This is a genomic window from Cyclobacteriaceae bacterium (genome assembly GCA_013141055.1).
Classification (GTDB): domain Bacteria; phylum Bacteroidota; class Bacteroidia; order Cytophagales; family Cyclobacteriaceae; genus ELB16-189.
The window spans coordinates 230,687-461,372 of sequence record JABFRS010000002.1 but is presented as its reverse complement, the minus strand read 5'-3'; the positions used below and the strand labels follow the sequence as shown (position 1 = coordinate 461,372).

Genomic DNA, 230,686 nt, shown 5'->3' with positions numbered 1-230,686 from the left:
AACCTCGCGGGGTACAATTGTAAAAGCTGCTGCTGCAAGACCCAGTGTTTTAAGAAAACCTCTTCGTGACTGATCGTTCGTTACTTTCATGTTTATCCTTTTTAGATTCTTAACTGATTATGATTCAAACTTGACACACTCTGCAAGTGTCTTCTCATCGTACTTAACTCCGTACTGGGCAAGTACATCCTGTGGAACGCCATCCCATTGCGTAGGACTATTACCCACATATCCTAAATCCTTGATGCCGATCTTGCTGGTGAAGAAGCCTGTGGCAGTGAGGTCACGCATTAAATTAAAGAAGGCAACTCCCTGTTGCATTTCAGGCTTGGCTTTCTCAGGCCATGCAATTTCATCCACCATTTCAATCTGCTGTTGTGAAGTGCTGTCAGAGAAAGGTTTATTGAAACGTTTTAAGCATTGCATGTCGAGCCACTTAAGTCCGCCACGTAATGGCAACTGATGTCTTGGCATATCTTTTACGATAAACTCAATGAAATCAGGGACCTTGGCATCTGTAGCGCTTCCGGAAGTATCATCCCTTGGAATGATGATATCCACCAGGATGGTAATGGTTTTCATTTCGTGATCATCAAAGAACTTCTCGGCAGAGATCTTTTTGAAATGAGCAATTTCTTCCGGCTGTCGTGCAGGGCCGCCTTCTGCCTCCGCTGTATTAACTGCTACCGGTGCATCTTTTGGTTTCTCCGGTGCACAGGATTCAAGAATGACTCCTGTTGAGATCGTTCCGACGGCAAGAGTCTTCAGATATTTTCGTCTATCCATAATGTTGTTAGTTAGCTATTGTGTTACCACAACTCCGTTTAAATATTCTGTCTTTTTAATTCGTCAATAATATACTCCGATGCTCTCATGGAAAGCGCAAGGATGGTCCATGTAGGATTCTTGTCAGCTTGTGAAACGAATGGTCCGCCATCCACTACAAACAGATTCTTGCAATCATGCGCCTGGTTGAATTTATTAAGCGCTGACTTCTTAGGATCATTGCCCATGCGAACAGTTCCTACTTCGTGAATGATCCTTCCCGGAGCTTCAAGTCCGTAATTATCTTCTTTGCCTTTCAGTCCCCAGGTGATTTCGCCACCCATTTTATGAATGATCTCCTGAAAAGTTTCCTGCATATGCTTGGCCTGGTTGATCTCATGGTCACTCCATGTGTAATGAAATCTTAGAACAGGAATTCCGAATTTATCCACAACGTTTGGATCGATCTCACAGTAGTTGTCCTCTCTTGCGATTGCTTCACCGCGACCGGCCATTCCAAAAGAAGCTCCATAGAAATAACGGTAGTCATCTTTCAAGGAAGCGCCGTAGCCGCCACCGTCTTTCCTGACGCCGTTTCTTACAGGATATTTTCCATTCAGGTTTTGCATTCCAAATCCAAAACCATATCCGGGCATTCCCATTCCGCCGCCATATTCAATGTGATATCCACGGGGGAAGTTCAGCTTCTTATTATCAAGCCACCATGGTGAGTAAACATGCAATCCGCCCACGCCATCTTCATTGTAGCGCTTGCGATCAAACAACTTCGGCATGATGCCGCCCATTCCAACTCCTGTTGAATCATGAAGGTATTTTCCAATGACATTGCTTGCGTTGGCAAGACCATTCGGATTTCTGGATGACCTGGAGTTCAATAGAAGTCTTGCTGATTCACCTGCACTCGCTGCCAGGATCACAACTTTACCGCTAACCTGATATTCCTGAAGATCATTCTTATCAACGTAAGAGATACCGGTTGCCTTTCCTTCATCATTGGTGAGGACCTCACGTGCCATCGCATTTGGAATCACATCGACATTTCCTGTTTCAAGCGCTGGCTTTACCAACACAGACGAAGATGAGAAGTCTCCATACACCATACAGCCTCTGCTGCATTGTGCGCAATAGAAGCAGGCCTTTCGCTTATCGTTGTCAGGTAATGCTTTAGTAAGAATTGAGAGTCGTGATGGAACAACAGGAATGCCAAGCGCATTGCCTGCATCTTTTACAAATAATTCATGAAGGCGCGGTTTCGGTGGTGGAAGAAAAATTCCATCCGGCTCGTTAGGCATATTTTCCTTTGTGCCGAATACACCGATAAGCTTGTCGACGCGATCATAGAAAGGAGCGACATCATCATAGCCTATTGGCCAATCGTCGCCGAGACCATCAATACTTTTATGCTTGAAATCTTTTGGTCCAAAACGGAGAGAGATTCTTCCCCAGTGATTGGTCCGTCCGCCTACCATGCGTGATCTGAACCAGTCGAACTTCGTTCCGTCTTTGCGGGTATAAGGTTCACCTTCAATTTCCCATCCGCCATAAGCGGCATCAAAATCCCCAAACGGCCTGTGATTTCCTGCACCTCTGCGGGGAGATTCATAGGGCCATTTAAGCTGGGTAATATTCTTGGCTGGATCGTAAAGAGGTCCTGCCTCAATGAGTGCAACTTTGATACCGGCATTCGCCAGAATATATGCTGCCATACCACCACCGGCACCGGATCCAACAATAACTACGTCGTAATTCTTAGGATTCTTCTTGATTTGAAAATCAGGCATGAGGAGAGTTTAAATTCTTAACTCTCTAAATGTAGATTTTATTTTTTCAAAAGTGAAAGCCCCGCCCGCCGACAGGTGTGGAAAAAGTAGGAGCGGTTTATTTATCCTTTTTTGGTACCGGGTCAAAGCCACTGGTGCCCCAGGGATGGCAGCGTGCTATCCTCTTACTACCCATCCAGATACCTTTTATAACTCCCCATTCCTGAATTGCTTCAACAGTATATTGGGAGCAGCTTGGAACGTGACGACATCCTGACCCGAGAAGAGGTGATAGCGTCGCCTGATAAACTCTGATGGGGAATATGAAGATCTTTTTTAGCAAAGAGAGAAGATTATAATTTGTAATTCAGGCTATTCGATAGCGTACGTGATCTCACCATCTTTGCCATCCTTCAATTGAACGCCGATATCTTTAAGGTCATCGCGTATTTTGTCTGACAAAGCATAGTTGCGGTCAACCCGTGCCTTTTTCCTCAACTCAATCAGAACTTTTATAGTTCCATCAAGAAGCTGATCATCATGAGAAGATTCTTCTTTTAAACCAAGAGCATCTTCCATAAATCCAATGTAAGCAGCCTTGAATTTTTCAAAGACTTCACCATCGACTTTGGATATGGGAAGATTTCCTGATTTGAAGTCATTAATCCTGGATGCCATTTCAAATAGCACAGCAAGTGTCTTTGCGGTATTGAAGTCATCGCTCATGTTCTCATAACATGACACCACCAGTGACTCAAGCCCGTCTGAAATTTCTTTATCAGGTTGATTGGTATCGGAGGGCAGGAGAGTCTTAATAATGGTTAGCGCTGAACTTAACTTTTTGTATCCCTTCTCAGCAGCAACCAATGCTTCATTTGAAAAATCAAGTGTACTTGAATAGTGCGACTGCAGCATAAAGAATCTCACCGTCATCGGGCTGAATCCTTTTTCAAGCATGGCATGTTTTCCGGAGAATAGCTCAGATGGTAAAAATGAGTTGCCGAGGGACTTGCTCATCTTCTGTCCATTAACCGTAAGCATATTGGAATGCAGCCAGTAGTTCACCGGAATTTTTCCATTGGCGCCGGTAGCCTGAGCGATCTCACATTCATGGTGAGGAAATTTTAAATCCATTCCACCGCCGTGAATGTCAAAGGTTTCACCAAGATATTTTGTGCTCATCACGGTGCACTCAATGTGCCAGCCGGGGAAGCCATCGCCCCACGGAGAAGGCCACCTCATGATATGCGCTGGTGATGCTTTTTTCCAGAGAGCAAAATCTATCTTCTCACGTTTCTCATCCTGACTGTCAAGGTCGCGGCCACTCTCCATCAGGTCTTCAATGTTCCGGCCTGATAAAATTCCGTAATGATGAGAAGCGTTGTATTTTTTTACATCAAAGTAAATAGACCCATTGACCTCATACGCCAATCCAAGGCCAATCAGTTTTTGTGTGATCTGAATTTGTTCAACGATGTGTCCGGTGGCGGAAGGTTCAATGCTGGGAGGGAGGATGTTGAACTGCCTCATCACGGAGTGAAAGTCTTCCGTGTAGCGCTTTACGATTTCCATCGGCTCAAGCTGTTCTACCCGTGCCTTCTTGCCGATCTTGTCTTCTCCTTCGTCGGCATCATTTTCAAGATGGCCTACATCGGTGATGTTGCGTACATAACGTACTTTATAACCCAGGAATCTTAGATATCTTGATACAATGTCGAATGACAGGAAAGTTCGTGCGTTTCCAAGATGCACATTATTGTAAACGGTAGGTCCGCAAACATACATTCCTACAAAGCCAGGATTGACAGGTGTAAAACTCTCCTTTTTGCCGCTAAGGGAATTCGTCAGGGAGAGGGGATATATTTCGTACAGCTTCATTTTCTGATTTAACGGGCGAAGCTAATAAAAAGTCGTATGGCAATCTTTATTTGTGCCCCCTCCTTATTTTTTAGTGATCTTGAACTCAACCCTGCGGTTCATTCTGCGGTGTTCTTCAGTATCGTTCTTTACCACTGGATTTGCAGGACCATATCCCTTGCCTGTGATTCTCTTTTGAGCAATTCCTTTGGAAACCATATATTTTTTCACCGCACCCGCACGATCCATTGATAACAGGATCAGGCTGACTTCACGGCCCACGTTATCGGTATATCCTCCAAGCTCAATTTCCATTGTTGGATTTTCCTGCATGATAGTGATCAGACGGTCCAACTCCGCATAGGATTCTGGTTTAAGAACGGGTTTAGCCTGTTCAAAGAAGACGTTGTTTAGCTGCAGTACCTGACCGGCAATGATTGGCAGCAGGTAAAGATCCTTTTCAATTTCAGTGTACTTACTGATCGTAGTCAATTCAAGATTTTCATTCACGGATAAATGTCCCAATGCCGCAGCGTGGAATCCATAATTGGCACCATAGGGCAATGTGATCTGATAGCTTCCGTTTTTTGGTTCGGATACCGCTTCACCGACTTCTTTGTTGGTGGTAAGATTATCGATCAGGATGTTTGCGGAAATAGGCTGCTTTGTCTTTGCATCAAGGGTTCTGCCGCGCACTAATACAACAGGATCGGGCTGCAGTTCTTTGACAAGCTTCACTCTTATAATGTCGCTCTTGCCGAAACCGCCCTGATTGGAAACCATATAAGCATATTCACCCGAAGCAGGAACAACATAATATGCATCGAACGAAGGTGAATTGATCTCAGGTCCAAGATTGACAGGCTCTGTCCAGTTTGTCCATCCATCACCGATTCGTTTGCTCATGAAGATGTCGCCATTTCCATAGCCAGCTCTTCCGGTAGTGGAGAAATAAAGTGTACGATCATCAGCGGCAAGGAAAGGGGAGATCTCATCGCGACGGGTGTTGATCTTAGGTCCCATATTGATAGGGTCGCTCCATTTTCCATTCTTATCCTGAAGTGAAACATAAAAATCACGCTCATCTTCGCCCTTGTCGTAAAAAAGATTGTTGACATTCTTTGCTGTGAAGATGATAGACTTTCCATTAGGAGCCAGATAGGATTCAAAATGCTTTGCTTCGTTTACGAAGGTCAGACCGATTGGCTTTGGTGCACCCCATCCTGATTCATTTCTGCTGATGGACCAGAATTCCTTTGAGTCAACAAACAGGATTGTGTTGTTATCCGTACTGACAGAACTATAGTTATCAACTTTAGGAGTGTTGATAGGTGCTCCAAGATTCTGAGCTTTCGACCATTTTGTACCATCCCATGTTGAAAGGTAATAGTCTTCACCATCTGCCACGCCTCCCAGATTGCCTTCATAATCCTGTCTTCCAAAGTACAGATTGCGACCGTCAGCGGTGATGATCGGCATCAGATCGGAAGAGGCGGTGTTAATGGCATCGCCCATATTCTCTTTAACCAACCCTTTTGTAAGATTAGTGGGTAAGTTGATCTTAAGTTCTTTTTGAGCGAAGCTGTAATCGTCTGCTTCTACTTTCATTTTAGTGTATGACACCAATCCGATTCCCGAACCCTTCCAGCGGAACGCATCCGTGGAAGTTACCTTTTGGTTATTGATGTAATAATTCAGTGTGTTGCCTACCTGCTCCACTTTTATTGTGTTGACTTCATTCAGTGGTTTTATAAGAGTAGTCTTTATCCATTCATTGATTCCCTTTACAGTCTTTGATTTATCCTGGGAAGCATTGTAGATGTAGTAATATCCATTCGCTGTAATGATGAAATAGTTCTGGGTATTTTCAGGCTTGCTGTGTGCCCAGGAAAGACCAACACCATTATCTTCATGACCTTCTGTTTGTCTCAGAGAGACTTCTGTAACGAAATCTTTTTCGAACTCTACATATGGGTAGATCGTGATGATCCATCCGCCTTCCGGAATGTCCAGAAACATTTTGCCATCATGAATGCTTTGAGAGCCGCCACCGGTTTCACCCAACCACCATCCATTACGATTGTCATCGAATTTATCCTGGATAGATTGATTCGCAGGGTTCTGTGAATAGGAGATGAGTGCAACTGCTACTGCCGCGATTGTCAAATAAATTTTACGAAGATTCATGGTGTCAAAAAGATCAGAGAATAATTACTTATAGGTTTAGTTGAATGTTACTCCCATTCCCAGGCATCGTCATTGATCAACTCAGCAACGACGGCCGTCCATCCTGTCTGGTGAGTCGCACCGACGCCACGCCCGGTGTCTCCATGGAAATATTCATAGAACAGGAGCAGGTCTTTATTCTCAGGTCTGCTGTAGAATTCAGCGTGATCTTTATGAACCGGTCTCTTGTCGTTATCATCCTTTTCAAAAATGGTGACAACACGTTTCGCCAGAGCATCAGAAATCCTTTCAAGATTCAGCCAGTTATCAGAGCCCGTAGGGTATTCCAGTTTAAGAGATTCACCATAGTATTGATAGTACTTCTTGAGAGCCTTGATCAGAAGGTAATTCGTTGGCATCCAGATCGGACCTCTCCAGTTGGAGTTTCCTCCAAACATTCCTGAAATAGATTCTCCCGGATCATATCCAATGCTGTACGTTCCGCCTGCTACATTAATAAAGTATGGATGTGCTTCATGGAATTTTGAAACGGCACGGATTCCTCCCGGTGCCAGGAATTCATTCTCATCCAGAAGCTTCTGAAGAATACGTACCAGCTTTTCTTTCTTAACCAGGGAGATCAGAATGTTCTCACCTTCTTTTACCTGCTCATTCGGCAGATACTTACCTGTCTTAAGGCGATAGTTCTTGAAATACTCAATGCGCTTCTGAAAGTCTTTCAGCTTGGCGATCTTTTTAAAGTCGATGATCGACACCGCGAACAATACGCTGAGTCCTACCGTGGAATGAACCTTGAGAGGAATACCTTCTCCGTTAGGCATCGTGAGAAGATCATAGAAGAAACCTTCATCCTCATCCCATAGCTTTGCCTCATTGATAGATTCTGCGATCAGGACGTAATGCTCATAGAATTTCGTGGCAACATCTTCAAAAGATGAATCGACCACGGCGATCTCGAGCGCGATGTCCATCATATTCAAGGCATACATGGCCATCCAGCTCGTTCCATCAACCTGTTCCAGTAAAGCTCCTTTTGGAATCTCATTCCTGTTGAAGACTCCGATGTTGTCCAGTCCAAGGAATCCTCCTTCAAAGATGTTATTGTCATTCTCATCTTTGCGGTTTACCCACCACGTGAAGTTGATCAGTAGCTTTTGAAAGACACGTTTCAGGAATTCGATATCTCCTGTTCCCTTGATCGTCTTCTCAATGCGATAGACGCAGAGTGCAGACCATGCATGAACGGGAGGGTTAACATCAGAGAAGTTCCACTCATACGCTGGTATCTGTCCCGCAGGATTCATATACCACTCACGCATCACCAGCAATAACTGGTTCTTTGCAAATACCGGATCAATGAGTGACATTGGAATACAATGGAATGCAAGATCCCATGCCGCATACCATGGATATTCCCAGGTATCAGGCATTGAAATGATATCTTCATTCTTCAGGTATTTCCACTGACTGTTTCTTCCTTGCTTCCTGCTTTCCGGAGGAGGGGGCTGTCCCGGATCTCCATTCAGCCAGCGCTCAACATCATAATGGAAGTATTGCTTACTCCACAAGAGGCTGGCAAACGTTTGACGTTGAATCGTCTTAACATCCGCCGTTGAATTGAGAGGTGCAAACTTCTCAAAGAACTCATCAGCTTCTTTCAATCGCTGGGCAAAGACCTTTTCCACATCGGTAAATGGATTCTTGTTTTCCTCTTTGCTTAACCGCAACAGGATCTTCTTGCTTCCCTTTCCTTTGATGCTCGCCTGATAGACAGGTGAGAACTTTGTTCCGTCATCCTTGCCATCAAGAATATTGGTCTGACCGTTAACAATTACTTTGTGAAAAGCATCCTTAACATAAGATGTGTTATCAGGCACTCCATATAATCTCTCCTGGTTGGTTTCATTTTCCGTGAAGAGGGTTCTGTCAGGAGTTTCAAAATAGAGATAGTAACGTCCAAGCTTTTCATGTTCCGTCACAACGGTGCCGAAACCTTTCTTGTCATTCTTTAATGTAATGGAAGGCTTCTTCTCCACATCGCTGGAGGCCCAACGGTTGGTAAACCAAAGTGTCGGCAATACTGTAATGTCTGCTGCCTTTTTTCCGCGATTGATAACTTCTATCTCAATCAGAATATCTTCATCACTGCTCTTGGCATAGGTAATGAATACATCGAAATACTGATTATCATTAAAGATGCCGGTATCCAAAAGTTCAAACTCTGGCTCCAGCTTGCCGCGACCGCGATTGATATTGATCAACGCTTCATAGGGATACGCCTGCTGAGGATACTTGTAAAGCATCTTCATATAATAATGAGTCGGCGTATTATCCAGGAAGTAGTAAAGCTCTTTGCAGTCTTCACCGTGATTCCCTTCACTGTTTGTCAATCCGAAAAAACGTTCTTTCAGGATAGGATCTTTTCCATTCCAGAGTGCAAGTGAAAAGCAAAGGTTCTGGTTGGTATCTGAAATTCCTCCGATACCATCTTCACCCCATCGGTATGCTTTTGATCTTGAATGATCATGCGTGACGAAATTCCATGCATCACCATTGGCACTATAATCTTCGCGCACAGTTCCCCACTGTCGTTCTGATAAATACGGTCCCCACTTAACTAACGGGACAGGTTTCTTTGCGTTTTCATCAAGACGTGCTTGTTCTGGGTTGGGAGTGCTGGGTGCCATGATTATTAATTAGAAAAAGGTTTGGGTATTGGTTATTGACTTATGGATGAGATCATCCTCCTTCTGCAAATCCTTCAAACACGGTCATACCTCCATCAATGAAGATACTGGCGCCAGTAATGTAATCACTATCGTCAGAGGCGAGGAAGACCGCCAGATTTCCTATGTCTTTTGGAACTCCTATGCGGTTGTATGGAATTAATGACATCAGACTATTCAGTGCTGCAGGAGTGCTCCATGCAGGTGTATTGATCGGAGTCTGGATTGCTCCAGGACAAATGCTATTGACGCGTATCTGGCGATCACCGTACTCCTGAGCCAGACTTTGCATGAACATCTTTATCGCACCCTTCGAAGAGGCGTAGTTAACGTGGCCTGCCCATGGTATAAGCTCGTGAACAGAACTCATACAAATGATCTTGCCCGTTGCTCTGGATACTGACGGTACCGGACCTCTTCTTAAAAATTCTTTTATGGCTTCACGGGCGCAGAGAAATTGACCCGTTAGATTAACATTCATGACAATATTCCATTGCTCTAATGTCATCTCCTCAAACTTTGCATCTTTTTGCAATCCCGCGTTGTTTACCAGGATGTCAATTGTGCCAAATTCCTTAATGGCTTGCTTGAACATGCTGATGACTTCAGCTTCATTGCTGACATCAGCTTTTATTGCAACCGCTTTGCTTCCAAAGGATTTTATCTTGTCGACAACGGCCTGAGCTGTCTCTGGTTTTGAGACATAGTTGACGACAACGTTTGCACCAGCTTCTCCCAAAGAAAGGGCGACGCCTTCACCGATGCCGGAATTGGCTCCAGTGACCAAAGCGGTTTGTCCGCTCAATTTTTTATCTGCCATGATTTTGAATTTTAGGGATGTGGGTTAATGAAAATTAAGGTTAAGGAAAAGTTCGCTAAAGTCCTAAAGACCCATTTGAATAATACGATGGATTACGTATGATTCCCGATCCCACTGGCATTACTGAACGAACCTGGGTACAGGGATATCGGTGCCCAGTTTCTTGTTCATTTTTTCTACAACGTATTTGCAGAGTTCAGGAGAATGAAGCTCCTCATGCTGATGCATAAAGAAGTAGACGGTATCGATCTTCTGATCCATCCAGCTTTTGATCCTCGCTATCCAGTCGTCGCACCTTGTGTAATCAGTAGGATGGAGGCCATTGCCAACAAAGCGAAGAAATGCTTCTGGTGTGGTGAGTCTCATGTGAACACAGTCCCGTCTTCCGGAAGCGTCCGTGATCACAGCACCTTTCTTATATTTTTCAAACATGTCAAAGACTCTTTCCGACTCTTCTTTGGTCTCAAACCACTTCGGACTTCTTAGTTCAACAAAGACATCGATATCTTTTGGAAGGAAGGCGAGATACTTTTCCAGGACGTCAAAATTCTTCGGAGGAAAGTTGGGAGGCAATTGAAGAAAGATGGGTCCAAGGTTATCTCCAAAAGCAGAAACACCTTTAAGAAATTGATTCGTTACTTCTTCAGCATCTTTGAGCCGTTTGAAGTGACTGATCTGATCCACAAACTTTGGACAGAATTTAAATCCTTTTCCGACTTTGTTTTTCCATCCGGTGACCTGTGCCTCTGTTGGCATCCGGTAGAATGTTGCATTGAGTTCTATGCATGTAAAATTCTGTGCGTAGTGAACAAGGAAGTCGGCTTCTTTTGTTTTTTCAGGATAGATTTTTCCAACCCAGTCTTTGCGTCCCCACTTTGCACAGCCAACCAGAATATTGGAAGGAGTCTTTTTAGGCTTCTGCTTTTCGAGAAGCTCCTTTGTGCCGGGAGCATCAGGAGGAAGTTTGAAATCTATTTCATCCAGGTTTTCTGATTCTACTTTTCCAAAATCCATAGTTCAAACTTTTAAGCCGCTTGCAGCAGTTTAAAAATATGGATTAATCCATTTAGCCCGGATTATTTTTTCTGTTTTTCGGGAGCGGGATCAAGATAAATAGACAGGTACCATTTTTTCGATTGCCTTTGAAACCACCAGACGGCAATTATAAAGATGACGACAGTGGAGATCGTAACTACAGCAAAGAAAGGAGCCCCGGGGATCCGGACCGCTACTTCAGAAACAAACGCGGAATACAAACCAATGGTTGAGTAATACATTCCGGCCATGTGATACCACAGCCAGGTGTTCTTGGGCTTGCGGATCAAAGCAGGAATGATACCCATTAATAATGTCAGGAGACTGAGCACACTGGCTACATGGAAAGGTCCGAATCTTCCAAAGAGCCGGTAGATCATAAGAGCCGTTATATTCAATATGAGCATTGCGATCACATATGAATATCCGAGTCTTCTGTGAGTGCGCGTTCCTTTCCTCATGGTCATTACCATAGTGCCAAGTACAATGGCGACGAGTGCGCTGAGGAGATGAATGAATCCGATTGGACTTGAGACTAAATTGTGCATGATGATGGTTTTAGAAGGGTAGGAGGAGTTTACTTTTCGTAGTGATCATTAATTATTTTTCATTGCATGAAAGACTGAAATAGCAACACTGCTTAAGTGCCTTGCGTGCTTTTGAATGGTGATAATGTCGGATGACCCGAATGCTGAAGGCTTCTTGTCTTTGAAGTCCAGAACAATCAAAGCGATGATGACAACCGCAGCAATCAATCCCAGCATCAGGCGCACGATACGGCTCTCTTTCATTTTGCTAAACAAGTTTATAATGTAAACCATAAGGGTAAAAAAATATTACTTGATGTATTGCTTCAGAACTTCAACATATTGCTCAAAAGCCTTGATTCCTTTTTTAGTGATCTTGCAGGTGGTCAAAGGTTTTTTTCCTTTGAATGATTTGATGACTTCAATGTATCCTGCTTCCGATAGCTTATCGATCTGAACGCTGAGATTTCCTGCGGTGGAGTTTGTCTTTTCTTTAAGGAAAGTAAATTCTGCAGAGTCAAGACTTATCAGCAGGGACATAATTCCCAGTCTTAGCTGGGAGTGGAGTAAGGGATCCAGATCTTTCAGCATACCTTAACCTTTGCGTGCCTTCAACATATAACCTGGAACCAGATAACCCAAAGCAATGGCAAGCGCGGCGATCAGATATTGATATTCCTTAGGAACAAGAAAAGTTATCATCCCTAAGATCCAGAATGCAAGTCCTCCTAATTTCAATGGAGTAAACCGGAGAATGACACCTGTTACAAAAGTTGGCACGGCAGTTAAGGTGATGACAACCGGATTGATCTGAAAGTTGATACTTTTTCCAAAGGCAACCAGTGTGAAGACAGCAATTCCATAACTGATCCAGATCCATTTATTAATGGTGTCGAGATGAGTAGAAGTAAGAGATGCTTTCTCCTGCCGTGCGCCAACGATCGCAGATACAACAGAAGCAGGAATCGTGATCGCCCAGAAAAGATAGGGATTCTCAACTGTTGTGAACCTGAGCAATGCATAAACACCCAGGTTAGCAATCAAAATCGTCCATCCCCATAACAGAAAATGAAAGCTGTTCTTTTCTGCGTTTCCTTTTGCCTGCGCAATCATCGATGTGATGACCGCCAGACTTTCCTGAGGCGTTAAATTTTCTTTTGCAGAGTTCATAAAAGATTGAGGATTTTAAAGAATGAAACGGCTTTTGAGGACCCCCTTGATGCATTAACGACACAAATGTAAAATAGTTTATAAAATAAACCAAAATCTTTCAAAACCCTTTTAAACCATTCATAGAAGAGCTTTTTGACTTTATATTTAAAGAATCATACCTTCTGGCCCTAAACCCGCCACCCATGAAGAATACCCAAAATCACTTTTACCGTTTTCGAATCAGGAAGGCCCTATGTGTCATTCTTGGTCTTTTCCTCACAACCTTATCTTTTGCACAGACAGAAGTACGTCAGATTGAAAAACTCAAAGCAGATGCTGCACTTGAGGTAGAGAAGAATGCTGTGCTCGGTCAGCAGATCAATGACATGCTGTTCAGTTTTTCTGAACTTGGATTTCAGGAGTATGAATCATTCACCTATCTCACCAATCTTCTTGAAAAGAATGGATTCAAAATTCAAAAAGGAGTGGCAGGAATTCCTACTGCCTGGATCGCAACATGGGGAAGTGGCAAACCTGTGATCGCACTGGGTTCAGACATTGATTGTATTCCCAAAGCATCACAGAAACCAGGCGTTGCCTATCATGATCCTATTGTTGACGGAGCACCCGGTCATGGGGAAGGACATAATTCAGGTCAGGCATTGAATATTATCTCTGCACTTGCATTGAAGAAGATCATGGAAAGGGAGAAGATTCCCGGAACCTTAATGCTATGGCCTGGTGTAGCAGAAGAAGTGGTGGGTACAAAAGCTTATTACGTTCGTGCCGGATATTTCAAAGATGTGGATGCCTGTATCTTCACGCATGTTGGAAGTAATCTTGGCGTGTCGTACGGTGATGCCGGTTATAATGGATTGGTTTCTGTCCGGTTTAACTTTGAAGGCCAGGCCGCTCATGCTGCCGGCGCTCCATGGCGGGGAAGGAGTGCGCTGGATGCTGTTGAGCTTATGAACATCGGATGGAACTTCCGTCGCGAGCACCTTGAACTGACGCAACGTTCACATTATGTTATTCCCGACGGTGGTGATCAACCCAATGTCGTTCCTTCTAAAGCAGCAGTATGGTATTACTTCCGTGAAAGAACTTATCCCGCCATCAAAACTCTTTTTGATAAAGGCATCAAGACTGCAGAAGGTGCTGCACTCATGACGGACACCAAGTTCACTTATGAGATTCTTGGATCTGCGTGGCCGGGTCATTTCAACAGGCCGATCGCAGAGGTCATGTATGAGAATATCAAGAAGGTTGGATTACCAACCTGGACCGCCGATGATCAGCTGTTAGCGAAAGCTTCGCAGATAGAATTAAAAGCTCCAAAGATTGAAGGCCTTGCGACCAAGCTTGATACAATCGGATTGCCAATGCCAGTGGGTACAGTTAAAGTAATGGGTCGTGATCTGATGGCGATGGGTGGAGGCTCTGATGATATTGCAGACATCAGCTGGTCATTGCCAACAGTAGTGTTAAGATATCCATCCAATATTCCAGGCCTTCCAGGACATCACTGGAGCAACGCGATATCCATGGCAACACCGATTGCACATAAGGGAATTGTTTATGGAGCGAAAGCTGAAGTCATGACCTTGCTGGACATGCTGCTGAAGCCGGAGATATTAAAGAATGCCTGGGCATATTATAAAACAGAACAGACCAAGGAGATTCAATACACTCCTTTGATCGGTGAAAAGGATAATCCGGCAATCTATCTGAATCAGAAGATCATGTCTGAGTATGCTCCCAAGCTGAAAGCCACTTACTACAACCCGGCGAAATTCAAGACTTATCTCGATCAGTTGGGGATAGTTTATCCAACAGTGAGACCTGATCAGAAGGAAGCAGTATCCAAACTTCCTGCTGAGAAGAAATAGTCCTTTATAATAAATCGTTCTCAAAGCCTTTGGTCAAAAGCCAAAGGCTTTTTTTACATTTGCCCCATGTTCACAGGAATTATTGAATCTCTTTCGCGTGTTGAGAAGATTGAAGAGGAGGGAACCAACCGTCACTTTCTTTTCTCCAGCAGCATCAGTCATGAGTTCAAAGTAGATCAGAGTATTTCTCATAATGGAGTTTGCCTCACCATCACAAAGCTTGAACCCGGCAGCTATTGGGTGACAGCTATTCAGGAGACTTTACTAAAATCAAATCTTGGTGATTTAAAAGCCGGAAGTCTTGTGAACCTTGAACGATCCATGCTGAACAACGGCAGGTTTGATGGTCACATCGTGCAGGGGCATGTAGACCAGACAGGAAAAGTAGAATCCATCAAAGATGAAAACGGAAGCTGGCTTTACAGGTTCACTTATAGCCCCTCTGCCGGAAATGTTACCGTAGAGAAAGGTTCTGTTTGTGTAAATGGTGTAAGTCTGACGTGTTTTAATTCCGGAGTCGGTACATTTTCAGTTGCAATCATTCCCTATACCTATGAGCACACCAATTTTCATCAGCTCAAAGTGGGGGATCATGTGAATCTCGAGTTTGATATCGTTGGAAAGTACATCAAACGATTGCTTGGTCAGGGTTGAAGTTTTCTTTCAGTAATCCTGTTGCACACTCTGTGACATTTGTTGCACTCTTGTTACAATTTCTATACTTCCCTCTAACTTTACGCGAGTAAAATCTACCCACTAATGGGTATGTCCGATCCTGATTTCATTCTCATTTTTGGAATCAATTCGGATGTAATAAAATACCCCACTTTGCAGAAATCTTTTGGGCATGATTTGTGTTCTTTGAACTTAACAGGAAATAAAATAATTCAATGCTAGAACAACTCCTTAAACTCGTAGAAGAAAACTCTCAACAGGATATCATTGCTAACAAAGCAATTCCTGATCAGTTTAATCAGGCTGCAATTAAAGAGGTAAGTACTCAGATAATCAGTAACTTAAAGGGACAGGTTGCGCAAGGAAATATGCAACAAATTATCTCTCTGTTTCAAAGTGGCGGTGGTCGTAATCTGACCAGCAATCCACTGGTAAGCACGATGGTAACTTCCATCACCGCAAGTCTCGCCTCCCGTTTTGGAATCTCCGCACAGGCAGCGCAGTCGGTAGCAAATACTTTGGTTCCGTCAGTTATGAATCAAATCATCAAGAAAGCAAACGATCCACGCGATATTGACTTTGATCTTCAGCAGATGATGCGCAGCATGACAGGCAACAACAGTCTGGACATTACCGGCATGATGATGGAAGCTCCAAAAGGAGCGATGGGGAATATTGGAAATATCTTTGGAAAGCTCTTCGGCAAATAGAATTGCCTCACACAAAATCAAATCTCCTTTCCTTCCGGAACAGGAGATTTTTTTTGCACTTTAGTTGTCAGCCACCGGTAAGAATGATACCCTGCATATCCGCTCAGCAGACCGACAGCAGCTCCCGTAATAATGTCTCCCGGATAATGAACTCCAAGATAAATTCTTGTGTACGTCATGACGAATGCCCAAAGGAAAAGAAGTCCGATCCATTTGTACTTATCTCTGAACAATAGAAAGCAAAACAGAGCAACGCCTGTAGTATTTGCCGCATGACTGGATGCAAATCCGTAAAGTCCGCCACGATAATTATCAACCAGATGGAGAATGCCCTGAAGTCCTGGTTCATTCGAAGGGCGTAATCGGTGGAAGTATGGTTTCATTACTCCTGCGGTAATCCTGTCTGCCAATAAAATTGTTACAGCAACACCGACCAGAACCAGCCATCCTTCCTTTTTATAATTCTTGAAGATCAGAAAGATAAGGAATGCATAAAGAGGTAGCCAGAAATCCGTGCGTGTAACAAGCAATACGACAGGATCCAGCCAATCGGTATGAAATTGATTGAGGAAGAGAAGCAATTGCTGATCCCACTCTTTGATCTGTTCAAGCATGGGGTAAAGTTAATAAAAGAAGATTGTTGCACAGCGTTGCGCAGTCTTGCCTTTATCCGCTCAGCTCTTTGTAATAACTGAACCGGTGTCAAAATAAATTATGTGAATGCCTCTGACGTAATTATATTTAGCCTTCTAAATTGGCTTTGTATCTATGGAACACTATGACCTGGTAGTGATTGGCGCCGGACCTTCCGGCTATGCCGCAGCGATGCGTGCGCTTGACTTCAAAAAGAAGACTCTCCTGATTGAGAAAAATCGGGTAGGAGGAGCGGGCGTCACTAACGGCGCATTGTCTTCCAAGACATGGTGGGAACTCTCACGTGAGGTTTCCGCATTCCGTAAAAGTCTTCAGCGTTATAATATTCCAACTCCTTCTGTTGGGTATGCTGAAGTTCATGCTGAAGTTCAGAAAGCAGTAGAAGAACGAAAGGGATTGCTGGAAGAGCAAATGACGTTTCTGAGAAATCAATCAAATCATCTGCTGGATTTCAAGAAAGGTGAAGCACACATTACGGCTCCCAATGAAATAGAAATAACCTCCGGAGCTCATAAAGAGAAAGTTCAGGCTGACTTCATCATCATGGCAACAGGCAGTAGACCGCGTTACTTACCGGAACTTCCCATTGATGAGAAGATCGTCATGACCAGCGAAGGCATTGAAGGCATGAGTGATTTTCCTGAAAGCATGGTGATCGTCGGAGCCGGGGTAATCGGTTGCGAGTATGCAACGATCTTCAGCGGCTTTGGTAAAACAAAAGTTCACCTGATCGATAAGGGCGATCGTATTCTTCCTATGGAAGATGAAGATGCTGTAAAGATCATCGAGAGAAATATGGAGAACAATGGTGTTCTTATTCATCGTAACTCACGATTGGTAAAAATGACCATTGTCAATGGAAGGGTAGAATACGAATTGGAATATACGGACGGGTCTCATCAGACATTCAACGTTGAAAAAGCACTGGTGTCTGTAGGACGTGTTCCCAACCTGGAAGACCTTTGGGATGACAAGGTTGGAATCAATATGTCCAAGCGCGGGATCGAGAATAACGATACACAGACTACTATACCAACTATTTACGCAGTTGGAGACCTTACCGCAGATATCTCTCTTGTTAATGTAGGCGAGCTTGAAGGCCGTTATGCGGTAGAGCACATGTTTGGAAATCCTGAGCGCAAGCTCGTGTATGAAAATATCAGCACCATCATGTTCCTCAATCCGGAAGTAGCAGGAGTGGGATTGAATGAAACGCAGGCAAAAGAAAAAGGTATTGAATATAAAGTCGTGACCCTTGAATACAGCACGATACCAAGAGCCATCGCTAAAAGAAATACGCAGGGATTTATCAAGCTTCTGGTTACGAATGACAACGACATGAAGATCCTTGGAATGCGTGTTGTTGGAAACAATGCATCGAGTGCAATTCAGGCAGTAGCTGTATTAATATCCATGAACAAGGGCATTGAAGAACTGGCAGAGTGTGTGCATCCTCATCCTTCTATTACAGAAGGTATCCAGGAATGCGTCCGGATGCTGATGGGAAAATCTTTACTCAAGCCCGTTGCACTTCAGGGACGCCTCTCCTGCAGAAGATTTGTGAACAAGCAATACGAGAATATTTCCTTCTGATATTTACGGGACGCGGGTTGTAAGTAAGACTATTACTTCGACTCGTGTCTCTTCTTCAGGACTTTTACTACATCTCCGAGTGATGTGTTCTTCTGAGCCAGCAAAATCAGATAGTGAAACATAAGGTCGGCAGCTTCGTCGAGAAACCTCTCGCGGTTATTATCCTTTGCTTCGATCACCAGTTCCACTGCTTCTTCTCCGACTTTCTGAGCAACTTTATTGATCCCTGAGTCCATCAGTTTGTTGGTATAGGATCCCGGCTTGGGATTTCGCTTTCTATCCTGAATGACATCTTCCAGGAAGCCCAGCCCGTCCTTTTTATTCTTCTCATCAAAACATGTATCTGCCCCGGTGTGACAGGCAGGTCCCTTTGGCTTTGCCTTTATCAGCAGCGTGTCATTGTCGCAGTCATTTAAAATATCTGTGACCATCAGAAAATTCCCTGAAGATTCACCTTTCGTCCAGAGTCTTTGCTTGGTGCGACTGAAGAATGTGACTTTTTTCTCCAGCTTTGTTTTCGCCAGGGCTTCTTCATTCATAAATCCAAGCATCAGTACCTTGTCGGTATCGGTATCCTGAACAATGCAGGGAATGAGCCCGTTTAGCTTTTTGAAATCGAGTTGCATAAAGTTGAATTAACGAATGGGTATTGAATTTTGTCTCAGATAATTTTTTAGCTCGGGAACAGGAATCTCATTAAAATGAAAAACACTTGCGGCAAGCGCTGCATCGGCACGGCCTTCAGAAAAGACTTCCAGAAAATCCTCTTTTCTGCCAGCACCGCCGGAAGCAATGACAGGAATGCTTAGCAATTGATTCAACTTGGAGAGCGGGTCAATGGCAAATCCTGATTTGGTTCCGTCGTGATCCATGCTCGTAAAGAGAATTTCTCCTGCTCCACGATTCTGTCCTTCCTTCGACCATGAAAAAAGTTTCTTCTCCGTCGCCTGAGTTCCGCCATGGGAATGAACTATCCATTGATTGATGATCTTTCTGGCATCAACGGCGAGAACAAGAAACTGTGATCCGAATTCTTTTGCAAGAGCGTCAATGAGATCAGGATTTTTAATGGCGGCAGAATTGATGCTGACTTTATCTGCACCGGCATCGAGCAGGGGAGCAACATCAGCAACAGAGCTGATACCACCACCCACCGTGAACGGTATATTAATATGACGTGCAATTTCTTTTACCAATGATGCAAATGTCTTGCGCTCCTCCAGCGTTGCGCTGATGTCCAGGAACACCAGTTCATCCGCGCCCTGTTTCGCATACAAAGAACCGAGCTCTACAGGATCTCCTGCATCTCTGAGATTAATAAAGTTGGTGCCCTTTACCGTGCGGCCATTCTTGATATCGAGGCAGGGAATTATTCTTTTTGTCAGCACCTCAGATCTTGTTTAAATCAGCAATCCTGATCTTTCCTTCATAGATAGCTTTCCCTACAATGGCGCCTGCCACTTTTATGTATTTCAATTCCTGAAGATCACTCACCGATGTGATGCCCCCGCTGGCGTTGATCTTTAATTCAGGAAACCTCTTCTTAAGCTTTTTATAAATTCCAAAGTTCGGACCTTGCATCATCCCGTCTGTATTGATGTCGGTGCAGGTAACATACTTCAAACCATCCTTCTCAAACTGGGAGACAAGGTCATAGATCGTAATGCCGGTAGATTCAGTCCAGCCGGTATATTGAATCTGTTCATTTCGTACATCGGCACTCAGAATAAAATTCTCACTGCCGAACTTCTTAATGAATCCTCTGAATACATCCGGTTGCTTTACCGCAAGACTGCCGATGTTGATCTGTTCAATTCCCATATCCAGCAACGTCTCAACTTCTTCTTCTGTCTTGACACCACCGCCAAAATCAACTTTAAGCGCTGTCTCTGCCTGGATGGATTCAATGATTCGCCAGTTGATCACTTTGCCCTTCTTCGCACCGTCAAGATCCACGAGGTGCAGATATTCCAGGTCGGCATCTTCAAATTCTTTGGCTACTTCTACAGGATTTTCACGGTAGACTTTCATCTTACCGTAGTCACCCTGGGTAAGCCGCACACACTTACCGTCAATAATATCGATCGCAGGAATGATTTTCATTTCAGGAATTTAAAAAGTTCTGCAAGACCACTACGCCCGTATCCGATGATTTTTCCGGATGAAACTGAACTGCATAAAAATTATCTTTTCTTAATGCTGCACTGAAGGGTAACTCATAATTCGTCTCAGCAACCGTAAATGTATTTGAGGGTACGTAATAACTGTGAACAAAGTAAGCGAATTTCTTTTCAAGAGATGTATCCAGCCAGCCGCTGACTTTCTCAAGAGAATTCCAACCCATATGGGGGATTTTCAGCGTCTCACTCCTGAACAACTTTACATTTTCATCAAAGATGCCAAGACAATCGGTATTGTTTTCTTCTGAATGCCTGCACATCAGCTGCATACCAAGGCAGATTCCGAGCGTCGGCTGTCTAAGATCCTTAATAACTGCATCAAGCTTTATGTTCTTAAGGTAACGCATGGTGCTGCTGGCTTCTCCGACTCCGGGGAAGATCACTTTATCAGCAGACCTGATTTCTTCATGAGAATCAGTAACGATAAAATCAACATTCAACCGTTCCAGCGCAAAGGAAACAGATCGGATATTGCCCGCATTATATTTGATCACTGCAATTTTCATAAGACGCCTTTTGTAGTAGGCAGTAATCCTGTGCCATCCTGCTTCACTGCCATTTTGATCGCTTTTGCGAAAGCCTTGAAGATCGCCTCGATCTTATGATGCTCTATCTTTCCTTCTGCTCTTATATTCAGATTACACTTGGCTGTATCAGAGAATGACTTGAAGAAATGAAAGAACATTTCCGTTGGAACATCTCCGATCTTCTCACGGTTGAACTCAGCATCCCATTCCAGCCACGGACGACCACCAAAGTCGAGCGCGACCTGAGCCAATACATCATCCATCGGAAGACAGAAGCCATAGCGTTCAATTCCTCTTTTATCACCCAGCGCCTTCAGGAATGTTTCTCCCAGAGCAAGGGCAGTATCTTCAATGGTGTGATGTTCGTCAATATTAAGGTCGCCTGCCACCGTAACAGAAAGATCCAGATGTCCGTGACGTGCCAATTGATCCAGCATGTGATCAAAAAAACCAAGCCCTGTTTTCAAATCTGATTTTCCTGTACCATCAAGATTGAGTTCGATTGAAATATCGGTCTCTTTTGTCTTGCGATGAAACGAAGCTGTTCTTGACGGAGTATCTGATAAGAAATTACTGATCTCATCCCATGATGATGTGATCAATGAACAATATGAATTAAGTCCTTTACTTTCAAGCTCAGCCCTCTTGTCAGTAGATCCAATAAGGATCGCTTTTGATCCAAGATTCTTTGCCATTTCAACGTCAGTGATCCGGTCACCGATCACGAATGAGTTGGCAAGATCATATTCTGAAGAAAAGAATTCTGTAAGCATTCCGGTGCCTGGCTTACGGGTAGGAAGATTTTCATTCGCATACGACTTATCCACAAAGATCTTGCTGAATCTTATTCCTTCATTCTCAAACGTCTTCAGCATCTTGTTATGAGCCGGCCAGAATGTTTCTTCAGGGAAGCTGGAAGTTCCAAGTCCATCCTGATTGGTCACCATTACCATCTCGTAATTTCCGGTACGGGCTATCTTTCCTAATCCTGAAAAAACCAGGGGATAATATTCAAGTTTCTCAAGACTGTCAATCTGCTCGTCGGATGGTTCAGTGATCAGGGTTCCGTCACGATCAATAAATAGGACTTTCTTCATAGTAGCGATATTGCTTGGGTCAGTTGTTTGTTTTCTTCTTTTGTTCCGACAGTTATTCTAAGACAGTTGTCACACAGGATCACGTTGGAGCGATCCCTGACAACAATCCCTTTGTCAATTAATTTGGAATACATGCTTCTGGCATCGTCCACTTCCACCAGCAAGAAATTGGCGTCGGAAGGAAATATTTTCTTAACAGATTTGATTGTGCCGAGTTGTTTCTTCAGTTCTTCCCGAGAGGTTTTTATTTCAGTCACCATCTTTATCTGACCTTCCTTGCGGGAAGTAATGCATCGCAATGTTTCTGACTGGGAGAACGCATTGATGTTGTAGGGAGGTTTTATTTTGTTGAGCAACCTGATGATCTCTTCATTGGCAAAGCACATCCCAACCCGCAACCCTGCCAATCCCCAGGCCTTTGAGAATGTTTGCAGGATGGCAAGGTTCTTAAATTCAGAAATCCGTGTAGTCCAGCTTGGTGATTCTGAAAAGTCGATATACGCCTCATCGATAATGACAATTCCTTTGAAGTTGTTCAGAATGACCTCAATATCTTTTGGATTTATAAGATTGGCAGAAGGGTTATTGGGACTGCAGATAAAAATCAGTTTGGTATCGGGTTGGACAGACTTCAACAAGCTATCGGTATCCAGCTGAAAAGCAGGAGTGAGCTGAGCAGAGATGATCTTAATATTATTGATCTCTGCACTGACCGTGTACATTCCATAGGTTGGTTGAGGAGCCAGCACAGAATCTTTTCCCGGCTCACAGAAAACTCTGAAGAACAGATCAATTGCCTCATCACTTCCATTGCCCAGGAATATCTGCTCCGGCTTCACATTCTTAAGACGCGCAATCTCTTTCTTCAACTCCTTCTGATGCGGATCAGGATATCTGTTGAAGTCTGTTGGAAATGGATTTTCATTTGCATCCAGAAATACGGAAGCAGTTCCTTCAAAGTCATCACGTGCAGAGGAGTAAGGCTTGAGGCGCTTTATATTTTCTCTTGCGAGGGATTGAATATCAATTTCTTTCATTTTAATTTCTTTAAACGAATTGATACTGCCTGCTTGTGTGCGTCGAGTTGTTCTGCTTCAGCCATTATCTCAACTGAGGGTCCAAGATTTTTCAATCCTTCTGAAGATAACTTCTGATAGGTGATCATTTTCGTAAAACTCTCAAGCGAAACGCCACTGTATGCTTTCGCAAATCCATTGGTGGGAAGCGTATGATTTGTTCCTGAAGCATAGTCGCCGATAGCCTCAGGAGAATAAGGTCCTAAAAACACCGAACCTGCATTGATGACTTTTTCAGAAAGTGCGTCGCAATCTTTGGTGTTGAGGATGAGGTGCTCCGGAGCATATTCATTAGCAAACTTCATCGCTGCTTCAGAGTCTGAAAAGATGACGGTAAGACTATTCTGAAGTGACTGCAAAGCGATTTCCTTTCGGGGTAATAGATTCACCTGACGGTCGATTTCAGTTTGAATCGCTTTGGCCTTTGATTCATCCAGTGCAACCAGCACCACCTGACTGTCGGCACCATGCTCTGCCTGTGAAAGCAAGTCTGCTGCTACAAAAGATGCATCCGCCGTTTCATCAACGATCACCATTACTTCAGAAGGTCCGGCAGGCATGTCGATCGCAACACCTTCCTGACTGATCATCTGCTTTGCTTTGGTGACATACTGATTGCCAGGTCCGAAAATCTTATAAACAGGAGGGATGCTTTGTGTTCCGTATGCCATCGCGGCAATGGCCTGTGCACCTCCGACTTTAAATATTTTCTTGATGCCTGCAATGGATGCTGCATAAAGGATCGCTGCATTGACACTTCCATCTTTATTGGGTGGAGTGCAAAGTATGATCTCTTCACATCCGGCAATCGATGCAGGTATGCCCAGCATAAGAACAGTAGAGAATAGCGGAGCCGAACCTCCAGGGATATAGATTCCTATCTTCTGAATGGGAACAGATTTCCTCCAGCAGCTGACACCCGGCATCGTCTCGACTTTCAGGACATCTCTTTTCTGTGCATTATGAAATGCTCTTATATTATTGGTGGCTATGCCAATCGCTTCCTTAATTGATTTGTCAAGAGTATTGATCGCATGATCGATTTCCTTTCCGGAAACTTTTAAATCATCCAGCTTAACACCATCGTATTGTTGTGTCAGTTCGTAGAGTGCCTGGTCACCGGAAAGCTTCACGCGCTTAAGTGTGTTCCTTACTGAGCTTTCCAGAAACTCAAGCTCCAGCTGTGGTCTTTTGATCAGGTCAGACCAGGTGTCGGGTGAAGGATTGTTTAATACTTTCATTTCAGGCAATCATTTTTTCGATAGGGATGACCAGAATGCCTTCTGCTCCGAATGATTTAAGCTGACCAATCTTTTCCCAGAAGTCATTCTCATTTACAACAGAGTGAAGAGAAGACCATCCGGTTCTGGTAAGAGGCATGATCGTCGGACTTTTCATTCCGGGGATCAGTGACGTTATCTTTTCAATGGCTTCATTCGGACAATTCAGAAGGATGTACTTGTTGCTCTTGGCGGAGTTCACTGCTTCAATTCTGAAAAGAAGCTGATCAAGAATTCCCTGCTTTTCGGTAGTTAACTTTGGACCGGCGATCATCACTGCTTCAGATTGCATTACGACTTCGACTTCACGAAGTCCGTTGCTCAACAATGTGCTGCCAGTACTAACGATATCGAAGATGGCATCTGCAAGACCAATCCCGGGAGCGATCTCTACCGATCCGCTGATCTCATGAATGCCGGCCTTGATTTTATTCTTGTCGAGAAACTGTTGTACAATATTAGGGTAGGAGGTTGCAATATTTTTGCCTGCGAGCCAGGAGATGCCGGTGTAGTTTTCTGCGCGGGGCACGGCAATGGATAACCGGCATTTGGCAAAATCAAGACGCTTGATCAGTGTATTGTTCTTTTGCTTTTCCGCATAGACGTTTTCACCTACAATGCCAACATCCGCTATGTTGTCTTCAATGTATTGAGGGATATCATCATCGCGGAGAAAGAGGATCTCTACGGGAAAATTCCTTGCCTGTGTTTTTAACTGATCTCTTCCATTACTGATAGATAATCCACTTTCTTTAAGAAGTTCCAGGGATCCCTCTTGCAGCCTTCCTGATTTCTGTATCGCTATTCTCAACAACTCTTTCATACACGTTAAAATTACTTTCTGATTATGATCTGATAAATAAAAAAAGGCCTGCCGCGTGGCAAGCCTTTTAATATGCTTTGTATTTTTTCAAAACATAAACCTGCCAATCAACATGCTAATGCATGATGGTGGTGCAGATGGATGTTTTGTGTTTTTCTCATGATGGATGCAAAGAAAGGACGGTTTTGAGAATAAACAAACCAATTTTGGAGAAAAAATCCGGTTTGGCACCCGAATTCGATTTCGCCCGTGTCTGGCCCGTCATAGCAGTCATCAAAAGACCATTCAAATCTTTAACTTTGCTTCATCTGAATTCAGGACTTTAAATCAAAACTGGTATTCAGCGCTTCGGAAATAGAAATTAGGTAAATGAGAGCAGGCTCGCTGGTATTTTTTGTCGTCATCTTATTGGGTTGCTCGGATAACAAAGAGCTCCGTCTTCAAAAGTTCCTTCTGAAAGGAAACCTTTCCCTGAAAGAACACAGCACCGATCAGGCACTCTACTATTTCAATGAGGCTATCCTGGTCGACCCTTGTTATGTTCCTGCCCTCAACAATCTGGGAACGCTTCACTTTCAGGCGAATCGCTGGGACGAAGCTTTGCCATTCTATAATAAAGCCATCTCATGTAATCCTGAATATCTGGAGGCATACTTTAACCGTGCCAATACCTTTTATGAATTGAATGAATACTTCAATGCCCGGAAAGACATAGAGAAAATAATTGCTACCAGGCCTGACACTGCCGTAGCGTATTTTATGAAAGGACTCGTTGAAACAAAAATGAGAGACTTTAATGGTGCGCTGATCTCTTTTGAAAAAGCGATGAGTCTGGATACTGCAAATGTTGATTATCTCGTCAACCATGGTACTGTAAATTACTATTTGTCAAGGTTTGAAGAAGCAAAGCAGGACCTTCAGAAAGCAATTCGTCTCAATTCAAAAGAACCTAACATCTACAATACATTATCCATGATTGAGATCAGCAGGGGAAATCTTAACGATGCCATGATACTGGTCAATGATGCCATCAGACTTTCTCCGGATCAGCCATACTTCATTAACAATCGTGGTTACATACTTTTAATGCAGAATAAATTACCGGAGGCACTGGTCGAGATTGACAGAAGTATATTGCTGGATCCCGACAATGGCTGGGCTTATCGCAACAAAGGCATCTACCGGTATCTTACAGGTGACTATTCCAATGCAGTAAGATTGCTGGAACAGAGTAACAAAATGGATTCGTTCATTGATAAGATCCATTACTACCTGGGAATGGCTTACTGGAAGAACAATCAGAAGAAAGAAGCCTGTGAGCAATTTAATCTTTCAGAAAAAGCAGGAGATAAGATGATACCTGCCGAACTGTTCAGAGCATGCAAGTAGATCGTTTACTCACACAGCTATCAGAACGACTTAAGAAACCTTTGCCCGGAGCAGAAGCACATGAACCCATGCGCGCTGTTTCTTTGGGAGATGTTCGTCCCAACTTTACTCATAAGTTGCCTCCCAAGCCTGGCGCAGTCCTCATATTATTATATGAAGAGAATGGAAAGCTTTATTTCCCTTTAACGAAGCGTGCTGAGTATGCGGGTACGCACAGTGGACAAATAAGTCTTCCGGGTGGTAAAGCAGAAGGCGATGAAACTTCTGAACAGACTGCCTTTCGGGAAGCGCAGGAAGAGATAGGTATTGATCCAACGAAAGTTGAACTGATTGGAATGTTGAGTCAGTTCTTCGTGATCCCCAGTAATTTTATAGTCACGCCTGTGATAGGATTCTATCGTTCAGATCCCAAATTCGTTCCCGATCCTTTCGAAGTGGCCGGCATACTGAAGGGGAGTGTTGATGAATTGATCAAAGACAATGCGGTGCTCACAAAGGAGATACTTGTGGCAAAAACATTCCGTATGGAGGCTCCGCATTTTCTGGTGGAAGACGAAATAGTGTGGGGTGCAACGGCGATGATGCTGAGTGAATTCAGAAGTGTCCTTCGTGAATTATCTCTTTAGAAAAACTCTCCGAGACCAATCGTAAACGTAAACGACTCATTCCCGAATCCAAAGTCGAGGGTAAGATTCGTATTGGATTGTTTATTGAATTTTACACGTGCACCGAAACCACCGGCGGGATTGACTTGTGAGAACTGTTCGTTGTCTGCTTCCGATAGCGACTGGACATTGGCGAATAGAACGGCTCCCAGCAATCCATTCTTTGAAATATCAAAACGATATTCCGCTTCCAGGTAGAGCATGTGTTTTCCTCTGAACCGTGATTGGGAAAATCCGCGACCGGATCGTTGACCGAACTCAAGTTGTGTTCCCGGTAAATTGAAATAAGGAACATCTCCAAACGATCCCCAATAGAATGCCCATATAGCAATGATCTTTCTCTTTGTGTCGCTGAGAGATTTGTATTCCCTGTAGTCAAGATAGGCGGTGCTCCATCGGCTTTGATTGGCGAGGTAGGGTGGATTGACGCGATAAATAAAGTTGATGTAATGTCCGTGATCCGGATTGATAGAGTTCTTTCTATCATCGTACAGGGCATTGATGGTGATACCGGTGGAGAAAGATGTTTCATCTGTTCCGGAGCCATGCCTGTCGAAGGCAGTAGAGTCTCCCGAGTCACTTACTTTATAATACCGGTCGTAGTTAATTCCAAGTCCTGCGTACAGATAACCTTTGATTCTTCTGTTAGCAGTTCCATAGAATCTTACGTTGTTATACTTCAATCTGAATTGATCTTTCTTTTCAGTTGAACTGCCAAGACCATAGCTGTATTGAGTTAAGCTGCTGATGCGGAATTCTACCGGGATGTTCCAATTGTTTTTGGAAGTCCAGAGATTGATCTTCGTTCCAAAGCCGAAGTTTTCGACAAGGTCGGTATAGGGCAGGAAGTAGACACTTGATATGTTGGTCGAGTCAATGTGACCAAATGTAAACGCAGCGTTGATAGAGGAAACTAATATCTGATCACCACCTGAAGTAGTGGAAGAAACAGGAATGATAGAGAATGAAATTCTTTTACGATCGGGTGGTTTGGGTTTGATATTGATCTTCAATGCCTTGACGAGGATTTCGATCAGATCTTTTTGAGGGTGACGTCTGTTGACACGATTCATCTGTCCCACGCACTCTAAGCATGTCGCAAAACATATTATCAAAAGGAATGAATACGGGAGTACGCGTGTCAGGCAAGCCTGGGATTAAGGTTAAAGAGTATGATTAGATTAAAAAAACTATGCCAGCTGACGGTAAATTTAGCCATTTGAAGCTATGATCAGGGCATGGTCAGGACAGACACTGAGTAGAATCTGAATAGAGACTGGGTAGGATCTGAGTAGACTCTGAGTAGAGACTGGGAAGGATCCGGCATGGATCAGGGAGGGATAGGAGAGGCAACCGAGATGAATCAGAGAGTGATCCGACATGGATCAGAGAAACAACAGAGAGTAATCAGAGGCGAATCAGAGAAGAATAAGGGAATAGATGGGGAAAAGCACTGTTTTATAGGGGATCGATCAGAGACGAATCAGAGGTTTATCAGAGAAAGCAGCGTTTTTATAGGGGAAACATCAGAGACGAATCAGAGAATCATCAGAGAAAGCACGCAATGGTAGCTGAAAAGTACGAGGAACGTCCGAGGAACGTTCGAGAAACACCCCCAAAAACCCTCAAATTGGGCTAAAAACGAAGAAAATGGGGTAAAAAGAGAATGCAAATTTGAATAAGAGAACAAAAAACGGGGAATGGAGGGTGAAAAGAGGTTTTTGGAGGGAAATAGTTGAAGAAGGGATGGATGGGAAGACCTTAAAATGAGGTGAAAAAGGCTTTAGAACAAGACCCTTTGTATTTCTAAGGCCTGAAGGGCTGAGATTTATTAGCCCTGGCCTTAGGCCAGGGTTTGCTATGCAAACGTGTATTTAAGCCCTGAAGGGGGCGAGATTGTTGTTGTGTATTCGCACGTCGGAAGCAACGCTTATGATGGTCCGTGATCCTTTCTCTAAAGAAAAAGGGCTCCTTCATCAAGAGCCCTTTCCATTCCAAAAGTTATATCAACTTATTTCTTCTTCTTCGCCGCTTTCTTAATCGACTTCTTAGCAGCTTTCTTCACAACCTTCTTCGCCTTCTTTACTACCTTTTTCGCTTTAGCCTTCTTGCCTGCGATCTTCTTGAAAGCTTTCTTCGCAGCCTTCACCACCTTCTTGATAGTAGCTCCGGCTTTCTTTGCCACAGACACTTTCTTTTTTGCCTTTGGCTTCGATGCAACAGGAGTCCTGGCTGCTTCAGCCTTGTTGGCAGCGATCTGCTTAGCCATCAGGTTCAAAGCAGAACCGGCCTTAAACCAACCGATCTGACTTGCATTGTAAGTGTGGTTAACTTTAATAGTATCCTTGCTGCCGTCCTTATGATTCAACACTAATGTAAGTTGTCTTTCAGGTGCGAAAGATGTCAAATCCGGGAAGTCTACAGTATCATCTTCCTGGAACTTATCGTAATCTGCTTCATTGGAGAACGTGATCGCCAGCATTCCCTGTTTCTTCAGATTGGTTTCATGAATACGTGCGAATGACTTCACCAGTATTACCTTCATTCCAAGATGTCGAGGCTGCATTGCTGCGTGCTCGCGTGATGAACCTTCACCGTAGTTCTGATCTCCAACAACAATAGAAGAGATGCCAGCCGCTTTGTAGGCACGCTGTGTTGCAGGTACCGGACCATACTGACCCGTCAGCTGATTCTTGACGCTATCGGTCTTATCGTTAAAGAAGTTGGTTGCACCCGTAAGTGTATTGTCAGAGATGTTATCAAGGTGTCCGCGGAAACGAAGCCATGGACCGGCCATTGAAATATGATCTGTTGTACATTTTCCTTTAGCCTTGATCAGGAGCTTTAATCCTGTCCAGTTCTTTCCATCCCACGCTGCGAATGGACTCAATGCCTGGAGACGTTTTGATTTAGGATCGATCCTTACTACAACCCCTCTGCCGTCTTTCGCAGGAGCGATGAAGCCCGGATCCTTTACATCAAATCCCTTAGGAGGGAATTCAACGCCCTTTGGTTCATCAAGCTTAACTGCCACACCATCTTCATTGAGAAGGGTGTCTTTCAATGGATTGAATGTAAGGTCACCGGCAATGGCAAATGCTGTTGTAATTTCCGGAGACGCTACAAATGCGTGTGTATTCGGATTGCCATCATTTCTCTTTGCAAAGTTCCGGTTAAAGGAAGTGATGATGGAGTTTCTTCTGTTGGGATCATTGGTATGGCGTGACCACTGACCGATACAAGGTCCGCAGGCATTTGCCATGACAACACCACCCATCTTTCCAAAGATTTCAAGATAGCCATCACGATCAACCGTGTAGCGAACCTTTTCAGAACCAGGAGTGATGGTGAATTCAGCTTTCGCCTTCAGTCTTTTATCTACTGCCTGCTTGGCAAGAGATGCAGAGCGGGAAATATCTTCATAAGAAGAATTGGTACAAGATCCGATAAGACCAACTTCCAATACCTGCGGCCATCCATTGCTGCGAACTTCATCAGCAAACTTTGAGATAGGGATCGCACGGTCAGGAGTGAAGGGACCATTAACATGAGGCTCGAGCGTTGTAAGATCAATCTCATACACCTCATCAAAATACTTTTCAGGAGTTTTATAAACTTCAGGATCGCCTGTTAAATGTTCTTTTACTTTATCCGCAAGTTTTGCAACTTCAGCGCGATCAGTTCCTCTCAGGTACTGGGCCATTTTCTCATCATAACCGAAAGTAGAAGTTGTCGCTCCGATCTCTGCACCCATGTTACAGATAGTTCCTTTACCTGTACAGGATAAAGACTTTGCACCATCACCAAAATATTCAACAATAGCGCCGGTTCCACCTTTTACAGTAAGGATACCAGCGACTTTTAAGATCACATCTTTTGAAGAAGTCCAGCCACTCAGTTTACCAGTCAACTTAATACCGATAAGCTTTGGCCATTTTAGTTCCCATGCCATCCCTGACATAACATCCACTGCATCAGCACCACCCACACCAATTGCAAGCATGCCTATTCCACCGGCATTAACTGTATGAGAGTCAGTACCGATCATCATACCACCCGGGAAGCCATAGTTTTCAATTACCACCTGATGAATGATACCGGCACCTGGTTTCCAGAAACCAATGCCATATTTATTTGAAACGGATTCAAGAAAGCTGAACACTTCACCGCTTGCAGTGATAGACTCTGCTAAGTCCTGCTTCGCACCATTCTTTGCAAGCACAAGGTGATCGCAATGAACTGTTGAAGGCACCAGAACTTTTGGAATACCACCTGACATGAACTGAAGCAACGCCATCTGAGCCGTTGCATCCTGCATCGCAACACGGTCTGGTGCGAAGTCAACATATGATTTACCTCGTCCGAAAGCCTGGATGTTCTGAGACGAATGCAAGTGGGAGTAAAGGATCTTTTCAGAAAGAGTAAGGGGTTTTCCTACGACTTTTCTTGCTGCGGCAATGCGGCCTGGCATCGCGTCGTAGAAGGCCTTGATCATGTCTAAGTCGAATATCATATAATTCGTTTTTCAGGGTTAGAACCGCTAATGTACCACACCTTTTACCATGATTCAAAACAAAAAAGGCCCTTATCGGGCCTGTTATTGGTGTTTTGAATGGTTCTAAATAGATTATAAATGTGGTTGCGGGCTATTGATGAAATTCAGGAATTCACGCTTGATGTTTTCATCCTTGAACTTGCCTGAGAAATAGGCGCTACCGGTTTTACTGTTGGTATCTCCAACGCCGCGCATAGCAACGCACATATGATTTGCATCCATTACAACGCCCACGCTGTCAGTGTGCAAGATTCTTTCAAGCTCCTTACCAATCTGAACGGTTAATCGTTCCTGAACCTGTGGACGCTTTGCGAAATACTGAACGATGCGATTGATCTTGGAGAGTCCGATCACTTTTCCGGATGAGAAATATGCAACGTGTGCTCTGCCGTAAATTGGTACAAGGTGATGCTCACAATGGGAGTAGAAAGTAATTTCTTTCTCCACCAGCATCTGATCATAGTTATACTTGTTATCAAATAATTTGATCTGAGGTCTGTTCTTTGGATTCAATCCGCTGAATACTTCCTTTACATACATCTTGGCAACGCGCTTGGGTGTGCCGCTAAGACTGTCGTCGGTAAGATCAAGGCCGAGCGTAGTCATGATCTCACGAATGTGACCTTCTATCTTCTCAATCTTCTCCTCATCACTCAGCTTGAATGCATCTTCACGCAGGGGAGTGTTGACGGAACTCCCTGAGTGATCATCTTCCTGATCATTTTCATCAAATGGCTGGATATTCAACGAAATTTCTTTCTGTCTCATAGAGTTTAATTTTCAGTTCAAATTTGGGATCAATCAGCTTTCGCAGAATCTGCCATATCACAATCGCAATATTCTCCACCGTTGGATTCAAAGCTTTGAAATAGGGAGTATCTAAATTAAGGTTTTTGTGATCAAAATGATCAAGAATATTGGCTTTAATAAGGTCGCTGAGGATTTTCAGATCGTAAACATATCCGGTAGCGGGGTCAGGTTCACCAATGAGGGTGACAATGAGATCATAGTTATGCCCATGGAAATTCGGATTGTTACATTTTCCAAAAACAGTATCATTCTTCTCATCCGTCCATTCAGGATTGTATAACCTGTGTGCTGCGTTGAAATGTTCCTGCCTGGATATCGCTACTTTCATTCTCAATAAAAACAGAATATAAACGGAATGGTTCAGCCCCAAACTTACTTTTTATCTGCGTAAATGGTATGAAACAGCAAAAGGGATCAAAAATGTGCTTTTCCGATAGTGTGTTTATCGTCGAAGCTGAAGGTATCCTTTCAACTCCCGGCCATCCCTGATATGGATCCTGTAAAAGTAAGTTCCTGAGCCGAGTTCCTTGCCGGAATCATTACGTCCTTCAAATCTCTTGAGATGGTCGTTGTTGTCGTATCCTGACATATCAAAAACTTTATCTCCCCACCGGTTAAAGATCTCGACCCGTGATTCACTGGGTAGAGATTGGATCCTGAAATATTCATTGAGTCCATCACCATTAGGAGAAATTCCGTTGTACACCATCAACTCTCCAAAGACTTCAATGCTAAGGCTTCCGGCTGTACACTTTCCACCCATGTCACAACCCGTGATGGATAGCTGATCTGTTCCCTCAAATTCCGCCACGGTGGAGTAATCCACAGAAATATTTGAAGCCATGACAGAAGTCGCAGCTCCACGAGCGGAATGTATTTGAAGCGTTGTCAGGTCGAGATTATTTTCCGGATCACTTATAACGGAGGAGATAGGTATGACGAGGATCTCCCCGGAATTTGCTTTATAAGAGGTCACTGATACACTGGGCACCTGGTTAAAGATGATGTTGGTTGTTGATGCGTTACTTGTGTTATAGACACCCTGCACAAGGATTTTGATAGTTCTTGTAACCGTCGATGAAGAGGCGGGAATAAGATTTTTGTACGTCACGGATCGCAAGGCAGTCTGATAGTTTGGAATGGAAGAAGCACCTGTTAGCGAGAGAATACCCGTAGAAGTATCGTAGCTCCCTGAAACACCAACCTGATCTGTAAAGAGCAAACGATCTTCAGCAGTTTGAAGTCCGCCCGTAATTGAAACGGATGCAGATACAAGAAAAGTATTATCGGCATCACTGATTGTTATTCCGTTGTTGATGAAAAGATCATCTTTTACATGAAGCGCATTTGATGTGATGGGAGATAATACCGGAGGCTGATTGATCACATTGATTGTATTCGTAGAAGTATTGCTGTTGCCCGATCCATCAAACACCGTACATGAGAAAGTGCGAACTCCCTGAGACTTGTTTCCTGCAATATTGTAATAAGCCACCGACCGCATAGCCGTTTGATAATTGGCAACTGAGCTTGTTCCGCTTAGCGTAAGCACGCCGGACGGCCCATCAAAACTTCCTGTTATCCCATTCTGATTAACAATACCGAGCACGTCTTCTAAAGGTTGATGACCTGAGGAAATAATAACAGTGGCAGAGGAGAGATCCGTGTTATCAGGGTCGGTAATTGAGATCGTATTGTCGACGATCACTTCGTTAAATGTATAGGTTCCGGGAACAGCGGTCGATGTGATGGTGGGTGGCGTATTGGCTCCGCTGCAAGCGACTGCAACATCAACCGTGTAAATGCCATTCTGTAAAAAGGAAATATCTTCAGAGGTAGAGGTGAAACCAACGTTGCTCGTCCAGCTCACTGAATAGGATGAACCTGTAGTGACCGTTATATCTATTGCACCGTTGGGGGGTGCAGAGCAACTCGTTTGACTTGTTTCAACACCGGAGAGTGTTACGGCAGGAGTGGAAGCATCAGTGATGTCAATCAATCCGCTGAAGATCCTTTCCCGCACGCACCCTGTTGAAAGATCTCTGACACTATAACCATATGATCCGCCATTGATGAAGTTTAAAATGGGGCCATTGTTGATAAGATTATTGGCATCATCATACCAGTAGATCTGGAAGGGGCCAGGTGTGGCAGAGGTTGGAGTGAGTTGAATAAATCCATTGAAAAGACCTGAGCAACTGGTGTTGTTAGACTTAATGATGGTAACGCCAGGTTCAACGGTAGCATTCGGTATGGTTACTGAATTAACGGAACTGAAATTAGTACAGCCTGAAGAATTGTCGAGTACGAATAATGAATAAAAGCCTGCCTTTAGATTGCTGATATCTTCACCGACAGGATCGGGTGAGCCGGGTCCATTCCAGAAGTAAGCATAATTTCCTGATCCGCCGCTGACGGTGATGCTGGCGGCTCCATTAGGAGAAGAACAGCTTGTGACAGAAGTAATATTGTCTACTACTACGGAGAGATTGGCATTGGTTCCAACCGAAATAGATTCAGCGATAATACAGCTGGGGTTATCGATATCTGTTACCTGGACATAATAATATCCGGTGTTCAGATTATCAAGCGAGACGGCTGTTGAGGTTGTTGTGAACGTAGTCTCGGATCCTCCCTGTATCCTCCATTTGATTTCAAAATTGTGAGGAAATGTCACGTCATTAATATCAAACGTTACTTTACCATCTGGGAAAACACAATTTGAACTGTTGACTGCATGAAGCCCTGTTAGAAATCTGAAATCGGTGCTTGCAATTTCAACGGATGCATAATGACTGCATAATGTGCCCTGATCGTAAAGCGTCAGATAGTATGATCCCGATATGAGTCCACTGAATGTGTTGTTGACTGACGATCCTGAAAATGAACCTGATGTAACTGTTGTTTCAGTATCAGTGTACTTATTGCCACGGGTCAATGTATATAAATAAGGCCCGACGCCCGTAAAGGAGGCATCAAAGCTTCCGCTATTTACTCCGCATCCTGTATCTACGATGTTTTCGGTTAGAATACTTCCACTGCAGGTGTAAGGGCAATTGTATCCTACGCTATAGGTCTGTGCCTTTGAGCATCCTGCATTGTCAGTAACGGTAAGTGTGTAATCGCCGGCAACAAGATTGTATATTTCTTCAACATCGTTGGCAATTACATTTCCGACGCCATCGGTCCATACCAAAGCATAAGGTGGAGTTCCGCCGTCACCTTTTTTCCCTGTGATGTAACCGTCACCACCACCAAAGTAGCAAGTCTCCGGACTTTCAAACCCTTCATTTTTAATGTTGAGAGTATGATCTTCGACAAGAAATGTTTTCTTGATGTGCTTGAACTGGGCGATTGCCTGTGAGCCTGAACATAGCAGCACGATAATAACGAAAAATCTTAAGCTATGCATATCCGGGGGTTGAGCAGATGCATGGTTGCTTTTCAAGATAGTACGTATTCCCGAAAAGGCAAAAAAAACCCGCTTGAGGCGGGCTTTTGAGATTTATATGAATGCTTAGCAGAATTCGTCAAACACTTCCACGAGGTGCTCACCGATCATCTGTGCATTTCTGCCTTCAATGTGGTGACGCTCTACAAAGTGAATGAGTTCTCCGTCCTTAAACAACGCAATGGATGGTGAAGAAGGAGGGTAAGGCATTGTTAGTTGTCTTGCTTTAGAAACAGCTTCTGTGTCGACTCCTGCAAATACTGTTGCAAGATGGTCAGGCTTCTTGGCGCTGTTCTGTAGCGCCCACTTTACACCTGGTCTTGCGGCTCCGGCTGCGCATCCGCACACGGAGTTGATCACCAGCAAAGTAGTGCCTTTTTCTTTTTTGATTTGGTTCTCCACCTCGGTAGGTGTCTTCAATTCTTTAAATCCAGCACTGGTGAGGTCTGTTCTCATGGGAGCCACCAGTTGTTCGGGATACATGCTCATAATTGTATTTTTTTAATCAGTAGTTTATATAACAAGTTTAAAGGAATCCTAGTTCCAATTTGGCAGCCTCACTCATCATGTCCTGTGAGTAGGGGGGATCCCAGGTGATTTCGACTTTTACATCGTTCACACCTGTGATAGCCTTGATCTTTTGTTCTACTTCAGCAGGAATTGCTTCGGCTGAAGGGCAGGATGGTGAAGTTAAGGTCATCATCACATGCACATTGTTTATCGGATAGATGCTGATCTCATAGATCAATCCAAGTTCATAGATATCCACAGGGATCTCAGGATCATAGATCGTCTTGATGGCCGCCATGATCTTTTCACGGAGCTCGGGTATCTCCAGTGTTGCTGTATTGGTATCTGTATTTTGTATTTCTGTGCTCATGCCTGTATCTCTGATTTTGTTTTAAAAGCCAACGCATAAAGTTTCATCTGCTTCACCATAGCCGCGAATCCATTGGAGCGTTGTGTGCCAATGAATCTTTCCATTCCTATTTTCTGCATGAAGTACAGTTCGCTGGAAAGAATCTCTTCCGGCAGATGGCCATTGTAAACTCTTATCAGCATGCTCACGAGTCCTTTCGTGATAGCAGTATTACTGTCCGCGGTGAAGAAGAGGCGCTCATGTGTCAATGATGCTGTGAGCCATACTTTCGACTGGCATCCTTTTACGATATTCTCCTCTGTCTTTTCTTCCTCCCTCATCGCCGGCAGTTTCTGGCCCAGCTCCATCAGGTACATGACAGACATTTCAAGGTCTCCATCCAGGATGGAAAAATCTCTTATTATCTCGTCTTGTGTCTCGTTAATGGTCATTTCAAAAACTTGATAATCCGGTCAATTCCTTCTATCAGCCGGTTAATCTCTTCCTTTGTATTATAAACCGCAAAAGATGCCCTTACGGTTCCCTCAATTCCTAATTGATCAATAAGCGGTTGTGTGCAATGATGTCCAGTTCTCACGGCGACACCTCTTGCATCCAGCATTTGTCCCACATCAAAAGGATGAATGCCATCAATGATGAATGACTGAACGCTCACTTTTTCCTTAGCGGTGCCAATGAGTCTTACGCCCTTAAGCTTTGCCAATTCAGAGGAAGCGTAGTGCAGCAGATTATGTTCATGTTCATCGACAGCTTTCTTATCAAGATTATTAATGAACAGAAAAGCCTCTTTGTAGGCAACCACATCCGCGATGTTGGGTGTTCCCGCTTCAAATTTATATGGAAGGTCATTGTACGTTGTCTTTTCAAACGTCACGTTGCTGATCATCTCACCGCCACCCATGTAGGGAGGCATCTTCTCAAGAAGTTCTTTTTTTCCGTAAAGGATTCCGACTCCTGTAGGACCGTACATCTTATGACCGGAGATGCAATAGAAATCACAATCCAGCTGCTGAACATCGATGTCCAGATGGGCAGATGCCTGTGCTCCGTCAATCAATACAACGGCTCCGGCATCATGAGCCTTGTCAATGACTGATTTGATCGGGTTGATGGTGCCGAGACTGTTCGATGCGTGATTAACGGCAACTAATTTTGTTCTGGAAGAGAGCAGTTTGCTGAACTCATCCATATCAAGTTCGCCCGAAGGGGAGACGGGAATGATGCGGAGCTTACAGCCCTTCTCCTCACATACCATTTGCCATGGTACGATGTTGGAATGATGTTCGAGACCTGAAATAATAATTTCATCACCTTCCTTGATGAATGTTCTTCCATAGCTTGCGGCAACAAGATTGACAGCTTCTGTAACGCCTCTGACGAAAATGATCTCTTCTTTATGCTTTGCGTTGATAAACTGCTGTGCGACAACACGCGTTTCTTCAAATGCTTTGGTTGCTTTTTCAGCGAGCGTGTGAATTCCGCGATGGATATTTGCATTGAAGCCTGAGTAATATCCTATCAGTGAATCAATGACTGTTTGTGGTTTCTGAGTAGTGGCCGCATTATCAAAATAGACAAGATCATGTCCGTTTACCTTCTGATGAAGGACCGGAAATTGCTTGCGAATGGTATCTACATTCAATTGACGATGTGCAGTGACAGTTTCCATCAGGAGAAACTCTTTTGAAGCTTTTCGGAGATGAGGGAATCTATATAATTTCTTACCGTTTCATTCTTCATGGAAGAAAGTGTCTGAGCAGCAAAAGCATTGAGCATCATGCCACGAGCCATCTCTTTGGAGATACCGCGTGAGCGCAGATAAAACAGGGCCTCTTCATCCAGCTGACCGGTTGTGCAGCCATGAGAGCATTTTACATCATCTGCCCAGATCTCAAGCTGAGGCTTGGTGTTCACACTTGCGGTTTCGCTTAACAGAATATTTCTGTTGGATTGAAAGGCATTGGTCTTTTGCGCCTGAGGACGCACATAGATCTTGCCATTGAAAACACCTTTTGAATTTCCATCCATCACACCTTTGTACAATTCATTGCTGTTTGAATTGGGCTTGCGATGATCCACGACTGTATGATTATCAGCAATGGTCTTATTTGAGAGCATATACAATCCCGTAAGATTGGCATCAATTCCCTGACCATCGACGATGACAGAAAGATTATTGCGGATCAACTGACCTTCAAAAGTGAAAGTAAAAGAAGAAAGCGTTGCATTGGATGCAAGCTGAATGCGTGTATTGTTGGTTTGGATCTCTGACTTCGATCCGTTCTGGATCATCGTGTACTCAAGATGAGCGTTGTCAGCAACATCAAATGTTGATTGCTTATTGTTGATGTATTGAGTTTCCCCAATGCATTGAGTGTATTCAATGAAGGAAGCTGAGCTTTGAGTGCCAAGAGAAACGGACCATCGCGGATTAGCGAAAACAAATTCCTTTGAATCAAAATAGTATACGATGGCAACCGGATGTTCAATCGATTTTTTGGAGGCAACAGCGATGTGAATAATCTCTGAAGTAAAGGCGTGATTCAGTAAGTCGAACGGATCACTTTCAGCAATTGGTGCTTCCACTGCGGATGCCTGTACTTTTAAGTCCTTGTCAAGAATAACAGAATGTTCTTTTGAGAAATGCCCGTTTATAAAAGCAATGACATTGCACCTGAGGTCCTGGATGACCTGAACAGGAGCGGAGATGTTTTTAGGATGAGCTCCACCGATGTTGAGATTTTCAATTTTCTCAAGAGTTCTGCTGATGGGAGTGAATTTATATTCTTCACTTTTAGATCCGGGCAGGCCTTTGCTTGCCAACAGTTCCATCGCCTGAATGCGTGAAGCTTCACTCTTGAAAGGTTGCTTATCAAAAGCTGTCTGAATATCCAGTAATAAATTCTTCTTTTCTGTGAGAGTACTCATACTTACGCCAACGCCAGTTCATTCTTAATCCAATCGTAACCCTTTGCTTCCAGTTCAAGTGCCAGTTCCTTGGTCCCTGATTTCACAATTTTTCCTTTGTAAAGAACGTGCACAAAGTCCGGTACGATATATTCCAGCAGACGCTGATAGTGTGTTACTAAAATGATTGCATTGTTTTTTGAACGGAGAGTATTCACGCCGTTGGATACAATGCGAAGAGCATCAATGTCAAGGCCAGAATCTGTTTCATCAAGGATGGCAAGTTTAGGTTCCAGCATCGCCATCTGAAAGATCTCGTTGCGTTTCTTTTCACCACCCGAGAATCCTTCATTGAGGGAACGATTCAAAAGTGATTGATCGATCTCTACAAGTTTGATCTTCTCCTTCATCAATTGAAGAAATGACACAGCATCCAGTGTAGGCTGACCTCTGTGCTCACGGATCTTGTTGAGCGCCGTCTTCATGAAGTTGATCGTGCTGACGCCAGGGATCTCCACAGGATACTGGAAAGCAAGAAATACACCTTCGCGTGCCCTGATCTCAGGATCCATCTCAAGCAAATTCTTTCCGAGGTAATCAACTTCACCTCCGGTAACTTCATATTCTTCACGGCCGGAGAGGACAGAAGCAAGCGTGCTTTTTCCTGAACCATTTGGACCCATGATAGCATGAACTTCTCCAGGTTTTACCTCGAGGTTAATACCATTCAGGATCTGCTTATCTTCAACCTTTGCTTGTAAATTCTTTATCGATAACATATTCTTTATTCCTATTCAAGATTATCCAACACTTCCTTCCAATGTCAAAGCAAGAAGCTTTTGTGCTTCTACTGCAAATTCCATTGGCAACTGACTTAGTACTTCTTTTGCATATCCGTTTACAATCAATGCCACAGCGGCTTCCTCATCAATTCCGCGCTGACGGCAATAGAAGATCTGGTCTTCACCGATCTTGGATGTAGTGGCTTCGTGCTCAACTTTTGCTGAACTATTCTCAACATCTATGTAAGGGAACGTATGCGCGCCACACTGATCACCCATCAGCAATGAATCGCACTGAGAGAAATTCAATGAATTTTCAGCACGCTTTAAAATATGCACCTGTCCACGATAACTGTTTTGTGATTTACCGGCAGAGATTCCTTTTGATACAATTCTGGATCGGGTGTTCTTTCCAATATGGATCATTTTTGTTCCGGTATCTGCCTGCTGATAGTTATTGGTTACCGCAACAGAATAAAACTCACCAATGGAGTAATCACCTTTCAATATGCAGGAAGGATATTTCCATGTAATGGCAGACCCCGTTTCTACCTGAGTCCAGCTGATCTTGGAATGATCACCGGCACATAATCCACGCTTCGTTACAAAATTGTAAATACCTCCAACACCTTCTTTATTTCCAGGATACCAGTTTTGTACCGTTGAATATTTTACCTCCGCATTCTTCATTGCATAGATCTCAACGACTGCAGCATGCAGCTGATTCTCATCACGCATAGGAGCAGTGCAACCTTCGAGGTAGCTGACATAGCTTCCCTCATCAGCAACGATCAATGTTCTTTCAAACTGACCTGTATTTGCAGCATTGATACGGAAGTAAGTGGAGAGCTCCATTGGGCATCTCACACCTTTCGGAATATAGCAGAATGAACCATCAGAGAATACTGCGGCATTCAGTGCTGCAAAGTAATTATCATTAGGAGGGACGACTGACCCCAGATACTTCTTGATCAGTTCGGGATGTTCTTTAACTGCTTCACTGAAGGAGCAGAACACAATTCCAAGTTCGCCAAGCTTCTCTTTGAAAGTAGTAGCAACGGATACGCTGTCAAACACGGCGTCCACGGCAATGCCACTCAATCGCTTTTGTTCAGTCAATGAAATACCCAGACGTTCAAAGGTCCTCAATAATTCAGGATCGATATCCTCGAGGTTCTTGGGTGTTACTTTTTGCTTGGGAGCGGAGTAATAGATAATGTCATTATAGTTAATAGCGGGATAGGAGACATTAGGCCATTTTGGTTCTGTCATCGTTTTCCAGTGACGGAAAGCGCTGAGTCGCCATTCCAGCATCCATTCCGGCTCATTTTTCTTGTTTGAGATAAAGCGTACAATGCCCTCATTCAGCCCTTTGGGGGCAGAATCCGTCTCGAGATCCACGGTCCATCCATGCTCATATTCTTTGGAAGTGATCTCTTCGAGGAACTGACTGTCTTTACTCATCTACTGTATTTAGACTTAATTTAAATAGACCTCAAAAATATCAACAATAATCCGCTTTTTAGGTTCTTTTCAGGTAATAATTATTCTGAGAGAACGACGCTCCGGTCAAGACTTTCCTCAAGAGAGATTATCGTTTCAGTTCTTTCAATTCCCTCCACCTGCTGCATTTTCTCATGCAGTACTTCCTTCAGGTGAGTGGTGTCGCGGCAATGGATCTTCACAAACATGGAGTAGTTACCCGTAGTGTAATGCACGCTGACGATCTCTGGAATCAGCTTTAGTCTTTCTAAAACTGTTTCATATAAACCACTCTTTTCCAGGTAGATACCGATAAAGGCAGTGATGTCAAATCCCAATTTGGCGTAGTTGATCTTGAGGGTAGTTTTCTCAACAATTCCGGCCTCCTGGAGCTTATTCATGCGAACATGGACTGTTCCCTGTGAAACAAAGGCCCTTTTTGCCACTTCCGTGAAGGGCTTTTTAGCATCCTCGATGAGGATCTCAAGGATTTTGAGATCTGTTTTATCAATTCCATAATTCTCAGGCTTTGAAGTAGTCATATTTTCAATATTTTGATGAAAATACGAACTAATATTTAAAATTATGTAAATTTTATAGCGATCTATTGAATAGCATAGCAGCTTTTAGCTTCCTTTACATCATCAAACACAAAATGTAGGGTGTTGAAATTGGCAGACAAGCCCTCCTGTCTCGGGGGTGGAGAGTAAAAGGATAAACGCTGGATAACGGATTGACCACTAAAGTTTTTTCTGTCCAGCAGCTAACTTCTCCGTGGAGGTTCGAGCCCTTCCTCTACAGCAAACAAAAGCCTCTTCGTTAATTCGGAGGGGCTTTTTTATTGCTACCAGGTTTTGAATACACACGATTGTTAGGATATTCGTGAGTTATGACAAAAGACTTCCCCTGGTATAAAAGTTATCCAAGCGGTACTCCGCATGAGATTGGTCCCTTAGAATACAATTCGGTAGTTGAACTTTTTGAGTCCTCAAGCAAAAAGTACAGGGATCGCGTTGCTTTTGAGAATATGGGTGCTCAACTCACATTCAGTGAAGTTGATTCACTGTCGACCGCATTCGCCGCGTATTTACAAAGCGAGCTGGGTCTTAAGAAAGGGGACAGGTTTGCTATTCAAATGCCGAACCTCCTTCAGTTTCCTGTAGCATTCATTGGCGCTATCAAAGCTGGATTAATCGTAGTGAATACTAATCCTCTCTATACTCCAAGAGAGATGGAACATCAGTTTAAGGATGCAGGGATCTCTGCGATTCTTATACTGGAAAATTTTGCTTCAAACCTTCAGGGAATTCTTGATAAGATTCCTGTTAAGCATGTGATCATTGCCCGCATTGGTGATATGGTAGGACCTGTTAAAGGTGCTATTACCAACTTTGTAGTGAAGAATATTAAAAAGATGGTTCCGGCTTTCCATATCCCGAAAGCAATTCCTTTCAATGAAGTCCTTCGCAAGGGAAAGAGCTTAAAGCTTGATAAACCAAAGATTGACGTAGAAGATCTTGTAGTGCTTCAATATACTGGTGGGACAACCGGCGTAGCGAAAGGTGCCCAGCTTTCTCATCGCAACCTGATCGCGCACAACATGATGATCACGCACTGGTTCAAGCCATACATGTCGGTTGATCAACCGAACATCATGATCACGGCACTTCCGATGTATCATATCTTCGGACTTACCGTCAACGGTGCTTTGATGTATTCAACAGGAGTGAAGAATGTACTGATCACCAATCCGCGCGATATACCAGGTTTTATTAAAGATCTGAAGAAATACAAGTTTACTATTCTCACCGGAGTGAATACATTATTCAATGGCCTTCTTAATAATCCAAAATTTAAAGAGGTTGATTTTTCCTATTTGCATGGAGCGGTAGCAGGAGCGATGGCTGTTCAGGATGCTGTTGCCAATAAGTGGCAAGAGGTTACGGGAACACCTATTGCGGAAGGATATGGATTAAGTGAGACTTCACCTGTGCTATGCTGTAATCCATTGGATGGAAAACATAAACGCGGAACGATCGGAATTCCAATGCCAAGCACTGAGGTAGGAATTTTTGATGATGATGGTAAGCAGCTTGCGCAGGGAGAAACGGGAGAGATATGTGCAAGAGGACCACAGGTAATGCGTGGGTACTGGCAAAAGGATAATGAAGGAGTGTTCTTTCACAATGAATGGTTCCGAACAGGTGACATCGGTATTATGTCGGAAGATGGATTCTTCAAGATCGTAGACCGGAAGAAGGACATGATCAAGGTTTCAGGATTTAATGTTTATCCGAATGAGATCGAGAATGTGCTGGCTTCCAATCCAAAGATTCTGGAGGTGGCGGCCATTGGTTTGCCAGATGAAAAATCGGGAGAGGCTATCAAAGTGTTCATTGTGAAGAAAGACCAAAGCCTGACAGAAGAAGAAGTCAAATCATTTAGTCACGCAAATCTTACAAACTATAAAGTTCCCCGCCACATAGAATTCCGCACAGAGTTGCCTAAGACGAATGTAGGTAAGATACTTCGCCGGGCCTTGAAAGAGGAAGAAACTGCAAAGAAGAAGGTGGCATAAATCTTCCACGGGAGGGTATTTCGATATGGCTCCGGTGGTTAGTTTTGCATCCTTTACGGTATGAATATTGGTTGATATTCACACCAGGCATTCACAAAAAACTCAATTTTAAAATTGCATGAAATTAATTTCCATCATTCTCCTCATGAGCTGTGCGCTCTTTCTGTCTTTCAAGACGAAACATGTTATCTCAGATGAAGCAGGGGATTCCCTTCGCTATCCTGAGGAAAAACACCTTAAAAACCTTCGTCAATTGACTTTTGGAGCGGATAACGCTGAAGCATACTGGAGCTTTGACAGCAAGATGGTCAGCTTTCAATCCAACAATAAGAAATGGGGATTGAACTGCGATCAGATCTTCTACATGCCCATTGAAGGAATTGATCTTCGCACTACCCAGCCCAAGCTGATCAGCACTGGCCAGGGCAGAACTACGTGTGCATTCTTCCTTCCGGGAAACAAGTCAATCCTTTATGCATCGACCCACCTTGGAAGCAAGGATTGTCCTGTTGAGCCAGAACGTAAGCCAGGGGGCAAATACCTGTGGCCGGTATATGACACCTATGATATTTTTGTTGCCGATTTGAATGGAAAGATCACAAAGCAACTGACCAATGCTCCTGGTTATGATGCCGAAGCAACAGTGTCACCAAAGAAGGATAAGATTGTATTCACATCAACCCGTAATGGAGATCTTGATCTTTATGTAATGGATATTGATGGAAAGAACGTAAAGCAGATCACCAAAGAACTGGGATATGATGGAGGAGCATTCTTCTCACCGGATGGAAAGAAGATCGTCTTCCGTGCCTCACGGTTCACAACAGAAGAGCAAAAGAAAGAGTATCAGGATTATCTTAAGCAAGGACTTGTAGCTCCGACAGCAATGGAAATTTTTGTTTGCAATGTTGACGGATCAAACCTTAAGCAAGTTACCAATCTTGGAAAAGCTAACTGGGCTCCATTCTATACTCCTGATGGAAAGAAGATCATTTTCAGCTCTAACCATAAGGGAACAAGAGGGTTTGAATTCAATCTGTTTATGATCAATGAAGATGGTACCGGTCTTGAGCAAGTGACCTACGACAAAGTATTTGATTCATTCGCGATGTTCTCACCGGATGGAAAGAAGATCATCTTCTCTTCCAACAGAAATAACGGAGGAACAAGAGATACTAATTTATTTGTAGCAGACTGGGTGAATTAATTATTGATTTGAATTTGAAGATTGGGTTCATTTTTAAATACCCAATCTTCAAATCTCAGATGCGCTATTAGAAGAGCCATTCAAGGCCGAAGAACTTATCGATAATTACCAAAGTAGATAAGATACTTAAGATCACCGGGCATATCCAGCTGATAGAAAAATTGACATATGCCTGAAGAGCGGAATTGAGGTAGCCAGGATTTCCAATGGCGAGCTCTTTATTCAGGTTATCGATCTTCCACTTATTCCTGATGAAGAAGCACATGAGGCAGCCTCCTGAGATCAGCATGATATCACACAGATCAGCTACGAAAGACAGGAAGTCCGGACTATTGTGAACAGGAAGGTGATTTAACATGGGCACGATTCCCTGACTGAACATACTTGGAAGGCCGATGACGAAGATCAAACCAGATAGTCCCCATACCACAGCTTTTCTTGGGAGCTTTTTAGTATCAACAAAGAATGCGGCAGGAACTTCCAGTAACGAAATGGTGGAGGTAAGAGCAGCAAAACAAATCAACAGGAAGAATGAACCGCCTACCACTCTTCCAACGATAGGTCCCATCGTTGCGAAAGCCTGAGTAAGAATAACAAAAATCAATTTAGGTCCCTGGCCGGGTTCAGCGCCAAGAGAGAACACTAATGGAAACACCAACAATCCGGCAAGGAAAGCAACGGATGTATCAGCGACAGATATAATTGTAGCCGATTTTACGATGTTCTGATCTTTGGTAACATACGATCCATAAGTAATGAGACATCCCATCCCCAGTGATAGAGAAAAGAAAGCCTGACATAACGCATAGAAAATTGTACGGGATGTGATGTTTTCCAGCTGAGGCACGAGGTAGAACTTTACACCGGCCATAGCATTGTTAAGTGTAAGGCCATAAATAATGAGTGCAATAAGAATGATGTACAATCCCGGCATCATGATCTTATTGGCAGCTTCAATACCTTTTGCAATGCCTTGCGAAACGATCACAGCTGTTATCACCATGAAGCCAAGCGAAAACAAAAAGATAGGGCCGATATCATTTACATAGGCTCCGAAGAACTGACCGAAATCCTGGTTCTCCAGAAGGTTTCCGAAAGAGATTTCAATGAAGTATCCGAATGCCCAGCCTGCGACAACATTATAATAAGAGAGGATGATGATCCCGGCAAGAATTCCGTAAAGTCCAAGATATCCCCACTTTCCACCGCCGAGTTTTTTATAGGATCCAAAGGCATCGCTTCCGGCATTTCTTCCGATAGCAATTTCACCGATCATGACGGGTACGCACAATGCCAGGATGCAGAGGAGGTAAATGAAAAGGAAGCCCGCACCACCGTTGGTTCCCGCAAGATAGGGGAAGCGCCAGATGTTGCCGAGTCCAACGGCTGATCCTGCAGCGGCAAGAATGAAACCAATACGACTGGAAAAGTTACCGCGGTCAGACATAGTATTCGATTTAGATGAGCCAAAATAGACCTTAAAACTAAAAATATCAAAAGGTCGTTATAGTCGTGACTTTAATTAAGTTCCCTACTCTCTAATGATGATTCTTAGAAGAACGTTAAATTTGACCTTTCCTATTTTTTAAACTGGATTATGGAAGAGCAAAAGAAGATCACGACCCAAGAAAAGGCGCTTCAGATCAATCTGAGTAAATCCATTTACGGCTCTTTTGCCGAAATCGGAGCTGGACAGGAAGTAGCTGCCAATTTTTTTAAAGTTGGTGGGGCTTCAGGAACCATTGCCAAAACCATTTCTGCTTATGATATGAAGTTCTCTGACGCCATTTATGGTCAGGGGGAACGCTATGTCTGTGAAGATCGGTTGATAAAGATGCTGGAAAAGGAATATGTGCTTCTTCAGGAGCGCCTGCCTCACAGAGCTGAGCAAGTGAAGTTCTTTGCTTTCGCTGATACGATTGAGCTATTGAATTATGAGCGTACCAATCAGGGCCATGGCTGGATTGGCCTTCGCTTTCAAACACATCCTCAGGGTGAGTTCAATGATTGTGTCGTCCATGTGAAGATGCATGACAATGATCCGCTGCAGCAGCAATTTGCACTTGGTATTCTGGGTGTGAATCTTTTGTTCGGTTGTATGTTCATGACCGATCCTGAAGAGATCATGTTAAGTCTTTTGGATGGATTGACAACCCGTAGAATGGAAGTTGACATGTGGAGGATCAGCGGACCGGATTTCACACATGTTGATAATCGTTTGATGGCATTGAAGCTGGTGAAGAACGGATTGACAAAGGCAGCGATGTTTGGCCCGGATGGAAAAGTGATGCAACCTTCTGAATCTTTGTATAAAAAGAATGTATTGGTGCTTCGTGGTCGCTTCAGGCCAGTGACACATGTAAATGTTGATATGCTGCTGGCCTCCAGAAGACATTTCAGAAGAGAGGCAGATGTAAATCGTGAGAAGATCGTAATGCTCACCGAGCTTACGCTTACCGATCTGGGTGCGGATGGCAAGATTGATGAAAAAGATTTTCTCTATCGCGCCGATATCATTTGTTCGCTAGGTCAGACCGTACTCGTATCCAACTATTTTGAATATTATCGCCTTGTAGATTACTTGTCCAAGACTACGAAGGGAAATAAGATTGGTATTATCATGGGGATTTACGCTTTGCAGAAAGTGTTTGAAGAGAAGACCTATGAAAATCTGAGAGGAGGATTGCTGGAGAGCTTTGCTTCTTTGTTTGGCACTAATGTGAAACTTTACATCTACCCGGCTTGGAAGAAAGACTCACATGAGTTGTTTACGCTTAAGGATTTTGAAGCGCAATTGCCTGATAGTACCAAGAATCTTTTCCGTTATCTGATGGATAACAATAAACTTGAAGACATCCAGGATGCGAATGTCAATAACCTTCACATCATTTCAGACAATGTACTGGCGATGATCAGAAAGGGAGAGATCGGATGGGAGAAGTTCGTGCCACACAAGGTTGAGACAGCAATTAAGGAGCATGGACTTTTTGATTATCCCTATCGAACGGATACCAAGGAAGTTGCTTCAGTGAACTAATCTGGTAGTCCTACAGATCACCCTTCGCTTTCATTCTGCTGAAGTATGATCGGGCTTCCGCTAATACTTTCGGTGCAAGGACAAATCCGGAAACCATCGTTGGAACGGCCATGAGCGCGTAAGCAATGTCGATCACATTCATAACATCGGCCATCGATGCGACAGCTCCAATGATAATAGTCGTCAGGTAGAAGTAGTCATAATAACGGCTCGACCTGGTTCCAAACATGAATGCGAGCGCTTTACTTCCGTAATAGGAATAGGAGAACAGGGAAGTGATAGCAAAGAAGAATGCGCAGATAAGAAGCAGGTATTTTCCAACGCCTGGTAAAGAACTTTGAAAAGCCATGGCTGTCAGAGTTACACCACTGGCTCCTGAAGTTTCCCAAACACCAGTAACCAGAATTGCCAGCGCTGTTAATGAACAAACCAATAATGTATCAATCGCCGGACTTAGCATCGAGACCAGGCCTTCGCGAATGGGTTCTGTACTTTGTGATGCACCCAAGGCCATGGGAGCAGTTCCAATTCCTGCTTCATTTGAGAACGAAGCTCTTCGTACACCTGTCACTATCAAACCTCCAACGATTCCACCAAGAGCCGGTTCCCCACGATAGTGATTGGCAGCGAATGCATCCGTGATGATCATCCATAAGTAGTGCGGTACCATAGAATAGTTGATCAGGAGTATTGTAACAACTGAGAAAAAGTAAATGACAATCATCAATGGAACCATTTTGCCTGCCCAGCTTCCGATGCGTTCGATTCCTCCGATGATAACTACTGCTGAGATAACGGTGAGAACAATGCCGATAATGAATTTTAATGTGTTAATCTCAAATCCAAGAATGGTGAAAGACATTGCCTTCACACTTTCTGAGGAGACACCGATATCAATGATTGCCTGTGTAAGTTGATTTGCCTGAAAGATTGGCAAACATCCTATAAGGCAGCAAGTACAGAACAAATAGGCGAGGGGCATCCAGCCTTTTCCCAGTGCTTCACGGATAACATACATGGGCCCACCCTGAATTATGCCGGCAGAATCTTTGCCACGATACATGACAGACAATGTGCTGGTGAAGAAATTGGTTGACATACCGACAAAAGCAGTAATCCACATCCAGAATAATGCACCGGGTCCACCAAGACTTATAGCAGCAGCAACACCCGCGATATTTCCCATACCAACAGTAGATGCAAGCGCAGTAGACAATGCTTCATAGGGACTTATCTGACCTGGATCATTAGGATTGTGATACTTTCCTTTCAGGATCGCGATGGAGTGAAAGAAGTAGCGATAATGAATGAATCTTGAATAAATAAAGAAGAATAATCCGCCGAGAATGAGTAAAAAAAGAACGGGAGTCCAGACGCCGGTTGCGATTGCTGCGATGATTTCACTCATAGTGGAGATAGGTTGGCAGCAAAATAGGATTTAAAGACGAAAGATTAAAATTGAAAGATCCCCAGTTGACCCGTTCGGGTGATGCGTGGCTATCTTTTATTAGAAACTCCCATCCAGTTACACAACTGCCATAGAATGCGTGCGCCGACATTCGCATCCCAGTCACTACTCTCATCAGTACCTACTTCATTGAGATCGAATCCTATGATCCTTCTTCCGCTGGCAACCACTGCTTTGATTAGGAAGGTAGCCTGATAGAATTCAAGTCCACCTGGAACAGGAGTGCCTGTGTTAGGGCATAGCTTTGGATCGAGTCCATCAATGTCAAAGCTGATGTAAACCTTTTCCGGAAGATCGCGGATGATGTCTTTGCAGATGCTTTCCCAGGATTTGCCGTTACCGAGATCTGCTTTGATGTTGTCATCGAAAAAAGTTTTGATCCTGGACTCATTTCGTTTGATCAATTGATACTCCTCATCACACAAATCACGTACACCTACCTGTACCAGCTTGCTAATGGCTGGAATTTTCAATGCATTGAACATGATAGATCCATGAGAGTAAGTAAGTCCCTCGTAAGATTTTCTAAGATCTGCATGAGCATCAAATTGCAGAATTCCAAAACGATCGTGTTTTTCACTGAGTGATCGGAGGAATCCTAAGGGTGTGCTGTGATCACCACCCAGTAATCCCACCATCTTGCCCTGATCAATATACCTTTGAGTGGTTTTGTTTACATAAATATTAAGACTTTCACAGGATTCATTGATCTTATTGGATATGATTATGGTGTCATGATCCTCGGTTAATGCAGCATGATGCTGTTCCAGCAAAAGTCTTAGCCGATCACTTTCAATTCTGATATCATCAGGAATTGGAAGCATGGCGATGCCGAGTTTCCAGGCCTCGGGAATATCACGCATGAAAAAATCAATTTGTCGTGATGCTTTCAGTATTGAATGAGGTGCCAAAGCTGTTCCGGTGCGATAGGAAACAGTTGCTTCCCACGGTACGGGGATTATGATAAGTTTTGCGTTCTCCGGAGAGAAGGGGAGTCCAAAAAGTTTGTCTTGTATTCCGGGGCCGTTAACATCGAATTTTTCGACTGATTCTTCCACTATAATATATCCTATTTGATGTTAAGAATTTGCTTGCCTGGACCGTTGAGATCTTCCCAGGAATTGGACTTGAATTCAATACCTATTAATTGAGATGTTGAGAGATCCATAAAGCTTCCGCAGAGGTCGCCTGCCAGAAGGGAAATCCCAGGATTATGGCCTACGAGCATGACATTATTAATAGCGTCCGGTAATGTATGGATAGTATCCAGCAAATGGACCAGGAGGGCGTCGTATAAATCTTCCTTGTACTGAATTTTGTCTGCGGGAAATTGTAGAGATTCATTCACAAGTTCAATTGTCTTGCGGGTGCGCGCTGCACTACTGCAAAGGATTAAATCCACAGAATATCCCTTCTCTGAAAAATATTTTCCGGATTTTTTTGCTTCGGCTTCTCCTTCAGCTGTTAACAATCGGTCATAATCACGCTGGCCGCTCTGTTTACCAGCACTTTGGGCGTGACGCAACACGAAGATTATTTTGCTCATTTGACCGGAGAATCAATGGTAATTATCCCCAAAACTATCTCTAAATACCGTGCCTGAAAATTGATTTTTTAAAAATTTGTGATATTTGGGGCCTTCGCCTGTCTATCAACGGGCAGGCAACTTATAGAATATTGATGGCAAAGAACCTTGTGATTGTTGAATCTCCCGCGAAAGCCAAGACCATTGAAGGTTATCTCGGAAAGGATTATAAAGTGAGTTCAAGCATGGGTCATATCCGTGATTTACGGAAAGGAAATGGCGCCATTGACATTGAAAATAATTTTCAACCTACGTATGAAGTCAGCATCGAGAAAAAAGATGTGATTTCAAATCTGAAAAAGTTATCAGCAGACGCCGAAATGGTGTACCTGGCGAGTGACGAAGACCGTGAAGGGGAGGCCATCTCCTGGCACTTGAAAGAGGTACTCGAACTTGATGATAAAAAGACCCGTAGAATTGTATTCACGGAAATTACCAAGAACGCTATTCTTAATGCTATTCAGAACCCGCGTGGAATTGACATTGATCTTGTCAACGCGCAACAAGCAAGACGTGTACTGGATCGATTGGTGGGTTTTGAGTTATCTCCAATCCTTTGGAAAAAAATCAAGACAGGATTATCGGCCGGTCGTGTTCAATCAGTGGCGGTAAGATTAGTAGTGGAGCGTGAAAGAGAGATTGAGCGTTTTGACTCTAAATCATCTTTTAAAGTATCCGCTATTTTTGATCTGGGTAATGGTAAGAAGCTGGTGGCAGAGCTTGGTGAAAAGTTCGGCTCTGAAAAGGAAGCACAGGAGTTTCTCGATTCATGCATTGGTGCATCATTTACCATTGACGATCTTGTTAAAAAGCCAGCAAAAAAATCTCCCGCACCTCCTTTTACAACATCCACATTGCAGCAGGAAGCTGGTCGCAAGCTTGGATTCTCGGTTTTGCAGACCATGATGGTTGCTCAAAAGCTTTACGAAGCAGGAAAGATCTCTTATATGAGAACTGACTCTGTTAATCTTTCCGATGAAGCCGTCGGTGGAGCAACCCGTCAGATTGCCAGCGCTTATGGAAATGAATTCATCCAGACCAGGAAATACAAAACAAAATCTTCTGGAGCTCAGGAGGCTCACGAAGCAATTCGACCCACTGATTTCGGAACAACCGAAGCAGGAGCGGACCGCAATGGTCAGCGATTATATGAGTTGATCTGGAAGCGTGCCATCGCATCGCAAATGGCGGATGCTGAACTTGAACGCACAACAGCAACCATAAAAATATCATCCAATCCAAGAACGCTGACTGCATCTGGTGAGGTTATTAAGTTTGAAGGATTTCTGAAAGTCTATCTCGAATCAAAAGATGAAGAGGAGAGTGAGAGTGAAGATGATGACAGCAAAGTATTGCCTCCTTTGACAGTAGGGCAGGACCTGCCATTGAAAGAACTTACTGCAACAGAAACTTTTACAAGACATCCAGCCCGATATACAGAGCCGACGCTTGTCAAAAAATTGGAAGAGCTCGGAATTGGCCGACCTTCAACCTATGCGCCAACTATTTCCACCATTCAAAAACGTGAATATGTGGTAAAAGAGGCACGGGAAGGAAAAGAGAGAAAGTATAAAGTCCTTACGCTTGCTGATAATTCAGTATCTGGTAAAGTAGAGACAGAAATCACCGGAGCGGAGAAGAATAAATTATTTCCGACCAACATCGCGATGGTGGTAAATGATTTCCTCGTGGATCATTTTCCTGATATCACTGACTATTCATTCACAGCGACCATAGAAGCTGAGTTTGATGAGATCGCGAACGGTAAGGTTCAGTGGCAGAAGATGATTGAACAGTTCTATCGTCCTTTTCACAAGACGGTAACGTCTACTGAATTGGTGGAGCGGTCATCGGTTCAGAATAAAGTTCGTGAGCTGGGTATCGATCCTAAGACAGGATTAAAAGTTTATGTGAAGCTGGGTCGCTACGGAGCTTATGCACAGATAGGAGAGAATGTTGAAGAAGGAGTGAATGATGTTAAACCAAAGTTTGCGGGTTTAAGACCAGGTCAATTCATCGAAAGTATAACTCTTGAGCAGGCGCTGGAAGTGATGAAGATGCCGCGCGACCTGGGAACATTTGAAGATTTGCCGGTAGTCGCAAACATTGGGCGATTTGGTCCTTATGTTTTGCATGATAAAAAGTTTGTATCAATTCCTAAGGGAGAAGATCCTTATACGATCACACCTGTGCGTGCAGTGGAACTGATTCAGGCAAAGCGTGAAGCTGATGCGAATAAGTTGATCAAGGCATTCCCTGAAAATCCTGATATACAAATTCTGAATGGCCGCTTTGGTCCTTATATAAAAGCAGGAACCAAGAATGTTAAAATCCCAAAAGGCAAGGAACCGGCATCATTGACACTGGAAGAATGTGTTGAGCTTGCTGCGAATGCTCCAGAGAGGAAAGGACGTTTTGGAAGATTTGCTAAGAAAGCTGCACCTGTTCCGGCTCCTAAACCTGCGAAAGCACCTAAAGCTCCCAAGGCACCAAAGGCTGTCAAGGCTCCTAAAGTTCCTAAAGAAGAAGGAGCGGTGAAGAAGCCAAAAGCTGCTGCTAAGAAGAAGCAATAATTTCAAAATTGATATTGTAGTAATGTGATGATGAGAGTTGTCAGAAGTTATCACGTTGCTTATTGAATTCATACCAATACGATGATGCAAAAACTGGTTGTTCTTTCCGGAGCAGGCATTAGTGCGGAGAGTGGCATTCCTACATTCCGTGATGCGGGTGGTTTGTGGGAAGGACATCGGGTGGAAGATGTGGCAACGCCGGAAGGATGGCACAAGAACCAGGCGCTCGTCCTTGACTTTTATAATCAAAGAAGGAAGAAGGCACTGGAAGTAAAGCCCAATCGCGGCCATGAGATCCTTGCGGAGATGGAGAGTGATTTTGATGTGACAATTATCACTCAAAACGTTGATAATCTGCATGAAAGAGCAGGCTCAACGAAAGTACTTCATCTTCATGGCAGTCTGTTTGAATCCCGCAGCACAATGGATGAAACATTGATCTATCCAATCAAGGGATGGGAATTAAGGATGGGCGATAAGTGTGAAAGAGGCTCGCAGCTAAGGCCTAACATTGTTTGGTTCGGAGAGATGGTTCCAATGATTGAAGTTGCCGCTGCTATTGTATCAACCGCTGATATTTTTGTTGTGGTAGGAACTTCAATGGCAGTGTATCCTGCAGCAGGTTTGATTGACTACGTCCTTTATGATACTCCGAAATATATTGTGGATCCTAAAACACCGGAGATGAGGAACATTCACAATACTTTTTTTATTCAGGAGAAAGCAAGTGTGGGAATGAAAATGCTGAAAGAGAAATTAAAATTGAAAGATTAAAGTGTAAATATTTTTGTCATCAGTACCCACTTCTCCCCGGGTTTTGAGTTTGGTAAGGCTTGCTGATAATTCCACATTAGTTTTTCCCACTCCTGAACTTTTGAATTGATTGCGTCCGTTTCCCCTTTTCTGATCAACGAGAAATTATCTTTTGTTTCCATGACCATGAACAGCCTGTTTCCGGTTCTGTAAATTTCCAGATGTTTGATCCCGGCCTCTTTCATGGTTGAAACAATCTCAGGCCATACTTTTTTATGATATGCATCGTATTCATCGATCAGTTTTGGATCGTCTTTAAGATCAAGTGCGAAGCAGTAGCGCAGCATATTAATTTGTGGAGTTGAAAGTTGGAGACTGGGGCCGGACGCTATATCCTTTCAAACCAAAGAACATGATAAATGAAAATCCTATCCAGGGAACAATCAGGGCATTCTGCATTCCGGTGGATGAGATCCAGCCAGTAACGGGTGCAAGCACTGCGCCTCCAACAATTGCCATAATTACCAATGAAGATCCGAGTTTCACCTGACTACCAAGATCTTTAATAGCAAGTGAGAAAATTGTCGGAAACATAATGGACATAAAGAAGTACGTTAGAAGTACTGCTGAGAATGCAATCAATCCTGTATTCATCCATGCAAATCCTAATAGAACAAGACATATGAAAGCATAGACAGCCAGAAGCTTGTTCGCTGCAAACTTTGTAAGAAGCCAGGTACCAAAAAATCTGCCCAGCATAAAGAGTGCTGAACCAAAGGAGGCATGAAAACCTGCGATTTGAGTAGGAGTCATCTCACTTGATATCTGGTACAATGTTCTTACAATTCCCAGATCTACGTCATGAGACATGAAGAGCTTGAGATCAACAACGTATCCCCAGATCGAAGCTTGGGCTCCAACATAAAAGAATTGCGCAAGGATGCCGAAAATGAGATGCCTGTGTCTGAAGATACCTTTCATGGATGCAGTCGACTCCGATGGGGAAGATATCTCTGGCATTTTTACCAATGAAAAAAGAATTGCGATGAATAACACAACACCTGCCAGCATCAGATATGGTCCCTGAACAGAATGAGCTTCTGAAATTCTGATTGCTTCGGCCTGGGCTGCGGGCATCGAATCCAGCATTGTATTGGTGTACTCAACTGAGCTGTAAATGAAAAGACTTCCAATCATGGGGCCGAGAATGGTACTCAATCCATTAAATGACTGGGCAAAATTTATTCTCTTTGTCGCTGAATCAGAATCCCCTAATACGATGACGTAAGGATTAGCAGCTGTTTCTAAAAATGCCAAGCCACAAGCGAGAATATATAGTGCTGCAAGAAAGAATGCATAAACACGAACTTCTGCTGCAGGGTAGAAAAGAGATGCACCTAATGCAAAAAGAAGCAGGCCAATGATAATACCCTTCTTATAACCAATTCTATTGAGTAGAAAGCCAGCCGGAAGTGCCATGGTAAAATATCCCATGTAAAAAGCGGTATCAATAAATCCTGCCTGTGCTTTTGAAAGTGATAATGCAGTTTGAAAATGACGAATGAGTGTTCCATTTAAACTATTCGCCACACCCCAAAGAAAGAAAAGACTTGTTACCAGAATGAATGGAATCAGATAGCTTTTGTCTGATGCTTGTCCTGATCCTGAGTTGGTATTTTCTGTTGAGGGTAGAGTCATTCGTTTTAAAGCTTAAGCACTAGAGAGAACGATCAAGATGTACATATCCACCATCCGGACTGATCCATTGGCCTGTGACATGACTACAACGATCCGACAGGAGAAATACAATCATGTTGGCAATCTCTTCAGGCGTTGTCATCCGATTGCCCAGCGGAATTTTACTTTCAATTTGAAGTTTCTTATTCAATGGATCGGGAAATGATTTTAACCAAGTCTCATACATCGGAGTCCAGACTTCTGCTGGCACAACTGCATTTACGCGGATAGAAAAGGGTGAAAGTTCTGCTGCCCATTCACGTGTTAAGGCCATTATTCCACCTTTTGCTGCAGCGTACCCTGAAGTGTTTCCCTGTCCTGCCAGCGCGACTTTCGAACTTACATTAACAATACTTCCATGGGATTTCTTCAGATAGGAGAGTATGTGATGTGCGAGGAAATAATAATGACCAATGTTATTAGTTAGAGATTGAAGAAACTTCTGGGGAGTGCCTTTCTCTAAACCTACACTGTCATTACCTCCTGCATTATTCACCAGACCATCAATGTGTCCAAGTGTCTTATCTGCTTTGTCAATTGCTTTCTTGCAGGCAAATTCATCATTGAGATCGATCGCGATAAAATGTGCGCGTGGGAATTCCTTTGTAAACGCTTTTCCCGCTGTTTCATCCTTGTCCAGAATTACGGGCACAGCACCCTCTTCCAGAAGCTGAAGACATACAGCCTTTCCAATTCCTTTAGCACCACCGGAAACGAGAAATACTTTATTTTTTAAATGAAGATCCATCCAGGGATATTGTTATTAAAATAATTCGATGATTAAAGATGATAAAAACGCACGGCATTGTCGCCCATGATCAATTTTTTTTCGGATGGAGATAGTGGCTCTATAAACTGCTTGACAATCGCAAGCTGATCTTCATATTCGGCTGCCAGCAGGCATACAGGCCAGTCTGATCCATACATTAATCGCTTTGGTCCAAAAGCTTCCAGCACTGTTTCAAGATACGGTTTGAAGTCTGTTACCTTCCAGTTCTTCCAGTCAGCTTCTGTTGTTAGCCCTGAAACTTTACAATAAACATTCTCATGCATTGCGATCTGCTGAAGATCCTGTTTCCAGGATTTTAATTGCTGTTGACGAATGTGTGGTTTGGCAAGATGATCAATTACAAAGGACTGGTTGGGAAACTTCTTCACAAAAGCCAGAGTGGCTGCCAGCTGTTCTGCATGAATAACAATATCGTAAGTGAAATTGTACTGTTCGAGGTACTGAATTCCATTCATGAAATTTTGATCCATCATGAATTCGTCTGACTCTGACTGGAGCATGTGACGAAACCCTTTTATTTCCTGAAACTGGTAGTAGTATTCCAACCTTGCCTGCACACCAGGAGATTGAAAATCGGTCCAGCCAATAATTCCTTTTATGAAAGAATGCTGGTTAGCACACCTGATTAGAAAGTCGGTTTCTTTTTCAGATTGATCTGCCTGGACCGCGACACAACCTTCAATTTTATTTTTCTTAAGAATAGGAGACAGGTCTTCGGGAAAGAAATCTCTCCTTAATAAACTCATATCCTCTGTTATCCAGGTGTCGCGACGGGGTTGATAGTTCCAGAAATGCTGGTGCGCGTCAATAGTCATGGAGTCTAAATCGCTACCTGTCGTTGTTCGCCAAGTCCTTCGATTCCTAACTCAACAACATCACCTTTTTTGAGATAGAGGGGAGGCTTCATCCCCATCCCAACGCCTGCTGGTGTTCCTGTAGAGATCACGTCTCCCGGAAGCAAAGTCATAAATTGGCTTATATAACTTATCAGATACGGAATTTTGAAAACAAGATGCTTCGAATTGCTGTCCTGCATCATTTTACCGTTGACCTTCAGCCACATTTTAAGATTATTAATGTCATGAATCTCTCCAGGAGTCATAAGGTAAGGTCCCAAGGGAGCGAATGAATCACAGCTTTTCCCTTTCACCCATTGACCACCACGCTCAAGTTGAAATTCCCTTTCACTGTAATCATTGTGAAGACAATATCCAGCAATGTGATTCGGCGCTTCTTCTTCTGAAATGTAAGCAGCTTTTTTTCCGATGACTACAGCAAGTTCTACTTCCCAATCTGTCTTAACGCTGTTCTTGGGAATGATTAGATTGTCATTAGGTCCTGTCAGCGCACTCGTGGATTTAAAAAACAGGATGGGTTCTTTTGGTAATTCCATGTTTGCTTCCTGAGCATGATCAACATAGTTGAGTCCAATGCATATTATCTTTGATGGCCTCATGACCGGTGGACCGAATCGCTGAGGATCCGTATTTACATGAAGAGATTTGAGATTTTTCTCAACCCATTTTTTAAGTCGACCGACACCATCAGTCTTGAAGAACTCCTCTCCGAAATCCTCACCAAAGCCATCGACATCGACAATCTTTCCTTTTAATAGAATCCCCGGCAATTCTTCTCCTGGATCTCCATAGCGTACAAGCTTCATGCGTTCAGGTATTGAGTTTTATAAAGCCACCATCGATCGGGTAATCACATCCTGTTACAAAGGCCGATTCATCCGAACACAGATATAATGCAAGATAAGCCACTTCTTCCGGTTTGCCCATACGGCCAATAGGCTGAAGCTGAGACAGTTTTTCAAAGATTTCCTTCTCTTTGCCAGGATAATTTTCCTGCAGGAAACCATCAACAAACGGAGTATGGACACGGGCAGGAGAGATGCTGTTACACCGGATGCCTTCTTTTACGTAATCTCTTGCTACTGAGAGTGTCATGCTGCTAATAGCACCTTTACTCATGCTGTAAGCAAAACGATCAGCAAGTCCAACAATCGAAGCGATGGAAGCAATATTCAGAATGACAGCCTTCTGTTGCTTCTTCATGTATTGGATTGCCGCATACATGGTATTGTAAGTGCCCTTTACATTGATCTGAAAGATCTTATCAAAATCTGCTTCAGAAGTTGATTCCAACTTACCAATATTAGCGATGCCTACGCTGTTCACAAGAATATCCACTCTGCCGAAAGTTTGAACGATCTGCTCAAACGTTTTGATTACTGAATCCTGATCTGTGACATTACATTGAAGTGCCATTGCGCTGCCTCCTTCATTGTTAATAGAGGAAGCAAGATTTGTGGCAGCTGATTCATTTACATCAACAATGCAAACAATTGCTCCTTGCAAAGCAAAACGTTCAGCAATGGCTTTGCCAATACCGCTCCCGCCACCGGCGATGACTGCTATTTTTTTGGATAGACTAAAGATCATATTAAAAGAGAGATCGACTATTGGCCGGCGCTCAGATCTTCAAGAAATTTCTGAAACTTTGAAGTGTCATATCGCATACTGCCTACTTCCTTTCGTACAATATTTCCTGCCTTTGAGATAATGAAGGTGGTAGGAATGGAGGGAACCTGAAGTTGCTTCGGCAGATAGCCAGAAGGCTGATAAGCTCCGAATGTAAATCCTTTCCCTTTGAGATAACTAACAATCTTTCCTTTGTCACTATCCCTATCCATTGAGAGCATAATGAAAGTCACTTTATCCTTATTGATTTTATCATAAAGCTTTTGAATGCTGGCCATTTCTGCACGGCATGGACCACACCATGTCGCCCACACATTTATGAAAAGGACCTTGTTCCTGAATTTGGAGAAGTCAATCTTGTTGCCTTCCATATCCTTAATCGTAAACTCATAATCGAACTTTTCATCAGCATCAGAAACTTCATCTGAAGCATCCTTTAAGCCCGTCTGGAGAATGGCCCATTGGCCTGCATAGGACACGGTGCTGAGCAATCCGGTAGCCTGGAGCAGCGCAATGATGAGAAATACCAGTGCAAACGGCTTAAAAAAACTTAAAATCTTAAAAAAGATGATTTTGGAGCGGTCTTTGTAATTCATCAAATGTGATTATTTGAGTAATTTGGCTTCAATTTAGAATTCAAAAATGAATATTAAATCACTCCTCTCTGCCTTTCTGTTAATTACTTTATCCTCTGCAGCCTTCGGGCAAAAAATCAAGTACAAAGACCTCTTTGTGCTACTGAATGCAAAACAATACGATCAGGCAGAGCCTTTCCTTAAGAAATTTGTAAAGGAAAATCCCGAACATTTGAATGCAAGCCTTTACCTGGGTATCGTATATCAGGAAAAGGCCGCTAAAATGGACATGCTTAAGGAAACCAAAGCTTTGGTGACCAATCTGGATTCCGCTGTCTTCTATTTTGACAGGGTCAATAAAGGCATGACGGAAAAAGAGCTCAGTCGCAATGAGGAGTATTATGAGATTTACAGTCGACGCAATTTCAGAACAGGTAAATTCGATATTACGCTCTCTGACGCCAAGCTTGATCTGGAGACCAGGTTGAAGCTTAAAGAGCGCGGTGCCATGATCGTTGCTATGAAGTATCAGCTAACCTCTGCCAGCAACGCATATTATCATGCTCAAAAGAGATTCACTGACATCCAAAAAAGCTATCCAAGCCGCAAGGAACTTCTTCTCAGAGCAGACGAAAAGCTTGTGACTGATCTGGGACACATAGCTCAGGCTTATGATTCATGTCACATGAGCTTTAATGATTACAAGGCGACAGCGCAAGCACTTGACAAGACCGGATATAACCAGGATCTGGATCCACAAAATATAGTTGATTTTAAGAAGGATGGTGATTCACCCGCCGACTTTTACAAGGATGATCTTAAGATATGGGACTTTAAAAGATGGAGTCTTGAGAGCCTTGAGTTTATTGAAAAGGAGATGACCCCCATGAAGGACAATCTTGTGGCTATGGATGGAGAGATCAATGCTCTTCAGCAAAAGCTTAAGAAAGATTCGACGTCCGTGAAAAAAGATCTTGTAGCGATTCGCCAGAAGATTGCTTTTCCTGAATTGAAAAAAATTGATCCTCAGCCAATGCCACTGAAGGTCTTTGAAATGAAAATCTCAGAACTTGAATATGGTTCTCAGATCGTTGAAGATCGTTCAATAAAGGACTCAATGAGAGTATCATTGCACATTGATGCTGTTAAACGACAACTCCAGCTTGCAAAGAAGATGGACAGCGTATCTGCACTCTTACAATCTGCCAACCTTGAAGAGGAATCAGAGAACTATAAGCACTTTGTTACGAAAGCATATGGAACACCGGCTGTTCTGGCAAGCCTGATAAAGACCACCAAGGATTATGCTATTCGTGAGGTCGTGAAGCAGGAGAATGATCTTAAGAAACGTACAGAGTCACTACGCTGGATCATCAATGGAACAGATTCTATTCCCTTGTTTATGGAGGTGCCTTTGACATCGAGGTTCAAGCCAATGGTTGTTCAGGAAGAGAAGTTTACGGTGGGATTGCAATATGCTGATTCACTGGGAGCGGGATATTTTTACCCGATTTTGCCATCGAGAAAAGCTCCACTGAAATCAACATATCTGGTTGATAAACAAGCTTTTAAGAGGAGAAACGTCCCCTTTGCAAAAGCCTATGCTGCTCAGGATGAGAAAGGACTTGTGACATTCATTATCCATTACTCTGAGACAAAGATCAAAGAGAAGTACCCCGCTACTATTGTAAAGATTTACAAGCAGGAAGGGCTGGCCTGGAGTGTAAACTATGGCTTTGACCAGATACCAGCAGGGCTATTCTTCTCACCTGAGACTTTTGAACTTTCTGTGAAAACTAAAAGCTCATTAGGTGAGATATTCACCACTGTTTTTGATAAATCCGGTAAGGTCATTAAGTAAGAAATCTAATCTTTCCTATTTACCAATGGCGGTATCCAGGATTTCTACTTTGGTTGATTTTTATATTCCGTTGTTTTCTCGGCAGCAATCCATTTATTATTCTTTCGATTAATATCTGCCATTCTAAGGCTCGGATCAATTTCAATGGAAGTAACAGAAGCTGCCGGTTTATTAATCTTTAAAACATAGCTTGGATTAACCCAGGGCCACGGAGAAGATACTGTTCGTGGAATATTTTTATCCTCCTGAGGCTTATTCCCGAGTAGCTCATTCATGGAAACATAGAACATCTCTTTCGTTCCATCAGCATATGTTACCAGCAGATCAACCGGCATCGGAAATTCCCCAACTCTTTCCAATGTTACAAAACTATTGCCATCTCTTTCCGTGACACTATTGATTCCGTAATCGATTTTCTTTGTAGTACCAATCCAGTAACGCAGGTACCAGTGAAGCTGAAGTCCTGAAGTTTTCTCCATCACACGGACAAAATCATTTGGCTCGGGATGCTTCATTTTCCAGGTGTTGTAGTAGCGAATCATTCCTTTTTCAAAATTCTCTTTCCCAATGATATAGCTGAGCTGATAAAGGAACACGGCACCCATTGAATAAGACGTCGTACTGTACGCACGATTGGTATTGAAATGATCCGCAGCCTGCGATGCTGGCTCCTGTAATCCGCTTGCCACTAATGAAAAATAGGCCGCATAACTTCCAGCGTGAGGATTCTCCCAATTCATATAAGATGCATAAGCTTCTCCACTGGCAAAATCAGAGAATCCCTCATCCATCCAGCTGTACAATGATTCATTGGATGCCAGGGTCATCTGAAACCAGCTGTGTGCAACTTCATGTGCCATGGTGCCTGTCAGGCCAGCAAGGGTTCCTTCGCCCAGGATTAGGGTACACATAGGATATTCCATTCCACCATCACCACCCTGAATGATGGAGTACGTATCGAAAGGATACTTTCCAAAATGCTGATTCATGTATTGAAAGTTCCTGACAGCATACTCTTCCATTTTTTTCCATGTATCCTTAGTCTTTTCATTCTTCTGATAAAAGAAGTGAAGTTCAGGTCCATCCGGTACCATAACACGATCATGTGTGTAATCAGGATCCGCAGTCCAGGCAAAATCAATCACATTTTTAGCATTGAAATGCCAACTCAGATCTCCTGATGATTTAGTTACCAGGCTTCCCGGTTTTTCATATCCGAACCCTATCTTTTCAGGATTCTGAAGCTTTCCGGTTCCGGCAATAATAAAAGCAGGATCGATTGAAATCGTGACATCAAAATCACCCCACACTCCATGAAATTCACGGGCAACGTATTGATAGGCATGCCATCCCTGAAAGTCATACTCGGCAAGCTTGGGATACCATTGGGTCATGGAGTAGGCAATGCCCTCACGATTGTCACGTCCGGATCTCCTTACTTGTAATGGCACCTGAGATTCAAACTTCATATCGAATACTGTCTTTGTTTTAGGAAGTATGGGTTTGGCAAGTGTTACCTCCAGAACAGTTCCTTGAATATTGAACGTCGTTGATTTGCTATCCTGTGTGAGCGAAAGGATATGCTGATAGCCAATTTCTTTATCTGACAACTTTGAAATGCGATCTGCTACCCGACGATCGGGGTCAGCCAAAGCTCTTGATCTTACATCCATCATACTTCCTGGTTGAAAAGCATTGAAGTATAAATGGTAGTACACCTTGGTTAAGGTGTCAGGTGAATTATTAAAATATACAAGTTTCTGAGTGCCTGACATCTGGCCGGATGCAACATCCAGGTGGACGTTCATGGTGTATTCTACTCTTTGCTGCCAGCGATAATCCTGGCCAAAGCAAAATGTTACAGATAGGATAATCAGGAGGGATACAATAGTCTTTTTCATACAATAAATTGAAATTGAAAAGTATCAAAACCCAGCCTGTGCGCAAAGAAATCTTTGACAGCTGGTTAAAAAGCGAAGTAGCGTGTGATCGAAAAAGAGACATATCCTCCGTTTTGAAGGCTTGTGTCTTCCCCCTGCAGGCTTTTTGGGATATTGTAATTATAGCTCAATAAGAATGTCCAGTCTTTCTTTGTAAAACTGATGGGGGCGGAAAGGGAATAATTCATTACTCCAAATGCCGTATGAGTGGTTTCTGAATAATACTTGAGTTTGGCATCGGGATGATTTTGATTGTATGCCCGGATCAAAAGCAATTTAAGAAGAGGATAAACTTCTTGCTCAGTAATTTCTTCTGTGCCATACAGGACATTAAGATTTGGATAGAAAGATATTCTGTCAAATCCAAGCCATTTTCTCCTGGTGAGATTGACACCTAGACTGGGCATAATCCGATGTGCGGTCTTATCACCAAAGTAGAGATAGTAATCGAGTCTGAAGACAATACTTTTGAACTCGAAGTAATTGGTAATCCCTATGTTGTTCTTGTAAGGAATGTATACAGTGCTATCATTAGGCTGATTATAAAAGTAATGACTGTATTCGCCCAGGATGGAATACCATTTATTAAAAGTATGAAGGTATCCGGCGGAAGCTATATTGAGATAGAAGTTGGGTTGATACTCTTTACTCCAGTAAGTAGTGAAATCTGCATAAGCTCCTGATTTATGATAGTAGGAGATACCAGGAGCCAGTCCAAACTGACTTATATTAAAAGTACTGTTGTCCGCAACGATGTTGCTGTTGTAACCAATGCGCACAGCCATTTGTGATTTATCCTTTTCAGGCTCTGCCTTCAGCAAACTGTCGATCAGATCAAATATTGCTAATGAATCCTCATGAGTAAAGTATTCTGTAAGCGATTCGAGTGTTGCAGAGTCAGTTTTTAAAAATAACGAATCAGCGCGCTGCGCCTGGGTAGAGGAGAAGCACGCTGTCAGGATGAATACTGAAATCGTGAGCGCTTTTTTCAAGCTTCTGGTTCAGATCATTGTTTATTGGGACGAAGACGTTGATTTTTATCCCGCAAAATTTCTTTGCGTTGCTGAAGTCCCCTTCTCTGCTGAAGTTGGTTGAGTATCAGTTGACGAAACTCACCCTCTGCCTTTCGCAAACGTAGCAATTGCTGGGCGGTGATTATATTCATGATTCTTCCGGAATAATCCTTTTCAAGATCTACCTCGTCCTGTTTTAATTTCAGCCCGATTCTTACAAGCTCTTTTTCTTTTTCAGGATTGGGATTATTAGGGTCTACTTCCTGTTGAGCACGACGGAACTCCTGGCGTTTCTCAATTCTCTTTTGAGAGAATTCATTGTAGATAGGCCAGAACTTTTCAGCTTGTGCAGGAGTAAGTCCAAGTCTTGTTGAGATCAAGGCAATGCGTGCTGCATTGATTTTGTCGCGAACCTTGGGATCCACAGTTTGAGGGATATCCTGAGGAAGTTCTTCTGTCTCCTGAGCGATAGCCCCAAGAGAAGTGAGCACAAGAAGAAATGTAAAAAGAATGTTCTTATGGTGTTTCATAATGCTTAGAAATAGTCAGCTCCGAATTCATTTGATAAATCTTCGAGATCTTCCTCGTCAATGATTATTTTATTGATAGGGTTTTGATCAATTGCATCTGCTTCAATTTGATCCAACGGAACACTTTCAAGCAGATCATCCAGACTGACATCGCTTTCATCAAGATAAGCAACCAACTGGGTAGTGTCAATGGAAGTCAGTAAAGTCTCAGCGGATTGTGCTTCCGGCTGTTGCCAATAGAAGATCGCTCCAATCCCTATTACCAGAACCGGAAGAGCGTATTTCAGACTGGTAGTGAAATAAGGCAGCCATGCTGATTGCTTTTCAGATTCTGCCACCCGTGTCTGGATAATTCCAGGAAGGCGATCAAAATAGCCCTCCGGAGCTTCAAAAAGGTCTTTTTTCGGTATGTCTTCTAATTTTCTCATTCCTGGTTTCTTTGACTGTTTATTGCCCTTTAGGTTTAATCATTCTTTAAAAATTCCTCTATTTTCTTCACTGCATGGTGGTAGCTCGCTTTCAAAGCGCCCTCTGAGGTACCCGTCACGCTGGACATTTCTTCGTATGACATTTCTTCATAATATTTTAAGTTGAACACCAGCCTTTGTTTATCGGGAAGCGTCAACAATGCCTTTTGTAGTTTTTTCTGAATCTCATCTCCTCCGATATCAGGAGAGGTATCGATCTTCGCAGAAAGTTCCTTTCCAATGTCTTCAATGGGAAGGAAAAATCTCCTTCTCTTTTTATTGAGGAATGTTAAAGATTCGTTGGTAGCAATCCGGAATATCCAGGTGTAAAGTTGAGAGTCTTCGCGAAACCCATCTATTGATTTGTGTACTTTGATGAATACTTCCTGAGTAATATCATCCGCGTCATCGTGATCGATCACCATTTTACGCACGAGCCCATAGACCTTTTGCTGATACGAACGCACCAGCATATTGAACCCGTAGTTTCTTGTTTCCGGGTTCCTGATCTTGGCTAAGAGCTCTTTATCGTCCAAGCGTTTTTTCTAAAACTGTCGGTTAGACAATAATACAGACTAATAGTTTAAAATGCCCTATTTAAAAGTTGAAAGGGCATCCACAAGACTTTCGAATTGCTCTTTGGAGTGGGCGGGAAAATTGGCAAACCTCAATTGGTTTTTCTTTGAAGAACCATAACCTTCCCCCGGGAAAAATCCGCGTGTCTGCAGAAAGGAGGTAAGCTCTTCTGTGCGATCACCCGTCTCCGCTACGATTACTGTTTTTGAGCGGTTGTGCTTATCGGCAACAAAAGGTTTTATAGCAGTATGATCTTCCAGGGCCTTGTAAAGAAGTGCAGCTTTATATTGAGTCTCCTGACGCATCGTTGTTGCGCCACGTACAAGGAAATCACTTACGACTTTTCCGAGCAGATAGATGGCCAGAACATTTGGCGTCTCCGGTGTCTGATTTTTTTGAGCGTTGGCATGAAGCAATGGAAGGGTGTGAAAGCTTCCAATGGAAATCCCTTTTGCCAACAGTTGATTTGCCTTATCAAGACATCTCCTATTGAATATCCAGACACCCAGACCGGCAGGTAATCCAAAACCCTTTTGAATCGAGAAAAAAACTGAATCAATTTTTGTGAAATCAAAAGATGGGTAGGGTAGTGAGCTTACAGCATCGACCGCCACAAGGCACTCCTGGTTATTCTCTTTGAATGAATGAATAAATGGAAGTGACAATGAAACCCCGGTGCTGGTTTCATTATGTGTAAGTGCAATCAATTCTGTTCCTTCCGGAATAGAAATGGAGTCAGCAAAACTACTTCCTGCGGGTACTTCTGTTTTGGTGGATTTTTTATTCAGTTGCTGAGCGATCTCAAAGAAACGTTTTGAAAAAGCGCCATTCACAAAATGATGGGATTTCTCTTCTACCAGATTTTGAATGATGCGTTCCCATATTTCAGTTGCTGAACCCGTAAAGACGATTGAATAATCAGAAGGAATGTCGAGTAACTCCCGAAGTCCGTTGGTGGTACGAGCAAAGATTGATTCAAATTGTTTGCTTCTGTGAGAAAGTGACGGGATGCCGTCTTTAAATCCTTTCTTAAGGTGATCTGCAACAGTGAAGTAAAGCTGTGAAGGGCCGGGAGTGAAGTTGACCATTGAATCAATCTATGAATGCCTGTTAAAATCTGTAAAAAAGAAAAAGTGCTGACGCCGGAACAAGAGAGAGATTCAAGTCATCAGTATTAAGTTCATTCGTCTGTGTTGGGAATTTTATTTTGCGATCTGTGTGACGGTATCCCAGGATCCCTGAAAATTCTGTGGCAATATACAACCTCGGGTTGATATTGAATCTCAAACCAAGGAAAGGACGAATGTCCAAACCATAACTTATGACTGTGTTTAAAGGTGTATCGGAGTTGGTAGGATCAAACTGATCAAATTTTGAATATGAGAAATTGGGGATCAGATCTCCTCCAAAAAACCATACCCATCTTTCTGAAATTACCTGCTGACTTTCCTTGCCAATGATGAGAGAAACGCTTGCATTGTTATTGGTGGTATAAGAAACATTAGAAGGGGTGGCCTTTGCGCTTTGGAAATTTAAAGAAGTAGAAAGCCCGAGACGGGTTGCTTTATTTTCGGATGAATATTTCTTATACAAGATGGTGAATGGAGCACTTCCACTTCCAAAGAAATTCTGAAATACAATTGCATTGAAGCCTATGTCATGGCTATAAGTTTTGGGTGCTTCCTGTGCTTGCGCATGCAAAGCGACAAAACTGAACAGGAAAAGGATCAAAGACTTTTGTAAATATTTCATAGAGGAGGTTTGTAATTTAAGTAAGCTTTTTAGCAATAATAATGCCATCAAAAATAGTTATCGCTACAAAAAAAATAGAATGAAATCAACACTGATATTGGTATAAGATTTATGTTTCTTTGATCCAGAAATCCACATGGATGTGGGACACGTTTGCTGAACTCAACATATAATACAAATCCGAGCATAGTTGTCAAACAAAATCAGGCTTCACCCTGTAGTTTACTGCAGAGCCTCGCCCAAAAAGCAGGATAACAGAAGAAGGTTGCGGTTGACGGCAGCTCAAAACTTGTCGTAATTGGGGTTCAGTCACTCAATCCTCATTCAGTGGATTTTTAATTTTAATCTTATGCCTTAAGATTAAATCTCCTGAGGACCACGCATTGGTCAATAAAGAATTCTGAATTTGATAGTATTCTCAATCGCTCTCAGATCCTTTATCACTTCCTTGTTGTAATGCTTGTCAATATCCGTGATCACATAACCAATGTGTTCGTTGGTCTTAAGATATTGCCCCGCGATGTTGATCCCATTGTCGGCCAGAACTTTATTGATCTTGGCAAGAATCCCAGGAACATTGTTATGTATGTGAATAAGGCGATGCGCATTCTCAAGTGTTGGCAATGTCAGATTCGGGAAATTGACACTGTTACTGGTGCTTCCTGTGTTGATGTAGTCCATCATTTTGCCAGGAACAAAATTTCCTATGTTCTCCTGTGCTTCGGCAGTGCTTCCCCCGATATGAGGAGATAGGATGGTATTGGGAAGTCCCCTTAACTCAGAAACAAACTCCTCATTATTGCTGATAGGCTCATGAGGAAACACATCAACAGCACATCCTCCGACTTTTCCACTAAGGATACTTTCGCGCAGTGCTTTCACATCTACTACATGCCCACGACTGAGATTGAGGAATAGAACACCGGTTTTCATTTGCGCAAATTCTTCCGCTCCAATGAGGTTGGTATTGCTTTCACGACCATCAACATGAAGTGTAATGACATCAGAGATCGCCAAAAGTTCTTTCAGTGTCTTGCACTTGGTTGCATTGCTCAGTCCAAGCTTTTCTTCACGATCATAATAGTAAACCTGCATACCAAGATTCTCAGCAAGGACAGAAAGCTGTGTGCCGATGCTTCCGTATCCAATGATTCCAAGTTTCTTTCCCCGGATCTCAAAACTTCCTTTCGCCGACTTATCCCATTGCCCTTTATGCATCTTGGCAGATTTGTCAGGAATGTTGCGCATCAGCATGATCATCTCTGCGATAGCAAGCTCAACTACGGAACGCGTATTACTAAAAGGTGCATTGAAGACAGCGATCCCTTTTTTGGTCGCTTCTTTCAGATCGATCTGGTTGGTGCCAATGCAAAAAGCACCGATCGTCATCAGTCGGGTAGCACTGTCTAAAACTTTTGCTGTTACCTGAGTCTTGGAACGGATTCCCAGTACTGATACATTCTTTATCTTCTCACAGAGTTCATCTTCTTCCAGTCCTGCAGGATAATTCTCGACATTGAATCCTTCCGCCTTCATCAATTCAATCGCCACAGGATGAACATTTTCCAGAAGTAGCACATTGATGCGGTTCTTAGGGTAGGAGATAGCTGTGTTCAGCTTGTTGAGATAGAGGAACTCATCCAGGCTGGGAGTAACGTGATCTGCTTTACTGGATACATTTTCGCGCTCTATGTTTTCTGTAAAGGCATAGAATTTATTTGCGAGACCCGATTTCTTGATCTCGTAATCGGTATACCCATCACCAATTACATAAACATCTCCCTGAAGATTGAGACGCTTCAACTGTTCAGACTTTCCATCATTCATCGATAATGGATTGTTCTTGTCAAAGCCTGTTACTTTGCCCTGCTTGTCAAAAGTGAATTCATTGGCAAGAATGTTTTCAGACTTGATACCGAACTCTGTAACGACCGGGTCAATGAATTCGCGAAAGCCATTAGAAATAATGTAAATATTATCGGAATAGGTGGTGAAGAAATCTTTATTCCGTTTGAATGATTCAGAAACTTTAGATTTCAATAATTCCACCAATGCAGGAATATGTTTTTTATCTGCATTCAGCAACGCTAGTCTTTGCTCAAGTGATTCACGGAAGGAAATAGAACCGTTCATTCCCTGACGGGTAATTTCTTCAATCTCTTTGGCGATTTTTGCCTTATCAGGATGACCGTTAAGAGAGATGTCCGCCAGTACATCGAAGGCTTCAACCTTCGTAAAAGTGCTGTCGAAATCGATTACATAGTACTTATTGAGCTTCATTTCAAAAATTGAATCTCAAAGGTAAATCAAATGAAGAATGAAATTTGAAAAATGAGGAATTCTTTTGATCGGACTGCCTGACCATTGGTTTGAAATTTATTCCTTTCCAAACGGAAGTCTTTTCAATGGCAGATATCCGTTGCTCACAATGATCAGTACATCCTGAAGCGCTTTGATATCCTCAAGCGGATTAGCAGGGAGAATAATAATATCTGCTTCATATCCGGGAACAATTCTTCCGGTCCTGGAGGAGAGTCCTATCAGGTCTGCGCTGACAACCGTTGCTGACTGCAGTGCTTCAAAATTGGTCATCCCCATTCTTACAAAATGTTCTGCTTCCAATGATATGCGACTGGTGCTGGTGGATGAATAGAAATTATCTGCACCCGTTGCGATCTTCACGCCAAGCGAATGAGCTTTTCTGAAAACCTTCTCAGCAGAAGGTAACATAAATTTTCCGCGGAGCTCCAGTGCGGCACTTGAGAAATCACCACCAGGTGTAGTAAGATCTTCCAGTGTGATGAAGGTAGGGACCAGGAACGTTCCTTTCTCTTTCATCAATAGTAATGTCTGCTCCGTTAGAAAACTTGCATGTTCAATGCTCTTTGCTCCCGCAAGGACAGCAGCACGCGCACCTTCATCCCCGTGAGCATGAACCATGACGGGGACTTTACGCTTTGCTGCTTCATCCACAATTATTTTAACCTGATGCTGCGTGTATGATTGTTGACGTGGATCTGTTTCTGGCAGACCGGCGCGTTCAGTACTTCTGGTTTTTATTACTTCAGCACCACGATCAATATTCACATTCACTAATAGCTTCAACTCCTCATCAGTGCTTACACCAGAAAGAAGACTCACGAGTCTAGGATCAGCCAATACATCATCATCGATCGTGGGACGTATAAAGACTCCGGCAGGAATGATATCGGGTCCTGCAATTCTTCCTGACTTCGCCAGTTCTCGAATCGCAACATCTTCAAAGGACGATACACCAGCACTTCGAACAGTAGTGACACCGGAAAGCAGTGCACGCTTTGCGGATTCCAACGTGCTGATGTGAGTATGCGCATCAATCATTCCGGGAGCTGCATAATTTCCCATGCAATCCACGATCTCATATTCCTTACCAATAACATCTCCTGTCTTTCCAATGCGCTCTATCTTTTTATCCTTAATAAAAATGATGACGTTTGGCGTGATCTTATTATCAACTCCATTGAAAAGATTCACATTCGTTAAGGCATAGCTCTTCTGAGGGAGTTGTGCCTGAGATAATTGCAGGGATAGCGCAAGTATGATGGAAAGAATTATTCTCATGTTTTGTGTTCTAAGATCAGCGGAGCATTAGGATTTTTGATGCGGCATCCACCTGCGCAGAGTATTCAAGAAGAGTCTTTGCAACAACTTCAATCTGCTCTTGTGCTTCTTTCCAGTCACGCTGCTCAATCGCTTCACGTACTCCCGGGAGTGTCTTTACGCCATACCCTGTATAGAATCCAGGAGCATAGATGCTGTGCCTATACCATGGTCTCCGTGGAAGGCCGTTGGTGGAAAGTAACTTTTGCTCTGCCTGATACAATAGTTGATTGAGTTTTGTGAGGTTGGTATTGTGCTTGGGATTTGCAGCATAGAGATCAGCAAAATTGGTTGTGCTTTTCTCCAACGTACTCAATGCATTTTGCAGACTGGCAAAACTAATGAATGGAACTGCCTCCTTTGCAACGGGTGCAGAGTATTTTAACATTGGATCTGCCGCTTGAACATATCTTTTCTCCTTGATGATTTGATTTTCAACTTCCGTTGTTTCCCTGACATTGTTGATTAGGTCAGTGACTTCCGTCAAATACTGATTAACAGTTTTGTGAAACCCTATGAAGTCAAACGGTAATACAGTTGCTTCCGAAAAACGCAAAGTGGCTCTGCCTACTGTTTTCGCCAAAGCAATGCCATATTCAAATTTAGGATCACCGAATCTCTTGTAGTGATCATATGAATCATAGATAGAGTGATAAACCCCTGCACCATCTTCTCCTCCAAATCCAATATTCAACGATGGAATCCCAAGGTGCTGAATGAAAGGAGAGAAATCTGAGCCTGAGCCAAGGGCATCAATCGCAACGGTTGATTTTGCCATCATCTCTTTCTTCGACTTTGCAGAGGAAGCTGTGGTAACAAAATAGGAGCGGCTTCTTTCAAGAACGCTGACTCCTGTTTGAGGATCAGTTACTTCGCCGGCAATCTCATTCATCATCTTTTCAAGAGTATGGGAACCCTGCATAAATAAAAATCCCCTTCCATTTCCATCGGTGTTGATATAGGCCACTGCTTTTTGCTGAAGCTCTGTTGCATGATGTTCAACCCACTCTGTAGAACCGATCAATCCTGGCTCTTCTCCATCCCATGCACAATAAACTATAGTACGCTTTGGCTTCCAGCCTGCTTTAACCATTTCGCCAATAGCACGTGCTTCTTCCATCTCTGCTACCATACCACTGATAGGATCATTGGCTCCATTTACCCAACCATCATGATGATTTCCTCTAATAACCCATTCATCCGGGAATTCACTTCCTTTGATTTTCGCAATGACATTCAAGCAATCCACCAGCTTCCAGTCGAATTGAAGCTTGAGATGAACCTTGGCAGGGCCAGGACCAACATGATAAGTAATAGGCAAGCTGCCTCTCCATTTTTCTGGAGCGACAGGACCGGTTAATGCGGCAAGCAATGGCTGCGCATCACCATAAGAGATTGGCATAACCGGAATTTTAATCAGGTTGAGTGCTTCGCTTTGTTTAAGGCGTTTGGCATCAGCCGTTGCACCAATGTTAGGAGTCAACGGGTCACCGGGATAGACAGGCATATCCAACACAGAACCCCGCTGTGCTCCATCACTTGGACGGTAAGCGCCCTTTGGATACACATCACCTTCTGCATAACCATCCTCATGTGGATCGGAATATATAAGGCAACCGATCGCACCATGTTCCTGTGCTACTTTGGGTTTAATACCTCTCCAGGAGCCGCCATATTTAGCTATGACGATCTTTCCTTTCACATCAATTCCAAGACGTTCCAGTTGTTCGTAATCGGCAGGTACTCCATAATTAACAAATACAAGTTCTCCGGTAACATCACCATCAGCAGACCATGCATTGTAAACAGGAAGTTGTTCGCTTGTCTGACCTGAAGTTGCATCCTGCTTTAAAGTTGATTCAGCAATTCTGGCAACAAATTTTGTAGGACTAACCATCTCCAGTATTCTGACTTTGGGGGTGGGGAAGAGAACTTTATAGGTTTCAATTTCTGCCTCCCATCCCCAGCTACGGAACATATCCCGAATGAATTCAGCATTGACTTTTCCATAAGGAGATCCAACATGGTGAGGACGGGCTGCCATCTTTTTCATCCATTGGTCAAGATTGCCAGCGGTAAGATAGCTGTCGAATTTTTGCTCAAGCTTAAGTTCGGTATCGGTTGTTTCCTTTGGAAAACCTGTAATTGCTTTTTGAGCTGAACCCTGATACGCCAGGAACAGAACAAACAAGAGGATGGATAATTTCTTCATGGATTGGATTTTAGGTACCTACAAGATAGCAGAGAGTTGCAGATTAAAGAATACCATTAGTGGAATAGTATTCATCTCATTTTAGAATAGATCAGGACTTCTTTCCAAGAAAGTCTATGCCGTCCCAGTTGAGATAGCAAAGTATATTGGATCCATCATTAAAGAAAACAATCCTGCCACGTTCGCCGATGGTGAATGATGTCTGGGATTGCTGGAGCAAGGGAAACTTCCTGATTCCTTTTCTTTCAAAGATAAGGATACCATTTTCCATTGAGATCGTGATTGATTCATCTTTTGAAATAGAATACTGACCTGAATAGAATTGGAGATCATTATAGACAGGTGACTTAATCGACGCTGCTTTTCGCAATGAATGGATCTCGGCATTGATTCCATTGACCATCGCTTCAATTACCACTTTTCCTTTCTCCTTTGTAGCAAGTGTTGCATCTCCATAGATTCCCGTAGGAGAATACCTTCCATTGGGATTATTGGAATTCAATGTCAATGGTCCTGGTCCATCGTTAACTGGAATATCCTTTGCTGCAAGACTCATATTCACGGTTTCAGGCGCGATGTACAACATCATGGATGTTTCAATCTCGTCAGCATGGGTGCCGGCGCTTTGTTTTTTTATCTTCTTCTCTGCTTCGCCAGCAACATTCAGGATATCTGTATAGGTCATCTGTATTCCCTGCTGTGCCAGAATTTCTTTTGCAATCCTAAGGGGAACAAGAGTGGATACACCTGTATTCAGAATATAGATCTTTTTCGGTCCATGCTCAGAGATTGCACGACATATGTCAACGAGAGTAGAGTAGGCAGTCTCCAGTCTTAAGGATGTAGATCCTGCATATTCAAGAAACGATGGATAATAATGATAATTGATAGTAGGGTAGATGACCACCGATTGATCTTTTGCAATGCGTTTTTTCAGATACTCTGCAATGAGCCAGTCATTTCGCAGTTGAAGATGAGGTCCATGTTCTTTTGATTCAGCACCCAGCGGAATTACAACGATGGTGGTATCGGTCAGCATCTTTCTGGCTTCTGTCCAGGGAAGCATCTCAACGTAGATTGCTTTCTGTGCCGCAAGATTTAAGGATGAAAGCAACAGGATAATGATCAGGGTAGGCTTCATAAATTAATTTGATGAGGGAATATAGAGAATTCAGAGACTACCGTAAAGTGGCTGAGTTTTGTTAAAAGATGTTAATGAATCGTTAAAGGGGAACTTATCCCGCAACTCTGATAATAGATTGACGTTGCAGTTCATTGTACGCTATCTCTATGAAACGTTCCAATCGTAAACTGTTAATCTGGACTGCCATCACTGTTACACTTGCGGCCATACCGTGGATTGCGTTAAGCCTCGGATGGATCTGAGCATCGGGTTCAGAGACTGAATTTTTTTCCTTTTTTAGCAACCTTCATTACTTCCTTTAAGTTATAAGTAGAGGGTCTTACTATTCATCGATTTTGGCCTGAAATTGCCATACAGCCCTTTCTCTCTGACATAGCTGGAACATAGTAAGAACATAGTCGGAACCTAGTAAGAACCTAGTAAGAACATAGTCGGAATCTAGTTGGAACCTAGTTGGAACATAGTTCGAACCTAGTACGGCTCTGATAACTCTCTGAAATGTCTTCCTGGACCATATGGCAAATCCATAGGCTAAGCTCAGCAATCATCTACCGGAAACCGGGACGAAAACTTTACTTCTTAGCTTTCTTTGGGGCTGCTTTCTTAGCTACTACCTTGGCAGGAGATCCGCCGCCAAGAATCTGAGCTGCGTGATTTTTAGTATCTACTTTCTCAATGACCTCTTTAATAACTCCCTTCTCATCAATGATGTAGGTAAAACGTGCAGTGCCCATGTACTTTCGTCCATACATTGATTTTTCAACCCAGGTTTCATACTTCGCGTGAACAGATTTATCAACATCGGCAAGGAGGCTGAAGGGAAGCTTCTCCTTTTCAATAAACTTCCTGTGGGACTTCTCGTTGTCAGAACTGATTCCAAAAACTTCATACCCTGCTTTCTTTAAAGCAGAATAATTATCACGCAGGCTGCAAGATTCAGCCGTGCATCCAGGTGTCATATCTTTTGGGTAGAAGTATAATACGATCTTCTTGCCCTTGAGTCCTGACATTGTAATCTCCTTACCGTCCTGATCAGTAGTTTTAAAGTCAGGTGCTTTGGTGCCAACGCTGAGTGCCATGATGTTAGATTTTTTGTTTAAATATACGCTCGTTGCCTGCACGGTCAACAACTTTCAATTCAAAATCTCCTTTTAATGGTTGTTTCAGATCCAGACGATCAGATTGAAGAATGCCGGTTTTATAATCATAGATCATTAATAACCATTGCCCATTAATGTTTGCTTCATAATAAGAGATGCCGGAAAGTCCGTCACGTATTCTTAGCCTTGCAGATTGATTGTCAATCCTGACTTTGGTAATCACTGGAGGAACAGTATCTCTCAGAAAAACAAACTCACCAAGTTCCCGCGTGCTGAATCTTACTTTACTGCCGGCCCATTCGCCGCCCAGGTAAGAGGCGCTATTGCCTTCACGCCTATACACTGCCAGATCTTTGGATGGAGTCAATTGAAAGTCGGGCTTTAATGTAACCAGTACGTTCTTGTGTAAGGGAATGGTACGTTGCCCGATTACAAATGATTCTTTTTTGTTTTCAGCCCGGTGATTGGTATTAAGATACAATGTATCATAAAGTGAATTTTCAGGAAAGCGAACATCAGCCCAGTCGCTGTAATATGTATAGATCGTAGTAGATGGAACAATGTCCTTAAAATGAAAGACAAGACTTCCACGGCAGGTCTTTACAGAATCGGGTTGACTTTTTCGGAGATCAATAAGATAAACTCTTTGTGTGATGGAGGCATAATTGAAGGGTACTTCCGTCGCCTTGCCATTTGAAAAAATGGTGAGCTTGTCTGAATCGCTGCAAAACGAGGATGATACAATCAATGAGTTTTCAAACAGATCTGATTCTATGCCAATGACCTTCTTTGCAGGAAGAAGCATTTCCGTGTCCATTGGATTGTTCTTAAGCTGGAAACGTGCGTTACTCTTATTGCCCGACTCATCTCTTAATAATATGCGGATGCTTCGGTCAGAATCTTTGACAGTGATAATTCCTTCTCTTGCATTTTTGTAAAAGTCCAGACGATTTCCATCATCAATATAAAGTTTGTTGAATCGTTTTCCCCTGATCTCCATTGTCTTGAAGTCAACAACGGCAAGAATACCGCGCGTCTCCTCGAGATCCACCCGCTCAATGTGTTGGGTAAAGACTTTCTGACTATCGGCAAACATTTCAATGTAATTGATGCCACAGCGTGCTGGTGAATCATCCATGCGATCTTCTGCCAGCAGTTCAACCCCAATGCGTCCGGTAGCGAGGATGGGGATAGGCAATACATATTCACTTGCTGACTTTTTTACCAACGTGAATTCAAATCGTCCAAACTGATCGTTGATGCGTGAATTAATATCCAGTGTGCGAAGGGCAATCTTTTGTGCAGTGGGAGCGATGTTGTCCTTGATCTCTGTAAAACCAAACTTCAATGGATTCAATACATAATTGCCATCCCTGATTTCAAAGTGAAGGTGAGGGCCGGACGATCCGCCGGTGTTTCCTGATAAAGCAATCGTATCACCTCTCTTGACCGGAAACTCTTCAGGACTTAATAAAAGATCAATCTCAAACGTCTTACGTCGATACTGTTCTTCCTTGACATACTTCGCAATCTTTCCCTTATAGCGGTCAAGGTGTCCATAGACAGATGTCTTTCCATCAGGATGAGAGAGGTAGAGCACTCTTCCATAACCTGCTGTACCGACGGATGCTCTTGAAATGTATCCATCCTGAGTGGCAAGAACAGGCACTCCAATCTGATTATCAGTCCTGATATCAATACCACCATGAAAGTGTGTGTTTCGTAATTCACCCATCGTTCCAGCAAGCTGGTTGGGTCGACCGGGATTAATAGGAAAGAGGTAGTTACCTATTCCGGCATTCTTTGGCAGGGATGCATCGGGTTCACTGAATTGAGCTGAGACGGCGTAAGGAAATAATAATAGTAGGATTGCCTTACTTAACCTCGAACTCCAACAGCTTCTCATTTTCAATATATGCTGATAGTTTGTTTCCATGCGTAACAGGGCTCACTCCTTTGGGAGTGCCGGTAAAAATTAAGTCTCCGGTTTTAAGTGTAAAAAATTTTGACAGATACGCTATAATGTAATCGAATGGAAAAAGAAGCAAGCTGGTATTTCCCTGCTGCTTGAGTTGTCCATCCACTTCCAGCTTAAAATTTATATTCTTCAAATCTTTAAACTCAGACACCGGAATAAACTTGTCAGAGATAGGGGCCGACCCATTAAAGCCTTTTGCGATGTCCCAGGGCAATCCCTTCTCTTTCAGCTTAGACTGCAAGTCCCGTGCCGTGAAGTCAATCCCCACACCGATGGCGTCATAATACTTATGGGCAAATTTCTCTTCAATGTTCTTCCCCTCTTTCGAGATCCTCAGCACTAATTCAACTTCATGATGCACATCTTTAGAGAAATCAGGGTAATAGAACGGTGCATTGTTCCTGATAATCGCCGTGTCAGGCTTGGTAAAGATCACAGGTTCATCAGGACGTTCATTATTCAATTCCTGAATGTGCTCAACGTAGTTACGACCGATGGCAAAGATTCTCATAGACTGGCATGATTATTTAAGCAAAGTTATCAACAAAACAGGTTGAAATACACATTTATGGCATTTTTTAACAGTTATTTTAAGAACGTATTTCTACCTTCACACTTTATATCAACTACATGAAAAAATTACTTATCGTTTTTACCGGACTCCTCATTGCATACGGTTGTGCTACTGTACCACTTACTGGTCGCAAGCAGTTGAGTCTTGTATCTAACTCCGAAATAATTCCAATGGCTGCCGAAGAATATAAAGCTGTCATTGCAAAAGGCCCGCTTTCAAACGATGCACAGAAGACCCAGCAGATCAGGACTGTAGGGATGAAGATCCAGAGAGCTGTTGAACAATATATGGCAAATGCCGGTCTCTCAAATGAATTGTCAGGCTTTGACTGGGAGTTCAACCTCATTGAAGATCCCAAGACTGTTAATGCATGGTGCATGCCCGGTGGAAAGGTTGCTTTCTATACAGGCATTCTTCCTATCTGTAAAGATGAAACCGGAATAGCCATTGTCATGGGACACGAAGTTGCCCACGCGATCGCCAATCATGGAAGAGAACGTATGAGCCAGCAGATGGTGTCACAACTTGGTCTGAGTACATTCAGCGCATTGATGGGTTCAAACCCAACAGCAGGAAAGCAACTTTTGATGCAGGCTGTAGGAGCAGGTTCTAATATCGGCATGCTGAAGTTCAGCCGTCAGGATGAATCAGAGGCAGATCACCTGGGTATCATCTTCCTTGCCATGGCAGGATATGATCCAAGTCAGGCACCAGTATTCTGGGAACGCATGAGTGCCAGTGGCGGTGCCGCACCTCCTGAGTTTTTATCTACTCACCCTGCTAATGAAACCCGTATCAAAGACCTGAAAGGTTGGATACCAGAAGCGATGAAATACTATAAGAAGTAATTTTATCGATGTGAGATAACAGAAAGATTATTAAAAGAATTTTCACGTTTGTTAAAACAGTTTGATCTGATCTTACGTTTTAATGACTTCAATAGCCAAAGGCATTGCCGATGGCTTTTTTAGTTTATTATGGTTGAAGCTTACAATTTTTTAGCCTCATGGCAATTGTTTCCTGAAAAGGGAACGTATGAAATTGGATTACGTCCAAAGTCAGGTATCTATAAGATAGCTTTAGGAGATGGGAAGAACCAGCTTGCCATTTCGATGAACTGGGTCACGATCGAAGACCAGGGATTCAATTCAAGCTATGTTGTAGTTCCCAATAACGAGGAGCAGTCCTTTGATAATCCTGAAATCGCAGACACCGTTAAGTGTTCTTTCTCAGAACTTACCAGCTTTCAAACCGATTTCTATCGCGAGCACAGGCTGATACTGGAAGTATTGCATGAGATCACACCGAAAGGTTTATTAAAAGTGATTCAGAAGCATCATCAGGGTGATGGCCAGGTTAAAACCAATACCGAGATCTATCACAAGCAGATGAGTGTGCTTCCATACTCAGCTTCAGTTTCCGGTGCAGTGATCAAGCCTAACGAAGAAGGCATTATCCGCCATCATGCTCTGACAGCGATGGAAGAGCAGACAAACATGCAGTTGACTCAGATCAGGCAACAGATTGAGCTCCTCGCGGTGCAGGCAAGGGAAATCCAGCAACGGAAAGAACTTTCTTTGATCATTTATGATGCGAAACTCAGCTTTAATCCAGTGATCGGTCAGCGTTATTATCTATATGAAAAGGAAGATGGTAATCATCTGGTATCGATGATCGGACCGAAAGAATGGGGATCCAAAATTCCTTACAAGACATTCGTGGCAGGAGTGAGGTTACTGGCGGACCATACCTGGAAGGAAGAAGCCTGATAAATCCAATATTAAAAATGTCGCCTGAATCAGGATACTGGTTCAAGCGACTAAAATCAACACTCAATTTATTTATCTCCAATTAGCATCTGGCTCTTCCCGTCAGTAATGATCACCTTTGCATTGGGAGATGTGACAAGTCCTTTCATTACCTGCACGCTGCTATACCGGATCATCATTTCTGAAAGACTTTCCGAGATCGTACGATTATAGTTCTTGATCGACTCGGCTTCGATCTGCATCCGCTCTGCTTCCTTCTTTTGCTTGTTGATCACAAACTCCATTTGAAGCGACTCTTGTTCAGCTTTTAACTTATTCTCCACTGCCTGAAAAATCTGTTCGGGCATCGTTATGCTTTTCAGCAGCACGGCATCTGTGACAAAGCCCTTATCCCAAATACTGGCAGAAATCTCATCATAAATCTCTTTTTCGATCTTTTTCCGGTCTACAGCAAACAGTTCCTTGGCAAAGTACATCCCCGCGATATGACGGACCACCGCCCGGAAATTACTTTCTACAATAACCTCCTGATAGTTCATACCATATTTGGTATAAACTTCTCTCGCTGCCTCTGGCTTTACATGGTACAGCAAGGCGATCTCCGATTTTACAGTAAGCCCTTCCTTGGTTGGAACGTCCAGCGTATTGAATGCTTCAACGGTTCTTACCGGAATTTTATAAATGATCGTGGTGAATGGATCGAATACATATGGACCCTGAGGAAGATGATCATTCTTGATCTTTCCCAACTTTTGCTTGATGCCGACTTCTCCAGGCCGGATGATCGCACAGGAGGATAACAATGACGCAGCCAATAGGCTGATAAGCCAACGATTTGTTTGCATGACAATTGAGTTTAAGTGAAACTGTCGCGTTTAGAGAAAGGTCGCTCGCGAGTTATTTGAATTCACTTATTTGGATATACTGTAGTGTCGCTCGTCACCGGGGGAGAGAGTATTTATTTTGGTGGCAAATCTTAGAGAATTGGAATGCTTCAGGATGCTAGCCTCTTTTAAGCTCGCTCAGCTTGATCTCGGTCAATCTCCTCTTGGTATCCAGGGAAAAATCTCCGTTCATCATCCAATCATAGTAAGAAGATTCTTCTTTTAAGACAGCCAGGACATTCTTGTTCTTATGTTTTCCGAAATTGAAGACAGGTTCGCCTTTATGATTCATGACCATGCGTCCGGCCAGATCGATCATGGCAGAAGAGGTCAGCTTGTGAAGCTCATCAAGATCATTCTTCATGAAGCCAAGTGAGTTCCCCAAACCATCTGTTACCTCGAGATTTTCATAACGCTCTACTTGCGATAACAATACATCCATGGAGGCACGGGTATCAGCCAGAGCTGTATGAGAATCTTCAAGCGTCTTGTCACAATAGAATTTCAATGCCGCCGCCAGATTTCTCTTTTCCATCAGATGATAGATGCGCTGTGAATCAATGATCCGCTTCCGCGAATAGTCAAAGTCAACGCCTGCGCGTAAGAACTCTTCTACCAGCACAGGCACATCAAACTTCAGAATATTAAAACCGCTTAGATCAGCACCCTCAAAGAACCTTGCGTAATCTTTCGCCAGTTCTTTAAACGAAGGTTTATCTTTCACATCATCATTGCTGATGCCGTGAATGGCAGTTGACTCGGATGGGATGGGAATAGTCGGGTTGACGAGGTTCTTCTTCTCAAGGATCTCCCCATTCGGCATGAGCTTGATCACTGCGATCTCTACGATACGATCCTGTGTGATGTTGATGCCAGTCGTTTCAAGATCGAAGAAGCAAAGTGGTATTTTAAGATTTAATTTCATGCCATTGGAAACGTTAAAGATAATGCATCAAAGCATTAAAATCTTCAAACCAAAATTTGATTAATGAATTGCGCTTTCGAAAGTTGGAATCGCCTGATAAAACATCTCTGAAGTAATGCCGATTTTCTTCAATGCTTCTTTCGCTGCGCTGATGCTTTGCAGATTATGCTTGCCCGTGATCTTGAGAGGAACCCGTTTCTTCTCTGACGTGATCAGATACTCATGACTCCCGTCGTTGTCGCTGACATAGGTCTTGTACGGAACCATCGTTACATCCGGCTGGTTGACTGTGGACAAAACTGCTACGACCGGGTTCAGCTCGAAATAGATCAGAATTCCTCCCTTCGGTGTAGCGGCTCCAAAGAGACCAAACTGACGGGCATATTCTTCCTGGGTAGGGTAGGCATCAGAACGTTGCCACTCGATCCCGCTGATAACTCCAATATGATGATGGTATTTTAAGAACGCAGGCTTGCCATCAATAGCGCGAGTCATAACATCCTGACCTTCAATAACTATGAGGGGAGCAGTTGATAATTTAATAAGGTTGGGTTCCTTAATGGAGGCTCCTCCTGTGAGCACATGATCGAATTTCCTTTTATGAAAATTGAGAACATGAAGGATGATAAGCATGATCGTGGTCTTTCCATGACTGCCTGCCACCACAAGGCGATGCTTGTCCTTTGACAATTCATAGATAAAGTCAGCAAAAGAATAGATGGGCAGCTTGAACTCCTGGGCCTTTTTCAACTCTGGATTATCTGCGCTAACCGATGTCCCTATAATAATAGAGTCCATGCCTGGCTGTATCAATTCAGGAGACCAGCCTATTTTCTGAGGCACGAGGTTGTTAGTCAATAACTTAGCCTTGATGCCTGTATTGATCTCTTCATCTGAGCCAGTAATGTCATGTCCGTTCAGCTTGAGGGCGATGGCAAGTTCTGCCATGCTGCTTTCGCCAACGGCGATGAAATGTATTTTCTTTAATTTCTCCAATGAGTTTGGATTTTTTCGCGGCTTGAAGTAAAGTAAAATGTTTCTCCTTTAAAAGTGTTCAGTGTTAGGAGTTTACGAGTTAATATTTTCTTAATCATTCTTTTAATAGCCAAAACTTCAAATTATTTCCCAAAATCCTACGTTGATTGTGTGTAGATTGTTTAGAAGTTGTGGAAAGTGAAAGATACGGAACGTTTTTAATCTTTAGGTTTGTCTCCCTTTTACGAATCACGTACAACAACCACGAAGTATGGAGCAACGGTCAACGTCATTGAGGTCAGGCAGCACTAAAACTACCAAGTTACTTCCCCGGGATATCTCGGAGAATCTGGGTAAGCTGCCGCCTCAGGCGCTTGATCTTGAAGAGGCAGTGCTGGGTGCTTTGATGCTGGAAAAGAACGCTTTAACAGCTGTCATTGAGTTCTTGCGCCCTGAGCATTTTTACACAGAACAACACAAAGAGATTTATACTGCTATCGTCGACCTGTTCAAAACATCGGAACCTGTCGACATGAGAACGGTAGTAGCGCAGCTTCGCAAAAATGGCAAGCTCGAAATAGTAGGGGGCGCCTACTTTATTGCTGAGCTTACATCCAAGGTCAGCTCCGCCGCCAACATTGAATATCACGCCCGCTATATTATTGAAATGGCGATCAAACGTGAGCTGATCCAGATCTCATCACAGATTCAGCAGGATGCTTACGAAGATACTACCGACGTATTCGACCTTCTTGATAAAACGGAACAATCCGTCTTTGCTATTTCTGATTCCAACCTTCGAAAGAACTATGACACCATGAAGTCATTGATGTCGAGGGCGGTACAAGAACTTCAGGAAAGAAAAAATCATAAGGACGGCCTGACAGGAGTTCCAACCGGTTTCACAAAGCTTGACCGACTATTGAGCGGCTGGCAGAAATCTGATCTTGTGATCATCGCCGCACGACCTGGTATGGGTAAGACAGCATTTGTAGTTTCTGCATTGCGCAATGCGGCCGTGGATTTCAATTTCCCTGTAGCATTGTTCTCTCTTGAAATGGCATCCCTTCAGCTGGTCAATCGTCTCATATCTGCAGAAGCAGAATTGGAGTCAGAAAAGATCAAGCGTGGAAATCTCGCAGACTTTGAATGGCAGCAATTGGTTCATAAGACCAACCGCCTGTCAGCAGCGCCTATATTCATTGATGATACACCAGCATTATCTATTCTTGAGCTTCGTGCTAAATGCCGTCGTCTGAAGGCAGAGCATAATGTTCAGTTGATCGTTATTGATTACCTCCAGTTGATGAAAGGTGAAAGCCAGGGTAATCGTGAACAGGAGATTGCATCGATTTCGCGTGCGCTCAAGGGTATTGCCAAAGAACTTGAAGTTCCGGTGCTGGCACTTTCACAGTTGAGTCGCGGTGTGGAAACCCGTGGTGGAGATAAACGCCCTCAGTTGTCCGACTTACGTGAATCAGGATCTATCGAGCAGGATGCAGACATTGTTATGTTCCTGTATCGTCCGGAGTATTATAAAATTACAGTGGATGAAGAGGGTATGCCTACTCAGGGGATGGCCGAAGTAATTGTTGCCAAGCATAGAAACGGTGGGTTGGATACTGTCAAATTGAAGTTCATAGGTAAGTACACTAAGTTCGCGGATTTCGATGGTCCTTCTTCCGGTGAAAGTTCCTTTGGCAGCGTTACCCGTGAAAGCAGGCTTAACTCTTTCCGCGATGATGTTCCACCTCCGCCAAGAGGTGATGAGGAAATGCCTTTTTAAATCAATCAAAGTTTGAAAGCAGTTTTAATATTTAGTTTACTGCTTATTGTCAGTGTCGCACATTCCCAGACGGGAAAGGGCAGTTATTATCTTAAAAAATCCAAAGATTTTCTTGAGCAAAAGAAGCTGAAACAGGCAGAGCAATATGCTGATTCTCTTCTCCTGAATGCTCTGCAATCCCATCGTCTGGATAGTGCCATGATGGCGTATCTATGGCTCTCCTCGGTCAATGAAGCACGGGAAGATTATGAAAGTCAGCTTCATAATTTCAAGATGGTACTCGTCTATCGCGATTCAATTGAATCCATCAAAAAAGAAAATGACCTGGAAGAGACTCGTCTTTTATTTGCTTCTGAAAAAGAGTCGCATAACAAGCAATTGAACTTCCTCAGAGATGAAATCAAAAATCTCTATATCTCTGCCAATGAAACATACATCAATACAGTAATCATTTTTGTTGCCTTGTTACTACTGATAGGAGTGGCAACGATATATTTATTAAGAAAGAAGAACCAGGCACAGCGGCAGGTGAGGGAAGCAAATCTCGAGTTGAAGGTCATGCATTCTTTCAGGGAACGACTAGCAGGAGTGATGACTTCAACACTAAAGAACTCTCTTACCTCCTTTGAAAACCTTACGCAAAGCATGGCAGCACAGATTCCCAGGCTAAGCAAGGAAGATAGTGTTCAGTTCTTACGGAATCTCAACGCCACTGCAGCAGATCTTAAGGTAGATATCAGCAATGTAGTGGAGTGGACTAATCATCAGGCCGATGCAAAGTCCTTTCATCCGGAAGTGCTGGAATGCAGGGCGCTGGCACAAAATGCAATTGACCGCTTCCAGACTGCCTTGACCAGCAAGAACATTTCCGCCGAGCTCTTTATGCCTGAAGGTCAACGGGTGTATGCCGATCAGAAAATGATGGACATTGTTCTTGATAATCTGATAAGTAATGCCATTCACTTCACACCTCCCGGTGGAACGATCACATTTTTCTCAGGCCGCAAGGACGGTTTGGTAACAATGGGCCTGAGAGATACAGGCGTTGGAATTTCTCCTGAGAATCTCGCCGGTCTTTTTAACGAAAATCCATCCTCCAACAGCAAAAAGCAGAAGGATAAAAATGGTTTTGGATTAATGTTAACAAGAGGTCTTATCGAGCGAAATGGGGGACAGTTTTACGCTGAAAGCGAGCTGGACAAAGGAAGTAACTTCTACTTTTCTCTTCCTGAAAATAAGTTCTGACAAATCTTTCTGTTCTCAGGTGATTATATTTTAGATTGGAATAAAATTTCATAAGCATATGAAAGCATTGATGCTGGTAGGTCCCGGTCAGATTGAATGGAAAGAAATTGATAAGCCTGTTGCTGCTCCCGGCAAAGCTGTGGTCAAGATGAAAGGTATTGCCCTTAATCGCCGTGATGAATGGATCAAGCAAGGTCAATATCCAAACATCCGATATGGTGGGATATTGGGATCTGATGGTGCCGGTATTGTTGAATCTGTTGGTGATGAAAAGGATAAGGAAATGATTGGTAAGGAAGTGGTGATCAATCCAAACATTGACTGGGGTCCTGATCCGGATGTTCAATCAAAGAAGTATTCAATTCTGGGAATGCCTGTAAGCGGAACATTTGCAGAATACTGCATGGTGGATATCGATAGACTGCAGCCCATTCCATTTCACTTGGATTTCCTTCAGGCAGCAGCATTGCCGTTGGGTGGACTGACTGCCTTTCGTGCACTGTTCCGTCAGGGAAGCTTACGCGCCGATCAGAATATTCTGATCTCAGGTTTTGGTGGTGGCGTAGCACAGTTTGCATTTCTATTTGCAAGAGCCGCTGGCGCAAATGTCTACGTAACTTCTGGAAGTGATGAAAAAATTGCGCGTGCCATTAAAATGGGAGCGAAGGGTGCTTACAATTATAAGAAGGAAGCCAACTACAGTGAGCTTTGGAAAACAAAGGGTGGCTTCGATCTGATCATCGATAGTGCCGGTGGTGATCAGGTGAATAATTACATCAAGATATTGAAACCAGGCGGCAAGATAGTTTTCTATGGTGCCACCAACGGTCTTCCATCCAAAATAGATTTCTACAGAATGTTCTGGAACCAGCTAACGCTTCAGGGAACAACGATGGGAAATGACAATGAGTTTATAGAGATGCTGGCGTTTATCAGCAAGCATCAGATTCGTCCGATGGTGGATTCAATACGTCCGTTTGCTAAACTAGCGGAATCATTCTCTGATATTACGCATCCACATAAAGTAGGAAAGATTGTGTTTCAGCTTTGAGGCTTAAGCAGGAGCATATCACACTTTTATAACTCGTCCTTCCAGTCATTGTACAAAGCCTGTATTTCCCTTAGCGTCTTTGCTTCATTGGCCGCTCTTGCCCGGGCGATACCTGATTCAAATATTCGTATTGCCCCATTGGTATCTTTCCGGTCTACCATTAATTGTGCATAGGGATAGTACGTCGGCAGGTAGTCAGGGTGTGAAAGTGTCAATGACTCAAACAATCTACCAGCTTCGGATGGGTCGGTTTTCAGATACTCCAGCGCCAGAGCGTAGAAGTTGAACGGGTCGCCAGGCTCCTCCTTTGCGAATTGTTTAAGTTGTTCCAGTCGGTCCATTATAAAAGATTCAAATTCGATTCAAAGTATAAACTAATCAACAAATCAATGGTTTTATTATCTTGCCAGAACTATTATAAAGCCTGAATTAACTGATTGATTATGAAGATTTTAGTATGTATCTCTCACGTACCTGACACGACTTCCAAGATTAACTTTATTGATAATAATACCAGGTTTGATACCACCGGCGTGCAATTTATCATCGGACCTTACGATGACTATGCCCTCGCCAGAGCCATCGAATTGAAAGAAACTTCCGGTGCAACAGTCACCGTCCTGAACGTGGGCACAGCCGACACAGAGCCGACCATCCGAAAGGCATTGGCAATTGGTGCCGATGATGCAATTCGAGTAAATGCTGATCCGACTGATTCATATTTTGTAGCATCTCAGATCGCCGAGCATGCCAAAGGTTTTGATCTTGTCCTGATGGGACGTGAGTCAATCGACTTTAACGGTGGTGTGGTTCACGCTATGGTAGGAGAGATGTTAGGTATTCCTGCGATATCTCCGGTGATGAAGCTTGATATTGAAGGAACCACTGTGAAGATGACGAAAGAAATTGAAGGTGGTAAGGAAATGGTGGAAGCCAGCTTGCCGTTGGTAGCTGGTTGCCAGGAGCCAATTGCAGAATGGAAAATTCCAAACATGCGCGGTATCATGAGTGCCCGCACTAAACCTTTGAAGGTTGTAGAACCGAAAGCTGTTGACAAACTGATCGTCGCGCAGAAATTTGAATTACCTGCGCCGAAGGGAGCAGTAAAGATGATCTCTCCTGATAACGTTGCGGAATTGGTTACGAGATTGAAGACAGAAGCAAAAGTTCTTTGAGAGTATTAAGTGCGGAAAAGATTTTAACGAATTTAAATTTATAAGATGACAACATTAGTATTTGTAGAAGCATCAGAAGGAAAAATAAAGAAGACATCTCTGGAAGCCATCTCCTATGCCCATGCAATGGGAGGTTCTGTAGTGGCAATAGCTCTTGGCACTGTGGACAAAGCAGAGCTTGAAAGTATTGGAAAGTATGGAGCAACCAAAGTCCTTCATGCAGCAGATGCTAAGCTTGACCATCCTGTTATTCAGGTATATTCATCAGTATTGATTCAGGCGATGCAGCAGGAAAATGCTGACAATCTTATATTGGCAAACTCATCTCTTGGAACTCCCGTAGCTGCCAAGGTTGCTGTGAAGACAGGTGCAGCATTTGCATCGAATGTTGTTGAACTTCCAAATACAGCTTCAGGATTCGTGGTGAAGAGAAGCATCTATACAGGAAAGGCATTTTCATTTGTTGAAATGAAAACAGCAAAGAAAGTTATCGCCATTCGCAAGAATGCAGCAGAGATGAAAGAGACCGGTGGATCAGCAGCCATCACTGCTTTTACTCCAACCCTGAATGATGCCGACTTCAACACAAAAATCCTTTCTACAGAAAAGGCAACCGGAGAGATCTCATTACCGGAAGCAAACATTGTGGTCTCCGGTGGTCGCGGACTGAAAGGTCCTGAGCATTGGGGAATTCTTGAAGAGCTTGCCAAAACCCTTCACGCAGCAACCGGATGCAGCAAGCCTGTATCTGACATGGGATGGCGTCCGCACCATGAACACGTAGGGCAAACAGGTGTAAAAGTTGCACCCCAACTATATATCGCTATTGGAATTTCCGGAGCCATTCAGCACCTCGCCGGCGTCAATTCTTCAAAATGCATTGTAGTCATTAATAAAGACGCTGATGCACCCTTTTTTAAAGCAGCCGATTACGGAATCATTGGCGACGCTTTTGAAGTAGTGCCAAAGCTGACCGCCGCCATTCAAGCCGCTAAATAATATCTTTATTTTGCCGCTTGCGTGTGGCAATTTTTAATATCTTAATTGCTTTAAAAGGAAAGTGACGTTGAAAAAAATCAAACTAGAGATACTCGGATTATCCTCCAGCCAATCACAGGCAGGTTCTTTCGCCCTGGTGCTGGGAGAAGCTGACGGAAACCGCAGACTTCCAATTATAATCGGGATGTTCGAGGCTCAGGCCATCGCCATAGAAATCGAAAAGATCGTTCCCAATCGTCCCATGACACACGATCTCTTTAAATCATTTGCCAATTCATTCAATTTTCATGTCGATGAGATCATCATCTCTGACCTGAAAGAAGGAGTTTTCTTTGCCAAGATCGTATGCACCGATGGTCTGAAGAAATCAGAAGTCGATGCGCGTCCTTCGGATGCTATTGCTGTAGGACTTCGTTTCGATGCACCGATCTTTACTTTTGAAAACATTCTTGCAGAAGCCGGTATCGTATTGACCGACGAGGAAGAGGAGGAAGAAAAGGCAGAGCCAAAAGCTGAGAAAAAGGTCAAGGTTAAAAAAGAGAATACCAAGAAGAGTGACGATTACAAAAGCTTCGCCGTTGACAAGCTCAATGAATTGCTGAAGGAAGCCATTGAAAAAGAAGACTACGAGAAAGCTGCAAAGATCCGTGACGAGCTGGGCAAGCGCAACTAGCCGTTGATCATTTAAATCCTAATTTAACTTCTCCTCATGAACATCAAGTCCCGCCTCATCCTGATGAATTTTTTGGAATTCTTCATCTGGGGTTCGTGGTTGATCTCTCTTGGTGGTTACATGATCGTCACACTGAAATTTACAGGTGGACAGGTAGGAACGATCTATGCGACAATGGGAGTGGCCTCACTCTTCATGCCCGCATTGCTGGGAATTGTCGCTGACCGCTGGATCAATGCCGAGCGCGTCCTCGGAATGTGCCATATCATCAATGGTGTTCTTCTCTTCATTGCATCAACCGTGACTGATTACAGCACCATGTACATCATCATGTTGCTGAATTCAATGTTCTATATGCCCACCATCGCATTGAACAATGCAGTTTCATACCGTGTGCTTGAAAAGTATAATCTTGACCTTGTGAAAATATTTCCTCCCATCCGCATGTGGGGAACCGTTGGATTCGTAGTAGCCATGTGGGTAGTTGACCTTGCTCACTGGACATTAAGTCCAATGCAGTTGTATGTAAGTGCCGCTGCCGCGATCCTGTTGGGATTGTATTCGTTCACAATGCCTGCCTGTTTGCCTGCGGTTAAGAAAGTAAATCCAACACTGATGCAGTCACTGGGGTTGGATGCCCTTGTTCTTTTCAAAAGAAAGAAGATGGCAATATTCTTTGTGTTCGCTATGTTGCTGGGAGCGTCTCTGCAGATCACCAATACCTTTGGTGAAGCGTTCCTTCATGATTTCGGATCAACCTATCCTGACTCTTTTGCTGTGAAGTATCCTGGCATTATGATGTCGATCTCGCAGATATCAGAAACACTTTTCATTCTTACCATACCTTTCTTCCTGATCCGTTTTGGTATTCAGAAGGTAATGATCCTCAGCATTTTTGCCTGGGTGCTGCGCTTTGGATTATTTGGAATTGGAAATCCTGGAGATGGCGTTGTGTTCTTAATTGCTTCCATGATCATCTACGGTCTTGCATTTGATTTCTTTAATATCTCCGGATCACTCTTTGTGAAACAGGAGGCTGATAATAACATGGTTGCAAGTGCACAGGGAATCTTCATGCTCATGACCAACGGTGTGGGTGCATTCCTGGGAGGAACTTTAAGCGGAATGGTAGTCGATCATTTTACAAATGGTGGAGTAAAAGACTGGCAAAGCATCTGGTTTACATTTGCAGCTTACTCACTGGTACTCGGAGTCGCGTTTCCAATATTCTTCAGGTATAAACACGATCCCAAAGCTGTCGTATCAGTTCATCACTAGAGATCGGATCAAATCTATTCTCAACATTAAAGCGGTTCACATCGAATCTTCCTCTTTCACTGTGCAGATCTGATTTTTTGTGTCAGTTTTCTCCCCTAAACAATCGCCATTTCCCCCTTTGCACTCCCTTTCCCATAACCTATCTTGTAGCTTGTTTTTAACTATGCGGCGCACCATCACTCCTCTATTGTTAGCCTGTCTTACCCTGTGGAACTGCGCTGCTCCCAAAGAAAAAATACCCCCTGTACCCACCATGGCAACCACCGGAAACAAGATCGTAATCTACCAGATGATGACACGCCTTTTCGGGAATGTCACCACGCTTAATAAGCCTTACGGAACCATCGAGGAAAATGGTGTTGGGAAGTTTGAAGATATTGACAATAAGGCACTTATGGGTATCAAGGAGCTGGGCGTTTCCCATGTCTGGTACACTGGTGTCATCGAGCATGCTTTGCTGACCGATTACTCCAAATTCGGCATTCCTCTGGATGACGCTGATGTGGTCAAAGGCCGCGCCGGATCTCCCTATTCCATCAAAGACTATTACGACGTCAACCCGGACCTGGCTGTGGATGTAAAAAACCGTATGCTGGAATTCGAACGCCTCGTCAAGCGCACCCACGATCAGGACCTGAAAGTGATTATCGACTTTGTGCCCAATCACGTGGCAAGGAAATATCATTCTGATGTTAAACCCGAAGGTGTAAAAGACCTTGGCGAAACAGATGATAAGTCAAAAGCTTTTGATGCCCAGAATAACTTCTACTATTTACCCGGCCAGGCTTTCCAGGTCCCTAAAGATTATAACTCATTGGGCACCTATACTTTTCCCAACAAGGATGGAAAGTTTGATGAAGTTCCCGCAAAGGCAACGGGCGATGATCAATTCACAGCAACACCGGGAATCAACAACTGGTTTGAAGCTGCAAAGCTCAACTATGGTGTCGATTACATGAATAATCGCTCAGGTCATTTTGATCCGGTCCCCAATACATGGATCAAGATGCGTGATATTCTTGTCTACTGGACAGCGAAGAAAGTGGATGGCTTCCGTTGCGATATGGCTGAAATGGTGCCGGTAGATTTCTGGCATTGGGTTATCCCGCAGGTCAAAGCTGTCAATCCCGAAATCATATTTATTGCAGAGATCTATAATCCTCAGCAGTACAGAAGCTACATCGATCACGGCCGGTTTGATTTCCTGTATGACAAGGTTCAGCTATATGACACGCTACGTTTGCTGATCAACAAGCAGGCAAGCACATTCTGGATTCATGACATCCAGCGTTCCATGGCGGGCATCAACCACAACATGGTGCATTTTCTGGAGAATCATGATGAGCAACGCATCGCTTCATCAGCTTTCAATGGCGATCCATGGAAAGCATTGCCGGGAATGGTTGTCAGCGCAACGATTGATAAAGGTCCCGTGATGATTTACTTCGGTCAGGAGGTGGGAGAGCCCGGTTCCGGTGCTGAAGGTTTTGGTGGTGAAGATGGCCGCACAACAGTCTTTGATTACTGGGGTGTGCCGGAACATCAGAAGTGGGTGAATGGAAAGAAGTATGACGGTGGATTACTGAGCGATGAGCAAAAAGCATTGCGTCAGTTTTATGGGGATATTCTTACGCTTTCAAAAAATAATCCTGCAATATCACAAGGCGACTATCATGATCTCACACAACATAATGTTGGCATTAAGAATTTTTCCGATCGCATTATTTCATTTGCCAGGGTGAATGGTGAGGAACGCCTCATTGTGCTGGCAAGCTTTAATGATAAGCCTGAGCATGTGAAGATTCAATTGACTCAGGATGTGATCAAAGTATTCAATCTGAAATCATCTGAACAAGTGCTGGGTCGTGACCTGTTGAGAAGCGGTGCTGACATTGGTTTTTCAGTTGACTATACTTTTGAGCTTGATATTCCTGCGTACCATTCATTTGTTTTTAAAATAAAGTAATCAAATGAGAAGGCTGATCATTATGCTATCTTTTCTAACAACACTTTTTTCATGTAGAAATAATCCAAAGGAGCTTTGGCCTCATGGAGTGAACTATGAGGTATTCGTTCTTTCTTTTGCCGATGGTAATGGCGATGGAAAAGGAGACCTCATTGGATTAACACAAAGACTGGATCACCTGCAGGATCTTGGAGTAGGAGGAGTGTGGCTTATGCCCATCATGCCTTCGCCATCCTATCATAAGTATGATGTTACCGATTACAAAGGCATCCATCCTGATTATGGCACCAGCGAAGACTTTAAAAAATTCGTGGAAGAGGCACACAAGAGAAATATTCAGGTGATCATCGACCTTATCCTGAATCATACCGGTTCTGAACATCCCTGGTTCAGGGAAGCCATCAAAGGAAAAGACAACCCTTATCGTGATTATTATGTATGGGCGGATAAGGATTCTGTTGAATCAGAAATTGCCAAGAAGGAGATATCACTGGATTCCGACAACATTACCCAATGGCATGCTGTGAACGGAGATACATTATCAGAACACTACTATGGATTTTTCTATGGCGGTATGCCTGATCTTAACTTCGATAATCCAAAGGTTAAGGATGAGTTTATTGAGATCGGTAAATTCTGGCTAACAGAAATGAAAGTTGATGGCTTCCGTCTCGATGCTGCCAAACACATTTTCCCAACGGAACGGGCTACCGATAATCATGCGTTCTGGATCTGGTTCCGTTCTGAAATGGAAAAGATCAATCCGGATGTGTATCTGGTCGGAGAGGTGTGGTCGCCGGCAGAGGAAGTAGCTCCTTATCTCAAGGGACTTCCCGCCTTGTTCAATTTTGATATGGGATATTCCATTACTTCCGTTGTAAAGAAAGGAAAAGACGATGCTCATCTTGTTGAGCAGTACAAAAAGATCAATGACTATTATAAATCCGTTACTCCCAATTACATCGATGCTACTTTCCTGAAGAACCACGACCAGAACAGGATACTTTCTGAACTGGATGACAATGAAGACAAGATGAGGGTGGCGGCTTCTATATTATTCACACTTCCAGGAACTCCTTATGTATATTATGGGGAGGAGATCGGTATGAAAGGCATGAAGCCTGATGAATACATCCGTGAGCCTTTTCTCTGGGATGAGGGGAAGAAGGATCCGCTTCAAACTACCTGGGAGATACCAAAGTATTCTACAGATCAGACTGTCGTTCCTCTCAGCAAGCAAAAGAAGGACTCAAAGTCTCTCTATAATTTTTACAAGAAGTGGATTGCGTATCGCAATGAGAATGAAGTGATGACGCTCGGGGAATTATCAACCACTCCTTTGTCTATCGTTGAGGTCGTAACAATGGTACGTACATTAGGTGAAGTTAAAAGAATGGCGCTTCATAATCTTTCAGATGTGGAAGTAACAGTATCTCTCGATCAGGTTTCTGACTTTAAGAAAATTGATTTCACTACCAATAAAGACGCGGCTTTGAAAAAAGATAAGCTCAGGCTGCCGGCATACAGTTCTGTGGTTCTTAAAAATTGATGAATGACTGACGGAAAACTCAGAGTTATAATTGAAAATGTTCAGCCACAGGTTGATGCAGGGTTATACCCCGCCAAGCGTACCATCGGCGAACGCGTAGATGTTATTGCAGATATCTTCGGTGATGGTCATGATCACATTCGCGCAGAGCTGCTCTATAAATTTGGTAAGAAAGCGGAATGGAAGGTTCTTGAAATGCAATCTGCCGTCAATGATATCTGGTCGGCATCTTTCTTAACCACTGAGAAAGGTTCTTATTACTTCACCATTCGTGCTTGGATCGATCACTTCGATACATGGTATGATGGATTCAAAAAGAAAGCTGCAGCAAAAGTAGATGTAACCGTCGAGCTCATGGAAGGTGCTGAATACCTCCATGCTGTTGCAAAGGGAGATGCAAAGATCATTGCCGTTGCAAAGAAACTGGAAGACAAAGCAAATCAATCACAGGCCATTGCCACTGTTTTAAGCGAAGACTTTGCAAAAATCGTTCATGAAAGACCCTTGCGCCAGCATGAAACTCTTTACAGCAAAGAGCTTGAGGTTCATGTTGAGCACACCAAAGCATTGTACAGCACGTGGTATGAATTATTTCCACGCTCAAGTTCATTGCAGGCGGGCAAGCATGGAACATTTCAGGACACTATCAAGTTGCTTCCGCGTATCGCGGCCATGAACTTTGATGTCTTATATCTGCCGCCCATTCATCCTATTGGAAAAGTTAATCGCAAGGGAAAGAACAATAACGTTAAATCATCTGCGGGAGAGCCTGGTTCTCCATGGGCAATCGGAAGTGATGAAGGTGGTCACAAAGCAGTTCACAAAGAACTTGGTACGCTGGAAGACTATAAGAAACTTATCGCAGAAGCAAAGAAGCACAAGATCGACATTGCGTTGGATGTTGCGTTTCAGTGTGCTCCTGATCATCCTTATGTAAAAGAGCATCCTGAATGGTTTAAGCAGAGACCCGATGGTACCATTCAATATGCTGAGAACCCTCCGAAAAAGTATCAGGATATCTATCCCTTTAATTTTGAAACAGAGCAATGGAGTGAACTCTGGAATGAATTGAAATCTGTGATCGTATTCTGGATCGAAGCAGGAGTGAAGATATTCCGTGTTGATAATCCTCATACCAAACCAATTCCTTTCTGGGAATGGGTGATTGCTGAGATCAACAAAGAACATTCAGATATTATCTTCCTTGCCGAAGCCTTCACCCGACCGAAGATCATGTCGTCATTGGCAAAGGTAGGATTCACCCAGTCGTATACTTATTTCACCTGGCGCGTCAACAAGCAGGAGATCACGGAATACATGACGGAACTTGTAAACGGTCCGTCAAGAAATTATTTCCGCCCTAACTTCTGGCCGAATACTCCCGACATTCTTCCATTCCATTTACAGCACCAGGGTGAGAACATTTTCATTATACGGATCGCTCTTGCCGCTACGCTCTCATCAAGCTATGGATTGTATGGACCGCCTTATGAGTTTTATGAAAATACCCCCATCGACGGTCGTGAAGAATATTTTAATTCTGAAAAATTTGAGATCAAATCGTACGATTGGCGAAAGACCAACCGCATGACGGATATCATTACTTTATTAAACAAAGCAAGAAGAGAAAATCCTGCATTACAGTCTACCTGGAACATGACCTTCTGCAGCATAGAGAATCCGAATCTCATTGCATTCCTGAAAACAACCGATGATCTGTCGAACATAGTGTTAATGGTAGTGAACCTGGATCCGCATGGAAAGCAATCCGGATATCTTCAGTTGCCCAAGGATAAGCTGAAGATGGGGCCGAAGCTGAATATCAAACTTCAGGACATTATTACAGATGAACAATACACCTGGACGCAGGACTGGAACTACGTTGAGCTGGAGCCTAATAAAATGCCGTTCCATCTATTTAAATTGGATGTACGTGAATCTCAAATGTGATCATACCTATGGCTGCGCAATCTAAAAATGATCCTCTCTGGTTTAAAGACGCTGTCTTTTACGAGCTGAGTGTCCGCTCGTTCTTTGACAGCAACGGAGATGGCATTGGAGATTTTCAGGGTTTACTGCAAAAGCTTGATTACATCGAAGACCTTGGTGTCAACACGCTTTGGTTATTGCCATTTTACCCGTCGCCATTAAAAGATGATGGTTTTGATGTTACAGAACATTGTGATATTCATTCTGATTGTGGAACCCTTGCCGACTTCAAGCTTTTTCTGAAAGAAGCACATCGCAGAGGACTGCGCGTCATTACTGAGTTGGTGCTTAACCATACTTCCGATCAGCATCCATGGTTTCAGAAATCACGCAAAGCAAGAGCAGGCTCCCGTTATAAGGATTATTACGTGTGGAGTGATACTCCCGAAAAATACGAAGAGGCCCGTGTCATGTTTGCAAGTCAGGAAGCATCGAACTGGACATGGGATCATGAAGCAAAATCATATTACTGGCATCGGTTCAATCATTACCAGCCTGAATTGAATTATGATAATTCGGAAGTTCAGCTTGAAATGATCAAGACTGCCGACTTCTGGCTAAAGCTGGGGGTAGATGGATTCCGTCTTCCATCTGTTTCTTTTCTTTTTGAAGAGGAAGGAACCAGCAGTGAAAATCTTCCACAGACGCATGACTTTCTGAAAAGACTCCGTGCTCATATTGATAAAGAATATAAAGACAGAATTCTGATTGCTGAAGCAAACCTCTGGCCTGAAGATGCAGCTTCCTACTTTGGAGATGGACAGGAATGTCACATGAATTTTAATTACCCGCTGATGCCGCGATTGTTCCTGGCATTGCGGACAGAAGATAGCTATCCGATCATTGATATCATGGAGCAGACTCCGGCGACACCACCGAATTGTCAGTGGGCGTTGTTCCTGAGAAACCATGATGAGATCGGATTGGAGATGGTCACCGAAGAAGAAAAAGATTATCTGTTCAAGGCGTATGCAAATGATCCGGATACCAAGCACAACATAGGTATTCGCAGAAGACTTGCCCCGTTATTGAACAACGACCGACGGAAGATTGAACTATTGTACACGATCCTGTTCTCCCTTCCCGGAACACCGGTATTATATTATGGAGATGAGATAGGAATGGGGGATAACGTTTATCTCGGCGATCGCTTTGGTATCCGTACTCCCATGCAGTGGAATATGAATCTCAATGCAGGATTCTCCACCGCCAATCCTCAGAAGCTTTATCTGCCGATCATTTCCGATCCGGCCTATCGTTATGAGTCTGTAAACGTTTCCACACAGGAAGAGAACTTCTCATCGCTCAACTGGTGGGTGAAGAATGTTATTGCCATGCGCAAACGTCTCCATGTATTCGGAAGTGGTGACCTGAAGTTTATTGAAAGTTCCAATGCAAAGGTATTGTGCTTTGTGCGCAGCCTGGACAAACAACGGATCATTGTCGTAGCCAATCTTTCACAATTTTCACAAGCGACTACCCTTAACCTTGCTGAGTTCAAGGACTGTGATATCACAGAAGCATTTAGTCAGAACAGATTTATGGGCGTCGGAGATGGAGACTATTCTATCACCATCGGCCCGTACGGATATTTCTGGTTCCAGGTGGATGACCAGGAGAAGAAAGAATTGCCGGGTACCCATGCAGAGCTTCAATTGTTTAAAACGGATTCATCATGGGAGAAAGTGTTTAATCACTATGATGAGATCCGCACGTTTGAAAGAAAGATCTTACAGCCCTTCATGAAGAAGTGCCGGTGGTTTGGCGGTAAAGCCAAGATCATCAGCAAGATGAGTATTCATAAAGTAGTTCCTTTAAAGGTAGAAGGAACAACGCATTACATGACGATCATAGAAGTTCACTATGTTCAGCGACTGCCTGAGTTCTATTTTCTTCCTATGGTATTTGTTCCATCAGAAGTGCTGCTGGAGCGAATTGAGTACACAGCTCAGAGTGTAGTGTGTCGCGCGGAGATACAAAACAAAACAGGATTTATACTGGACAGCAGTTACGATCGGGTATTCCGGGATTTCCTTTTCTCCAGCATGGCAAAGGAACAGCGTGTAAAAGACGGAGAGGGCGTACTCGAGTTCAATGCCAGCGTATTCTCAAAGATCAAACTGGATACAGTTGAGTCAAAGGTTCTTAAAGTGGACTCCAGCAATACTGCCATCCTTTATAATGATCAGTATTTCTTTAAGTTCTATCGGAAGATTGAAAAGGAGATCAATCCTGATCTTGAGATAGCAAGATTCCTTTCTGAAAACACAAACTTCAGGAACAGTCCTAAGTATTCAGGAAGTGTTGAATACCGCGACGATGAGGGAAAGACCATCGTCTTTGGATTGCTGCAAGAGAAAGTTGACAACCAGGGAGATGCCTGGAACATGACAATCGACTCTGTCGGTCGTTTCTATGAGCGCGTCATGGCGAAAGCTAAAAAGGAAAAGCTTCCAAAGCTTATCAACAAACCTGCTATTACATTTGAAGAAGCTCCGGAATTGCTTCAGGAATTTATCGGCCGTGGATTCTATGAACGCGTGGTTCGTCTCGGTCAGCGTACTGCTGAGATGCACCTCGCTCTCGCATCCGACACATCGAATCCTGCCTTTGCACCTGAGTATTTTACCAGCAACTACCAGCGATCACTCTATTCATCTTTGAGAAAGTTATTGAAAGACCGATTCAAGATGCTGCGGCAATCAATGAGCAAGCTGAACGCAGAAACACAGGAACTTGCACAGCGCGTTTTAGGAATGGAGGATACTATTCTTGAATGCTTCAGCGAGATCTATCAGATTCGAATCAACGGAATCAAGACCCGTATTCATGGGGACTATCACCTCGGTCAGGTATTGTTTACCGGGAAGGACTTTATCATTATCGATTTTGAAGGTGAGCCCGGATTCAGCTTCAGCGAAAGAAGATTGAAGAAGAGTCCATATAAAGATGTTGCAGGGATGATGCGGTCATTCCACTACGCAGCGTTTGGAAAGATATTATTGAATGAAAACTACCGTGAACAGGATCTTGAATTCCTCGAATCGTGGGCAGAACAATGGCAGCATTATGTCGGACGATTCTATCTCGGTGCATACATGGAGAAGATGGGATTGGGAACAGAGCTTCCTTATGAAGACGATGTGCTCATCCGGACTTATCTCATCGAGAAGGCAGTATATGAACTTGGCTATGAATTGAATGGCCGACCTGACTGGACGGTAATTCCATTGAGAGGAATTGAATACCAGGTGAATCGTTATTTACAGGATAAAGAGAAAAAGAAAACCAGCAATCGCAAGTAGCGGACCACATTAACCAACAGAACCATGGGTAAAAAAGCTACCGGAAAACGGACTTCCACCAGCGGAGAAAGTTTTAGCCTCCTGACAGATTTTGATATTCATTTATTCAAATCCGGAAAGCATTTCAAGCTTTATGAAAAGCTTGGAGCACACGCGGCTGAGTTCAAAGGAAAAACAGGGACATACTTTGCTGTCTGGGCACCTAATGCTAAAGCCGTTTCTGCTATTGGAAATTTCAATCAATGGAATGATGGTGCCAGTAAGCTGAATCCTCGTTGGGATGAATCCGGAATATGGGAAGGATTCTTTGCTGACGTTCATAAAGGTGAGGCTTACAAGTTTGCCATTCATTCCAACTCAGGAGAATATCTGGAGAAGGCAGATCCGTTTGCAACATTTGCTGAAGTAGCACCCAAGACTGCTTCCATTGTATGGGAGGCAGAGCACGATTGGAAAGACAAGCATTGGCTTGATGAACGCAAGAAACAAACTGGTAAAGCGAAACCATACTCTGTATATGAAGTTCACATGGGAAGCTGGCGACGTAAGCCCGAAGACGGCAACCGTTCTCTTTCCTACCGTGAGCTTGCAGTAGAGATGGTTGACTATGTTAAAGAGATGGGCTTCACGCACGTGGAATTTTTACCCGTGATGGAGCATCCGTTTTTTGGATCATGGGGTTATCAGCTGACCGGCTATTTCGCACCTACCAGCCGATTTGGTACACCGGAAGATTTTATGTTCCTCGTCGATGCATTCCACGCCGCAGAAATAGGTGTGATCCTCGATTGGGTTCCTTCTCATTTTCCCGGAGATGCACACGGCCTCTTTAAGTTTGATGGAACTCATCTCTTTGAACATGCCGATCCGCGTAAAGGATTTCATCCCGACTGGAGCAGCTACATTTATAATTACGGTCGCCCGGAAGTAAGATCTTTTTTAATAAGCAATGCAATGTTCTGGCTGGAGAGATTTCACATCGACGGACTTCGTGTTGATGCCGTGGCTTCCATGCTTTATCTCGACTATTCGCGCAAAGCAGGAGAGTGGATACCCAATGAATATGGCGGGAATGAAAATATTGAAGCCATCGTATTCTTAAAGGAGTTCAATGAAACCGTATATGGACAATATCCTGATACAGTTTCTATCGCAGAAGAATCTACCGCATGGCCGGGTGTTTCAAAGCCTACCTATTTGGGTGGACTTGGCTTCGGACAGAAGTGGATGATGGGATGGATGCACGATACGCTCCGTTATTTCAAGAACGATCCGATCCATCGCAAGTATCATCAGAACGACATCACCTTCAGTGTCATGTATGCCTTTACGGAAAACTTTATGCTTCCGCTTTCGCATGATGAAGTGGTGCATGGAAAAGGATCATTGATCGGCAGAATGCCCGGTGACGAGTGGAACAAGTTTGCCAACCTTCGCCTGTTGTACTCCTACATGTATGCACACCCTGGAACGAAATTACTTTTCATGGGAGCAGAGTTCGGTCAGACCGCCGAGTGGAATCACGACCGCAGTCTCGACTGGCATTTAACAGAGAATGGCTATCATAAAGGCGTCATGAAAGTGATCCAGGACCTGAATCATTTATATAAGTCAGAACCTGCCATGTATCGCTATGCGTTTGAACATACCGGCTTCGAGTGGGTTGACTATGGTGATCGTGAGAACAGCGTGATCATCTTCATGCGTAAAGGCGAGCATCCGGAGGATACGCTGGTGATGATCTGTAACTTTACACCTGCACCACGTAATTCTTACAGAGTAGGAGTGCCAACACGCGGATCCTGGAAAGAGATATTCAATTCCGACGACATGAAGTATGGTGGAAGCGGATTGCTCAATCAGTCTCTCATGAATACTTCTCCTGTCAAATTTCATGGCAAGGATTATTCTGTAACGATGACCCTGCCTCCGTTGGGACTTTCTGTATTGAAATTACACGAAGAGGTAAAAGAGTTTGAAATTGGAAGTTAATAGATTCATATAATAAAGTGTCAGAGAATAAATTCATTTGCATCCACGGTCACTTCTATCAGCCGCCCCGTGAAAACGCCTGGCTTGAGATCATAGAGATACAGGATAGTGCACATCCTTACCACGACTGGAACGAACGCATCAGCGCTGAGTGTTACGCACCCAATACAGCATCGCGCATTCTGGATAAGGTAGGCGGTGTTATTAAAAACATCAGCAACAATTACTCGCGCATCAGTTTCAATTTCGGTCCGACACTTTTATCATGGATGGAAGTGTACGACAAGCATACCTATAAGGCTGTGCTGGATGCCGATAAGGAAAGTATAGAGAAGTTTGACGGTCATGGTTCTGCGATGGCGCAGGTCTTCAATCACATGATCCTTCCGTTGGCAAACCGCCGTGATAAAGAGACGCAGGTGATCTGGGGCATCCGCGACTTTGAAAGAAGATTCAAAAGAAAGCCGGAAGGGATGTGGCTGGCGGAGACAGCAGTAGATACCGAGTCACTGGAAATTCTTGCAGAGCAGGGGATCATCTTTACAGTGTTGGCTCCCCGTCAGGCAAAAGCCATTCGGAAAAAAGGAGACGAATCATGGCAGGATGTCAACGACCAGACCGTCGACACCAAAAAAGCATATCGATGCAATCTTCCTTCCGGGAAAAGTATTGTGCTGTTCTTTTACGATGGAAATATTTCCCAGGGTGTTGCCTTCAATGGATTGCTGTATGATGGAAAGGGTTTCGCTGACAGACTGGTAAGTTCATTTGATAATGGAAGCACTTCACCGCAGCTTGTTCACATTGCAACAGACGGGGAAACCTATGGTCATCATCACAAGCATGGTGACATGGCGCTTGCTTCCTGCCTGGACTCCATTGATAAGCTGGAAGATGTAAGTCTTATTAACTATGCATCCTTCATTGCAAAGTTTCCACCGGATTATGAGGCGCAGATCATTGAGAATAGTTCATGGAGCTGTGTGCATGGTATCGAGCGATGGCGCAGCAACTGCGGATGTAATTCCGGTAAGCCAGGCTATACTCAGACATGGAGACAGCCGTTGAGAGAAACACTTGACTGGCTCCGGGATGCTCTTGCGCAGATATTCGAGACAGAAGGGAAAAAGATATTCCGTGATTCATGGGAAGCACGCAATGAATACATCAAGATCATATTAAAGAGGACAGAGGATAAGGTCGCAAGGTTTATGAAAGACCAGGCGTTACCTGAAGCAGATGTCAACAAGGCGTTACGCTTGATGGAGATGCAGCGTCATGCCATGCTGATGTACACCAGCTGTGGATGGTTCTTTGATGAGATATCAGGAATTGAAACCGTTCAAGTTATTCAATATGCTTGTCGTGCGATTCAGCTTTCAAAGCAGTTGACAGATCAGGATCTCGAAGGTGAATTCCTTGCTCGTCTTGAGAAAGCTCCCAGCAATGTTTTTCTTTATGAGAACGGCGCCAATGTTTATCGCAAGCTTGTGCTGCCTTCGAAGACAAACTTATCCAGGGTGGGAATGCACTATGCGGTGTCTTCCATCTTTGAAGAAGAGCCGGAGAACCTTCCGCTGTTCAACTACCAGGCGACCAATGAGATTTTCGTAAAAAAGGAAGCCGGTGAGCAAAAGCTGGTACTGGGAATCACAAGAGTGAAGTCGCTGGTAACCCGATCGGAAAAACGATTTGCATTTGCGGTAATCTATCTTGGCAAGCATGATATCATTGGAAACCTTTCGCTGGATATTGAACTGGATAAATTTGCCAGCATGCAATTCCGCATGGTCGATGCTTTTGAAGATGGAAGGTTGGGAGATGTGATCAGCATTATGCAGACTTACTTTGGTCCTGAGAAGTATTCGATCTGGTCATTGTTTAAAGAGGAGAAACGAAAGATCCTGGATACCATCGCCAAGGAAGGGATGGAAGATCTGGAGAGTTCGTTACGCAGAACCTACAACCGCGATTATCCACTGGTGAATGCATTATCCAACAATGACATTCCGATTCCAAATGCATACAAGACCACGTTCGAGTATATTCTGAATGCAGATCTGCTGAAGTGTTTTCAGCCGGAGCGAATCAATGTAAAGAACCTGGAGAGAATTGTAGGGGAGATTGCACGATGGAGCCTGAGCATTGAAGATCCGGGTAATGTTGAACGCCTGGCAGGGGAGAGTATCTTTAAAGAGCTTCAGCGCGTGAGCAATGAACGTGAAAACTTAAAACGCATTCAGCGGTTGAACAGGTTGTTCCCGATATTAAAGAAGTTCAAGCTTGAACCAAATCTCTACCTGAGCCAGAACCTTTATTTTAAAATGTCGCTCGAGCATAAAGAGCCGGTCCATGCTGAGCTTAATGCAGAATGGGTGGAGCAGTTTTCTTTGCTGGGTGATAATCTGGGGGTGAAGGTTGAAGTGAGTGAATGATAAGTATGACTTAATGTGGCGTAGCCGTACGTAGTGCTACAGGGCTTCGGATGTACAAATTAAAAGGATCCATCCGGCAGACAATACATATACCATCAGGATACAAAGTTGATCATCGAAGCTGATTCATTCAGAGCTATTCAACCCACGGTTTTAACCGTGGGGCATGGCGTTCTTATTTTCCCTCAACCATTTTAATGGTTTATAATTTGCGCGATGAAAACCATTGAAATGGTTTACAGATGTTGACATTATTTAATAACCCACGGTTAAAACCGTGGACTGGCTTTGCCCGATCGCTATTGGCTAATCTTCTAAATCAAACGCTCTCGATTATGCTTCCGCAGCTTTAGCTGCATCCGTGTTAATCCAATATCAGAAGTAAAAGCTTTTATTTTCTATTTGTGCATCCGCCACGCCATATAGTCCTAGTACTATATGATGCTCCTGTATTATTTATTTTCTGACTAAAAAATTCCCCACTCCACCTCCCTCTCATTTTATCTTCTCTTAAAATCTCCCTACATTATCTCTTTAATCCATTAGCCTTCTCATGAATCTTGGTCAGGATGTCCAGAAAAGTTTTTCCCAGATCGTAAAAAAGCTGGCAAAGGATGCACCCGACCAGAAATTTGACAACAGCCTGGAAGTCAACAAAAAGATACTCAGCCTCTTCCAGGTTGGAGATTACTACTATTATATTTTTAACCTTAAGACCGCACAGTTTGATTTTATCAGCCCCGAAGTTGAAAAAGTCCTGGGCTATAAGCCGGAAGACCTCAACACTTCGATCTTCATCAGCTCCATCCACCCCGACGATGCTCCCTGGTTTGTCAATTTTGAAAATAAAGTCGGGGAGTTTTTCGCCGCCCTCCGTCCCGATCAGATCCTGAAATATAAAGTGCGATATGATTACAGGATCAGGAAAGCCAACGGCGACTATATCCGGATCCTCCAGCAGGTCGTCACCGTTCAATACGACGAGAACAACGGCGGTATATTAAGAACCCTCGGAATCCATACCGACATCACGCATCTTAAGAAGGATGGCGAACCTTTGCTTTCGCTCATCGGTCTTGAGGACGAACCTTCTTACATCAATGTAGATGTCAAAAAGATATTTTCCCCGGCGCGACCTCTCATCACCGATCGTGAAAAGGAAATTCTCAGACATCTGATAGAAGGTATGCGCAGCAAGGAAATAGCTGAACGTCTTTCCATCAGCTATGAGACTGTCAATGAACATCGAAAGAACATGCTTCGCAAGACAAACGCTACCAGCACCCCCGAGCTCGTTGCCATGGCCGTCAAGAAAGGGTGGGTGTAATGCATTCACTTTTTAATCATACCCCTTTACTGGTTTTTCCTGATCGATCATCTATGTGATTGATCGCTGAGATATTCCTGCGATTTCATATACCCAGTAATGGGTATTGCATGCCGGGTACTTCGTACTCATATTTAAGAACCCCATTTTCAGAACCTTAACCTATTCACCTTGATGATTCAAACTTTTACCTCCAGGAGTTTCTCAGTTCTGTTTTGTCTTCTCATTAGCTTATCGCTCGTCTCCGCACAGAATGTTTCACTGACAGTTCAAACCGGTCACGCCGCTGCCATCAATCGGCTTATCTATTCTCCCAACGGTGCTTTACTTGCCAGCGCCGGAAGTGATAACCGGATTGTTATCTGGGATATCTCCGCTGGTAAACAGCTCCTTACATTCTCCGGTCACACGCTGAAGGTCAACGACATCTCATTTCATCCCAACAACAACATGCTCGCCAGTGTTTCGGACGACGGAAGACTGATCCTGTGGGATCTTGCAAAAGGAATTTCTACAGAAGAGTACGATCTCAAAGGGCCTCTTAAGTCTGTCTGTTTCTCTCCCGATGGATCTTCTCTTGCCGTTGCCGGAAAAGAGATTTCTATCATGAATGTATCTTCAAAAGCAATCAGTAAGCTTCCGTTCTATTGTAACAAGGACTATTACTCTACCGTGACCTTCAGTCATGATGGCAAGTTCATCGCTTTTGCAGGCCGTAAAATATCAAAGGTCAGGATCGTGGATATAGCAACGGGCGCGGTCGTAAAGAATCTTAACTTAAAAACCAATCAACTCGCCTTTTCAAAGGATGACACCTACCTTGTGGGTGCAGGTGTATTGGGTAAGTTGAAAAGATGGAACATCAGGGATGATAAACCTTTCTCAACCTATACTTTACCCGCTCCTCAGATCTGGCAATCCTATCTCTCGACAGCCATCTCGGATGAGTACTTTGCCAGCGGCAACAAGAATGACCTGATCTCTGTCTATGGTCTTACATCAGGAGTAAAGATCCATGTGCTGAACGGACACAACAGCGATGTGAATGCCGTTGCCTTCAGTCCCGACAACAAGACGATGGTGAGTTCTGGAATGGATAAGAACATTGTTTTCTGGGATCTGACCTCCGGTGAAATAGTAAAGGTCCTTCGCGGAACTGCTGAGAAGATCAATGTCATGGAATTCATGGAGAACGGGAAGAGCATTGTTCTCGGATATGATGATGGCTCATTCCGTTACTGGCAGATGGATCCCGGTGGTGAGATGATCTTTAATTCCATCAAACCGAAACAGGGTCAGCAATTCAAAGGCTATGGATTTATGATCTCCGACGTTTATAAAATTGAAAACAAGAAAGTCACCCTCGAATGTTACTACACCAAGAGACTGAAGCGGAGAGATAACTACGCAAAAATAGAACGGTACTGGCTGATATGGGATCTCGAAACCAATACCTACAAGAAGCGACTGCGGAATGTAAAGAGACCAAAAATGCTTTACGATTCTCTTTTGAAATCGGAAAATCTCGTCTCAAAGGATTCTACCCGCACGGGAATGATCGCGTCTGCTATCAATGGAAGAAAGATAAAGTTAGTAGATCCTAAAAATCCATCCACAGCAAGAGAATTTACAACCGATCACTCAGACAGGATCACCAGTGTAAAATTCAACCCACAGGCAGGCTACCTCGCAACGGCAAGTCTCGATGGTCTTATAAAGCTATGGGATGTTTCAACAGGAAAGATGCTGACCAACGTAATGGCAAGCAATGAGAATGATTACATGTTTATCACCACAGACAACTATTACTTCTCAACAAAAGGAGCCCTGGCGAATGTTGGTTTCAAAGTAGGATCAGAGATCTATTCTTTCGAACAGTTTGATTTGAAATTTAACAGACCTGACCTGGTCCTTGAAAAACTGAACTATGCCGACACAGCATTGGCCTTCGCGTATTATAAAGCGTATGAAAAACGGATCCAGAAGTCGGGAGCAGCGATGCAGCAGGAGAACTTTTTCAATGACATTCCGGAGATCAAGTCCACCACCAACGACAAGATCATGACGTCACGCAGCAAAGAGTATCACTTTACCGTGGAAGGGAAATCTGCCAAAACTCCTCTGGATAAATTGTTTGTCCTCATCAATGGTGTTCCTCTCTATGGCAAAGGTATTACGGTCGACAAGCAGACATTCTCCAAAGACGTATCGATCGAGCTAAGCTATGGCGTTAATAAGATCCAGTATTATGTCACGAATGAGAAGGGCATCTCTTCTTTGCAAAAGACATTTCAGATCAGCTACAAGCAGGGAAGGGTCAAGCCTGATCTGTACCTCGTCACCATTGGTGCCTCTACCTACAAGCAGAATGAATTTGATCTCAAGTATGCCGCCAAAGATGCGCAGGACATAGAAGCACTATTCAAAAACTCGTCACGCTTCAATGAAGTGAAACAGGTTTCCTTGCTTAATGAGAACGTCACTAGTGACAACATCATCAAGCTTAAAGACTTTTTGTTAGGCGCCAGGGTGGATGATGTAGTGCTGATCTCTTATTCCGGTCACGGGTTGCTTGACAAGAATATGGAATATTACCTGTCAACACATACGGTAGATTTCAATGATCCTTCCAAAGGTGGTCTTCCATTTACTGAAATGGAGAACCTTCTTGAAAGCATCCGAAGCCGCAACAAATTCCTGATCGTTGATGCCTGCCACTCCGGTGAAATTGATAAGGATGAAGTAGAGCTAACAAGCGCCAGTGCATCTGAAGTAGGAGAGATCAGCTTCCGTAGCGTTGGAGCAGGAGTGAAGAATAAATCAGGGGCAGGATTGAAAACCAGCTTCGAGCTATCGAAAGTATTGTTTGCGGACAGTAAAAATACTCACGGTGCTGTGGTGGTCTCTTCTGCCGGTGGCGGTGAATACGCCATTGAAGGAAAGGAATGGAAGAACGGAATCTTTACCTACTGCTTTATCAATGGATTGAAAAATAAAAAGGCAGACTTGAATAAAGACGGCTCTGTCTCTATTGCCGAATTACAACGATACCTCAGTCGCGAAGTACCTCGACTGACAAAAGGAAAACAGACTCCAACCTCACGCGACGAAAACCTGAATAACAACTTCATTATATGGTAAGATATTTACTGATCATTATTCTAACGACATTAAGTTCAGTCCTATCAGCGCAGACCCTCAGCGTTGGCTTTCGCATGAACGTAGCAGTGGGCTGGTCGGTAAGCTCACAGCAGCTCGACTATCATTACTTTAATGGGGCTGGCACTACCGGACTTCTGAGTGTTAAAAGTGTAACAATGGACATGAAAGACCGTCCTCAGTTTGCCTACACTCCTGAGCTGTTTATAAAGTATCAGTTCAAGAACCGTTATTTTCTGCAGGGTGGTATTGGCATTATGTACTACTCACTTTCCTACACATACGACGCGGAGCCATCGGTGGCGAGTCATTTGCTCAATGCGGATGGTCAGGGTGGTAGCCAGGGCTATGGCACGAATACCTATCTCAATCCCTATGCATCGGTGGGTTATCTGCTGATGCCGCGATCCCTCATTAGTCCTTATGTGAGCGTTGGACTTTCAGGAAGAACGACGTCACGGTTTGAGAGTGATGCAAAACCAGGTGAAATACTAACCTATATTGATTACTCAGAGAAGGCGATTCTCAATGCAAGATTAGCAGCGGGTCTCAGGTATTATTCGCTTCACCTGGAAGCGGTGTATCAAACCAATCTCAGTTCTCTCGGACCTGTTACCAAAAGAGTCAGCACTTTTCAAATAGGCCTGGGTATTAATTTCTTCTCTTTGAATACTGTAAAAAAGAAAACGCTATGAGTAGAAAATATTTATTTCTATGTCTCATGACAGTCTTGTTCAACTCCTGTTCAGACACGACTGCCAACTTAGATCATCCAGGTTCAAATTATGTAACACCGGCAGGGAAGGAAATGGAAAGTGGTTATGTAAGCCTCTCGTTTCCAAAGGGAGCTGTTACGACTCCGACCCAGGTATTAATGAAGGTGCAGCAGTATGGAGAAAAAGCATTTGTCAATGCCATCATGACGGATGATGATTTTCTCTATCTTCCATACAACCAACTTGAGTTATGGCCGCAGGACATAACGTTTCAGCAGCCTGTAACAGTAACCCTTAGTCAGACACAGACCACTGTTTTCTCCCCGATTGCCGGGAAGGATACTAAATCCGGTAGTGGCTGGTCAAAGGCCGGAGCGTCAACTTCCAGGGCAGTGGTGTTCAGCACTACCAACTTTGGGAAATATGTAATGTCGGATCCCCCTTCGAAAGACAGAGTTGCATTTGTAGGACCTATTTACAAGACCGACCCGTACCGTTTTTCTGTTTACGATTTTGATAATTCTTTCATGCGGAATACCAAAGCAGTGTATGATGGTTCGATCAATCGTTATGTAGCAACTCTCAATTTGTTTTCTTCCGGCTATGTTGTCTATCTTTATTTCGTTCAGCCTCCGGTGGCAAATAAAACTTATGATGTGCCGAACGCCTATGCCAATGGATATGGCCTGACTGATAATTCGTATGTGGAAGTGGCGTTCAGTTCGGCCTGTCCAACACTAAATACCTGTCAGTACTATTACCGTTGCCAGTCAGGAAAGGTAAAGTACATCATTGAAAACGGTCAGCACAAGGTGATGTTCAGGTATGTAGCCATGACCGACCCGACAACAAAGGAAACGATGGAGCTGGATGGCTATGCTCTTTTAAGATTTTGATCAGACTTGTTTGAAAAGATTTCGATTCATTGCGGTTGTCACTGTTCATGCACTGTTCCTCGTTGTCTTTTCTTTCTTTTTGCTGGGCATTTCCTATTCGTATGAAAACGAATCGAGCATCATTTCAGGTGTATCCGTTTTAAAGAATGTGATCTTTGGCCTGGAAGAGAAGCCTTCCCGGAAAGATTTCCTGCTGATCAACGTCTCCTACGAAAAAGCATTGAACCCAAAGCTCGATGAGTTTGGCTTCAGCATTGGCAATGAAGCCATCACCAACCGGGAAAGCCTGGCCAAGCTGTTTGAAAAGACTTCGGCCTTTAATAATCACACGTATATTGTCTGTGATGTATTCCTGGAGCAGTCTTCTCCAGCCGACAGTCTTCTGTTGCAGAACGTACAGCGAACCAGCAACATTGTATTTCCCTTTCACGCAGTTGAGGGTGTGATGACCATGCCCGTGATAAAAGTACCGACTGCCTTTTCAGATTATGATTCCGACTTCGGGAATTTCTTAAAGTATAAGTTCATTCAGTATGACACATGCAGCACCATTGCTCTGAAAATGTATAAGGACATTCACCATGCTTCCTATACTTCCGGATTGCTGTTCGACAGGAAGAATGACCATCGTGCACTGAAGTCTTTTATCATTGAATTCCCCATCCGTCAGTATGATATTTTCCGCGATGATACTTTGGGATATCATTCATTCCATCTGGGTAACCTGCTTGAACTTCCTGATCCGCTCCTACGGGATATCCTGAAAGACAAGATCATTGTGGTCGGTGATTTCCTGGAAGAAGATCTGCATCAGACGATCTATGGTACCACGGCAGGGCCATTGATCCATTTAAATGCATATCTCAACCTTCGCGACAATAAGAACAATCTCAGCGGTTGGTTCTTTCTGTACCTCTTCTCATGCTACCTGCTGTTCTCTTATGTGCTGATCAGAAATGTAAGCCTTGTTCACCTGCGTGTGATTCAGTGGATACAGAAAAGCAAAGCAGGATCCTTTATTTTCGATTACCTGAAGTATGCATTCTTTTTGCTGATCATGTCCATCGTGTCATATCTCGTCTTCGGAATTCATTTAAATATATTGATCATGAGTCTTTACTTCAGTCTCGCGGAATATGTGATCGAGTACATAGATTCGAAAAGAAAATTAAAACTATCCCATCCATGACAAAGGCCACCCTGGTAATTTTGCTGTTGATCTGCTCTCATATTGTTTGTGCTCAGGAATACTATGTCCTGCAGGTGAGGGGCAAAGTGACGTTTCAGAAGACGGGCATGCTGTTGAAGATGAACGACGTGGTAAAGCAAAGCGACAAGCTGGTGTTCAGCACTGAATCCGATGCGGTGGCGGTGGTGAATGCAAAGTCAGGGCGCTTTATTATTAAGCCCAAGGTATCGGAAGGTTCTTCAGAGCTCATGGCGATTGTGAAAGACATCCTTCTTCCTGGTACGAGCAGACTCAGTACACGGAGTGGGAACTTCAATAATGCGCATGACATACAGGTTTACTTTAAGGATTCGGTGGTGCTGCTGTCGGAGTTGAAGTATAAAGTCAGTGCGGCGGCATTCCCGATGGGAGCGAACGCATTCTTTTTCATCCGCTATCGTTTCAACAATGAAGACATCAATAAAAAGCTTGTGAATGTCTCAGATAGTCTCATCATCAAAAGAGCCGAGCTGTTTGCGGTGGATGGAAAGCCGATTGCACTTTCGGCCGCTTCCGACCTGCGACTGTTTTACAGCAAGGACAAGGCTATTACGCAAGTAACGAACCTTTCCATTTCGACACCAGATCTTACCAGATTAAAAGCAGAGATCGATATCCTTGTAAAGAACATGCCACCTAACACATCCGCTTCAAAACTAAAAGAAGAAGTGGCAGAATATCTGGAAGACTGCTATGGAAAGGTAAGTGTAGTTGATTTTGAGAAGTGGTATAAGAGTAAACAATAAGGGCAGCGCAGGCCTCATGGCGCGACGACTCCGCCGCGTGCCGTCGGTAACCAATTAAGCCCCGCTAGGGGCGACCTGTTTGTAGAAATTTGTTGTTAAATATTTGTGTAAGCTCCTTAGGAGCGGCCTGTTTTTAATTGTCTTTTGTGCGATACTGTATTTGATCAGATGTGGACTGCATCCCTTGACTGAAACATAATCTTCAAACCTGAACCCCGAACGTCCTCCGTCAGCCGTGGCGGGTAGCACCCACGAAGCATGCGCAATGGAATGTCCTCATAAGAAGTTTTGCATCGCTCATACCCAGATGACTGGTCAGACAGGCGCATTGCTTTGTGGGGTAAGCAAAGAAAGTAAGAAGATTTAGTATGGGGGACTCTAAAAATCCTTTTTGAATACTAAGTAACTGAGTAATATTTATACTCACTGAAAGATTTTTAAAAGCTCCACAGCCGCATGGCTGCATCATCACACCGGCGCTGGGTCTTTAGCCACGCGCATATCCTTCCGCACCACCCGGCAAAATACCAAGGCGCCTTATGTGATGATTGGAAAGTTTTCCTTTGGGGAAAGATTAGTTTCAAGTGTGATTTACTTTTTCCCACGGAGACAATTCAATCCAATACGTTCTCTTCAACCATTAGACTAACTGAAACATAATCTTCAAATCTGAATATCGAATGTTCTCCGTTAGCCGTAGCGGGTGGGCGTCCACGAACGGCGCGGCGTAAAGCAGTCTACGATCGATCAGAAAAGAACTAAGTGATATTTCGCTGCGCAGCGTTCGTGGGGCCTTTTCTTTTGCTTACTTTTCTTTGGGCAAGCAAAGAAAAGTAAGAAGAGTTAATGAAGGGAACTCCTAACTTCATGGAGGTTTGTTGTTGGTCGGGGTCTGCGACCCGTCCCATTAATTATGATTTTCTGCTATCTTAAGTTAATAACTTGAGAGTACTTTGCTTTCACTTGTTTTAAGAACAGGCCGCTCCTCTGGAGTTAGGAACCATCTCGTAGAAATCTGACTACAAACAGGACGCCTTTAACAGGGCTTCGGAATCTATTTGACTATTAACGAATAAGTAACTATTTGACAAGGTGGTGTTATCATTATTATAACGAGTTTACAAATTTGGATAAGCCCCATTAGGGGCGACCTGTTTGTAGAAATTTGTTGTAAAGTATTTGTGTAAGCTCCTTAGGAGCGGCCTGTTTTTAATTTGCCAACGGGGTTTCAACAGCACGAGGCAAAGCCGTCGCACCAACTTTTCTTAACTGCTTGCAGTTTCCCTTTTTGAGATCTTTACAATTTGTTTGTTCGCAATCATCACACTTAACAGACAACCAACAAATACAGCGCCACCCAATACTAAATTAGTGGGAGGGGTTCTTCGAATACAGGATGAAAGGCAGATAGAATACCAGGCAGAGCGCAGTATCTATTAAAAACAGGTAGATCAGATATTTTGCTTTCATATTGTAAAGTTAATGGTTTTCGTTCCGAAGTCCCCCTAAACAGAATCTAAATAATCCTTTAGTTTCTCTATAGAATCCTTTAGATACCTAAGGTACTAGCCTTCAATACCTTCAGCCAATAACAATCAATTATTAGCCTCTTAAACTCTCTCTTATTCCTGGGGTTTAAAAACGAGTATCTCTTCTTTTAACAATATTGAATCACTGTTTACGAGGCGATGTTTCGCTGATAACAACTAAGATAACCTCCTGATCTTACCCGCTTATGAACCGAATACTTTACTTACTAGGCGCTTGTGGTTTTTTATTTCTCCACCATGTTGCAGCTCAATCTACCGTACAGGTAATGCCTCTAACCGGAACAGCTACTACACAATTACCAATTGCTACTATAAAGTCTGGCAACATCGCTGCTCCTGTATCACTGATATATGGAAGCGGTTTTAAAGTCAATGATGGAGAAGGTACTGCCGGAGTAGGCTGGATGTTAAATGCAGGAGGAGCGGTGAGGAGAGAGTTGAGAGGTCTTCCCGATGACTATGTTGGTTCTGTTTCGGAAGATGGATATAATACCAAGAATGGATGGCTGCATTCCGACCTAGCGGAACACCCATACGAATTCACTCCTTCGGCAGATGAGTCATTTGGAGACTGTACAGATGAGGCAGCTGACTGGGCGGTCCTCAATGGCTTTGGATATACGGATGATACGGAAGCAGATATCTTTTCTTTCAATGCTCCTGGCCTGAGCGGACAGTTCATTTTTAACAAGGAAAAATTAGTCCGCACCATTCCTTATCAGGATCTTAGGATTGATGTTACTCGTGGGACTGACGGTCTCATCTCTCAGGTTGTGATTACGAATAACCTGGGAATACAATACACGTTCTCGGCCGGCGACAAGGTTACAGCGCAAACCTATACATGGGATATTGCACCCGGGTCATCCGTTTTGAACATAACTACACCGTTTCTTCAATACCTTACACCTACTACGTTTTATCAGTCATGGTATCTCACACAAATGACATCGCCTTCCGGTGGTTCGATTTCTTTCGGCTATGGGAATGATTTCCTCCAGCACAATCCTTCTTTCACACGGGTTAGTACGTTGGGATCTTCAGTGGTGGACTCCACCTATGTTACTGTAAATAAGACAACAGGAAAATCTCTTCTGACGATCACCGGATCAAATTTGACGGCGACGTTTTCATGGAGTGGATCCGTACTCAATTCCGTCAGTGTAAGTGATGCGAGCTATTCGCAGGTAGAACGAATAAATCTCAAGTACGCATACGTTCGTAGCTCCGCCTCTCAATCCACAGTGACAAGAAATTTTCTGGTGGGTGTGTATAAAGACGTTAATTGTAAAGTCTACCCTGGCTACAAATTTGAGTACCATGGAGTGAACACCGTTAATGGTACTTCGGATATTCCTTTTAATACCGATCTGAAGCAGGATCTTCTTGGTTACTATAACGCCTCAGGAACTTCCCATGTGCCGGATATCTATTATACAACTGAACCAGCAGGAGACGGAGAGATCTACCGTATCGCACCCGCTACAGATTACTCGCTTATGCTATCAGCCGCATCCCGTGGAGTGGATACTTCTAAAGTTTATTATGGCAATCTGAAGAAAATGATATTCCCGGAAGGTGGCTATAATCTGATTACATATGAATCGTCGGATTATTATGATTCGTTGACCAATAGCACTATACTGGGAGGGGGACCACGCGTCAGAAAAGTAAAGACGACTGCAGGAGATGGATCACAACCTTTTACCATCCGGTACAGGTACCGTCTTGAAGATGGCACGTCGAGTGGTCAGTGGACCTATCGTCCGATGTTCGTTATAAGGACCTTAGGGTACCCTGCCTGGTCACCCGATAATCTTGCGCCTGAAGAGCGCCTTTTATATTCCCGTGTTGAAACGTTAACGGATGGCAAAGGAAAAATTGTGCAGGAATTCCGGATGCCCGGAATGTATCCGAAATTACACTCAGGAGATTTTCAAGCCAGTTATGCAAGGATTGCACGAGTGTATCCTTGCGTGAGTCTTGGCTCCGGAAATAAAAATGGATATTACCACTATCCCTATGTTCCAAACACCAATTACGATTTTGAAAGGGGGCTTCCGAAAAGGGTTTCGTTTTATACCGCAGGTGGAAAGCTGGTGCAAAGAAAACTCTATCAGTATCAGCGTACTACTCTTACGGCCGAAAGTGTGGTCAGTCTGCGTTTCGATTATGGATTTATTTATACCAAATACAACGTCCTTTGCAATGTTGACAAAGTAGTTCTTTCGGAAACGACGAAGATCTATGATCAGATTTCCAGTGATACAACAAAAGCCATTCAGACCGTCAATGCCTATACGCTGAGTGCAGCTCAAATGATCAACAAAGTTGATGTCACAAATAGTGACGGCATTGTTTCAACACAGCTCATTAAATATGCAAAGGATTATGCCTCCGGCGGATCGGATACACAGTCGACATTGATCTACGGTCTCGTAACCAATAACCAGCATGGAACGCCGGTCGAAATAGTATCCAAGCAGGACGACGTTGTTACCGGAGGTCTGTTGACAATATTCTCAAATTCATTCGGTGGCGGACGAATACTTCCCGCACAGCAGCAGGCTCTTGGATCCACTGCTTCTTTTTCACAGTCCACTGTTTCAGGATCGGCCTTTGTTGCTTCTTCCGGATACTATCCTGTAAGATATTTCGATGAATATAGCAGCGCCGGATTGCCGGTTGTTCAGCGCGACCGCAGCCGTAACATTTCGTCAGCCGTCATCGGTCACAACGGAACCATTCCCGTTCTTGAGATAAGCAACGCGCTTCCATCTCAGCTGGTCTTTATTGATTTTGAACCTGGAATTTCAGGCGGACCTTCCTATACAGGAACACTCTCTACTGACGCATGGTCTGGTAAAAAAAGTCTTTCCATGACTTCCTCCAACAGCATCACTAAAAGCAGCATTGCCAGAGGAACGGGAGTGTACTACAGGTTTTCAGCCTGGGTAAAAGGCGCTTCGAATGCTACCGTCAGCGTATCAATTAACAGTGGAACAGCGAATACGGTCAGCTATACTTCATCCGGGTGGAAATACATCGAGAAACGCATTGATATGTCTGCGATATCTTCAGCTTTTTCATTCTCTCTCACATCGTCGGCAACCATCCTGATCGATAACGTTCTGTTCTATCCTGAAACTGCAGATGTAAAGGTTCATGCGCTTGAGCCAATGAACGGAGAAACAGCGACCATGGATAGCCGGGGAATGACATCCTTCCAGGAGTACGACGATATGGGTCGTCCTTCAATAATCCGCAATCAGGATAAAGACATTGTTGCCATTAAAAAATATCATTATAAAAATCCGGGCCTCCTGATTGCAAATAGCAATTTCACATTCAGTCCTGCCCGAAATTCTATCTGGCGCGGAACCTCCGTCACCTTTTCAATAGAAGAATCCTGTCTGACGGGAGTTACTTATGCCTGGTATGTTGATGGGGCGGTGCAGGGATCAACATCCTCAACTCTGGTAACTTCATTCACTGAGAACAAGGATTACCAGGTAAAGCTTTCGGCCACTACATCTGCAGGAACAAGTATTACTGAAGTAACAATTCACCCCTTATACCGCATTACATCAACTTTTGAAATCTTAAACGGAGGTATCGTTAGTTCCAACTGTGGGGCATTAAGTTCTGATCCGCGAGAAATTAATGCAGCAATAACCGGATGCTATGATCCGGATAGGACTACCCTGCATTGGTATTACATGGTGGGTGCAACTAAATATGAGCTTGTGACTATTAATGCTAATAATCCACTAGTTATTGACTTGGCTGCTATACTGTCAGGTGGTGTAAGCTCGGCAGAAATTAAGTGTGACATTATTGCAAGGTGTTACAACCATGCCACGGGCAATTATGATGTGGCGGAGATGGTGACAGTATCGGAAACATTTTACTGCGAGTGAAAGTCGATTAAACAAAAATCTCAAATTAGAAAACTATGCAGTCGAAGCAAATAACATTCAAGGCACTATTGTTCTTCTTGGTCATCTTTATTTCTGCCACACAGAATGTAAAAGCTCAGAAAAGTCTGACAGGCGAATGGAAAATGGACTGGCAGAAGATCTACGTCGCGATGACTCAACCGGAAAAGCAGCGATTTGACAAGATGCCTCAGCAGATGAAGAATGACATCTCCAGCAACTACTCCTCCAAACAATTTCATTTCAAACAGGATAATATAATAGAGGTGCGCTGGCAGGGGAGGTCAGGTGAAAAGATCCAGACAGGCACGTGGGAACTCTACGGAAGTGTGGTGACCATCACCATCGATGAGGTTCCAAAGCAGTATACCATGAGCCGCCATAATAATGTGCTCACCCTTGAGATTCAGGAAAAAATGGAAACTGCTTTGGTTTCGAAACTTGTGTTCGTCAGAAAATAAAAAGTTGCTCATGAAAACTACTGGCTTTTTGATTTTATTGGTACTATTAAGTGTAGTAACTGCGCAAGCAGGAGTTGCAACGATCGACGGGCCAACAACGGTAACCGTCGGTGCCAATAATGTTTACACCGCTTCCATGGAGGTGTTCCCGTCCGGCGACGAATATTACTGGAGTGGTGGAGAAATTCAAATCAGTAGTGCGTCTTCTGCAACCGTTAAATTCTATGCCTCCGGTGGTCTCTTTTACAGCCTTTCCACATTTGATAATTACTATTCCGGCTACCTTGAGATCACCATAGATGTTCCTACACCCACCGCCAGTGGTGTTGGCTACACCTATAATTGCGGCAGTACTACAGTATCACGCACCACTAATCCGGGATCAAACTTCAGATGGTATTGGCAGACGTCGTCCACCGGAACTTCAACAGCGTTGGGTTATGCATCATCAGTAGCCATTACTTCTCCCGGCCCATTATACCTCCGCGCCAGATGTATTTATGATGACTACACCTGGAGCTCAGCACAAACTATTGGCGGAACGGTTACAATAGCCGGATCGGTAACGAGCGCCGGGACCATTGGTGGTGGATCCGCAAATGTCTGGAGCGGAACGGCGCCTGCACAGTTTACCAATAGTACATTGCCTGGCACCACTACCGGAACAGATTATACATTTCAATGGCAGAGTATGCCCAGTGGTGGTTCGTGGACAAACATATCAGGTGCCACAAGTTCAAGTTACCAGGCAGGCAACCTTACCCTAACGACCAGTTTCAGAAGAAATGTAATTGCGAATTGTGATGCCAGTGTGTTGTCCACTTCGTCGTCTACTGTTACTGTTATTACTTTATCTGTGACCTGTAGTTCGACCCCCACAGTTTCAATTGGCTCTTCCGTCACCCTTCAAAGTAATCCAGGCTCTCTTGCTTCCATACAATGGATCAAAGATGCAATGGATATTACCACGACTAATGGATTTCCATCCAATGCGACTTCCACTACTTATGCTGCTGTCGAACCTGGACTATATCAGTTTCGTGCAACCTATTCCGGAATAGGAACCTCCGCAACATCACCTTCCTTCCGTGTTTATGGTCTTGGGGAGAATGAGGATGTAACGGCTAGTTCGTTAGGAACGATCATCATTAAAAAATCAGGAGTGACCAGTTCCTCCGGTATTTATAGTCTGCAGTCATCCGAGTACGCACAGTCTATTCAGTATGTTGATGGTCTTGGTCGCGGCATTCAAACAATTGCCATTGGACAAAGCCCTTTAATGAAGGACCTTATTCAGCCAGCTGCCTTCGATTCGGTGAGCTCGATAACATATCTTCCTTATGCAGCCACTTCAAAAAATGGCTGGCGACGAACTACTGCGCTGGATGGCGGAAGTGGATACTCAAACAGTGATCAAAAGAATTTTTATGATGGCACGACAGCCGTTGCCGTAAATTCTTCCCCTTTTTCAAAAGCGTTGATTGAGAGCAGCGCTCTTGGACGTGCGACAGAACAAGGATCCTTCGGCACAGCATGGCAGCCCGGCGGAGGTCATTCTGTAACAGCAGCTACGCGCGTGAACAACTCTTCTTTCCAGGTACGTAAATGGACACCCGACGGACCCGATGGATATTACAGCGCGAATACGCTTGCCAGTACGATCGTCAAGGATGAAAATGGAAACAAAACGATTGCATATTCCAATACCTTGGGCCAGAGCATTTTAAAGAGAGTTCAGACCAGCGATATGGCTGACTCTACTACCTGGCTTGAGACCTATTATGTGTATGACATCCGTGGTAATCTGAGATTGCAAGTGCCGCCGTCTGCTTCCGCAGCATTGAATGCTGGTACCTCATGGGATACAACTGCCTTTCGCGACAAGTGGTGCTTTCTTTACCGGTATGATTCAAAGAATCAGCTTGTGATGAAAAAGTCGCCCGGCGCGGCAAGCACTTATTATGTGTACGACCGACTGGGTAGGTTAGTGCTTATTCAGGATGGCAATCTGCGGACCTCGCACAAGTGGCTCTTTGTAAAATACGATTCAAAGTCCCGACCCGTAATGACCGGGTTCTATACCAATACTACTGATACACTATTCTCTGAGATACAAGCCAATGTTGTATCGCCCTTGTATTCAGATGTAAACGATCCGTATTATGAAGAACGCGGCACCACGCTTCACGGATACACCAACCAGAGTTTTCCTACCGCCAATGAACCCGGCGGATCCATCGAGGTGATATCTGTCAATTACTATGATCATTATGATTTTGATTTTAATGGATCGGACGATTATAGCTATACCAGTCAAAGTCTGACCGGTGAAGGAAGTCAGGGCAACAGTTTCGGCTTTCCTACCGGATCCAAAAGACTCATTGTGGGAACAACCGACTGGCTGTATGACTATGTCTTTTATGATAAAATGGGCAGGGCTATCCAGACGAAAAGTAATAACCACGTTTCAGCTACGATCGACAACCTTGTCACCGCAGTGTATAGCTTTGATGGCAAAGTGATACAGAAAAAGACTTATCACAACGCAGGAGGCTCCAACCAGACTACCGTTCTCAATACCTACACGTATGACCATGCAGGAAGAGTGCTCACCATCAAGCAGAAGAACAACTCCGATGCAGAGCAGATCGTGGCTAAGTATAATTATAATGAGTTGGGCCAGCTGGTGGATAAGCAATTGCACAACACGGGCGGTAGCAGTTACCTTCAGAGCGTAGATTTTCGATATAGTATTCGTGGATGGCTGACTTCGATCAATAATTCTCAACTCAGCAATGACGGTACTTTAAATAATGATACGGACGACTACTTTGGTATGGAGCTAGCGTATGAAGGCAGTGCCGGAATGAGCAACACTGCCATGTACAACGGAAACATCAGCGCCCTTAAATGGAAAACATTCGGTGAAGAATCAGGTACTGCCGGACAGCGAAGCTATAAGTATTCGTACGACAAGAGTGACCGGTTGCTGCAGGCTACTTTTCAGGCGTACGGTACCTCCGCGTGGGACAAGCAAGTTAACACGCTCAATGAAGGAATGACCTATGATCACAACGGTAACATCCTTAGCCTTCTTCGGAAGCAGAATGAAAAGGGTCTTAGCGGCACCTCGGTCACTCATGCATCACAGTCCCTGGATGATCTTACCTATACCTATGCCAGCGGCAATCAGTTAAGTAAAGTAGACGATGCTGTATTACCTTCCGTTGGCATTGGCGATTTCAAGGACGGAGCTTCCGAAACCACGGAGTATAATTATAACAGTGACGGAAGTCTTACGGCGGATCAAAACAAAGGAATCGATAGTATAAAATACAATGACCTTGGAAAGGTGGTCAGGGTGAAATTTACCGACGGACATTTCATCACTTACCTCTATGATGCATCGGGCACAAAGCTTACAGTGAAGAACTATAACACCAGCAGCACACTGGTATCCACGACCGATTATGTTGGTACGTTCGTATATCAGAACGGCACACTGGATTTCTTCAGTTCACCGGAAGGACGTGTAGTGAAGAATGCGTCCGGACTGGAGTATCAGTATTCCATTGCTGATCACCAGGGAAATACACGTGTGGTGTTTACGTCTGCGACACCTACTGCCGCTTCCCTTACAGCGACCTTTGAAGGGGATAGCGGCGATGACAGCGATTCGTTTACAGGAGATTTCAGCATCAGCTCGTTCCCATCGGCAAATCATACACCAAGCGGAACGAACGTAGTACCTATGAACCAGTCCACACCGGTAGGACCATCCAAAAGCATGAAAGTTTATCCGGGCGACAAGATTGATCTGGAAGTGTACAGCTATTTTGAAAGCAGCAGCGGATATGGATCCAGCAACGTCAATGCATCGGCGATGATCACGGCGATCGCGGGCGCGTTTGGAGGTGTGAGTGCGGGTGGCGGTGAAAGCGGCCTGATCTATGATGGTATTGATGCGGCGTTGGGAGCCTTCGGAATGGGCAGTAATCCGGGTGACAGCCGGCCGGCGGCATTTCTTAATTATATCCTGATGGATAAGAATTACAAAGTGATGGATATGGGATGGTCTGCTGTGCCGGCGACGGCAAATTTCTCAAAGCAGAAAGTCTCCATTCCGCAGTTTACGGTGAAAGAAGCGGGTTATCTTTTTGCTTACCTTAGCTATGAGAACCCGAGCAACAACTACGTGTACTTCGACGACTTCAAGATAACGCATACACCGACGAACATCGTGCAGTCAAATGAATATTACCCATTTGGGTTGCAGGCGGCAAGAAGCTGGACACGATCAAACACCTCCAATAATTTCTTATACAATGGAGGTACGGAATCCAACCCGGTTTCAGGTCTTTATGATCTTACTTATAGAAATTATGATCCCGGGCTGGCAAGGATGAACCAGATGGATCCTATGGCGCATAAGTACAGCAGCATTAGTTCATACAATTATTCTTTTAACAATCCTGTATTAATGAATGATCCTAATGGCTCGGATCCATATGAGTCAGTGTATTCATACATTCAGGCGCAGTGGGCTTCGAACCGAAATCTTCTATTTATGGAAACATTGGTTGCAGACAGCGGTGGAGGTGGAGGAGAAGGTGGGGACGGCCCTGTGGTTCGTGTTTATTCAGGAGTTGAGGCTTTTGCTGCTGCTGCTGCGTACGTGACGAAATTCAATGGATGGGGTGCCGAGGGTGTTGCTGGAAGTCTGGACGAAGCAATAGCAAAATATAATGCTATGAATAATAGTTCTGTTGGAGGCTATGGCAACTTGTTATTTTTCTCACAACTGAGTCATGATGGTGATGGAGGTTTGATTGGGGAAACTGTTGTATTCGATTTAAATGATTTTATAAAACAAACACAGGGGAATGAGCCACCATCATTTGGGTTCAGCCAGGGATCAGATTCATGGAACACTTTATCGAACTATATGACTGGCATCGGCATGGCAGTCGATGGTGCAGCCTTTAGTTTAGGAAGAGCACTTGATAAGCGTCTTGCCTACGAGTTCACAAAGACTGGCTACCAAGGCTTCAGCGTGAAAACGCCATCGATGAATTTCAGGACACCGTTTGGCGCAGTGAGGGCTTCCACAGGATTTGTTAAAGGTGCAGCAAATACTTTGAAAGTAGGTGGTGCAGTCCTTGGAGTTATTGGTGTCGGTATGACCGGGTATGAGATTTATACAGGTCAGAAAAGTTTGATTGGTGAAGGCGGATTGGATTTGTTTATGGGAGGCGTTGCCTTTTATCCTGTTGTTGGATGGGGCGTGTCGGGAGCTTACTTTGTTGGCAAGTGGGCACTGGAGGCAAGCGGAAATGATTTTTGGAACAAACCTTAAAGTGCATGACTTGGTATTTTTATCTCAACTACAGAATTTATAGTTACTACAGTAGAAAGAGGGACAATATGCCTCAACTGTTCTCCTTTTTAGGAACAATGGTACTGGCAAGTTTTAATGTTTTTTCAATACTGGGCACATCTGGTTTTTTTATCAGCTCCGTACATGATCTTATATTTAAAGCCAGTAAGTATTCGATCTTGATTCTTTATGCCGTAATCGGATCATTTAATTACTTATCCCTATACCGAAATAAATATTACGAAGAAGTGTTCAATGATTTTGATAAGCACGGAGAGAAGTACAAGGGATGGAACTTCTCGATAAAGCTTTACATCATATTGTCGATTGCTTTTATGCTCGGCACATTGGTGATAGCCGACCTTCGAAATCACGGACGTATCTAAACGTTGATTCATGAAAAAATAAAAACCGGATTGCTCCGGTTTTTATTTTTTAAGCATAAGCCTGTTTAGCTTTAGCATCGCGCAGGAGCGAGTCGAGGACTTTGTAAATTACCTTACGTTCATCCTCTGGGAGCTTCTCAATATCTTCAATGCGCTGGAGTGTTTTTTTATCGATCATTTTAAGTTCAGCATCACCGACAAGGCAGTCGAGTGAAACATCAAGGGCATCGGCCAGTTTTTTAGCTGTCTCGATAGAGAGCTTCATCTCATCACGTTAATACTTGCCAATGATATCCCCGGAAATGCCGGAGAGCTTTCCCAGTTCCTGCTGGGAAGCCTTCTTCTGTTTTCTGCAGTACACCAGCTTCTCTCCAAAAGTCATAATCATTCAGTTTTAAGGGGTAAAAGCCTGACGGATATCGCCTGTGCGAACTGGTTAGTGAAAGAAAGCTTGCTTAGAAAGAGTGATGAACTGAGCGGAGAGTTGAGAGAATTTTTTGAACGCTTGAAAATCAATACCAAGAAAGAGCAAAGCTTTTACGCCAAGCAGATCAGTGAAAAATTTAGAAGGAACCCTATGAGAGTGAACCGGTATTTACGAGCGCTTGAACCCCCCCGCTAGTCCGAATATACTTTATCAAGTGTAGCCGCTGGTCGGGATGTGTAATCCCGACCTTCTCATTGAATACATTGTCCCCGAACCACGGATCTGTGATCCGCCCAATCTTTACTTTATCTGCGCTCGGCGTGAGTTGATAGGTAGTCGGATAAACCTGATCTCACTTTGCCTGTTTTGGTGATAATATTAACAATGGCGAGGTTGATGAAGATTTGTTATATTGAATAGTTGGTTTCGAATGCCGGGCGCGTTAGACTTTAAGATTAGGATGGATTACCTGCCTACCGGACAGGCAGGCAAATCCTCAAGCAAATTGAGATTGGGTTTATGTAGAGGTCAGGATTGCAAATCCTGACCAGCGATCCCAAGTGATTCAGATAATTGCAAAAGGTTGACATATCCGGACTAACGGGAATTGCAATTTATGGTAATACGAAAAGTTCCCAAAGGCTAGGAACTTTATATATTAAGGATATTTATGTTTATCAAACAATAAAAGATTGGATTAGAGGAAAATAAAGAAATCATGAAAAATAAATTAATAAGTTTTTTAGTCATTATTTTATTATTCGGGTGTAACAATACGGAAAAACCTCACTATGATAAGGTGGATATTTCAGGAATATGGTTCATAGTAACAAACGATTCGATTTATGATGAAGCTATTATTACTAAAAGTACTTATTGGGCGTACTCAGACGCTCTAGGCGAAATTGAAAGAGATTTTAAGGTTGAAAAGGATAGTTTTATATTCTTTAATTCTAATGGCCATTTATTAATTAATTACAAATTTGAATGGAAGGATAAAAATGAATTTTTTATTGAGAACTCTTTTTCAAGGTCTGATTATTATCGTTTGGATATTTCATTGGATACGACAGGTTTAATTCGTGGGGGTAATGATTCTTTACTCGATACATACGTCTCAAGATTTCGGGAACGTGAAATGAAATGGAGGAATGAACATAAATATAATTATATTATTAAGGAAAGTCATTAATGATCCAGCTAGTCAGGATATCCTTTCCAGCTAGTCCCGCTAGTCCGGATATACTTTATCAAGTGAGATCGCTGGTCGGGTTCCCGCTAGTCCGAATATACTTTATCAAGTGTAGCAGCTGGTCGGGATGTGTAATCCCGACCTTCTCATTGAATACATTGTCCCCGAACCACGGATCTGTGATCCGCCCAATCTTTACTTTATCAGCGCTCGGTGTGAGTTGATAGGTAGTCGGATAAACCTGATCTCCACTTTGCCTGTTTTGGTGATAATATTAACAATGGCGAGGTTGATGAAGATTTGTTATATTGAATAGTTGGTTTCGAATGCCTGGCACGTTAGACTTTAAGATTAGGATGGATTACCTGCCTACCGGACAGGCAGGCAAATCCTCAAGCAAATTGAGATTGGGTTTATGTAGAGGTCAGGATTGCAAATCCTGACCAGCGATCCCAGCGATTCAGATAATTGCAAAAGGTTGACATATCCGGACCAGCTGGGTGTAAAGTCTGAAATGAAAGGTGAGCTTAGCAGGGACAAAGGCTTAGTAGGTAAATTAGGAGCAGAGGGAGCTGCAATTACAGCTGAGGCTAAAGTTCAAATCGGTAGTGAAAAAAACAACTTAAATGGTGGGATAAAATTAGACGGTGGTGCGTTCAAAGCAGATGCAAACATTGCGTTAAATAAAGGTCTTGAAGTTGGCCTAAATGCAGGTGCCTTTGCTGGTAAAGTTGAAGGAAAGGGTGGTGTTAGTTTGTTTGGAATAGGATTAGAAGTAAAAGCAGTGGTAACAGGCGGATCTGCTCACATTGGAGGATCTGTCCAGGCAAATTCACAAGGACTCGGATTACAGGCAAATGTCGGATTAGTTGTTGGAGGTGGTCTAAGCATACAAATTACTTACTAATATTCAATGGATAAAATACTTGCAGGTTTAGTTTTGATCACCCTCAATATGGGGTTGTACTTAATCTTTGTTTTAAGGGATCGACTGAAAATCTCTAGGAACTTCATTCTATCGTTCTACTTGTTCTTTCTAATTGTAGCTATAGCTTCTTGGATAAACAAGGGACTAAACTTGGAGTTGGTGCAGTCGTCAATATATTTATTGATAGCCCATCTGCTTGTTTTGCTTTTTTTTAAATTCCTTTTGCCAATGGTTTTCCGTAATCTTTCTTACCAAGAAATACTCAAGGGATTTTTTAATTACATTTTGTTGTCTGTCGCAACGTTAGCAACAACGGTATGGCAAATATTTTTGCTGTTTGAAGGCGTGTAGTTTATTTTTCTATTAGCTGATATACTAGTTTGGATGCCTCTTCCAATTCATCTGGAATTTTATCATCGAAGCTGAAATTTTGCAGTCGCCACTGACCGTTACCGCTTGGACTGTAGAAAAGAAAATTGAATCGTATGGGCTGCCTGTCATATTTCAATAGAAAGGTATAGTATGTGAGCTTATCCCCAACTGTTTTTTTGGTAATCTGCTCATAGCCAAAATAATCCCCCATTGCCTTCACCACAGTACTATTGATTTTGAATTTTACATTTTCAATTTGATCCTTGGAGTTATTCATCCTATCCCATCCAAATTTGCATTTCTACCTTTGCTGATTGGGTTGGGTATATTTAATTGGTATAAATATGAACGGAATTTTGATGAAGAAAATCTTGAGAGAAAACTGAAAGAGGAAAGTGTAGATAAGAGGACACGAAATGGTTGGCTGATAGGAATATATTTACTGGTGTCACTTCTTTTTCCAGTGACATTAGGGGTATTAGAGCACAATCTGAAATTGATCTAAGTTTATTTGAGAAGAAAGAGAGAAGCCCGGGTTGTTCCGGGCTTTTATATTTTTAAGCGTACGCTTTACGTGTTTTAGTATCTCTTAGAAAGGCATCGAGAAAAGAGAATACCGTTTTTTGTTCATCCGCGCTGAGCTTCTGAATCTCCATAATCCGTTTTGTGATCTTGCTGTCTAACAGCACATCGGTTTTACCTACCAGGTAATCGAGCGATATATCCAATAGTTCAGCCATCTTGGCGGCTGCTTCAATAGAGGGCTTCATCTCATCGCGCTCGTATCGTCCAATGGCCGGGCCTTTTGTTCCCAAGTGCTTTGCGAGCTCATCCTGGGAGATACCTTTCCGTTTCCTTGCTTCTAAAAGCCTTGTTGCAGCTGGTCGGGATGTGTAATCCCGACCTTCTCATTGAATACATTGTCCCCGAACCACGGATCTGTGATCCGCCCAATCTTTACTTTATCTGCGCTCGGCGTGAGTTGATAGGTAGTCGGATAAACCTGATCTCCACTTTGCCTGTTTTGGTGATAATATTAACAATGGCGAGGTTGATGAAGATTTGTTATATTGAATAGTTGGTTTCGAATGCCGGGCACGTTAGACTTTAAGATTAGGATGAATTACAAATCCTCAAGCAAATTGAGATTGTCTTTTAAGGAGGGTAGGGATTGCAAATCCCGACCAGCGATCCCAGGTGATTCAGATAATTGCAAAAGATTGACATATCCGGACCAGCTGGGAGTATTATCGTCTGGAAATGCTACCCAAAGCGAATATCAGAAAGGAGGGTTTCATCAACTTTATGAAGCCAAGAATAACCCATACTTCATTAAAGTCATGCAATCAAGGTTCAGTTCAGAAAAGCCCAAAGAAACATACGGCAAGAATTAAAGCATTTTTAAATATTATTTTGGAATGAGAAAGAGATACGCATTTGTTTTGCTTTTTATTTTGTCAAATTGTGCTGACCAGGAACCGGTACGGCTTTTGGAAAAATCTATTTCAGATCCCTACTACTCTTCTTTTTACGACAAGCAGATCAAACTCTTAATTAAAAGAACGCAGTCTAATACCTATGATACGACACGATTTGATGTGCGTGGAAATATTGTTGAGACAAGGAGCATTTTTGGTTTTGAGAAGATAGAGTATGATGGTAATCATTTTGCCACAAGATATCAAAGCTATAATGATCTTTTAGAGCATTATCAGATTTCATACGATACGAACTTAAATATTCTGATTCAAAAATGGAGCGCTGTTAAGAAATTTGATTTAGATAGAAATGTAGTAGATGTCGATCAAAAACGTTCCTTTTTTGCAGTTTTCATATTCGACAATAGGAACGTATTGCTGAAGGAAATCAATTTAAGGAATAGTTACATCGATAGTTATGGATATGAGGGTAAGTTGCTTGTAAAGCGTACTAGGTTTGATCTCGTAACCGAAAGTCTTATGAAAAATTGGTCATACTATTATGAGGGAGGAGTGATAAAAAAAATTGAAGAGCGTTATAACGGTGGTGGCGAAAATTTACTTGACCACGTACTTTATTTTAATAATGGTAGGTTAGATTCAGCTAAGATTCTTTCTGATAAGGGCACGGTCACCGAAACAGAGTTCTTTGATTACGAATATTATTAAGCCGCGAAGGCTTTTTAGTTGTGATATACTTTATCTGTTTTCTCCATTTCCAAAACCTAAGTAATTGAGAATGAGGCAGCATGATCCAGGCTCTGTCTGACTAATGGATGGTACTTAGGCCCTGAAGAGAATGAAATGATTGCTCTCCAAGCAACGGTGGTAGTATTTTTTACCTCGTGCGATACTTTATCTGCTGAAAACATGCTTACGTTGCCATGGAACCTGCATTAAAGCAGGTCGTCAAAAGAATGGAATTCAAAAACTTTACTGCAAAGCGTGCAGGAAATACAGTCAGCCTTTTTATACAAGTGCGGCCTTGTAATCCTTTCTTAATATTCACTTTAACATCATTCTATCATGGTAAGATCTTCATGAAAACGGTTCATGAAGATTTGCTATATTGAATAGTGAAGCTCTTGAGTTCAGAGCGCAGTTAATGTTAAGATATGGTATGGATTAAAAATCTTCCTTCGTTGGGAGATGGTGTTTCAGGTGAGGCCCGGATTGCAAATCCGGTCCAGCGATCTTACGAGATGCGCTCTGCATCGTTTGACTGCCTGAAACATAATCTATAACATGAACCGTGAATGTTCTCCGACAGCCGTGGCGGGTGGGCGTCCACGAATGGCGCGGCGTAAGGCGATGCACCAAATGATCAGAATAAGAGCAAAACTATCAGAGACGCGCAGCATTCGTGGGGCCTTTTCTTTTGCCTTACTTTTCTTTGGGCAAGCAAAGAAAAGTAAGAAGAGTTAATGGAGGATACTCTCAAATCTGAAAGAATGCTTGCTTTTCGCTAGTATTAAGAACAGGCCGCTCCTCTGGAGCTTGGTACACCCCACATAAATTTCATACTACAAACAGGACGCCCTTACCAGGGCTTCGGAATCTGTTTGACTATAAACGAATAAGTAACTATTTGACAATGTGGTGTTATCACAATTATGGAGATTTTACAAGTTTGAATAAGCCCCGCTAGGGGCGACCTGTTTGTAGAAATTTATTGTTAAGTATTTTGGATAAGCTCCGTAGGAGCGGCCTGTTTTTAATTCTCCAATGTACTGTGCTCTGTATAGGTTGAGAGTGACTGAAACATAATCTATAACATGAACTGTGAATGTTCCCCGACAGCCGTGGCGGGCGGGCGTCCACGAATGGCGCGGCGTTAGAGTTGCGAGCAACCACGAAGCATGCGCAGAAGTAGCGGGATATGTAACATGGTTGATATTGTATCGCTGCCCGTCCGGATGACAGGTCGGACAAGCGCATTGCTTTGTGGGGGCAAGCAAAGAAAAGTAAGAAGAGTTATTGGAGGGTACTTTTAATCTGAAAGAATGGCTTGCTTTTCGCTTGTATTAAGAACAGGCCGCTCCTCTGGAGCTTGGTACACTCCACATAAATTTCATACTACAAACAGGACGCCCTTACCAGGGCTTCGGAATCTGTTTGACTATAAACGAATAAGTAACTATTTGACAATGTGTTATCAAAATTATGGAGATTTTACAAGTTTGAATAAGCCCCGTTAGGGGCGACCTGTTTGTAGAAATTTATTGTTAAGTATTTTGGATAAGCTCCGTAGGAGCGGCCTGTTTTTAATTCTCCAATGTACTGTGCTCTGTATAGGTTGAGAGTGACTGAAACATAATCTATAACATGAACCGTGAATGTTCCCCGACAGTCGTGGCGGGTGGGCGTCCACGAATGGCGCGGCGTTAGAGTTGCGAGCAACCACGAAGCATGCGCAGAAGTAGCGGGATATGTAACATGGTTGATATTGTATCGCTGCCCGTCCGGATGACAGGTCGGACAAGCGCATTGCTTTGTGGGGGCAAGCAAAGAAAAGTAAGAAGAGTTAATGGAGGGTACTTTTAATCTGAAAGAATACTTGCTTTTTCGCTTGTATTAAGAACAGGCCGCTCCTCTGGAGCTTGGTACACTCCACATAAATTTCATACTACAAACAGGACGCCCTTACCAGGGCTTCGGAATCCATTTGACTATAAACGAATAAGTAACTATTTGACAATGTGGTGTTATCACAATTATGGAGATTTTACAAGTTTGAATAAGCCCCGTTAGGGGCGACCTGTTTGTAGAAATTTATTGTTAAGTATTTTGGATAAGCTCCGTAGGAGCGGCCTGTTTTTAATTCTCCAATGTACTGTGCTCTGTATAGGTTGAGAGTGACTGAAACATAATCTATAACATAAACCGTGAATGTTTCCCGACAGCCGTGGCGGGTGGGCGTCCACGAATGGCGCGGGGTTAGAGTGGCGAGCAAAAGAAAAGTAAGAAAAGTTTAATGGAGGGTACTCTCAATCCGATAGAGAAAGTGTTGATAAATGGATCTGGATTTTTTAAACTAAATACCATATTTCTTCATTTAAACTGAAATGGTATTATGGATTCTTGTTAACGATTAAGCGGCACGCGGCGAAGCCGTCGCGCCAAGGATACTTGATATAGTTTGCTACGGCACGCGCTATGAAGCAGATGCGCGCCCTCGCGCCGGAAGTACGGTGTACTAATAACTCAATATCAACCTTCCCAAATGATATCCCGCATACACCGCCCAGCCGCAGGCCAGCGCTGATGCAATGCATACTTGTATAATGAAGATCGCGCGACGATAAATTCTTGCCTCGCTGACTTCATCCATGCTCAATGCTGCGATGCCAGTGGTTTTGTTGTTCGTCATCATTGACACTTGTCTGCGACGTCTGAAAATTCCAAACGCAATGTACATCAGCAAGCCAGAGGATAGATAGGTCGCTAAGCCTGGCCATGATGAATCAGAAAGATCTGTATCCACTAAATCTTCATGATCATCTATCTCCATATTTTCAGCAGTGTATGTTGAACTTGCATCTGATCTGCGACCAAACGCACTCGTTATGCTTCCGAAGAATGCCGCGATCGCAAGGAACGGCGCTCCCAAGTGATCTATAATTTTTTGCACCTGCTTCGGTGTATAGAAATGCCCCACTCGTTTTCCTATGTCCGACTGTATAGGCTTGAGCCATCTCCTTAATGTCCACATGGAAGTATGATAACAGTCCGCAAGTTGCTGCATCGTGTAAGCCTTCACCTTGAATTCATCTTCGTTCTTCATAAGAGATCAATCGTTTATGAAATTTCCACTAAGAAAATTTAACAGTTTTTTTGAAATCATTCAACAGGACGCAATGAAAAAATTTTTGTCCCTTCGATTTCTACATCAATCAACATGCAATAGGCCAACAATCTGAATAGAGACCGGATAGAGTCTGAATAGAATCCGGCTTGACTCCGAATAGAATCCGGGTAAGCATCGGCAAGGATCAGAGAGGAATAGGAGAGTCGAAGGGCAATGATCCGGGATGGATCAGAGAAACATCAGAGAAGAATCCGGGAGCGATCCGAGGTGAATCAGAGAATCATCAGAGAAAGCAGCGTTTTTATCCGAGAATCATCAGAGAGCGATCAGAGAAACATCAGAGAATGCATGCAATGGTAGCTGAAAAGTACGAGTAAGGTCCGAAGAACGTAGCTGAAATACCTCTTAAAACCCTAAAATTGGGCTAAAAACAAAGAAAAGGAGATGTGGATTTGGAGGTAAGGAGTTAAAAATAGCGTTTTTAAGTTGGTTTGGTGGTTTTTTGGGGAACGTCTGGTTTGGTCTCCAGTTTAATCCAGGTCTATAAGCCTAAAACGGAACCATATAGCACTAAAAAAGGCTATATGGCGTGGCCTGATAGCACTAAAAGGCTATATGGCAGGGACAGGGTTTTATAGCTACGGTGATGGTACTAAAAAACTATCTGTTTTTGGGGCGTTTGTTGCCCGCTTCCGGACGAGGCGATCAGTTTCCTAACAGTTCTTAACAGTTCCTTACAGTTTCTAACAGTTTCTAACAGTTTCTAACAGTTTCTAACAGTTCCTAACAGTTCCTAACAGTTTCTAACAGATCGTAACAGTTTCTAACAGTTCCTTACAGTTTCTAACAGATCGTGAGTATTCGTGTAGTTTCGTAACAGTTCTTAACAGTTTGTAACAGTTCGTTACAATCGCCCTCCACCACCATTTCATATTTGACCCAAGCACGAACTCACAGATCGTTGATGCTGATTTCATGTTTGCCGTTGGCGCGCCTCTCAGGTATGCTAGCTATCCTGGAGATATCACCGGCACAGTTGCATCATCATCAGCAGATCTCATGAGTATCGTGTGAGACCAAACAAAAAATTGTTATGAGTACACTGAAAGATCAAACCGAATTGGGTGGTGTGTTCGGCGAAAGCGTCTCCGCGCGAAAAGTAAACGGCCGACTGATTTTTAAGAACCGTCCCAAACGCAAAGCCGCCAAAGCCGTCGGTTTAGCAGCAACGAACCAGGAGAAATTCCAGGAAGCGACCATCTATGCCAGCAACCTCACCGATGAATCAAAGGAGATCTACTCCTCTGGTGTCAAAGGAAAAATGCGCAGTGCCTTCGTCGTTGCAGTAAGCGACTACCTCAATGCACCGCGTGTGGGTCCTATCTACACCAGCAAATACAAAGGTGCCGTTGAAGATGCCATCGTCGTCAAAGCCAAGGATGACTTCATGGTCACCAGCGTGACGGTCATCATCACGGACGCCGCCGGCAATGAGCTCGAGCAGGGTGAAGCTGTACAGAATCTGCAGAAAATTTTCATGTGGACTTACGAGGCTACGGTAGCCAATCCATCACTGCCTGGAACAAAGATCACTGCCATCGCCTTCGATCGCGCCGGCAACAGCACAGAGTTTGAAAAAGTGTTGTAACGGTTATCGCTGACTTGTTGACCAAGCCAGTATAGTGAACAGAAGTCCCTCTCACAAGGGAGGGACTTCTTAAAATCTCTTTCCACACAAATAAAAATCTTATGAAAGGATCAATCGATAGTCAACAGCTTCCATGGATACTCAATGCACTCATGAGAATCTCACATTTATTAAGTACAAATCATCCGAAGTCAAGTGGTAAGAAACCTTTTGCTGCATCACAGCAGGCAAATCGTGATCGGTTTACCAATGCAATCCGCTATGCCCAAATGCAAATCGCGAAAGACGATCGGAGAGCGCTCTATGAAACAGGCATCACTAGAAAGAAGACCACTGCTTATAAGGTGGCGATGTGTGATGCACTCACTGCGCCTCAGGTGCGGGGCATCGACACCCGTTTCTATAGCGGTTTGATTCATGATCTTATCTCTATCCGGGCAATCGATGACTTCAGGGTAGCGCGTGTAGTCGTGAGCATCACCACCGGCAATGGCCGCGAGCTTGAGCATGGAGATGCCGTGAAAGATAATGCGCCTTCTCAATTATGGAGATATTCTGTGCGCAAGCAAAACAGATCGTTGCCAGGCACCATCATTACCGTCACGGCATTCGACCATCCCGGCAATCAACAGACCGCGGAGAAAGTAGTGGGGCAGGAGGAGCAGACAAACTATGCACCCGTCTACTTTTCAAAGTCAGCACGATTCTCAAATAAACATTATCACCAAAAAAGATAAATCAACATGAGCACTTATAAATGGCTACTGGATGCCGGCCACGGAGGCATGACCAAAGAGGGACTGTACACAACATCGCCCGCAAAGATGCACGTGTTTGACGATGGTCTCACGTTCTATGAAGGTGTCAACAACCGCGCGATCATGGACCTTCTGATTGAATCGTTGACGCAATGTAAGTTTGATTATGAACTGGTATATGATGCTGTAAAAGACACGCCCCTCAGTAAAAGAGTTTCAACAGCCAACAAGATCCAGGCATCAACTGATCAGCGCTGCATCTATCTCTCCATCCATAGTGATGCGATGCCGGAAGGAAAGCATGGTAAAGGTTCGGGAGTCTCCATCTACACGTCGAAGGGACAAACCAAAAGCGATATCATCGCTGATATCTTTGCTGACTTCTATACGGATTATTTTGACCAGTTCAAATTCCGTCAGGACCGTACCGATGGTGACGCAGATAAAGAAGAAGATTTTTATGTGCTGAGGAAAACCAATTGTCCTGCGATCCTCATTGAAAACCTGTTCTTCGACAACCGCAGGGAAGCAGAGTTCCTGTTGAGCGATGCAGGTCGCGCTAAGATCGCCGAGATACTGTTCCTGTCCATCAGCTATACCGAGCACACCAAGCCGATATAAGATCCGACAGGAGATTCAATCACCATCAAATTGAAAAATTATGAAACCACTAAAAGAAACGGACATAGGAAAATTTCTTTCAGGCAAAGGACTTGACCACCTGCTCCAGGGAATAGGAGACATGATACCGGGCATCCGCACGCTCGAGCGATTGAAAGATGTTGTGCTGGGAAACAACAGCAAGCTCACGGAAGATGACAAGAAGCAGTTTATGGAAATCTATAAGCTCAATCTTGAAGAGCTTGACAAGCGACTCACGGATGTGGCGAATGCCAGGACGCGGGAAAAGGAATTCGTTGCGGCGGCGGGTCACATAGACTGGTTCATGACCGTCTTCGGAATTGTGATACTCGTATGCTTTGTGTATACGGTGGTGATCTCGACGATGGGCACGATCCCGCTCGACATGCGTGAGATATTTATTGAGAGTCGCGCGGCGGTGCGTGATATTGTTCTTGCGATCGCAGCATACTATTGGGGAAGTTCGGCAGGGTCGAGGATGAAGGAGATGAAGAAGGATTTGGGAGGGTGAGGAGAATAGAAGAGGAATTACGGATCCGCGGATAAAAAATGAAATAATCGGATCATTTCACCTCAACCATTTTATGGTTTCAAATTAATTGGAGGTGAAAAACCATTGAAATGGTTACCAATGTTGACATCAATTTTCAACCCCACGGTTAAAACCGTGGGCTGTTTTTATTGGCTATCCAAATCATCCGTGGCAATATGAAAATGTTGCGTACCTACGGCACGCCGGCCCCCTAATCATACCATTTCTACAAAGATTAAGTCCCGCTGGGACCAATACCTACATGCCGCGTTGGTTATATGATAACGATCGTGACATCTCTTATTGTGTGTGGGTAGTTAAGGTCCTGTAGGGACCAAATCTTTGTAGCAAAGCATCGTAGTTTGCATCGGCGTGCCGTAGGTATGCAACAATATGAAATAACCATCATTGCAATATGCGTGAGATGTTCCGATGATACAGCCCACGGTTTTAACCGTGGGTATTGATTAGTCCGCAAAACATCGATAACCGTTTCAATGGTTTTCCCACCCAAATTGAAACCTTTGAAATGGTTACGAAAATATCCCATTATCCCATTCCCACTGTTAAAAACCCTGGACCATCAATTGATAATCCATCCCCACTATTCCTTACCTTTAATTCCGTGAAGTTCTCCCTCTCCCTGGCCCTTCTTCTCTTTCTTTCTCACCTCGCTTTCTCCCAGGAAGGGAAAGACACACTCCGTATCCCAACCATCAAACTCCCTGATCCAACAACAAAAATTGATTCGGCCAGCAAGAGATTAAATAACAAACTCGATAGCATAAACATAAAAGTTCCAGGCGACAGCGCTTCACGTGCCGCCATCCATAAAGCTGACTCCATTCGCTCGCACTTCCAGTCCAGCGTCGACAGTATCCAGCTTTCATATCGCAAGCCCATCAATCATCTTGACTCTGCGGGTCGTACACTTCAGCATCGCATTGATAGTTTGCGTACCCTCAAACTACCCACGACCAAGCTCACCGCAAAGCTTGATAGCATTAATATGACCCGTAATCAAAAGCTCTCGGAGTTAAATGGCAAGGTGGATCGTGCAAAACAAAAAGCAACCAAAGGACTTGGTTCCATTGAGCTTCCGCCACAGATGCAGGACCCCGTTAATAAACTCTCTCAGTCCATCAACGGCTATAGCATTCCCATGGTGAATGGATCCATACCGAATGTGAGCTCATCTGCCCAACTGCCGGGCTTGCAGATTCCAGGAGTAAACATTAATAATCCTTCGTTGGGGAATGCCAACATTCCGGGAGCTAAGAATCCTTCCGGTCTTCCGGGAATTAACAATCCTGCCGCCGACTTGTCAAAGATTTCAAATCAGGCGAAAGGTTATGGAGAAGATCTTAACAAGATAAAAGATGGCAACGTCGGCGAAGTAAAAAACCTAGACAAGACTGCAGAGAATGAAGTGATGAAATCGCAGGCAGCAGGGGAGATAAAAGATAAAACAGCAGAGGTTGATAAGTATAAATCACAGCTCAAAGGTCGTCCGGATTCTGCTGCCCTTAACATGGTGAAGCAGGAAGCAATGAAGGAAGCCACCAATCACTTCGCCGGTCAGGAGGCGGTGCTGCAGCAGGCGATGGACAAGATGGCAAAGCTTAAAACAAAGTACGACGATGTTAAAAGCATGGCGGAGCTTCCAAAGAAATTACCCAACCCACTTCACGACAAACCTTTCATCGAACGTATTGTTCCGCACATTAATTTTCAGATCATCTCTACAGGATCATTTGTAGGCGACGTCAGCATCGGTGCACTTTATAAGATATCTCCACGATTCTCTGCCGGTGCAGGATGGGTACAGCGGATTGCCTTTGATCGTCAGCAGCGTGATCAGAGGATGTATGGTCCGCGTGCCATCGTTCAGTATAATCTCCCGAAAGGTTTTAGTCTTCGCTTTGTTCCTGAATACGATTATGCAAATGTGTCGCGACTGGCCGCACCCAATGTTCATTTCCTCAGGCGACAGTGGATATGGAGTGCTTTTGTAGGAATTAAAAAAGACTTCCGTGTTTATAAAAGTGTGCGAGGCACTACCGAGGCGCTCTATAATTTATATAATCCGGATAACCAGTCACCGTATAAAGATCAGATTGCGGTACGTTTCGGATTTGAATTCCCGTTGAAGTGACGTTTGTTCCGATGGCATAAGAATTGTAGTCGTGAAAATCGCGGATGATTATTCATCATTACACAATCTTCTTTCATTCTTTCAACTTACCTTTATCAGATCATTCATTGCTAACCATTGAATATGAAAAAAGCTTTTATACTCTCTATCATATCGATATTCGCTTTTCAGATTTCTCTTCATGCACAGGAGACTTCTTTGCGCTTAGGGGTGGGTTATGGTTTTCCATTGACGAGAACGTTTGTCGGAACGACCACGGTCTTCGGTTTCAATGGATCCTATGGAGATGCGATCTTTACCTCTTACGGAGCGGGATTCAATGTCAATGCAGGATTTACAAAGCGATTTAAATCAAACATTGGATTGGATCTTGAGTTTCAGGCGCTCTTCGGCAAGAAGATCGACATAGGCTATCACGCAGACAATGTAAACGATGGTGTGCTGCCGTATAATTACTATGAAGATAATCCGAGAAGCACGTATGCTAATGCTATTTATATAACGCCGTCAGTTGTGTTTTTTGTTCCGGTCAGCAAGTTTGAAGTTTATGGAAAGCTGGGAGTAGTAGCAAGTATTTCTTCCACAACCTATGATGAACAGTTTCGCACCAAGACGCCCTACGACAATTCCAATCCTACGACTTCTACAGGAACCAAATCAGAAACCACCGGCAAGTTCTCATTAGGTTTCCGTTCTGCCATAGGTATCATGATACCCATGAGCCAGCGGATAAGTATTTTCGGAGAGGTAAGTCTTACCGCATTGAATTTTATTCCTGACAAGAAGGTGATCACAGCATCTACGGTCAATGGGTCCAGCAACATGTCATCACTGACAGTGTATCAGCGGGAGACTGTTTTTGTAAAAGGGGCAACCATAAACTTATTGGTGCCGATCGATCAAACCAAACCAAGTATAACAGGAGAAAGCCGAAGCTCCATGAGCAGCGTAGCCTTGCAGGCAGGAGTATCATTCAAATTAAGCAAAGTAGTAACTGAGTAGCCATGAAAAAGATCACATTAATATTCTGTGCATTGATTCTTATTCAATTCACATCGATGGGTCAGGGACGATCAACGATCCGCTTTGGAGTTGGATATGGATTCCCTGTAGCTTCCACAGTAACGGGAACCAACTACAATTATAATTATCAAGCAGGTTCTTACAATTATGAAAACGTATATGATTCTTATGGCTCAGGTCTGACATTAAACCTGGGTTACAGCATACGCTTCGGTAAACCGTCAGCCGAAGGAAAGCTGTCGCTTGGCGCCGACCTGGATGTGCAGGGTCTTTACGGTAAAAAGATCAGTGCCAACAACCGGACAGTCGATGAATCTTTCGGAACATTCAGAACGACTAATACTGTTACCAGCAATAGTATCGAAGCGATGCTGTTCACACCATCCATTGTATTTTACATACCCGTAAAGAGCGTAGAGTTTTATTATAAAGTAGGCCCTACCGGCGGCATCTCGAAAAGATACACTGAAACTATTTCAGATGAAGTGCTGACAGGCAATCAGCAAGAGAAAAATCACTATGAAAGAAAGCTTGAAGCGACGGGTCAGTTTACCGTAGGGGTGAAGTCATCGTTGGGAATAGCTATACCTGTTGGCACCCGGTGGAGTTTCTTTGGAGAAGTTAATCTTACCATCCTGGACTTCAGACCGGATAAAGGCAAGCTGACTGTCAATACCCGTAATGGTGTCAATCAGATCGTGCCGCCTGTTTTTGACACGGTGTATTATACACAGTTCAACTATATCTACAAGTATATCTATTCAGATCCCAATTCATTCGACGCGCCTTACCGGTATCCGATAGATCACGCTTCGCTAACCAACCTGGGATTCCAGTTTGGAGTTGGGTTTAGATTATAACAAGGTTTAGGCTACAGCCTCCTTCGTCTTCTCCAGGTAATCCCATACGAGACTGCTGGCACCAAGAATAGGAGCGGCCTGATTCTGCATGGCGGATGGAAGTATTTTTACTTTTCCGCGGAACAGCGGCATGAGGTTCTGTTCCATGTGATACAATGTCGGCTTGAAGATAAGATCACCTGCCAGTGCAAGTCCGCCGAACAGGAAGATCGCCTGAGGGTCGGTATGAACAACAGTATCCGCAAGCTTCATTCCGAGTATTCGTCCAGTATATTCGAAAGCTTCTTTGGCAACCGTATCACCACGGTTGGCAGCTTCTGATATCATTTTAGTATTAAGATCTTCAAAGCTGATGCCGCGCAATTCACTTGGTTCAAGATGATCCGCTAACAGTTTGTAAACGGTTCTCTTGATACCGGTTGCTGAAACATATGTTTCCAGGCATCCTCTTTTACCACAATTGCAATAACGTCCTGCAGGATTCACGGAAGTATGACCCAGCTCACCGGCAATACCGTGATGACCGTTTAATAAAAGTCCGCCGCACACAAATCCACTTCCCAAACCAGTACCTAATGTGATCACAACAAAATCCTTCATGCCTTTTGCATGACCGTAGATCATTTCACCAACCGCCGCAGCGTTGGCATCATTGGTAAGAATACAGGGAACTCCGAATTCATCTTTAAACAACTTAGCCAGGGGAAGCACACCTTTCCATTTAAGGTTGGTGGCACGCTCGATGGTTCCTTTATAGTAATTGCCGTTCGCTGCACCGATTCCGATTCCAACGATTCTTGAATCGGAAGGGAGGAAGTTCATTCCTTCACGGAGAGCATCTGCCATGGCTTCAAAGAAATCTTCGAAATCATCATAGTCGGTAGTAACAATATTCGCCTGGTGATAAACCTTCCCTTCACGGTCGACTACTCCAAACTTTGTATTGGTACCGCCAATGTCAATCCCTACTGTTAGTTCTTTCATCTTTCTACTTCTTAAATAGATAAAATTTTTGCCAACCTCAACGACTCCTGATCAATCTCATGATGCTGTCCATTCATGATGCTATCGAATGGATTGAATACAATCTGGTTGTTGTGAATTCCAACCATGCAATCCTTCTCATTATTTATCAATCCTTCCACCGCCGCTACACCCATACGACTTGCCAGTACACGGTCAAAGTAAGTAGGAGCACCACCTCGCTGAAGGTGTCCGAGTATTGTAACCTTAATGTCAAAGTAGTTGGAGCGTTCCGCAACCATTCTCGCAAGATCATTGGCCCCGCCGATCTTTGAACCTTCGGCTACGACAACGAGACTTGATTTCTTGCTGGTCCTTCCACTCTGTTCGAGAACGCTATAGAGCTGATCAAAAGATATCTCCTGTTCCGGAATTATGATCGCAACTGCACCTCCGGCGATTCCGCTGTTCAATGCGATGTATCCCGAGTGACGACCCATTACTTCAATAAAGAAAAGTCTGTTGTGTGAAAGAGCAGTATCACGGATCTTGTCAATGGCTTCCACGGCAGTGTTGGTAGCAGTATCATAACCGATCGTATAATCCGTTCCGGCAATGTCATTGTCGATGGTGCCGGGAATACAAACAGATGGAATTCCAAACTCCTGATAGAAAAGATGAAGACCTGTAAACGTTCCATCACCACCAATGGCAACCAATGCGTCGATGTTGTTCTTCTTGAGCGTTTCGTATGCTTTCGCGCGACCTTCCTTTGTGCGGAAGTTGTCACTGCGTGCTGACTTTAAGATGGTACCGCCACGCTGAAGAATATTCCCGACGGAACGTGCTCCAAGCTTTACGATTTCCCCTTCAATCATGCCTTCATATCCATGGATGATCCCGAAAAGTTCTTTCTGATAATAAATGCCGGCCCGCACCACTGCACGGATAGCAGCGTTCATTCCGGGAGCATCTCCACCCGAGGTAAAGACCCCGATCTTCGAAATTTTTGTGTCTGTCAAAGCCAAATAAGTGCTAAAATTAGGGGAGAATAAAGGTTTTTCAATACCTATCTTTTCAACCGTTTGAAATAAGCTATAAGGCCATTTGTGGAAGAATCGTGAGAAGTGACCTCGGTATTTGAGCTCAATTCGGGCAGGATTTTCTTGGCCAGCACTTTCCCTAATTCCACTCCCCACTGGTCGAAGCTGAAGATGTTCCAGATCACTCCCTGGACGAAGATCTTGTGCTCATACATGGCGATCAGGCTGCCCAGCGTACGGGGTGTAAGCTGCTTGAACATAAATGAGTTGCTCGGTCTGTTTCCTGAGAAGACACGGTATGGTACCAGGAATGCAATCTCATCTTCACTCATTCCCTTACCCTTGAGTTCGGCCTTCACCTCATCTTCCGTCTTGCCCATCATCAATGCTTCTGTCTGAGCAAAGAAGTTGGAAAGAAGGATCGCATGATGATCACCGATCGGGTTGTGACTGATCACCGGTGCAATGAAATCACATGGTATGACTTTGGTTCCCTGGTGAATTAATTGATAGAATGCATGCTGGCCATTGGTTCCTGGTTCGCCCCAGATAACCGGACCCGTCTGATATAATACAGGCTGACCATTGCGATCAACAGACTTTCCATTGCTTTCCATATTTCCCTGCTGGAAGTAAGCGGCAAAGCGATGAAGATATTGATCATATGGAAGGATGGCTTCACTTTGTGCATCGAAGAAGTTGGTGTACCAGATACCAATGAGTGCAAGGATAACTGGAATGTTCTTTTCTGCTGGTGTGGTTTTGAAATGGTCATCCATGGCATTGGCACCTTCCAGCAACTGAACAAAATTGTCATAGCCGATGGTACATGCGATGGACAGACCGATGGAAGACCATAGTGAATAGCGTCCACCGACCCAATCCCAGAATACAAACATATTCTCAGGTGCAATACCGAATGCCTTTACATCTTTCTCATTGGTGGAAAGCGCAACGAAATGTTTCGATACATCTCCTTTCTGGTTGGTCTTTTCCAGGAACCAGTTTCTCGCTGATTCTGCGTTCGTCATCGTCTCCTGTGTGGTAAACGTTTTGGAAGCAATGATGAAGAGTGTGGTATCGGGATTAACGATCTTTAATGTTTCCGCAAGGTGTGTTCCATCGATATTGGAAACGAAGTGCGGCTTGATATTCTTTTGATATGGCTTCAATGCTTCCGTGACCATCAATGGTCCGAGATCCGATCCGCCAATACCAATATTGACAATGTCTGTGATCGCCTTTCCGGAATGACCTTTCCACTCACCGGAGAGAAGACGATCGGAGAATGATTTCATTTGTGCCAGCGCAGCATTCACCAGCGGCATTACATTTTCTCCATTCGCGAGTATAGGAGCGTTGCTTCTGTTGCGTAAGGCAACGTGAAGAACAGGTCGGCGTTCCGTCTGATTGATCGGTTGCCCGTTGAACATCGCTTCGATCGCTTCGGTAAGATTACATTCTTTCGCCAGCTCCAGCAGAAGCTTCATGGTATCTTCATTGATGATGTTTTTGGAGTAATCAACAAGGATGTCTTCAAACTGAAGATGATAATTCTGGAAGCGCTGAGGATCCGATTCAAACAGGAAGCGCATGGGAGTTGCCTGCATGTCTAGATAATGGGCAGTCATTCTTTGCCACACGCGTGTTTCGATAGGATTTACGTTAGGGAGCATAGCGATAAGGGGTAAGCTTTGAAATTAGATTTGGTGGGTGCGAAGTTGGTCAAATTTCCAACTAAAAGCATGAGAAATGAAGCCGTTCAACACTAAAAAGCATGAATTGCAGCCTGTCAGAGTATGATTTTTGGGCAGAGGAATGTAAAAGATAGAGGTGCGGCGGAGCCAATACTATCCACCAACAACCTTCTTCAGATTGTCAACCAGTCCATCCCATAGATCCTGGAGTTCTTCCATGTCATTGAAATCTGAATAGTCGTACACTTTAAGAAAAGTCATCTGGGTAAGCTCGTTGACTTCAAGATTGAGTTCGAAATAGGAGGGATCGGTCTTGTCGTCTTCGTTCTCGGGGAGGTATTCAAACCGCACGAAATGATTGGCGCGTTGTGAACTGATGACGGCTTTGCGTTCTTCATGATCCCAGTAGAACTTGAATACTTTTTCAGGACTGATCTTTACATCATCAGCAAACCATTCGGATAAACCGCTGGCGGTCTGCATATAAGGATAAAGCATTTTTACAGAAGCGTGAAGTTCGTAGTCAGCAGTAAAAAGTTGCTTCTTGGTCATTTGTGTTTCCATCCTTTCGATCAGTAAGGGAATATATCGATTTCTTACTGAACGGCAATGTATGAAATCCCGGAACAATCGTTTTAGGTGAGGAGTGGAGCAGCTTCAGTGTAAGGAAAGACTTCCCTGCATTTTTACATATATCGCCTGGGGAGTGCGTCAGAATGATAAAAGTTTATAAATTTGCGGCCCCTTGTACGCGTAGCCTTGGCGAAGGCGTACATCGTCCACCATAGCTTTGGCGACGGTGGATTCGCTCTGAGACAGAGCTTCGGTGGAAAAATGGCGAGGTAGCTCAGTTGGTTAGAGCATCGGATTCATAACCCGAAGGTCGGCAGTTCAAATCTGCTCCTCGCTACCATGAAGTATTGCAAGCATATTTCATAACATACTTACATTAGATATCAGGTTTGCTTGCAAACTTCATAGCAGGCTCCCCCCAGTATGAAGTTTGCTCTTAACTTTCATATTAGACATTCTTCAAATAGGAAGTTTGCCTCCAATACTTCGATGAAATATCAAATTTTATTAGCAATACTTCATAGTGGCGCTATTTTTGACACTCCATTGCTGAATGAAGAAAATAGATAAGCTTATCCTCACCTCGTTTCTTGGGCCGTTTATCCTGACGTTTCTGGTCGTGGTGTTTATCCTGCTGCTTCAGCACATGCTCAAGTATTTCGATGACATCATCGGAAAAGACCTGGGCTGGGATGTTGTCGGGGCTCTTTTATTCTACTTTGCCATCTTCATGACTCCGCTGGCATTGCCGCTGGCGGTGCTGCTTTCCTCTCTCATTACCTTTGGAAATCTCAGCGAGCATTTTGAGATCACCGCTATTAAAAGTCTTGGCATATCCCTGTCGCGGGCTCTGGTCCCCATTTTCTTCTTTGTGGTCTTTCTCACCTGCTTCGCCTTCTACGTCAACAATAATGTGGTGCCGAAAGCGGCCCTGGAAGCCTACAGTCTGATGTATGACATCAAGCAGAAAAAGCCTGCCCTTGATCTGGAAGAAGGGACTTTTTATTCCGGGATACCGGAGATCAGCATCAAGGTCGGTAAGAAATTCAAGGATGGATCGTCCTTAAAGAATGTGATCATCTACGATCACCGCGGTATGACGGGTAACAAGAAAGTTACCATTGCCGATTCAGGAAGGATGTTCACCATATTAAATGATCAGTATCTCAAGCTGGAGCTTTATGATGGTTATGATTTTACGGAAGGTACTTCCAATCATGCTCAGACAGGTTCAGCCAACTCTGCTGAGTCGTTGAGAAAAACCAAGTTCGGAAAGATGGACATTGTCTTTGACCTGTCATCGTTCGGACTGCAGCGCACAGAAAAGAAATGGTTTCAGGGCAACCGCATCATGCGAAATATTCTTGAGCTGGATCAGGACATGGACTCTGTTAACCGGGAGATCAACGGCACAAGATTGATCACATACTACTCCAGGAACCAGATGTTTGCTTTTCATGGCAGGACCGACACACTCGATCTGCCACCGGATCTTAAGGCGTACAAAGAACGAAAGGATTCCATTACAGAGCTTAAAAATCCGGGATCTACTAAGTTGCCGCAGGTTCAGTTGTATAAGGCATACACCAGGGATTCACTAACGGCAAAAGACTATCATGTTTCAGATAGTGTTTTTGTAGCACCTGCCAATATCAGTGAAGTGACCACAGCCCTCAATCAAACCAGGGTGATGAAGAGTTCGCTGTCGAATATGAATGCCACAAAGACTGGCTATGGTTCAGAGTATAAAGTGTTCCGTACACAATGGCATAAGATATTCTCCAATTCCATTGCATGCATCGTAATGTTTCTGATCGGTGCGCCGCTCGGGGCAATTATTAAGAAAGGCGGGCTTGGTGTTCCGGTGATCACATCAATCATGTTCTTCATCTTCTTCTATCTCATCTCCAGTACAGGGGAGAAGTGGGCGGCTCAGGATAAGATACCAGTGCCGGTGGGGATATGGGCGGCCGACTTCCTGCTGACAATTATCGGACTATTGTTCCTGCGCCAGGCAAGACTTGATGCACGGTTGTTTGACGCAGACTTCTATAATGTGTTCTTCGACAAGCTGAGGAAGCGTTTTGGGATAAAGAAGCCGGCTGTTCAGTAGTCAGTCTGAATTTGGTGCTTTTAAGGAATTAGCTTACTTTTGCGCGATTAAAAAATGATTAGCAGCAGTAAATATTAACCGATGATCCTCGATTCAGCAAAAAAACAAGAACTTTTCAGCAAGCACGGAGTGGCCAAATCCAAGACCGATACCGGCTCACCTGAGTCTCAAATTGCCCTTTTTACCTTCAGAATCAACTCTTTGACAGAGCATTTGAAGAAACACAAGAAAGACTTTTCGACCCAGCAAGGCCTTCTTAACCTTGTAGGTCAGCGCAAGAAGCTTCTGGGCTACCTCCAGAAGTCCAATATTGACCGCTACAGGTCAATTATTGCTGAGCTTGAGCTTCGTAAATAAAGAATTAAACATGCTTACAGGGAACCTTAACAGGGTTCCCTTTTCGCTTTTATAAAGAGGCTGTTGCGCCTCCCTTTTACTTTCAGAGATCGGTTATGGCAATGTGTCAATCATACGATTGACAGATAAACGATTTCGAGCGGCCACATAAAAAACAAAAAATGAAACCAACTCCGATTACCAAATCCTGTACGTTACCTGACGGCAGGGAGATCACCATTGAGACAGGCAAACTAGCAAGACAAGCAGACGGTTCTGTTGTATTGAGATTAGCGAATACAATGTTACTCGCCACCGTCGTATCCAATAAGGATGGAAAAGAAGGCGCAGACTTTCTGCCTCTTTCCGTTGACTACCAGGAAAAATTCGCATCCACCGGCAAGATCCCGGGAGGATTTTTACGTCGTGAAGGTAAGCTTTCCGACTATGAAGTATTGATCAGCAGGTTGGTGGACAGGGCTATACGTCCCTTATTCCCAGCAGATTACCACGCTGAAACTCAGGTGATCATCCAATTGATCTCCGGTGATGAAAATGCTTTGCCAGATGCTCTTGCAGCATTCGCAGCATCAGCAGCTCTTTCAGTTTCTGATATCCCTTTCCAGGGTCCGATCTCTGAAGTACGTGTTGCCCGCATCGATGGCAAGTTCATCGTAAACCCAACACTGGAGCAAAAGGAGAAAGCAGATCTGGATCTGATCGTAGCAGGATCTCTCGACAACATTCTGATGGTCGAAGGAGAATCAAAGGAAGTAAGTGAAGATGATATGCTTGAAGGAATCAAGGTAGCTCATGAAGCGATCAAGGTTCAGTGCAATCTTCAGATCGAACTTACCAAAGCAGTTGGTAAAACTGAAAAGAGAACTTACAGCCATGAAAAGCATGACCTTGTTCTTAAAGAACAAATGGAAAAGCTTTTATATGATAAGGCATATGCCGTAGCACAGAAGCAGACATCCGCAAAGCACCTGCGCTCCGATCTTTTCGGACAAGTGCTGGAGGATTACTTCGCAACATTACCGGAAGACACTACTGTGGACAAGGGAATGGCGAAGCACTATTATCATGACATTCAGAAGAAAGCTTCCCGTGACCTCGTTCTTAATGAGCGCGTTCGCCTGGATGGAAGAAAGACCAACGAGATCAGATCCATCTGGTCTGAAGTGGACTACCTTCCAATGGCACACGGATCAGCAGTATTCACACGCGGTGAAACACAATCACTCAGCACGGTAACATTAGGTACCAAGCTTGACGAACAGATGATTGATGGAGCAATGTTCTCCGGAAATAACAAGTTCATCCTTCATTACAATTTCCCGTCATTCTCAACCGGCGAAGTAAAGCCTAACCGCGGTCCCGGCAGAAGAGAGATCGGTCATGGAAACCTTGCCTATCGTTCATTGAAGCAAGTGCTTCCGGAAGCAGACAAGAATCCATACACCATTCGTGTGGTTTCTGATATCCTTGAATCCAATGGTTCATCATCCATGGCAACTGTATGTGCTGGTTCACTGGCCCTTATGGATGCAGGCGTGCCAATCAAAGCACCTGTTTCAGGTATTGCGATGGGTATGATCTCTGATAAAGGACGTTATGCGATCCTGTCTGATATCCTCGGAGATGAAGATCATTTGGGAGATATGGATTTCAAGGTTACGGGTACTGAAAAAGGAATCACTGGTTGCCAGATGGACCTTAAAGTAGACGGACTTACATACGAAGTTTTGAAAGAGGCTTTAATGCAGGCAAAAGAAGGAAGACTTCATATCCTTAACGAGATGAAGAAATCACTTCAGGCATCCCGTGCGGACCTAAAGCCACATGCACCAAGAGCTCATACTATAATTATCGAGAAAGAGTTGATCGGCGCGGTAATCGGGCCCGGTGGAAAGATCATTCAGGACATTCAGAACACTACTGGTGCTACTGTTGTCATTGAAGAGAAAGACAAGAAGGGTGTGGTCAGCATCTTTGCAACCAACCAGGCTGCCATGGATGGTGCGATGAAGAGGATCAATGCGATCGTTGCGGTTCCAGAAGTTGGAACTGTTTATGATGGTATTGTAAAATCAATCATGCCGTTCGGTGCGTTTGTTGAATTCATGCCAGGCAAGGATGGATTACTTCATATCTCTGAGATCAAGTGGGAGCGCCTTGAAAATATGGAAGGCGTGCTTGAAGTTGGAGAGCAGGTGAAAGTGAAGCTCGTGGAAGTCGATAAGAAAACCGGAAAGTTCCGTTTGTCAAGGAAGGTATTGCTACCAAAGCCTCCGACAAAGCAGGAGCCTGTGCAGGCATAGTTGCAAAAGCAGGGTTTTCGCACTAATTTTTACTTTCAGTTTTCAGTAAGGACACACATTGATCCCTATGAGACACTTAAAGATCAGAAGGCAGATAGCGAATCGAGAAATATCTAATAATTGAAATGGAAACCCCGGACTCATCAAAGCAGAAAAAGCTTTGATGAAATCCGGGGTTTTTAATTTATACACCTTGAGCCGGATGGGTTCATGGAAGAAAAAGACCGTCAGGCGACTAGTACCTTCGTCAGAAGTAAGACTTTAATGCCTTACCTGGGTTAGTATTACTGGAAAACGGGCGAAAATTAAAAGGTCTTCTGGTGAGACCTTTTTTGTACGACTTTATGTTAGACTATCATGACAAAGGAAAAAGTTAAGGTTTTGATTATTGGTTCTGGCCCTGCAGGCTATACCGCAGCAATCTATGCGGCACGTGCAGGTATGAACCCAGTGCTTTATACTGGCGGCCAGCCAGGAGGCCAGCTGACCATCACAGGTGAGGTGGAGAACTTCCCGGGCTATCCAAAGGGAATTGACGGGCCCCAGATGATGATGGATCTGCAGGCACAGGCGGAGCGTTTTGATACAAGCGTCAGGCACGGCCTGGCAACGAAGGTTGACTTCTCCGGATATCCCTTTAAAGCAATCATTGACGACACCCACGAGATCGAAGCGGAAGCGGTGATCATCGCGACAGGTGCTACTGCCAAGTATCTAGGTTTACCATCCGAGCAGCATTTTGTTAACCGCGGGGTATCTGCCTGCGCAGTGTGCGACGGATTCTTTTATAAAGGAATGGAAGTCGCCGTTGTTGGTGCAGGTGATTCTGCAGCAGAGGAGGCTACTTATCTTTCAAAATTATGTCCGAAGGTTTATCTCATTGTAAGAAAGGATGAGATGAGAGCTTCCAGGATCATGCAGGAGCGTGTAAAGAACAACCCAAAGATCGAGATCCTCTGGAATTCAGAAACTGAAGAAGTGCTGGGAGATCATGAGGTCAATGGAATGAAGATATTCAATAACAAGACCGGTGAAAGAAGGATCATCCCGATCAAGGGATTCTTTGTGGCGATCGGACATAAGCCCAACACTGACATTTTTCAGAATCAGATTGAGATGGATGAGACCGGTTACATCATTGTGAAGCCTGGAACAACCCGCACTAATATTGAGGGAGTATTTGCAGTAGGAGATGCAGCGGATAAGGTATATCGTCAGGCGGTGACGGCTGCCGGCACAGGTTGTATGGGTGCATTGGATGCAGAGCGCTGGCTTGCTGCAAAAGAGCTTGAGCCCGTATCATGAAGCTTGATATTCTAGTCCTGGCGGCGCATCCGGATGATGCAGAGCTTGGTTGTGGAGGTACGATCCTTAAGCACATTGCTGCCGGAAAAAAGGTTGGTGTTATTGATTTCACCCGTGGTGAACTGGGAACACGTGGCACAGCATTAACGCGTGATCAGGAAGCTTCTGATGCAGCCAGGATCCTTGGTTTAACCATTCGTGAGAATCTGAATCTTGCTGATGGCTTCTTTGTAAATGATCAGAAACATCAGATGGCGGTGATCAGAATGATCCGTAAGTATCAGCCTGATATTGTTTTATGCAATGCTGTTCATGATCGTCATCCTGATCATGGAAAAGGAAGTGATCTTGCATACGAGTCCTGCTTTTTCTCAGGCCTCGCCAAGATACAGACGCAGCTGGATGGAGTAGAGCAGAAAGCCTGGAGACCCAAAGCAGTGTATCAGTATATCCAAAGTGAATTCATTGTTCCTGACTTTATTGTTGACATCTCCGGGACGTGGGAGAAAAAGATGGAAGCTATACGCGCCTTCAAGACTCAGTTTTATGATCCTGCCAGCAAAGAGCCTGAGACCTATATCTCTAATCCGAACTTTACGAAACTATTGGAAGCCCGCGCTATAGAGTTTGGTCACGCGATAGGAGTTCAGCATGGTGAAGGCTTTACAACAAGGAGATGGGTGGGAGTGAAGTCGTTGTATGATCTTCTTTGAGCATGTATAAGACACTTACGGCGCCAGCCTGTTGATCTTCCACACCGAATCATTCTTAGTATAAAGTATGCGGTCGTGCAGACGACTTTCTCTTCCTTGCCAGAATTCGATCATATGAGGAACGATCTTGTATCCACCCCATTGTTTTGGCTTTGGCAACGCAGGATGTGACTTGAATTTCTTTTCAAGTTCTTTAACACGTTCTTCAAGGATCTTACGATCTGCTATCACCAGACTTTGAGGTGATGCCCATGCTCCGATCTGACTATTGCGTGGGCGACTTTGAAAATAAGTCGTCGACTTTTCTTCAGAAACTCTTTCAGCAATACCCTCAATGCGAACCTGACGTTCAAGTTCAGGCCAGAAAAAATTCAAAGCGCAGATCGGATTTTCATCCAGCTCTTTTCCTTTATGACTTTGATAGTTGGAATAGAAAACAAATGAATTGTCTTCAACTCCTTTCAATAAAACAATGCGGGATGATGGCCGGCCGCTGTCAGAAACAGTAGCCAGGTTCATGGCTGTTGGCTCCGGAACTTTAGCATCAATAGCTTCTTTCAACCACTTATCAAATTGTGAGACGGGATTTGGGCTCACCGATTTGACGTCCAGTGTAGCCTTTGAATATTCCTTTCTGAGATTCTCTAATGATGACATTGCTTTCTTCTTTTACCGCAAAGATGGTGACTTCTGTCTACGCTTTACAGGCGAAGAAGCTAAAATTTCGGGATTCATTTGGAGGTATTGGGAATGATTGGTTTATTGAGGTACGTATCATGGAATTTTTCAAATACAGTAATAAACTAAGACCGGAAAAGGGGAGGCTGCTGATCTCAGAGCCCTATTTGCCTGACCCTAATTTTGACCGTACGATCATTTTGATGTGCGAGAATAATGAGGAAGGTTCATTTGGTTTTGTATTGAATAAGCCCTCGATAGCCAGTGTCAGCGAAGTGATGGAGGATATTAAGGATTACAATACCGCAGCGATGATCGGAGGCCCTGTTCAGCAGGACACCCTTCATTATCTGCATCGCTATTCATCTTTGGAAGATTCGGTAGAGATTGCAGAAGGTATTTATTGGGGAGGTAATTTTGAAAAGCTTCTTTTCCTGCTGGAGACCAAACAAGTTTTGCATAAAGACGTTAAGTTCTTTTTAGGATATAGCGGGTGGTCTGGCGGGCAGTTGGAAGAGGAGCTGACACAGAACTCCTGGATCGTCAGTGATAAGGTAAGTGAAGAACTTGTTTTTGATACGGTACCGGATGAGATGTGGAAAAAGACGCTAACAGTGATGGGAGGGCGTTTTTCGGTTTATTCCAATTATCCAAAAGATCCGAGGTTGAATTGAATAAATATATATTTTTGCCGTTACTAAATAACCGGAAGCACTTAAGTCAAATATGATGGAAATGGAAGCGAAAGAAGAGACTGTGACGTTGAAGACTGCTCTGGAAAATGATGAGGTAAATGCCGGCACTCAGGGCACTTCATCGACTCACGATGAATTCGAAGGAGACGTATTATCTCAGGATTATTCAAATTTTACCAAACAGGAATTTGTTGATCTCCTGAGGGAGCTTGCCACGCAGAATGATTTCAAGAAGACGGATGCTATACTGAAAGAAGCGAAGAGTCGCTTTGATGAAATTCTTGATAAAGAGCGTTCAGAAGCATTGAAGAAGTTTGTGGATGAAGGTGGAGATCCCAATGATTTTGAATTCCGTCATGATGCTGTAGACACTGCCTTTGAAGCAAACTACAAGCTGTTAAGAGATCGCAAGACAGAGCACTTCAAAGGTCTTGAAGATCAGAAGAATGATAATTTCAGAAAGAAGAATCTTTTGCTGGAAGAATTGCGCAAGCTGACAGACGGTGAAGATGACCGCCACAGTTTCGACAAGCTGAAAGAGATCCAGCAGCAATGGAAAGTAATAGGAACTGTTCCGGCAGCGCATGCAAAACCATTATGGGCAAGCTATCATGCTCTCATGGATAGGTTTTACGATAACAGGAATATCTATTTTGAATTGAAGGAGCTTGACAGAAAGAAAAATCTGGAAGCTAAAATTGAACTGGCGGTTCGCGCTGAAAAGCTCAGTAGTGTTGAAAGGATAGGAGAGGCGGTTCGTGAGCTCAATGAGCTTCATGAAGAGTATAAGCACATCGGTCCTGTTGCGCGTGAAGAAAAGGATGCTGTCTGGGATCGGTTTAAAAAAGCTTCCGACGCGATCTATGCGCGGAGAGATGCTTTCGTTACCAATCTGAATCAGGAGTGGGCAAAGAATCTTGAGACGAAAGATGCGATCATCAATGAGATAACATCGTATGCTGCGTTTCAATCGGATCGGATTAAAGAATGGAATCAGAAGACTGCTGAGGTCATTGCCATTCAGAAGAAATGGGAAACCGTTGGACCTGTTCCAAGAGCAAAGGCAAAGGAGAACAACAAACGCTTCTGGACAGCCTTTAAAAACTTCTTCAACAGCAAAGGAGTATTCTTTAAAAAGCTGGATGAGTCAAGAGTTAAGAATCTTGAACTGAAGAAAGAGCTGGTAGCTCAGGCAGAAGCCCTAAAGACGAATCCTGATTGGGATAAGACAGCGAATGCATTAAAGAATCTCCAGGTAAAATGGAAAGAGATCGGACCTGTTCCTGAGAAAATGCGGGAGAAGATCTATCAGGAGTTTAAAGCTGCCTGTGATTATTTCTTTGACCAGAGAAGAGTGAAGTTTGAGGAGGCTGATAAAGAACAGGCAGATAATCTTCACAAGAAAGAAGCAATCCTTTCAGAGATTGAGAGAATGGTGAATGAGAAGACCGGTACGCTTGGACAATTGAAAGAAATGCAACGAAGCTTTCAATCGATCGGCTTTGTGCCACGTAACGCTGTTAATTCTATAAAGGCAAGATTCAATGCTGCGACCGATAAGTTCATAGCTTCGCTGGAGCAGGTGAGCCAGGAGGATAAGGATAAGTTTGTTCTGGAGACCCAGCTTGAGAATATCAAGACTGATCCGGATGCAGCACAGAAGATATATCAGAAGGAGCAGGCGTTGCGTAAAAAGATCCAGAAGGCAGAGAATGATGTTGCTACATTACGTAACAACCTTGAGTTCTTCGGTCGGTCAAAGAATGCTGAGAAGATGAAGGCAGACTTTACTGCACAGATTGATGCCTCGAATGCGGAAGTTGCGCAATTGAAGGCTCAATTGAAGATGTTGAGGCAAGCAGCGCAGTAATCTCTGCGTTTATATCCACCTTTATCCCTTTGGTAGGTTTTAAAGCGCAGCCCTGATAGTAATGGGATTTAGTAACTCCGGGATTTGCAAAACCGCATTCTTCCTGTATTTTTGCCATCCCAAATCACGTCAAAAGCTGGCGGATAAGTAGCCAACAGCCCTTTTCAGATTTGAGGGTATGCCTCCTTAGCTCAGCTGGTAGAGCAACTGACTTGTAATCAGTAGGTCGTTGGTTCGATTCCGACAGGGGGCTCTGAAAAATGGAAAGCAGTTACAGGTTTGTAGCTGCTTTTTTTATGAAAGGGTGGGTGGTTTATGATCTTCCTGTTATCTTTCACCAGATATCTCTAACCCCCTTAGAAGATTTCTAATCTCAACTACCAGTTTCACCCTAACCATCTTTATGAAAAGAAATCTCCCAATTATTTTGACCCTGTTTTTGATTTCGGCAACGGCCTACTCGCAAACCTTCGTCAGGGGTTATATTAAAAAGAACGGAGAAAAAACAGATGGATATATAAGCTATGTGCCCTCCAAAAAGAAGAATGACGTGATCCTTTTTAAGTCAACTGAAGCAGGTGCGTCGAAACAACTTACTTCAGAGGATATTTCAGGTTTTTTTCTGGAAGGATACAACGCGGAGTTTGTTTCTATGAAAGACAATCAAAGTAAAAAAATCATTTTTACAGAAGTAATTGTATCTGGTTCTGCAACATTATCTCAATTCGGAAAAAGGTATTTTGTTTTAAAAGGAACGGATACTCTTCAGATTAACTATCCCTTGAAGGATAAGAGACAAACCGAAACAATGGCTGATCACTCCGATAGAAGGTTATTGGATATTCGAACAGTTGCCGCTGTAAAAAAATTATTCAGTGATTGTCCCGATCCTAAAATTGAAGCTAAGCTGACTAATATTACACCCGGTAGTCTTGCGAACTCCGTTTTGCAGTATAATTTATGCAAGGGTGATCCTACCACTAGTAATAAGTCCAAATCGAAACTTGGAATTGGCATTGTAGTGGGATATGTAGTACCATCAATCAAATTCACAGAACCTTATGTTGATTTTTATGATATGAAACCCACGCTGAAGTATGGACTCCAGCTTGATTTTATTCCTAAACAGTATCAAACGAGAACAGCGTTAAGTTTTCAGATAATTATTATGGAAAACAAGTATGAAAAGAGAAGCGATGCACCTTCCTATATGAATGGAAGTACTTCTTTGGATCACATTACTTTGAGATTTCCAATAGCACTTAAGATTTTTATGAAACCTGGACAACGAGGCCTGTTCCTGAATCCTGGAGTAGCTCCGTATTTCGTTCTGAACAATGATAAGGACGCGCGAATAACAGTCGGAAACCTTGCGGCGATAAGATCTTACAATGCAAGTTATTTCTTTGGAGTGGGGTATGAGTTTGATTTAAACTCAAAATTAAAATTGGCACCCATGATCAAGTATGAAAGGATGGCCACTGAGCAGTTTGTTTTCGGTTCGTCAATTCAATACTTGCAACTCGAGGCGGCTCTCAAATTTTAAATTGCAGGAACTAGTTGGAAAAATCTTTAGCGGAAAGTAATAACCCTGATTTAGTCGGTAGTAAGAGATTCGTCACGATACTGATCCTGGGATTATTGTCAGCGATCGGTCCATTTTCTATTGACATGTACCTGCCGGGATTTCCTTCCATTGCAGAAGATCTCAATACAACCATTGACAGCGTTGCCTATTCCGTCTCCAGCTTCTTCATTGGGGTTTGTTTTGGTCAGCTGCTGTGCGGCCCATTGCTCGATCGGTTTGGAAGAAAAAGACCCTTGTATGTAGGATTGATCATCTACATCCTGGCTTCCATTGGCTGTGCTTTGTCAACCTCTATCGAAGCATTGATCATCTGCAGATTCTTTCAGGCGATCGGTGGATGTGTCGGAATGGTGGCTCCGCGTGCTATCGTACGGGATGTATTTCCACTCAATGAAAACGCCAGGATCTTTTCATTCCTCATACTTATTCTAGGGGTATCACCCATACTGGCACCCACCGTTGGAAGCTATGTGATACAATTTGGCTGGAGCTATGTCTTCATCATTCTTGCACTTGTAACAATGCTGATCCTGACCGCAGTTGTTTTCTGGTTGCCGGAAAGCAAACAACCAGATCCCACTTTCTCCCTTCAACCTCGACCCATTCTCAACAGCTTTGCCGGTGTACTGAAAAACCAGCAGTTCCTTATTTATACATTATCCGGTGGAATAGCTTCTGCAGGACTCTTCGCCTATGTTGCAGGTTCCCCATTTGTGTTCATGAAATTGTATGGCGTAAATGAGAAACAGTATGGAATGATCTTCGCAGCGATCGCCGCAGGATTGATCAGCAGCAGTCAGTTAAATAATATCATGCTGAAGAAATTCACCAGTGAGCAAATCATGAGAATAGTTCTGATTCTTCAGTCCATCATTGGCATTGTTCTGGTAACCGGTACCGTGCTGGATGTTCTTGGTTTGTATGGTACCATCTTTACGATATTCCTGTTTCTGAGCTGTCAGGGATTCAGCTTCCCGAATTCTGCAGCATTGTCAATGGCTCCATTTTCTAAAGAGGCGGGGAGCGCGTCCGCTATCATGGGTGCATTGCAGATGGGACTTGGAGCATTGTCTTCTGCTGTCGTTGGTCTGGCAAATGCTCAATCAGCGATTCCCCTTACCATCGTTATGTCAGGCGGTGCGTTGATTGGTCTGCTGATCCTTCTGATAGGCACCAAAAGGATGCTTGTCAAACCAAAAGAGCTGGATGTTAAAGAAGGATGTGTTGATATGATTGAGAAGTTCTAACGAAGGGTTATTACTTTTTAAACACCACATACAGCACAATTCCAACGATCAATGCCCCGATGACTGCCAGTGCGATCTTCGCAGTACTGTAAGGCCTGTTCCCCTGAACTTCTCCTGTTCGGGCATTGATGATAAACTGATACACTTTCTTATTGTACTGATAAGCACTGATCCACACAGGAAGTAAGATGTATTTGAATGTTGCATTCTTGTAATTGGTGTTCATGGAATGGATCTGCTGACGATTGCCACCAATATCCCGTTGAACAGTTCTGGTTATGACTTCCTTCATCCTGCCTTTACCATCAACGTAAGCTGTAGGAAGATCTATCTGGTAATTCTCCGTCCTGAACCCGCTGAGATACTGATCGCTGTACTTGACGACATTCTTTAAATCCCAGGGTTCAAGGGCTCTTAGCGTGAACTTGGGTAATGTAGTACTGGCTTCGATGAGAATATCATCAAAAGTATCACTTACATTTCCGGAAGCCGGATACCAGTCGGTATGGGTTACAGTGCGTTGCTGACGCTTGCCATCTGAATCGGTGTAGGATTCGGAAACCTGGCGATCAATTCCTTTTTCACCAGAATAAGAAGTTTCTGTTTCTGCATCAAAGGTCCAGAAAGGAAGGTACATGCCACTGAGGCGGTCTGCTCGATCAACATAATGCTTTAATTCATTGGGAGCGAACCACAAACCCTGAAGCCATTTACGAAAGTTCTGAATGGCTTGAGGAGAATCGATCTTGAAGGGCAGAAGATATTGCGGCTTGAAGACAGTTGAAGAGCTTCCGTTCTTTAATACGAACGTCGTAGCGCAGAACGGACAACGATCTGCTGTAATATTTGGATTGATGGATGAAGTGGCTCCACAAGCCTCACACTTGATGCTCGTGACTACGACTTTTTCTTCTTTCTCAATGTGCTTTGTCAGGAAATCATCAATATTATTTTCGATGATCTCCGTCTGTGCTTCCTGGGGAATATCATTCTCAGCTTTGCAATACTGACAGGTAAGTTTTGTTGTTCCGGGTTTGAACGTCAGCAGAGCTCCGCAGTTCTTGCAGGACATTTCATGTTTGAGAAGGGTAGGTTCGGAAGCAGGAGTCATGGCAATATCAATCAAAGATTAATGGTCAGAGATGAATGATAGAAGATGAAGTGAATTACTTGGGCAATGGAGGCGGAGCAGATTCAAGTATTGGCTTGAGATCAGCAACTTCTCCGGCTTTTGTCCAGGCAGCCATTCCTGCTTTCCATACCAATGTCTCACTGGTCAAGGTTCCCTGCGCAACCATTTGCTTTAATGTATCTGCATTGAATGGTCCTTGCTGACTTCCGCCAACCGCTACATGATAAGGCGCAAAACCCGGAAGTGGCGGTGGTGCATCCTGACTTTTATTTTGATTCTGGTTCTGATTCTGATTCATCGCCTGACCGATTTGCTGGGCCATCGCAAAGCCCATTCCCATTCCCATGCCTTCTGATGCAACGCCTGAATTCTTGGCGGCGGCTTCCATTGCATTCGCGGCCTGAAACTGAGTGAATTGATTCAGGTTGCCAATAATACCCATGCTGCTGCGCTTGTCGAGTGCAGCCTCTACTTCCGGTGGCAATGAAATGTTCTCTACCAGGAATTTGGTGATCTCAATTCCAAGCTCATTGAATTCAGGATTGATCTTTCCTGAAATAAATTTGGAGAGCTCATCATAGTTGGCAGCAAGATCCAGCGCGGGAATTTTGCTCTCTGCTACTGCATCTGTGAATCGCGTGATGATGAGATTGCGCAACTGCTCTGTAACTTCTTCTGTTGTGAAGTGAGATTGAGTTCCGGCGATCTCTTTGATAAATTTTCCGGCGTCTACTACTTTAATGGCATAGTTACCGAAAGCTCTTAAACGAAGCGGACCAAACTCTGCATCCCTGAGCATGATGGGATTTTTGGTTCCCCACTTCTGATCTATGAACTGTTTCGAATTAACAAAGTAAACTTCTGCCTTGAAAGGACTATTAAATCCGTACTTCCATCCCATGATCGTGGTGAGGATGGGCATATTTTGAGTAGTAAGTGTATGAAGACCAGGAGGGAAGACGTCGGCTATTTTACCTTCGTTTACAAAGACTGCAACCTGACTCTCGCGAACTGTCAGCTTTGCATTCATTTTGATCTCATTCTGATGTCTTGGAAAGCGCCATACCATTGTATTGGTACTGTCGTCTGTCCACTCGATAATGTCAATTAATTCATTCTTAATTCTATCAAAAAGGCCCATGGGTATGATGTTGGTTAAAGGATCATGAAACTAATCTCTTTTTCTTAAAAACAGATATCTGCGGGACAAAATTTTAAGAGACTGATCAACCGGTTGGCAAGGATAGCGGATTCACCGTAATGATGAGAAATTATACCTGTTTAGGGGGTATCGGTTATCAGAAATCTCTTTTACCTCTTCCTTAAATTGAGTATTAACCTTGGCATGTACATCAGGTTGTATAACTTGAGTGAAATTCCACTCCCCCATGATCTTTTCCCTGCTATTAATTTTACTGTCAGGCAATTATGCTCAGCAAAAAGAAGCATTCAAACCCAGTACTGAGTTTGAGTTGAAGATCGATTACCAGTTCAAGCAAAGGAGTGTTGCAGAATCACGCCAACGACCTGATTACAGCACAGACGGAAATGAAAAGAGCAAGCCCTCTGAGGGCCCGCTTCCTTACCTGATCATAAATTTTAAAATCCTTAAGCTTTCTGAACAGGAAGTGAGGGTCAAAGCAGTGGATTATTTTGGGAAATCAATTCTTTCCAAAAAAGTAGAGACAGGTGATAATATTAAACTTGATCTTGGATTCACCGATGATATGAAAGATCGTGTTACCTCACATTCTCTCCGCATGCAATTTCTAAATGAGAAAAAGGAAGAGGTTAGCGTTGTGACGCTTCTGATTATGGAGGATGGAACCTTCCTCGTGAATGATGAGGTTCGGGGCAAATTCTAAGGCCACTTCTTTACATAAAAGGAACTCTATTCTCACCTCACAATTATATCTTGCATCCGGATTGATATAAAAACCCCTCATGCGAAAGCTCATTCTTTTTATCTCTTTGTTCATGGTTGCTCAACTGGGATTTCCCCAATACCGCCAACCGGATGCTGCGGCCATACAGCTGAAGTTTAAAAAATTAAATGTGCTTGCATCCGTTTTATACGTTGCTGCACATCCTGATGATGAAAATACAAGGGCTATTACATTTATGGCAAACGACCGACTAGCTGCGGCCGCTTACCTCTCTATGACTCGGGGAGACGGTGGACAAAATCTGATTGGTCCCGAGATAAGAGACCAGCTTGGATTGATCCGTACACAGGAATTGTTGTCCGCCCGAAAGCTCGATGGAGGCATACAGTTTTTTACCAGAGCAAATGACTTTGGGTTTTCAAAGAATGCTGCAGAGACTTTTTCTATCTGGGGAAAGGATGAAGTTCTTTCTGATGTCGTTCGTGTGATCCGTCAGTTTCAACCCGACATTATTCTTACAAGGTTTCCGCCGGATGAACGTGCAGGTCATGGTCACCATACTGCATCTGCAATGCTGGCTCAGGAAGCTTTCGATCTTACTGCTAAATCTGATTACCTCCCTGAACAGGTAAAAGAGTTTGGTGTGTGGCAGGTAAAAAGACTTTACACTAACACCGGACGTTTCTGGAATCAAACTATCAGCGAGAATACTCCTGGAGTGGTTGCGGTAAATATGGGACCGTTTAATTCTCTCCTTGGAAAATCATATTCTGAGATTGCGGCAGAAAGTCGCTCACAACATAAAAGTCAGGGCTTCGGATCTTCTGGTCGAAGGGGAGACTCACAGGAGTTCTTTGAATACGCAAAAGGTGATAAGGCAGGAAAAGATCTGTTTGATGGAATTGTCACAACCTGGCTCCGGGTGAAGGGAGGAGAAAAGGTGCAGCCACTTGTTGAAAAAGCCATCAGGGAATTTAATCCTGAGCAGCCTTCCAATTCTGTTCCTATGTTGCTTCTGATAAGAAAGCAGATCATGCTGCTGTCACCGTCTGTGTGGAAAGACAGAAAGTTTAAGGAAGTTAATCAGCTCATTCAGGATGTAACAGGATTGTATTTTGAAGTGACCTCTGACCAGCCATGGGTTGCCCCCGGTGAAACAGTAGTGAATTCTTTTGAAGTGGTAAACCGATCCATAGTCCCCATCACACTTATACAAATAAAAAGTAATCTGATGTCTATCGATTCGACAGTCAACACAGATCTCGCTTTCAATAAACTGAATACTTTTAAAACCAAAAAAAAGCTTAGTCCGACAGCCGGTTATTCTGATCCATACTGGCTTCGAGCAGAACACTCTCAAGGATTGTTTAAAGTTCCGGATGCATCATTTATTGGCAGACCGGAGAATGGCCCAGCAGTATTGATCGACTATGTAATTGAGATCAACGGTGAAAAAGTTGAATTAAGCTCTGGTCTTGTTTATAAGTGGACCGATCCTGTTAAAGGTGAGCTCAGCAGACCCTTTGAGATCGTTCCGCCTGTGCTCGTGAATTTATCACAAAAGGTATACGTGTTTAAGGATTCAAATCCCAAGCCAGTGGGAGTTCTGGTGAAGTCAACTTCAGGAAGCAAACTTATCGGAACGGTTAAGTTGACATTACCTCCTGGCTGGAAGTCACAACCAGCATCAATCGATATTGAGCTTGTAAAAAGAGGAGAAGAAAAGAAGCTTGACTTTATTGTAATTCCGGGAAAGGATGACGGCTCTTTCAGTATGGGTGGTCAGGTAGAGGTGAATGGAAGATCGTACACATCTTCCGTACAAACGATCTCATATGATCACATTCCTTTTCAGACATTGCTGCCCCCTTCCAAGTCGAACGTTGTGCGTTTGGATATCAGGAAGGAAGGTCAGGTGATAGGATATATTGCCGGAGCCGGTGATGGCATACCAGAAGCCCTCAGAAATATTGGATATGAAGTGTGGGAAATGAAGAATGAGGAGATCACTCCGGCCAATCTTCAGAAAGTAGATGCGGTAGTGCTGGGTGTACGCGCATTGAATACGAATGAACGCATCCGTCATTTTATGCCCGACCTTCTGGAGTATGTCAAAGCCGGTGGAACGATGGTCGTTCAATACAATACAAACTCTGATCTTGAAGTTGAAAAGTTCTCCCCATATCCAATCAACATTTCCCGTGATCGTGTTACGGAAGAAAACAGTGAAGTGAGGATCATCAATGCCGATCATCCGGTAATGAATTATCCAAACAAGATCGCAGCAGATGATTTTAAAGGGTGGGTGCAGGAGAGAGGATTATACTTTCCTGATAAATGGGATCCGAACTTTCAGCCTATGATCTCTATGAATGATACAGGAGAGACTGCAAAAGACGGAAGCTTGCTGATCGCAAAGTACGGTGATGGACATTATGTCTACACAGGACTTTCCTTCTTCCGCGAATTGCCGGAAGGAGTGTCGGGTGCGTATAAACTATTTGCTAATATTACCTCGTTGGGTAAAACTGCAAAGCCCAATAATCAAAAGGTAAAGCCTTCCAAATAATCTGAAATACAATGGAATCTTCAGAGAATGAAAAACCACCAGTTTTCCAAAAGTGGAATAAGTGGTACTGGCTTGTTGTCATTGTTTTGATCATTCAGATCATAGCCTATTCTATCATCACATATTCTTTTGCATGAACGTAGTTGATTGGATCGTTCTTTTCGGAACTCTTAGCCTGATCGTCGCCTATGGTGCCATCAAGACACGTGGCACCAATAATATGAGCGGCTATCTGCTTGGAAATAAGAGCCTTCCATGGTGGACGGTTTGCATTTCTATCATGGCAACACAGGCCAGTGCGGTGACATTTTTATCCACCACTGGCCAGGCGTATGAAGATGGGATGCGATTTTTACAATTCTACTTCGGACTTCCTCTTGCGATGATCATCCTTTCGGTAACGGCGGTTCCGTTGTATACCAAGCTAAAGGTGTTTACAGCATATGAATACCTTGAAACACGCTTTGACAGAAAGACCAGAACGCTTGCGGCATTTTTCTTTCTGATGCTGAGAGGACTTTCAGTAGGGATCACATTGTATGCGCCCTCGCTAATTCTCTCAACGATCTTAGGATGGAATATCAACCTGACGACTATCCTCATTGGATTGCTGGTCATGATGTACACCGTTAGTGGTGGAACCAAAGCGGTAAGCATCACGCAGAAATATCAGCTGGCGATTATCATGTCGGGAATGGTGTTGGCAGGATGGATTGCTTTTTCCCGTCTTCCGGAAGGAATCTCTTTCGGTGATACTTTCCAGATGGCAGGAGAGATGGGCAAGCTGAACATGATCAATGTATCTTTTAATTTATCGGATCGCTATAATATCTGGTCAGGATTGATCGGTGGATTGTTCTTATTTCTTTCTTATTTCGGAGCAGATCAATCACAGGTCGGCAGGTATTTATCCGGCAGCTCTATTACTGAAAGCAGATTGGGACTGATCTTCAATGGATTGCTGAAGATCCCTATGCAATTCATAATCCTCTATATCGGGATATTGATCTTTGTTTTCTATCAGTTTCATCAGGCACCGTTGATTCACAATACTTCGCTGCGTGAGAAAGCAATGGAGACAGAGGCAGCCGCTGAGATCAGGCAATTAGAGACTTCTTATAATGTTGTCTTTGATCAGCGCAAAGCGGCAGCGGGTGAGCTTGTCAACGCCATTCAGACTGAGAACGAGGATCAGATTTCAAAATCGAAGCAAACTCTGAAAGAGATCCAGAAGACTGAAGCCGATCTTAGAACGAAAACAAAGGATGCAATCAAGAAGAGTATCCCAAAGGCTAACACACAGGATAAAGATTATGTTTTCATCAACTATGTGATGACCTATCTTCCGCATGGATTGATAGGGCTCTTGCTGGCAGTGGTTTTCTCCGCTGCTATGTCATCTATGGCATCAGAATTAAATTCACTGGCCTCTACGAGTGTGGTTGATATTTATAAGCGCTCCATTAAACCTAAGGAAGACGATCTGCATTATGTAAAAGCATCCAAGTGGATGACAGCGGGATGGGCCGTATTCGGGATCATGTTTGCTTCGCTGGCCAATCAGGCAGAAAATCTTATTCAGTATGTGAATATCGTGGGGTCTTTGTTTTATGGAACGATCCTTGGGATTTTCCTTTCAGCTTTCTATCTGAAGTACTTAAAGTCAACGGCAGTCTTCTGGTCCGCCATTATTGCAGAGATGTTCATCCTGTATCTTTACAAATTCACAGATGTTGCTTTTCTTTTATACAACATAATAGGATGTGTGGTGGTGATCGGACTTGCTTTCGTGATCCAGTTCATTCAAAATAAAAATCGTCCTGCCAGCCTAAGCTAACAGGACGATTTATAAAGAAGATACTTCAGATTATTTCAATGATTTGATAAGGTCATCATTCAACTTTACATAATCCATATTCTTTTCTTTCTCAGCAACGATTCTTGAAGCGGTTGCAGATTCGATCGCACCTTTCTTGTCACCCATTGCTTTCTGGATCTTTGCTTTCTGGTAAGCAACCCAGTATGCATTAGGATTCGCTGCAGCCGCTGCGCTTACCCACTCATAAGCCTGCTTGATATCCTTACCGTTTTCGAAATAGTAAACGCCTGCGCTGAACAGGTTATTAGGATTAATCTTTGTGCTGGCTTCGATGCTCTTCATAACTTTTGTATCAAACTCAACAGTGATCGGCACCTTAACAGAAGTGTTCTCCCACATGATCTGAAGATTTGCTGTCTTGCTGTTATCAGACAAGTCAGAAATTTCAATTGTGAATGTTTCTACTTTCTCTGTAAGTTTTTCAGATTTCACAACAACACGTGTCTGATCGTTAGCTTGCTTGTAGTCTCCGGTATTGCCGCCCATTGCAACATCTTTATATAAAATCACTGTCCACTCAGTTGCTCCCGGAATTGTCAAAATAAGATAAGTTCCTTTTGGAACATCCATTCCTCCGAACTTCACATCATCACCGAATGTGATCTTAGAACCAGAGTTGGCACCTGTGCGCCAGATCTGACCATAAGGAGTCAGGTTTCCATCACCAAAGATCTTGCGACCCTTTGCTTTTGGACGTGAGTACTCAACTTTTACATCAGTAAGTCCAACGACCGTGCTGACAGTCGCTGCTGGACTTGGAGCAGGTGACATTACCTGTGCATCAGCGATAAAGCCAACGATGACTAATAGAATTACTAAAACGTTTTTCATGATAAGTTATTTAGGTTGTTTTGCGTCGGCAAAAGTAGGTTAGTTTAGTTTCTCCAGAAACCTAGTGATCCTGTAGAGTAATCACATGAATGGTGCTAATTTTGATACGAAATAATCAGAACGGGAATATTAAGGGTTCACGCTGATCTAATGACAGTTGGAAATGAAAATCAGGATGCATTAATGAATCTTACATTCTCCATTAAATGATTTTAACAAAACATTAACATTCGTAATGAAGCTGACTAAGGAATTCTATAGTGGAAAGGATGTTGTGAAAATAGCAAAGGGACTATTGGGCAAAGGCCTGTTCACCGCTATCAATGGTAATGTCATCGGTGGAATGATCGTTGAAACGGAAGCATATTCCCCAAAGGAGAGGGGATCTCACGCTTACCAGAACAGAATGACAAACCGGAATGCCGTCATGTTCAAGGAGGGCGGTCATGCCTACGTTTATCTATGCTATGGAATTCATAACCTATTTAATGTTGTCACGAATGTAGAAGGTAAAGCAGATGCAGTCTTAATTCGTGCGCTGGAACCTGTGAAAGGTACTCAGTTCATGAAAGAGAATATGAAAACCATTCATGAGAAGAGAATTACCTCAGGACCTGGCAAACTGACGAAAGCACTGGGCATTGACCGAAGTCATAACGCGCTGAAGGTTTGGTCCGCCGATCTTTGGCTGGAGGATATGAACATTAAACTAAAGAAAAATGAGATCGTCAGCAGTCCGAGAGTAGGCATTGACTACGCAGGAGAGGATGCCTTGCTGCCATGGAGGTTTAGCATTAAAGACAATCCCTGGGTAAGTAACCCTTTGCCAAAGCTGGGGAAAAAGTAATTTTGCACATTAGAATACTTACTTGAATGAAATTGAAGATTCAGAATAGCGCAACAGGCGCTCATTATTTTTTACTGATCCTTTGCCTTGTATTGCCATTTACAACCATGGCACAGCAGCTTTCGCAAAAGTCTTTTAGAAATGTAAACTCTGCCTACGATGAGCAGGCTCCTGTCATCACTCCCGATGGAAAGATGATGTATTGGACGGTGGCGAATCATCCCGATAATGTCGGTGGGAAAAAAGATCCGGGAGATATCTGGTATTCAGTATGGACAGGAGAGGAGTGGTCTTTTCCGCAACAAGGTGATAAGACCATCAATGATGAAGGATACAATGCTGTCGTTGGATTCTCTAATGATGGTGAAAGGATTTTCCTCGTTAATCATTACAGGAAGAATCCTGCAGATCTTCTGTCACAAGGCATATCCGTTTCTCTGAGAACTCCGGAAGGATGGTCAAAGCCTGAGAATATCAATATTCCTTATTTCTTAAATCGCTCTACCACTCAGGGCTTTTTATCCACTGCCGTGGAAGCCTTTGTCTTCTCTGCCAACTCCTATAGCACTGTCGGTGGAGAAGATATTTATGTTTCAATTCTTGAATCAGGCAAATGGTCAGAACCAAAGAATCTTGGCAAGAAGATCAATTCTGTTGCACAGGAGTTCAGTCCCAGTCTCAGCGCTGACGGAAAACACTTATACTTTTCATCCAATGGAAGAAAGGGTTATGGAAGCTCAGATGTTTATTATTCCGAACGACTTGATGACACCTGGACCAACTGGTCGGATCCCGTCAATATGGGTGCTAATGTCAATTCAGAAGGCAGAGAGTTGTTCTATCGTGCCTATCCGGGACAAAACTTTGCACTGTTCACCAGCACCCACAACAGCGATGGATATGGTGACATACGCTTTTATAAGCCACCTATTGATCTGAAAGATTCATTGATCCAGCAGCGCCCTGATACCATTGTAAAGATGATTGAGATCGTTCGCGAAAAGCCCATCGCTGGAAATGAGAAGTTGTTTCAGGTATATGGAAAGGTTACGAATCTGAAAACCGGTTTGCCGTTACGGGCGACGCTAACGTTTCATTCTGATTCTCTATTTACCACGCTTGCCGGCCCGGATGGAAAGTACAAGATCGTTTTTCCTTCTGTGAATGAATATTCGATTCGTGTGGAGTGCGCAGGGTATGTTGGTAACTTCGAAAAGCTTGACGTGCGCACCTACGAAATGAAAACACTGGAGATGAATTTCAAGCTTCAGCCAATTGAAATTGGTGCCACCGTAAACCTGAAAAGCGTTTTGTTCCAGCAGAGCACCTACAATCTTCTTCCGGAATCCAATGATGAGCTTGATCTTGTTGTCTCTCTGTTAAAGACAAATCCAAAGGTTGAGATCCAGCTTTCCGGTCATACTGATAATCGTGGTAACCCGGAGCACAACCAAAGACTCTCTCAAAAACGTGTTGAGAGAGTGAAGGGCTATATTGTTTCCAAAGGTATTAGCACCAAGCGCGTAAGCGGAAAGGGATTCGGAGGCTCCAAACCTATGGCGAGCAACGATTCTGAGGAAACCAGAAGACTTAACAGAAGAGTGGAGTTTACAATTGTGAAAGATTAATAACCTTTCGCAGTATCATCTCCTCTTAATCTGTCAGCACCACCTTCCAGCTTGCCATCTTTCGTTACGAGGATGGCGTCCACTCTTCCAATGACAGAGCGTTCGGTGATCTTGTGTCCCATCTGCGTAAGCTTCAGACTGTCTTTTGATGCAAGAGCTCCTTTCTCTGGTATAATAGTATCAGGAAGCCATTGACTATGAATACGTTTTGCATCCACTGCTTCCTGCATGCCCATACCATGCTCGATAACATTCAGGATGACCTGGAAAACCGAAGTGATGATCGTAGTTCCTCCAGGTGTTCCAACTACCATTACCAGCTTGCCATCTTTTTCAAGGATCGTTGGAGACATGGCACTGAGCATTCTTTTGTTGGGTTCAATTTTGTTGGCTGTTCCGCCGGTCACGCCAAACATATTGGGTACACCGGGCTTTGCGCTGAAGTCATCCATTTCATTGTTAAGAAAGAATCCTGAACCACCGACTACTACATTGGATCCAAACCATCCATTTAATGTTGTTGTAACGGAGACCGCATTTCCCTGTGCGTCAACAATGGAGAAGTGAGTGGTCTCTTCAGATTCATATCCCGCAATATTACCAGGCTTTACTTCAGAACTTGGTGTTGCCTTCTCCGGATCAAAAGTGCTCATCCGTTCTGTAATGTATTGATCAGAAATCAGTGAGCTGATTGGGACTTTAAAGAAGTCTGGATCTCCAAGGTATTTTGAGCGATCGGCGAAGACACGACGTTCTGCTTCCACCATGGCATGAACCGTTTTCTGGGAGTTGAATCCCCAGTCTTTGACAGGGTAGGACTCCATTGATTTCAAAAGCTGGATAACACATATGCCACCACTGGAAGAAGGAGGCATAGAAATGACTTTATACTCTTTATAAGTGGCAGTAACAGGTTCCCTCCAGATCGCATGATAATTTTTAAGATCTTCAAGAGAGATCAATCCTTTTCCGCGTTTCATTTCCGCGACAATATCTTCTGCAGTTTTGCCCTCATAGAATCCGGCGCGTCCAAGATCACGAATGCGCTCAAGTGCATGACCAAGATCAGTCCAGTGGATTGAATCTCCTGGCTTCCATTCATCCTTAAGTAAGAATTCTGGCTTAACGGTATTATACTTTACAAGATCCTTCTGCATGTCAACGAGGAACTTTGCTTCTTTCTCAGAAAGAGTAAATCCTTTTATAGCAAGATCGATGGCGGGTTGAACAAGTTCACTCCATGGAAGCGATCCGTATTTTTTGTGAGCTTCTATCATGCCGTCGACAGATCCGGGAACGCCGGAAGCAAGATGACCATCTGTGCTGAGTCCGTCTACTACATTTCCGTCCTTGCCGAGATACATGTTGGTAGTGGCAAGGCCGGGAGCTTTTTCACGGTAATCCAGAGCAGCGGTGCTTCCGTCTTTTGTCCGGATGATCATGAATCCACCACCGCCGATATTGCCGGCAGCAGGAAAGACAACTGCCAATGCGAATTGTACAGCGATAGCAGCATCCACTGCATTACCACCTTTCTTCATGATATCAACTCCTACCTGAGAGGCCAGAGGTTGAGCGGAGACCACCATAACAGAATCCGCTATGAGTCCGATGACAGGTTCTTTTTTGACAGGGGTCTGGCATGCCAGAATTGAAAGGAACAGAAAGGGTAATAATTTCTTCATCTAAGTATGCTTTTTTACTCCGGTAAAAGGGGCGATTTAATAAGGGTAAAGTATTTCTTTAAAAGTATAAAAAACCAGTTCTAAATTATCCTTTATGTAAATCGAACACGATTTTTGATTACTTAAAGATAAGAAATTCACTTTGTGGAATATCATTAGGGTATTTGACGTTTAATGTATTATTTAATGCCTACATATCTGGGAGACTGAATATCTATGAGCCTGAGAAAAGAGAAAGCAGCAAGACTGAAATTGGCAGTGCTGGAACAAACAGTAAAGTTGATCGGTAAGAAGCCTTTTGATGACCTTTATGTTGAAGATATCTGTGAGAAAGTGAAAATATCGAAAGTCACGCTCTTCAAATACTTTGCTACAAAGGAAGATATATTGTCCTATTACTTCAGAGTCTGGTGCCTGCGTCGTGTGGTTGAATTAAACGACAGACCCAAGGAAGGACTTCAGGGAGTGTTCTTTTTGTTTGATAAACTAAGTGAAGACGTTGAACTGCATCCCGGAATCATCCTCGGATTGATTGCATATCTGTCAAATCCTAAAAGACCCTTCAAGCCATTTCCCATCAAGGCGGAAGAAAAGAAATTTCTGTTTCCAAACGTATCTGATATTCAGTCTGTAGAGATATTGTCCCTGGATCAGATGTTTGAGAAGTTTGCCCTTGAAGCAATTTTCAAGAAGGAGATAACCAAGGCTACATCAACCCGTGATGTTACGAACCTGCTGAATACCATTTTCTATGGAAGTGTTCTCACTGCTCATTTGAGTCAGAGTGGATCCCTGAAGATGTTTATGAGAAGGCAGGTTGAGCTGGCATTGAAAGGAGTTCAGTAGAACCTAGCCTTTCATCTTCACCGTTTTCACTCCCTGCTTTTCAAACCAGCGGACCCGGATCCTGCCGACCTGAATTTTCTTGTGCCATCGGCTATTCTTATACCACGTATGATGGTAAATGGGCTTAGCCACCTTTACAGTATGATACTTATGACCACCGCCGCAGGCAGTAAGACATAAAAAGATACCGATTATAAAAAGGTGTTTCATCTTATCACTAACGCTCTAAAATAGCTATTATTCTACATAATTTTAGAGGGATGGAAGGAAGAGGGAGAATTGAGGAAAGTGGTGGCATATTAATTGAAGATCTGAACAGGTAATTATGAAAGCATACGCAACGTCATCGGAGGCAATGAAGGCTCTTAAAAGCAAGGGTTATACTGCCGACTTCAACCTCCATCCGGAATGGCTGGAGTGTCCCGCACTTGACCTGAAACTGAAGCCAGAGGAATTTCATGTGGATGAGATCCACCGGTTTGAGGGAATGAATGACCCCGACGACAGCGAGGTGTTATTTGCCATTAGTTCCACCACGGGAGCGAAAGGATTATTGATAGATGCCTATGGAGCGTATTCCGATTCCCTGAGTCCTGAGATGATCCGGAAGCTTAGAATTGACACAGCAACAAAACATTAATCAATATAAAAATTGGTCGTTTACTATTTGAAAATAAGGTCATTATCAATACTTTAGCATCACTGTTCTAATTTTTTAGTCTAACTAACATTTTTCATATATGAGAGCCATTTGGAAAGGACATATCCGATTCTCCCTCGTCACCATTCCGATCAGAGTCTATAACGCAATTGACTCCGGTCAGACAGTAAGCTTTAACCTGCTTTCGAAAGAAGGACACAATCAGGTCAGCTATGAAAAGAAGGACAAAGTGACGGGCCAGACACTTCGTACAGAAGATATTGTCAAAGGATATCAGTATGAACCAGGACAGTTTGTAATTGTCAATGATGAAGATTTTTCAAAGGTAAAGCTCAAGAGCACACGCCTGATTGATATAGAAGGATTTGTGAATACTACGGAAGTTCATCCGACGCTGTTTGATTCACCTTATTTTATTGGTCCTGATGGAGAGATTGCCGCCAAGACCTACTCACTGCTTGCCAAGACATTAAAAGAATCAGGCAAAGTGGGAGTGGGCCGCGTGGTATTAAGAGATCGTGAAACAGTTGTTCTGTTGGCTCCTGAAAAGACAGGGATTCTGATGTATAAGCTTCGTTTTCCGAATGAAGTAAGGAATATTTCTGAAGTGCCCCAGATCCTGGAAGAAACAAAAGTTGACAAGGAGCAGATCAAGATGGCAAAGATGCTGGTAGACTCAATGACCAAACAGTTTGTCGACATTGAAATGAAAGATCATTATCAGGATGCGCTGCACAGTATGATCAAAGCCAAGATCGAAGGCAAAGAGATTGTCACCATACAGGAAGAAGAAACTCCTGTGGTGGATATCATGACCGCCCTGAAAGCAAGTATCGAGAAGGCGAAGAAGCCGATGGAGAAAGCCAAGGGAGCAGCAACGGCTAAGGAGAAAAAATCAACCAAGGAAACCAAGACGTTAAAGAGAAAGGCGAGTTAAGAGGAGTGTAGCATTCAGGCTTTAAAGTTATAGGTGCCCGCTTCTCACATTCTTTCTTAAATCGTATCTTTGCGACCATGGCAAAAGTGGTCAAGTTTCCTATTCAGCCACCGGAGAAGTTCGGGTTCAGACCTGTTCGGAAAAAGCGTCCCATCACACCTGAAAAACCAGGGCAGCTTAACCTGTTTGTAGGAGGTAAGATCGTCAAGCTAAACCAGCTTAGCACCTTTGAAGAGGCCCTTTTGCTGGATGAAAATGGTGACGAACGCGCCAGGGAAATCTATCTTAAAGCCATTGTTGAATTTGACAGCGTGCCTGATGCGTTTTGTAATCTTGGCATCATTGAATCCAGGGCTAGGAATTACAGCAAAGCTGTTGATTGCTTTACTCTCAGCCTTAAAGAGGATCCCCGTCATTTTGAATCGCATTACAACCTTGCTAATCTCTACGCTGAGCTTGGAAACCTTCCCCTGGCGAAACTCCACTACCAGATTTCGATCAGCATCGAGCCAGAGTTTCCCAATAGTTATTTCAATCTTGGATTGACGCAAGCCATGAATCGCGAGATTGAAGAAGCAGTTCAATCATTGATTGCTTACAAGCAACTGGCGCCGCAGGATTCCGCACAGGTAGAAGAGCTCATCGATAACCTTCTGAGAGCCACCCGTTAATTACATTACATTAATTGTAACGTAGAACAGAATTGCACGATAGATTTCGAGCGATATCTTAAGAATTGCTATCATGACGACCGATTTAATGATCAGGGAAATGATCTTCTCATTATAGAAGATCCTTCCTGACCGTATCAGGAAATAAAAGTTGGTAGTAATGAAGATGGCCGTCAGAACCGTCTCATCCAATTGCTTTCCGAGACCAAATACATTTACGATCAGGGTAAGGAACAGGGCGTTGATAAGAAGATTGAAGCATACAAGCTCAACGGATAAGCCTACATGGTCAGTAAAATATCGGTTTCCTGACCTGTAAATAAGATTCAGCGGAAGCGAGACGATCACAGCAAAAACAATGACCAGCATCTTGGCGAGACCAGCCGTCTTCTGGTCATAAACGATCCCAAAAGATGCCACATCATGATATCCCAGCTTTGTCATTTTGGTCGCCACCGTCTGAACAGCCAGTGATCCATGAAAAGAATTGATCTGTGTTCGTAACGACGCATTGAATAGCTGGATGACAGGGAACAGGAAGTAGACAAGGTTCAATACAAAGAAGACAGAGAGTGGCCGGAGGTATTTGATCCTTCTTCCTTCCGCAAACTCTTTGCTCAGCTCACCGGGACGCTTGATCATCAGCCAGATCGTTTTGATAAACCTGCTGTCCGCGAGCGTTACCGCAAGAAGAATGCTGTTGAGAAACGTACGGAAGGAGCGGTCCTCAGGGAGAATTACTTTTTCTCCACATTGATTGCAATAAAACCCGACAAATTCATTGCCGCAGTTCTTGCAAATATGTTTCTGGAGAGATGGATTCATTTTAGATCCGCAAAGTAGAGAGTTTTCTACCCTGTCAAAAGATAAATTACTGCTGCTTGATTTCTTTAAGAACCTTCATGCCACGGCTTCGGAATCCCGGTGAAGCAAAGGGAAGATGGTCTTCAATCAGAATGCGTAGTTCATTCTTAAGTTCAGGTTGCTCCCTGGCAATCCTGGACAATACTCTCATGGAGACAGCACGAACTGCAATGGCTTCCTTTGGGTTGGCCAGATATTCAAAGCAGATATCCGCTACGATTCCCTGGAGCGATTTGGGGATCGGAACAAATTGAAATAAACGGATCGTATTTCTCTTTACAGAATCATGGAGTCCCGGACTTTTCAGGTTCTGTATGATCCTCTTCAAATGAGGTTTTGCAAGCTCCGGATGATTCTCCACACAGTAACTCAGGGGCCATGCTGCCCGCTGTGTCACGCGATATGGACCTTTCATAAACAGGTCCACCAGTTCACCAAAACGGGCCGGATTGTGCCCCACATACCTCACAACGGCATCCCTCATAGCCCTGGAATGCTCTTTTAGAATCAATTCTACCAACTTCATTATCAATAATTTACTTTAATATGAGATACATAACTTGCTGATAATTAGGATATATATAAGGCATATACTACTTTAGTCTTCTAATTAAACGATTTGTGTCATGTTCATACTTTTAGCAATCGTAGCATTTATACTTTTTCAACTGGGAGTTAGCTTTTTGCGTTTCTATTTAATGGATAACAAAAGGCACCGCAGATTGATCAACGAAGGCTTGCGATCATTCTTTTAATCCAAAGACAGAAGTTATCTCTTCCGTTACTCTTTTGGGCCGTCCGGTGACAGCATCCAAAAGACACCATGTGGTCGTGGCAGATGCCAGGATCTTTTGATCATGAATCCGACGGATCGAAACATTTCTTTTTTGTCTTGGACCCTCAGGAGCATCAATCCATGTAAATGCTTCAATGGTATCACTCAGTAGTGCGGGGGAATGATAATCTATTTCATGCCTGAGAACCACCCAGCGGTATTTGCTGATCAGCTCATCACTTCCCAGAGTTTTCCAGTGCGCATAAGCCACTTCCTGAACCCATCGCAGGTACACTACATTGTTAACATGATTCTGGTCATCGATATCTTCAGGCTGTACCTGAATAGCAAGCCGGAATACTCCGCGGTCTTTTGGGATTTCTAACATACTTATCGGAAAGCTCTTCTCGCAGCTTCAAGGAATTTAACCTTTACCATTTTTCGATACCACGTAGGAGCAAGACGCTTCATCTTCCATTGCTTTTCTGCTGCTTTTGGAAGAATGATATACAGTTCGCCCTTTCCCGCACGATGAAGGATCTCCTGTGCTACTTCTTTCGCCTCCAGTCGTGAGTGATCAATGAAGAACTGAGTAGTCTTCTTAACGATCTCTCCGCCACGGCCGCCTTGCGCAATATTTGTTTTGAAGTAAGCAGGTTGCAGGCAGGATACCTTAACGTTATGATCCATCAATTCGCAATAGAGTGTTTCACTGATCGCTACAACAGCTGCCTTGGTCACATTGTATGCTCCCATGGTAGGGGCGCAACTGATGGCGGCAAGACTTGCTGTGTTTAAGATATGTCCTGACTTTTGTTTTTTGAATGTTGGAATAAAGAAGTGACAGCCATAGATCACGCTGAATTGATTGACACGCGTCATCCATTCCCAGTTGTCCAGTGAGTACTCTTCAAACATTCCTCCATCGCCGACGCCGGCATTATTGAAGAGCAGATCGATTCCCCCGACTTTCTCCAGAAAATCAACTGCGACTTTCTGATACTGCTCACGGTTGGAGACATCCAGATGAAAGCAAATGGTTTTTGCTCCAAGTGATTCAAATTCTTTAGCAGCAATATTGAGCTGATCGATGTTCATATCTGCAATCCCCAACGTCCAGCCGTCCTGTGCGAGTTCAATACAAAATGCTTTTCCCAAACCCGAAGCTGCGCCCGTGATGAAGGCTCGTTTGGAGGGATGTTGTTGCGTGAGAGCGTAAGTCATAATAAGGATTCGTGGATAAGAGATTAACTCATTAATGAATTTGTGTTGATAGCATTGGCACCTCGTCGTGCAAGATCTTTGATGACATGGATCAGCGTTCCAAAGCGGCCATCCTTAGAATGACCCTGCTTCCAGCGTGCATAGATCTGTTGTGCAATAACAGCGTTTTTATATAATCCGAAAACATAATAGAATACCGGATTTATAATCATTCGTCCGCTTTTTTCAGTGTAGCGTTCTACGACTTCCTTGCGTGTAAGATTTCCGGGAAGCCATGATATGTTAAAGACCTTTGCAAGATCTCCATCACCTTCTTCAGCCCAGTAGGCGAGGGATGCACCAAGATCCATTCCGGGATCGCCCACCGTTGCCATCTCCCAGTCAAGCACACCAATGATCTCAGAAAGATCATTACTATTCAAAACCAGGTTGTCATACTTATAATCGTTGTGCAGTAAGGTCGGCTTAACCTCCGCCGGGAGATTGGCAGAAAGCCAGGCACTGATCTCATCCATTTGTGTGATCGGATCTGTCTGGGCAGCGATGTAACGTTTTGTCCAGCCTTCCACCTGACGCTGCACATATCCTTCCGGCTTACCCAATTGCGAAAGATTTGTTTTAGCAATATCCAATGAATGAAGTGCTGCCAAATTATCCACCAGTGATTCCGATATCTTCCTCATCTCAGAAGAGGTCACGCGGATTTCTTTTACTGATGAAGGACGCAGGATCACACCTTTGATCCTTTCCATGATATAAAAAGTTGAACCAATGATCTTTTCATCCTGACAATAGATGATCGGAGCAGGGATCCTGGAATAAGAATTTTTTAGCAGAGAAAGAACATTGAATTCCCTTCCCATGTCATGTGCAGATTTAATTGCCGCACCTGCCGGAGGTCTCCGAAGAACATATTCACCTTGCCCGGTAGTGAGCAGATAAGTAAGATTTGAATAGCCTCCCGGAAATTGTTTCTGCTCAGTAACGAATCCTATGGATGAATTCTCTTTCAGATGCTTGTTCAACGACTTGAGGTCGATCTCTTCTCCCTGCCTTACGGAAACCGGCTGATCTGAACTGATCATGATGCTTTCTTTTTCTTTTTTACATCGAGCCCGTATTCTTTGAGAATGCTCAACGCAAGACTTTGCTTATGAACTTCATCGGCGCCGTCCCAGATGCGTGCTCCCCGTTCATGCTGATACAATGTTGCCAGCATCGTTCCATCCGATAATCCCATCGCTCCATGGACCTGTATCGCGCGATCCAAAACTCTCAGCACCATGTTGGCAGTATAAAATTTAATACCGGATATCTGGTTGCGTGCAGCTGCAGCTCCTTCATCATCAATGCTTGCCGCCGTTCTCAGCACGAGAAGTCTTGAAGCGTCAATCTCTACTCTGCTTTCAGCAATGAATCCCTGAATAAATTGTTTCTCACCTAACACAGTACCCTCTTCGATCTCACGTGATGCAGCGCGCTTGCACATAAGGTCCAATGCTTTCTCAGCAATTCCGATCCATCGCATGCAATGATGTATGCGACCTGGTCCCAATCGTTCCTGGGCCAACCTGAATCCTGATCCTTCTTCACCGATCAAATAGGAGGCAGGGACTTCACAATTATCAAATCGTACTTCGGAATGACTGGCCCATAAGCCACCTGACTCACCGAAAACAGGAATTTTTCTGATGTGATTAAACCCTTTTGTGTTTGTGGGTACGAGAATCATACTGGCCCGCTGATGTGGCAATCCATCCGGATTCGTTACCGCCATCACAATCGCGAAAGCAGAACCTTCTGCACTGGACGTAAACCATTTATGCCCATTGATAACATAAGAATCACCTTTGCGGACGGCCATGGTTGCCAATCGGGTAGGATTTGAGCCAGCGAACTCAGGCTCCGTCATCGCGAAACAACTCCTTGTCTTTCCCTGCAACAGTGGATGAAGAAATTTGTCCTTCTGCTCTGCACTTCCAAACTTGCTCAGCAATTCCATGTTGCCGATATCCGGAGCCTGGCAATTGAATGAATAGTGTCCATAAAAAGGAGTGAGGGCCAGCGCTTCACTGATCTGTGCAAACTCACATAAGGTCAATCCCCATCCACCTTCATCTTTAGGAAGGTGTAATCCCCAAAGTCCGAGTGACTTCACCTGCTCGCGTTTTGCGTCAAGCAATCTGAAGGTGCCTTCGAAGCTTCGGCTATGATGATTGGCTTCCAAAGGAAGAAGCTCATCTTTGACAAAAGCCTGAACTTTAGGCAAGAGCTCTTGAAGCCGTGTGGTGGCGAATATTTTTTCCATAGTAGATCAGATAGTGGTACCGCCGTCGGCAAAGAATAAAGTACCGGTGCAATATCCCGATGCATCAGACGAAAGGAAGAGCGCAAGTGCAGCGATCTCTTCTACCGTTCCCATCCGACCCATCGGTACCATCTTCATAATTTTCTTCAATAAGTTCTCATCCTGCCAGAGTGCCTGGGAGAATTTTGTTTTGATCAATCCGGGACAAATTGAGTTTACACGGATATTATCAGGTCCCCACTCTTTAGCGGTAACTTTTGTCAGCATATTCAACGCGGCTTTGGATACGGAATAAATACCCAGGCCATGATCAGGAGTATCTCCTGCAATAGAACTGATGTTAATAACAGAGCCGCCGCCTCTTTGCTTCATGATCGGGTAGGCAAGCTTGGATAGTTCAAAGGGAGCTTTCACATTCACGCCCATGATCTTATCATAAGCCCATTCTTCTGTTTGGATAACAGGACCAAATACCGGGTTCGATGCAGCGTTGTTGATCAGGATATCAATGCCTCCGTACTTTTCGACAGTCGCGTCAATGAGTTTCTTTATTCCTGTTGCTTCACCTGTATTGGCAGCAATGCCGATGCATTCACCACCGTCAGATTTTATTTTTGCTACGACACTATCAAGTTCTTCCTGTTTTCTGGAATTGATGACTACGTGGGCACCGTGTTGGGCCAGCACGATGGCAATGGCTTCACCAATGCCTTTACTCGCTCCTGTGATAAGTGCTACTTTGTTTTTAAGATTGAATTCCATTCGTTGTTTGATTGATCGTTGATGATGCAGTCGGATAAACTGGGTTGACAACTCACCCGCCATTTCCATTAAAAATATCCAGAACCATCAAGAAATACTATACATTTTTTGGGAATGATTGTATCTTGGATGTTTCCAAAACACCTGTTATGAAGCAAATTAACTTTATTGGTTTTCTCATATTAATTTCTCTCGCATTCTCTTGTAAGGAGAAACCGAATGAAGAAACAGTTTCCTTGAGAGCATCAACATTGGATCTCTCTGCCATCAGCAATCGCCTGATGCAGCAGATCAACATTACCCCTGGAGAAAAAGTATTCATGGTGGGTATGCCAGGTGAATTTGATTCGGTGATTGTTCTGTTGAGCGATCGCATCAACGCAGCCGGCGGTGTGTACATGGGTACCATCAATGTGGATACCACGGCGTGGCCCGAATCATGGAACAATGACTTTGTAAAATCAACAAAAGGAAAAAGTAAAGAGGAACTGATAGAAATACTTTCAGGTATGGATCTTGGAATCATGTTGCCAGGGCCTGTTCCTGCTGATGCTCCGTATGGTGCGTGGCAGGAAATCATGAAGAAGCAAAGAGGACGCGCTGTTCATTTCCATTGGGCAGGGGCTTTTGATATAACCGGAAAAGGTGTCGCGATCGATAGTGCTATCAGTAAGATCTATGAGAACGCTGTTCTCAACTCCAATTACAATGCCATCGCAGCACAGCAGGCAGAGTTTGAAAGCGCTATCAGAAGAGATGGTGTCGTCGTCACCAATCCAGCCGGAACCAACATATCATTCAGGATCGGTGATCGTCCTGTTACTAAGCAGGATGGCGATGCGTCGAAATTAAGATCCGATAAAGGAAGAAACCTCATTGACCGTGAAGTAGAAATTCCTGCAGGAGCGATTCGTGTTTCTCCATTGGAGGAAACAGTAGAAGGAGTGATTGTATTTCCAAATGGCATGTGGGGAGATCAGAAAGTGGAAGGTCTGACGGTAACGTTTAAGAAAGGAAAGATCACCGACATAAAAGCAACCGAGGGACTTGAAACTGTGAAGACCGCACTCGCTCCGGGAAGAGAAGGATATCTGTTCCGTGAGCTCGTCGTTGGGTTCAATCCTTTATTGGCAATGAGCGATACTAATCCGAACATCTTATACTATGGCTATGGTGCAGGGATCGTAAGACTATCATTCGGCAATAGTGAAGAGATCGGCGGACTGGTGAGAGGAGATTTTGTCAAGATCAACTTCTTTACAGATGCGATGGTGATTGTAGGAGGTGATATCTGGGTGAAAGACGGAAAGCTTATAAAATGAAAAATGAAATTGTAATGAATCACCTCATGAGACTTTCAGTCATCGTACTTTTATTATTGAGCAGTGTTGCTGTTGCACAGAAGCAGAAAGCGAAGTCTGCAGCAGAGATTTATTTTCCGGGAGTAGATAAAGAATGGAAGAAGAAGTCTCCGGCAGAAGTTGGGATGAATGCCGACAAGTTAAAAGAAGCGATATCCTATTCTATCAGTCGTGAGTCGAAAAATCCCCGTGATCTTCAGCAGTCGCACTACCAGACTTTTGGTAAGGAACCTTTTGGAGATGGGATTGGTCCCTTCAAAGACAGGGGAGATGTATCGGGTGTAATTCTCAAAAATGGCTACATCATTGCGGAGTGGGGCGACCCATTCAGAGTGGATATGACCCACAGCGTGACCAAGAGCTTTCTTTCTGCTGTGATCGGTCTTGCGGTTGACAAGGGATTGATCGGAAGTGTGCATGATACGGTCTATAAATATATTCCGCCCATTCTGCCATATAAGCCAATCTCCACTGGCAATAAATCTGATCAATATGGTCAAAGTCAGTTACTTACACCATTTGAAACACCTCATAACAGGAAGATCACATGGGACCATTTGCTACGCCAGGTAAGTGACTTTGAAGGTACGCTATGGGGCAAGCCGGAATGGGCTGACCGGCCCAGTGCGAAGGCGGATGAATGGACCACCCGTGCCCGGAATGAACCCGGAAAAGTCTATGAGTATAATGACGTTCGCGTTAACGCATTGGCACTGGCGGGATTGTCTGTCTGGCGAAAGCCATTGCCCCAGGTTTTGAAAGAGAACATTATGGATGCGATCAATGCATCGAACACGTGGAGATGGTATGGATATGAGAATTCATATGTCGTGCTGGATGGACAGATCATGCAATCCGTAAGCGGCGGCGGACATTGGGGTGGTGGCATGATCATCAGTGCCCGAGACATGGCACGATTTGGCTATCTCACATTAAGAAAAGGGAAGTGGAACGGGAAGCAATTGTTGTCTGACAACTGGGTGAAGATGTCATTGACACCAACTCCGGCACAGCCGACGTATGGCTTTATGAACTGGTTCTTAAATACGGACAAAAAACTCATTCCTTCAGCGCCTGCAAGTTCGTTCTATCATCTTGGCAATGGAACCAACATGGTGTACGTCGATTACGAAAATGATATCGTCGTCGTAGCGCGATGGATTGAGAGCGACGCGATGTCACCCTTCATTGAGAAAGTCTTAATGGCGATAGAAAAATAGTTCCGGTTTTACAGACTGCTTACGATGCAAACGGTTTATCAATTGCGGGGCTTGGTTCACTGAACCACTTTGGACCGTTCTCCGTCATATAAACACAATCTTCCAGGCGTACACCAAACTCACCGTAGATAGAGATAGTGGGTTCGATGCTGAAACACATTCCCACCTGTAGCGGAGTTTTGTTTTCGAGTACCATGTTGCCCCACTCATGACCATCCATTCCGATGCCATGACCGGTGCGATGGGGAAGTCCCGGCACTTTATAACCTGGACCGAATCCAGCGTCGGTAATTACTTTTCGTGATGCGATGTCAACGTTCTCACAAGGGTCGCCGAGTTTTGCAGCTGCGAATCCGGCAGCTTGTGATTTCTTTTCCAGATCCCAGATCTCGCGTTGACGTTTGGTAGGTTCACCAAAGACAACCGTGCGACTGATATCGGAAGAATAGCCACCCACTTTGCATCCGCCATCCATTAGAACGATATCACCTTTGGCTAATTTCTGAGGAGTGCTGCTTCCATGAGGAAAAGCAGACGGAGCGCCAAACGATGCAGAGGCACCACCAGGAGCACCAAGCTTGCTATGAGCTTCCGATACAATACCTGAAAATTCTCCCTGAGACATTCCTTCACGAAGCATGGAGACGGCAACTTTATAAGCAGCGATGGTGACATCATTGGCTTTCTGCATTAAAGCAATCTCCGCCGGACTCTTTATCATGCGACACGTTGCTGTAATGGAGTTCGCGATATCATATTCGAGATGAGAAGCTTCTTTACGTATTCCGTCGAACAAAAAGAACCTAACCCGTTCTTCCATTCCTATTTTGCCGGTCTTGATGCCGAGGTCTGAGAACAATTGAGCGACCAGCTTATACGGACTTTCGTGTTCCTGCCAGACTCTGACATCGGTTCCTATTTTTATCAGTTCACGGATGCGTTCTTCTTCAAAAGCGGGGCCGACATACTTTACTTCGCCTTTGCGGGGAATGATGGCGGCCATCATGCGTTCGCTGTTACCCCATTTCAGGCCGGTGAAGTATTCCATGCTGGTGCCACCGTCGAGGTAGACGGCATCCATCTTCATGGCGGTCATGAGGCTTTGAGCTTTTTCAATTCTCTTTTTGCGTTCGTCTATGGAGATAGGAACGATGTCTTTGGTCATGGAAGTAAGTCCATCGAGGGGAGAAGTTTCTTTGGGAGCTTCGGCTTTGGAATCGCACGCGATGCCTGAGAGTATGGTGGCTCCGCCAGCGGTTACGGCAGAAGTTTTGAGGAAATTCCTACGGTTGATGGACATAGTCTTCGGTTTAAGAGTATGGGTAAATCTAATGTTATATTCTGAGGTGAGGAAGAGATTGGTGAGGGAGGGATATAGGAATTTGATGATTGGTAGAGGCTGAAACATGATCTTAGTCTTAGTAGTAATATCCTATGGATACTTATTGACTGATAGTATTGAAGGTAAAATTATTTTGCTCCACAGCCGCATGGCTGCATCATCACACCGGTGCCGGGTCTTTAGCCACCCGCAATCCTCCGCACCGCCTGGCAAAATACCAAGGCACCTTATGTGATGATTGGAAGGTTGTCCTTCGTGGAGAGATTGATTCCAGAGTGATGTACTTTTCATCACACCGAGATAGATCTTTATGTAATGATGAAAGATATTTAACGTCATTATGGGTCGGGGGTCGTGGTTTGCGAGCTCTAAGGAGCTAGGAACCATCTCATAGAAATCTTGCTACAGACAGGTCGCCCTTATCAGGGCTATGAAGTCCATTAACTATTAACGGAATAGAAACTATTTGACGAAGTGATGTTATCACTATTGTAACTAATTTAAGAAGTTGGATAAGCCCCGTTAGGGGCGACCTGTTTGTAGAACTTTGTATCAAGTGTATTTGTCCAAGCTCCATCGGAGCGGCCTGTTTTAATTATCTTTTGCTTGCGACGGCTTTGCTGGTACCATTGAGAGGTAACGGTATTATATAATGAAGTGCGTAAGCCCTACTTACAAAACAACCTCCCGTTCCGTCTTATTCCCCGGTCTGTCATACGCCGCTGCGACGATCTTCATTCCTGGCTGTAATGGCTGAGCAACAGTAGGTGTATAAAACCATCCGTTGACTTTCCTCTTTGAGTTTTCAGAAGCTTCTCCTTGTTCAATAAATGTATCGTCGGCAGTAAAGATCTCTACACTCACCTGCACGACCATGAAGTCGTCGGTGGCGATGATCTGGATCTCATCCTTGCCCGCTGACTTGCGCTTGTTAACATCAATGCTGCCGATCTTTGGTGGATTTTGAAAGTCAGCCAATGCTACCGTGTATGCCGATTCATGCTTTCCACGTTTACCGGCGGAATATAATTTGTTCAGCTCTTCATCATTATGCACTGAACTTGCATAGCGTGATGCCTGCCTGAACCGTTCATGCTGGGCAATCGCTTTCTCCGAGAGCTTACCCTTTTTACCAGTACGCTTCGGTCGGGATTTTACTGTCAGACGGTTGTTGACTTTCTGGATCGATACAGTATCGCCAAAAACACTTCCAAGCTCTGTTTTGTCTTTCTTCTTGCTCATATCATGCCATTTTAAAGGGGCTGCATAAAACGCAAATAGGGAATGCTGAAGCACACCAGTGGGGACTGGATCAGGACTTCCTCCGATATGAAGATAAGAATTATAGGATATTGACCTAAAATGTCCCTAGGAAAAAGATAGTGAAAACCTAGGGTGAACCTAGCCTGAACCTAGGTAGAACCTAGCCTGAACCTAGGTAGAACCTAGCCTGAACCTAGGTAGAACCTAGCTCGAACCTAGGTAGAACCTAGCCTGAACCTAGCTTAAACCTAGCCTGAACCTAGCTTGAACCTAGGGTCAACGGATAAAATATCACTCAGAACAGCAAATTCTGACATTTGCTGATCGCAGAATTATAGCAATTCAGATTCCGGTAGAAGAGAATCAAAAGTTGTATCCACTAACTATAAAAGATACGGTCAAACACTGCTGTTGTTACATAACGTTATAAATTTCTTTGTATAAAAAATTTTTGCACAGGGCTGCACGGAAATGGCGCGACGGCTTTGCCGCGTGCAGAAGCGAATCAAATTTGAAATTACAATACGATAGACTTTATATAGAATAAAAATTTATAGTCATTCCTATTTAGTTAGTCACAATGGTATCATAGATACTGTTTTTATTTTAAGGCGGCACGCGGCAAAGCCGGCGCGCCATATAATCCATTGAATAAGTAAAAATTATCCTTAAATTTTAGTCTTAATAAAAGTATCATCAACCCATGGCGAAGCAAACCTCAGGCATCTTCAAGGTCACCGTTTCTGAATCCATCGGCGAGGTCTCTGCCATGATAACCGAAGCCGTCAAGCCCAAAGCTGTTCTGACATTCGCTCATGGTGCCGGTGCCGGAATGCAGCATTCCTTCATGGAGAGCATGGCCGAAGCGCTGAAGCAGCAATCCATCACCACCGTCCGCTTTAACTTTCCCTACATGGAAAATAAAAAGGGGAGACCTGATTCACCTGCCATTGCTCATAAAACTATTGAAGTCGTCATTGATGAGACACGTAAGAGATATCCAAAGCTTCCGGTGTTTGTGAGCGGCAAATCTTTCGGTGGAAGAATGTCATCACAGAAAATATCGAAAGAATGTCCGGAGTTTGTAAAGGGGATTATCTTCTTTGGCTTCCCGCTTCATCCTGCCGGTGCGCCCGCTATTGACCGCGCCGAACATCTGTCGCTCATAAAGATTCCGATGCTGTTTCTTCAGGGCACCAAAGATGCATTGGCGGAAATGGAATTGCTGGAACCTGTCGTTAAAAAACTGAAGACTGCTGTCCTGAAGAAATTTGAAGGCGCAGATCACTCGTTCAAGGTAAAGAGCAAAATCCTAATCGAGCCGTTGGCAGAAGAAGCAAGTCAATGGATCGACAAGCATTACAAATGATGAAGCATGCTAACCTTTTCTATTGGATAGTTTTAACATTCGTCGTTAGCAGTATTTCTTGCAGTAATCCCAATTCAAAAATGGAAATGTCTCCAGATGAAGATCTGATCCGTACCGAAAGAACGCGGTCCAATGATGCTATTCAAAAGAAAGATACCGCCACGCTCGCCAGCATCTGGACGACCGACTATCATTGCATCACCTCCAGAAACTTCCAAGCATCCGGAAGGAATGAAAACAGAGACCGGTTCGCCAGTGAGTTCATCGCCAAGCCTGATGTAATTTATATCCGTACTCCTGAGAAGATCGAGATATTCCCAACATGGAAAATGGCTGCCGAGAATGGAACCTGGGTAGGACGGTGGACGGAGAAGGGAGCAAAGATTGAAATCAGTGGAACGTATTACGCAAAGTGGCATAAGCTGAATGGTCAGTGGATGATCCGTGCTGAAATATTCACACCGCTTAAGTGTACGGGTGGAGAATTTTGTGATCAGCCTCCGATTTAATGAACGTATTGATTTAACTATCAGAATGAAAAAAAAATATATTATCGCCAATGTTGTCTTGCTGATGCTGCTGATCGCATATCTGTATCCAACACCCAGGCACACCTTCAAAGAATTATACAAAGGATCAGAAGATGATAAATTAGCGTTACTGGATTCAGTTCGTGCGTTGCCTCTCAAGTCCGTTACCATCGACGGCAAGCAATGGAATTATCTTGCTGCTGGAAATGGAAAGGAAAGCATCATCTTCCTTCACGGGATGGCAGGAGGTTATGATATATGGTGGCAGCAGATCAGTGCTTTCAAAAATAAATACAGGATCATCACATTAACCTATCCACCGGCAGGTTCGTTGTCGGAAATGGGAAATGCAGTCATTAAGATACTTGACAATGAGAACATAGCATCCACGAATGTTCTGGGTTCGTCGCTTGGCGGATACTTTGCACAGTATCTTAAGACTACTTACCCTGACCGGTTTAAGAAAGCAGTCTTTGCCAATACCTTTCCACCCAACTCCATTTATAAAGAGAAGAATGGTACGACCGCATCCATAGCCCGGTTCCTTCCCGAGTGGCTGGTGATGGTTGCTTTTCGTGGAAACATCAGAAGCAAAGTAATACCTACTTCAGAGAATTCTCCATTGGCGGAAGCTTACCTGCTGGAGCAATCCTATGGCGGCATGAGCAAGAAGCAATTTCTATCGCGCTATCTCTGTGTGGTGGATTCGTTTGTCCCTTCAAAAGAACTGACATCATCCAATGATATTCTTCTGATCGAATCCGACAATGATCCCTTGATCTTTCCTGAACTGCGGCAACAGTTGAAAGAACTATACCCTGCTGCACGGCTTTATACTTTTAAGGGTAAGGGACACTTTCCTTATTTAAATGAGACCGGGCAGTACAACAAAGTGATCGGTGAGTTTTTTGAGAGCAGCGGGATGGAGGTGTTTTATAATCGATAGTATGACTCGGCAAATCTAAAAGCGAGTACTTGCTTTTTCGCTTGTTTAAGAACAGGCCGCTCCTCTGGAGCCGGGAACACCTCATATAAATTTCATACTACAAACAGGTCGCCCTTATCAGGGCTTCCGAACCTATTGACTATAAAAGAATGATTAACTATTTGACATGGTGGTGTTATCACGTATAACGATTTTACAAATCTGGATTAGCCCGCCAGGGGAGACCTGTTTGTAGAAATTTGTTATTAAATATTTTGTGTAAGCTCCAGAGGAGCGGCCTGTTTTTTTGTGTGATACCATATTTAATGAGACGTGTATTGCATCACCTTGACTGATGAAACATGATCTTTAACCGAACACAGAACGTTCTCCGACAGCCGTGGCGGGTGGGCGCTATAAGCAATCATGTCTGATCTGAGAATCGCCATTCAGGACAGCTCGTTCTTCAAATAAAGAAGGTCAACTTTCAGCTTTTCCTTATCTTTGCGCCTCATTTAATCGATTTCCGTGAATTATCTTTCTGCAGAGCTCATTTCCAAAGCATTTAATGACAAATGGCTGTTTCGTGACATCTCCCTGGGTATCTCAAAAGGGGAAAAATTTGCCATGGTTGGAAATAATGGGGTCGGCAAATCAACATTACTCAAGCTCCTTACAGGAGAACTGAAATCCGATACTGGTAAAGTTGTAGTTCGCGACGGGATCCGCGTTGGAATTCTTACGCAGCAGCCTCAGGTCGACAACCAGAAGCAGGTAAAAGACATTTTGTTTGATTCATCCAACAAGGTTGCGGCCGTTGTAAAAGAATACGAAGACTGTCTTCATCATCCGGATGTTCCTGCCCAGCGTATGCAGGATGCTCTTGAGAAAATGGAAGAGTATAATGCATGGGATTATGATGCGAAGGTTCAGGAGGTAACAACGAAGCTGGATGTGCCTGACCTTGACAGGAAATTCGGTGAACTCTCCGGTGGTCAGAAGAAACGGATCTTCCTCGCTCAGCTCCTGTTGGCAAGTCCGGATCTTATCATCATGGATGAGCCTACCAATCACCTTGACTTAACAGCCATCGAATGGCTGGAGGAATATCTTTCCGGACCGAACATCACATTGATCATGGTTACCCACGATCGTTATTTCCTGGATAATGTAGCCAATGAAATTATAGAACTGGATCGCGGCAAGCTTTTCAGATATAAAGGCAACTACGCTTACTTTCTCGAAAAGAAATCTGAAAGGGAAGAGATGCTAAAGACAGAAGTGTCCAAAGCACGACTTCTCCTGAAGAAAGAACTTGAATGGATGCGCAAGCAGCCAAGAGCCCGCGGAACCAAAGCGAAGTATAGAATTGAAGCATATTACGAACTGGAAAAAGTAGCATCTCAGGATCTTCGCAAAGACAGACTTGAGTTGGATATTAAAGAGTCGCGTCAGGGAGGAAAGATCCTTGAAGTAGAACACATTAAGAAGAAGTACGGTGACCAGGTGGTGATTGAAGATTTCTCGTGCGTGTTCAAGAAGTTCGATCGTATTGGTGTGGTGGGCAAGAACGGTGTAGGAAAATCAACCTTCCTCAACATCATTACACAGCAGGCCAAACCTGATAGCGGACTGGTGATGCCAGGCGCTACGACCAAGTTCGGATACTTCACTCAGGACAGCATGACGCTGAATCCTCAGAATCGTATTATCGAAGAAGTAAAAGAGATTGCAGAATTCATTACGCTTTCTGACGGAAGTCAATTGTCTGCTGCAAAGTTCCTGGAGAATTTCTTATTCCCACCGGAAAAGCAATATACGTTTATTGAGAAGCTGAGTGGCGGTGAGAAGAAACGTCTTCAGTTGCTGAAGCTTCTCGTGAAGAGTCCAAACTTCCTGGTGCTTGATGAGCCCACGAATGATTTTGATATTGATACTCTTAATGTCCTGGAAGATTTCCTTGAGAAATTTGGTGGATGTTTATTGCTCGTGTCTCACGATCGTTACTTTATGGATCACCTGGTGGATCAGCTCTTCATTTTTGAAGGAGATGGAAAGATCAGGATGTTCAATGGTAACTATACCTATTACCGTGACACCCTGAAAGGTGAGCACACAGAAGGTGTAGATGATGAAGATGAAGTCGTAGCACCAATCGCTGTTAAAGAGATCCCGTCAAACGGAAAGAAGAAGGTTTCCATTAAGGAAAAGAAGGAGTATGAGCAACTGGAGAAAGAGATCGCCCAACTGGAAGCTGAAAAAGCTGAAGTGACCGTAAAGCTTAACAGTGGAGAGACCAGTCATGAGCAATTGCTGAAATGGTCGCAGCAGGTGAAAAGCATTTCAGAGCAGATCGAAAAGAAGTCGGCGAGATGGCTTGAGCTGAGTGAAGTAGTGTAATAGCGAGCCTTTTAAGGATTTCAATAGTTTCGGTTTGGATTACAATAATTTCCAGGGTCACGCGACTATGATCTCACATGAGAATCCTTAAAAATCTATTCAAAATCGTGCTGATCACCATTCTGGTGCTCAGTGCTGTTATCTTCCTTTTTATGCAGCAGAAATCTTTTGGAAAGCTTCCTTCGGGAAAGCGCCTTGAACGCATTAAGAATTCACCGAACTACAAGGACGGTAGTTTTATGAATCTGATTGAAACTCCTATGTTGTCGGAAGACACTTCCTATCCGAAAATGATGAAGGAGTTTTTCTTTTCAAAGGGAATCAATCGCGAGCCAACAAAGACGTTACCATCCATTAAAACCAATTTAAAAACTCTCGATGGCGCACCAATGATAGTATGGTTTGGTCATTCAACCTATCTCATCATCGTGGATGGCAAGAAGATATTAGTGGATCCTGTGTTTAGTGCATATGCATCGCCTGTTCAATACTTTGGAAGCAAGAATTATGCGGTCACCAATCCTTATGCTATAGAAGATTTTCCCGATGTTGATCTGGTTGTGATCTCACACGACCATTATGATCACCTTGATTACAATACAGTCCTTAAGCTTAAATCAAAAACCAAATTCTTTTGTGTTCCACTCGGTATAGGTTCACATCTTGAATACTGGGGCGTTGAGGAATCAAAGATCAAAGAGTTTGACTGGTGGCAGACTGAAGAGGTTGTCACTGGAGTGGAGCTGACATCAACACCGGCACGTCACTTCTCCGGAAGAGGTTTTAAAAGAGGTCAGACGTTATGGTCATCCTATGTTTTAAAGGTCGGCAAGTACAAGCTTTTCATTGGCGGTGATTCAGGCTATGATGAATCGTTTAAGAAGATAGGGGAGAAGTATGGTCCGTTTGATATCGTGATGCTCGAGTGCGGGCAATATGATAAGAAGTGGCCTTATATTCATATGATGCCAGAGCAGACAGTTCAGGCAAGTATTGACCTGCAGGCGAATGTGCTGTTGCCGGTACATTGGGGAAAATTCACACTGGCACTTCATCCCTGGACGGAACCTATTGACAGAGCAGTGAAGGCTGCTGATTCGCTCAAGGCAAAGCTGACGACACCGGTCATTGGTGACCCGATCCGTCTTGACAGCATTGCACCGGGTTCGAAATGGTGGGAGTAACAGTCGCATTACGATTGGATAAAATGTTTTGTAAATTTCGAGACGAAATTTGCAGATGAAATCAGCGACGGTCAGTGAAATAAAGAAAGAGCTCAAGTCGAAGGAAGACGAAGAATTGAGGGAGCTGGTTTTCAGGCTGGCAAAGTACAAGAAGGACAATAAGGAGCTGCTGACTTATCTTTTGTTTGAGTCAGAAGATGAGAACTCATACGTCCAGAGTGTCATGGCCGACATGGAGGAGATGTTTGGTGAGGTGTCAAGAGGGAATATTTATTTCGCAAAGAAGACCCTTCGCAAGATCCTGCGTATGGCCAATAAGCAAATCCGTTACTCCGGGAACAAGCAAACTGAGCTTGAAATAAGAATCCGTTTTTGCACGCTTTTAAAAGATAGCGGGATCCGCTACAAAAGCAGTCAGGTGCTTGTAAATTTATATCAGCAGCAACTAAAGAAAATCCACGCAACCTTGACTAAATTGCCAGAGGATTTGCAGTACGACTATCTGCAAGCGATAGCGAACCTGGCGTAATCCAATGGAAAAACAACCCAATAATCCTTTGCACGGACAAACTCTTGAAATGATCCTGACGCACCTGGTGGACCGTTATGGATGGGAAGAACTAGGAAATCGTATTGCAATTAATTGCTTTATACATGATCCGAGCATAAAGTCAAGTCTTGTCTTTTTACGAAAGACAGCCTGGGCAAGAAAGAAAGTAGAGGATCTCTATCTGGAATCCATCAGTTAACAATTCACTCTCGTTTCTATTTTTAATGGAGAACCGTTTATCATTTTCCTGGTAAACTATTGCTATTTTTTCCGATCTTGTTTGATACATCATTCGGAAATCTCTTATGCAAAAAGTTGCACTGTTGCTCTTCATTATTGCACCGTTTATTGCACACAGCCAGGCAAAATGGAATAACCTTTTTAATGGTAAAGATCTTAGTGGCTGGAAACAGCTCAACGGCAAGGCTACTTACGAAATAAAAAATAAGGAGATCATCGGTACTACGGTTCTTAATGAACCCAACTCATTTCTGGTAACAGAAAAACTCTACGATGATTTTATTCTTGAGCTTGAGTATAAGCTTGATGATGATATGAATTCCGGTATTCAGTTTCGCAGTGAAAGCAAGGAGGACTATCAGAAAGGTCGCGTTCATGGTTACCAGATTGAAATTGATCCATCTCCCCGGGCGTGGACAGGGGGGATCTATGATGAAGGCAGAAGAGAATGGCTTTATCCCCTCGAGTATAATCCAAATGCAAAGTCAGCATACAAAAAGAACGACTGGAATAAACTTCATGTTGAATGTATCGGAGATGTCATGCGTGTATGGGTGAATGGCATCGCTACCGCCAATGTTGTTGACAATGTAACGCGTAAAGGATTCATCGCACTTCAGGTGCATTCGATCAGCAAACAGGAAGAAGTCGGTAAGAAGATCCGGTGGAGAAATATCCGCATACAAACGGAAGGACTTAAGCCTTCACCACCGGATGATATTTTCGTTATGAACTTTGTTGCCAATAATATTTCGGAGCAAGAGATAGCAAACGGGTACAAGCTTTTATGGGATGGAGCAACCACGAATGGCTGGAGAGGTGCATATAAAGATAAATTTCCTGAGAAAGGATGGGAGATCAAGGACGGAGCAATTCAGGTGAGTAAGTCAACGGGGGCTGAATCAGAGAACGGCGGTGATATTGTGACTACCAATGAGTATGCAGCTTTTGATCTTCAGTTTGAATTTAAGTTGACGGAAGGTGCCAACAGCGGTGTCAAATATTTTGTAACGGAGAAAGAGGCCAACAAAGGTTCCGCCATCGGACTGGAGTACCAGGTGCTTGATGATGAGAAGCATCCGGATGCAAAAATGGGAGTAGTGGGAAATAGAAGACAGGCATCTTTGTATGATCTTATTCCTTCCCTTCAGGTAAAAAGAGGTCAGCATAAAATGGGAGAGTGGAACAGCGGAAGAGTCATTGTATATCCTGACAATCGTGTGGAACACTGGCTCAATGGATATAAAGTTGTTGAGTATCAGCGTGGATCATTGATCTATCAGGCGCTGGTGGCAAGAAGCAAGTATGCTGAGTGGCCTGAGTTTGGAATGGCACCGAAAGGACGTATTCTTATACAAGACCATGGTGATCAGGTATCCTTCAGGAGCATTAAGATCAAAGAACTGATTAAATAAAGTCCAAAATAAAACTTCAGAACTATGAAGAGAAGAAATTTTCTAAAGAAATCAGCGATGGCCGCAACTGCTACCTACCTGGGATCTATGGCTTTCAGTGCCGAAAGTTATGGCAACATCATCGGTGCGAATGACCGTGTCCGTGTGGGAGTTGTTGGATTTTCAGACCGGTTCAAGAGCTCGCTGGTGCCAGCTTTTATGAGTCACTATAAGGAGCTCAACTTTGATATGGTGGGCGTTTCTGATATCTGGAAAGTAAAACGCGAAGCAGGTCAGGCATTCCTCAAAGAAAAACTGGGACATGATGTTAAGGCATATCGCAACAATGAGGAGCTCTATGGCTCGAAAGATATTGATGCGGTCATTATCAGTACTGCCGATTTTCAGCATGCACTCCATGCGATCGAAGCCGTTAAGAATAATTGTGATGCCTATGTTGAGAAGCCATTTGCTGAAACGATGGAGGACAATCGCGCAGCATTGAAAGCAATTAAGGAATCAAAAAAGATCATTCAGATAGGTTCTCAGAGAAGAAGCGGAGCCAACTATCAGGCTGCGTCAGAATTTATACAGCAAGGAAAGTTCGGACCTATTACCATGGTAGAACTTACCTGGAATGTTAATCAGCCGGGTCGCTGGAGAAGAGAAGCGCTTGTTGCACAGATGAAAGAAGAAGACACAGATTGGAAGCGATTCCTGATGAATCGTCCTGCTGAACCATTTGACGCGCGCAAGCATCTTGAGTTCAGATTGTTCTGGCCTTACTCTTCAGGATTGCCAGGTCAATGGATGAGTCATCAGATCGATACTGTTCATTGGTTTTCCAAACTGAAGCATCCACGAAGTGTGACGGCCAATGGAGGCATTTATATGTGGAAAGATGGGCGTAAGAACTGGGATACGCTTACAGCAGTATTTGATTACGGTCCGGAAGCAGATCCTTCCAGTGGATTTCAGGTGACGTTTGCTTCACGTATGCACAATGGAGAAGATAAGCCGAAAGAGGTTTATTACTCTAATGGAGGAGAGTTGAATTTATCCACCAATAAGGTTTCCAACAGCGGGGGTCTTATGGAGAATCATGCAAAAGCGATGAACATGAAGCCTAACCTTCTTGCATCAATGGATCTGAATGTCAAGGATGAGACCGTGGTGACGGCAGCGAATACCGGCGGCGATGTGCTGACAACGAATCATATGCTCAACTGGATGCAATGTGTACGAGACCGGAAAGAAACAAATGCCCCGGTGGAAGCGGGATACTCTCATGCAATCGCCTGCATCATGACGACAGCAGCATCCAGAACGGGAGAGAAGGCAACCTTTGATGAAAGTAAACAGGAAGTAATGGCAGGCGGAAAAATATTTAAATACTGATGAAAGTTTTTTTTGCTTTATGTTTGGCTTGCTTCAGCTTGTTGGCAAACGGACAATCCGGTTTCACTTTTCGTGAAAGTCCAGAGAAGAAGAAGTTCGAAATCTTCTATAACAAGAAACTGATCACTTCTTATTGCTACTTTGATTCTACGGAAAAGCCGGTGCTGTTTCCCATCAAAACACTTTCGGGAATAACAATAACAAGAGGTTATCCGATTTCACCAAGACCCGGTGAGCGTACCGATCATCCACATCATGTGGGTCTGTGGTTGAATTATGAGAGTGTGAATGGTCTTGATTTCTGGAATAATAGCAGTGCCATTGCTGCTGAGAAAAAATCAATGTATGGATCCATAAAGCATGTCAAGATAATTTCAGGTGGTAATGATAAGGGTAATTCACTTTCATTGATAACCAAAAGTAATTGGGTGAATCAGGCAGGCGAAGTATTGCTGGAGGAAACAACTTATTTTACATTCAGTGAACTTAACGGTGATCTTTTAATTGACCGGACCAGCACGCTCACAGCAAAGGTGCCCGAAGTGATCTTCAAAGATGTAAAGGATGGATTGCTTGGATTACGGGTGGCCCGTGAACTTGAAATGCCCTCCAAACAGGAAGATAACTTTGTTGATGCGAATGGAATAGTGACAAAGGTACCGATGACCAGCAATGCGGGAGTGACAGGCTTGTATGTTAATCGTGAAGGAATTACCGGAGATGATACATGGTCAAAACGCTCCTCCTGGACATGCCTGAATGGAGAGAAAGATGGATCGAAGATTTCGATTGCTATCATTGATCATCCCGGCAATATAGGAGCACCTACTTACTGGCATGCGAGAGGATATGGTCTCTTTGCCGCCAACCCGTTGGGAAGAAAGATTTTCAGTCAGGGGAAAGAAGAGTTAAATTTAACCCTTAAGAAAAAGCAATCGGCGACCTTCCGATATCGTGTGGTGATCCATGAAGGAAAAGCTTTCCTGGACCATGATCAGATTGATGGGTTGATGAATTTATTTGCGCTAACAAAATAGGATGAAGCATTCGTTGTATTTATTGTTGTTAATAGTTCTTTGCGGTGGAACTGTCAAAGGTCAGCTTCTGAAAGTGGGAGTAGCTGGCTTAAGTCACGATCATGCTCATAGTATTATGCAGCAGTACAAGAATCATGAAGTAATACTTTTGGGTATTGCTGAACCTGATTTGAAACTGGCGGAACGTTATAAAAACCGGTATCAGGTTCCTGACTCTCTTTTCTTCACTGACCTTTCCACTATGTTGGCGAAGACACGTCCCGAAGTTGTTCTTGCCTACAATGCGATCTCAGAGCATCTGCAGGTTGTTGAGCTATGTGCTCCAAAAGGAATTCACGTGATGGTGGAAAAGCCGCTGGCGTTAAATGTAAAGCATGCTGACCGGATGAAAGCACTTGCTGTTCAATATAAGATCCAGCTTTTGACAAATTATGAGACGACCTGGTATTCCAGTAATCATGAACTTTATTCACTGGTAAAAGAAAAGAATGAGATTGGTCCTATCCGAAAGATGGTGGTGCATGACGGCCATAATGGTCCGAAGGAAATAGGATGTAGTAAAGAGTTTCTGGACTGGCTTACGGATCCTGAGAAAAATGGCGGTGGAGCGATCATTGATTTTGGATGTTACGGTGCCAACCTGATGACATGGCTCATGGATGGTAAGGCTCCCATCGCAGTAACGGCCGTATTGAGACATATAAAGCCCGATGTTTATCCGAAGGTGGATGATGATGCAACAATCATTGTGGAGTATAAAGATGCGACAGGAATTATTGAAGCATCATGGAACTGGCCTTTTGGAATAAAAGATCTGGAGGTATTTGGCAGGGAAGGATATCTGCATGCATTGAATGGCAATACCCTTCAGGAGAAAAAGAAAGCAGACCTTATAATAGTTCCAACGAATCCACCCACGTATGCTGACAACATTACGTATCTCACAGCAGTACTTCGGGGTAAATATAAATCCGAGAATGATCTGTCTTCTTTAAACAACAATATGATAGTTGTAAGGATCCTGGAAGCAGCGCGAAGGTCTGCAAAAGAAGGAAGGCGCATTGAGTTGTAGGCGTAGTTCTAACCCCAAATATTTTTCGGTTCACCTCCTGACTGTGCGGATGAATGACTACTTTCGCGGCAGTTTTTTCCATCTATAGATGTTTTTAAGAAGTATTGCCGCACTTTTTCTGGTCCTAAGCTCTTTGGTATCGATTGCACAGCAAAAGGAAACTCCGATTGAAACTCCCTTTAAGAAGAGGGGCACTTTGTATTTTAGCTGGGGATATAATCGCGACTGGTATTCCGCAAGCACTATTCATTTTAAGAATACCACTACGGACAACTATGATTTTACTTTCATTGATGCAAAGGCGCACGATAATCCATCGATGACTGAGTGGTGGCATCCGGACCGCCTGACGATCCCGCAATACGATATGACGCTGGGCTATATGTTCAATGACAAGCATGATCTTGGTATTGAGATCAGCTGGAATCATTTGAAGTATGTAGTCACCGATAATCAGATGATACATGTGGTTGGAAACATAAGAGGTCAGTACATTGATAAAGACACACTGGTAACTCCTGATTTTGTTCACCTTCAGCATACGAACGGCAACAATTATCTGATGGTCAACCTTGTGAAGCGTCACAAACTGTGGACGTCACGACATTTTGAGTTGAGTGCTATTGGAAAAGTAGGAGCAGGGCCAATGATCTCTTATACAATTTCATCCATCCTCGGCAGCGGCGACAACGGACGATTCCGTTACCACGGTTGGGTTGCTGGAACAAGTGTGGGATTGAGATTCAACATTTATAAATACTTTTTTATTCAAAGCGATATCCAGGGAGCTTTTGCAGACTACACAGATATTGAATTAGGTACTGACCATCAGGGTCGCGCTACCCATACTTTTACTTCTCTCCAATGGATATGGATGGGTGGTGTTAATTTCCAGATAGGAAAAAAGGATCCTCTTCATACAAATTAGTGCAGAGTTTCCGGTGACTTTATTTCAATCGCTGCATTTAATCTGAAAATGCAACGATATGATCTCTCATAAAAAGCACAGGAGCGTTGAGCTAAGTACAAGCTCAATGGCAGATATAGCATTTCTTTTACTGACTTTCTTTCTGGTCACTACACAGATCCAGAATGACAGGGGATTGATAATGGTATTGCCTTCTTTATTTACAAAGAACCTTCCTCAGGAAATCTCCAGCCGGAATCTTTTCAAAATACAAATCAATTCAAGTGATAAGTATCTGGTTGAGGATATTCCACGTACAGATTTGTCGGGAATAAGAGAAGAGATAAAACTGTTCATACTTAATTATGGAAAGATTGCAGGTCTTTCAGACAATCCTGAAAATGCAATTGTTTCACTAAAAACGGACAGGGGTACGAGTTACTCAACTTACATTAAAGCACTGGACGAAATACAGGGAGCTTATTACGAAATATATTCACGACGTGCGGGAATATCCGCTGATCAATTCCGATCGCTCGATTTGAGTGATGCTAAGAATAAACTGATATACGAAAAGGCCCGTTTGGGTATTCCGATGAATATCTCCATTGCTGAGCCGACCCGAATTGATTGAGATTAACAGTCAATTGATTAATTTCGTTGCTGTCATTTATAACTTCTCTTTCTGTGTCCATCCTCAAGGTAGTTCTCATCGTCATAGCGGTTCTTGTTGTTCTGTTTATACTCCTGCTGGTTTACACACTTTCACCAACGATAAGAGACATTTCGAAGCATGAAGAGCTAAAGGCATTTGTTGAGGTTCCATTGATCATCAGGTCCCCTGCATTTATATACAAAAGTGATAAAGGTTCTTATCGTTTTCATGAGTATGTTCTTACTCAAAATGAGCAATATCAGAGTTCAATGACGCATGAGCTTGTAATAGGATCAAAGGTTATGCTGAAGAAAATAAAAACATACCGAAGTGACGGTGGTGCAGGATTTACAGATGTGTTTGCACTTGGAGAGTACATCGCACCCGATGGTAAGAAAATAGAGTTTGAATACATCTGGGGAAATATTGATCCGGGACTTTATTCCGGAATTGTAGAGCCGTTGCCAGGAGCGCCCTGGCAGGATAGTACTGCAGCTCCGATAAGAGTTAAGAGAAACTAATTATTAAATTTGATGTAATACAGAACTCAATTCATGAAGAAGATATTCTTAAACCTCTCACTTGTTTTAATCCCTGTATTTGCTTTCGCGCAATCAGTTGATGAGAAACAGGTATCAACATCTGTTGAAATTCTTACAAAGGCGATTATCGATGCCGACAAACCGACATTGAACACCCTTCTATCGGACAATCTGAGCTATGGTCATTCCGGTGGAAAAGTAGAAGATAAGTCCCAATTCATTGAATCGCTGATGACGAAGAATTCTGATTTTGTAACCATTGCTCTAACAGAACAGACCATCAAAGTAATCGATAATGTGGCAGTAGTAAGACATATTCTGAAAGCTGAAACTCTTAACAGGGGAGAAGCAGGATCTGCAAGTCTAAGTGTTATGCTGATCTGGATCAGGCAGAATAACCAATGGAAGTTGCTGGCACGTCAGGCAGTTAAAGTATAATTAAATATGAAAAGAATGAGATTCAATTTCCTTTGCGGGATCATCATGAGCGTATGTTGCCTGGCAACCTTAGAATTATACGCTCAAAATCAAAAGAAAGAGTTTTATGAGATTAAAGTTTATCATTTAAAGAATAAATCTCAGGAGGATAGGGTAGATGAATATTTAAAGAATCTGTTCATCCCGGCCATGCATAAGGCAGGAATAAAAAATGTGGGGGTTTTCAAACCCATTGCCACCGATACGGCTTTTGGAAAACGAATCTATGTTCTCACAGCGTATTCATCTCCGGAAAGATTTGTTGAAGTGTCAGATGGACTGGTTTCCAATCTCTCATCTGAAAAGAGTGAGTATTTGGATGCTGCTTACACCGATGCTCCGTATCAACGGATTGAATCAATACTTCTCCGTGCTTTTCCATTGATGCTCCAGATGGAGACACCAAAGATCACGTCAGCAAGGGGAGATAGAATCTATGAATTACGTAGTTACGAAAGTGCGACGGAAAGTATCTACAGGAGTAAAGTCAGGATGTTCAATGACGGCGACGAGGTAGGGCTTTTTAAAAGGCTTGGATTTAATGCTGTCTTTTATGCGGATGTAATTTCAGGAAGCAGAATGCCGAACCTGATGTATATGACGACTTTCGTGAATAGGACTGCCCGCGATGAGAAATGGAAGCTGTTTGTTGAAGATCCGCATTGGAAAAGATTGGTCTCCATGCCTGAATATCAGCACAATATTTCAAAAATGAGTATCTACTTATTAACGCCAACGGAGTATTCTGACTACTGATAAGTATAATGCGTAAAGCGACCGGAGTGATTTTTGATTCTCCAGATAGCATAATTTTTATACCTTTGCGGCGTTATTAAGATTTAAACCCAAATTTAGAATATGAATCGTTTTCTTCGCCTTTTTGTCATTAGTTCATTGTGTGTGGCTTTGTTGGGTGGGTGTAGTTTGACGGATGGCTCAAGTGGCTCATTGGAACTTCCACCTTCAGGATCCATTGCTTTCGTCAATGCATCTCCCAGTTCTGCAGATGTTAATATCTATTTCAATGAAGATAAAGTAAATGTAGAGCCGTTTAAATTCAAAGATTATTTTAACTATTTCACGACTGCTGAAGGAGATAAGAAATTTAAAATAACGCTGGTAGGCTCAACAGTTGCCCTTTCTGATACCACTATCCGGGTAGTACAGAATAAAGCTTACACCGTATACGTAGTGGACAAACCTGGAACTACAACAGTAAAAACACTCTTTCTTGAGGATACAGGATTACTTACTGATAAAGCAAATACGATGATCCGCCTCATCCATCTTTCACCAGATACACCTGCGGTTAATATTACACTCGCCGGAGTTGCGCCTTCAATTGGAACTGGATTGACTTATCAGCACGCTAGTAATTATGTTGAGTTTCCAACAGCATCCTATACCGCTGAAATCAGACGTGTAAGTGATAATGCATTGTTACTTCAGGTAGCTTTACCCGCATTACTTCCTGGTTCTTACCAGACAATGCTGTTCGTTGGCTACACAACGCCTCCGGTAGGAAATACAAATACATTGAGTGCAACAGTTATCAGATAGGAAAACTGTAGTGTAATCTGAAAGCGGATGGTCTTAAAAGCCATCCGCTTTTTTTTGCTATAGTTCAATGAGATTTCTTTCAAACCAGCCCTTTTCAGAGGACGATTTCAATTCATTGACAACTTTCTGTTCGATCTTTTCGAGACCATTGGCAATTGAGGTATTGATCATGGCATGCTCAATGAACTCATCCTCCTTCATCCCAAGACTTTCCATCAAAGGTTTTAATCTCTCGGATCCAAATACCTTGAAAACAGTATCATCCAGCGAAAGGCAAAAGGAAATGACCGCGTTGGGAAATTTAATTCTTAGATGCTCAAGACTCTTCCTTTCCTCCGGGAGATAGGGATATCTTCCCAGAATAAAGAAATTGATTTTCCTGTCACTTGAGAGATTGGTGAGAGGAAACAGATCGATCAAGAATATTTTATCGGTTGTTGAGAGAATATCCTTCCCTGCATATGTATCTATACTCTGAAAAGGTACAGGAGCTTTATTTAAGAATGTCTCCATCGCTTGTCGCGATTCCTCAAAGGGAAAGGCTATGATTGCGATCTCTGAATTCCTGATCGATAGCAGGCATTCACGGACAGTGCCCTTTAAACACTCTTCCCTTGTCTTCCAGACTTTATTGTTTGCCTTTGGAGGAGATGGCTTACCAAATGAGAATAGCCCCATAAGATCGATTTACTTTAACGCCTGGCGATAGGAGCTGACAAACAACTTTCTGGTATATTGAAAGCATTCACCAGCGGCACAGCTTCCTGACGTATATCCCAGCAGAGTTGATTTACCATTTTGCGTATGGCTTTTGTTTTTGAACCTTCCATGTATCCGTTTTCCAGATACCATCCTCTGTTCTTCTCAATCTGAGAAAGAGCAAACAGCTGGCATAATTTGGAAAGGACTTTTTTACACTCTGCATCTTTGGTTTCCTTCACCTGCAGTTGAAACTGTTCCAGGATAACGCGCTCCACATGTGCGAATGCTACTTGTACAAGATGATGCTGACTCACATTGAAGGCATCAAATGAATCCATGCCGCTGCTAATATGTTTACGCAGTCGTTTTGCAGAGGATGTAAGGATATCGCGCTCACGATATTTAAAGGCATGCAGATGAAACTCTGGATCCAGTAAATGATCTTCGTCTGTATTTCTTACAGTGAATGGATTCATTTCTGTGATCGAAGTAGTAGCCTGGTCAGTTACATAATTCAGAATTCCGAATAGTCCCATGTTGCTGAACTCCTGCTTGAATTCAGTCAAACGACTTTTTGCTACAAGCTGCATCAAAACAGTATTGTCACCTTCAAAAGTGGTGTAGATCTCTGAATCATTCTTGAGTCTATCGATTCTGTTTTCAGCCAGATAACCTTTTCCACCACATGCCTCACGACACTCTTGCAGGGTTGCTGTAGTATTCCAGGTTGCAAAAGACTTGAGACCTGCGGCCAACGCTTCAATTTCCTGCATGTCTGCTTCCGTTCTGTTCAGGAACCGGTTTGTCAGGTAACGAAGTGAGAAATGCAACGCATAAGCATTCGCAAGCAACGGCATGAGGCGCCGCTGATGTGTTCTGTAATTTAAGATCGGCACTTCACTGCCGCCATCAGGACCAAATTGCCTTCTCTGATCGCCGTATCGTATTGCAATTGTAAGTCCTGATTTGGATGCGCTTAAGCCTGATCTTGGAATTCCAATTCGTCCACCAACTAATGTTCCCAACATTGTAAAGAAACGTCTGTTATCACTTGATATGGGACTTGCAAACTTCCCGTCATCGGTTACGCTTGCAAAGCGGTCCAGTAGATTTTCATAAGGAATAACAACATTAGTGAATTGAATTTTTCCATTGTCGACTCCATTCAATCCCATTTTCCTTCCGCAATCCTCGATGGAAATTCCAGGTAAGGTCTTTCCATCCTTGTCGCGAAGTGGAACCAGAAAGGCGCTAACCCCATAGTCCTTTCCGTCGACGATCAGCTTTGCAAATGTTGTTGCCATCTGACCATGCACTGCAGCATTCCCGATATATTCTTTCTTTGCGTAATCATCGGGTGTGTGAACTGTGAAAGTCCTGCTGGAGTGGTTATAGGTTGCTGTTGTTTCAAGTCCTCTCACATTTGAGCCGTGACCAGTTTCTGTCATGGCGAAGCATCCCGGCAACTCGAGTGTACCAATTGATTTAAGATACTTCTTGTGATGCTTTTCTGTTCCCAGGAAATAGACGCTCATTCCAAAAAGTCCAAACTGAACTCCGAATTTTATTACAAGACTGAGATCGTGATAGCTCAATGCTTCCATGATCGCGAAATAGTTCGCCATATCAGCCTGTCCACCGAATTCTTTTGGATAGGCCATTGATCCAAAGCCCTGCTTTGCCAATTCCCTGCACCACATGAGAACTTTCTCACGGTACTCTGAAAGGTTATCTGTTTCCAGGTATTTGAACTCAGGATCAGAGATGACAGCCTTTACCTTGTTAATGATAGCCTCTTCAGGACCGTCCAGAATTTTAGTCAATGTCTCAATCGAAAAGGTGTGTTGCGTGCCACGATCCTGAGTGATAGTAGATCTTCTCTGAGGATGAAAACTATAGATAGCTTCACCACCAATAATTCCCAGGGTTTCATCAACGGTCAATAGAGATTGTTTGGCCTGAGCCAGAGAATCATTAAAAGAACCATTGCCATGAAGTTGAGCAAGCGTAACGCCTAAATCAGCAAGACGGATGTTATTTGAAGTTGTTTTATCAACAGCTTTTCTGATCTCTGCAAGCCATTCCTTAAACTCATCCGGCGAGGGAGGAGATGTAGGATCGATCTGCTCATAAAGAAACTTTCGTTCTTCACCCTTCAGCCATTTTTGTCCATCGATAATGTCTTTGATCACTTTTATCTCACTGGGAGTTAGTACGGCATCTGACCACACCATATAAAATACAGGAAGGAAAACATGCAGATCCGGGTTGGCTTTGAGTAGGTTGGAGCGAAGCATAACAATGAGGTTTGAAGATTGAAGACTGGAGTTGCGTAGATATTATTCCTTTTCGTCTGTTATGACAACTTTCTCCATTACATCGCCGCCGCGGATCTGATCTATTACATCAAGGCCTTCATAAACTTTTCCGAAAACGGTATGGTTACGATCGAGATGTTTCGTGTTTTCACGATTGTGACAGATAAAGAATTGAGATCCTCCGGTATTGCGGCCTGCATGTGCCATAGAAAGAACACCGCGATCATGGAATTGATTATCGCCTGTAAGTTCGCAATCAATTTGATAACCCGGGCCACCATTGCCTTTACCGTTAGGGCAACCACCCTGGATCATAAAATTTGGTATTACACGGTGAAAGATCAATCCATTATAGAAACCTTTCTGTGCGAGGTCAGTAAAATTCTTGACTGCTTTAGGAGCGTCCTGTTCAAAGAACTTAATTTTCATGACTCCCTTTTTTGTGTGGATTTCAGCTATCTTCATTCGATTTTTTTATTTAGGGAAGCAAGATAATGATAAAGTGCATTAGCCGTAAAAAAGTATACCCCTCGCAACAAATTGCGGAAGATGCCTTGATTGATGCCCAGACAAAATTTGAATATGGACCAAGATCGGGGCCTATTGCAGTCTATCGTTGCGAAGATTGCGGATATTTCCACCTGACATCGCAAGGGGGAATGAACCAAAAGCTCTCAGAATATATTAAAGGAGGGGGATTGAAGCGACAAAAGGAAGCTGACCGATGGGAGAACAAACTAAAACATAAATAAGACGAAATGAATTGGATCGAAATTTTTGGACATACAGGAGCATTTTTAAGTGCAGTAACATTTATTCCACAGGTTTATAAAGTGTGGCAAACGAAGAGTGTAAATGATTTAAGTCTTACGATGATCTTCATTGTTTTCATCAGCACGATTATTTGGCTTGTCTACGCCATCGCTCTAAATCTATGGCCGGTCATCATCGCCAATAGTATCGTTTGTTTTCTTAGCATTTTGCTGATCTATTTTAAATTTGCCTACCAGAAGAAATGATTCATAATTAAAGAATTAAAAATGCCTGTTGCGATTGGTACACCGTTAACGTCCTCTGCCGTCAAAGTGATGATGCTTGGTTCTGGTGAGCTAGGAAAGGAAGTTGTTATTGAATTTCAGCGTTATGGTGTCGAAGTCATTGCGGTGGATCGCTATGAAAATGCGCCCGCCATGCAGGTTGCTCACAGATCCTATACTATCTCAATGCTGGATGGAAAGGCTTTGCGTGATCTTATCCTGAAAGAGAAGCCGGACTTTATTGTTCCGGAAGTGGAAGCAATTGCCACCAGTACCTTGATCGAACTTGAGAAAGAGGGGTTCAGAATTATTCCCACAGCCAATGCTACAATGTTAACGATGAATCGTGAAGGGATCCGGTCGCTCACAGCAGAAAAGCTTCAGATCAAAACTTCACTTTATCGTTTTGCAGGAACCCGTGATGAATTTTTTAATGCTGTCAAGGTCATTGGAATTCCATGTGTGGTAAAGCCCGTGATGAGTTCATCTGGCAAAGGTCAAAGTACCATTCACACTGAGCAAGACATAGATTCTGCATGGCAATATTCCCAGGAGGGTGGAAGGAGTGGTGGCGGAAGGGTTATCATAGAAGGCTTTATTGACTTTGACTATGAAATCACATTGCTTACCATAAAGCATAAGGATGGAGTTTCATTTTGTGCACCGATCGGTCATCGCCAGGAGCATGGAGACTATCAGGAATCATGGCAGCCTCATCCGATGTCTGAAAAAGCATTGAGTACATGCCAGGAAATCGCAAGGAAGGTGGTGGATGAATTGGGAGGTGTAGGAATTTTTGGGGTAGAATTTTTTATCAAAGGGGATATCGTCTACTTCAGCGAGTTGTCGCCTCGCCCTCATGATACCGGCATGGTGACGATGATCTCGCAGGATTTATCAGAGTTTGCATTGCATGTAAGAGCAATTCTGGGTTTACCAATACCTGTTATTCGTCAGCTTGGATTTGCCGCATCCTGCGTGATTCTTGTGAAAGGTAAATCATCTAATATTGTCTTCTCAGGCTTTGAGAGAGCATTGGCAGAAGAGGACACTCAATTGCGTTTGTTTGGAAAACCGGAAGTCAATGGAGAAAGAAGGATGGGTGTGTGTCTTGCGTTGGGAGGATCGATTGAAGAAGCCAGAGCAAAAGCGGGCAGAGTTTCAAAAAATATTCAATACGATCTTCAATAAAAATCAAACTTCTTATGAGCGATGCATCCGGTAGGAATAACCAGGGATTAATTTCCGCTATCATAGTGGCAGGATTGATTGCCGGAACATTGGACATTCTGTCTGCCTTTACATCGTTTTATATTAGTACGGGGAAAAGTCCTGTAATCGTTCTCAACTATATTTCAAGTGCAGTATTCGGAAAGGAAGCATATTCCGGCGGCGGAATGATGAGTGCTGTCGGCCTGCTATTCCATTATATCATCGCCTTTGGATGGACAATTCTGTTTTTTATCCTCTATCCGAAATTATCCTTCCTGAGAGGAAATAAGTTTGTTGTGGGACTTGCCTATGGAGTTTTTGTCTGGGTGATGATGAATCAGGTGATTGTTCCAATGACGCAGATTCCTGCACGCCCATTTAATCTGAACGGTGCTATAACGAATGCGATTATTCTTATGTTCGCTATTGGCTTACCTGTTTCTATTCTCGCTAACCGCTATTATTCCCGCCATTCATAACTTAAATTTTATTAACTGGGTTGTTTCCGGGTGATGGGTTTTATAATCCCACCTTCTTAATCCAGAATTCAAAAAGTTTAGATACTTTTCAGTTCGTTTAATCCAACAACGACATGAAAAAGATAATCTTCCTGGTTCTTCTTTCATCATCTGTCTTCGCGCAGAAATTTACACCTCAGGAGATTTCCAGGTGGAAGGCCCAGGCAAAGGGCATTACAATCACAAGGGATACCTGGGGAGTTCCTCACATTGCGGGTAAGACAGATGCCGATGCCGTGTTTGGATTGTTATATGCTCAGTGCGAGAATGATTTTGAAAGGGTTGAAAGGAATTATCTTATCGCCATCGCACGCCTCGCAGAAGTCGAAGGAGAGTCATTTATCTATCATGATTTACGTACTCGACTCTATCAGGATACCGTCAAGGCCATTGCTCTTTATAAATCAAGTCCCAACTGGATGAAGAAAGTCTGTATGGCTTTTGCGGATGGAATCAATTTCTACTTGTACACACACCCAGATGTAAAACCAAAACTGATTAAACGATTCCAACCGTGGATGCCATTGCTTTTCAGTGAAGGAAGCATCGGCGGTGATATCGAAAGGGTTTCTTTAGCTGAGCTTAAGAACTTATACGGTACCCCAAATGAAAAGACAGCAAGAAAAGAAGATCAGGGAGACGGATCATACGACAACTTTGAACCAGAGCCGAAGGGTTCAAATGGATTTGCAATTGCTCCATCAAAAAGTGCTTCGGGAAATTCACTATTACTGATCAACCCTCATACATCGTTCTATTTCAGATCGGAGGTGCACATGAAGAGTGATGAAGGTCTAAATGCATATGGCGCCGTAACCTGGGGTCAGTTCTTTATCTATCAGGGCTTCAATGAGCATTGCGGATGGATGCACACAACCAGCGGTGCAGATAGTTTTGATTCATACTGGGAAACAATAATCGAAAAAGATAAAAAACAATTCTATAAATATGGCACTGAGCTGAAGCCTCTTACCAGTCAGACGATTTCAATTTTTTATAAGAGTCCGACCGGCAGAATGAAAAAGGATTTCACAGTCTTCCGTACTCATCATGGACCTGTTGTGGAATTGCATGACGGAAAAATGGGAGTGATTAAGATCATGGATGAGCCATTAAAGGCGCTTACGCAATCGTATCAAAGGACGAAGGCCGCTTCGCTTGATGATTTTAAAAATACGATGGCCCTTCAAACCAACTCTTCCAATAATACTGTGTACGCAGATGATAAGGGAAATATTTCCTACTGGCATGGAGATTTTATTCCACGACGGGATCCATCATTTGATTGGTCCATGCCTCTCGATGGCAGCAATCCTGCGACCGATTGGAAGGGTCTTCATCCTCTTGAAGACATTGTTCAGATTCATAATCCTGCATCGGGTTGGATTCAAAACTGTAATTCAACTCCCTTTACCGTTTCGGGAGAAAGTAGTCCAAAAAAAGAAAACTATCTTAACTACATAGCGCCGGATGCAGAAAACGCAAGGGGTATTCATGCAGTGAAAGTATTGAAAGATGAGAAGGCATTCACTCTCGACAAACTGATTGCCGCCGCCTATGATTCTTATCTTCCGGGATTTGAAAGATTGATACCATCTCTTGTTTCTTCCTATAATGAGCAGGCATCAAAAAGTGATACCCTCAGCGTAAAACTTTCTGAACCTTTAGAGCTTTTAAGAAATTGGGACCTGAGATTCTCTGAGACATCTATTCCTACTACACTCGCAGTTTACTGGGCACAACACTTGCGTCAGGACGTTGCTTTAAGAATACCCTCGAACAGTGATCAGCTTGCTGTTATAGATTTTCTTGAAAAGGGAACATCATCATCAGAGAAGTTAAAAGCGTTATCGAAAGCAATGAATGAATTACAAAGAAGCTTTGGAAGCTGGAAAAAGCCATGGGGTGAAATCAATCGCTTTCAACGGATTACTGGAAAGATCGAATCTGTATTCGATGACAATCAACCCAGTATTGCAGTTCCCTTCACTTCATCTTATTGGGGATCTCTGGCAGCCTTTGGTGCAAGGAAGTATTCTAATACAAAAAAGATTTATGGCAGTGTGGGAAATAGCTTTGTGGCCGTCGTGGAGTTTGGTAAAAAAGTCCGGGCCAGGTCTATCGTAACGGGCGGTTCAAGCAGTGACCCATCGTCATTACATTTCAATGACCAGTCTGCGATGTACGCTCAGGGTAAATTTAAAGATGTGCTGTTCTATGATGAGGATATCAAACTTCATGTAGAGCGTTCTTATCATCCCGGTGATTTATAGATCTTAAAATCAGGAAATCACATTATATGAATCAACGATCGCACTGGGATGGCATTGGCTCCAACTATCAGGATGAGATTTTTGATGTATTTAAAAGTGACAGGAATTCAAGGCTGAAATACTATTTTGAAAAGCATTCCAATCCAAAAAGCAAAGCAATCGATTTTGGGTGTGGAGTGGGGAAGGCGTTTCCATATTTGTCGCCAGCATTCTCAAGTGTTTTGGGTATTGATATCTCTTCAGAGCTTTTGAGTATTGCCCGACTTGGGAAATTCAGCAATGTTACGTGCAAGCGGGCAGACCTGACCAGTAGAAATCTTGTTTTTCCACCTACGGATTTTGTCTTTTGTTGTAATGTCATCATGCTTCCTGAACTGGATAAGAATATTGCTATGATCAGGAACATCCATAAAGCTCTATCATCAAATGGAACTGCCGTGATCGTGGTTCCATCCCTTGAGTCGGTTATGTTCTCTTCCTGGCGATTGATGGAATGGTATAAGAAGGAGGGTGTTAATCCATCAGAGATTCCAGCATCTGAATTGAGCTATTATAAGGGCAGTAAGCGCGAAATTCTTCAGGGGATTATTTATATTGACAAAATTCCTACCAAGCATTATTCAGAATCAGAAATAAGGGTGCTCTTCAGTGAGGCAAAACTTAATATTACTGCCTTGGAAAAACTGGAATATGAATGGAATACTGAATTTGATTCACCACCTTCATGGATGAAAGCGCCATATCCCTGGGACTGGCTCATAGAAATTAAAAAGCTTAAATAATCTCATGGTCACTCTTGACAAACTTCTGGGTATCGAATATCCTATCATCGTTGCACCGATGTTTCTGATCTCGAATACGAAAATGATAAAGGCTGCGCTCTCCAGCGGAGTTACAGCTGCGTTTCCTGCCATGAACTATCGCACAGATGCTGAGTTGCGTTCCGCTATCAAGGAAATAAAAGACTTCACATCCAAACCTTTTGGTGTAAATCTTATTGTTAACAAATCGAATCCTAAATATCCATCACATCTCGAAACACTGTTGGAGCTCAAGGTTGATTTCATTATCACTTCACTTGGCAGTCCAAGAGAAGTCATTGAGCGGTGCAAGCCTTTGGGTATAAAGGTCTTTTGTGATGTAGTAGATCTTGCATACGCCAAAAAAGTAGAGGAGATGGGTGCTGATGCTGTCATTGCTGTCAACAGCAGGGCAGGAGGGCATGCTGGAAATATCCTTCCGAAGGATCTGATTACGTTACTAAAAGAAAATTGCAATATCCCAATCATTGCAGCGGGAGGAATATCACAAGGCAAACATCTTAAAGAGATGATGGACTGGGGTGCTGCTGGCGCTTCGATTGGAACGATCTTCATTGCCTGTGATGAAGCCGACATTTCACCGGATTACAAGCAAGCCATGATAGACTATGGTGAAAAAGATATTGTCAGGACCAACAAACTTTCAGGATCAGCCCTCACTGTGATCAATACTCCCTACGTTAAACAGCTGGGGACAAAGGCAAATTTTCTGGAATGGATACTCAATAATAACAAGACGTTGAAAAAGTACGCTAAAATGTTGATCGCATTACGTGGAATGAAAGCTGTAGAGAAAGCGGCTTTCGGAGCGACCTATAAAACTGTTTGGTGTGCTGGCCCCGCCATTGAGGACGTAAAATCGGTGCGTGCCATGAAAGATATTATCAAGACCCTTACTGATGAGTACGACGTTGCTACAGGTCGTCGGTAATCGATCACCGTGCAACAAGTTTTGAATTTGTTGCATTGTTGAATTTAAGTTGCACACATTTTAGTAGCTACGACTTAAATTTTTTGACTTAATTTCGTTCCGTTAAATAATCCACACATTTTTAATGAGCACCCCAAAATCTCTATTCTCACTCGACAATAAAATCGCAGTTATAACCGGGGGAACCGGTGTTCTTGGACAATCCATGGTAAAGGGATTATCGGCTGCGGGAGCATCAGTAGCTATTCTTGGCAGGAGGAAGGAAGCGGCAGAAGATCTCGTTAAGGAGATCAAGGCATCAGGTGGAAAAGCATTGGCGGTAAAAGCTGATGTTTTAGATCGTCATCAATTAGAGGAAGCCCGCACCGAAATCATTCGAGAGTTTGGGTCCATTGATATCCTTGTGAATGCTGCCGGTGGCAATATGCCTGGTGCAATCATAGCTCCGGATAAGAATTTCTTTGATCTCAATCTGGCTGATTTTCAAAAAGTGGTTGACCTCAATCTCATGGGAACGGTAATGCCTACCCAGGTCTTTTCAGAAGACATGGCCAAGCGGAAGAAAGGAGTGATCATCAATATTGCGTCAATGGCTACCTTCCGACCGATTACAAGAGTAGTCGGATATTCAGCAGCCAAAGCGGCTGTTGGAAATTTTACAGAATGGCTTGCAGTTGAAATGGCAAAGAAATTTGGAGAAGGTATTCGTGTTAATGCGATCTCTCCTGGATTCTTTCTGACCGAACAAAACAGAGCATTGCTGTCAAATCCTGATGGAACGTATACGGCTCGTGGCCAATCAGCAATCAATCAAACTCCTTTTGCACGGTTTGGAAAACCAGAAGAACTGATTGGAACATTGGTATGGCTGTGCTCGGATGCTTCTGCATTTGTAACCGGTGTCAATGTTCCGGTAGACGGTGGCTTTAATGTATTCTGTGGCGTATAGTTTTTAACATCGTATTGTTTATTTTATAATATGACAAAGTCATTTAAGCCATTTCTGAACAAAGATTTTTTATTGACCAATGATGCAGCCGTTCAGCTCTACGAACAATATGCTGCTTCAATGCCTATCATCGATTATCACAATCATCTTTCGCCAAAAGAGATAGCGGAGAACAGGAAGTTCAATAATATTACAGAACCTTGGCTTGCTGGCGATCATTATAAATGGCGGGCCATGCGTACCAATGGTGTTGCAGAAAAATACTGCACCGGCAATGCATCTCCTTTTGATAAGTTCAATGAATGGGCTAAGACAGTTCCTTACACCATGCGGAATCCATTGTACCACTGGACTCACCTCGAACTGAAGAGTTATTTTGGAATTACTAAGATACTGGATGAATCTTCCGCAAGAGATATCTATGATCAAAGCTCAGCAATGCTTCAGCAGGAAGATTTTAGGGTGCAGGGACTATTAGCAAAAATGAATGTTCAGGTGGTCTGCACAACCGATGATCCAATTGATTCTCTGGAGTATCATCAGCAATTTGCAAAACAGGGAACAGCATTGAAAATGTATCCTTCGTTTCGTCCTGATAAGGCGTATGCAACTGAGAATCCAGTGGCATACAATGAATATCTGGAGAAGTTGGCAGGTGCTTCAAATACATCTATCAACAGTTTCGATGATCTGATCTCAGCACTTGTAAACAGAATTAAGTTTTTTAATTCACTGGGCTGTCGTGCTTCAGATCATGGTCTGGAGTTTATACACTTTGATGCAAATGCTTTGTCAAAGTCCCCTGAATTATTTAAGAAGGTGAGAGGCGGAAAAGAGCTTTCGACGGAAGAACGTCTTCAGTTGAGATGTGCAATTCTGATTCATCTTTGTAAGGAATATCATTCTATTGGTTGGGCGCAGCAGCTTCATTTGGGAGCACTGCGTAATAATTCAGCGAGAATGATAAAGCAATTAGGACCTGATACCGGTTTTGATTCTGTAGGTGATTTTAGTCAGGCTCAGCATCTTTCAAGATTTTTAGATTATCTCGATACGAGCAATCAACTCGCCAAAACTGTCATCTATAATTTGAACCCTTCAGACAACGAAGTTTTTGCGACGATGGTGGGGAACTTCAATGATGGATCGATGCCGGGTAAAATGCAATTCGGCTCTGGCTGGTGGTTCCTAGATCAGAAGGATGGCATGGAAAGGCAGATGAATACGCTGTCCAATATGGGGTTATTGTCACGCTTCGTTGGAATGGTAACAGATTCAAGGAGTTTCCTTTCATTTCCTCGTCACGAGTATTTCCGTAGAACGCTTTGTAATCTTGTTGGAAAGGATGTTGAAAATGGAGAATTGCCGAATGATATACCTCGCATTGGAAAGATGATTGAGGATATCTGTTACAACAATGTAAAAACCTACTTTAAGTTTTAGGAGGTCAGTTTTATTTCTGCCGCAAGATCAGAAAAAAGGAGTGACCTGAATGGATCACTCCTAAAAAGTAAACATCATCACCCATCTCTTCTTCCGGCATCTTTTGATACCTTCCGTCATCTGATAGGTGTCACCTCCAGCGGTAGAAGCGAGACCTTCTTTATAAGCGCGCACAGCTTTCGTGTATTCCTTTTTCAATTCATACACCTGACCAATGTTCTCATAAAGAGCCAGTCTGTTAGCTCCTGGCTTTGTCAATCCCTTTTGAAGAACAGACAATGCCTCGTCATAACGCCACTGACGGATGTACAATGCACCAAGGTGCAGGTAAGGAGCAGGAAATTCTGCTTCAAACCTGATCGCCCACTGTAAGTGCTGCTCAGCCTTTGCGGCATCCGCAGTATAGTACATGTAAGCCCATCCGATGTGATTGTGAAGACTTCCATACCCTGGCTCTTCATAAAGAAGACCATTCAGCACGTTTAGTCCTGCCTCAATTTGATTCTCATAAATCATTCCTTCGGCGTCCTTCATGTATTTTTCAATCCATTCAATTCTCATAATTAAAAAGTTAAAGATCAAAGGCGAAGGCTTAATCTGGTATTGATAAAATTTCACCTTAGTAAATTAATTTCTCAGGCATTTGGAGAGATTAAATTTTGATCTTTAATCTTCATCTTCTCCTCCAGCCATCCTCACAATCTTCGGAGAAAATTCTCCGAGCACTTCCACTAATTCATCCTGATAGCTCATCACTTTCCGGATGTCCTTGTAGGCCATCGGTGCTTCATCCAGACCGCCACCGATCAGATCCACTCCCGATTTCTCCAATTCCTGTCTTACCATTTTTTTGGTAATACTGTTCTTGGCTGCACTTCTAGACATCAATCGACCTGCTCCGTGAGATGCAGAGTTCAATGATTGCTGATTGCCTTTGCCCTTCACAACATACCCAGGCGCAGTCATCGATCCTGGAATAATTCCAAGAACACCCTTGCCTGCAGGGGTCGCGCCTTTGCGATGAACAATTACTTCACTTCCATCCATCAGCTTTTCCTTCCAGGCGAAGTTGTGATGGTTCTCTACCGTAAATAGAGATTGTTCACCTAAGGCTGATGCAATTCTCTGATGGATCTGCTGATGATTTGCGGAAGCATAATCACCCGCAAGATTCATCCCCAGCCAGTACTCTTGTCCTGCTTCTGAATCAAGATCCAGCCATGCAAGATGAGATGCTTCTCCAGGCAAGTGGCATAGCTCTTTTGCCAGTCGGGTATAGTGTCTTGCAACTTCTGCTCCAAGACCTCTCGAACCTGAATGAGATAGTGCTGCCAGATACCTTCCGGAATTCAGTTTCCATTCATTGTTGGCATTCAACTCAATCCATCCAAACTCAACAAAGTGATTCCCACTTCCTGAAGAACCTATCTGTGTTGCCGCCCTTCCTTTCAGATTTCGGAGAATCGGAATTTCGCTAAACAGTTTGCTCTCCAATACTTCATGCTCCTTGGGCTTCTTAAATGCTTCGCTTCCAAAGCATGTAGTGTCCAGTAGTATATTCTTCAGGTCGCTTCTGTGTCTTTCCAGATAAACATCATCCAATGGATATACGGTTAAACACATGCGACATCCGATATCAACTCCGACAGCATATGGAATCACTGCATTACGTGTTGCCAAAACTCCGCCAATGGGCAATCCATATCCCTGATGAGCATCAGGCATTAAAGCACCCGCCACTGTTACCGGCAGCTTCATTGCGATCTCCATCTGATTCCGGGCTCCTTCTTCAATATTTTCGGAACCGTAGATCGGATATTCAATTCTGTTCTTTAATAGTTCGTGCGACCTGTTTTTCTTTTCTGATGGTAACAATGCCAACGCCACCTTGCTCCATAAAGAATCTTCGACATAGTCTTTTGGATTTGCCAGAACAGCTTTCAAAACCGCATAGATTTCCTCCTTATCACTTCTGCGATAGAATCTTACTACAGTATTGATGGCGAGTCCAATCGCCTTTCCTTCAGGGTAACCTAATTTGATCAGATCATTCCCACTTAACATTTTCCTTTTCATAACTCAACTCTTTAATTTTCTCATGAGGAGAAATTCTTAACAACACATTATTACTTTCATTTTTGACAAAATGATTCTCTTACCATTTAAGGCTTTCATTTTTTCAAATCGAATGGGTCTATAATAAAAAAACCCGGTTGATGCCGGGTTTACAGTGATTGATCAGGTTATGATCAACTGAAAATCCGGCACACGCATCCAAAACCACTATGCGGTGTTGAATTGAAACGATATTTTGCTATTTCTCTCAGCATGATGGAACAAAGGTAAATGAGTTCTCTTCTGATTTCAAAGAGAGCAAAGAAATATAATTGTTATTTATAATGATTATGAAGTCTTGACTGAGACTTACATCTGACGAAGAGTGATCATCTCCTCTTTCTCAGGATCCCAAACCTTGAGACGGAAACACTTCCACATGTCAACCGGGCTAAGAGATGTTTTGGCAACATTCTTAAGTTCGGGCATGCTCTTCATCGCTTCTCTCAGACGGTAGAAAGGAATTCTTGAATTGAGATGATGAACATGATGATATGCGATATCGGCAGTAAACCAATGCATGATTGGATTCATTTTCATGAAACTGGTTGATGCCAGTGCAGCATTGTCGTAAGACCAATCCTTGTTTTCACGAAACTTCGCGCCTGGAAAATTATGCTGACTGTAAAACAGATATGATCCCATGCTGAAAGCAATAAAGAAAGGGAGCCACCATACAAGAATAAAAGCTTCAAACCCTAAATAGTAGTAAGTCGCAAAACCCATTCCCCAATGAAGTAAAAGTGAGGCAAGGGAATCCATATGCTTGGAAGGACTCTGAACGAATGACTTCAGATTTAACCAGTATGTAAACAAAGTAAAGTATCCCAGAAGTATTGTAAGGGGATGGCGATTGATAAGATATATTCTTCGCTCACTTTTAGTAAGGCTTTTGAACCTTTCCTTGCTTACCGTTGGATAAGAACCAATGCCGGAAATGGTGAGTTTTGAATTGTTATTATGATGATGTTCGTGGGTACGCTTCCAGATGGTTTCGGGCGCGAGCATATATATGCCTACAAGTTTCATGAGCCATTCAGCAACCTGAGAGCGCTGTAAAATTGCCCGGTGCTGGTAATCGTGATAGATAACAAAAATCCTCATGTAGGTAAGGCCGGCAGCAATACTCATTATAATATGACCCCAGCTGGGAATAAAGGTCAACGCGGTAGCAACCAGGAATACACCTGCCAGCACAATTGTGAAAAGGACCTCAGCCCAGCTTCTCAACCTGTTTTCACAGGCAAATTCCTTGCTGGCGGCTATTAATTCCTTTCCGGTACGCATATTTTGGTATTCGTGCATGGATCACAAAGTTAAGAAAAATCAAGGGTAATTCCGTATATACGATATCTACTCATCCTTTGCTGGCCGCTGATGTTTCCACCGGCGGTGTGACCAAAGCCAGATAGTGGGGTCAGAAATAATGTCTTTCTCCAATCGGTTCATGAAAGCCTCAGATATTTCATTATCAGTTGTCTGCTTGGGATTCTCAAACAACAATTCGGGTGTCACCTCGTAGTATCCCCGTTTGGGTCTGGAAATCTTAATGTAAACGACAGGATAATTGAATTTAGTACTGAGCTTTTCCGGACCCATAAAAACTGCTGTGTCCTGACCAAGAAAATTCATCCAATGAGCATTATCATGTGAAGCGCTTTGGTCGGCAATGAAGGCAGTTGCCGTTAGTTGCTTCCTGCTGGCCACCATGTCTCTGAGGGTTTGATTAACAGGCGTAATCCGTGTTCCAAATTTTGTTCGCATGCCCACCATCATATTGTCAAAGTATTTATTTGACAAGGGACGATAGATCACCACCAATTGATAACCCGTGTTGAGTGTAAAGCTTGGACCGGCCCATTCCCAGTTACCGTAATGTCCCATAACCAAAATGATGCTTCTGTTCTCTTCACAAAGTTTTGTCAGCCACTCTTGTTTGTGAAACGTGCATCGCTCACGAGCTTCTTTTTCGGTAGTCCGGAGTGTCTTGAGTGTTTCTAGAATAAGATCGCATAGATATCTGTAGTAAGCATCCGCCAGTGCGTTAATCTCTTTCTCTGATTTATCCCGAAAAGAATTTTTAAGATTTTGCACAACCACGTCTCTCCTGTATCCGCTGATCTTAAACAGCAGATAGAAAAAGTCGGAAAGTTTGTAAAGTGCCCAAAAAGGGAGGGAAGCAATAAGGTAAATAATGGGGTAGGCGATGTAAAAGAAGAAGGCCTGCATCAATGGGAGTAGTGAGAATTTACATTCAAAGGTATGCGTTTTTTCAATTCCTTTATTCCCTGACCAATTCTGAGGATTATTTTGCCCGTCTGTCAAATTAGCGAAAATCGCGTGGCCTTTTAGAGGGAGGGTTTGTATTATTGTAATCCAATTTAAATCCTCTCCAAATCAATTAACCTACCCACACTTAAATGAATAAAAAATTGCATTTAGCGATCAGTTGTTCTCTGATGCTGGCCATGGTGCTGGCTTCATGCTCTCCCAAAAAGGGCGATGAACAAAGCGACACATCCTTTAAGGTTCCTGTTGAATACTACAAACTTAAGAATGGTCTTAAGGTGGCACTCTCTCAGGATAAAACTGCACCAACAGTTGCAGTAGCTGTTTATTACAACATTGGTTTCCGTATTGAACCTCGTGACCGTACCGGTTTTGCGCACTTGTTTGAACATATGATGTTTCAGGGTTCTGAGAATCTTGGCAAAATGGAATTTATCAAGCTGGTGCAGGCTAACGGTGGAATTTTAAACGGGTCTACACGCTTTGACTTTACGAATTACTTTGAAGTAATGCCCGCTCATAAATTTGAAACTGCACTCTGGGCTGAAGCGGATCGTATGAAAGGACTGGCAATCAATCAGGATAATCTAACCAATCAGCAGGGTGTTGTGAAAAATGAAGTGAAGGTTAATGTCCTCAATCAGCCTTATGGTGGTTTTCCATGGCTGGACATGCCGCAGTATGCCAACGAAAATTGGTATAATGCCCATAACTTTTATGGTGACCTTGCTGACCTTGACTCAGCAAAACTTGAAGACGTTGACAGCTTCTTTAAAACTTATTATGCTCCCAACAATGCCGCACTCGCAGTCGTAGGAGATTTTGAAATTGAAGATGCAAAGAAGTGGATCGAACAATACTTTGGAAGTATTCCTTCATCACAACTTCCTCCAAAGCCTGATATTTCTGAACCAAAACAGGAAAAGGAAAAGAGATTCACCAAACAGGATAAGCTTGCAACAAAGCCGGCCATTGCAATTGCTTATAAAATGCCTGACCGTAATACTCCTGAATACTACGCTATGGGATTGATTGATCAGATGTTACTTCAGGGACAAGACAGTAAATTGAATTTTGCACTCGTACAGGAAAAAGGTTATACCGACAATGTCAGCGGTGGAATCAATTACCTTGGAAACATGTACAACTATCAGGGACCCATGATCTGGATGGCGGATCTGATACATGATTCAAACATACCATCGGATTCTATCATCAAGGTTGTTGACAAGGCAGTCGCTGAACTTGAAAAAGGAGTAACAAAAGAAGAGCTTGATCTGGCAATCGTAAAGATCCGTTCACAGCTTTATGATGACATGGGACAATTTTTCGGAATCGGAAGAGCAGATTTGCTGGCAAGTTTTGCACTATTCGACGACGATCCATCCAGGATCAATACACTAGAAGGAGAATTCAAAAAAGTAACTCCTGAATTAATTCAAAAGACGGTGAAAGAATATCTGAGAGCAACTAACCGCACGATTCTTATTTCAGAACCTGTTAAATCGACTCCACAATGAAAAATATAATATCGGTGATCGTACTGGCTTTCATTTCTTTTGGAGCCATCGCGCAAAAACAATTGCCACCAGCAGGTGGTACACCAAAGGATTTTAAAATCCCTGAAAAGAAACAAGCGCAGTTGAAGAATGGTTTACGTTCTACTCTTGTGTCTTATGGAGCTCTTCCAAAGGTTAACATTGACCTTATTATCAAGACGGGAAATGTTCATGAAGCTGCCGATCAGGTCTGGCTTGCAGATCTGACCGTCAATATCATGAATGAGGGAACGAAGACCATGGACTTTAAAGCGATCTCAAAGAAAGTGGCAAGCATGGGTGGAAACATCAATATTAATGCTGGTGTTGATCAGGTTAATATCAGCGGCTCTGTGCTTTCTGAATTTGCTCCTGAGCTGATCAAAGTGATTGGCGACATAGCTATGAATCCGGCTTTCTCTGAAAGTGAGATCGAACGATTAAAGGCAGATTTGAAACGTCAGCTTAGTGTCCAACGTTCAGTTCCTCAATCCATGGCGCGTGAGAGATTCTTTGCGTCAGTGTATAAGGATCATGCATACGGAAGATATTTTCCGACGGAAGCAATGATTACAAGCTACACGATGCCAATGGTAAAGAACTTCTATGATCAGAACTTCGGTGCCAAAAGATCTGTGATCTACGTGGTAGGAAAATTTGATGAGGGTGCTGTCAATAAATCCATTGACGCAACCTTTGGAAGCTGGAGAGAAGGCCCGGAGGTGACCTATCCACCGGCGGTAGCTTCCCAGTCAAGCAATATCGATATCATCGACCGGCCTGACGCACCGCAATCAACGATCATCATTGGACTTCCAACATTAAATCCGGCAAGTCCTGATTATCAGGCGTTGCTTACTACCAATCTTCTTTTAGGAGGCTCTTTTGGATCACGCATCACCAGCAACATTCGTGAGGACAAGGGTTATACTTATTCTCCAAGCAGTTCAATTCAGCTGCGCAAGAATTCTGCGGTATGGTTTGAATCGGCTGATGTTACAAGCGAGCACACAGGTGCATCTTTACAGGAAATTGCAAAAGAGATAAAGATATTGTCAACAGAACCACCTAAAGCTGAAGAGCTGGATGGCATTAAGAGATATGAAGCCGGAGTTTTTGTCCTGCAGAATTCTACTCCTTCAGGTATTGTCAATCAATTAAACTTTCTTGATCAGAATGGTTTGAGCGATGACTATCTCAAGAATAAGGTTACCAGAATCTATGCGGTAACTCCTGAGAAAGTGTCACAGATGACCAAGGATTATTTTGACTATGAAAAAATGACGCTGGTAGTAGTGGGTGATAAGAAGCTGCTGGACAAGCAGATCAAAGCTCATAAAGACTCAAAGAAATCAAAGTAGTATAAATTATAAAATGGTGTTAGTTGTTCGAATTCGATGAACAACTAACACCATTATTTTTGATTAGCAGAATTATGCTTTTGCTAGTTCAACGTTGAGATGAAGTTTTACTTCTTCACTGACAACCATTCCACCGGCTTCTGTAAGAGCATTCCAGCTCAATCCAAAATCCTTGCGGTTGATCTTTCCATTGATTTCAAAGCCTGCTTTTGTGTTACCCCATGGATCAACCATGATGCCACCAAATTCGACGGCTAATTCAACAGTTTTTGTTGTCTCACGGATGGTAAGAGGTCCAACCAATTTGTAATCGGATCCGCTCACTTTTTTCAATTCACCCTTGAAATTCATGGTAGGGTATTGTTCTGATGCAAAGAAATCAGCCGACTTCAAATGACCATCTCTGTCAGCTTGATTGGTTTCAATGCTGTTAGTGTCAATACTGAAGGTAACTTCTGCGCCATCAAAATCTTTGCTATCAGTTTCAACACTTCCGCTGAACTTCTTGAAAAATCCTGTTACCGTTGAAATCACCAGGTGCTTTACTTTGAATTGAACTTCTGTGTGTGTTGGATCAATTCCCCATTTTGTCTTTGTTGCTACTGCAGTTTCCATTTTTTATTTGATTTTGTTGTGAATACTTTTTTTCTGCTTTTGATACACCAAAGGTAGGGTGCTATACAGCCCTCGGTCCTTGAACCAGGTTAAGAAAACAGGAGGGGGGACTTGAACTAGATTAAGAAAACTACTTTTCCATCCTTCTCCGACGGATTTTGCTAAGGAATTCAGGAGTAATTCCAAGGTAGGAAGCAATGTATTTCAGTGGAACATATTGCTCCAGGGAAGAATACTTCTGCTCAAACTCCTGATAACGTTCTTCTGCTGTTGCAGAAAAGGCAAGCACAAGCCGATGCTGATGTGCCACCAATGAATTCTGGAACAGCATGCGAAAGTAACGTTCAAGCTTTGGAAGTCTTTCCAATGCAGCATCCATATCGGTTTTAGGAAGCAGGAACACTTCGCTGTCCGCTAAAGCCTTCGTGGTATAGATGGAAGGAATTTGCTTTGTAAAACTGTGAAGATCACCGGTCCACCAGCCTGCAGTGGCAAATTGAATAACTCTATCAGTCCCTTGCTTATCGGTAAAGTAGGACATCAGGCATCCGGAATTTACATAAAGCATTCCCTTCGATATTTCATGGGCACGTTCAGGGAAATCACCTTGACGGACTTTGATTGGCAACAAAAGAGATTTAAAGTACATCTCTTCCGCAGGATCAAGATTGACGTGTCGTGTGATAGAACTAATGATTGAATTGGTATCCATGATCGTCCGTGAAGGTAGTGAATCGCTTCAGCCCATCAACAGAATCAGGCTATTTTTGATTCGTTAAACTCTTTACTTTGTGTTTCCGAAATGGAAAACCAAACGCAAACACCTCGCCGAAAGATCATTCATGTTGACATGGATGCATTCTATGCTTCGATAGAGCAGCGTGATCATCCTGAGTATCGTGGAAAGCCTATCGTTGTTGGTGGCTCACCGCAGGGTCGTGGCGGAGTGGTGGCAACTGCCAGCTATGAAGCCCGCAAGTTTGGAATTCGTTCGGCTATGTCTTCGAAAAAGGCTCTCCAGCTTTGCCCCCATGTGATTTTTGTAAGGCCAAGATTTGAAGCTTATAAAGAAGCATCGAGGAAGATCCGGGAGATATTCCATCGCTATACAGATCTTATTGAACCACTTTCGTTGGACGAAGCATTTCTCGATGTTACAGAAGACAAGCAAAACATTGGATCCGCAATCGAAATTGCTCAGATGATACGGAAGGCCATTCGTGAGGAACTGAACCTTACTGCTTCCGCCGGAGTTTCAATAAATAAGTTTGTCGCTAAGATCGCGTCAGACATGAACAAACCCGATGGATTTACTTTTATCGGTCCTTCAAAGATTGAAGCATTCATGGAGTCACTACCAGTGGAAAAATTCTTCGGGGTGGGGAAAGTGACTGCGACCCGAATGAAAAATCTGGGACTTCATAATGGGGCAGATCTTAAAAAATTAACCGAAGCAGAATTGATTCGGCACTTTGGAAAGGCTGGAAAGTTCTTTTATAAGATCGTCCGCGGAATTGATCCAAGAGAAGTTCAACCTCATCGTGAAACAAAATCAGTAGGAGCAGAGGATACCTTTCCATATGACCTTACGACATTAAGTGAAATGAACGAAGAACTGGAAAAGATTGCTGAAGTCTTGTATGAACGCCTGAAGCGAAATGGTCTGAAAGGAAGAACCATCACCCTCAAGATCAAATATCATGACTTTAAACTCGCCACGCGCAGCCAATCATTCACAGAAGCGGTGAATGATTATGAGAGCATTTCTGGCACGGCAAAGCAATTACTCTCTGCTTCAGATTCTGAAGACAAAAAAATTCGCCTGCTGGGAATATCCCTTTCCAATTTCGGCGATCCTATTATCCGTCAAAAGGACGAGGAGCCAACGGATCAGCTCAAATTATTCTAGATAACTTTCTTAGGGGGAAGTTCAAATGCTTTTGCCTCGTGTTCAAAATGTCCTTTGTGGGAACCATCACAAAATGGCTTGTTGGCTGACCGGCCACAGCGACAAACAGAAACTACAGTCCGGCCCTGAAGGCCATAGGCATTTCCACCAGCGTCAACAATCTCAAAATCTCCCTCGATTTTTATAGATCCATTACTATTTACAGTAAGCTTTACTTTTTCCATAATCTTTCTTAAAGGGCAAATTTGCGCAGGATGATGTCAAGAACTCTTCTAAATATGGGTAAACCAATAATTGAGAACATCTAGGGGTAATTGTTGTTTTGTATCTATGGTTTAAATAATTTTTCGGATTATATAATATGACCAAGATTTTAAGGGTTTTGCTGGCAGATGATGACGAAGATGATCGTGAGCTTTTTTTCAGGGCAATGTCTGAGGTGGATCCTTCTGTGAAAGTTACCGCCGTCTTAAATGGAGATATGCTGATGAGAGACCTGGCAGGAATGACCAATCTCCCTCAGTTGATCTTTTTGGATCTGAATATGCCGTTGAAGAATGGACTCGAGTGTCTGGCTGAGATCAAGCAAAATCCCGTCTTTGGCAAAGTTCCAATTCTTATCTACTCAACATCCATCAGCCCTTCCGAAGTTGAAAAAGCGTGGAGCCTGGGTGCCCTTTGTTTTGTCAGGAAGCCGGATTCCTATCAAAAGCTAAAAGAAATCATATCAAGGATGATTAATATGGACCTGAGCACATTTGCCCACCAGCCGCGCGAAAACTTTATCCTTAGTTTCTGAGAGAACGAATGGAATCCAGGCTTCACATACCCCCAGAATTAAATTCCAGACTGAACTTTGTGCACTTGCCGGGCTATGCTCAATATATTCTTGACAATAAATTAAGCGAGTACGCGCATCTTTCTCTTAAAATCTCAAGGGAACTTGATATTCCATTGCTTCGGTATTTCTCAAACTTTTCAGAAGAACAGCTTATCGGGATGAGCATGGAACGCAATCGTGAGACCATGCAATTGCTGGTGGAAAACAGGGCGTCGGAAATTATTGAGACAACCACTAAAAACTGGATTACGAATCAGCTTCCAATGATTCAGCGGGATCAGATCGTAACGGAAGATATTGTACTCGTGAGTTTTATGCGTCGTAAGGTATTGCGTGATCTGCTGATCGGATATGCAAAGGATATACTTCATTTCACTCAGGTGATGGAAGAAGTGGATCGTTGGACGATGATCCAGGACACTACGATGTTTAACGTTTTTATACGCCTGCAACAGGAGAAAATCAATGATACTCACGCGGCATTGCAAAGACGTGAACAGGAATTGCTGGAAGCACAGGAAATAGGACAGATCGGAAGCTTTGAATGGGATCTTGCAGGTAAGAATTCAATTTATACTCCTCAGGTTTATAAGATTTTTGAATTTGATCGTCCAGAGAGTATGGAGTCGTTTATGAATGATGTTTATCCTGACGATCGGGAAAAGCTTTCAAAAGCGATGACGAAAGGATTTGAAGTTGGACACTTTGATTGCGAGTATCGTTATAAGAGGAAGACAGACAAGGTGCTTTGGACGCGTGGCAAAGTACTATACGATGGCACAAAGCCTGTTAAAGTAGTGGGAACTGTAATGGATATTACAGAACGTAGTGCTAAGACACAGCAACTAGCTTCCCTTAATGAATCCCTGGAGCACACCAATGCAGAATTACAACGCACGAATAAAGAACTCGAGTCCTTTAATTTTGTAGCCAGTCACGATCTGCAGGAACCTCTAAGGAAGATAAGAATCTTCGGAGACCGAATGCTGAATGCTTCCGATGGATTGACATTGCCGCCAACAACCAGAGGTTATGCTGAGAAAATGCATCAGGCGGCAGGTCGCATGCAGAAACTTATTGACGACTTCTTATCTTTTTCCAGAACGGTTGCCTCACCCAAGATATTTGAGCCGGTCGACCTTTCTGCATTGCTGGAAGATGTTAAAAATGATCTTGCAGAAATGATAAAGGAAAAAAATGTGAGAATTCATGCTGCCAGACTTCCTGTATTGAATATTATTCCATTTCAATTCCGGCAACTTCTTATTAACCTGATTTCCAATTCCATCAAGTATAGCAAGGAAGGTGTCCAGCCGATGATCCGGATTGATGTGGAGAGGGTGGCTGCAAATCAAATTGATGTCCCGGGTATTAAAGATTATGAAAACTATTTTAAGCTGTCCATTTCAGACAATGGAATCGGGTTTGAGCAGAAATATGCAGATAAAATATTTGAATTATTCCAGCGACTTCATTCAAAGGATAACTACTCGGGTACAGGCATTGGATTGTCGATCTGTAAGAAGATCGTGGATAGTCATGATGGGTTCATTACCGCAAGGGGAATCCCAGGAGAGGGGGCAGAATTTGATATTTACCTTCCGCTAAGGCAATCAGAATAAAAGCACAAAGATATTTTTGCTAGTTAGCCACTTCAATCTTCACCTTAGAACCCTTTAATTTTTCGTTCTTAATATTGGCGAGGGTTTTCATAAGCTTGGAACGTTTGATAGAAACATACGAAGCATGATCCAGTGTTGTGATTAACCCTATTTCATCTGCCAGCAATTCACCTTTCTTGGTTAACAATCCTACTATATCACCTTTGCTGATCTTATCTTTCTTGCCTGCGCTGATGTAAAGGCAAGAGAACGCAGGAGGGGGAGGAAGTTCGATCTTTCCGGATAATTTCAATTCTGAAACAGATTTGTCGATGTATTCCGGAAGAGTTTCATCTTCTGCAATAATTAAATAGGCATCACCCTCTGCATGCATGCGGGCCGTTCGTCCGTTACGATGAACAAAGGCTTCCTGCTGAAGAGGGAGTTGATAGTGTACAATATGTCGGATCTCAGGAACATCAAGTCCGCGTGAAGCAAGGTCAGTAGCAATCAAAACATTATGAGCCCCGCCTCTGAATTTTATAAGATTTTTTTCCCGATCGATCTGTTCCATAGCACCATGAAGAATACCATGCTCAAATTTGTAGTTGGTGAAGAGAGCACTGATTCTATCAACTGCATCACGGTGATTACAAAAAACGATACAAACCTCCTGGTTAAATCTTGAAACAAGCTTCAGCAATGTTTCGATCTTGTCCACACTGCGGGTGTGGATCAGCTTTAACTTTAATTTTGATTCAACTTCACCCTTCAGATAATTGAGCGTTTCGAATTTCTTAAAAGGTGTAAAGTCTGGTAATGGATCAAGCCGTGTGGCAGAAGTCAGAATGTATTGTTGCCTCCCGCTTAGTGCATTGAAAACAACTTTAAGCTCTTCCTGAAAGCCCATCTGCAGGGATTTATCAAATTCATCCAGAACTACCATGCGGATGTAAGATGGATCAAATGATTTCCTCCTGATATGATCTGCCAGGCGGCCTGGTGTTCCGATGACAATCGCAGGTGCCTCACTTAAGCTGTTTTGTTCAATCTTTACAGAATGGCCGCCATACACACAACTTACTTTATAGGAAGTCTTCATGGAACGAAGAACCTGTTCGATCTGCAATGATAATTCCCGTGACGGAGCTACGATCAATGCCTGGACTTCCTTTGATTGACTGTTCAGCTTATTAATCAAAGGAATCAAAAATGATAAGGTCTTGCCAGATCCTGTGGGGGCAAGCACCAACAGATTGTCGCCGGAACCTGACTTTTCTATAACCTCTTCCTGCATTTCAGTAAATGAAGGGATACTAAGATTCTTGAGAAATTCGGCGTATCGGGTGTTCAGAGAGTGTTCCATCCCGCAAAGGTAACTATTAAAGTATTCGCTCAAGCCAACCGCTGACCTGTTCGTAGAAACTTATAATGGATCTGGGATAAACGATGACACAGAAGATCAATCCAAACAGAGAACCATACAAATGAGCATCGTGATTGATATTGTCTTTAGCTCTCTTGCTCTGAAAGTATGAATAGACCAGATACAATGATCCCAGAATGAATCCTGGCATGCAGAGAGCAAAGAACAGACATAGGTAACGCATGGGTTCAAGAATGATGAAAGCAAAGACAACAGCAGCCACACCCCCTGATGCACCCAAAGAATTGTAATTGGGATTGTTCTTCTCCTTGAAATAAGTAGGCAGGTCAGACACGGCAATTGCCAGAAGGTAAAGCATCAGGTAGTAGTAAATCCCCGTCGTTCCAAACAGTACAATAAAATCATGCTCTACAGCCAGACCAAGAAAATATAATGAGAACATGTTTAGACCCAGGTGAGTGTAATCTTTATGGATAAACCCAGAGGTTATAAATCGCTCAAACTGATTCTTTCTATTGATGTTATAGGGATTCATCATCAGTCGGTTCATCAAACCCGGACGACTGAAAACGAAGAAGCTGATGGCCACAGTAACGATAACGATCAGAAGAGTGAATGAAAATTCCAAAGAGAAGGGTTAAATCCTTACAAATATAAACATATGTGCCAATGAGGCTCGTGTCAGAAGAGTCGGAAGAGATTTTGTGGAAAATTTTATACACAAATTCATCATGCGAATACTGCTGAAATGAAATCCTTCAGGTATGCAAATTGCAACCTGTAATGCATGAAAAATACAGCTTCCAACATTGCATTGCGATGGCTTACGCTTCTGGCAGTTTTGTTGAACATCGCCTTTAATGGATTGTACACCAGAATTTTCAATACCCCGGACATTGCAGAAATAAGCAGGAGCTACAATGACCTCTTTACGCCGGCCGGATATGTCTTTAGTATTTGGGGCCTTATCTATTTGTCATTCGTTATCTATGCAATCGTTCAGTTGTTGCCTTCCCAACGCAATGTTAAGATTTATGATCAACTGTCACCCTACCTGATTGCAGCCAACATTCTGGGCTCAGCCTGGATACTTGCCTTTACTCATCGGTACATTCTTCTAAGTCTAATTATTCTGATCATTACCCTTGTTATCAGCATTGTGATGCTAACCAGATCCACGCGTGCGATCGAAGACAGAAATTTCAATCGCTGGCTTTGGGTTCCTTTTAGTTTGTTCTGCGGATGGATATCGGTCGCCACAATTGCGTGCGCTGCTGTCACACTAATTGATCTGAAATGGGATGGAGCATCTCTGACTGCCGAGCAATGGACCATCGCAATGGTTATTGTTGCCGGAGCACTCGCGATTGTTGTAGAGAGCCGTTATAATAATTTTATCTATCCTCTCGTGATCGTGTGGGCATCTATTGGTATCTGGGATCAAAGACAACTTGATCATCCAAACATCGGAATGATCGCACTGGTTTCATCAATCTTCATTCTTCTTTTTGTCATGTGCCATGCCCTGGTGCGGTTCTTTCAAACAGAAGGAGGGATCGTAAATCATAAGTGATCCCTTCATCTCTTATCAATATACTGATCCAGGTATTGCAACACAGCTCCCCATTGCTTGTGCCAACGCTCATCGACAAAAGCCTGACCGGAGTCATCCACGGAAATGATATTCTGATTGTTATTCCAGAAGACATCTACGGAAAGTCCTCCGCGATCAAGGACAGCAGTGTCCATTAGGTATTTTATTTCATCAAACTGATTAGTCTTCAATACCAAGTAAAGACTGTCCATTTGAACATCTGTCAGCTTGAAGAATGTAATGCTATCTATATTATGATCAGAAACCTTAAAAAAGGAACTATCAGCAGAGATATAAAGATTCGTTTGGTGATTCATCATTCCACCATCTTCCCTCATCTTGAGTACAAGATCCAATGGTCGCGTGTCAGGGAGTTTCCCGGTATCCTCTGCTGTTTCCGTTTTTGAAGTACATGAAACGAACACAATACCGGCCATCAATATCAAAAGAGATACTCTCATAATTCAAGTTTGATTAAAAGTAGGATTTTCTGCACAAAAAAAGAGCGGAATGACATCCGCTCTTTTCATTCTAGGAATTATTTCTAATTAGTTCTTTGTCTTCATATCTACTGCAAAATCTCTTGCAGTCTTGGCAGTCATGATATCCATAAAGCTGATCGCACCATTGGTCGTCGGTCCGCCACCAGTCTGGAATTGAGGAACAATGGCACCCGTATATTTACTGAACGCATCGGCCCATGCCTTTTGAACTTCAACCTGTGCATTCAACTTCATCTCAAGGGCACCATCCGCCTGCATGATGCGTGAACGTGCATAGGCCTGAGCATCGGCCATTTCTTTGATCTTCTTTGCTTCCAGAATAGCACCTTCATAAGCGATTTTCTGCTGAAGCTTGTCTTGCTCAGCAACTTTAACCTTTGTTTCGGCTTCTACCACCTGCTTGGTTTGTTCCTGCTTCTGCTGATATTCAATTTCAACAAGAGCCTGCTCACCTTTGGCTTTGGCAGTAAGTGTTTGCTGCTGAGCTGTCATCAACTCTTGTTTTGAAATGGATGACTTGGTCACAGCATCGATGATCTTCACAAGCTTCTGATCCACTTTATCTTCATAATCAACATCTGTGATGGCAGCATCGGCTACCGTAATACCATATTCCTTAATGGAAGAAAGCTTGCGTTTTGGCAATGCACTCTTTTTGTCATACTGAATGGAGGTCTGATAAACACGCTTCTTCTCCTTTTCCAATGAATCGTAAACAAGATTCTCTTCTGTGATCAGAAGATAGACTCCTTCTTTAAGCTGGTCCATGAAATCCTGGGCCATCTGTGCACGACCGCCACCATAGTGTTTCTCACTGCTCATCAACTGTGCTGAAGATTGAAGACACTCCTTTGTATAAGGAGCAAGTCTTTTGCTCACCAGTGATTGAGGTGTACGATGGGTGTTGTGAATGAGGATCATCTCCTTTTCATCGGATGGAAGGATGAATTGGGTAATCCCTTTTACATTGGCTGTTGTCGCATCACTGAAACGGATCATGATCTGACCCACCTCAATGCCGTTGTCTTCCAGATCTGCATTGGCAGCTTCTGCCTGATAGGTAACGGATATCTGATTAGGCCATTCTTTTTCTTTTGCGAAGAAACCTGCATAGAATATTCCGGGCGCAAATTGAACGATCTGCTGTCCGGTTGTTCTTTCAACAACGGTTCTGTTGCCGGCATCATTCCATGAGAATGG

The 230,686-nt window shown here is 43.4% G+C and carries 199 protein-coding genes, 2 tRNA genes and 1 pseudogene (2 of these 202 cut by a window edge); 101 read left to right on the top strand and 101 right to left on the bottom strand.

Annotation, left to right across the window (positions count from 1 at the left end; translation table 11 throughout):
• The 13 genes from HOP08_16540 to HOP08_16480 form a co-directional block, all read right to left on the bottom strand.
• Positions 1–90, bottom strand: the 5' portion of a protein-coding gene (locus HOP08_16540) for a Gfo/Idh/MocA family oxidoreductase (GenBank protein NOT76538.1). The gene continues 1,359 nt to the left of window position 1, outside the view; 90 of the gene's 1,449 nt are visible here — the first part of the coding sequence; the start codon lies at positions 88–90; its stop codon lies beyond the left edge, outside the window.
• A 27-nt stretch (positions 91–117) separates the two neighbouring features.
• On the bottom strand, positions 118–786 hold the full coding sequence (locus tag HOP08_16535) for a gluconate 2-dehydrogenase subunit 3 family protein (protein ID NOT76537.1): 669 nt from the start codon (positions 784–786) through the stop codon (positions 118–120).
• A gap of 38 nt (positions 787–824) precedes the next feature.
• Positions 825–2,567 (bottom strand): GMC family oxidoreductase, encoded by a 1,743-nt coding sequence (locus HOP08_16530; protein ID NOT76536.1) that lies wholly within the window; start codon positions 2,565–2,567, stop codon positions 825–827.
• 97 nt (positions 2,568–2,664) lie between these two features.
• Positions 2,665–2,889 carry a membrane protein insertion efficiency factor YidD gene (yidD, locus tag HOP08_16525; protein ID NOT76535.1) on the bottom strand — a complete coding sequence of 75 codons (225 nt, stop codon included), beginning with the start codon at positions 2,887–2,889 and terminating at the stop codon, positions 2,665–2,667.
• A gap of 29 nt (positions 2,890–2,918) precedes the next feature.
• Positions 2,919–4,424 (bottom strand): cysteine--tRNA ligase, encoded by a 1,506-nt coding sequence (locus HOP08_16520; protein NOT76534.1) that lies wholly within the window; start codon positions 4,422–4,424, stop codon positions 2,919–2,921.
• Positions 4,425–4,487: 63 nt separating this feature from the next.
• A complete protein-coding gene (locus HOP08_16515; protein NOT76533.1) occupies positions 4,488–6,590 on the bottom strand; it encodes an OmpA family protein in 2,103 nt (700 codons plus the stop codon).
• 47 nt (positions 6,591–6,637) lie between these two features.
• The gene (locus HOP08_16510; protein NOT76532.1) at positions 6,638–9,277 is read right to left on the bottom strand and encodes a glucosidase; all 2,640 of its coding nucleotides are present in this window, start codon (positions 9,275–9,277) and stop codon (positions 6,638–6,640) included.
• 52 nt (positions 9,278–9,329) lie between these two features.
• Positions 9,330–10,136, bottom strand: a complete 807-nt coding sequence (locus HOP08_16505; GenBank protein ID NOT76531.1) for an SDR family oxidoreductase — start codon at positions 10,134–10,136, stop codon at positions 9,330–9,332.
• A 120-nt stretch (positions 10,137–10,256) separates the two neighbouring features.
• A complete protein-coding gene (locus tag HOP08_16500) occupies positions 10,257–11,150 on the bottom strand; it encodes a DUF72 domain-containing protein (GenBank protein NOT76530.1) in 894 nt (297 codons plus the stop codon).
• 62 nt (positions 11,151–11,212) lie between these two features.
• On the bottom strand, positions 11,213–11,719 hold the full coding sequence (locus tag HOP08_16495) for a DUF2306 domain-containing protein (GenBank protein ID NOT76529.1): 507 nt from the start codon (positions 11,717–11,719) through the stop codon (positions 11,213–11,215).
• A 48-nt stretch (positions 11,720–11,767) separates the two neighbouring features.
• On the bottom strand, positions 11,768–11,962 hold the full coding sequence (locus HOP08_16490) for a hypothetical protein (GenBank protein ID NOT76528.1): 195 nt from the start codon (positions 11,960–11,962) through the stop codon (positions 11,768–11,770).
• A gap of 45 nt (positions 11,963–12,007) precedes the next feature.
• Entirely contained in the window at positions 12,008–12,289 is a 282-nt protein-coding gene (locus HOP08_16485; protein ID NOT76527.1) for a transcriptional regulator, read from the bottom strand.
• A 3-nt stretch (positions 12,290–12,292) separates the two neighbouring features.
• Positions 12,293–12,868 carry a hypothetical protein gene (locus HOP08_16480; protein NOT76526.1) on the bottom strand — a complete coding sequence of 192 codons (576 nt, stop codon included), beginning with the start codon at positions 12,866–12,868 and terminating at the stop codon, positions 12,293–12,295.
• 185 nt (positions 12,869–13,053) lie between these two features.
• Here HOP08_16480 and HOP08_16475 point away from each other — a divergent pair, with 185 nt between their 5' ends.
• The 3 genes from HOP08_16475 (at position 13,054) to HOP08_16465 (ending at position 16,124) form a co-directional block, all read left to right on the top strand.
• A complete protein-coding gene (locus HOP08_16475; GenBank protein NOT76525.1) occupies positions 13,054–14,739 on the top strand; it encodes an amidohydrolase in 1,686 nt (561 codons plus the stop codon).
• 66 nt (positions 14,740–14,805) lie between these two features.
• The gene (locus tag HOP08_16470) at positions 14,806–15,393 is read left to right on the top strand and encodes a riboflavin synthase (protein ID NOT76524.1); all 588 of its coding nucleotides are present in this window, start codon (positions 14,806–14,808) and stop codon (positions 15,391–15,393) included.
• A 236-nt stretch (positions 15,394–15,629) separates the two neighbouring features.
• The gene (locus tag HOP08_16465; GenBank protein NOT76523.1) at positions 15,630–16,124 is read left to right on the top strand and encodes a hypothetical protein; all 495 of its coding nucleotides are present in this window, start codon (positions 15,630–15,632) and stop codon (positions 16,122–16,124) included.
• Between the two features lie 17 nt (positions 16,125–16,141).
• Here the strand turns inward: HOP08_16465 and HOP08_16460 are convergent, their stop codons facing one another.
• Positions 16,142–16,738 carry a phosphatase PAP2 family protein gene (locus tag HOP08_16460; GenBank protein NOT76522.1) on the bottom strand — a complete coding sequence of 199 codons (597 nt, stop codon included), beginning with the start codon at positions 16,736–16,738 and terminating at the stop codon, positions 16,142–16,144.
• A gap of 154 nt (positions 16,739–16,892) precedes the next feature.
• On the opposite strand from HOP08_16460, the gene HOP08_16455 reads away from it, so the two are divergent.
• Positions 16,893–18,371, top strand: a complete 1,479-nt coding sequence (locus HOP08_16455; GenBank protein ID NOT76521.1) for an NAD(P)/FAD-dependent oxidoreductase — start codon at positions 16,893–16,895, stop codon at positions 18,369–18,371.
• Between the two features lie 32 nt (positions 18,372–18,403).
• Here the strand turns inward: HOP08_16455 and HOP08_16450 are convergent, their stop codons facing one another.
• From HOP08_16450 to HOP08_16415, 8 genes are read right to left on the bottom strand one after another with little or no spacing between them, the layout of a single operon-like run.
• Complete coding sequence (locus tag HOP08_16450; GenBank protein ID NOT76520.1) at positions 18,404–18,997, bottom strand: bifunctional phosphoribosyl-AMP cyclohydrolase/phosphoribosyl-ATP diphosphatase HisIE; 594 nt, start codon at positions 18,995–18,997, stop codon at positions 18,404–18,406.
• 9 nt (positions 18,998–19,006) lie between these two features.
• Complete coding sequence (hisF, locus tag HOP08_16445; protein NOT76519.1) at positions 19,007–19,759, bottom strand: imidazole glycerol phosphate synthase subunit HisF; 753 nt, start codon at positions 19,757–19,759, stop codon at positions 19,007–19,009.
• A 1-nt stretch (position 19,760) separates the two neighbouring features.
• A complete protein-coding gene (gene hisA, locus HOP08_16440) occupies positions 19,761–20,474 on the bottom strand; it encodes a 1-(5-phosphoribosyl)-5-[(5-phosphoribosylamino)methylideneamino]imidazole-4-carboxamide isomerase (GenBank protein NOT76518.1) in 714 nt (237 codons plus the stop codon).
• Between the two features lies 1 nt (position 20,475).
• Entirely contained in the window at positions 20,476–21,057 is a 582-nt protein-coding gene (gene hisH / locus HOP08_16435; protein NOT76517.1) for an imidazole glycerol phosphate synthase subunit HisH, read from the bottom strand.
• Complete coding sequence (hisB, locus tag HOP08_16430; GenBank protein ID NOT76516.1) at positions 21,054–22,175, bottom strand: bifunctional histidinol-phosphatase/imidazoleglycerol-phosphate dehydratase HisB; 1,122 nt, start codon at positions 22,173–22,175, stop codon at positions 21,054–21,056. Before hisB ends, hisH begins: the two co-directional genes overlap by 4 nt.
• Positions 22,172–23,212, bottom strand: a complete 1,041-nt coding sequence (gene hisC / locus HOP08_16425) for a histidinol-phosphate transaminase (protein ID NOT76515.1) — start codon at positions 23,210–23,212, stop codon at positions 22,172–22,174. The genes hisB and hisC overlap by 4 nt, the downstream gene beginning before the upstream one ends.
• Complete coding sequence (gene hisD, locus HOP08_16420) at positions 23,209–24,492, bottom strand: histidinol dehydrogenase (protein ID NOT76514.1); 1,284 nt, start codon at positions 24,490–24,492, stop codon at positions 23,209–23,211. Before hisD ends, hisC begins: the two co-directional genes overlap by 4 nt.
• A 1-nt stretch (position 24,493) precedes the next feature.
• Positions 24,494–25,354 carry an ATP phosphoribosyltransferase gene (locus HOP08_16415; GenBank protein ID NOT76513.1) on the bottom strand — a complete coding sequence of 287 codons (861 nt, stop codon included), beginning with the start codon at positions 25,352–25,354 and terminating at the stop codon, positions 24,494–24,496.
• Between the two features lie 369 nt (positions 25,355–25,723).
• On the opposite strand from HOP08_16415, the gene HOP08_16410 reads away from it, so the two are divergent.
• The gene (locus HOP08_16410) at positions 25,724–26,743 is read left to right on the top strand and encodes a tetratricopeptide repeat protein (GenBank protein ID NOT76512.1); all 1,020 of its coding nucleotides are present in this window, start codon (positions 25,724–25,726) and stop codon (positions 26,741–26,743) included.
• Positions 26,744–26,811: 68 nt separating this feature from the next.
• Positions 26,812–27,369 carry a CoA pyrophosphatase gene (locus HOP08_16405; GenBank protein NOT76511.1) on the top strand — a complete coding sequence of 186 codons (558 nt, stop codon included), beginning with the start codon at positions 26,812–26,814 and terminating at the stop codon, positions 27,367–27,369.
• Here the strand turns inward: HOP08_16405 and HOP08_16400 are convergent.
• The 13 genes from HOP08_16400 to HOP08_16340 all read right to left on the bottom strand — a co-directional run bounded on the left by HOP08_16400 (position 27,366) and on the right by HOP08_16340 (position 42,817).
• On the bottom strand, positions 27,366–28,481 hold the full coding sequence (locus HOP08_16400) for a BamA/TamA family outer membrane protein (GenBank protein NOT76510.1): 1,116 nt from the start codon (positions 28,479–28,481) through the stop codon (positions 27,366–27,368). The genes HOP08_16405 and HOP08_16400 overlap by 4 nt on opposite strands.
• 938 nt (positions 28,482–29,419) lie before the next feature.
• Positions 29,420–31,921, bottom strand: a complete 2,502-nt coding sequence (locus HOP08_16395) for an aconitate hydratase (GenBank protein NOT76509.1) — start codon at positions 31,919–31,921, stop codon at positions 29,420–29,422.
• A gap of 114 nt (positions 31,922–32,035) precedes the next feature.
• Positions 32,036–32,731, bottom strand: coding sequence for a GTP cyclohydrolase I FolE (gene folE / locus HOP08_16390; protein NOT76508.1), 696 nt, complete (start codon positions 32,729–32,731; stop codon positions 32,036–32,038).
• On the bottom strand, positions 32,691–33,101 hold the full coding sequence (locus HOP08_16385; protein NOT76507.1) for a 6-carboxytetrahydropterin synthase: 411 nt from the start codon (positions 33,099–33,101) through the stop codon (positions 32,691–32,693). The genes folE and HOP08_16385 overlap by 41 nt, the downstream gene beginning before the upstream one ends.
• A 114-nt stretch (positions 33,102–33,215) precedes the next feature.
• Positions 33,216–36,185: a gliding motility-associated C-terminal domain-containing protein gene (locus HOP08_16380; GenBank protein NOT76506.1), complete on the bottom strand. Its 2,970-nt coding sequence runs from the start codon at positions 36,183–36,185 to the stop codon at positions 33,216–33,218.
• 105 nt (positions 36,186–36,290) lie between these two features.
• Complete coding sequence (locus HOP08_16375) at positions 36,291–36,707, bottom strand: BrxA/BrxB family bacilliredoxin (GenBank protein NOT76505.1); 417 nt, start codon at positions 36,705–36,707, stop codon at positions 36,291–36,293.
• Positions 36,708–36,750: 43 nt separating this feature from the next.
• Positions 36,751–37,104 carry an SUF system Fe-S cluster assembly protein gene (locus HOP08_16370; protein ID NOT76504.1) on the bottom strand — a complete coding sequence of 118 codons (354 nt, stop codon included), beginning with the start codon at positions 37,102–37,104 and terminating at the stop codon, positions 36,751–36,753.
• The gene (locus HOP08_16365) at positions 37,101–37,535 is read right to left on the bottom strand and encodes a SufE family protein (protein NOT76503.1); all 435 of its coding nucleotides are present in this window, start codon (positions 37,533–37,535) and stop codon (positions 37,101–37,103) included. The genes HOP08_16370 and HOP08_16365 overlap by 4 nt, the downstream gene beginning before the upstream one ends.
• The gene (locus HOP08_16360) at positions 37,532–38,773 is read right to left on the bottom strand and encodes a cysteine desulfurase (protein ID NOT76502.1); all 1,242 of its coding nucleotides are present in this window, start codon (positions 38,771–38,773) and stop codon (positions 37,532–37,534) included. The genes HOP08_16365 and HOP08_16360 overlap by 4 nt, the downstream gene beginning before the upstream one ends.
• On the bottom strand, positions 38,773–40,032 hold the full coding sequence (sufD, locus tag HOP08_16355) for a Fe-S cluster assembly protein SufD (GenBank protein ID NOT76501.1): 1,260 nt from the start codon (positions 40,030–40,032) through the stop codon (positions 38,773–38,775). The genes HOP08_16360 and sufD overlap by 1 nt, the downstream gene beginning before the upstream one ends.
• 2 nt (positions 40,033–40,034) lie before the next feature.
• Entirely contained in the window at positions 40,035–40,790 is a 756-nt protein-coding gene (sufC, locus tag HOP08_16350) for a Fe-S cluster assembly ATPase SufC (protein NOT76500.1), read from the bottom strand.
• A gap of 21 nt (positions 40,791–40,811) precedes the next feature.
• Complete coding sequence (gene sufB, locus HOP08_16345; GenBank protein NOT76499.1) at positions 40,812–42,257, bottom strand: Fe-S cluster assembly protein SufB; 1,446 nt, start codon at positions 42,255–42,257, stop codon at positions 40,812–40,814.
• A gap of 80 nt (positions 42,258–42,337) precedes the next feature.
• Entirely contained in the window at positions 42,338–42,817 is a 480-nt protein-coding gene (locus HOP08_16340) for a winged helix-turn-helix transcriptional regulator (protein ID NOT76498.1), read from the bottom strand.
• 347 nt (positions 42,818–43,164) lie between these two features.
• On the opposite strand from HOP08_16340, the gene HOP08_16335 reads away from it, so the two are divergent.
• Together HOP08_16335 and HOP08_16330 are read left to right on the top strand one after the other, a co-directional pair.
• Positions 43,165–44,853, top strand: a complete 1,689-nt coding sequence (locus HOP08_16335; protein ID NOT76497.1) for an AMP-binding protein — start codon at positions 43,165–43,167, stop codon at positions 44,851–44,853.
• 118 nt (positions 44,854–44,971) lie between these two features.
• The gene (locus HOP08_16330; GenBank protein ID NOT76496.1) at positions 44,972–46,060 is read left to right on the top strand and encodes a hypothetical protein; all 1,089 of its coding nucleotides are present in this window, start codon (positions 44,972–44,974) and stop codon (positions 46,058–46,060) included.
• A gap of 67 nt (positions 46,061–46,127) precedes the next feature.
• Here the strand turns inward: HOP08_16330 and HOP08_16325 are convergent, their stop codons facing one another.
• Complete coding sequence (locus tag HOP08_16325; GenBank protein ID NOT76495.1) at positions 46,128–47,507, bottom strand: sodium-dependent transporter; 1,380 nt, start codon at positions 47,505–47,507, stop codon at positions 46,128–46,130.
• Between the two features lie 150 nt (positions 47,508–47,657).
• Between HOP08_16325 and HOP08_16320 the strand changes: the two genes are divergently transcribed.
• A complete protein-coding gene (locus HOP08_16320) occupies positions 47,658–49,097 on the top strand; it encodes a TonB-dependent receptor (GenBank protein ID NOT76494.1) in 1,440 nt (479 codons plus the stop codon).
• 10 nt (positions 49,098–49,107) lie between these two features.
• Here the strand turns inward: HOP08_16320 and HOP08_16315 are convergent, their stop codons facing one another.
• The 3 genes from HOP08_16315 to HOP08_16305 all read right to left on the bottom strand — a co-directional run bounded on the left by HOP08_16315 (position 49,108) and on the right by HOP08_16305 (position 52,111).
• Positions 49,108–50,514: an alanine:cation symporter family protein gene (locus HOP08_16315; protein NOT76493.1), complete on the bottom strand. Its 1,407-nt coding sequence runs from the start codon at positions 50,512–50,514 to the stop codon at positions 49,108–49,110.
• Between the two features lie 80 nt (positions 50,515–50,594).
• On the bottom strand, positions 50,595–51,629 hold the full coding sequence (locus tag HOP08_16310) for an agmatinase family protein (protein ID NOT76492.1): 1,035 nt from the start codon (positions 51,627–51,629) through the stop codon (positions 50,595–50,597).
• 5 nt (positions 51,630–51,634) lie between these two features.
• Positions 51,635–52,111 (bottom strand): hypothetical protein, encoded by a 477-nt coding sequence (locus HOP08_16305; protein ID NOT76491.1) that lies wholly within the window; start codon positions 52,109–52,111, stop codon positions 51,635–51,637.
• 134 nt (positions 52,112–52,245) lie between these two features.
• Here HOP08_16305 and topA point away from each other — a divergent pair, with 134 nt between their 5' ends.
• Positions 52,246–54,723, top strand: a complete 2,478-nt coding sequence (gene topA, locus HOP08_16300; protein ID NOT76490.1) for a type I DNA topoisomerase — start codon at positions 52,246–52,248, stop codon at positions 54,721–54,723.
• Positions 54,724–54,807: 84 nt separating this feature from the next.
• Positions 54,808–55,497, top strand: a complete 690-nt coding sequence (locus tag HOP08_16295) for an NAD-dependent deacylase (GenBank protein ID NOT76489.1) — start codon at positions 54,808–54,810, stop codon at positions 55,495–55,497.
• Here the strand turns inward: HOP08_16295 and HOP08_16290 are convergent.
• Genes HOP08_16290 through HOP08_16260 form a run of 7 tightly spaced genes read right to left on the bottom strand, consistent with a single transcriptional unit; the run spans position 55,494 to position 61,085 of the window.
• On the bottom strand, positions 55,494–55,823 hold the full coding sequence (locus tag HOP08_16290) for an L-rhamnose mutarotase (protein ID NOT76488.1): 330 nt from the start codon (positions 55,821–55,823) through the stop codon (positions 55,494–55,496). The genes HOP08_16295 and HOP08_16290 overlap by 4 nt on opposite strands.
• A gap of 1 nt (position 55,824) precedes the next feature.
• Complete coding sequence (gene fucP, locus HOP08_16285; protein NOT76487.1) at positions 55,825–57,174, bottom strand: L-fucose:H+ symporter permease; 1,350 nt, start codon at positions 57,172–57,174, stop codon at positions 55,825–55,827.
• A gap of 19 nt (positions 57,175–57,193) precedes the next feature.
• Entirely contained in the window at positions 57,194–57,961 is a 768-nt protein-coding gene (locus tag HOP08_16280; protein NOT76486.1) for an SDR family oxidoreductase, read from the bottom strand.
• A gap of 32 nt (positions 57,962–57,993) precedes the next feature.
• On the bottom strand, positions 57,994–58,818 hold the full coding sequence (locus HOP08_16275; GenBank protein ID NOT76485.1) for an amidohydrolase family protein: 825 nt from the start codon (positions 58,816–58,818) through the stop codon (positions 57,994–57,996).
• Positions 58,819–58,823: 5 nt separating this feature from the next.
• Positions 58,824–59,666 carry a fumarylacetoacetate hydrolase family protein gene (locus HOP08_16270; protein NOT76484.1) on the bottom strand — a complete coding sequence of 281 codons (843 nt, stop codon included), beginning with the start codon at positions 59,664–59,666 and terminating at the stop codon, positions 58,824–58,826.
• 4 nt (positions 59,667–59,670) lie between these two features.
• Positions 59,671–60,447 (bottom strand): SDR family oxidoreductase, encoded by a 777-nt coding sequence (locus HOP08_16265; protein ID NOT76483.1) that lies wholly within the window; start codon positions 60,445–60,447, stop codon positions 59,671–59,673.
• A 20-nt stretch (positions 60,448–60,467) separates the two neighbouring features.
• On the bottom strand, positions 60,468–61,085 hold the full coding sequence (locus HOP08_16260) for a TlpA family protein disulfide reductase (GenBank protein ID NOT76482.1): 618 nt from the start codon (positions 61,083–61,085) through the stop codon (positions 60,468–60,470).
• A gap of 46 nt (positions 61,086–61,131) precedes the next feature.
• Here HOP08_16260 and HOP08_16255 point away from each other — a divergent pair, with 46 nt between their 5' ends.
• On the top strand, positions 61,132–62,925 hold the full coding sequence (locus tag HOP08_16255) for a hypothetical protein (protein NOT76481.1): 1,794 nt from the start codon (positions 61,132–61,134) through the stop codon (positions 62,923–62,925).
• A 44-nt stretch (positions 62,926–62,969) separates the two neighbouring features.
• Here the strand turns inward: HOP08_16255 and HOP08_16250 are convergent, their stop codons facing one another.
• The 14 genes from HOP08_16250 to HOP08_16185 all read right to left on the bottom strand — a co-directional run bounded on the left by HOP08_16250 (position 62,970) and on the right by HOP08_16185 (position 79,787).
• Positions 62,970–64,826: a M1 family metallopeptidase gene (locus tag HOP08_16250; protein ID NOT76480.1), complete on the bottom strand. Its 1,857-nt coding sequence runs from the start codon at positions 64,824–64,826 to the stop codon at positions 62,970–62,972.
• A gap of 65 nt (positions 64,827–64,891) precedes the next feature.
• Positions 64,892–65,857: a hypothetical protein gene (locus HOP08_16245; GenBank protein NOT76479.1), complete on the bottom strand. Its 966-nt coding sequence runs from the start codon at positions 65,855–65,857 to the stop codon at positions 64,892–64,894.
• Between the two features lie 14 nt (positions 65,858–65,871).
• The gene (locus tag HOP08_16240; protein NOT76478.1) at positions 65,872–66,408 is read right to left on the bottom strand and encodes a hypothetical protein; all 537 of its coding nucleotides are present in this window, start codon (positions 66,406–66,408) and stop codon (positions 65,872–65,874) included.
• Between the two features lie 5 nt (positions 66,409–66,413).
• Entirely contained in the window at positions 66,414–66,836 is a 423-nt protein-coding gene (locus HOP08_16235) for a hypothetical protein (GenBank protein ID NOT76477.1), read from the bottom strand.
• A 35-nt stretch (positions 66,837–66,871) separates the two neighbouring features.
• Positions 66,872–67,411 (bottom strand): sigma-70 family RNA polymerase sigma factor, encoded by a 540-nt coding sequence (locus HOP08_16230; GenBank protein ID NOT76476.1) that lies wholly within the window; start codon positions 67,409–67,411, stop codon positions 66,872–66,874.
• Between the two features lie 57 nt (positions 67,412–67,468).
• Entirely contained in the window at positions 67,469–68,548 is a 1,080-nt protein-coding gene (locus HOP08_16225; GenBank protein NOT76475.1) for an aminotransferase class V-fold PLP-dependent enzyme, read from the bottom strand.
• A gap of 13 nt (positions 68,549–68,561) precedes the next feature.
• On the bottom strand, positions 68,562–69,203 hold the full coding sequence (locus HOP08_16220) for a hypothetical protein (GenBank protein NOT76474.1): 642 nt from the start codon (positions 69,201–69,203) through the stop codon (positions 68,562–68,564).
• A 387-nt stretch (positions 69,204–69,590) separates the two neighbouring features.
• Positions 69,591–71,483, bottom strand: coding sequence for a phosphoglycerate dehydrogenase (gene serA / locus HOP08_16215; protein ID NOT76473.1), 1,893 nt, complete (start codon positions 71,481–71,483; stop codon positions 69,591–69,593).
• 96 nt (positions 71,484–71,579) lie between these two features.
• Entirely contained in the window at positions 71,580–72,803 is a 1,224-nt protein-coding gene (locus tag HOP08_16210; GenBank protein ID NOT76472.1) for an amidohydrolase family protein, read from the bottom strand.
• A gap of 16 nt (positions 72,804–72,819) precedes the next feature.
• Positions 72,820–75,054: a M28 family peptidase gene (locus tag HOP08_16205; GenBank protein NOT76471.1), complete on the bottom strand. Its 2,235-nt coding sequence runs from the start codon at positions 75,052–75,054 to the stop codon at positions 72,820–72,822.
• A 91-nt stretch (positions 75,055–75,145) separates the two neighbouring features.
• The gene (locus HOP08_16200) at positions 75,146–76,195 is read right to left on the bottom strand and encodes a creatininase family protein (protein NOT76470.1); all 1,050 of its coding nucleotides are present in this window, start codon (positions 76,193–76,195) and stop codon (positions 75,146–75,148) included.
• A gap of 575 nt (positions 76,196–76,770) precedes the next feature.
• Positions 76,771–77,277 (bottom strand): thioredoxin-dependent thiol peroxidase, encoded by a 507-nt coding sequence (gene bcp / locus HOP08_16195; protein NOT76469.1) that lies wholly within the window; start codon positions 77,275–77,277, stop codon positions 76,771–76,773.
• A gap of 4 nt (positions 77,278–77,281) precedes the next feature.
• Positions 77,282–79,234 carry a M23 family metallopeptidase gene (locus HOP08_16190; GenBank protein NOT76468.1) on the bottom strand — a complete coding sequence of 651 codons (1,953 nt, stop codon included), beginning with the start codon at positions 79,232–79,234 and terminating at the stop codon, positions 77,282–77,284.
• Positions 79,173–79,787 (bottom strand): fumarylacetoacetate hydrolase family protein, encoded by a 615-nt coding sequence (locus tag HOP08_16185; protein NOT76467.1) that lies wholly within the window; start codon positions 79,785–79,787, stop codon positions 79,173–79,175. Before HOP08_16185 ends, HOP08_16190 begins: the two co-directional genes overlap by 62 nt.
• Before the next feature lie 119 nt (positions 79,788–79,906).
• Between HOP08_16185 and HOP08_16180 the strand changes: the two genes are divergently transcribed.
• Complete coding sequence (locus tag HOP08_16180; protein ID NOT76466.1) at positions 79,907–80,698, top strand: M48 family metallopeptidase; 792 nt, start codon at positions 79,907–79,909, stop codon at positions 80,696–80,698.
• Between the two features lie 540 nt (positions 80,699–81,238).
• Positions 81,239–81,619: a DUF2452 domain-containing protein gene (locus tag HOP08_16175; GenBank protein ID NOT76465.1), complete on the top strand. Its 381-nt coding sequence runs from the start codon at positions 81,239–81,241 to the stop codon at positions 81,617–81,619.
• Positions 81,620–81,687: 68 nt separating this feature from the next.
• Here the strand turns inward: HOP08_16175 and HOP08_16170 are convergent, their stop codons facing one another.
• From HOP08_16170 to HOP08_16160, 3 genes are all read right to left on the bottom strand, one after another.
• A complete protein-coding gene (locus HOP08_16170; protein ID NOT76464.1) occupies positions 81,688–82,464 on the bottom strand; it encodes a prohibitin family protein in 777 nt (258 codons plus the stop codon).
• Positions 82,465–82,621: 157 nt separating this feature from the next.
• Complete coding sequence (locus tag HOP08_16165) at positions 82,622–83,428, bottom strand: 3'-5' exonuclease (GenBank protein ID NOT76463.1); 807 nt, start codon at positions 83,426–83,428, stop codon at positions 82,622–82,624.
• Positions 83,429–83,488: 60 nt separating this feature from the next.
• Positions 83,489–84,424 carry a hypothetical protein gene (locus HOP08_16160; GenBank protein NOT76462.1) on the bottom strand — a complete coding sequence of 312 codons (936 nt, stop codon included), beginning with the start codon at positions 84,422–84,424 and terminating at the stop codon, positions 83,489–83,491.
• 250 nt (positions 84,425–84,674) lie between these two features.
• Here HOP08_16160 and dnaB point away from each other — a divergent pair, with 250 nt between their 5' ends.
• The 3 genes from dnaB to HOP08_16145 are packed head-to-tail and all read left to right on the top strand — an operon-like array spanning position 84,675 to position 88,485.
• Positions 84,675–86,189, top strand: a complete 1,515-nt coding sequence (gene dnaB, locus HOP08_16155; GenBank protein NOT76461.1) for a replicative DNA helicase — start codon at positions 84,675–84,677, stop codon at positions 86,187–86,189.
• Positions 86,190–86,201: 12 nt separating this feature from the next.
• On the top strand, positions 86,202–87,434 hold the full coding sequence (locus tag HOP08_16150) for a HAMP domain-containing histidine kinase (protein ID NOT76460.1): 1,233 nt from the start codon (positions 86,202–86,204) through the stop codon (positions 87,432–87,434).
• 58 nt (positions 87,435–87,492) lie between these two features.
• Positions 87,493–88,485 carry a zinc-binding dehydrogenase gene (locus HOP08_16145; GenBank protein ID NOT76459.1) on the top strand — a complete coding sequence of 331 codons (993 nt, stop codon included), beginning with the start codon at positions 87,493–87,495 and terminating at the stop codon, positions 88,483–88,485.
• Positions 88,486–88,511: 26 nt separating this feature from the next.
• Here the strand turns inward: HOP08_16145 and HOP08_16140 are convergent, their stop codons facing one another.
• Positions 88,512–88,826: a tetratricopeptide repeat protein gene (locus tag HOP08_16140; protein NOT76458.1), complete on the bottom strand. Its 315-nt coding sequence runs from the start codon at positions 88,824–88,826 to the stop codon at positions 88,512–88,514.
• Positions 88,827–88,928: 102 nt separating this feature from the next.
• Between HOP08_16140 and HOP08_16135 the strand changes: the two genes are divergently transcribed.
• The 20 genes from HOP08_16135 to HOP08_16040 all read left to right on the top strand — a co-directional run bounded on the left by HOP08_16135 (position 88,929) and on the right by HOP08_16040 (position 125,630).
• Entirely contained in the window at positions 88,929–89,660 is a 732-nt protein-coding gene (locus tag HOP08_16135; GenBank protein ID NOT76457.1) for an electron transfer flavoprotein subunit beta/FixA family protein, read from the top strand.
• A gap of 45 nt (positions 89,661–89,705) precedes the next feature.
• Positions 89,706–90,659 (top strand): electron transfer flavoprotein subunit alpha/FixB family protein, encoded by a 954-nt coding sequence (locus HOP08_16130; GenBank protein NOT76456.1) that lies wholly within the window; start codon positions 89,706–89,708, stop codon positions 90,657–90,659.
• Between the two features lie 67 nt (positions 90,660–90,726).
• Positions 90,727–91,332, top strand: a complete 606-nt coding sequence (locus tag HOP08_16125; protein NOT76455.1) for a bifunctional nuclease family protein — start codon at positions 90,727–90,729, stop codon at positions 91,330–91,332.
• 36 nt (positions 91,333–91,368) lie between these two features.
• Positions 91,369–92,610: a nucleoside permease gene (locus tag HOP08_16120; protein ID NOT76454.1), complete on the top strand. Its 1,242-nt coding sequence runs from the start codon at positions 91,369–91,371 to the stop codon at positions 92,608–92,610.
• A 253-nt stretch (positions 92,611–92,863) separates the two neighbouring features.
• Positions 92,864–94,576: an alpha-amylase gene (locus tag HOP08_16115; GenBank protein ID NOT76453.1), complete on the top strand. Its 1,713-nt coding sequence runs from the start codon at positions 92,864–92,866 to the stop codon at positions 94,574–94,576.
• A 4-nt stretch (positions 94,577–94,580) separates the two neighbouring features.
• On the top strand, positions 94,581–96,125 hold the full coding sequence (locus tag HOP08_16110) for an alpha-amylase (GenBank protein ID NOT76452.1): 1,545 nt from the start codon (positions 94,581–94,583) through the stop codon (positions 96,123–96,125).
• 3 nt (positions 96,126–96,128) lie between these two features.
• Positions 96,129–98,075 (top strand): alpha-1,4-glucan--maltose-1-phosphate maltosyltransferase, encoded by a 1,947-nt coding sequence (locus tag HOP08_16105; GenBank protein NOT76451.1) that lies wholly within the window; start codon positions 96,129–96,131, stop codon positions 98,073–98,075.
• A gap of 8 nt (positions 98,076–98,083) precedes the next feature.
• Complete coding sequence (treS, locus tag HOP08_16100; GenBank protein NOT76450.1) at positions 98,084–101,419, top strand: maltose alpha-D-glucosyltransferase; 3,336 nt, start codon at positions 98,084–98,086, stop codon at positions 101,417–101,419.
• Positions 101,420–101,443: 24 nt separating this feature from the next.
• Positions 101,444–103,411 carry a 1,4-alpha-glucan branching protein GlgB gene (glgB, locus tag HOP08_16095; protein ID NOT76449.1) on the top strand — a complete coding sequence of 656 codons (1,968 nt, stop codon included), beginning with the start codon at positions 101,444–101,446 and terminating at the stop codon, positions 103,409–103,411.
• Between the two features lie 17 nt (positions 103,412–103,428).
• Positions 103,429–105,846 carry a DUF3536 domain-containing protein gene (locus HOP08_16090; protein ID NOT76448.1) on the top strand — a complete coding sequence of 806 codons (2,418 nt, stop codon included), beginning with the start codon at positions 103,429–103,431 and terminating at the stop codon, positions 105,844–105,846.
• Positions 105,847–106,399: 553 nt separating this feature from the next.
• A complete protein-coding gene (locus HOP08_16085; GenBank protein NOT76447.1) occupies positions 106,400–107,173 on the top strand; it encodes a PAS domain-containing protein in 774 nt (257 codons plus the stop codon).
• 174 nt (positions 107,174–107,347) lie between these two features.
• Complete coding sequence (locus tag HOP08_16080; GenBank protein ID NOT76446.1) at positions 107,348–110,314, top strand: hypothetical protein; 2,967 nt, start codon at positions 107,348–107,350, stop codon at positions 110,312–110,314.
• Complete coding sequence (locus tag HOP08_16075; protein ID NOT76445.1) at positions 110,308–111,027, top strand: hypothetical protein; 720 nt, start codon at positions 110,308–110,310, stop codon at positions 111,025–111,027. The genes HOP08_16080 and HOP08_16075 overlap by 7 nt, the downstream gene beginning before the upstream one ends.
• Entirely contained in the window at positions 111,024–111,944 is a 921-nt protein-coding gene (locus HOP08_16070) for a hypothetical protein (protein NOT76444.1), read from the top strand. Before HOP08_16075 ends, HOP08_16070 begins: the two co-directional genes overlap by 4 nt.
• A gap of 10 nt (positions 111,945–111,954) precedes the next feature.
• Complete coding sequence (locus tag HOP08_16065; protein NOT76443.1) at positions 111,955–113,133, top strand: CHASE2 domain-containing protein; 1,179 nt, start codon at positions 111,955–111,957, stop codon at positions 113,131–113,133.
• Positions 113,130–113,918, top strand: coding sequence for a hypothetical protein (locus tag HOP08_16060; GenBank protein ID NOT76442.1), 789 nt, complete (start codon positions 113,130–113,132; stop codon positions 113,916–113,918). The genes HOP08_16065 and HOP08_16060 overlap by 4 nt, the downstream gene beginning before the upstream one ends.
• 1,735 nt (positions 113,919–115,653) lie before the next feature.
• Entirely contained in the window at positions 115,654–119,388 is a 3,735-nt protein-coding gene (locus HOP08_16055; GenBank protein ID NOT76441.1) for a hypothetical protein, read from the top strand.
• Positions 119,389–119,423: 35 nt separating this feature from the next.
• Entirely contained in the window at positions 119,424–119,867 is a 444-nt protein-coding gene (locus HOP08_16050; protein ID NOT76440.1) for a hypothetical protein, read from the top strand.
• A gap of 10 nt (positions 119,868–119,877) precedes the next feature.
• Positions 119,878–125,223 carry a hypothetical protein gene (locus tag HOP08_16045; protein NOT76439.1) on the top strand — a complete coding sequence of 1,782 codons (5,346 nt, stop codon included), beginning with the start codon at positions 119,878–119,880 and terminating at the stop codon, positions 125,221–125,223.
• Between the two features lie 5 nt (positions 125,224–125,228).
• Positions 125,229–125,630, top strand: a complete 402-nt coding sequence (locus HOP08_16040; GenBank protein NOT76438.1) for a hypothetical protein — start codon at positions 125,229–125,231, stop codon at positions 125,628–125,630.
• A 49-nt stretch (positions 125,631–125,679) separates the two neighbouring features.
• On the opposite strand, the pseudogene HOP08_16035 reads toward HOP08_16040, so the two are convergent.
• Positions 125,680–126,012: pseudogene (locus tag HOP08_16035) on the bottom strand (helix-turn-helix transcriptional regulator).
• 763 nt (positions 126,013–126,775) lie between these two features.
• Here HOP08_16035 and HOP08_16030 point away from each other — a divergent pair.
• Together HOP08_16030 and HOP08_16025 are read left to right on the top strand one after the other, a co-directional pair.
• Positions 126,776–127,249 (top strand): hypothetical protein, encoded by a 474-nt coding sequence (locus tag HOP08_16030; protein NOT76437.1) that lies wholly within the window; start codon positions 126,776–126,778, stop codon positions 127,247–127,249.
• Between the two features lie 514 nt (positions 127,250–127,763).
• Positions 127,764–128,156 (top strand): hypothetical protein, encoded by a 393-nt coding sequence (locus HOP08_16025; protein ID NOT76436.1) that lies wholly within the window; start codon positions 127,764–127,766, stop codon positions 128,154–128,156.
• A 373-nt stretch (positions 128,157–128,529) separates the two neighbouring features.
• On the opposite strand, the gene HOP08_16020 is transcribed toward HOP08_16025, so the two are convergent.
• Both HOP08_16020 and HOP08_16015 read right to left on the bottom strand, forming a co-directional pair.
• On the bottom strand, positions 128,530–128,826 hold the full coding sequence (locus HOP08_16020) for a hypothetical protein (protein ID NOT76435.1): 297 nt from the start codon (positions 128,824–128,826) through the stop codon (positions 128,530–128,532).
• A gap of 280 nt (positions 128,827–129,106) precedes the next feature.
• Positions 129,107–129,391 (bottom strand): helix-turn-helix transcriptional regulator, encoded by a 285-nt coding sequence (locus HOP08_16015; GenBank protein NOT76434.1) that lies wholly within the window; start codon positions 129,389–129,391, stop codon positions 129,107–129,109.
• Between the two features lie 576 nt (positions 129,392–129,967).
• On the opposite strand from HOP08_16015, the gene HOP08_16010 reads away from it, so the two are divergent.
• Entirely contained in the window at positions 129,968–130,696 is a 729-nt protein-coding gene (locus tag HOP08_16010) for a hypothetical protein (GenBank protein ID NOT76433.1), read from the top strand.
• Between the two features lie 2,527 nt (positions 130,697–133,223).
• Here HOP08_16010 and HOP08_16005 read toward each other — a convergent pair.
• Positions 133,224–133,811 (bottom strand): hypothetical protein, encoded by a 588-nt coding sequence (locus tag HOP08_16005; GenBank protein ID NOT76432.1) that lies wholly within the window; start codon positions 133,809–133,811, stop codon positions 133,224–133,226.
• 170 nt (positions 133,812–133,981) lie between these two features.
• On the opposite strand from HOP08_16005, the gene HOP08_16000 reads away from it, so the two are divergent.
• From HOP08_16000 to HOP08_15965, 8 genes are all read left to right on the top strand, one after another.
• On the top strand, positions 133,982–134,212 hold the full coding sequence (locus HOP08_16000; protein ID NOT76431.1) for a hypothetical protein: 231 nt from the start codon (positions 133,982–133,984) through the stop codon (positions 134,210–134,212).
• 716 nt (positions 134,213–134,928) lie between these two features.
• Positions 134,929–135,483 carry a hypothetical protein gene (locus HOP08_15995; protein ID NOT76430.1) on the top strand — a complete coding sequence of 185 codons (555 nt, stop codon included), beginning with the start codon at positions 134,929–134,931 and terminating at the stop codon, positions 135,481–135,483.
• A gap of 101 nt (positions 135,484–135,584) precedes the next feature.
• Positions 135,585–136,220, top strand: a complete 636-nt coding sequence (locus HOP08_15990; GenBank protein NOT76429.1) for a hypothetical protein — start codon at positions 135,585–135,587, stop codon at positions 136,218–136,220.
• Positions 136,221–136,226: 6 nt separating this feature from the next.
• Positions 136,227–136,862, top strand: coding sequence for an N-acetylmuramoyl-L-alanine amidase (locus HOP08_15985; protein ID NOT76428.1), 636 nt, complete (start codon positions 136,227–136,229; stop codon positions 136,860–136,862).
• 40 nt (positions 136,863–136,902) lie between these two features.
• Complete coding sequence (locus tag HOP08_15980) at positions 136,903–137,394, top strand: hypothetical protein (protein NOT76427.1); 492 nt, start codon at positions 136,903–136,905, stop codon at positions 137,392–137,394.
• A 550-nt stretch (positions 137,395–137,944) separates the two neighbouring features.
• A complete protein-coding gene (locus tag HOP08_15975; GenBank protein NOT76426.1) occupies positions 137,945–139,570 on the top strand; it encodes a hypothetical protein in 1,626 nt (541 codons plus the stop codon).
• 123 nt (positions 139,571–139,693) lie between these two features.
• Entirely contained in the window at positions 139,694–140,572 is an 879-nt protein-coding gene (locus tag HOP08_15970) for a hypothetical protein (protein ID NOT76425.1), read from the top strand.
• 2 nt (positions 140,573–140,574) lie between these two features.
• A complete protein-coding gene (locus HOP08_15965; protein ID NOT76424.1) occupies positions 140,575–141,453 on the top strand; it encodes a hypothetical protein in 879 nt (292 codons plus the stop codon).
• A 6-nt stretch (positions 141,454–141,459) separates the two neighbouring features.
• Here the strand turns inward: HOP08_15965 and HOP08_15960 are convergent, their stop codons facing one another.
• The 4 genes from HOP08_15960 to HOP08_15945 all read right to left on the bottom strand — a co-directional run bounded on the left by HOP08_15960 (position 141,460) and on the right by HOP08_15945 (position 145,708).
• Entirely contained in the window at positions 141,460–142,437 is a 978-nt protein-coding gene (locus tag HOP08_15960) for an ROK family protein (protein NOT76423.1), read from the bottom strand.
• Between the two features lie 11 nt (positions 142,438–142,448).
• Positions 142,449–143,438, bottom strand: coding sequence for a 6-phosphofructokinase (gene pfkA / locus HOP08_15955; protein NOT76422.1), 990 nt, complete (start codon positions 143,436–143,438; stop codon positions 142,449–142,451).
• 47 nt (positions 143,439–143,485) lie between these two features.
• Positions 143,486–145,135 (bottom strand): glucose-6-phosphate isomerase, encoded by a 1,650-nt coding sequence (gene pgi / locus HOP08_15950; GenBank protein NOT76421.1) that lies wholly within the window; start codon positions 145,133–145,135, stop codon positions 143,486–143,488.
• Positions 145,136–145,309: 174 nt separating this feature from the next.
• On the bottom strand, positions 145,310–145,708 hold the full coding sequence (locus tag HOP08_15945) for an ATPase (protein ID NOT76420.1): 399 nt from the start codon (positions 145,706–145,708) through the stop codon (positions 145,310–145,312).
• 284 nt (positions 145,709–145,992) lie between these two features.
• Between HOP08_15945 and HOP08_15940 the strand changes: the two genes are divergently transcribed.
• The 6 genes from HOP08_15940 to bshB1 all read left to right on the top strand — a co-directional run bounded on the left by HOP08_15940 (position 145,993) and on the right by bshB1 (position 152,520).
• Positions 145,993–146,069: transfer RNA gene (locus HOP08_15940), tRNA-Met, on the top strand.
• Positions 146,070–146,282: 213 nt separating this feature from the next.
• On the top strand, positions 146,283–147,842 hold the full coding sequence (locus HOP08_15935) for a YjgP/YjgQ family permease (GenBank protein NOT76419.1): 1,560 nt from the start codon (positions 146,283–146,285) through the stop codon (positions 147,840–147,842).
• A gap of 81 nt (positions 147,843–147,923) precedes the next feature.
• Positions 147,924–148,199, top strand: coding sequence for a 30S ribosomal protein S15 (rpsO, locus tag HOP08_15930; GenBank protein ID NOT76418.1), 276 nt, complete (start codon positions 147,924–147,926; stop codon positions 148,197–148,199).
• A 161-nt stretch (positions 148,200–148,360) separates the two neighbouring features.
• Positions 148,361–150,502 (top strand): polyribonucleotide nucleotidyltransferase, encoded by a 2,142-nt coding sequence (gene pnp / locus HOP08_15925; protein NOT76417.1) that lies wholly within the window; start codon positions 148,361–148,363, stop codon positions 150,500–150,502.
• Between the two features lie 357 nt (positions 150,503–150,859).
• The gene (gene trxB / locus HOP08_15920) at positions 150,860–151,807 is read left to right on the top strand and encodes a thioredoxin-disulfide reductase (GenBank protein ID NOT76416.1); all 948 of its coding nucleotides are present in this window, start codon (positions 150,860–150,862) and stop codon (positions 151,805–151,807) included.
• Positions 151,804–152,520 (top strand): bacillithiol biosynthesis deacetylase BshB1, encoded by a 717-nt coding sequence (bshB1, locus tag HOP08_15915; GenBank protein NOT76415.1) that lies wholly within the window; start codon positions 151,804–151,806, stop codon positions 152,518–152,520. Before trxB ends, bshB1 begins: the two co-directional genes overlap by 4 nt.
• Before the next feature lie 15 nt (positions 152,521–152,535).
• Here the strand turns inward: bshB1 and pdxH are convergent, their stop codons facing one another.
• Positions 152,536–153,177, bottom strand: a complete 642-nt coding sequence (gene pdxH, locus HOP08_15910; protein ID NOT76414.1) for a pyridoxamine 5'-phosphate oxidase — start codon at positions 153,175–153,177, stop codon at positions 152,536–152,538.
• A gap of 119 nt (positions 153,178–153,296) precedes the next feature.
• Between pdxH and HOP08_15905 the strand changes: the two genes are divergently transcribed.
• From HOP08_15905 to HOP08_15885, 5 genes are all read left to right on the top strand, one after another.
• Positions 153,297–153,872 carry a YqgE/AlgH family protein gene (locus HOP08_15905; GenBank protein ID NOT76413.1) on the top strand — a complete coding sequence of 192 codons (576 nt, stop codon included), beginning with the start codon at positions 153,297–153,299 and terminating at the stop codon, positions 153,870–153,872.
• 61 nt (positions 153,873–153,933) lie between these two features.
• Positions 153,934–155,763, top strand: coding sequence for a DUF349 domain-containing protein (locus tag HOP08_15900; GenBank protein NOT76412.1), 1,830 nt, complete (start codon positions 153,934–153,936; stop codon positions 155,761–155,763).
• 180 nt (positions 155,764–155,943) lie between these two features.
• Positions 155,944–156,016 (top strand) — tRNA-Thr (locus HOP08_15895).
• Positions 156,017–156,166: 150 nt separating this feature from the next.
• Entirely contained in the window at positions 156,167–157,309 is a 1,143-nt protein-coding gene (locus HOP08_15890) for a hypothetical protein (GenBank protein ID NOT76411.1), read from the top strand.
• A 14-nt stretch (positions 157,310–157,323) separates the two neighbouring features.
• Positions 157,324–158,598: a multidrug effflux MFS transporter gene (locus tag HOP08_15885; GenBank protein ID NOT76410.1), complete on the top strand. Its 1,275-nt coding sequence runs from the start codon at positions 157,324–157,326 to the stop codon at positions 158,596–158,598.
• A gap of 10 nt (positions 158,599–158,608) precedes the next feature.
• Here the strand turns inward: HOP08_15885 and HOP08_15880 are convergent, their stop codons facing one another.
• Positions 158,609–159,670, bottom strand: a complete 1,062-nt coding sequence (locus HOP08_15880) for a hypothetical protein (protein ID NOT76409.1) — start codon at positions 159,668–159,670, stop codon at positions 158,609–158,611.
• Between the two features lie 94 nt (positions 159,671–159,764).
• Positions 159,765–160,871: an SPFH domain-containing protein gene (locus HOP08_15875; protein NOT76408.1), complete on the bottom strand. Its 1,107-nt coding sequence runs from the start codon at positions 160,869–160,871 to the stop codon at positions 159,765–159,767.
• 247 nt (positions 160,872–161,118) lie between these two features.
• Here HOP08_15875 and HOP08_15870 point away from each other — a divergent pair, with 247 nt between their 5' ends.
• The 3 genes from HOP08_15870 (at position 161,119) to HOP08_15860 (ending at position 166,022) form a co-directional block, all read left to right on the top strand.
• A complete protein-coding gene (locus tag HOP08_15870; protein NOT76407.1) occupies positions 161,119–161,595 on the top strand; it encodes a hypothetical protein in 477 nt (158 codons plus the stop codon).
• 169 nt (positions 161,596–161,764) lie between these two features.
• Positions 161,765–164,185: a PIG-L family deacetylase gene (locus tag HOP08_15865; GenBank protein ID NOT76406.1), complete on the top strand. Its 2,421-nt coding sequence runs from the start codon at positions 161,765–161,767 to the stop codon at positions 164,183–164,185.
• Between the two features lie 133 nt (positions 164,186–164,318).
• Positions 164,319–166,022, top strand: coding sequence for a sodium:solute symporter (locus tag HOP08_15860; protein NOT76405.1), 1,704 nt, complete (start codon positions 164,319–164,321; stop codon positions 166,020–166,022).
• Between the two features lie 30 nt (positions 166,023–166,052).
• On the opposite strand, the gene HOP08_15855 is transcribed toward HOP08_15860, so the two are convergent.
• Positions 166,053–166,895: a DUF2911 domain-containing protein gene (locus HOP08_15855; protein NOT76404.1), complete on the bottom strand. Its 843-nt coding sequence runs from the start codon at positions 166,893–166,895 to the stop codon at positions 166,053–166,055.
• 235 nt (positions 166,896–167,130) lie between these two features.
• Between HOP08_15855 and HOP08_15850 the strand changes: the two genes are divergently transcribed.
• Both HOP08_15850 and HOP08_15845 read left to right on the top strand, forming a co-directional pair.
• The gene (locus HOP08_15850; GenBank protein ID NOT76403.1) at positions 167,131–167,742 is read left to right on the top strand and encodes a DNA-3-methyladenine glycosylase; all 612 of its coding nucleotides are present in this window, start codon (positions 167,131–167,133) and stop codon (positions 167,740–167,742) included.
• Between the two features lie 26 nt (positions 167,743–167,768).
• On the top strand, positions 167,769–169,370 hold the full coding sequence (locus HOP08_15845) for an OmpA family protein (GenBank protein ID NOT76402.1): 1,602 nt from the start codon (positions 167,769–167,771) through the stop codon (positions 169,368–169,370).
• Here the strand turns inward: HOP08_15845 and ggt are convergent.
• Positions 169,367–171,055: a gamma-glutamyltransferase gene (ggt, locus tag HOP08_15840; protein NOT76401.1), complete on the bottom strand. Its 1,689-nt coding sequence runs from the start codon at positions 171,053–171,055 to the stop codon at positions 169,367–169,369. The two genes, HOP08_15845 and ggt, sit on opposite strands and share 4 nt — an antisense overlap.
• 216 nt (positions 171,056–171,271) lie before the next feature.
• On the opposite strand from ggt, the gene HOP08_15835 reads away from it, so the two are divergent.
• Entirely contained in the window at positions 171,272–171,901 is a 630-nt protein-coding gene (locus tag HOP08_15835; protein ID NOT76400.1) for a TetR/AcrR family transcriptional regulator, read from the top strand.
• 3 nt (positions 171,902–171,904) lie between these two features.
• Here HOP08_15835 and HOP08_15830 read toward each other — a convergent pair whose 3' ends face one another.
• Complete coding sequence (locus HOP08_15830) at positions 171,905–172,111, bottom strand: hypothetical protein (protein ID NOT76399.1); 207 nt, start codon at positions 172,109–172,111, stop codon at positions 171,905–171,907.
• 115 nt (positions 172,112–172,226) lie between these two features.
• On the opposite strand from HOP08_15830, the gene HOP08_15825 reads away from it, so the two are divergent.
• The 3 genes from HOP08_15825 to HOP08_15815 all read left to right on the top strand — a co-directional run bounded on the left by HOP08_15825 (position 172,227) and on the right by HOP08_15815 (position 174,170).
• Positions 172,227–172,541 carry a phosphoribosylpyrophosphate synthetase gene (locus HOP08_15825; protein NOT76398.1) on the top strand — a complete coding sequence of 105 codons (315 nt, stop codon included), beginning with the start codon at positions 172,227–172,229 and terminating at the stop codon, positions 172,539–172,541.
• 100 nt (positions 172,542–172,641) lie between these two features.
• Positions 172,642–173,499 (top strand): Ku protein, encoded by an 858-nt coding sequence (locus HOP08_15820; protein NOT76397.1) that lies wholly within the window; start codon positions 172,642–172,644, stop codon positions 173,497–173,499.
• 77 nt (positions 173,500–173,576) lie between these two features.
• Positions 173,577–174,170 carry a tetratricopeptide repeat protein gene (locus tag HOP08_15815; protein NOT76396.1) on the top strand — a complete coding sequence of 198 codons (594 nt, stop codon included), beginning with the start codon at positions 173,577–173,579 and terminating at the stop codon, positions 174,168–174,170.
• On the opposite strand, the gene HOP08_15810 is transcribed toward HOP08_15815, so the two are convergent.
• From HOP08_15810 to HOP08_15780, 7 genes are all read right to left on the bottom strand, one after another.
• A complete protein-coding gene (locus HOP08_15810; protein ID NOT76395.1) occupies positions 174,171–174,995 on the bottom strand; it encodes a DUF3667 domain-containing protein in 825 nt (274 codons plus the stop codon).
• A 46-nt stretch (positions 174,996–175,041) separates the two neighbouring features.
• Positions 175,042–175,560 (bottom strand): hypothetical protein, encoded by a 519-nt coding sequence (locus HOP08_15805; protein ID NOT76394.1) that lies wholly within the window; start codon positions 175,558–175,560, stop codon positions 175,042–175,044.
• Between the two features lie 217 nt (positions 175,561–175,777).
• A complete protein-coding gene (locus tag HOP08_15800; GenBank protein ID NOT76393.1) occupies positions 175,778–176,197 on the bottom strand; it encodes an acyl-CoA thioesterase in 420 nt (139 codons plus the stop codon).
• A 2-nt stretch (positions 176,198–176,199) separates the two neighbouring features.
• Entirely contained in the window at positions 176,200–177,033 is an 834-nt protein-coding gene (locus tag HOP08_15795) for an SDR family NAD(P)-dependent oxidoreductase (GenBank protein ID NOT76392.1), read from the bottom strand.
• A 23-nt stretch (positions 177,034–177,056) separates the two neighbouring features.
• The gene (locus HOP08_15790; protein ID NOT76391.1) at positions 177,057–178,118 is read right to left on the bottom strand and encodes a phosphotransferase family protein; all 1,062 of its coding nucleotides are present in this window, start codon (positions 178,116–178,118) and stop codon (positions 177,057–177,059) included.
• Positions 178,115–179,341, bottom strand: a complete 1,227-nt coding sequence (locus tag HOP08_15785) for an acyl-CoA dehydrogenase (GenBank protein ID NOT76390.1) — start codon at positions 179,339–179,341, stop codon at positions 178,115–178,117. The genes HOP08_15790 and HOP08_15785 overlap by 4 nt, the downstream gene beginning before the upstream one ends.
• A 6-nt stretch (positions 179,342–179,347) precedes the next feature.
• On the bottom strand, positions 179,348–180,166 hold the full coding sequence (locus HOP08_15780; protein ID NOT76389.1) for a glucose 1-dehydrogenase: 819 nt from the start codon (positions 180,164–180,166) through the stop codon (positions 179,348–179,350).
• An 86-nt stretch (positions 180,167–180,252) separates the two neighbouring features.
• Here HOP08_15780 and HOP08_15775 point away from each other — a divergent pair, with 86 nt between their 5' ends.
• Positions 180,253–181,425, top strand: a complete 1,173-nt coding sequence (locus HOP08_15775) for an aminopeptidase (protein ID NOT76388.1) — start codon at positions 180,253–180,255, stop codon at positions 181,423–181,425.
• A gap of 14 nt (positions 181,426–181,439) precedes the next feature.
• On the top strand, positions 181,440–182,684 hold the full coding sequence (locus HOP08_15770) for a serine hydrolase (protein ID NOT76387.1): 1,245 nt from the start codon (positions 181,440–181,442) through the stop codon (positions 182,682–182,684).
• Positions 182,685–182,703: 19 nt separating this feature from the next.
• Here the strand turns inward: HOP08_15770 and HOP08_15765 are convergent, their stop codons facing one another.
• Positions 182,704–183,984 carry a M24 family metallopeptidase gene (locus HOP08_15765; GenBank protein ID NOT76386.1) on the bottom strand — a complete coding sequence of 427 codons (1,281 nt, stop codon included), beginning with the start codon at positions 183,982–183,984 and terminating at the stop codon, positions 182,704–182,706.
• A gap of 714 nt (positions 183,985–184,698) precedes the next feature.
• Positions 184,699–185,268 (bottom strand): hypothetical protein, encoded by a 570-nt coding sequence (locus HOP08_15760; GenBank protein ID NOT76385.1) that lies wholly within the window; start codon positions 185,266–185,268, stop codon positions 184,699–184,701.
• Positions 185,269–186,058: 790 nt separating this feature from the next.
• Here HOP08_15760 and HOP08_15755 point away from each other — a divergent pair.
• From HOP08_15755 to HOP08_15675, 17 genes are all read left to right on the top strand, one after another.
• Entirely contained in the window at positions 186,059–186,658 is a 600-nt protein-coding gene (locus HOP08_15755; GenBank protein ID NOT76384.1) for an alpha/beta hydrolase, read from the top strand.
• Positions 186,659–186,738: 80 nt separating this feature from the next.
• Complete coding sequence (locus HOP08_15750) at positions 186,739–187,167, top strand: nuclear transport factor 2 family protein (protein NOT76383.1); 429 nt, start codon at positions 186,739–186,741, stop codon at positions 187,165–187,167.
• Between the two features lie 25 nt (positions 187,168–187,192).
• On the top strand, positions 187,193–188,134 hold the full coding sequence (locus HOP08_15745) for an alpha/beta hydrolase (GenBank protein NOT76382.1): 942 nt from the start codon (positions 187,193–187,195) through the stop codon (positions 188,132–188,134).
• A gap of 507 nt (positions 188,135–188,641) precedes the next feature.
• On the top strand, positions 188,642–190,513 hold the full coding sequence (locus tag HOP08_15740; protein NOT76381.1) for an ABC-F family ATP-binding cassette domain-containing protein: 1,872 nt from the start codon (positions 188,642–188,644) through the stop codon (positions 190,511–190,513).
• A gap of 152 nt (positions 190,514–190,665) precedes the next feature.
• Entirely contained in the window at positions 190,666–191,697 is a 1,032-nt protein-coding gene (locus tag HOP08_15735; GenBank protein NOT76380.1) for an MBL fold metallo-hydrolase, read from the top strand.
• A 55-nt stretch (positions 191,698–191,752) separates the two neighbouring features.
• A complete protein-coding gene (locus HOP08_15730) occupies positions 191,753–192,226 on the top strand; it encodes a hypothetical protein (protein ID NOT76379.1) in 474 nt (157 codons plus the stop codon).
• A gap of 4 nt (positions 192,227–192,230) precedes the next feature.
• The gene (locus tag HOP08_15725; GenBank protein ID NOT76378.1) at positions 192,231–192,446 is read left to right on the top strand and encodes a DUF2132 domain-containing protein; all 216 of its coding nucleotides are present in this window, start codon (positions 192,231–192,233) and stop codon (positions 192,444–192,446) included.
• Positions 192,447–192,552: 106 nt separating this feature from the next.
• Positions 192,553–193,902: a DUF1080 domain-containing protein gene (locus HOP08_15720; protein NOT76377.1), complete on the top strand. Its 1,350-nt coding sequence runs from the start codon at positions 192,553–192,555 to the stop codon at positions 193,900–193,902.
• A gap of 24 nt (positions 193,903–193,926) precedes the next feature.
• The gene (locus HOP08_15715) at positions 193,927–195,279 is read left to right on the top strand and encodes a Gfo/Idh/MocA family oxidoreductase (protein NOT76376.1); all 1,353 of its coding nucleotides are present in this window, start codon (positions 193,927–193,929) and stop codon (positions 195,277–195,279) included.
• A complete protein-coding gene (locus HOP08_15710) occupies positions 195,279–196,316 on the top strand; it encodes a PmoA family protein (GenBank protein NOT76375.1) in 1,038 nt (345 codons plus the stop codon). Before HOP08_15715 ends, HOP08_15710 begins: the two co-directional genes overlap by 1 nt.
• A gap of 1 nt (position 196,317) precedes the next feature.
• Positions 196,318–197,388: a Gfo/Idh/MocA family oxidoreductase gene (locus tag HOP08_15705; protein NOT76374.1), complete on the top strand. Its 1,071-nt coding sequence runs from the start codon at positions 196,318–196,320 to the stop codon at positions 197,386–197,388.
• 166 nt (positions 197,389–197,554) lie between these two features.
• Positions 197,555–198,316 carry a hypothetical protein gene (locus HOP08_15700; protein ID NOT76373.1) on the top strand — a complete coding sequence of 254 codons (762 nt, stop codon included), beginning with the start codon at positions 197,555–197,557 and terminating at the stop codon, positions 198,314–198,316.
• A gap of 58 nt (positions 198,317–198,374) precedes the next feature.
• Positions 198,375–198,929, top strand: a complete 555-nt coding sequence (locus HOP08_15695; GenBank protein ID NOT76372.1) for a biopolymer transporter ExbD — start codon at positions 198,375–198,377, stop codon at positions 198,927–198,929.
• 53 nt (positions 198,930–198,982) lie between these two features.
• Positions 198,983–199,471: a hypothetical protein gene (locus HOP08_15690; protein NOT76371.1), complete on the top strand. Its 489-nt coding sequence runs from the start codon at positions 198,983–198,985 to the stop codon at positions 199,469–199,471.
• Between the two features lie 33 nt (positions 199,472–199,504).
• The gene (locus tag HOP08_15685; GenBank protein ID NOT76370.1) at positions 199,505–199,930 is read left to right on the top strand and encodes a nuclear transport factor 2 family protein; all 426 of its coding nucleotides are present in this window, start codon (positions 199,505–199,507) and stop codon (positions 199,928–199,930) included.
• A gap of 6 nt (positions 199,931–199,936) precedes the next feature.
• The gene (locus HOP08_15680) at positions 199,937–200,725 is read left to right on the top strand and encodes an NIPSNAP family containing protein (protein NOT76369.1); all 789 of its coding nucleotides are present in this window, start codon (positions 199,937–199,939) and stop codon (positions 200,723–200,725) included.
• 102 nt (positions 200,726–200,827) lie between these two features.
• Positions 200,828–201,529 (top strand): DUF4397 domain-containing protein, encoded by a 702-nt coding sequence (locus HOP08_15675; protein NOT76368.1) that lies wholly within the window; start codon positions 200,828–200,830, stop codon positions 201,527–201,529.
• Between the two features lie 57 nt (positions 201,530–201,586).
• Here HOP08_15675 and HOP08_15670 read toward each other — a convergent pair whose 3' ends face one another.
• The 3 genes from HOP08_15670 to HOP08_15660 are packed head-to-tail and all read right to left on the bottom strand — an operon-like array spanning position 201,587 to position 205,014.
• Positions 201,587–202,207, bottom strand: coding sequence for a hypothetical protein (locus HOP08_15670; protein NOT76367.1), 621 nt, complete (start codon positions 202,205–202,207; stop codon positions 201,587–201,589).
• 14 nt (positions 202,208–202,221) lie between these two features.
• Positions 202,222–204,528, bottom strand: a complete 2,307-nt coding sequence (locus tag HOP08_15665; GenBank protein NOT76366.1) for an acyl-CoA oxidase — start codon at positions 204,526–204,528, stop codon at positions 202,222–202,224.
• Between the two features lie 42 nt (positions 204,529–204,570).
• Complete coding sequence (locus HOP08_15660) at positions 204,571–205,014, bottom strand: peptidylprolyl isomerase (GenBank protein NOT76365.1); 444 nt, start codon at positions 205,012–205,014, stop codon at positions 204,571–204,573.
• 293 nt (positions 205,015–205,307) lie between these two features.
• Between HOP08_15660 and HOP08_15655 the strand changes: the two genes are divergently transcribed.
• The 8 genes from HOP08_15655 to uxaC all read left to right on the top strand — a co-directional run bounded on the left by HOP08_15655 (position 205,308) and on the right by uxaC (position 213,733).
• On the top strand, positions 205,308–205,568 hold the full coding sequence (locus tag HOP08_15655) for a hypothetical protein (protein ID NOT76364.1): 261 nt from the start codon (positions 205,308–205,310) through the stop codon (positions 205,566–205,568).
• Between the two features lie 21 nt (positions 205,569–205,589).
• The gene (purT, locus tag HOP08_15650; GenBank protein NOT76363.1) at positions 205,590–206,777 is read left to right on the top strand and encodes a formate-dependent phosphoribosylglycinamide formyltransferase; all 1,188 of its coding nucleotides are present in this window, start codon (positions 205,590–205,592) and stop codon (positions 206,775–206,777) included.
• A 14-nt stretch (positions 206,778–206,791) separates the two neighbouring features.
• Positions 206,792–207,277: a hypothetical protein gene (locus tag HOP08_15645; protein ID NOT76362.1), complete on the top strand. Its 486-nt coding sequence runs from the start codon at positions 206,792–206,794 to the stop codon at positions 207,275–207,277.
• 113 nt (positions 207,278–207,390) lie between these two features.
• Positions 207,391–209,589, top strand: a complete 2,199-nt coding sequence (locus HOP08_15640) for an acylase (protein ID NOT76361.1) — start codon at positions 207,391–207,393, stop codon at positions 209,587–209,589.
• A 26-nt stretch (positions 209,590–209,615) separates the two neighbouring features.
• Positions 209,616–210,371, top strand: a complete 756-nt coding sequence (locus HOP08_15635) for a class I SAM-dependent methyltransferase (protein ID NOT76360.1) — start codon at positions 209,616–209,618, stop codon at positions 210,369–210,371.
• 4 nt (positions 210,372–210,375) lie between these two features.
• Complete coding sequence (locus HOP08_15630; protein NOT76359.1) at positions 210,376–211,341, top strand: nitronate monooxygenase; 966 nt, start codon at positions 210,376–210,378, stop codon at positions 211,339–211,341.
• A gap of 124 nt (positions 211,342–211,465) precedes the next feature.
• Positions 211,466–212,290 carry an SDR family oxidoreductase gene (locus HOP08_15625; GenBank protein ID NOT76358.1) on the top strand — a complete coding sequence of 275 codons (825 nt, stop codon included), beginning with the start codon at positions 211,466–211,468 and terminating at the stop codon, positions 212,288–212,290.
• Positions 212,291–212,320: 30 nt separating this feature from the next.
• Positions 212,321–213,733: a glucuronate isomerase gene (uxaC, locus tag HOP08_15620; GenBank protein NOT76357.1), complete on the top strand. Its 1,413-nt coding sequence runs from the start codon at positions 212,321–212,323 to the stop codon at positions 213,731–213,733.
• Positions 213,734–213,793: 60 nt separating this feature from the next.
• Here the strand turns inward: uxaC and HOP08_15615 are convergent, their stop codons facing one another.
• The 4 genes from HOP08_15615 to HOP08_15600 form a co-directional block, all read right to left on the bottom strand.
• Positions 213,794–214,294 carry a hypothetical protein gene (locus HOP08_15615; GenBank protein ID NOT76356.1) on the bottom strand — a complete coding sequence of 167 codons (501 nt, stop codon included), beginning with the start codon at positions 214,292–214,294 and terminating at the stop codon, positions 213,794–213,796.
• A 105-nt stretch (positions 214,295–214,399) separates the two neighbouring features.
• A complete protein-coding gene (locus HOP08_15610) occupies positions 214,400–215,809 on the bottom strand; it encodes an RtcB family protein (protein ID NOT76355.1) in 1,410 nt (469 codons plus the stop codon).
• A 348-nt stretch (positions 215,810–216,157) separates the two neighbouring features.
• Entirely contained in the window at positions 216,158–217,135 is a 978-nt protein-coding gene (locus HOP08_15605) for a fatty acid desaturase (GenBank protein NOT76354.1), read from the bottom strand.
• A gap of 66 nt (positions 217,136–217,201) precedes the next feature.
• Positions 217,202–218,077 (bottom strand): lysophospholipid acyltransferase family protein, encoded by an 876-nt coding sequence (locus HOP08_15600; GenBank protein NOT76353.1) that lies wholly within the window; start codon positions 218,075–218,077, stop codon positions 217,202–217,204.
• 191 nt (positions 218,078–218,268) lie between these two features.
• Here HOP08_15600 and HOP08_15595 point away from each other — a divergent pair, with 191 nt between their 5' ends.
• Entirely contained in the window at positions 218,269–219,657 is a 1,389-nt protein-coding gene (locus tag HOP08_15595; GenBank protein NOT76352.1) for an insulinase family protein, read from the top strand.
• Positions 219,654–221,036 carry an insulinase family protein gene (locus tag HOP08_15590; protein NOT76351.1) on the top strand — a complete coding sequence of 461 codons (1,383 nt, stop codon included), beginning with the start codon at positions 219,654–219,656 and terminating at the stop codon, positions 221,034–221,036. Before HOP08_15595 ends, HOP08_15590 begins: the two co-directional genes overlap by 4 nt.
• A gap of 72 nt (positions 221,037–221,108) precedes the next feature.
• Here the strand turns inward: HOP08_15590 and HOP08_15585 are convergent, their stop codons facing one another.
• Together HOP08_15585 and HOP08_15580 are read right to left on the bottom strand one after the other, a co-directional pair.
• Positions 221,109–221,651 (bottom strand): YceI family protein, encoded by a 543-nt coding sequence (locus HOP08_15585; GenBank protein ID NOT76350.1) that lies wholly within the window; start codon positions 221,649–221,651, stop codon positions 221,109–221,111.
• A gap of 130 nt (positions 221,652–221,781) precedes the next feature.
• Positions 221,782–222,363: a Crp/Fnr family transcriptional regulator gene (locus HOP08_15580; GenBank protein NOT76349.1), complete on the bottom strand. Its 582-nt coding sequence runs from the start codon at positions 222,361–222,363 to the stop codon at positions 221,782–221,784.
• Positions 222,364–222,453: 90 nt separating this feature from the next.
• Here HOP08_15580 and dinB point away from each other — a divergent pair, with 90 nt between their 5' ends.
• Positions 222,454–223,560 carry a DNA polymerase IV gene (dinB, locus tag HOP08_15575; GenBank protein NOT76348.1) on the top strand — a complete coding sequence of 369 codons (1,107 nt, stop codon included), beginning with the start codon at positions 222,454–222,456 and terminating at the stop codon, positions 223,558–223,560.
• Here dinB and HOP08_15570 read toward each other — a convergent pair.
• Positions 223,557–223,784: a CDGSH iron-sulfur domain-containing protein gene (locus HOP08_15570; protein NOT76347.1), complete on the bottom strand. Its 228-nt coding sequence runs from the start codon at positions 223,782–223,784 to the stop codon at positions 223,557–223,559. The two genes, dinB and HOP08_15570, sit on opposite strands and share 4 nt — an antisense overlap.
• 137 nt (positions 223,785–223,921) lie before the next feature.
• Between HOP08_15570 and HOP08_15565 the strand changes: the two genes are divergently transcribed.
• Together HOP08_15565 and HOP08_15560 are read left to right on the top strand one after the other, a co-directional pair.
• Positions 223,922–224,359 (top strand): response regulator, encoded by a 438-nt coding sequence (locus HOP08_15565; protein NOT76346.1) that lies wholly within the window; start codon positions 223,922–223,924, stop codon positions 224,357–224,359.
• A 65-nt stretch (positions 224,360–224,424) separates the two neighbouring features.
• Positions 224,425–226,023 carry a PAS domain-containing protein gene (locus HOP08_15560; protein ID NOT76345.1) on the top strand — a complete coding sequence of 533 codons (1,599 nt, stop codon included), beginning with the start codon at positions 224,425–224,427 and terminating at the stop codon, positions 226,021–226,023.
• A 19-nt stretch (positions 226,024–226,042) separates the two neighbouring features.
• On the opposite strand, the gene HOP08_15555 is transcribed toward HOP08_15560, so the two are convergent.
• Together HOP08_15555 and HOP08_15550 are read right to left on the bottom strand one after the other, a co-directional pair.
• Positions 226,043–227,368: a DEAD/DEAH box helicase gene (locus HOP08_15555; GenBank protein ID NOT76344.1), complete on the bottom strand. Its 1,326-nt coding sequence runs from the start codon at positions 227,366–227,368 to the stop codon at positions 226,043–226,045.
• A 16-nt stretch (positions 227,369–227,384) separates the two neighbouring features.
• Positions 227,385–227,939 (bottom strand): rhomboid family intramembrane serine protease, encoded by a 555-nt coding sequence (locus HOP08_15550; GenBank protein NOT76343.1) that lies wholly within the window; start codon positions 227,937–227,939, stop codon positions 227,385–227,387.
• A gap of 237 nt (positions 227,940–228,176) precedes the next feature.
• On the opposite strand from HOP08_15550, the gene HOP08_15545 reads away from it, so the two are divergent.
• A complete protein-coding gene (locus tag HOP08_15545) occupies positions 228,177–228,962 on the top strand; it encodes a hypothetical protein (GenBank protein NOT76342.1) in 786 nt (261 codons plus the stop codon).
• Between the two features lie 5 nt (positions 228,963–228,967).
• Here the strand turns inward: HOP08_15545 and HOP08_15540 are convergent, their stop codons facing one another.
• Both HOP08_15540 and HOP08_15535 read right to left on the bottom strand, forming a co-directional pair.
• The gene (locus HOP08_15540; GenBank protein NOT76341.1) at positions 228,968–229,444 is read right to left on the bottom strand and encodes a hypothetical protein; all 477 of its coding nucleotides are present in this window, start codon (positions 229,442–229,444) and stop codon (positions 228,968–228,970) included.
• A gap of 87 nt (positions 229,445–229,531) precedes the next feature.
• Positions 229,532–230,686, bottom strand: the 3' portion of a protein-coding gene (locus HOP08_15535; GenBank protein ID NOT76340.1) for a hypothetical protein. It continues 96 nt past the right edge of the window; only the last 1,155 of its 1,251 coding nucleotides appear in the window; its start codon lies beyond the right edge, outside the window; its stop codon occupies positions 229,532–229,534.

Excerpts from the sequence above, each read along its gene's own strand:
- HOP08_15630 (NOT76359.1), top strand. The coding sequence starts at position 210,376 with ATGGTCACTCTTGACAAACTTCTGGGTATCGAATATCCTATCATCGTT.
- HOP08_16190 (NOT76468.1), bottom strand. The coding sequence starts at position 79,234 with ATGGAAACAAACTATCAGCATATATTGAAAATGAGAAGCTGTTGGAGT.
- HOP08_16110 (NOT76452.1), top strand. The coding sequence starts at position 94,581 with ATGAGAAGGCTGATCATTATGCTATCTTTTCTAACAACACTTTTTTCA.
- HOP08_16415 (NOT76513.1), bottom strand. The coding sequence starts at position 25,354 with ATGAAAGAGTTGTTGAGAATAGCGATACAGAAATCAGGAAGGCTGCAA.
- HOP08_16115 (NOT76453.1), top strand. The coding sequence starts at position 92,864 with ATGGCAACCACCGGAAACAAGATCGTAATCTACCAGATGATGACACGC.
- HOP08_15645 (NOT76362.1), top strand. The coding sequence starts at position 206,792 with ATGAGCGATGCATCCGGTAGGAATAACCAGGGATTAATTTCCGCTATC.
- HOP08_16400 (NOT76510.1), bottom strand. The coding sequence starts at position 28,481 with ATGAATCGTGTCAACAGACGTCACCCTCAAAAAGATCTGATCGAAATC.
- pgi (NOT76421.1), bottom strand. The coding sequence starts at position 145,135 with ATGCTCCCTAACGTAAATCCTATCGAAACACGCGTGTGGCAAAGAATG.
- pnp (NOT76417.1), top strand. The coding sequence starts at position 148,361 with ATGAAACCAACTCCGATTACCAAATCCTGTACGTTACCTGACGGCAGG.
- HOP08_16405 (NOT76511.1), top strand. The coding sequence starts at position 26,812 with ATGCGCGCTGTTTCTTTGGGAGATGTTCGTCCCAACTTTACTCATAAG.
- HOP08_16170 (NOT76464.1), bottom strand. The coding sequence starts at position 82,464 with ATGCAAACAAATCGTTGGCTTATCAGCCTATTGGCTGCGTCATTGTTA.
- HOP08_16085 (NOT76447.1), top strand. The coding sequence starts at position 106,400 with ATGAATCTTGGTCAGGATGTCCAGAAAAGTTTTTCCCAGATCGTAAAA.
- HOP08_16490 (NOT76528.1), bottom strand. The coding sequence starts at position 11,962 with ATGAAAGAGAGCCGTATCGTGCGCCTGATGCTGGGATTGATTGCTGCG.
- HOP08_15595 (NOT76352.1), top strand. The coding sequence starts at position 218,269 with ATGAATAAAAAATTGCATTTAGCGATCAGTTGTTCTCTGATGCTGGCC.
- HOP08_15640 (NOT76361.1), top strand. The coding sequence starts at position 207,391 with ATGAAAAAGATAATCTTCCTGGTTCTTCTTTCATCATCTGTCTTCGCG.
- HOP08_15880 (NOT76409.1), bottom strand. The coding sequence starts at position 159,670 with ATGTCCTGCAAGAACTGCGGAGCTCTGCTGACGTTCAAACCCGGAACA.
- HOP08_15850 (NOT76403.1), top strand. The coding sequence starts at position 167,131 with ATGAAGCTGACTAAGGAATTCTATAGTGGAAAGGATGTTGTGAAAATA.
- HOP08_15680 (NOT76369.1), top strand. The coding sequence starts at position 199,937 with ATGAAAAGAATGAGATTCAATTTCCTTTGCGGGATCATCATGAGCGTA.
- HOP08_15655 (NOT76364.1), top strand. The coding sequence starts at position 205,308 with ATGAATTGGATCGAAATTTTTGGACATACAGGAGCATTTTTAAGTGCA.
- HOP08_16535 (NOT76537.1), bottom strand. The coding sequence starts at position 786 with ATGGATAGACGAAAATATCTGAAGACTCTTGCCGTCGGAACGATCTCA.
- bshB1 (NOT76415.1), top strand. The coding sequence starts at position 151,804 with ATGAAGCTTGATATTCTAGTCCTGGCGGCGCATCCGGATGATGCAGAG.
- HOP08_16465 (NOT76523.1), top strand. The coding sequence starts at position 15,630 with ATGCTAGAACAACTCCTTAAACTCGTAGAAGAAAACTCTCAACAGGAT.
- bcp (NOT76469.1), bottom strand. The coding sequence starts at position 77,277 with ATGGCACTCAGCGTTGGCACCAAAGCACCTGACTTTAAAACTACTGAT.
- pdxH (NOT76414.1), bottom strand. The coding sequence starts at position 153,177 with ATGTCATCATTAGAGAATCTCAGAAAGGAATATTCAAAGGCTACACTG.
- HOP08_15970 (NOT76425.1), top strand. The coding sequence starts at position 139,694 with ATGAAAAAAGCTTTTATACTCTCTATCATATCGATATTCGCTTTTCAG.
- HOP08_15810 (NOT76395.1), bottom strand. The coding sequence starts at position 174,995 with ATGAATCCATCTCTCCAGAAACATATTTGCAAGAACTGCGGCAATGAA.
- HOP08_16165 (NOT76463.1), bottom strand. The coding sequence starts at position 83,428 with ATGAAATTAAATCTTAAAATACCACTTTGCTTCTTCGATCTTGAAACG.
- HOP08_15580 (NOT76349.1), bottom strand. The coding sequence starts at position 222,363 with ATGGATACCAATTCAATCATTAGTTCTATCACACGACACGTCAATCTT.
- HOP08_15985 (NOT76428.1), top strand. The coding sequence starts at position 136,227 with ATGAGCACTTATAAATGGCTACTGGATGCCGGCCACGGAGGCATGACC.
- HOP08_15875 (NOT76408.1), bottom strand. The coding sequence starts at position 160,871 with ATGGGCCTTTTTGATAGAATTAAGAATGAATTAATTGACATTATCGAG.
- HOP08_16260 (NOT76482.1), bottom strand. The coding sequence starts at position 61,085 with ATGAATTACAAAGACCGCTCCAAAATCATCTTTTTTAAGATTTTAAGT.
- HOP08_16145 (NOT76459.1), top strand. The coding sequence starts at position 87,493 with ATGAAAGCATTGATGCTGGTAGGTCCCGGTCAGATTGAATGGAAAGAA.
- HOP08_15890 (NOT76411.1), top strand. The coding sequence starts at position 156,167 with ATGAAAAGAAATCTCCCAATTATTTTGACCCTGTTTTTGATTTCGGCA.
- HOP08_16135 (NOT76457.1), top strand. The coding sequence starts at position 88,929 with ATGAAGATTTTAGTATGTATCTCTCACGTACCTGACACGACTTCCAAG.
- HOP08_16395 (NOT76509.1), bottom strand. The coding sequence starts at position 31,921 with ATGATATTCGACTTAGACATGATCAAGGCCTTCTACGACGCGATGCCA.
- HOP08_16270 (NOT76484.1), bottom strand. The coding sequence starts at position 59,666 with ATGAAGCTTGTACGCTATGGAGATCCAGGAGAAGAATTGCCGGGGATT.
- HOP08_16470 (NOT76524.1), top strand. The coding sequence starts at position 14,806 with ATGTTCACAGGAATTATTGAATCTCTTTCGCGTGTTGAGAAGATTGAA.
- HOP08_16020 (NOT76435.1), bottom strand. The coding sequence starts at position 128,826 with ATGAATAACTCCAAGGATCAAATTGAAAATGTAAAATTCAAAATCAAT.
- HOP08_15720 (NOT76377.1), top strand. The coding sequence starts at position 192,553 with ATGCAAAAAGTTGCACTGTTGCTCTTCATTATTGCACCGTTTATTGCA.
- HOP08_15855 (NOT76404.1), bottom strand. The coding sequence starts at position 166,895 with ATGAAAAACGTTTTAGTAATTCTATTAGTCATCGTTGGCTTTATCGCT.
- HOP08_15860 (NOT76405.1), top strand. The coding sequence starts at position 164,319 with ATGAACGTAGTTGATTGGATCGTTCTTTTCGGAACTCTTAGCCTGATC.
- fucP (NOT76487.1), bottom strand. The coding sequence starts at position 57,174 with ATGACTCTACCCTCAACAGAAAATACCAACTCAGGATCAGGACAAGCA.
- HOP08_15685 (NOT76370.1), top strand. The coding sequence starts at position 199,505 with ATGAAGAAGATATTCTTAAACCTCTCACTTGTTTTAATCCCTGTATTT.
- HOP08_16335 (NOT76497.1), top strand. The coding sequence starts at position 43,165 with ATGACAAAAGACTTCCCCTGGTATAAAAGTTATCCAAGCGGTACTCCG.
- HOP08_16325 (NOT76495.1), bottom strand. The coding sequence starts at position 47,507 with ATGTCTGACCGCGGTAACTTTTCCAGTCGTATTGGTTTCATTCTTGCC.
- HOP08_15665 (NOT76366.1), bottom strand. The coding sequence starts at position 204,528 with ATGCTTCGCTCCAACCTACTCAAAGCCAACCCGGATCTGCATGTTTTC.
- HOP08_16105 (NOT76451.1), top strand. The coding sequence starts at position 96,129 with ATGACTGACGGAAAACTCAGAGTTATAATTGAAAATGTTCAGCCACAG.
- HOP08_15705 (NOT76374.1), top strand. The coding sequence starts at position 196,318 with ATGAAGCATTCGTTGTATTTATTGTTGTTAATAGTTCTTTGCGGTGGA.
- HOP08_15625 (NOT76358.1), top strand. The coding sequence starts at position 211,466 with ATGAGCACCCCAAAATCTCTATTCTCACTCGACAATAAAATCGCAGTT.
- HOP08_15755 (NOT76384.1), top strand. The coding sequence starts at position 186,059 with ATGATAACCGAAGCCGTCAAGCCCAAAGCTGTTCTGACATTCGCTCAT.
- HOP08_15540 (NOT76341.1), bottom strand. The coding sequence starts at position 229,444 with ATGAGAGTATCTCTTTTGATATTGATGGCCGGTATTGTGTTCGTTTCA.
- HOP08_15800 (NOT76393.1), bottom strand. The coding sequence starts at position 176,197 with ATGTTAGAAATCCCAAAAGACCGCGGAGTATTCCGGCTTGCTATTCAG.
- HOP08_15830 (NOT76399.1), bottom strand. The coding sequence starts at position 172,111 with ATGAAACACCTTTTTATAATCGGTATCTTTTTATGTCTTACTGCCTGC.
- HOP08_15845 (NOT76402.1), top strand. The coding sequence starts at position 167,769 with ATGAAATTGAAGATTCAGAATAGCGCAACAGGCGCTCATTATTTTTTA.
- HOP08_15710 (NOT76375.1), top strand. The coding sequence starts at position 195,279 with ATGAAAGTTTTTTTTGCTTTATGTTTGGCTTGCTTCAGCTTGTTGGCA.
- HOP08_16385 (NOT76507.1), bottom strand. The coding sequence starts at position 33,101 with ATGAAAGTAGCGATATCCAGGCAGGAACATTTCAACGCAGCACACAGG.
- HOP08_16290 (NOT76488.1), bottom strand. The coding sequence starts at position 55,823 with ATGCTGCGCTACTGCTTCGCACTTGATCTTAAAGACGATCCAAAACTG.
- HOP08_16475 (NOT76525.1), top strand. The coding sequence starts at position 13,054 with ATGAAGAATACCCAAAATCACTTTTACCGTTTTCGAATCAGGAAGGCC.
- HOP08_15725 (NOT76378.1), top strand. The coding sequence starts at position 192,231 with ATGGAAAAACAACCCAATAATCCTTTGCACGGACAAACTCTTGAAATG.
- HOP08_16010 (NOT76433.1), top strand. The coding sequence starts at position 129,968 with ATGAGAAAGAGATACGCATTTGTTTTGCTTTTTATTTTGTCAAATTGT.
- HOP08_15760 (NOT76385.1), bottom strand. The coding sequence starts at position 185,268 with ATGAGCAAGAAGAAAGACAAAACAGAGCTTGGAAGTGTTTTTGGCGAT.
- HOP08_16255 (NOT76481.1), top strand. The coding sequence starts at position 61,132 with ATGAATATTAAATCACTCCTCTCTGCCTTTCTGTTAATTACTTTATCC.
- HOP08_15980 (NOT76427.1), top strand. The coding sequence starts at position 136,903 with ATGAAACCACTAAAAGAAACGGACATAGGAAAATTTCTTTCAGGCAAA.
- HOP08_16495 (NOT76529.1), bottom strand. The coding sequence starts at position 11,719 with ATGCACAATTTAGTCTCAAGTCCAATCGGATTCATTCATCTCCTCAGC.
- HOP08_15945 (NOT76420.1), bottom strand. The coding sequence starts at position 145,708 with ATGACCAAGAAGCAACTTTTTACTGCTGACTACGAACTTCACGCTTCT.
- HOP08_16075 (NOT76445.1), top strand. The coding sequence starts at position 110,308 with ATGGTAAGATATTTACTGATCATTATTCTAACGACATTAAGTTCAGTC.
- HOP08_16485 (NOT76527.1), bottom strand. The coding sequence starts at position 12,289 with ATGCTGAAAGATCTGGATCCCTTACTCCACTCCCAGCTAAGACTGGGA.
- HOP08_16375 (NOT76505.1), bottom strand. The coding sequence starts at position 36,707 with ATGTATCCCGAACAACTGGTGGCTCCCATGAGAACAGACCTCACCAGT.
- HOP08_16320 (NOT76494.1), top strand. The coding sequence starts at position 47,658 with ATGGAAGAGCAAAAGAAGATCACGACCCAAGAAAAGGCGCTTCAGATC.
- treS (NOT76450.1), top strand. The coding sequence starts at position 98,084 with ATGGCTGCGCAATCTAAAAATGATCCTCTCTGGTTTAAAGACGCTGTC.
- hisD (NOT76514.1), bottom strand. The coding sequence starts at position 24,492 with ATGAAAGTATTAAACAATCCTTCACCCGACACCTGGTCTGACCTGATC.
- HOP08_15730 (NOT76379.1), top strand. The coding sequence starts at position 191,753 with ATGAAATCAGCGACGGTCAGTGAAATAAAGAAAGAGCTCAAGTCGAAG.
- HOP08_16140 (NOT76458.1), bottom strand. The coding sequence starts at position 88,826 with ATGGACCGACTGGAACAACTTAAACAATTCGCAAAGGAGGAGCCTGGC.
- HOP08_15990 (NOT76429.1), top strand. The coding sequence starts at position 135,585 with ATGAAAGGATCAATCGATAGTCAACAGCTTCCATGGATACTCAATGCA.
- HOP08_15660 (NOT76365.1), bottom strand. The coding sequence starts at position 205,014 with ATGAAGATAGCTGAAATCCACACAAAAAAGGGAGTCATGAAAATTAAG.
- HOP08_15565 (NOT76346.1), top strand. The coding sequence starts at position 223,922 with ATGACCAAGATTTTAAGGGTTTTGCTGGCAGATGATGACGAAGATGAT.
- HOP08_16250 (NOT76480.1), bottom strand. The coding sequence starts at position 64,826 with ATGAAAAAGACTATTGTATCCCTCCTGATTATCCTATCTGTAACATTT.
- rpsO (NOT76418.1), top strand. The coding sequence starts at position 147,924 with ATGATCCTCGATTCAGCAAAAAAACAAGAACTTTTCAGCAAGCACGGA.
- HOP08_16220 (NOT76474.1), bottom strand. The coding sequence starts at position 69,203 with ATGAAATATTTACAAAAGTCTTTGATCCTTTTCCTGTTCAGTTTTGTC.
- HOP08_16280 (NOT76486.1), bottom strand. The coding sequence starts at position 57,961 with ATGGATCTTCATTTAAAAAATAAAGTATTTCTCGTTTCCGGTGGTGCT.
- sufB (NOT76499.1), bottom strand. The coding sequence starts at position 42,257 with ATGAGTAAAGACAGTCAGTTCCTCGAAGAGATCACTTCCAAAGAATAT.
- HOP08_16050 (NOT76440.1), top strand. The coding sequence starts at position 119,424 with ATGCAGTCGAAGCAAATAACATTCAAGGCACTATTGTTCTTCTTGGTC.
- trxB (NOT76416.1), top strand. The coding sequence starts at position 150,860 with ATGACAAAGGAAAAAGTTAAGGTTTTGATTATTGGTTCTGGCCCTGCA.
- HOP08_16205 (NOT76471.1), bottom strand. The coding sequence starts at position 75,054 with ATGAAGAAATTATCCATCCTCTTGTTTGTTCTGTTCCTGGCGTATCAG.
- HOP08_15835 (NOT76400.1), top strand. The coding sequence starts at position 171,272 with ATGAGCCTGAGAAAAGAGAAAGCAGCAAGACTGAAATTGGCAGTGCTG.
- hisC (NOT76515.1), bottom strand. The coding sequence starts at position 23,212 with ATGAAAGAAATTGATATTCAATCCCTCGCAAGAGAAAATATAAAGCGC.
- HOP08_15770 (NOT76387.1), top strand. The coding sequence starts at position 181,440 with ATGAATCACCTCATGAGACTTTCAGTCATCGTACTTTTATTATTGAGC.
- HOP08_16060 (NOT76442.1), top strand. The coding sequence starts at position 113,130 with ATGACAAAGGCCACCCTGGTAATTTTGCTGTTGATCTGCTCTCATATT.
- HOP08_16515 (NOT76533.1), bottom strand. The coding sequence starts at position 6,590 with ATGAATCTTCGTAAAATTTATTTGACAATCGCGGCAGTAGCAGTTGCA.
- HOP08_15965 (NOT76424.1), top strand. The coding sequence starts at position 140,575 with ATGAAAAAGATCACATTAATATTCTGTGCATTGATTCTTATTCAATTC.
- HOP08_15905 (NOT76413.1), top strand. The coding sequence starts at position 153,297 with ATGGAATTTTTCAAATACAGTAATAAACTAAGACCGGAAAAGGGGAGG.
- HOP08_15615 (NOT76356.1), bottom strand. The coding sequence starts at position 214,294 with ATGAGAATTGAATGGATTGAAAAATACATGAAGGACGCCGAAGGAATG.
- HOP08_16080 (NOT76446.1), top strand. The coding sequence starts at position 107,348 with ATGATTCAAACTTTTACCTCCAGGAGTTTCTCAGTTCTGTTTTGTCTT.
- HOP08_15870 (NOT76407.1), top strand. The coding sequence starts at position 161,119 with ATGATCTTTTCCCTGCTATTAATTTTACTGTCAGGCAATTATGCTCAG.
- HOP08_15825 (NOT76398.1), top strand. The coding sequence starts at position 172,227 with ATGAAAGCATACGCAACGTCATCGGAGGCAATGAAGGCTCTTAAAAGC.
- HOP08_16500 (NOT76530.1), bottom strand. The coding sequence starts at position 11,150 with ATGGATTTTGGAAAAGTAGAATCAGAAAACCTGGATGAAATAGATTTC.
- HOP08_15605 (NOT76354.1), bottom strand. The coding sequence starts at position 217,135 with ATGCGTACCGGAAAGGAATTAATAGCCGCCAGCAAGGAATTTGCCTGT.
- ggt (NOT76401.1), bottom strand. The coding sequence starts at position 171,055 with ATGAAGAAATTATTACCCTTTCTGTTCCTTTCAATTCTGGCATGCCAG.
- HOP08_15550 (NOT76343.1), bottom strand. The coding sequence starts at position 227,939 with ATGAACCGACTGATGATGAATCCCTATAACATCAATAGAAAGAATCAG.
- HOP08_16210 (NOT76472.1), bottom strand. The coding sequence starts at position 72,803 with ATGAGAATAATTCTTTCCATCATACTTGCGCTATCCCTGCAATTATCT.
- HOP08_15790 (NOT76391.1), bottom strand. The coding sequence starts at position 178,118 with ATGATCAGTTCAGATCAGCCGGTTTCCGTAAGGCAGGGAGAAGAGATC.
- HOP08_16235 (NOT76477.1), bottom strand. The coding sequence starts at position 66,836 with ATGAGAAAATTAGAAGACATACCGAAAAAAGACCTTTTTGAAGCTCCG.
- HOP08_15670 (NOT76367.1), bottom strand. The coding sequence starts at position 202,207 with ATGGGGCTATTCTCATTTGGTAAGCCATCTCCTCCAAAGGCAAACAAT.
- HOP08_15900 (NOT76412.1), top strand. The coding sequence starts at position 153,934 with ATGGAAGCGAAAGAAGAGACTGTGACGTTGAAGACTGCTCTGGAAAAT.
- sufC (NOT76500.1), bottom strand. The coding sequence starts at position 40,790 with ATGTTATCGATAAAGAATTTACAAGCAAAGGTTGAAGATAAGCAGATC.
- purT (NOT76363.1), top strand. The coding sequence starts at position 205,590 with ATGCCTGTTGCGATTGGTACACCGTTAACGTCCTCTGCCGTCAAAGTG.
- HOP08_15750 (NOT76383.1), top strand. The coding sequence starts at position 186,739 with ATGGAAATGTCTCCAGATGAAGATCTGATCCGTACCGAAAGAACGCGG.
- HOP08_16130 (NOT76456.1), top strand. The coding sequence starts at position 89,706 with ATGACAACATTAGTATTTGTAGAAGCATCAGAAGGAAAAATAAAGAAG.
- HOP08_16045 (NOT76439.1), top strand. The coding sequence starts at position 119,878 with ATGAAAACTACTGGCTTTTTGATTTTATTGGTACTATTAAGTGTAGTA.
- HOP08_15585 (NOT76350.1), bottom strand. The coding sequence starts at position 221,651 with ATGGAAACTGCAGTAGCAACAAAGACAAAATGGGGAATTGATCCAACA.
- HOP08_16380 (NOT76506.1), bottom strand. The coding sequence starts at position 36,185 with ATGCATAGCTTAAGATTTTTCGTTATTATCGTGCTGCTATGTTCAGGC.
- HOP08_16305 (NOT76491.1), bottom strand. The coding sequence starts at position 52,111 with ATGAGCAAAATAATCTTCGTGTTGCGTCACGCCCAAAGTGCTGGTAAA.
- HOP08_15795 (NOT76392.1), bottom strand. The coding sequence starts at position 177,033 with ATGACTTACGCTCTCACGCAACAACATCCCTCCAAACGAGCCTTCATC.
- serA (NOT76473.1), bottom strand. The coding sequence starts at position 71,483 with ATGAAGCTCAATAAGTACTATGTAATCGATTTCGACAGCACTTTTACG.
- HOP08_16180 (NOT76466.1), top strand. The coding sequence starts at position 79,907 with ATGAAAAAATTACTTATCGTTTTTACCGGACTCCTCATTGCATACGGT.
- HOP08_16200 (NOT76470.1), bottom strand. The coding sequence starts at position 76,195 with ATGAAGCCTACCCTGATCATTATCCTGTTGCTTTCATCCTTAAATCTT.
- dnaB (NOT76461.1), top strand. The coding sequence starts at position 84,675 with ATGGAGCAACGGTCAACGTCATTGAGGTCAGGCAGCACTAAAACTACC.
- HOP08_16340 (NOT76498.1), bottom strand. The coding sequence starts at position 42,817 with ATGACTACTTCAAAGCCTGAGAATTATGGAATTGATAAAACAGATCTC.
- HOP08_16070 (NOT76444.1), top strand. The coding sequence starts at position 111,024 with ATGAGTAGAAAATATTTATTTCTATGTCTCATGACAGTCTTGTTCAAC.
- HOP08_16460 (NOT76522.1), bottom strand. The coding sequence starts at position 16,738 with ATGCTTGAACAGATCAAAGAGTGGGATCAGCAATTGCTTCTCTTCCTC.
- HOP08_16520 (NOT76534.1), bottom strand. The coding sequence starts at position 4,424 with ATGAAGCTGTACGAAATATATCCCCTCTCCCTGACGAATTCCCTTAGC.
- HOP08_15935 (NOT76419.1), top strand. The coding sequence starts at position 146,283 with ATGAAGAAAATAGATAAGCTTATCCTCACCTCGTTTCTTGGGCCGTTT.
- HOP08_15785 (NOT76390.1), bottom strand. The coding sequence starts at position 179,341 with ATGGAAAAAATATTCGCCACCACACGGCTTCAAGAGCTCTTGCCTAAA.
- folE (NOT76508.1), bottom strand. The coding sequence starts at position 32,731 with ATGAGACAGAAAGAAATTTCGTTGAATATCCAGCCATTTGATGAAAAT.
- HOP08_15805 (NOT76394.1), bottom strand. The coding sequence starts at position 175,560 with ATGAAGTTGGTAGAATTGATTCTAAAAGAGCATTCCAGGGCTATGAGG.
- HOP08_15715 (NOT76376.1), top strand. The coding sequence starts at position 193,927 with ATGAAGAGAAGAAATTTTCTAAAGAAATCAGCGATGGCCGCAACTGCT.
- HOP08_15675 (NOT76368.1), top strand. The coding sequence starts at position 200,828 with ATGAATCGTTTTCTTCGCCTTTTTGTCATTAGTTCATTGTGTGTGGCT.
- uxaC (NOT76357.1), top strand. The coding sequence starts at position 212,321 with ATGACAAAGTCATTTAAGCCATTTCTGAACAAAGATTTTTTATTGACC.
- HOP08_16175 (NOT76465.1), top strand. The coding sequence starts at position 81,239 with ATGAGTGTGCTTCCATACTCAGCTTCAGTTTCCGGTGCAGTGATCAAG.
- HOP08_15765 (NOT76386.1), bottom strand. The coding sequence starts at position 183,984 with ATGTCCATCAACCGTAGGAATTTCCTCAAAACTTCTGCCGTAACCGCT.
- HOP08_15960 (NOT76423.1), bottom strand. The coding sequence starts at position 142,437 with ATGAAAGAACTAACAGTAGGGATTGACATTGGCGGTACCAATACAAAG.
- HOP08_16005 (NOT76432.1), bottom strand. The coding sequence starts at position 133,811 with ATGAAGAACGAAGATGAATTCAAGGTGAAGGCTTACACGATGCAGCAA.
- sufD (NOT76501.1), bottom strand. The coding sequence starts at position 40,032 with ATGAGTACTCTCACAGAAAAGAAGAATTTATTACTGGATATTCAGACA.
- HOP08_16365 (NOT76503.1), bottom strand. The coding sequence starts at position 37,535 with ATGACCATTAACGAGACACAAGACGAGATAATAAGAGATTTTTCCATC.
- HOP08_15695 (NOT76372.1), top strand. The coding sequence starts at position 198,375 with ATGATCTCTCATAAAAAGCACAGGAGCGTTGAGCTAAGTACAAGCTCA.
- HOP08_16040 (NOT76438.1), top strand. The coding sequence starts at position 125,229 with ATGACTTGGTATTTTTATCTCAACTACAGAATTTATAGTTACTACAGT.
- HOP08_16370 (NOT76504.1), bottom strand. The coding sequence starts at position 37,104 with ATGAGCACAGAAATACAAAATACAGATACCAATACAGCAACACTGGAG.
- HOP08_15745 (NOT76382.1), top strand. The coding sequence starts at position 187,193 with ATGAAAAAAAAATATATTATCGCCAATGTTGTCTTGCTGATGCTGCTG.
- HOP08_16120 (NOT76454.1), top strand. The coding sequence starts at position 91,369 with ATGAACATCAAGTCCCGCCTCATCCTGATGAATTTTTTGGAATTCTTC.
- dinB (NOT76348.1), top strand. The coding sequence starts at position 222,454 with ATGGAAAACCAAACGCAAACACCTCGCCGAAAGATCATTCATGTTGAC.
- HOP08_15780 (NOT76389.1), bottom strand. The coding sequence starts at position 180,166 with ATGGCGGGTGAGTTGTCAACCCAGTTTATCCGACTGCATCATCAACGA.
- HOP08_16185 (NOT76467.1), bottom strand. The coding sequence starts at position 79,787 with ATGAGAATCTTTGCCATCGGTCGTAACTACGTTGAGCACATTCAGGAA.
- HOP08_15820 (NOT76397.1), top strand. The coding sequence starts at position 172,642 with ATGAGAGCCATTTGGAAAGGACATATCCGATTCTCCCTCGTCACCATT.
- HOP08_16030 (NOT76437.1), top strand. The coding sequence starts at position 126,776 with ATGAAAAATAAATTAATAAGTTTTTTAGTCATTATTTTATTATTCGGG.
- HOP08_16055 (NOT76441.1), top strand. The coding sequence starts at position 115,654 with ATGAACCGAATACTTTACTTACTAGGCGCTTGTGGTTTTTTATTTCTC.
- HOP08_16295 (NOT76489.1), top strand. The coding sequence starts at position 54,808 with ATGCAAAAACTGGTTGTTCTTTCCGGAGCAGGCATTAGTGCGGAGAGT.
- hisA (NOT76518.1), bottom strand. The coding sequence starts at position 20,474 with ATGAAAATCATTCCTGCGATCGATATTATTGACGGTAAGTGTGTGCGG.
- HOP08_15570 (NOT76347.1), bottom strand. The coding sequence starts at position 223,784 with ATGGAAAAAGTAAAGCTTACTGTAAATAGTAATGGATCTATAAAAATC.
- HOP08_16240 (NOT76478.1), bottom strand. The coding sequence starts at position 66,408 with ATGAAACACCATAAGAACATTCTTTTTACATTTCTTCTTGTGCTCACT.
- HOP08_16505 (NOT76531.1), bottom strand. The coding sequence starts at position 10,136 with ATGGCAGATAAAAAATTGAGCGGACAAACCGCTTTGGTCACTGGAGCC.
- HOP08_15635 (NOT76360.1), top strand. The coding sequence starts at position 209,616 with ATGAATCAACGATCGCACTGGGATGGCATTGGCTCCAACTATCAGGAT.
- HOP08_16410 (NOT76512.1), top strand. The coding sequence starts at position 25,724 with ATGAGAGCAGGCTCGCTGGTATTTTTTGTCGTCATCTTATTGGGTTGC.
- glgB (NOT76449.1), top strand. The coding sequence starts at position 101,444 with ATGGGTAAAAAAGCTACCGGAAAACGGACTTCCACCAGCGGAGAAAGT.
- HOP08_16275 (NOT76485.1), bottom strand. The coding sequence starts at position 58,818 with ATGACTATTGACGCGCACCAGCATTTCTGGAACTATCAACCCCGTCGC.
- HOP08_15610 (NOT76355.1), bottom strand. The coding sequence starts at position 215,809 with ATGAAAAGGAAAATGTTAAGTGGGAATGATCTGATCAAATTAGGTTAC.
- HOP08_16025 (NOT76436.1), top strand. The coding sequence starts at position 127,764 with ATGAAAGGTGAGCTTAGCAGGGACAAAGGCTTAGTAGGTAAATTAGGA.
- HOP08_15600 (NOT76353.1), bottom strand. The coding sequence starts at position 218,077 with ATGCAGGCCTTCTTCTTTTACATCGCCTACCCCATTATTTACCTTATT.
- HOP08_15545 (NOT76342.1), top strand. The coding sequence starts at position 228,177 with ATGAAAAATACAGCTTCCAACATTGCATTGCGATGGCTTACGCTTCTG.
- HOP08_15555 (NOT76344.1), bottom strand. The coding sequence starts at position 227,368 with ATGGAACACTCTCTGAACACCCGATACGCCGAATTTCTCAAGAATCTT.
- HOP08_16450 (NOT76520.1), bottom strand. The coding sequence starts at position 18,997 with ATGCAACTCGATTTCAAAAAGCTAAACGGGCTCATTCCCTGCATTGTT.
- HOP08_15815 (NOT76396.1), top strand. The coding sequence starts at position 173,577 with ATGGCAAAAGTGGTCAAGTTTCCTATTCAGCCACCGGAGAAGTTCGGG.
- HOP08_15995 (NOT76430.1), top strand. The coding sequence starts at position 134,929 with ATGAGTACACTGAAAGATCAAACCGAATTGGGTGGTGTGTTCGGCGAA.
- topA (NOT76490.1), top strand. The coding sequence starts at position 52,246 with ATGGCAAAGAACCTTGTGATTGTTGAATCTCCCGCGAAAGCCAAGACC.
- HOP08_16480 (NOT76526.1), bottom strand. The coding sequence starts at position 12,868 with ATGAACTCTGCAAAAGAAAATTTAACGCCTCAGGAAAGTCTGGCGGTC.
- HOP08_16455 (NOT76521.1), top strand. The coding sequence starts at position 16,893 with ATGGAACACTATGACCTGGTAGTGATTGGCGCCGGACCTTCCGGCTAT.
- hisB (NOT76516.1), bottom strand. The coding sequence starts at position 22,175 with ATGAAGAAAGTCCTATTTATTGATCGTGACGGAACCCTGATCACTGAA.
- HOP08_15975 (NOT76426.1), top strand. The coding sequence starts at position 137,945 with ATGGTTACGAAAATATCCCATTATCCCATTCCCACTGTTAAAAACCCT.
- HOP08_16510 (NOT76532.1), bottom strand. The coding sequence starts at position 9,277 with ATGGCACCCAGCACTCCCAACCCAGAACAAGCACGTCTTGATGAAAAC.
- HOP08_16530 (NOT76536.1), bottom strand. The coding sequence starts at position 2,567 with ATGCCTGATTTTCAAATCAAGAAGAATCCTAAGAATTACGACGTAGTT.
- HOP08_15590 (NOT76351.1), top strand. The coding sequence starts at position 219,654 with ATGAAAAATATAATATCGGTGATCGTACTGGCTTTCATTTCTTTTGGA.
- HOP08_15775 (NOT76388.1), top strand. The coding sequence starts at position 180,253 with ATGAAGCAAATTAACTTTATTGGTTTTCTCATATTAATTTCTCTCGCA.
- HOP08_16330 (NOT76496.1), top strand. The coding sequence starts at position 44,972 with ATGAAATTAATTTCCATCATTCTCCTCATGAGCTGTGCGCTCTTTCTG.
- hisH (NOT76517.1), bottom strand. The coding sequence starts at position 21,057 with ATGAAAATTGCAGTGATCAAATATAATGCGGGCAATATCCGATCTGTT.
- HOP08_16360 (NOT76502.1), bottom strand. The coding sequence starts at position 38,773 with ATGGAAACTGTCACTGCACATCGTCAATTGAATGTAGATACCATTCGC.
- HOP08_15735 (NOT76380.1), top strand. The coding sequence starts at position 190,666 with ATGCAGCAGAAATCTTTTGGAAAGCTTCCTTCGGGAAAGCGCCTTGAA.